The 178,829-nt window shown below is 51.1% G+C and carries 153 protein-coding genes, 2 tRNA genes and 1 other RNA gene; 81 read left to right on the forward strand and 75 right to left on the reverse strand.

Features of this window, described 5'->3' with window-relative positions; all coding sequences use genetic code 11:
* Positions 1 to 174: 174 nt before the first annotated feature.
* Together MRY86_RS05465 and MRY86_RS05470 are read right to left on the reverse strand one after the other, a co-directional pair.
* Entirely contained in the window at positions 175 to 1,509 is a 1,335-nt protein-coding gene (locus tag MRY86_RS05465) for a pyruvate dehydrogenase complex dihydrolipoamide acetyltransferase (RefSeq protein WP_293570079.1), read from the reverse strand.
* Between the two features lie 103 nt (positions 1,510 to 1,612).
* Complete coding sequence (locus MRY86_RS05470) at positions 1,613 to 2,293, reverse strand: DsbA family protein (RefSeq protein WP_293570080.1); 681 nt, start codon at positions 2,291 to 2,293, stop codon at positions 1,613 to 1,615.
* Between the two features lie 93 nt (positions 2,294 to 2,386).
* On the opposite strand from MRY86_RS05470, the gene recR reads away from it, so the two are divergent.
* The 5 genes from recR (at position 2,387) to MRY86_RS05495 (ending at position 8,428) form a co-directional block, all read left to right on the forward strand.
* The gene (gene recR / locus MRY86_RS05475; protein ID WP_293570082.1) at positions 2,387 to 2,992 is read left to right on the forward strand and encodes a recombination mediator RecR; all 606 of its coding nucleotides are present in this window, start codon (positions 2,387 to 2,389) and stop codon (positions 2,990 to 2,992) included.
* Between the two features lie 6 nt (positions 2,993 to 2,998).
* Positions 2,999 to 4,294, forward strand: coding sequence for an AAA family ATPase (locus tag MRY86_RS05480; RefSeq protein WP_293571046.1), 1,296 nt, complete (start codon positions 2,999 to 3,001; stop codon positions 4,292 to 4,294).
* Positions 4,291 to 4,935 carry a hypothetical protein gene (locus MRY86_RS05485; protein ID WP_293566543.1) on the forward strand — a complete coding sequence of 215 codons (645 nt, stop codon included), beginning with the start codon at positions 4,291 to 4,293 and terminating at the stop codon, positions 4,933 to 4,935. The genes MRY86_RS05480 and MRY86_RS05485 overlap by 4 nt, the downstream gene beginning before the upstream one ends.
* The gene (locus MRY86_RS05490) at positions 4,932 to 6,902 is read left to right on the forward strand and encodes a glycosyltransferase (RefSeq protein ID WP_293566544.1); all 1,971 of its coding nucleotides are present in this window, start codon (positions 4,932 to 4,934) and stop codon (positions 6,900 to 6,902) included. The genes MRY86_RS05485 and MRY86_RS05490 overlap by 4 nt, the downstream gene beginning before the upstream one ends.
* A gap of 95 nt (positions 6,903 to 6,997) precedes the next feature.
* The gene (locus MRY86_RS05495; protein ID WP_293566545.1) at positions 6,998 to 8,428 is read left to right on the forward strand and encodes a hypothetical protein; all 1,431 of its coding nucleotides are present in this window, start codon (positions 6,998 to 7,000) and stop codon (positions 8,426 to 8,428) included.
* On the opposite strand, the gene MRY86_RS05500 is transcribed toward MRY86_RS05495, so the two are convergent.
* The 9 genes from MRY86_RS05500 to ccoS all read right to left on the reverse strand — a co-directional run bounded on the left by MRY86_RS05500 (position 8,420) and on the right by ccoS (position 16,695).
* Positions 8,420 to 8,707, reverse strand: a complete 288-nt coding sequence (locus tag MRY86_RS05500; protein WP_293566546.1) for a hypothetical protein — start codon at positions 8,705 to 8,707, stop codon at positions 8,420 to 8,422. The two genes, MRY86_RS05495 and MRY86_RS05500, sit on opposite strands and share 9 nt — an antisense overlap.
* A gap of 366 nt (positions 8,708 to 9,073) precedes the next feature.
* Positions 9,074 to 10,081, reverse strand: a complete 1,008-nt coding sequence (locus MRY86_RS05505) for an NAD(P)/FAD-dependent oxidoreductase (RefSeq protein ID WP_293566547.1) — start codon at positions 10,079 to 10,081, stop codon at positions 9,074 to 9,076.
* Positions 10,082 to 10,131: 50 nt separating this feature from the next.
* Complete coding sequence (locus MRY86_RS05510; protein ID WP_293566548.1) at positions 10,132 to 10,830, reverse strand: sulfite exporter TauE/SafE family protein; 699 nt, start codon at positions 10,828 to 10,830, stop codon at positions 10,132 to 10,134.
* A 1-nt stretch (position 10,831) separates the two neighbouring features.
* Positions 10,832 to 11,272 carry a FixH family protein gene (locus MRY86_RS05515; RefSeq protein WP_293566549.1) on the reverse strand — a complete coding sequence of 147 codons (441 nt, stop codon included), beginning with the start codon at positions 11,270 to 11,272 and terminating at the stop codon, positions 10,832 to 10,834.
* Positions 11,273 to 11,396: 124 nt separating this feature from the next.
* The gene (locus tag MRY86_RS05520; protein ID WP_293566550.1) at positions 11,397 to 12,953 is read right to left on the reverse strand and encodes a 4Fe-4S dicluster domain-containing protein; all 1,557 of its coding nucleotides are present in this window, start codon (positions 12,951 to 12,953) and stop codon (positions 11,397 to 11,399) included.
* Between the two features lie 126 nt (positions 12,954 to 13,079).
* Positions 13,080 to 14,051: a cbb3-type cytochrome c oxidase N-terminal domain-containing protein gene (locus tag MRY86_RS05525; protein WP_293566551.1), complete on the reverse strand. Its 972-nt coding sequence runs from the start codon at positions 14,049 to 14,051 to the stop codon at positions 13,080 to 13,082.
* Entirely contained in the window at positions 14,041 to 14,241 is a 201-nt protein-coding gene (locus MRY86_RS05530) for a hypothetical protein (RefSeq protein WP_293566552.1), read from the reverse strand. The genes MRY86_RS05525 and MRY86_RS05530 overlap by 11 nt, the downstream gene beginning before the upstream one ends.
* 63 nt (positions 14,242 to 14,304) lie before the next feature.
* Positions 14,305 to 16,440, reverse strand: coding sequence for a cytochrome-c oxidase, cbb3-type subunit I (gene ccoN, locus MRY86_RS05535; RefSeq protein WP_293566553.1), 2,136 nt, complete (start codon positions 16,438 to 16,440; stop codon positions 14,305 to 14,307).
* Between the two features lie 6 nt (positions 16,441 to 16,446).
* Complete coding sequence (ccoS, locus tag MRY86_RS05540; protein WP_293566554.1) at positions 16,447 to 16,695, reverse strand: cbb3-type cytochrome oxidase assembly protein CcoS; 249 nt, start codon at positions 16,693 to 16,695, stop codon at positions 16,447 to 16,449.
* 81 nt (positions 16,696 to 16,776) lie between these two features.
* Here ccoS and MRY86_RS05545 point away from each other — a divergent pair, with 81 nt between their 5' ends.
* Complete coding sequence (locus tag MRY86_RS05545; protein WP_293571048.1) at positions 16,777 to 17,697, forward strand: metallophosphoesterase; 921 nt, start codon at positions 16,777 to 16,779, stop codon at positions 17,695 to 17,697.
* 26 nt (positions 17,698 to 17,723) lie between these two features.
* On the opposite strand, the gene MRY86_RS05550 is transcribed toward MRY86_RS05545, so the two are convergent.
* Positions 17,724 to 20,774, reverse strand: a complete 3,051-nt coding sequence (locus MRY86_RS05550; RefSeq protein WP_293569676.1) for a sensor histidine kinase — start codon at positions 20,772 to 20,774, stop codon at positions 17,724 to 17,726.
* A gap of 632 nt (positions 20,775 to 21,406) precedes the next feature.
* On the opposite strand from MRY86_RS05550, the gene MRY86_RS05555 reads away from it, so the two are divergent.
* From MRY86_RS05555 to MRY86_RS05585, 7 genes are all read left to right on the forward strand, one after another.
* Complete coding sequence (locus tag MRY86_RS05555; protein WP_293569678.1) at positions 21,407 to 21,910, forward strand: hypothetical protein; 504 nt, start codon at positions 21,407 to 21,409, stop codon at positions 21,908 to 21,910.
* A gap of 67 nt (positions 21,911 to 21,977) precedes the next feature.
* Positions 21,978 to 22,442: a DUF2147 domain-containing protein gene (locus MRY86_RS05560; RefSeq protein ID WP_293569680.1), complete on the forward strand. Its 465-nt coding sequence runs from the start codon at positions 21,978 to 21,980 to the stop codon at positions 22,440 to 22,442.
* Positions 22,443 to 22,529: 87 nt separating this feature from the next.
* Positions 22,530 to 23,630, forward strand: coding sequence for a DUF6268 family outer membrane beta-barrel protein (locus MRY86_RS05565; protein WP_293571050.1), 1,101 nt, complete (start codon positions 22,530 to 22,532; stop codon positions 23,628 to 23,630).
* Positions 23,631 to 24,080: 450 nt separating this feature from the next.
* A complete protein-coding gene (locus tag MRY86_RS05570) occupies positions 24,081 to 24,647 on the forward strand; it encodes a UbiX family flavin prenyltransferase (protein ID WP_293565214.1) in 567 nt (188 codons plus the stop codon).
* A gap of 94 nt (positions 24,648 to 24,741) precedes the next feature.
* Positions 24,742 to 26,871, forward strand: coding sequence for a gliding motility-associated C-terminal domain-containing protein (locus MRY86_RS05575; protein ID WP_293565212.1), 2,130 nt, complete (start codon positions 24,742 to 24,744; stop codon positions 26,869 to 26,871).
* 59 nt (positions 26,872 to 26,930) lie between these two features.
* Positions 26,931 to 27,170 (forward strand): hypothetical protein, encoded by a 240-nt coding sequence (locus tag MRY86_RS05580; protein WP_293565210.1) that lies wholly within the window; start codon positions 26,931 to 26,933, stop codon positions 27,168 to 27,170.
* A 6-nt stretch (positions 27,171 to 27,176) separates the two neighbouring features.
* Positions 27,177 to 27,584, forward strand: coding sequence for a putative toxin-antitoxin system toxin component, PIN family (locus MRY86_RS05585; protein WP_293565208.1), 408 nt, complete (start codon positions 27,177 to 27,179; stop codon positions 27,582 to 27,584).
* Positions 27,585 to 27,594: 10 nt separating this feature from the next.
* Here MRY86_RS05585 and MRY86_RS05590 read toward each other — a convergent pair whose 3' ends face one another.
* On the reverse strand, positions 27,595 to 27,792 hold the full coding sequence (locus tag MRY86_RS05590; RefSeq protein WP_293565206.1) for a YwbE family protein: 198 nt from the start codon (positions 27,790 to 27,792) through the stop codon (positions 27,595 to 27,597).
* A gap of 34 nt (positions 27,793 to 27,826) precedes the next feature.
* Between MRY86_RS05590 and MRY86_RS05595 the strand changes: the two genes are divergently transcribed.
* From MRY86_RS05595 to MRY86_RS05665, 15 genes are all read left to right on the forward strand, one after another.
* The gene (locus MRY86_RS05595; protein ID WP_293565204.1) at positions 27,827 to 28,660 is read left to right on the forward strand and encodes a S1-like domain-containing RNA-binding protein; all 834 of its coding nucleotides are present in this window, start codon (positions 27,827 to 27,829) and stop codon (positions 28,658 to 28,660) included.
* Positions 28,661 to 29,245: 585 nt separating this feature from the next.
* Positions 29,246 to 29,719 (forward strand): division/cell wall cluster transcriptional repressor MraZ, encoded by a 474-nt coding sequence (gene mraZ / locus MRY86_RS05600; protein WP_072013665.1) that lies wholly within the window; start codon positions 29,246 to 29,248, stop codon positions 29,717 to 29,719.
* Complete coding sequence (gene rsmH / locus MRY86_RS05605; protein ID WP_293565199.1) at positions 29,716 to 30,615, forward strand: 16S rRNA (cytosine(1402)-N(4))-methyltransferase RsmH; 900 nt, start codon at positions 29,716 to 29,718, stop codon at positions 30,613 to 30,615. The genes mraZ and rsmH overlap by 4 nt, the downstream gene beginning before the upstream one ends.
* 11 nt (positions 30,616 to 30,626) lie before the next feature.
* Positions 30,627 to 30,974, forward strand: a complete 348-nt coding sequence (locus MRY86_RS05610; protein WP_293565197.1) for an FtsL-like putative cell division protein — start codon at positions 30,627 to 30,629, stop codon at positions 30,972 to 30,974.
* A complete protein-coding gene (locus MRY86_RS05615; protein ID WP_293565195.1) occupies positions 30,964 to 33,117 on the forward strand; it encodes a penicillin-binding protein in 2,154 nt (717 codons plus the stop codon). Before MRY86_RS05610 ends, MRY86_RS05615 begins: the two co-directional genes overlap by 11 nt.
* A gap of 65 nt (positions 33,118 to 33,182) precedes the next feature.
* Positions 33,183 to 34,649: a UDP-N-acetylmuramoyl-L-alanyl-D-glutamate--2,6-diaminopimelate ligase gene (locus MRY86_RS05620; RefSeq protein WP_293565193.1), complete on the forward strand. Its 1,467-nt coding sequence runs from the start codon at positions 33,183 to 33,185 to the stop codon at positions 34,647 to 34,649.
* Positions 34,650 to 34,723: 74 nt separating this feature from the next.
* Positions 34,724 to 35,992, forward strand: a complete 1,269-nt coding sequence (gene mraY / locus MRY86_RS05625; RefSeq protein WP_293565191.1) for a phospho-N-acetylmuramoyl-pentapeptide-transferase — start codon at positions 34,724 to 34,726, stop codon at positions 35,990 to 35,992.
* 91 nt (positions 35,993 to 36,083) lie between these two features.
* On the forward strand, positions 36,084 to 37,388 hold the full coding sequence (gene murD / locus MRY86_RS05630) for a UDP-N-acetylmuramoyl-L-alanine--D-glutamate ligase (protein ID WP_293565189.1): 1,305 nt from the start codon (positions 36,084 to 36,086) through the stop codon (positions 37,386 to 37,388).
* A gap of 10 nt (positions 37,389 to 37,398) precedes the next feature.
* On the forward strand, positions 37,399 to 38,541 hold the full coding sequence (locus MRY86_RS05635; RefSeq protein ID WP_293565187.1) for an FtsW/RodA/SpoVE family cell cycle protein: 1,143 nt from the start codon (positions 37,399 to 37,401) through the stop codon (positions 38,539 to 38,541).
* A gap of 92 nt (positions 38,542 to 38,633) precedes the next feature.
* On the forward strand, positions 38,634 to 39,785 hold the full coding sequence (gene murG, locus MRY86_RS05640) for an undecaprenyldiphospho-muramoylpentapeptide beta-N-acetylglucosaminyltransferase (RefSeq protein ID WP_293565185.1): 1,152 nt from the start codon (positions 38,634 to 38,636) through the stop codon (positions 39,783 to 39,785).
* Positions 39,786 to 39,788: 3 nt separating this feature from the next.
* On the forward strand, positions 39,789 to 41,144 hold the full coding sequence (gene murC / locus MRY86_RS05645; protein ID WP_293565183.1) for a UDP-N-acetylmuramate--L-alanine ligase: 1,356 nt from the start codon (positions 39,789 to 39,791) through the stop codon (positions 41,142 to 41,144).
* A gap of 28 nt (positions 41,145 to 41,172) precedes the next feature.
* Entirely contained in the window at positions 41,173 to 41,946 is a 774-nt protein-coding gene (locus MRY86_RS05650; RefSeq protein WP_293565181.1) for a cell division protein FtsQ, read from the forward strand.
* 33 nt (positions 41,947 to 41,979) lie between these two features.
* Entirely contained in the window at positions 41,980 to 43,293 is a 1,314-nt protein-coding gene (gene ftsA, locus MRY86_RS05655) for a cell division protein FtsA (protein ID WP_363325388.1), read from the forward strand.
* 168 nt (positions 43,294 to 43,461) lie between these two features.
* Complete coding sequence (gene ftsZ, locus MRY86_RS05660; RefSeq protein ID WP_293565177.1) at positions 43,462 to 44,916, forward strand: cell division protein FtsZ; 1,455 nt, start codon at positions 43,462 to 43,464, stop codon at positions 44,914 to 44,916.
* A gap of 149 nt (positions 44,917 to 45,065) precedes the next feature.
* Entirely contained in the window at positions 45,066 to 45,365 is a 300-nt protein-coding gene (locus MRY86_RS05665) for a hypothetical protein (protein WP_293565175.1), read from the forward strand.
* Between the two features lie 135 nt (positions 45,366 to 45,500).
* On the opposite strand, the gene MRY86_RS05670 is transcribed toward MRY86_RS05665, so the two are convergent.
* From MRY86_RS05670 to MRY86_RS05680, 3 genes are all read right to left on the reverse strand, one after another.
* A complete protein-coding gene (locus tag MRY86_RS05670) occupies positions 45,501 to 47,201 on the reverse strand; it encodes a hypothetical protein (protein WP_293565173.1) in 1,701 nt (566 codons plus the stop codon).
* Positions 47,202 to 47,229: 28 nt separating this feature from the next.
* Positions 47,230 to 48,426, reverse strand: a complete 1,197-nt coding sequence (locus MRY86_RS05675; protein WP_293565171.1) for a hypothetical protein — start codon at positions 48,424 to 48,426, stop codon at positions 47,230 to 47,232.
* Positions 48,427 to 48,768: 342 nt separating this feature from the next.
* A complete protein-coding gene (locus MRY86_RS05680) occupies positions 48,769 to 51,861 on the reverse strand; it encodes a lamin tail domain-containing protein (protein WP_293565169.1) in 3,093 nt (1,030 codons plus the stop codon).
* A 301-nt stretch (positions 51,862 to 52,162) separates the two neighbouring features.
* On the opposite strand from MRY86_RS05680, the gene MRY86_RS05685 reads away from it, so the two are divergent.
* Entirely contained in the window at positions 52,163 to 52,879 is a 717-nt protein-coding gene (locus MRY86_RS05685) for a sulfotransferase family 2 domain-containing protein (protein WP_293565167.1), read from the forward strand.
* The gene (locus MRY86_RS05690) at positions 52,876 to 53,538 is read left to right on the forward strand and encodes a sulfotransferase family 2 domain-containing protein (RefSeq protein ID WP_293565165.1); all 663 of its coding nucleotides are present in this window, start codon (positions 52,876 to 52,878) and stop codon (positions 53,536 to 53,538) included. The genes MRY86_RS05685 and MRY86_RS05690 overlap by 4 nt, the downstream gene beginning before the upstream one ends.
* Here MRY86_RS05690 and MRY86_RS05695 read toward each other — a convergent pair.
* The 4 genes from MRY86_RS05695 to MRY86_RS05710 are packed head-to-tail and all read right to left on the reverse strand — an operon-like array spanning position 53,527 to position 56,857.
* Positions 53,527 to 54,618 (reverse strand): glycosyltransferase family 4 protein, encoded by a 1,092-nt coding sequence (locus MRY86_RS05695; RefSeq protein ID WP_293565163.1) that lies wholly within the window; start codon positions 54,616 to 54,618, stop codon positions 53,527 to 53,529. The two genes, MRY86_RS05690 and MRY86_RS05695, sit on opposite strands and share 12 nt — an antisense overlap.
* Positions 54,615 to 54,968 (reverse strand): DUF2304 domain-containing protein, encoded by a 354-nt coding sequence (locus MRY86_RS05700; RefSeq protein ID WP_293565161.1) that lies wholly within the window; start codon positions 54,966 to 54,968, stop codon positions 54,615 to 54,617. The genes MRY86_RS05695 and MRY86_RS05700 overlap by 4 nt, the downstream gene beginning before the upstream one ends.
* A 1-nt stretch (position 54,969) precedes the next feature.
* Positions 54,970 to 55,668, reverse strand: coding sequence for a glycosyltransferase family 2 protein (locus MRY86_RS05705; protein WP_293565159.1), 699 nt, complete (start codon positions 55,666 to 55,668; stop codon positions 54,970 to 54,972).
* Between the two features lie 58 nt (positions 55,669 to 55,726).
* On the reverse strand, positions 55,727 to 56,857 hold the full coding sequence (locus MRY86_RS05710) for a glycosyltransferase family 1 protein (protein ID WP_293565157.1): 1,131 nt from the start codon (positions 56,855 to 56,857) through the stop codon (positions 55,727 to 55,729).
* 110 nt (positions 56,858 to 56,967) lie between these two features.
* On the opposite strand from MRY86_RS05710, the gene MRY86_RS05715 reads away from it, so the two are divergent.
* The 4 genes from MRY86_RS05715 to MRY86_RS05730 all read left to right on the forward strand — a co-directional run bounded on the left by MRY86_RS05715 (position 56,968) and on the right by MRY86_RS05730 (position 60,781).
* A complete protein-coding gene (locus MRY86_RS05715; protein WP_293565156.1) occupies positions 56,968 to 58,392 on the forward strand; it encodes an aminotransferase class V-fold PLP-dependent enzyme in 1,425 nt (474 codons plus the stop codon).
* A gap of 132 nt (positions 58,393 to 58,524) precedes the next feature.
* Positions 58,525 to 58,983: a hypothetical protein gene (locus tag MRY86_RS05720; protein WP_293565154.1), complete on the forward strand. Its 459-nt coding sequence runs from the start codon at positions 58,525 to 58,527 to the stop codon at positions 58,981 to 58,983.
* Between the two features lie 123 nt (positions 58,984 to 59,106).
* Positions 59,107 to 59,490, forward strand: coding sequence for a YqaE/Pmp3 family membrane protein (locus MRY86_RS05725; RefSeq protein ID WP_293565152.1), 384 nt, complete (start codon positions 59,107 to 59,109; stop codon positions 59,488 to 59,490).
* Between the two features lie 268 nt (positions 59,491 to 59,758).
* Positions 59,759 to 60,781, forward strand: a complete 1,023-nt coding sequence (locus MRY86_RS05730; RefSeq protein ID WP_293565150.1) for a TerC family protein — start codon at positions 59,759 to 59,761, stop codon at positions 60,779 to 60,781.
* An 8-nt stretch (positions 60,782 to 60,789) separates the two neighbouring features.
* Here the strand turns inward: MRY86_RS05730 and MRY86_RS05735 are convergent, their stop codons facing one another.
* Positions 60,790 to 61,227 (reverse strand): S24 family peptidase, encoded by a 438-nt coding sequence (locus tag MRY86_RS05735; protein WP_293565148.1) that lies wholly within the window; start codon positions 61,225 to 61,227, stop codon positions 60,790 to 60,792.
* A gap of 326 nt (positions 61,228 to 61,553) precedes the next feature.
* Between MRY86_RS05735 and MRY86_RS05740 the strand changes: the two genes are divergently transcribed.
* From MRY86_RS05740 to MRY86_RS05755, 4 genes are all read left to right on the forward strand, one after another.
* Positions 61,554 to 63,599 (forward strand): transketolase, encoded by a 2,046-nt coding sequence (locus MRY86_RS05740; protein WP_293565146.1) that lies wholly within the window; start codon positions 61,554 to 61,556, stop codon positions 63,597 to 63,599.
* A 756-nt stretch (positions 63,600 to 64,355) separates the two neighbouring features.
* Entirely contained in the window at positions 64,356 to 64,634 is a 279-nt protein-coding gene (locus MRY86_RS05745) for a hypothetical protein (RefSeq protein ID WP_293565145.1), read from the forward strand.
* On the forward strand, positions 64,634 to 64,771 hold the full coding sequence (locus MRY86_RS05750) for a hypothetical protein (protein WP_293565144.1): 138 nt from the start codon (positions 64,634 to 64,636) through the stop codon (positions 64,769 to 64,771). Before MRY86_RS05745 ends, MRY86_RS05750 begins: the two co-directional genes overlap by 1 nt.
* A gap of 3 nt (positions 64,772 to 64,774) precedes the next feature.
* A complete protein-coding gene (locus tag MRY86_RS05755) occupies positions 64,775 to 67,777 on the forward strand; it encodes an SUMF1/EgtB/PvdO family nonheme iron enzyme (RefSeq protein ID WP_293571051.1) in 3,003 nt (1,000 codons plus the stop codon).
* Positions 67,778 to 67,913: 136 nt separating this feature from the next.
* On the opposite strand, the gene MRY86_RS05760 is transcribed toward MRY86_RS05755, so the two are convergent.
* The gene (locus MRY86_RS05760) at positions 67,914 to 68,486 is read right to left on the reverse strand and encodes a Uma2 family endonuclease (protein WP_293571052.1); all 573 of its coding nucleotides are present in this window, start codon (positions 68,484 to 68,486) and stop codon (positions 67,914 to 67,916) included.
* A gap of 388 nt (positions 68,487 to 68,874) precedes the next feature.
* Between MRY86_RS05760 and MRY86_RS05765 the strand changes: the two genes are divergently transcribed.
* From MRY86_RS05765 to MRY86_RS05805, 9 genes are all read left to right on the forward strand, one after another.
* Positions 68,875 to 69,834 carry a Fic family protein gene (locus MRY86_RS05765; protein ID WP_293571054.1) on the forward strand — a complete coding sequence of 320 codons (960 nt, stop codon included), beginning with the start codon at positions 68,875 to 68,877 and terminating at the stop codon, positions 69,832 to 69,834.
* A gap of 591 nt (positions 69,835 to 70,425) precedes the next feature.
* Positions 70,426 to 71,886, forward strand: coding sequence for an SDR family oxidoreductase (locus MRY86_RS05770; RefSeq protein ID WP_293569597.1), 1,461 nt, complete (start codon positions 70,426 to 70,428; stop codon positions 71,884 to 71,886).
* Between the two features lie 255 nt (positions 71,887 to 72,141).
* Entirely contained in the window at positions 72,142 to 72,705 is a 564-nt protein-coding gene (locus MRY86_RS05775) for a fasciclin domain-containing protein (protein ID WP_293569599.1), read from the forward strand.
* Between the two features lie 197 nt (positions 72,706 to 72,902).
* Positions 72,903 to 74,201 carry a PQQ-dependent sugar dehydrogenase gene (locus MRY86_RS05780; protein WP_293569601.1) on the forward strand — a complete coding sequence of 433 codons (1,299 nt, stop codon included), beginning with the start codon at positions 72,903 to 72,905 and terminating at the stop codon, positions 74,199 to 74,201.
* A 159-nt stretch (positions 74,202 to 74,360) separates the two neighbouring features.
* Positions 74,361 to 75,137 carry an enoyl-CoA hydratase/isomerase family protein gene (locus tag MRY86_RS05785; protein ID WP_293569603.1) on the forward strand — a complete coding sequence of 259 codons (777 nt, stop codon included), beginning with the start codon at positions 74,361 to 74,363 and terminating at the stop codon, positions 75,135 to 75,137.
* 2 nt (positions 75,138 to 75,139) lie between these two features.
* Positions 75,140 to 75,391, forward strand: a complete 252-nt coding sequence (locus tag MRY86_RS05790; RefSeq protein WP_293569605.1) for a hypothetical protein — start codon at positions 75,140 to 75,142, stop codon at positions 75,389 to 75,391.
* A gap of 42 nt (positions 75,392 to 75,433) precedes the next feature.
* The gene (locus MRY86_RS05795; protein WP_293569607.1) at positions 75,434 to 77,494 is read left to right on the forward strand and encodes an alpha-ketoacid dehydrogenase subunit alpha/beta; all 2,061 of its coding nucleotides are present in this window, start codon (positions 75,434 to 75,436) and stop codon (positions 77,492 to 77,494) included.
* 52 nt (positions 77,495 to 77,546) lie between these two features.
* A complete protein-coding gene (gene rlmF / locus MRY86_RS05800) occupies positions 77,547 to 78,422 on the forward strand; it encodes a 23S rRNA (adenine(1618)-N(6))-methyltransferase RlmF (protein ID WP_293569609.1) in 876 nt (291 codons plus the stop codon).
* A 202-nt stretch (positions 78,423 to 78,624) separates the two neighbouring features.
* Positions 78,625 to 79,077, forward strand: coding sequence for a hypothetical protein (locus MRY86_RS05805; RefSeq protein ID WP_293569611.1), 453 nt, complete (start codon positions 78,625 to 78,627; stop codon positions 79,075 to 79,077).
* Between the two features lie 528 nt (positions 79,078 to 79,605).
* On the opposite strand, the gene MRY86_RS05810 is transcribed toward MRY86_RS05805, so the two are convergent.
* The 8 genes from MRY86_RS05810 to MRY86_RS05845 all read right to left on the reverse strand — a co-directional run bounded on the left by MRY86_RS05810 (position 79,606) and on the right by MRY86_RS05845 (position 88,502).
* Positions 79,606 to 80,706, reverse strand: a complete 1,101-nt coding sequence (locus MRY86_RS05810; RefSeq protein WP_293569613.1) for a site-2 protease family protein — start codon at positions 80,704 to 80,706, stop codon at positions 79,606 to 79,608.
* A gap of 109 nt (positions 80,707 to 80,815) precedes the next feature.
* On the reverse strand, positions 80,816 to 83,533 hold the full coding sequence (locus MRY86_RS05815; protein ID WP_293569615.1) for a valine--tRNA ligase: 2,718 nt from the start codon (positions 83,531 to 83,533) through the stop codon (positions 80,816 to 80,818).
* A gap of 6 nt (positions 83,534 to 83,539) precedes the next feature.
* The gene (locus tag MRY86_RS05820) at positions 83,540 to 84,427 is read right to left on the reverse strand and encodes a T9SS type A sorting domain-containing protein (protein WP_293569617.1); all 888 of its coding nucleotides are present in this window, start codon (positions 84,425 to 84,427) and stop codon (positions 83,540 to 83,542) included.
* A 10-nt stretch (positions 84,428 to 84,437) separates the two neighbouring features.
* The gene (gene lysA, locus MRY86_RS05825) at positions 84,438 to 85,694 is read right to left on the reverse strand and encodes a diaminopimelate decarboxylase (protein ID WP_293569619.1); all 1,257 of its coding nucleotides are present in this window, start codon (positions 85,692 to 85,694) and stop codon (positions 84,438 to 84,440) included.
* Positions 85,695 to 85,761: 67 nt separating this feature from the next.
* The gene (locus tag MRY86_RS05830) at positions 85,762 to 86,262 is read right to left on the reverse strand and encodes a helix-turn-helix transcriptional regulator (RefSeq protein ID WP_293571056.1); all 501 of its coding nucleotides are present in this window, start codon (positions 86,260 to 86,262) and stop codon (positions 85,762 to 85,764) included.
* Between the two features lie 115 nt (positions 86,263 to 86,377).
* On the reverse strand, positions 86,378 to 86,686 hold the full coding sequence (locus MRY86_RS05835; protein WP_293569623.1) for a GNAT family N-acetyltransferase: 309 nt from the start codon (positions 86,684 to 86,686) through the stop codon (positions 86,378 to 86,380).
* 43 nt (positions 86,687 to 86,729) lie between these two features.
* Positions 86,730 to 88,094 (reverse strand): NAD-dependent succinate-semialdehyde dehydrogenase, encoded by a 1,365-nt coding sequence (locus tag MRY86_RS05840; RefSeq protein ID WP_293571058.1) that lies wholly within the window; start codon positions 88,092 to 88,094, stop codon positions 86,730 to 86,732.
* A 21-nt stretch (positions 88,095 to 88,115) separates the two neighbouring features.
* The gene (locus MRY86_RS05845) at positions 88,116 to 88,502 is read right to left on the reverse strand and encodes a hypothetical protein (RefSeq protein ID WP_293569627.1); all 387 of its coding nucleotides are present in this window, start codon (positions 88,500 to 88,502) and stop codon (positions 88,116 to 88,118) included.
* A 148-nt stretch (positions 88,503 to 88,650) separates the two neighbouring features.
* On the opposite strand from MRY86_RS05845, the gene MRY86_RS05850 reads away from it, so the two are divergent.
* Positions 88,651 to 90,087: a glycosyl hydrolase family 18 protein gene (locus MRY86_RS05850; RefSeq protein WP_293569629.1), complete on the forward strand. Its 1,437-nt coding sequence runs from the start codon at positions 88,651 to 88,653 to the stop codon at positions 90,085 to 90,087.
* A 42-nt stretch (positions 90,088 to 90,129) separates the two neighbouring features.
* Positions 90,130 to 92,643, forward strand: a complete 2,514-nt coding sequence (locus tag MRY86_RS05855) for a PIG-L family deacetylase (protein WP_293569631.1) — start codon at positions 90,130 to 90,132, stop codon at positions 92,641 to 92,643.
* A gap of 91 nt (positions 92,644 to 92,734) precedes the next feature.
* Here the strand turns inward: MRY86_RS05855 and MRY86_RS05860 are convergent, their stop codons facing one another.
* The 4 genes from MRY86_RS05860 to MRY86_RS05875 all read right to left on the reverse strand — a co-directional run bounded on the left by MRY86_RS05860 (position 92,735) and on the right by MRY86_RS05875 (position 95,937).
* Complete coding sequence (locus MRY86_RS05860; protein ID WP_293569633.1) at positions 92,735 to 93,616, reverse strand: UDP-2,3-diacylglucosamine diphosphatase; 882 nt, start codon at positions 93,614 to 93,616, stop codon at positions 92,735 to 92,737.
* Positions 93,617 to 94,034: 418 nt separating this feature from the next.
* Positions 94,035 to 94,475: a hypothetical protein gene (locus tag MRY86_RS05865; protein WP_293569635.1), complete on the reverse strand. Its 441-nt coding sequence runs from the start codon at positions 94,473 to 94,475 to the stop codon at positions 94,035 to 94,037.
* 184 nt (positions 94,476 to 94,659) lie between these two features.
* On the reverse strand, positions 94,660 to 95,523 hold the full coding sequence (locus MRY86_RS05870; protein ID WP_293569637.1) for an AraC family transcriptional regulator: 864 nt from the start codon (positions 95,521 to 95,523) through the stop codon (positions 94,660 to 94,662).
* A 183-nt stretch (positions 95,524 to 95,706) separates the two neighbouring features.
* Positions 95,707 to 95,937 (reverse strand): hypothetical protein, encoded by a 231-nt coding sequence (locus MRY86_RS05875; RefSeq protein WP_293569639.1) that lies wholly within the window; start codon positions 95,935 to 95,937, stop codon positions 95,707 to 95,709.
* Between MRY86_RS05875 and MRY86_RS05880 the strand changes: the two genes are divergently transcribed.
* Positions 95,938 to 97,050: an MFS transporter gene (locus tag MRY86_RS05880; protein WP_293569641.1), complete on the forward strand. Its 1,113-nt coding sequence runs from the start codon at positions 95,938 to 95,940 to the stop codon at positions 97,048 to 97,050.
* 11 nt (positions 97,051 to 97,061) lie between these two features.
* Here the strand turns inward: MRY86_RS05880 and MRY86_RS05885 are convergent, their stop codons facing one another.
* From MRY86_RS05885 to MRY86_RS05900, 4 genes are all read right to left on the reverse strand, one after another.
* Positions 97,062 to 98,594, reverse strand: a complete 1,533-nt coding sequence (locus MRY86_RS05885; RefSeq protein WP_293569643.1) for an ABC transporter substrate-binding protein — start codon at positions 98,592 to 98,594, stop codon at positions 97,062 to 97,064.
* Positions 98,595 to 98,763: 169 nt separating this feature from the next.
* Entirely contained in the window at positions 98,764 to 99,231 is a 468-nt protein-coding gene (locus tag MRY86_RS05890) for a MarR family transcriptional regulator (protein ID WP_293569645.1), read from the reverse strand.
* A 2-nt stretch (positions 99,232 to 99,233) separates the two neighbouring features.
* The gene (locus tag MRY86_RS05895) at positions 99,234 to 99,707 is read right to left on the reverse strand and encodes a glutathione peroxidase (protein WP_293569647.1); all 474 of its coding nucleotides are present in this window, start codon (positions 99,705 to 99,707) and stop codon (positions 99,234 to 99,236) included.
* 12 nt (positions 99,708 to 99,719) lie between these two features.
* Entirely contained in the window at positions 99,720 to 100,142 is a 423-nt protein-coding gene (locus MRY86_RS05900) for a hypothetical protein (RefSeq protein WP_293569649.1), read from the reverse strand.
* Between the two features lie 189 nt (positions 100,143 to 100,331).
* Here MRY86_RS05900 and MRY86_RS05905 point away from each other — a divergent pair, with 189 nt between their 5' ends.
* The 3 genes from MRY86_RS05905 to MRY86_RS05915 all read left to right on the forward strand — a co-directional run bounded on the left by MRY86_RS05905 (position 100,332) and on the right by MRY86_RS05915 (position 102,257).
* Positions 100,332 to 100,673, forward strand: a complete 342-nt coding sequence (locus MRY86_RS05905; protein WP_293569651.1) for a hypothetical protein — start codon at positions 100,332 to 100,334, stop codon at positions 100,671 to 100,673.
* Between the two features lie 70 nt (positions 100,674 to 100,743).
* Positions 100,744 to 101,253, forward strand: a complete 510-nt coding sequence (locus tag MRY86_RS05910) for a GNAT family N-acetyltransferase (RefSeq protein ID WP_293571060.1) — start codon at positions 100,744 to 100,746, stop codon at positions 101,251 to 101,253.
* A gap of 128 nt (positions 101,254 to 101,381) precedes the next feature.
* Entirely contained in the window at positions 101,382 to 102,257 is an 876-nt protein-coding gene (locus tag MRY86_RS05915; protein WP_293571062.1) for a hypothetical protein, read from the forward strand.
* A gap of 394 nt (positions 102,258 to 102,651) precedes the next feature.
* On the opposite strand, the gene MRY86_RS05920 is transcribed toward MRY86_RS05915, so the two are convergent.
* The 6 genes from MRY86_RS05920 to MRY86_RS05945 form a co-directional block, all read right to left on the reverse strand.
* A tRNA-Ala gene (locus MRY86_RS05920) sits at positions 102,652 to 102,725 on the reverse strand.
* A gap of 55 nt (positions 102,726 to 102,780) precedes the next feature.
* Positions 102,781 to 104,205, reverse strand: a complete 1,425-nt coding sequence (locus MRY86_RS05925) for a glycosyltransferase family 39 protein (protein ID WP_293566809.1) — start codon at positions 104,203 to 104,205, stop codon at positions 102,781 to 102,783.
* A 53-nt stretch (positions 104,206 to 104,258) separates the two neighbouring features.
* On the reverse strand, positions 104,259 to 104,873 hold the full coding sequence (locus tag MRY86_RS05930) for a hypothetical protein (RefSeq protein WP_293566808.1): 615 nt from the start codon (positions 104,871 to 104,873) through the stop codon (positions 104,259 to 104,261).
* Between the two features lie 3 nt (positions 104,874 to 104,876).
* Positions 104,877 to 105,863: a YpdA family putative bacillithiol disulfide reductase gene (locus tag MRY86_RS05935; RefSeq protein ID WP_293566807.1), complete on the reverse strand. Its 987-nt coding sequence runs from the start codon at positions 105,861 to 105,863 to the stop codon at positions 104,877 to 104,879.
* A gap of 60 nt (positions 105,864 to 105,923) precedes the next feature.
* The gene (locus MRY86_RS05940; protein ID WP_293566806.1) at positions 105,924 to 107,927 is read right to left on the reverse strand and encodes a response regulator; all 2,004 of its coding nucleotides are present in this window, start codon (positions 107,925 to 107,927) and stop codon (positions 105,924 to 105,926) included.
* Between the two features lie 349 nt (positions 107,928 to 108,276).
* The gene (locus MRY86_RS05945) at positions 108,277 to 108,723 is read right to left on the reverse strand and encodes a response regulator (RefSeq protein ID WP_293566805.1); all 447 of its coding nucleotides are present in this window, start codon (positions 108,721 to 108,723) and stop codon (positions 108,277 to 108,279) included.
* A gap of 379 nt (positions 108,724 to 109,102) precedes the next feature.
* On the opposite strand from MRY86_RS05945, the gene MRY86_RS05950 reads away from it, so the two are divergent.
* Positions 109,103 to 110,083, forward strand: a complete 981-nt coding sequence (locus MRY86_RS05950) for a polyprenyl synthetase family protein (protein WP_293566804.1) — start codon at positions 109,103 to 109,105, stop codon at positions 110,081 to 110,083.
* A 358-nt stretch (positions 110,084 to 110,441) separates the two neighbouring features.
* Here the strand turns inward: MRY86_RS05950 and MRY86_RS05955 are convergent, their stop codons facing one another.
* The 4 genes from MRY86_RS05955 to MRY86_RS05970 all read right to left on the reverse strand — a co-directional run bounded on the left by MRY86_RS05955 (position 110,442) and on the right by MRY86_RS05970 (position 118,240).
* Positions 110,442 to 110,885: a GNAT family N-acetyltransferase gene (locus MRY86_RS05955; RefSeq protein WP_293566803.1), complete on the reverse strand. Its 444-nt coding sequence runs from the start codon at positions 110,883 to 110,885 to the stop codon at positions 110,442 to 110,444.
* 6 nt (positions 110,886 to 110,891) lie between these two features.
* Positions 110,892 to 111,161, reverse strand: coding sequence for an acylphosphatase (locus MRY86_RS05960; RefSeq protein ID WP_293566802.1), 270 nt, complete (start codon positions 111,159 to 111,161; stop codon positions 110,892 to 110,894).
* 80 nt (positions 111,162 to 111,241) lie between these two features.
* The gene (locus MRY86_RS05965; RefSeq protein ID WP_293566801.1) at positions 111,242 to 112,399 is read right to left on the reverse strand and encodes an ISAs1 family transposase; all 1,158 of its coding nucleotides are present in this window, start codon (positions 112,397 to 112,399) and stop codon (positions 111,242 to 111,244) included.
* A gap of 99 nt (positions 112,400 to 112,498) precedes the next feature.
* Positions 112,499 to 118,240 (reverse strand): GEVED domain-containing protein, encoded by a 5,742-nt coding sequence (locus tag MRY86_RS05970; RefSeq protein WP_293571064.1) that lies wholly within the window; start codon positions 118,238 to 118,240, stop codon positions 112,499 to 112,501.
* A 622-nt stretch (positions 118,241 to 118,862) separates the two neighbouring features.
* On the opposite strand from MRY86_RS05970, the gene MRY86_RS05975 reads away from it, so the two are divergent.
* Positions 118,863 to 120,590: an amidohydrolase family protein gene (locus MRY86_RS05975; RefSeq protein ID WP_293566799.1), complete on the forward strand. Its 1,728-nt coding sequence runs from the start codon at positions 118,863 to 118,865 to the stop codon at positions 120,588 to 120,590.
* 5 nt (positions 120,591 to 120,595) lie between these two features.
* On the opposite strand, the gene MRY86_RS05980 is transcribed toward MRY86_RS05975, so the two are convergent.
* From MRY86_RS05980 to MRY86_RS05990, 3 genes are read right to left on the reverse strand one after another with little or no spacing between them, the layout of a single operon-like run.
* Positions 120,596 to 121,987 (reverse strand): hypothetical protein, encoded by a 1,392-nt coding sequence (locus tag MRY86_RS05980; RefSeq protein WP_293571066.1) that lies wholly within the window; start codon positions 121,985 to 121,987, stop codon positions 120,596 to 120,598.
* Positions 121,988 to 122,008: 21 nt separating this feature from the next.
* Positions 122,009 to 123,559, reverse strand: a complete 1,551-nt coding sequence (locus MRY86_RS05985; protein WP_293564627.1) for an ABC transporter permease/substrate-binding protein — start codon at positions 123,557 to 123,559, stop codon at positions 122,009 to 122,011.
* Complete coding sequence (locus tag MRY86_RS05990; protein WP_293564629.1) at positions 123,547 to 124,515, reverse strand: ABC transporter ATP-binding protein; 969 nt, start codon at positions 124,513 to 124,515, stop codon at positions 123,547 to 123,549. The genes MRY86_RS05985 and MRY86_RS05990 overlap by 13 nt, the downstream gene beginning before the upstream one ends.
* Before the next feature lie 217 nt (positions 124,516 to 124,732).
* Between MRY86_RS05990 and MRY86_RS05995 the strand changes: the two genes are divergently transcribed.
* The 3 genes from MRY86_RS05995 to MRY86_RS06005 are packed head-to-tail and all read left to right on the forward strand — an operon-like array spanning position 124,733 to position 127,240.
* Complete coding sequence (locus MRY86_RS05995; protein WP_293564631.1) at positions 124,733 to 125,680, forward strand: hypothetical protein; 948 nt, start codon at positions 124,733 to 124,735, stop codon at positions 125,678 to 125,680.
* Positions 125,673 to 126,368 carry an ATP-binding cassette domain-containing protein gene (locus MRY86_RS06000; protein WP_293564633.1) on the forward strand — a complete coding sequence of 232 codons (696 nt, stop codon included), beginning with the start codon at positions 125,673 to 125,675 and terminating at the stop codon, positions 126,366 to 126,368. The genes MRY86_RS05995 and MRY86_RS06000 overlap by 8 nt, the downstream gene beginning before the upstream one ends.
* Before the next feature lie 50 nt (positions 126,369 to 126,418).
* The gene (locus MRY86_RS06005; protein ID WP_293564635.1) at positions 126,419 to 127,240 is read left to right on the forward strand and encodes a serine O-acetyltransferase; all 822 of its coding nucleotides are present in this window, start codon (positions 126,419 to 126,421) and stop codon (positions 127,238 to 127,240) included.
* Positions 127,241 to 127,243: 3 nt separating this feature from the next.
* Here the strand turns inward: MRY86_RS06005 and MRY86_RS06010 are convergent, their stop codons facing one another.
* The 3 genes from MRY86_RS06010 to MRY86_RS06020 all read right to left on the reverse strand — a co-directional run bounded on the left by MRY86_RS06010 (position 127,244) and on the right by MRY86_RS06020 (position 130,503).
* Positions 127,244 to 127,603: a 2TM domain-containing protein gene (locus tag MRY86_RS06010; protein WP_293564637.1), complete on the reverse strand. Its 360-nt coding sequence runs from the start codon at positions 127,601 to 127,603 to the stop codon at positions 127,244 to 127,246.
* 123 nt (positions 127,604 to 127,726) lie between these two features.
* Positions 127,727 to 128,077 carry a hypothetical protein gene (locus MRY86_RS06015; protein ID WP_293564639.1) on the reverse strand — a complete coding sequence of 117 codons (351 nt, stop codon included), beginning with the start codon at positions 128,075 to 128,077 and terminating at the stop codon, positions 127,727 to 127,729.
* Between the two features lie 2 nt (positions 128,078 to 128,079).
* Positions 128,080 to 130,503, reverse strand: coding sequence for a penicillin acylase family protein (locus tag MRY86_RS06020; RefSeq protein ID WP_293564641.1), 2,424 nt, complete (start codon positions 130,501 to 130,503; stop codon positions 128,080 to 128,082).
* Between the two features lie 33 nt (positions 130,504 to 130,536).
* Here MRY86_RS06020 and MRY86_RS06025 point away from each other — a divergent pair, with 33 nt between their 5' ends.
* Positions 130,537 to 131,094 (forward strand): hypothetical protein, encoded by a 558-nt coding sequence (locus tag MRY86_RS06025; RefSeq protein ID WP_293564643.1) that lies wholly within the window; start codon positions 130,537 to 130,539, stop codon positions 131,092 to 131,094.
* Here MRY86_RS06025 and yaaA read toward each other — a convergent pair.
* Together yaaA and MRY86_RS06035 are read right to left on the reverse strand one after the other, a co-directional pair.
* A complete protein-coding gene (gene yaaA, locus MRY86_RS06030) occupies positions 131,091 to 131,861 on the reverse strand; it encodes a peroxide stress protein YaaA (protein WP_293564645.1) in 771 nt (256 codons plus the stop codon). The genes MRY86_RS06025 and yaaA overlap by 4 nt on opposite strands.
* A 503-nt stretch (positions 131,862 to 132,364) precedes the next feature.
* Positions 132,365 to 132,838, reverse strand: a complete 474-nt coding sequence (locus MRY86_RS06035; protein WP_293564647.1) for a DUF1573 domain-containing protein — start codon at positions 132,836 to 132,838, stop codon at positions 132,365 to 132,367.
* Positions 132,839 to 133,137: 299 nt separating this feature from the next.
* Here MRY86_RS06035 and MRY86_RS06040 point away from each other — a divergent pair, with 299 nt between their 5' ends.
* Positions 133,138 to 135,543, forward strand: a complete 2,406-nt coding sequence (locus tag MRY86_RS06040; protein ID WP_293564649.1) for an alpha-ketoacid dehydrogenase subunit alpha/beta — start codon at positions 133,138 to 133,140, stop codon at positions 135,541 to 135,543.
* Between the two features lie 83 nt (positions 135,544 to 135,626).
* Here MRY86_RS06040 and ggt read toward each other — a convergent pair whose 3' ends face one another.
* A complete protein-coding gene (gene ggt / locus MRY86_RS06045; RefSeq protein WP_293564651.1) occupies positions 135,627 to 137,336 on the reverse strand; it encodes a gamma-glutamyltransferase in 1,710 nt (569 codons plus the stop codon).
* Positions 137,337 to 137,744: 408 nt separating this feature from the next.
* Entirely contained in the window at positions 137,745 to 138,551 is an 807-nt protein-coding gene (locus MRY86_RS06050; protein ID WP_293564653.1) for a hypothetical protein, read from the reverse strand.
* Positions 138,552 to 138,693: 142 nt separating this feature from the next.
* Here MRY86_RS06050 and MRY86_RS06055 point away from each other — a divergent pair, with 142 nt between their 5' ends.
* From MRY86_RS06055 to fsa, 6 genes are all read left to right on the forward strand, one after another.
* Positions 138,694 to 140,814, forward strand: coding sequence for a cation-translocating P-type ATPase (locus MRY86_RS06055; protein WP_293571068.1), 2,121 nt, complete (start codon positions 138,694 to 138,696; stop codon positions 140,812 to 140,814).
* A gap of 52 nt (positions 140,815 to 140,866) precedes the next feature.
* Positions 140,867 to 141,799 (forward strand): DUF4249 domain-containing protein, encoded by a 933-nt coding sequence (locus MRY86_RS06060; protein WP_293564000.1) that lies wholly within the window; start codon positions 140,867 to 140,869, stop codon positions 141,797 to 141,799.
* A 31-nt stretch (positions 141,800 to 141,830) separates the two neighbouring features.
* Entirely contained in the window at positions 141,831 to 142,532 is a 702-nt protein-coding gene (locus MRY86_RS06065) for an NAD(P)H-binding protein (protein WP_293564002.1), read from the forward strand.
* 42 nt (positions 142,533 to 142,574) lie between these two features.
* Positions 142,575 to 142,937 (forward strand): gliding motility protein GldC, encoded by a 363-nt coding sequence (locus MRY86_RS06070; RefSeq protein ID WP_293564004.1) that lies wholly within the window; start codon positions 142,575 to 142,577, stop codon positions 142,935 to 142,937.
* A gap of 58 nt (positions 142,938 to 142,995) precedes the next feature.
* Positions 142,996 to 143,092: signal recognition particle sRNA small type (ffs, locus tag MRY86_RS06075), an RNA gene on the forward strand.
* A 97-nt stretch (positions 143,093 to 143,189) separates the two neighbouring features.
* Complete coding sequence (gene fsa / locus MRY86_RS06080; protein ID WP_293564005.1) at positions 143,190 to 143,846, forward strand: fructose-6-phosphate aldolase; 657 nt, start codon at positions 143,190 to 143,192, stop codon at positions 143,844 to 143,846.
* Positions 143,847 to 143,947: 101 nt separating this feature from the next.
* On the opposite strand, the gene MRY86_RS06085 is transcribed toward fsa, so the two are convergent.
* On the reverse strand, positions 143,948 to 144,814 hold the full coding sequence (locus MRY86_RS06085; protein ID WP_293564006.1) for a nucleoside phosphorylase: 867 nt from the start codon (positions 144,812 to 144,814) through the stop codon (positions 143,948 to 143,950).
* Positions 144,815 to 144,837: 23 nt separating this feature from the next.
* Here MRY86_RS06085 and MRY86_RS06090 point away from each other — a divergent pair, with 23 nt between their 5' ends.
* Complete coding sequence (locus MRY86_RS06090; RefSeq protein WP_293564007.1) at positions 144,838 to 145,194, forward strand: ArsC/Spx/MgsR family protein; 357 nt, start codon at positions 144,838 to 144,840, stop codon at positions 145,192 to 145,194.
* On the opposite strand, the gene MRY86_RS06095 is transcribed toward MRY86_RS06090, so the two are convergent.
* Both MRY86_RS06095 and MRY86_RS06100 read right to left on the reverse strand, forming a co-directional pair.
* Entirely contained in the window at positions 145,187 to 147,172 is a 1,986-nt protein-coding gene (locus MRY86_RS06095; protein ID WP_293571069.1) for an ATP-binding protein, read from the reverse strand. The two genes, MRY86_RS06090 and MRY86_RS06095, sit on opposite strands and share 8 nt — an antisense overlap.
* Before the next feature lie 180 nt (positions 147,173 to 147,352).
* Positions 147,353 to 149,401 (reverse strand): ATP-binding protein, encoded by a 2,049-nt coding sequence (locus MRY86_RS06100; protein ID WP_293564202.1) that lies wholly within the window; start codon positions 149,399 to 149,401, stop codon positions 147,353 to 147,355.
* A 55-nt stretch (positions 149,402 to 149,456) separates the two neighbouring features.
* On the opposite strand from MRY86_RS06100, the gene hemF reads away from it, so the two are divergent.
* Positions 149,457 to 150,365 (forward strand): oxygen-dependent coproporphyrinogen oxidase, encoded by a 909-nt coding sequence (gene hemF, locus MRY86_RS06105; RefSeq protein ID WP_293564200.1) that lies wholly within the window; start codon positions 149,457 to 149,459, stop codon positions 150,363 to 150,365.
* Here hemF and MRY86_RS06110 read toward each other — a convergent pair.
* Complete coding sequence (locus MRY86_RS06110) at positions 150,351 to 150,854, reverse strand: hypothetical protein (RefSeq protein ID WP_293564198.1); 504 nt, start codon at positions 150,852 to 150,854, stop codon at positions 150,351 to 150,353. The genes hemF and MRY86_RS06110 overlap by 15 nt on opposite strands.
* Before the next feature lie 202 nt (positions 150,855 to 151,056).
* Complete coding sequence (locus MRY86_RS06115; protein ID WP_293564196.1) at positions 151,057 to 151,557, reverse strand: hypothetical protein; 501 nt, start codon at positions 151,555 to 151,557, stop codon at positions 151,057 to 151,059.
* Positions 151,558 to 151,574: 17 nt separating this feature from the next.
* Here MRY86_RS06115 and MRY86_RS06120 point away from each other — a divergent pair, with 17 nt between their 5' ends.
* Positions 151,575 to 152,582, forward strand: a complete 1,008-nt coding sequence (locus MRY86_RS06120; RefSeq protein WP_293564194.1) for an acyl transferase — start codon at positions 151,575 to 151,577, stop codon at positions 152,580 to 152,582.
* Between the two features lie 29 nt (positions 152,583 to 152,611).
* Here the strand turns inward: MRY86_RS06120 and MRY86_RS06125 are convergent, their stop codons facing one another.
* Positions 152,612 to 154,267, reverse strand: a complete 1,656-nt coding sequence (locus MRY86_RS06125; RefSeq protein WP_293564192.1) for a T9SS type A sorting domain-containing protein — start codon at positions 154,265 to 154,267, stop codon at positions 152,612 to 152,614.
* A 186-nt stretch (positions 154,268 to 154,453) separates the two neighbouring features.
* On the opposite strand from MRY86_RS06125, the gene MRY86_RS06130 reads away from it, so the two are divergent.
* Entirely contained in the window at positions 154,454 to 155,515 is a 1,062-nt protein-coding gene (locus MRY86_RS06130; RefSeq protein WP_293564190.1) for a saccharopine dehydrogenase NADP-binding domain-containing protein, read from the forward strand.
* Positions 155,516 to 155,517: 2 nt separating this feature from the next.
* Positions 155,518 to 156,048 carry a dihydrofolate reductase family protein gene (locus MRY86_RS06135; RefSeq protein ID WP_293564188.1) on the forward strand — a complete coding sequence of 177 codons (531 nt, stop codon included), beginning with the start codon at positions 155,518 to 155,520 and terminating at the stop codon, positions 156,046 to 156,048.
* Between the two features lie 14 nt (positions 156,049 to 156,062).
* On the opposite strand, the gene moeB is transcribed toward MRY86_RS06135, so the two are convergent.
* The 3 genes from moeB to MRY86_RS06150 all read right to left on the reverse strand — a co-directional run bounded on the left by moeB (position 156,063) and on the right by MRY86_RS06150 (position 159,511).
* Positions 156,063 to 157,184, reverse strand: a complete 1,122-nt coding sequence (gene moeB, locus MRY86_RS06140; protein WP_293564186.1) for a molybdopterin-synthase adenylyltransferase MoeB — start codon at positions 157,182 to 157,184, stop codon at positions 156,063 to 156,065.
* A 147-nt stretch (positions 157,185 to 157,331) separates the two neighbouring features.
* Positions 157,332 to 158,396, reverse strand: a complete 1,065-nt coding sequence (locus MRY86_RS06145; protein ID WP_293564185.1) for a hypothetical protein — start codon at positions 158,394 to 158,396, stop codon at positions 157,332 to 157,334.
* Complete coding sequence (locus MRY86_RS06150) at positions 158,393 to 159,511, reverse strand: lactonase family protein (RefSeq protein ID WP_293564183.1); 1,119 nt, start codon at positions 159,509 to 159,511, stop codon at positions 158,393 to 158,395. The genes MRY86_RS06145 and MRY86_RS06150 overlap by 4 nt, the downstream gene beginning before the upstream one ends.
* 92 nt (positions 159,512 to 159,603) lie before the next feature.
* Between MRY86_RS06150 and MRY86_RS06155 the strand changes: the two genes are divergently transcribed.
* From MRY86_RS06155 to MRY86_RS06165, 3 genes are all read left to right on the forward strand, one after another.
* Positions 159,604 to 160,545: an NAD(P)-dependent oxidoreductase gene (locus MRY86_RS06155; RefSeq protein ID WP_293564181.1), complete on the forward strand. Its 942-nt coding sequence runs from the start codon at positions 159,604 to 159,606 to the stop codon at positions 160,543 to 160,545.
* Between the two features lie 38 nt (positions 160,546 to 160,583).
* The gene (locus MRY86_RS06160; RefSeq protein ID WP_293564179.1) at positions 160,584 to 161,138 is read left to right on the forward strand and encodes a heme NO-binding domain-containing protein; all 555 of its coding nucleotides are present in this window, start codon (positions 160,584 to 160,586) and stop codon (positions 161,136 to 161,138) included.
* A gap of 93 nt (positions 161,139 to 161,231) precedes the next feature.
* The gene (locus MRY86_RS06165) at positions 161,232 to 162,470 is read left to right on the forward strand and encodes an ATP-binding protein (RefSeq protein WP_293564177.1); all 1,239 of its coding nucleotides are present in this window, start codon (positions 161,232 to 161,234) and stop codon (positions 162,468 to 162,470) included.
* Here MRY86_RS06165 and MRY86_RS06170 read toward each other — a convergent pair.
* Positions 162,409 to 162,888 (reverse strand): CAP domain-containing protein, encoded by a 480-nt coding sequence (locus MRY86_RS06170; RefSeq protein ID WP_293564175.1) that lies wholly within the window; start codon positions 162,886 to 162,888, stop codon positions 162,409 to 162,411. The genes MRY86_RS06165 and MRY86_RS06170 overlap by 62 nt on opposite strands.
* Before the next feature lie 175 nt (positions 162,889 to 163,063).
* On the opposite strand from MRY86_RS06170, the gene MRY86_RS06175 reads away from it, so the two are divergent.
* Complete coding sequence (locus tag MRY86_RS06175) at positions 163,064 to 165,064, forward strand: S8 family serine peptidase (protein ID WP_293571071.1); 2,001 nt, start codon at positions 163,064 to 163,066, stop codon at positions 165,062 to 165,064.
* A 61-nt stretch (positions 165,065 to 165,125) separates the two neighbouring features.
* Here the strand turns inward: MRY86_RS06175 and MRY86_RS06180 are convergent, their stop codons facing one another.
* From MRY86_RS06180 to MRY86_RS06205, 6 genes are all read right to left on the reverse strand, one after another.
* Entirely contained in the window at positions 165,126 to 166,493 is a 1,368-nt protein-coding gene (locus tag MRY86_RS06180; protein WP_293563339.1) for a cytochrome c peroxidase, read from the reverse strand.
* Positions 166,494 to 166,692: 199 nt separating this feature from the next.
* Positions 166,693 to 167,274, reverse strand: a complete 582-nt coding sequence (locus tag MRY86_RS06185; RefSeq protein WP_293571073.1) for a hypothetical protein — start codon at positions 167,272 to 167,274, stop codon at positions 166,693 to 166,695.
* Between the two features lie 90 nt (positions 167,275 to 167,364).
* Positions 167,365 to 167,712 (reverse strand): 50S ribosomal protein L20, encoded by a 348-nt coding sequence (gene rplT, locus MRY86_RS06190; RefSeq protein WP_293571075.1) that lies wholly within the window; start codon positions 167,710 to 167,712, stop codon positions 167,365 to 167,367.
* A gap of 89 nt (positions 167,713 to 167,801) precedes the next feature.
* Positions 167,802 to 167,996 (reverse strand): 50S ribosomal protein L35, encoded by a 195-nt coding sequence (rpmI, locus tag MRY86_RS06195; protein WP_072013667.1) that lies wholly within the window; start codon positions 167,994 to 167,996, stop codon positions 167,802 to 167,804.
* Positions 167,997 to 168,150: 154 nt separating this feature from the next.
* Complete coding sequence (gene infC, locus MRY86_RS06200) at positions 168,151 to 168,750, reverse strand: translation initiation factor IF-3 (RefSeq protein WP_293571076.1); 600 nt, start codon at positions 168,748 to 168,750, stop codon at positions 168,151 to 168,153.
* Between the two features lie 185 nt (positions 168,751 to 168,935).
* Positions 168,936 to 171,485: an ATP-dependent Clp protease ATP-binding subunit gene (locus tag MRY86_RS06205; RefSeq protein ID WP_293571077.1), complete on the reverse strand. Its 2,550-nt coding sequence runs from the start codon at positions 171,483 to 171,485 to the stop codon at positions 168,936 to 168,938.
* A gap of 463 nt (positions 171,486 to 171,948) precedes the next feature.
* Here MRY86_RS06205 and MRY86_RS06210 point away from each other — a divergent pair, with 463 nt between their 5' ends.
* Both MRY86_RS06210 and MRY86_RS06215 read left to right on the forward strand, forming a co-directional pair.
* Positions 171,949 to 172,329 carry an STAS domain-containing protein gene (locus MRY86_RS06210; RefSeq protein ID WP_293571079.1) on the forward strand — a complete coding sequence of 127 codons (381 nt, stop codon included), beginning with the start codon at positions 171,949 to 171,951 and terminating at the stop codon, positions 172,327 to 172,329.
* Between the two features lie 73 nt (positions 172,330 to 172,402).
* Positions 172,403 to 173,320, forward strand: a complete 918-nt coding sequence (locus tag MRY86_RS06215; RefSeq protein ID WP_293569593.1) for a ribonuclease Z — start codon at positions 172,403 to 172,405, stop codon at positions 173,318 to 173,320.
* Between the two features lie 23 nt (positions 173,321 to 173,343).
* Here MRY86_RS06215 and MRY86_RS06220 read toward each other — a convergent pair whose 3' ends face one another.
* Positions 173,344 to 174,033: a Crp/Fnr family transcriptional regulator gene (locus MRY86_RS06220; protein ID WP_293569591.1), complete on the reverse strand. Its 690-nt coding sequence runs from the start codon at positions 174,031 to 174,033 to the stop codon at positions 173,344 to 173,346.
* Between the two features lie 612 nt (positions 174,034 to 174,645).
* Between MRY86_RS06220 and MRY86_RS06225 the strand changes: the two genes are divergently transcribed.
* The 4 genes from MRY86_RS06225 (at position 174,646) to MRY86_RS06240 (ending at position 178,708) form a co-directional block, all read left to right on the forward strand.
* A complete protein-coding gene (locus MRY86_RS06225) occupies positions 174,646 to 176,529 on the forward strand; it encodes a matrixin family metalloprotease (protein WP_293569589.1) in 1,884 nt (627 codons plus the stop codon).
* A 143-nt stretch (positions 176,530 to 176,672) separates the two neighbouring features.
* Positions 176,673 to 177,794, forward strand: coding sequence for a DNA polymerase IV (gene dinB, locus MRY86_RS06230; RefSeq protein ID WP_293569587.1), 1,122 nt, complete (start codon positions 176,673 to 176,675; stop codon positions 177,792 to 177,794).
* Positions 177,775 to 178,470 (forward strand): HAD hydrolase-like protein, encoded by a 696-nt coding sequence (locus MRY86_RS06235; protein ID WP_293569585.1) that lies wholly within the window; start codon positions 177,775 to 177,777, stop codon positions 178,468 to 178,470. The genes dinB and MRY86_RS06235 overlap by 20 nt, the downstream gene beginning before the upstream one ends.
* Before the next feature lie 164 nt (positions 178,471 to 178,634).
* A tRNA-Lys gene (locus tag MRY86_RS06240) sits at positions 178,635 to 178,708 on the forward strand.
* Positions 178,709 to 178,829 lie beyond the last annotated feature (121 nt).

Here is a 178,829-nt window from a genome sequence, read left to right on the forward strand (position 1 = left end):
AGCTGCGCAACAGGTGCGGGTGCTCTCCAAAGACCTTCTTAAAGGTCAGGTCATTCTTTGGGTCCAGATACCTCATACTCAAAAATACAAAAAAAGGATGGGTTGGGTTCTAAAATAAAAAAGGGTCCGGCTTTCGCCAGAACCCTTATCAAGTCTATTTTTAACTGGTTGGTTTTACACCAAAATCCGAATAGGATCTTCCAGAATATCTTTAACGGTATTGAGGAAAGCGGCGCCAGTCGCTCCGTCCACTACGCGGTGGTCGCAGGACAGCGTTACTTTCATCATGTTGCCGACAGCCAGTTCTCCGTCCTTCACAATGGGCTTCTGAATAATGCCGCCAACCGCAAGGATACAGCTGTCTGGTGGGTTAATGATGGCCGTGAATTCTTCAATGCCGAACATGCCCAGGTTGGAGATGGTAAAGGTATTGCCTTGCATCTCTTCAGTAGACAGTTTGCGGTTTTTAGCTTTGCCAGCGAGGGTTTTGACTTCGGTATTGATTTGCGACAGTGACTTCATGTCTGCAAAGCGGATGACCGGTACAAGCAGCCCTTCGTCTACAGCTACAGCTACGCCAACATTCACATCCTTGTTCTTACGGATCTTATCGCCCAGCCAGGAAGAGTTGATCGCAGGATGCTGACGCAGTGCTACAGCACAAGCCTTCAGCACCAGGTCATTGAAGGAAATCTTAGTCGGTGCCACTTCATTAAGGCGTTTGCGCACCTTGATGGCATTATCCATATTGATTTCCACGGTCAGGTAGAAATGCGGAGCAGAGAATTTGCTTTCACCAAGGCGGCGCGCAATGGTCTTACGCATTTGGCTGATGGGCTGATCCTCGTAGTTGTCACCGCTGGCAGAAATAGAAAACTCAGGAACTTTAGCTGCAGGAGCTTCCTGCTGTGGAGCAGGCTGTGCTGCAGGAGCCTCGGGGGCTGACGGTGCAGGCTGTGGGGCAGGAGCAGACTGTTGTTGCTCGATCGCCTCCTCAATATCTTTTTTGACAATACGGCCGCCATCTCCGGAGCCATTCACCTGAGCGAGGTCGATATTTGCTTCCTTAGCCATACTGCGGGCCAATGGAGAAGCCTTAATGCGTTTATCGCTATCTGATCCGCTGTTATCTGAAGATGCAGAGGCTGCGGGGCTGCCGGAAGTCTCTTCTTCCTTTGGTGCCGGAGCTTCCTCATCCCCGGAATCGTCGCTACTGTCATCAGCGCCACCGTTGTCAGAAGAGGCGCCTTCGATAGCAGCTTTCCAGTCTTCGCCTTCCTCTCCGATCACGGCAATGACATCGTTGATGGGCACAGGGCCTTCCTTTACTGCGATGTGGAGGAGCACTCCATCAAAGTAACTGTCCAGCTCCATGGTAGCCTTATCGGTTTCCACTTCCGCCAGCGTTTCGCCAGCTTCCACTTCTTCACCTTCTTCCTTGAGCCAGCTCACAATATTGCCCTCTTCCATTGTGTCGCTCATTCGGGGCATTCTGATGACTTCTGCCATACGATTGTGTATTTTGGTAGTTGATCTTTTGTTAATACCTGGTGTAATCTATACACTAAGTGCAAAGAAAATGATTATTGCTCAATAATTAAAACCCACCCGCTTAGTTAGGGTTCACGGAGGGTTGGTTCAATACTGTTTGGACAGCAGCCAGCATTTCGGGCAAGGGGCGGAAACCTGTAGCAATCAGGTGAAACTGATCGCCGGTTTTCATAAAGCAGGTGGGGAAACCCCGAACGCCGATTTGTGCGGTGATCTGGAATTCCTCTTCTGCTTTTTGCCGGTAAGCCAAGTCTTTCATCATTGTAGTGAATGACGGGCCGTCCATCCCGATTTGCTCCGCACAAGGCGCGTAACCCTGGGCTTCAGCCGGCGGTATTCCATCGAAGTAAACCGCTTGCTGCAAAAGGCGAGCAAATTCCACCTGCCTGTCTGGTGCCTGCTCCTTAGCGATCGCCATGGCTACAGCTGCCGGCACCGATGTGAAGACTGCTTTGCCGTCTGCAAGCGTGCCCTTCAGGAAGTCAGGCCCAAAAGTAACGCCGGTGCGCTCCTCTACTGTCCGGTAGGCTTCACTAATGTAACCGGCTACTTCTCCAATCCGCCCAACGCGGTCGCCGGTAATCATGCCGCCGGAGATGACCTCGAAATCCATTTTGGACTCAAACTGTTGGTACAACTGATGGATGACTGGGCTGAAGCCGTAGCACCAGCCGCAGAGGGCATCGTAGAAGTAGAAAAAAGCAGGCTTATTCTGCCCGAATTCGTCAAATGACCGGGTCATGTTCACTAAGTTTGTTACTCAAGACAAGGTATGAAGGTGGGAATTGTTTGCCCGGCATCGCGTTTTCCCCCGGTAATTGCTAATTTTGAAACTATGAATTTTTCGTCCAAACATATCGAATCAGCGGTCAATGCCTTTGCTACCCTGCCTGGTATTGGCAAGAAGACAGCTCTGCGCCTTGTCCTCCACCTTACACAGCAGCCCGAGGAAGTTGCGGAGCAATTTGCGGAAGCGATCGTCAAGATGCGGAAAAATATCCGGCAATGCGAGCGCTGCTACAACCTATCAGATGACCGGCTCTGCAACATCTGCGCGGATAAACGCCGGGAAGAAGGCACTATCTGTGTGGTGGAAAGCATTCGCGACGTCATGGCCATTGAGGATACCGGGCAGTACCGGGGGCTATACCATGTTTTGGGCGGCGTCATTTCCCCAATTGAGGGGGTGGGCCCGGAGGACCTGACCATTGATCCGTTGCTGGAGCGCATTGAAAAAGATGAGGTCAGGGAGTTGATTATGGCCATCAGCCCCACTATTGAAGGCGATACGACGACCTTTTATATTTCCAAAAAGCTGGAAGGCAGGGAAGTACAGGTGAGCACCATCGCCCGTGGCGTTTCCTTCGGCGGCGAGCTGGAATATGCGGATGAACTGACCCTGGGGCGTTCGATTGTGGCGCGGCAGCCTTATCATAAATAGTAATTTATGCGTATTCAAAGACTTGAACTAAAAAACTACCGCGGGTTTTCGGATTTGTCGATTGATTTTCCCGAAAGCGGTGCTGCTGTTTTTATTGGATGGAACGGGGCGGGTAAAACGAGTGTGTTGGAGGTGTTGAATAATTTGAATCGGTTGGTTTGTAACTATCAGTTTTCAGATACAGCCACACAAGGTCATGGCTTATCAAAGATGGATGTAAGTCTTGGAGCGACTGTTTGTCATGTTCAGATAGAAGTGTCGTTAGCTAGTGAAAAACCTGGGCAATTGAAGCTTAAATATGACATTTCATCGGGCAAAAGTCAAGGCAATATATCTTCAGAAATTGATAATTGGGGCGTGGAAGAGTCTGGAAAGGCTTACCTGATTAATGAGAAGTCAATTCCTGTTTTTGCTTTTTATACGGCGTTGAGGTCGCTGCGGTATGATAGTCAAGTGCCCGAAGAAGGGCCAAAACGCTACCTAATCCCCCAACTCAAAGCCTACGAAGGTGCGTGGGGCAACACATTACAGTTTGATCATTTTATAAAGTGGTTCGTAGAAGAAGAAAACAAGGAAAACCGGGAAAAAATCAGGTTGAAGGATTTTGACTATCGTAATCCTGGATTGGATGCTGTAAGAAGTGCCTGGGAAACCTTCTTCGCTGCACTTGGGGAGAGACAATATACAAACCTTAGGGTTGAAGAGCGTGAAATTAACCAATTTACCTCAGTGCCAAGTTCTCTGGTGGTTACCAAAGACGGACAAGACCTCAACCTTTCACAACTCTCTGATGGAGAGCAATTGAGCCTGGGCATGGTAGCCGATATCGCTCACCGCCTAGTTATTGCCAACCCTGGGCTTACTAAGCCATTGGAAGGAGAAGGTGTTGTTCTGATCGACGAGATCGAGCTTCACCTACACCCCGCCTGGCAGCGGAGGATCGTACCTGCTTTAGAGAAAACTTTCCCTGGCATACAATTTATTCTGACGACTCATTCGCCACAGGTCGTTAGTGAAATAGCCAGGAGTCAGGTGTTCCTATTGGAAAATTTCAAGGTCATCAGGGAGGTCCCTCATACGCTGGGGCGTGATTCCAATACCCTTCTTCAGGATGTCTTCAATGTACCGGAGCGTCCGGAAGCCGCAAAACTGGAGTTTGAAAAGCTATATCGTATACTGGACAACCCTCAGAAAAGAGAAGAAGCTAAAGGCCTGTTGCAGGAAATGAGCCAAAAATATGGAGCCGATGATCCGGAGATTCAAAGAGCAACGCTTCATTACGAATTCATGAACGAAGCATGAAGTACATCCTCAAAGCGGCGGGAAATGAACCTCAATCATTAAAAGAGGTACGCTCCACCCCGGGCTCGACTTATGATGATTGCAATAAGGCAGATATCAGGCGTGCCCTTCTAAAGGAGCAGGGACATATTTGTGCCTATTGCATGAGCCGAATCAGTAACGATCTGGATATGATGGGCCGTCCAAAAATGAATATTGAGCACTACGCTGCTCAAAGTGGGGAAGATGGAGAGAAGCTGAGGTTAAATTATTTTAACATGCTCGGGGTTTGCACAGGAGGAGAAGGAGGGCCTGCACATCTGATGCATTGTGATAAAAGCCGTAAAAATACTATTCTGACCATTGATCCGAGGAGGCCGCAGTGTGAAGATCTGGTTAAATATACTGCTAACGGAACCGTCTTTTCAGGAGATGAACGGGTGGAAACAGATTTGAATCAGACATTGAACTTGAATATAAGAAGCCTGAAGAGCGGAAGGGCTGCTGCAATACAGGCCGCAAAAATTACACTCAAGAATTACTCAAAGGGAGCCATTCAGCAACAGATAAAGAAACTGGAACAAACGGGCTCAGAAGGAAAATACGAAGTTTACTGTCAGGCTGCGATTTATATCCTCCGAAAGAAGCTACATCAGTTATGAAGCTCTCCGTCATCATCGTCAACTACAACGTCAAGTACTTCCTTGAGCAGGCCCTCCTCTCCGTGGGCCGGGCCTCCCGCGGGCTGGAAGTGGAAACCTGGGTGGTCGACAACAACTCCGTGGACGACTCTGTGCGCATGGTGCAGGAGAAATTCCCTCAAGTACACCTCATCCAGAATCAGGATAATCCGGGCTTCTCCATTGCCAACAATCAGGCGGTCCGGCAAAGCAAGGGGGAGTACGTCCTCCTGCTCAACCCAGATACCGTAGTCGAAGAAGATACCTTTGAAAAGTGCATTGCTTTTATGGATGCCCATCCGGAGGCTGGGGGGCTGGGCGTCCGCATGATTGACGGCAGCGGTGCTTTCCTGCCGGAGTCAAAGCGGGGCTTCCCGTCTCCATGGGTGGCTTTTTGCAAAACGGTGGGATTGTCCAGGCTTTTCCCCAAATCCCGCCTTTTCAACCGCTACCACCTGGGCTATCTGGATGAAATGGAGACAAATGAAGTGGAGGTCCTGGCTGGTGCATTCATGTTTATGCGGCGCTCCGTGCTAGATGAAGTGGGGCTGCTGGACGAGGCGTTTTTTATGTACGGCGAGGACATTGACTTGTCTTACCGCATCATTCAGGGAGGATACAAGAATTATTACCTGCCCGAGACCTCGATTATTCATTACAAAGGCGAGAGTACCAAAAAGGGCAGCCTAAACTACGTTCGTGCTTTTTATAATGCCATGATCATTTTTGCCCGTAAACACTTCACAGGCAATAAGGCTGCCATGTTTGTGTTGATGCTGCAGATTGCAATCTACTTGCGTGCCGGTCTGACTGTAGTTTCAAATTTCCTGAGCCGGGCGTACCTGCCACTACTTGACGGACTGGTGATTTACACCGGATTATTTTTTCTGAAAGATTTCTGGGGGGCATATCATTTTCAGGACCCGGATTACTACAGCTCTTCTATATTATATGTCAATTTCCCGCTTTATGTTGGTATCTGGCTGCTTTCCATCTTTTTCAACGGAGGGTACGATGAGCGCTACCGCCTCCGCCGGCTGGTCAGAGGCGTAATGTTGGGCACACTGGTGCTGCTTGCCGTTTACGGACTGCTGGAGCAAGAGTACCGCAACTCCCGGGCACTCATTTTGCTGGGCGCACTTTGGGCGCTCACGGGGACTCTTGTTGTTCGCATGTTGATGCACTTTGCAGCTTTTCGTCACCTGAGGATTGGAGAAGAAGGGGAGATGCCTATTGTGATTGTAGGGACAATTGAGGAAAGCGAACGGGTGCAGCAGTTACTGCATAAGGCTGAAGTCCACCGTCCGGTGGTGGGCACCGTAGCGCCTGCTAACGAGCCGCATGACCAAACCATCTACCTCAGCCGTCTCGAACAACTGGAGGAGGTGGTGCACATCTACAATATACGGGAAGTGATTTTCTGTTCCCGGGATGTGCCTACACAGGCGGTCATGCAGTGGATGTCCCGCCTTGGGCCCGCTGTCAACTACAAGATTGTGCCCCGGGAAAGTATGAGCATCATCGGTAGCAGCTCCAAAAATACTGCCGGCGAACTGTACACGATTGATATCCGCTATAATATTGTGCAGTCCATGAGCCAGCGTAATAAACGGCTTTTCGACATCAGCTTCGCGTTGTTCCTGCTGTTGACGCTTCCATTGCAAGCGATTCTTGTGCGCCGGCCCCTGGGCTTGTTGCGGAACAGCCTGTGGGTACTCATCGGACGGTACAGCTGGGTAGGCTATGCGGCCACGGATAAGGAAGATGTCAGTTTGCCTGCTATCCGGAAAGGCGTCCTATCCCCACTCGATGGGTTGCGTATCCATGAGGTGGATCAGGCGACCCGGCAGCGGCTCAATTTTTTCTATGCCAAAGACTATAATACTAATAAAGACACGGAGATTTGCTGGAGTGCCTGGCGCAATTTGGGCCGGGATACTAAATCTTGACCGTATTTCGTTCTGTAATTCACATATAAATATCTAGATGTTTTTGTATTTGCCTGGAAAACCTTACCTTGGTTGTAGGAATAAGCGAATAGGACATGAGAAAGAAGCTACAGAAGTTTACAGAGTTTGCAGACAGCCTTTTGCCACATGAAACGGCCTACCTGCTCGAAACACAGCAGTTTGAGGACGAGATCAAGCTGGGTATACTGGAACGGCTGAACTACAACTGCACCAATATCCGCCAATTCACGCCCTATGACAAGTCCATTGACAAGCGCAAGTACTCCAATTTGAAAAACTGGGTCAATGAGCGCCTGGAGTCCATTGATGTGGATATGCGATTTGACTGGATGAGCCAAATGGAGCGGCAGATCATGACGGATGCCATTGAGCCCGGAGAGGAGAAACAGCTGGTTAAGGCGATCCGGGACTACGAGCAGCTGGACTTTTACTTCACCAAATTCTACGAGCTGGTGCAGCTGTACCGGCAGTACCTCCTGATCCGGATGCGCTATGCGCACCACCGGGTCGCAGATGACTTTTTGCGCAAGTACCGGGAGCGTTATGACACCTGCAAAGAGGTCTTTGAGCGGATGCATGAAGCGACCACGGATATCGTGGGGCAGTACTCTGAAAATTCTGCACAGTCGATGCAGTGGGAGGGCTGGCTTACGGAGGTCTTCTATGATGAGCACCTCGACGGGCTAAACCGTTACCTGGCGCTCGTACGCCTAACCTTTATCTACTTTAACTACCGGCAGTTTGACAAGCTGAAGGAGAAGTATGACTACATCGACAGCTTATTCCGCAAAGGACAGTATTATTCCCGGCGCCTTCTACTCAACTACTATGGCAACCGGGTGCTGCTGCACACCAAATTTCAGGACTACGATAAGGCAGAGTATTATGGCTATCTGTCAGTGCGGGATAAGAACAGTGACTACATCCACTACGTCAACAATCTGAGTGCGGTGCTGCTTCGGCAAAAGAAGTACCCGGAGGCGCTGCAACTCATGCGTACGGCTTACCCTGAGATGAAACACTCGCCGAGTTTCCATAACCGGATCGGTTTTGTAGCCTTTTACCTCAAGTGCCTGAATTACAACCAACAATACCGCAATGCGGAAAACTATGCCGAGTCGTTTTTGCAGGCTTACAAAAAGGAAGTTTTCGAGCATCGCTGGCATATTTTCTTTTCTTCTTATCTGGAGGCTATGCTCCGGCAAGAACGCTACCCTAAGGTGCTAAAGGTCGTGCGCAAATACCATCTGCTCGACAAAGAACGTCAGTATCAACGCAATGCGAACTACCTGCCCACTATACTTTGGTATAATGCAGTGGCCCAATACAAGGAAATGCTAATGGAGAAGGACGAGCTCGCTGAACTGATACAGACCTCTATCAACAGTCTTGACAGGATAGAAGACAAGCAATATCAGCTCAGCGATTTGCTGGAGCAAATACGTCCGTTTGTTCCCGGCATCGTTAACCGGATACAAGGGAAAATGCCAATCAGCCTAGGGTAGGGTGGGCTGTTGGTGATGCGATGTTGTTCGTTCTACAGTACTTTGCCGTACCTTTTTCAAGGTGAGTGTTCGTTCGTAATGCTTGATGAGCCGGTCTTGATATTCGGCCATCTTGTTGAGTACGCGCAGTTCTTCGTTAAGATTCCGTTCCCGGTCTTCCGCCTGCCTGGAATACTCCAGTTTTTTGCGGTTCCGGTTGATGTCAAGAATTTTTTGAATGGTATGGTTGAGTGAAATTCGTGCTTTCAGTAGTCGGCGTTGGATCGACCTCTTTGTCATACCTGTAAATAATTTGGTTAGTAGATGCGGCAGGCTTCTTTAAGGCTGCCGTTGGGTGTTTTGATAGGTTATCAGCTATTTTAGTGCTGGTTAGGCGGAGGACTTTGCAGTAAGCAAAGTAAGCTGATTACCAAAAAAAGACCGCTGGGTTGATAGGCGTCATGGCGAACAAATTTTGGATTGTGAATCAATTTCAAAACAATATTTGAAATCACTAGTTCCAAATATACAAAATAGAAACAACATATCCTAACTTTCGGTTCTTGAGCTCAGCGCCCCAGAACGTTCGCGCCGGAGCAAAAAAGTAGCGCCCCCTGACTCCGGGCGGAGGCAATGGGGGCGCAAAAGTGAATTGACACAAGACTCTTAAAATCCGTTAACGCCGTTAACGGTAGTGTATTTAAAACTTACTTTTTGTTCCGGGTGTACAATTTTGAAGGCAGACTGGCACATTAGGGTAGCTTCGTGGAAGCCGCACAGGATGAGCTTTAGTTTTCCCGGGTAGGTATTGATGTCGCCAATGGCAAATACGCCAGGGATGTTGGTGCTGTAGTCAAAGGTGTCGACTTTGATACCATCCTTTGGGTCAATATCGAGGCCCCAGTCCTGCAAAGGGCCCATTTTGGGGGTAAGCCCAAAAAGCGGCACGAAAAAGTCTGTCTCTTTGGTATAATCGCCTTCCGTTTTGTGGTGAATGACCACTTCTTTCAGCTTGCCGTTGCCTTCCAGCCCAATGACCTGTGCTTCTGTAACCAGGTTGATTTTGCCCTCTGCGGCTAGCATTTCAACTTTCTCTACGCTGTCGGGCGCGCCCCGGAACCCTTTCCGACGGTGAACCAGCGTTAGTTCTTTAACCATATCAGAAAGGTGGATCGCCCAGTCGAGCGCACTATCTCCACCACCGGAGATCACTACCCGCTTATCGCGGAAGTGCTCAGGCTCCTTCACCATATATTCCACGCCTTTGTGCTCGAACGTCTCAATATTTTCGATTGGTGGCTTTCGGGGCTCAAAGCTGCCAAGGCCTGCAGCGATAGCAACGACAGGGGCATTAATTTGAGTGCCCTCGCTTGTAGTGATGGTAAAGCTGCCATCCTCTTGCTTGTCCAGTTTTTCGGCCCGTTCACCAAGTGTGAAACCCGGCTTGAACGGTTCGATTTGTTCCATGAGGTTGTCGACCAGTTCCTTGGCCCCTACGGTGGGGTAGCCGGGGATGTCGTAGATGGGCTTCTTGGGGTAGATTTCCGCCAGCTGCCCACCGGGTTGTGGAAGAGCATCCACAATATGGCAGCGCAGTTTCAGCAGCCCGGCTTCAAAAACAGTAAACAGGCCTACCGGCCCTGCTCCAATAATGATGATATCTGTCTTGACCATGATTAGATGATTCTTTTATTGCGCCTGGGATATTTCACGAAGGTGCTTATTTAATGGCACATTGGTGCGTTCTGCATGTCTTCCCAGAAGCGGAATTCAATCGGGACATCAAAATTCAGTCCACGCATGATGAACAGGATGGCAAATCCGACCAGAAAGGCCGGGAGCAATTTGCGCAAGCGTACCCGCCACTCCAGTTTGATAAACTGTCCGGCAAGCGCAGTCGCCAACATCAGTGGGATAGTGCCCAATCCAAAGGCTGCCATGTATAGCGCACTGTTCCAAATAGCTCCTGTACTTACTGCGCCGACGATGGCCACATACACCAGGCCGCAGGGCAGCAGGCCATTAAGGCTGCCGATGAGGAATAAGCGCTCTCTGCCACCACCGCGCAGTAGCCTGCCCAGCTGGGTTTTGACCCAGCCGTTGAGGCGCTGCATGAATGGAATTTGCAGGATCCGGCTTTCCACATCAATGGAAAACAGCGCAACAAAAAGCAGGAATACGCCCAGCCCAATGGAAATATAGGACTGCGCCCCCGCCAGAAAGAAGCCTTTACCCACCAGGCCAATAACTGAGCCGAGGAGCGTATAGGTCAGGACCCGGCCAATATTGTACAGTAAGACATTGCCAGCTGTTGCCCAACGCCGTTTGCCCTGATAGGGCAGGGATAGGGCAATCGGGCCACACATGCCAACGCAGTGCAGGCTGCCGAGCAGGCCTATAGTAAATGCCGTCCAGATCGCCATATTACAACCGGATATCTTGTTCCTTATAGTAAGCCTTGCCATCACCAATCCAGTCGACCTTGATCTTCCACAGGCCCCGGCGCAGCTCCTCTGTAGGAATGCGCTGTATGCCATCACCCATCGGCTCTACCGGCAGGCGGAAGTCACTGGACTGATCGGAGGGGCAGAAGAAGTAAATCTCCCCACTCAAGGCAGAGACTTGCTTTGGAAAGTGCAGCTCCAGGGTTGCCTTATCGGCTAATGGCTGAATCTGCAAGTCCTCTTCAAGTTGTTGGGCATTGACCAGCTTATTGTAGTGCTCCTGATAGCGGAGGTCATCAGCGTAGTACTGGTCTGAAACCAGGCTGTGGTCGTACTGTGTAGACCGGTAGACCTGATAGACCAGTGAGAGGACAAACACGCTGAAAAAGATGGCGATGCCAGTTCCCCAATTGAATTTCATAATTTTCAAATGTTTTGCCCGTTCAGCATTCTGACCGGGTTCTTGTGTCAAAAAATATCTTGTGGTTTTGGAAAAAAGGGGGAGCCCGGAGGCCCCACCCTCTGCATTAACCAAAACTCAAATTTTATTTAACCGGGCCAAGGAAGTTGGTCTTGACCTTATCCACGAGCTCCCCATTAGAGTAGACCTCGAGGATGACTTTCGTTTTTCTGGATTCCAGTGCTGCTTTGTCCAAGTCGATAAACAGCGCACCTTCGGCCACTTTGCCGGCTGCGGCTACCGGTGGTTTGCCCACGAGCCTTATCCGGCCGGGGATGTCACCAATAAGCTTGAACTCCACAGGCACTTCCTCTGCGGTCTTGTTGATGACCTGATAGTTGTAGAGGTTGCTTATGTAAGTCTCATCCACTTTCTGGTAAAGTGTGCCCGGTGTACGCAGCAGCAAGGTCTCTACGTCGGTGCGGGACATCAGGAGTACGATATTCACCACCACCAGCAAGGCCAGTACAGCAGTATAAGCAATGACCCGTGTAGTGAAGAGCTTCTTCCTGCCGGATTCAATACCGTTATAGCTGTCGTAGCGGATGAGCCCGCGGGGCCGGTCGATCTTGTCCATGACTTCGTCACAGGCATCAATACAAGCGGTACAGTTCACGCATTCGAGCTGCGTTCCATCGCGGATATCAATACCAGTAGGGCATACCTTGACGCAAAGCCCGCAGTCAATGCAGTCGCCCAGTGCTTTCTTCATAGTTTCTGCCGGATTGGCACCAGGAGGCGTCGAATAGTCTCTCCCTGCAGGCGCTGTAGCCACTTCTGCGGTGGCAATATCCGTTTGCATTTGCGCAATAGGGTTGGATGCGCCAGCATTACCGGAAGTAGGAGTCGGGTTTTTCTTTCTGCCTCTTTTCATTTTCCCTCTGGGCTCACCACGCACGAAGTCATAGGCAACAACGATGGAGTTTTGATCCAGCATAACGCCCTGAAGGCGGCCGTAGGGGCAAATCGTTACGCATACCTGTTCGCGCAGGTAGGAGAAAACAAAGTAAAAAGCACCGGAAAACAGGATCATAGCAATAAAGCCCGAGAGGTTCTGTGAAACCGGCTCGGTGGCAATCTGAATCACTTCATCGACACCTATGATGTAAGCCAGGAAGGTGTTGGCAACAAGGACGGAGATGGCAAAGAATATCGCCTGCTTACCAATTTTCTTAATGATTTTCTGGGTCGTCCAGGGTGCGTTGTTAAGCCTTTTTTGAGCATTGGCGTCGCCTTCTATGGCGTATTCGATCTTACGGAAAACCATTTCCATAAAGATGGTCTGTGGGCAAACCCATCCGCAGAAGAGCCTTCCCCAGACAACGGTAAAGAGCACAATGAAGACGATAAGCGTCAACATGGCGAGTACAAACAGGTGGAAGTCCTGCGGCATAAACTGAATGCCAAAAAGGATGAACTTCCGCTCTAGAATGTTAAAAAGCAATAGCGGGTCACCATTTACTTTGATAAATGGCATCCCAAACAGGAAAGCGAGCAATACCCAGCTTAGGTAAGTGCGCGCATTGGTAAAGCGGCCCTTAGGCTTTTTCGGATAAATCCAGACGCGCTTGCCCGAATCATCCACCGTCGCGATTTTGTCGCGATAGTCTTCAGTGTCTATGATCGGATCGGTTGCATTCATAACGTAGTATGATTAAAGTGTGTTAAGCGCTGGGTGGTGTTTATTGGGTTACGTGAGGGTGACTCCGGCTTTGGAGGATTGCAGTTGGGGAAGGAGCCCCGCTTTAGCGGAGCTCCTTTTAATAATCTATTTGTTCATGCCCAAGGCATCTTCCGGCTCAGCAGCAGTGCTGGTGGAATCTGCAGCAGGTTGTTCCACTGCATCAGCCTGAGGCTCGTACAGGTCGCCTTGTGGTTCTTTGGCGTTGGGTGGGTTGGTGCCAACGAGCGTCAGTATGTAGCTGGATACCTTATGCATATCGGCGGCGCTTAGCTGAGACTTCCAGGAAATCATACCCTTTTCAGGCACACCATACTTGATGGTCTTAAAGATGTCCTTGATGTCGCCACCGTGGATCCAGTAGTTGTCGGTCATATTCGGCCCAACACCGCCTTCGCCCAGCATGCCGTGGCAGGCAGCACAGTTGGCATTGAAAATATTCTGGCCCGTTTCAAGCCCTGCCGCATCAGTCAACATCGTCACGTTGGTTTCATCAACCAGGTTAGCCTGAGTGGCACGGAAAGCCTGAACCGCCTTCTCGGCCCGCTCCATTTCCATCTCGTACTCTTCAGCTGAGCCGGGACCGGCATCAGTGAAGTGGTAGTAAGTCATGTAGACCACCGCAAAAGCGATAGTAATGTAGAACATAGCGACCCACCATGGTGGCAGGCTGTTGTCCAGCTCCTTGATACCATCGTAATCGTGGTCGAGCATAACGTCCTGTTCTTTCTCCACAGGTACGGCATCGGTCCACCGCTTGTACATACGGTCCCAGAAAGGTTCTTTGGCTTTCTGCACTTCTTTTTCGTAAGCTTCTAGCCCCATCTCCTGGTAGATGCGGATTTGATTGACCTTCACCATCACATTGAGGAGGTGGAAAAGCGCAACGATTGCTGCTACAATCACCGTACCGGCCAGAGCCGCTAGAGACCAGAACAGGAAGTTGTCGTAGAAGTAAGGGTTCGCGCCTCCATCTGCAGCTTCCTGTGCCTGTGCTGCGACAGTAAGCAGGAGCAGCGGCAACATCAGGGGCAGCGCCTTAAGTGTTTTATTTTTCATGTCGATCATTTTCAGCGTTAAAAGATGGGATGGAGTCATCAAGTGGCATATTCGCCATCTTATCAATGAATGCAGGCTTACTGCGGAAAGCCATCATCGCACTGACAAGGAATACGGCCATGAAGGTCAACAGGGACGCGATCGCCATCCAGTTGATGTTGCCCGCACCTTCGAGAATGTATTTAAACATGGTGATTTTTATTTGAAGGGGGCAGGCCTGCCGTTGAGCAGGCCCGCCACCAGTTCTTTAATTTTAGTTGCCGGCCTGTGGCGCAGGCTTGATGTCTGTACCAAGGCGCTGCAGATAAGCGATCAGGGCAATGATCTCTTTTTGCTCCAGATTGTCGCCTTCAATGCCATCCTTGCGCAGGCGGGCAGCCACCTCGGCAGCTTGCTTCTCTGCATCTGCAATGGCTTCTTCTTCATACCCTTCTTCGTAAGGTGTGCCAAGGGTGCGCAGCACGGCAATTTTTGCAGGCAGCAGGCTGTTGTCCAGGTCGTCCTCGATTAGCCATGGATAAACCGGCATAATGGAGCCTGGAGACATGCTTGTTGGGTCAAGCATGTGGTTGTAGTGCCAGCTGTCTGGGTATTTGTTGCCCAGGCGGTGCAAATCCGGACCGGTACGCTTGGAGCCCCAGAGGAATGGACGGTCGTAAATGAACTCGCCAGACTTGGAGTACTCGCCGTAGCGCTCGGTCTCTGAGCGGAATGGGCGCACCATTTGAGTGTGGCAGCTGATACAGCCTTCACGGATGTAAAGGTCACGGCCTTGCAGTTCCAGCGCAGTATAAGGCTTCACGGATTCAATCTTAGGAACCTGATCGCCAATCATGACCATCGGGAAGATTTCCACCATACCACCGATCAGAATCGCAATCGTAGAGCCAATCAGCAATTGTACCGGGCGGCGCTCGATCCAGCGGTGCCAGTGTTCGCCCTTGTGGGCACCGGCAGTAGCGACCCGTGCAGGCGCCTCAGCCGCTTCGTAAGCCTGGAAAGTACCCGACTTGATCGTCTTCACGAGGTTGTAAAGCATCACAAAGTAACCGCCTACATACAATGCACCACCTACGGCGCGCAGGGCGTACATAGGGATAATCTGCGTAACGGTTTCCAGGAAGTTGCCGTACTGCAGGAAGCCATCAGGAGTAAACTGCTTCCACATCAGGGATTGTGTCCAACCTGCCCAGTACAATGGGATAGAGTAAAACATGATACCCAGCGTGCCGATCCAGAAGTGCGCATTGGCCAGCTTCTGAGAATACAGCTGCGTTTGGAATATTCTTGGGATAAGCCAGTAGAGTACACCGAAGGTCAGGAAGCCGTTCCAGCCCAGTGTGCCAATGTGTACGTGGCCTACGGTCCAGTCGGTAAAGTGGCTGATTGCATTTACAGACTTGATGGAAAGCATCGGGCCTTCAAAAGTCGCCATACCGTAAGCGGTAACGGCAACCACCATGAACTTCAGGATTGGGTCCTGACGGACGCGGTCCCATGCCCCCCGCAGGGTCAGCAGGCCGTTGAGCATACCACCCCAGGATGGCGCGATCAGCATGATGGAGAATACCGTACCCAGCGACTGTGCCCAGTCAGGCAGAGACGTGTACAGCAAGTGGTGAGGGCCAGCCCAGATGTAGATGAAGATCAGTGCCCAGAAGTGGATGATCGACAGCTGATAAGAGTAAACCGGGCGGTTCGCTGCCTTAGGCAGGAAGTAGTACATGAGGCCCAGGTAAGGCGTGGTCAGGAAGAAAGCCACCGCATTGTGGCCATACCACCACTGAATCAGGGCATCCTGTACACCAGCGAATACCGGGTAGCTTTTCCACATGCTCACCGGGATTTCCAGGTTGTTGCCGATGTGGAGCACGGTTACAGTTACCCAGGTAGCGATGTAAAACCAGATGGCTACGTACAGGTGGTTTTCCCGGCGTTTGAGAATGGTCCCGAACATGTTCACACCAAAGGCGACCCATACCGCTGCAATAGCAAGGTCGATGGGCCACTCCAACTCGGCATACTCTTTTGAGCTAGTCAGGCCGAGAGGAAGGGAAATAGCAGCAGCGAGGATAATCGCCTGCCAGCCCCAGAAGTGAAACTCGTTCAGGAATTTACTGTACATGTTCGTTTTCAGCAGTCGCTGCAACGAATAGTACACACCCATGAAAATACCATTACCAACGAAAGCGAAGATCGCCGCGTTGGTATGCAAGGGGCGGATACGCCCGAAGGTGGTCTCTGCAGTAGCGAAGTTCAGTGCCGGGAAGACGAGCTGCAGGGCTGCCAAAAGCCCTACCAGGATGCCTACCGCACCAAACACCATCGTCGCGTAAGCAAACTTACGCACAATGGCATTATCGTACTGGAATTGTTCTACTTGCGCCATTTTAGGTTACGATTTTGTTGTTGTAGTATTTTTGTTGTTTTCTGGTTGGTCGTCGTCAAAGAGTATCCGCATGGCGGGGCTGACGTCGTCATCAAACTGGCCGTCCTTAACTGCCCAAAAGAAGGCCGAAAGGAAGCCTAAAGCCACAATAAGGCTTAGTATGATCAGGAGGATAATGATTTTCATATCTTGTGTCGCATTCAATTTGAGTGCAAGATAGAGGCGGCGGCAGGGGGCTAAGATGATCTTAGTCAAAGCTTGGGGGTGATTTTTGTCATCCCTCGGTCAGGCAAGTGTCAAAAGAAGGTTTTTTGTGTAAGTAAACATATTGTTAGGTTGAACGAAATTACTGTGGCCGATACGGTTTTTTTTCGCATTGCTGTTTTCTATAGCTTAATGGCCGGGGTGTTGCTCATGGGTTGTAAGACGGAAAAAGAGCCCCGCCGCTTTCTGTTTCTGGGGCACCCCTATGAGTGGGGTACAGAAGATCAGGTGGACCCCCGCCTGGAGGCTTTCGACTACGAGCCTTATGAGGCTGTTTGGCTGGGTGGTGACGTTTGCGCCCGTACGGCCAAGGATCCGGCGACGATGGATTATCTCGATTCGGTATTCAACCTGGAGCGCACGCACTGGGCACTGGGTAATCACGACTGGGACTATGGCGAACGGGAAAACGTACTAAGCCGCTTGCCTTCTCCTCCTTATTATACGGTATGGGAGGATGGCTTCTGCCTGACGGTGCTCAACACCAACTTGTTCTGGCCTTACCCTTCCACACCGCCACAGGAAAACTGTACCGATAAAATGGCGCAGTGGCAAATGGTGCATAACGTGGCAGATACAATCAGCGAGGCCACGCATTGGGTGATCCTGCACCACCACGCATTGTTCAGTGATCTCATGGTGGAGCCACAGGGTGGCGATACGCTACGGGCATTCAATGTGAACCCTGCGCCGTTTTTTACCACTTGCGATAGCCTTTTTGAGCTCACCGGCACCTGGTACCCTGAACTGGTCCGGGTGAAGCAGCGCGGTGTGGAGGTTGTGTGCATCGGCGGAGACTTTGGCATGCGCGCAAAGCAATTCGAATTTCAGACTCCGGAAGGCATCTGGCTGCTGGGCTCGGGCATCAACAACAGCGTTTCCCGTGAATATGCCCCGGCCTATGTGACGGATTTTGGTCCGGACCACGTATTGGAGTTGTGGTATCAGGAAGGGCGGCTGGAGTGGGCCTTTGTGCCGTTGGGTGGGGAATGAGATGAGCAAATAAACCAGTCGAAGAGCTAATCAATCTCCGGGATTTCGATGACGACCCTGGTCCCGCGGCTTTCGCCTGTACGGCCCATTAGGTCAGTGATTTGGAATGTAATCCCGTAGCCTTCGAATTGCCGGAGCGCCTCCAGCCTTTCTTCAATCATTTGCATGGCCCTGGACTTATAGTTTTTATTGGACCTGAGCCTAATCTCCATAGCCTTTTCTCTACCTATGCCGTCATCCTCGATGGTACAGCGGACCCCTTCCCCAAAAGGCTCAAAAGCAATGATCAGGGAACCTGGTCCCGGTTTGTGGAAGAGCCCGTGATTAATAGCATTCTCTACAAAGGGCTGTAGCAGCACAGAAGGGATGAGTGTGCTGTACAGATCTATCCGTTCATCAATAATGAGCTGGTGGCTAAACTTGCCATTGAACCGGGCTTGTTCGAGGTTGATATAGAGGCTCAGGATTTCAATTTCCTCGGATAAGGTGATGTAACGTTTTTTAGAAGACTCCAAAAACAGCCTCATCAATTGACCGAACCGGGCCAGGTAATCATCAGCGAGCATAGTTTCCCTTGACTGTATGAAGTGCTGGATGGCAGACATGCTGTTGAAAACAAAGTGTGGGTTCATCTGGCTTTGCAGCGCCTGCAGTTCCAGCTTGGCAAACCTTTTGTTAATAGCGGTCTCTCTTGCTGCCTGCCGCCTGATCCGGCGCACCCTTATGAAGTAAATGCTGACCACTGAAGCCAATAATGAAACAATGCATAGAAAATAGAATAACCTTGTTCGCCACCAGGGCGGGTGGATCGTAAAGCTTATTGGGTTTGATAAAGTTGTGGAAGTGCCCCTGGTGTCGGTAGCCGTGAGCTCGAAAGCGTAGGTGCCCGGGCTCAGGCTGCTGTACCTGACCGACCGGCTGAGTGTATGCTCAGGAGCGCGGTCTGCCCCCGTCAACTGATAGGTGTATTGGATATTGCCGAAACTCTTGTAGGAAAGGGCCGTGAAATGAAACTCGACTTCATTCTGGTTATAGTCCAAAGTTTGCATGTCGCCCTGGGGAATAGGCCGGCCATTCACATAAACTTGATCAAGATACAATTGAGGGGCAGTGCTGTCCGTGTGCGGAGAGGCGAGGTCAATCCTGGTGAGGCCCTCGTTGGTGCCAACGTACAGATATTGGCTATCGGCGATCACGCCATTAGCCTCTCTGGTAACGAGCCCTGCATTCTGGTTAAAGACCTTTACTACCCCGGATTCGGATAGGGGCTGCCGGGCCTGGATTTGTTTGACCCCGTAGTTGGTAGCCACCCAGACCTGATGGTCCTTTCCGATAAATATGTCCTGTATGATATCATTTCCGGTGCCCTTGATGGTAACCGCCGTATCATTTCGGACCGCAACCAGGCCAAATCCATCGGTGCCGGCCCAGAGGGTGTTGTCGGGGCCGATTTCGATATCCCAGATGTTCTTATTGTTCAAAGCCGCAATGCCGTCATGAAAGTGGTAGCTATCGTTTTCGAAGCTAGCCAGCCCATCGTTATGGCCCAGCCAGATTTTCTGAGTACTGTCCATCGCAATACTATAGGCACGTTTAAAGGACATGAACTGCACATCAGCCGGGGCACCTGCCCTGAATTTGCACAGGTAAGAATAGTTGCCTCTTGCGATGGCCAGCCATTGCTTGTCTTCAGCCCATATCAAATCTTTCCCTACCTTGGTAAGGTGGGCGGTATTGGCCAGGGGGTTGTCGAGGTTGCTGTCAATGCTTCTGTAATCAGGTGTATACCCCTTGCTTAATAATTTTGAAAGTGGAACAGCGGAATGGTCCGCCAGGCTAAGCCGGTAGATGTCATCACTTTGCCGGATAAACCAGAGGTGTCCCTTTCCGGCAGAAATAGCTTTGATAAGCCCGGCGTCATTAAACTGCGGGCTTTGGCTTTTGTAAACCAATGTGGCTTTATTTTTGCCGGAGCGGGCCTCAAAAATATTTCCACTGCGGCTGCCGCAGAAAATGCGCCCATTGGCAGATGCCATAGCCGTGATTGCATAATCATCAGCCACGGGCAGGGAGATATTTGTGGCGCCGCGTTCCTGAGCAGTCAGGAAAAAGACCCCTTTATTCTTGCTGGTCACCCACATATTGCCTTCCCTGTCCTTAAATATGCGGTCGAACTGTATGGTAGGGGGGAGGTTAGGGTAAAAGACATCTTCAACTTCAGAGATATTACGCAGTACAAGCAGGCCCAGGCTGGTCTGTACCTGAACCTGCTGCCCCTGAAGGTGGAAGCGGACAACGTTAGGGATACTCTTGAAATAGTCCAGGAGGTTGATGTGCTGAGCGGTTTGCCGGCCTACATCCAGATAATGGATGAGGCTGTCCCCGTTGGAGTGAATGTAAATCCCGTCTTGATAGGGTTGGTAGGCATTGAATGATTTACTGGCAATTTTGGATATTTGTTGGGGATAGGTGCCAACTTTCATTTTGCCAAAAACTTGCCCGATTTTTGTATCAAAGAAGAGTAGTTCTCCTTTTTCGGGGTCTATCAATACAGCTTTGAAGGGCTTATAGAAGTAAATAGTAGAGTTGGAAAAGCCTTGTTTAGCGAGTTCTTTTTTTAAAGAATCAATTTGAGGGTGTTCTCTTTCAGATTTGATACTTCCATCTGGAAAAGATATCGTATTTCCATAACCATAATTTATGCCCCAAATTGTGGTCCCATTACTAAGGATTTCAAAAGAAAAATTATTTAGGAATTTCTGTTCAGCGATGGTCACGAAACTATCTTTGTTGGTATCCAATACAACCAACTTTTTAGCAAAACTATGCAGCCACAACCGGCCTGCCCGGTCTTCAGTAATGTAAAAGATATCATTGGCTGGCAATCCATCCTTGATGGTGTAGTTCTTAAAGCCATATCCGTCGAAGCGGGAAACACCCTTCTCAGTATAAAACCAAATGTAGCCTTTGCTGTCCTGCATTCCGCCATAAACGGCATTTGTTGGCAGGCCATCATCTACAGTATAGCGCTGATAGCTGAATTGCTGAGCCAGGCATTCGGAATGAAAAAAAGCCATTAGCATAACCCAGCTTATTGTCCTCAACCAAAGAGTATGCATAAATAGCGTGACACATTTGAGGTATTGAGCAACAGGTGAAGTCAAAGTAAGTATAACTGTGCCCGAAAGTGCTTTGGCTCAAAGTACGCATTTTGCCTTTTGATTTCTAAAAATAAAATTGTCGTTTGGCTTAAAATAAGGTGAAGTTGCTTCTGGAAAAGCAACACTGTATAAAGACGGTAATGCAAAAGCATGAGCTTTACATCATCCTCCCCGTTTTCCCTGATTCCGGTCAGCCTGCTCGGAGACTAGCATTGTGGTTCCGGTTGTCGGGTTTTCCATAAAGATAAGTTGTGCCTCTACCTCGTTATTTTCACACGTTAGTTTTGTACTGTTATCAGTTGAAAAGCTAAAAATAATGTGTGGAAATAGCAAACGGTAGCTGTCTTTTGGGAGCTGTTGGTGTTGCTCTACAGTTAAAATGAATAAACTTCAATGCTTGATTTTTCCAAGTCTAATGTCCTGCGCTTTCAATAAAATTACCGGGGACATGCCCCTCCCGGTTGTGAAATAATTAAGAAAAGTAATACTTTTATCCGTGGTATTATTGCTAAACAATACTCGGATATACGAGTGAACTAAAATAAAGTATGAAACTTTCTATCTTCTTCCGAACAGCTTACTTACTAGGCGCCGTTGGCATGGTGCTCCTTTCCTCCTGTGGACAGGAAACGGCCTCCAAGTACCCGGTTAACGACCAGTCTTTTGTTATGGAAGGGCCGCTTTTCCAAGGGCCTAATACCGCACAGGCCTCTTTTACGCCTGCCATAAAGGCAGAGGGGAAGCTGACGAGCGCAACGCTTGCTTCCGCCGTATTGAAAGCGCCGGAGGGGCAAAACTTTGATGCCTTTTCAGATGTCGTGTTGCAATTGGTAACCAGTTCCAGCGACATGATTCAGGTGGGAGTGTTGAACCCCGTTCCAAAAGGCCAGTCAAGCCTTACCCTGCAGGTCTCCAATGAAGCGGACTTATCAGAATTGCTATCCTCCGGGGAATGTGTTTGGGTCATTGACGCCAATATTCCCGTTGACATGATGGACACCACGATAACCTTTTCGGGAGATTTTACGTTTGATGTAATCTATACCAAATAAAGGGGCTTCCAGTTCGTATGAGGGCCTATTTTTTTCACCCAATTACCACTTTTAACCAATTAAAATCATGACGAAATCTATATTTCTTACCTTTTCTCTCGCTATACTCACAGTGGGGGTTGCTTTCGGGCAAGACAAAAAAGCAGATCAAAAAGAAGCGGACCGCCTCATCGGCGTATGGGCGCCCAGTAATGGCCGTGCGTTGGTGAAAGTTCAGAACATTGCAGGCAAATACTACGGCCGCATCGTTAAGCTCAAAGAACCTATTGACCCGGAAACCGGGGAGCCAAAACTGGATAAAAACAATCCGGACGAGTCTTTGCGGGATACCCCACTCCTGGGTTATCGGATGCTCAAAGACTTCGTTTATGTCGGCGACGATGAATGGACCGAAGGGACCATCTACGACCCGCTAAGCGGTAGCCTCTACAGCTGCACCATTAAAATGAAAAAGAATGGCAACCTGGATATCCGGGGGTACATCGGAGTCAAAGCACTGGGCCGTACAGATGTATGGACCCGGGTCAAATAACCCGTCACAATATGCAGGGAGCCCTCCGTTTCCTGCATATTTTTTGCACCTGATTGAAATTCCAATGCTATAAAAAAGACTACCGCAATGTCTTATCGTATCTTTTTGTTGCTATTCGCATGGATGTCATGCGGATGGCTCTTTGCTCAGACGCCTGACAGTACGGCACAGGAAGATGACCTGGATTTCGGCGAATTTGATGATTTTGACTTTGGAGATGTAGAGGTGAAAACCTATTGCTCTTCCAAAATTATCGGGATTAGCCCTCAGCAGCTGATTTCGCTGGGGTATGACTTTCAGGGAGCCTATGATGCCAGTTTTTCTGCTATCGGAAGCTTTGAAGATGGAGCGGATGTGCCCCAGGAGACCTATCAGATCAATTCCACGCAGGGGGTACGGCTGGTCGCCAATATTCCGGTCTACTCGCGCAATAGCCTGGTGGTTCAACTAGGAGCCAATATATGGGATATGCGGTATCAATTCGATGAGCCTGATGACCAAATCAGCAATGAAGTAGCCCGGTCAATCAGTGAGAATGGCCTGCGCACCGCTGGGGTGAATACCACCATTTTCAAGCCACTTGATGAAACCCGCTTCCTTCTTTTTCAGGGAAGTGCTGATCTGAGCGGAGACTATACCTTCGATAATATGCAGTCCCTGGAATACCTGCGGTACTCTGCTGCTGCACTATTTGGATGGCGAAAAAGCGACTACTTCCAGTGGGCGGTAGGCTTGTCCCGTACCTATCGGGTGGGAGAAATGAACTACATCCCGGTTGTCCTGCTCAACTGGACCGCGAAAGACAGCCCCTGGGGAGTAGAATGCCTGCTGCCAGCCCGGGCACATGTACGCTACAGCTTCAGCCCGCGCAATATGCTGTTTGCTGGCTTTGAGTTGGAAGGTCAGAGCTACCGCATCAACGGGGTTTCTGAAACACTAAACAATCAAAGCCTGGAAATCCGCCGGGGCGAAATGCGCTGGCGGGCAATGTGGCAGCGGCAGCTCACTGGCTTTGTATGGTTGCAAGCCCAGGCAGGGTACCGCATTAACTGGAGCTATAACGCAGACACTTTACCGGGAGGGGATGAATTTTTCCGGGGCTTCTTTGGCAATCAGGAGTATGCCATGCTCAACTCCATCACCAATCCCTTTTATGCCAACATCAGCATTAACCTGGTGAGCCCGTAAGGGTAAGTTCGGGGAAGATGCTTTCTAAAAAATTGAATTTTAGCTGTTCACCTTGGTCTTTATGTCTGAGCGCCCGTGGTTTCAACTTAAAGCGTGTGCAGCTATTCAGTACTCCCAATTTCCCATTCTTCCCCAACAAAGCCCTCGAAAGATAAAAGACAGATTGCCACATGCGCGGCGAATTTGAGCAACCAACCGCTACGCTTTGCGAGGACATTAATTAAAGAAGCGGCCCTTTTTACCCAATACCACCCCCGTGCTACCCACCCCCATAAAACCAGTCCCCCAGTACCCCAGCCCACCAAACCACCACCAAACCAAACCACCCCAAAACCACAAAACCAAAACACCCACCGCCCGCCAAAGCCACAGGCGACGGCGGGAAAACACCTTTTATTTCCAAAACAATCCGTACCCTTCGATCCTTTATTCCTCAACTAACCTACGATTATGAAGCACAAAATTGCAATTGGCATCGGTGGCTCAAGCGGGAGTATTTACGCCAAAGTACTGCTGGACCGCCTGGTTCAGGTACAGGATCAGCTGGAAGCGGTAGGCATCGTGATGAGCGATAACGCCAAATTCAACTGGGAATACGAGCTGGGGGACAAAAGTTACGAAAGCTATCCCTTCACCTTTTACGACAAGCGCGATTTTATGGCGCCCTTTGCGTCTGGCTCTGCCCGTTACGGTACAGTCATCATTTGCCCCTGCTCTATGGGCCTGCTGGGGCGCATTGCCACCGGGGTGTCGACCGACCTCACCACACGTGCCGCTGATGTAGCCCTGAAAGAACGCCGCCGCCTCATCCTGGTGCCCCGGGATACGCCCTACAGCCTTATACACCTTAATAATATGAAAGCGGTGACAGAAGCTGGTGGCATTATCTGCCCGGCGAGCCCTTCCTTCTACAGCCGGCCCCAAAACTTTGAGGAAATGGCTGCGACCGTCACCGACCGGGTGCTTGACCTCTCCGGGCTTGATTTGCAGAGTTATCGCTGGGGCGAAACGGAATGAGATGTCCGTTAATAGCAAAGTGGCAGGGTAGGGCACGCTGCTCTAGGCAGGAAAAAGGATTTTACTTAACTTGCTGAGAAATCACCCCTGACTTATGAGAAGATTACTTTTTGGGGCCACCTTGCTTCTGGCACTGCTCTCCGCTGTTAACGGTTTTGCCCAAGACGACTGTGGCTGTCAGGAAGAAGAAGTCATTACCGTTTGCTACCTCTCCAAACAAGACTACTGTGGTGCCTTTGGTGCTAACTGCGAATACACCTTTGATGGCGATTTCTTTGAAGGTGGCTTGGTGGCCAAGCTGCAAAACCCGGCTTTATTCGGTGAGAATGGCATTTCCTGTGACCTGGAGCTGAAACGTGCCACCCCGGCAGACCTTAGCAGTGTGCAGGCCATCAACGACTGTGGATGTGATATGATCTTCGTGGGGCAGTTTCTCACCCTGGACGTTTTTGGACAGCCGGATCTTACACAGTCCGCAGTGCCCACACAGACGCTCAACAATATCAGGGACTGGTCCCTGGCCTGCGAAAGCAACCTTGTGATCGTTACTCAGGCCGAAGCCCGTCCGTGGGGCTATATCACGGCCAATCAGAATATCAATCCGAATACCCCTGAGGAGGAAATATCCGTTTCTTCCATATTCGACGGGCCCTTTGGGAGCCTTAGTTTTTTCAATCAGGGGGGCTCTTATCAGGGTGTTTTCACTGGTTTGCCAACGACAGGTTTCGAAATTCTCGCCAATGATGTGACCGGCGCACCCACGGTCGCGCTGGACGAAGCCACGAACGACATCATCCTGGGCGACGTGGGCATTCTGTGCTCCAATGGGGCGGGAGAGATATCCCTCGGTAATAGCATCGTCAATAATAACGATATTTTGGCGGCCAATATCTTCGCATTGGGCTGCCGGATTGCCGAAGGCATCTCTACTTCAGACCAGGCGTTTACCGTCTGTGAAGGGGAACCGGTTGCGCTTCCGGACGGCGGGATCGCCAACGCACCCGGAGAATACCTGGATACGCTGACCGCTGCGAATGGCTGTGACTCCATCGTACTCACGCAAATTACCTGGCTTCCTCAGGATACCATAAACCTGGGCAGGACCACCTGCTTCGAGTCCGGCTACAGTATTGAGGTGGATGGGAATGTCTTTGATGTGGACCGCCCGTCTGGCAGCGTACTGTTGCAGAATGCTTCAGGCTGCGACTCCCTGATCAATGTGAACATCAATTTCGTAGCTTTCCTTAGTACGAATATCCAGCAGGAACTCTGCGAGGACAGCGGCTACAGCATCACTGTAAACGGGACGACTTACAACGAAGCCAACCCCAATGGGCAGGAGGCGCTCATCACTTCAGAAGGCTGTGATTCTGTTGTTACTATTGACCTGGATTTTGTCCCTTTCCTCACGGATACATTAGCGCTGGATGCTTGCGAGAACAGTGGCTTCAGCGTTACCGTAGGCAACACCATTTATAATGAGTTCAATCCTACTGGCGAAGAGGTCCTTCAAAGTGTTTACGGCTGTGATTCCATAGTGACGGTCAACCTGTCGTTTAGGCCTGTCAGTACCACCTACATCGAAGCACCTGTATGTGAGGGCGAGACATTTACAGTGGGCGGTATACCATTTCCGGCAGGGACCTCCACACAGGTCGTGCTTACCAATCAGTACGGTTGCGACTCTATCTTATTTGTGGAGCTGCCCGAGCTGCCCGCACCGGTAGTTGACATTGATACGGTGGTGACTATTCAGCAAGGCAGTGCGCACACCTTCAGTGCATTGGGTGACCCTGCTTTCAATTACACCTGGAGCCCTGCGGAGGCCTTAAGCTGCAGCAATTGTATGTCTGCGGTGCTGGAAGTGGGCAATTACCCCGCAGTTGTAGAGCTGAGTGTGACAGACTCACTTGGGTGCGCCTCCATTTACACCCTACAGCCGGAATACATCTGCACCCCTTACCTGCCCAATGCCTTCTCGCCCAATGCCGATGGGCGCAACGATACCTTCTTTCCGTTTGTGGTCTGCCCCAACGCCACCTACACCCTGCAAATATTTGACCGCTGGGGCAACCTGGTGTTTGAGTCATCCGAAAGCAACCTGGAGTGGGACGGGCAGATCAATGGCAGGGCCGCACCGATTGGCGTGTACGTCTACGTGGTACAACTGGAATCCGCCTTCAACCGTCAGACTTTTTCCGGAGAGCTTAACCTGGTGCGCTGAGGGAACGATATGGAGCGAATAGGAGTTTAAATTAAAAATCACTTAAATTAGGATAGAATATGAAAGCATTAAACCCTGAAGGTGCCCCGCTGACAAACCTCCAACTAGAATTAGTAAAACTTTTTGCCCAGGAAGTCCCGGAAGAAGATTTAAGAAATATCAAACAACTAATCGCCAATTATTTCGCAGAAAAAGCGATGGATATGGCAGATCAAGTGTGGGAAGCAAAAGGCTGGACAGATGAAGATGCTGAAAGAATGCTGAATACTAAAATGCGGGCGCCTCATCGATCTGAATAAGGAAAGATGCGCGTAGTTGTCGATACGAATATCATACTTGTAGCCGTTTCAAGGCGATCACCCTATAATTGGGTTTTCCAAAAACTTAAAATTGGGGAGTTCAAACTCTGTGTGTCTACTGAAATTTTGGCCGAATATGCAGAAGTCATAGAACGGCATATGGGAGCGGAAGTTTCCCAAGTGGTCTTACAGGCAATAACGGAGCTTCCTAATGTTGAAAAAGTAGAGGTTTTTTACAGATGGCAGTTAGTTAGAGATCCTGATGATAATAAATTCACAGATTGTGCAATAGCCGCAAGAGCTAAGTGCCTCGTTACCAATGATTCGGACTTCAGAGCACTCAAGGAAATTGACTTTCCAAAGGTCACAATATTATCTTTAAAAGAATTTAAGGAGCATTTGGAAAATCACTGAACACCCAATCTCACTCCTCCAAAATTTCCTTCACCCGGCCCACCTCGCCTGTTTCTAGTTTAACCTTAATACCATGCGGGTGCTGTGGTGATTTCGTAAGAATACGCGCCACATAGCCTTCTGTCAGTTCGCCGGTTCGCTGATCCTGCTTTTGCACGATGCGCACCAGCTGCCCGGGCTTGATATTTGATCGCTTTCTGCCGTCCATTCTTTTTTCGTCAAAGATAACCTAACTTTACAGCATGATAGAAATTGGTACCTTCCAAAATCTCAAAGCCGTGCGTGCCACGCCTCACGGTATGGTCCTTCACAATGAAGAAGGCGATGATGTCCTCTTGCCCAATAAGTATGTGCCGGAAGGCCTGCAGGAGGGTGGGGAAGTGGAAGTTTTCGTGTATACGGATTCTGAAGACTGGCCCATCGCTACCACGCAGCGCCCCTTTGTACAGCGCGATCAGTACGCCAACCTGCTGGTCAAGGAAATCTCTCCGCTCGGGGCCTGGATGGACATGGGGCTGGACAAAGACCTGCTTGTGCCCTTTTCCGAACAGGACTTGCGTATGGAGGCCGGCAAGTACTATCCGGTATACGTGTATGTGGACGAAGAGACTGACCGCCTCGTCGGCTCCAATCGTTTCCGCCGCTTCCTGTCCCAGGACAACCTTGCGGTGGAAGAAGGACAGGAGGTAGACCTTTTCATCCTCGGCTTTTCGGATTTGGGTGCTAAAGCAGCGGTCAACGGCTTGCACGAGGGGCTGATTTTCAAGAGTGACATCTTTCGCACTTTGCAGCCGGGGGAACGCCTGAAAGGCTTCGTCAAAACCGTCCGCCCGGATGGCAAGCTGGACCTGGCCCTGCAGCCCGAAGGTTATGCCAAGGTGGAACCTAATGCTGAAACAATCCTGGCTAAGCTCCGCAGCACCGCCAATGGCTTTCTGGCTTTACATGACAAGAGCGACCCTGAGCTGATTCGCGAGCAGTTGCAAATGAGTAAAAAAACCTTTAAAAAAGCAATCGGAGGTCTTTACAAGCAGCAGTTGATTGAGCTGGTGGATGGGGGGATTCGGTTGAAGTAGGGGGGGAGTCTTTTAGTTGGCAGTGGGGAGTCTTTTTAGTGGGCAGTCTTTAGTCTGGTAGTCGGCAGTCTTGCAGTGGGCAGTCTTTAGTCTGGCAGTCGGCAGTTTGGCAGTCGGCAGTTTGGCAGTCGGCAGTTTGGCAGTGGGCAGTCTGGCAGTGGGCAGTTTGGGAAGTCTTTTGGTGTTCGCTTCGCGAGTGGGGCGAGGGTTGTGAGTGTTTTCTTTTAGGGAGGGGCTGGTTGGGTTCTGTCTTTTCTTTTCCAGAATAGTCGTTGCGTTTGGGCTGTCGTTTCGCTTTTTGCGGTTGTTTCTTTCCTGATACGGGCGTTTTCTTTCCAAATTACCTTTTTGGTGTTGTAAAGTGGGAATTTGAGTTCAGGTGTCCCACGCTTTCCCACAATGATTCAATATAGTTTTTCGGTCTTTATCATCAAAAAGCATGGAGAAGTGCCATTTTTTTGATGATACTGGTCTGTAAGCACATTGTTTTTTTGGATGTGAGGAACTTTTTGAGTAGAAAACGTGGTAAAAAGTGGTAAAAAGTGTCAGAAAGTAATACATTTGAAGAAATGACTAGGTGAAGAAGTGAATTTCGAACAGCTATTAGGCGAATACGAGTGCAAGATAGACGCCAAAGGGCGCATGCGGATGCCGAGCGGGCTGATTGCTCAACTCGGCGAAGGCGAAGCACTTTCTTTCGTCATCAACCGGGGCTTTGAACAATGCCTCATGCTGTACCCGGAACCGGTTTGGGAGCGGATCACCAACGAGATCAATCAGTTGAATCTCTACAATAAGAAGAACCGCAACTTCGTCCGTTACTTCTACCGCGGCGCACAGAAGGTCTCTATGGATAGCGCTGACCGCATCCTGGTCTCCAAACGCCTGCTGGAATACGCGGGCATTGACAAAGAAGTGGTCCTGTCGGCATATAACGACAGAATTGAAATATGGGCAGCCGATCAGTACGAGGCGCTGCTGGATGAAGAACCGGAGGATTTCTCCGACCTGGCAGAAGATGTACTGGGCAAGGCAAACGGCAAAGCACCGGAGCTATGAGTTACCACCTCCCAGTAATGGCACAACCTTGCATCGACGGGTTGGTGACGGACCCTGATGGGGTCTATGTTGACGCTACTTTCGGTGGGGGCGGGCACTCCCGGCTTATTCTGGATCACCTCGGTGCGCAGGGCAAGCTGGTAGGCTTCGATCAGGATGAAGATGCGTTGGCGAATGTGCCGGAAGATGACCGGTTCATTTTCGTGCAGCACAACTTCCGCTTTCTGAAGCGCTTCCTGAAGCTGCACCGCATCCGAGAGGTGGACGGCATCATGGCGGACCTGGGGGTTTCTTCCCATCAGCTGGATGTACCGGAGCGGGGTTTTTCCTTCCGCTTTGACGCACCGCTGGATATGCGGATGAACCAACAGCAGGAAGAGACCGCTGCGACTTTGCTGCAGCGCCTGACAGCCGAGGAACTTCAGGATATCCTGAGCCGCTTTGGAGAGGTGCGCAACGCCAAAACGCTGGCGGAGCAACTGGTGACAGAACAACGGATTAAACCGATTCAAACGATTGGTGAATTCTTGGCAGTCGTCGACCCCCTCGTTCGCGGCAATCGTTCGCGGTATCTGGCACAAGTATTCCAGGCCCTTCGCATTGCTGTAAACGACGAAATGGGCGCACTTGAGGATTTTCTCAATCAGTGCCTCGAAGTGCTGAAGCCCGGCGGTCGGTTAGTGGTGCTTTCCTACCACTCTCTGGAAGACCGCATGGTCAAGCATTTCCTCAAGACCGGGAATGTGGAAGGAGTACAGGAAAAGGATTTTTACGGCAATATTGACCGGCCATTCAAAGTGCTGACCAAAAAAGCCGAGCTGCCCACAGAAGAAGAAATTGAGCGCAATTCCCGCGCCCGAAGTGCTAAGCTGAGGGTAGGGGAGCGCAAAGGATAAATAAAAACCAAATGGCAAAGAGACAAAGCCCAATCGCAGGTCTGTTCGACATGGGGGTCTGGAGCAAAAAGCTGCTGCAGGACCACTTGTTCTACATCCTGTTTTTGGGGTTTCTGACCTTTGTCTACATCGCCAATGCCCACCTTGCGGAGCGGAATGTACGGGAGATTCAAACCCTGCAGAAGGACCTCAAGGAAATGCGCTGGTATTACATGTCTCTGCAATCAGAGAACATGTACAATGCCAAGCGTTCGGAAGTGGCTAAACGGGTGAAAGACAATGGTCTGCGCCCGCATGCATCAAAGCTGAACCGAATACAGGTACGACAGGAATCTTATCAGTTAGGAGATGGATATTAAGAATGAAGTCCTTTACCGGGTCTACTTTCTCCTGTTCGGCATTGTCGTTCCGGTAGCACTGGTATTGATCTATCGTACAGTTGACTTAGCCATCCTAAATGGCGATAAGTGGCGAAAAGCCGGTGAAGAAAACTATATGGATTACCGGACGATTGAGGCCGACCGGGGCAATATCTTCGCTGAGGATGGCAACCTGCTGGCAACGTCCATTCCATACTTCAATATCCGGTTTGACCCGCTGGCTGCCACGGATGAAGCATTTGAAGAAAACCTGGACACTCTGGCACATTGCCTGGCTTACTACGTCCTGGAAGACGTGACGGTAGGCGGTGCAAGGGAGTATCTGTTAGAATTGCGTGGTGGGACAGACCGCTACGTACTGCTGAAAAAGCAAGTCTCCTACGCGGAGAAAAAGTTCATTGAATCGTTTCCATTATTTCGCTTAGGCCGCAATGGCGGTGGCTTTATTGCCGTGAAACGCAGTGAGCGCAAACGGCCCTTTGGCATCCTTGCACAACGTACTGTTGGGTACGTCCGTGACGGCGCCAAGCCGGTAGGGCTTGAAGGTTACTATGACGAAGTGCTGGGCGGGGAGCCCGGTCAGCAGTTGATGGTCTGCGTAGACCGCCGGAAAGACCTTTGGATGCCAGTGGATGACCTCAGTGCGATAGAGCCTCAAAGTGGCAATGACATCGTTACTACCATAGATCTGGATATTCAGGACATCGCCGAGCGGGCGCTGAACCGTGCGGTGAATGCCCACGATGCAGAATGGGGCACAGCTATCGTGCTCGAAGTTGAAACGGGCGCTGTCCGGGCTATCGCTAACCTTGGCCGAACCGATCAGGGCTGGTGGGAGACCTACAACTTCGCTGTTGGAACGGCAGGAGAGCCGGGCTCTACATTTAAAGCGGCATCCGTTCTGGCACTGCTTGAAGATGAGTACCTGACCCTCGATGACTCCATCCGTATCTATAATGGTAAGGCGGAGTTCTACGAAGAGACGATGGAGGATGCCTCGCCCTACAGCTACCGGATGGATACCATCAAGCTGCGGGAGGCTTTCGAAATCTCCTCTAACGTAGGAATCGCCAAAACCATTGAGCAGTTCTACGGAGAAAAAAATGACGGTAATGACGATGAGGGCGCTGCCCGCTTCGTTCGTCGCCTGAAGCAGTTCAACCTGCATCAGCCCATCGGTATAGAGATAGAAGGAGAGGCTAATCCTTATATAAAGGAGGCCTACAGCGAAGAGGATTACTGGAGCGGCACAACGCTGCCCTGGATGTCGATCGGCTATGAGCTGGAACTGACTCCTCTGCAACTGCTGACCTTCTACAACGCTGTGGCAAACGGGGGCAAAATGATGAAGCCTTACCTGGTCTCTAAGATACAGCGGATGGGCAAAACCGAAGAGCAGTTTTACCCTACAGTGATCAACCGCCGCATCGCTTCTGCGAAAGCCATCAATCAACTGCAGGAATTGCTGCGGGCGGTGGTGGAGAATGAACGGGGCACAGCCCACGACCTGTATACTGATGAGTATAGCTTTGCCGGTAAAACGGGTACAGCGCAGGTTAACTATAAGAAAGGGCCAAGAGGAACAAGCATTGGGGGGCATCAGGCTTCTTTTGTCGGGTACTTCCCGGCAGAAGCTCCAAAGTATTCCTGCATCGTGGTCATCAACAAGCCACGGCGAGGTGGGTTCTACGGTGGTGATGTAGCCGGGCCGGTCTTCCGGGAAATTGCAGACAACATCTACCGGGTGAAACCGGCGCTGCACCCGGTACTCAATGCTCAGGCACCGCCAGCTTACCTGGAAAATACGCTGCCCGGTATGAGTATTGGAGCACAGGACGATTACCGGTCGCTATTGGCCTACTTGGATATGGAGGTGCACGGGGAGCCCGAAACCCAAATGGCGGTATTGCGCCCCCGTTCAGATAGTTTGATGATGGAAACCCGAACAATGGCAGACGAAACTGTGCCAAATGTAGTCGGTCTGGGATTGCGGGATGCCCTTCATGTGCTGGAAAACCGCGGGCTGAAAGTCTCGGTGGAAGGCGTAGGTAAAGTGGCCCGGCAGTCTATCATCCCCGGCACAAGAATCCGCGGTCAGCAGATAAAGCTTTACTTGCGGTAGCAGGATAAAACAAAACGAAACCAACACCGGAGTACGAAAGGCTCCGCATAAAATTAGGATGTAGCATGTCTACAACACTCGAAACCCTCCTGGAACCTGTAAAGGTCCTGGCTGCCAACGGGCCGCTGGGGCAAGAGGTTGAAAGCTTGCAGTTTGATTCCCGGAAAGTAAAGCGCGGTGATGTATTCATTGCCATCCGGGGCACACAAGTCGATGGGCACGATTATATCGCCTCGGCAGTGGAAAAGGGAGCTACCGCAATTATTGCAGAAACGCTGCCTGAAACCCTGCCGGATCATCTGGCAAGTGTGCAGGTAGCCGATAGCGCAAAGGCGCTCGGCGAGATGGCCAGCCTTTTTTACGGTGAGCCATCGAAACAATTGAAATTGGTAGGGGTGACTGGCACCAACGGCAAAACCACCACCGTAACCTTGCTTCATGAGTTATTCCTGAAGCTTGGCTACAAGGCGGGGCTGCTGTCTACGGTGCGCAATAAGATTGGTGAAACCCCGCTGCCGGCAACGCATACCACGCCCGATGCTCTGTCTGTTCAGGCACTGCTGCGGGAAATGGTGGATGCCGGCTGCGATTACGCCTTCATGGAAGTCAGTTCGCACGCGGCGCATCAGCGCCGTATTGCAGGGCTCAACTTCGACGGGGCGGTATTCACCAATATTACGCACGATCACCTCGATTACCATAAAACGTTTAAGGCCTATATCGAGGCCAAAAAAATGTTCTTTGACATGTTGCCTGACACCGCCTTTGCCCTGGTCAATATTGATGACCGCCGGGGAGAGGTGATGTTACAAAATACTTTAGCCAAACGCTATACGTACAGCCTGCGGTCTATGGCCAATTTCCGGGCTAAGCTCCTGGACAACTCGGTCACTGGCCTGCAGTTGCTGATGGATGAGCAGGAGGTGTTCAGCCGCCTGATTGGCGATTTCAATGCTTATAATCTGCTCGCCGTATACAGTGTAGCCGTGCTACTGGGGCAGGACCGGATGGAAACCCTTACTGCGCTGAGTGAACTTGGCGCAGTGGACGGTCGCTTTGAAACCATCGTTACGCCCGGCAAAAGCTACATCGGCATCGTCGATTATGCACATACGCCGGACGCGCTGGAGAAAGTGCTGCAAACCATCGATCAACTCCGGCAGCGGGACAGCCGGGTCATTACGGTGGTAGGCTGTGGTGGCGACCGGGACAAGACCAAACGTCCGGTCATGGCCAAAACAGCCTGTGCGCTGAGTGATCAGGTTATTCTGACCTCAGACAACCCCCGCAGCGAAGACCCGGAAGCGATACTGGAAGATATGTGGAAGGGCGTGCCTAAGGACGCAACCCGCAAAGTGCTGACGATTGTCAACCGGCGGGAGGCTATCCGGACGGCTGCCGCACTGGCACAAGGAACCGATATCGTACTGATTGCCGGGAAAGGGCATGAGAAGTATCAGGAGATTAACGGAGAACGGCTGCCCTTTGACGACAAAGCAGAATTAGAGGGAGCCCTACAGGATAAATCTTAGCAGAAGGTCGGGGCTGCGCCCTAAATGCTTATTTTAGCGGCGTTTCTTCAACCACCCAATAACTGATCAACACTATGCTCATTCAACTCGTCGACTGGCTCGGCAATTCCATGGGAGACTTTTCAGGTGCAGGCTTGTTCCGGTATATCACATTCCGGGCGGGCGCGGCTGCGGTTTTATCCCTGATTATCTCTATGGTTTTTGGTGGTCGCATCATCAACTACCTGCGCTATCTGCAAGTAGGAGAGACCGTGCGCGACCTGGGGCTGGCTGGTCAGCTGAGTAAGCAAGGTACGCCGACGATGGGGGGCATTATCATCATCATGGCGATTCTGATCCCCTGTCTGCTGCTGGCTGACCTAAGTAATGTTTACGTGGTGCTCATGATTGTCAGTACGGTTTGGATGGCTACGATCGGGTTCATCGATGACTATATCAAAGTGTTCCGCAAAAACAAGGAAGGCCTACGCGGTACCTTCAAAGTGCTGGGGCAGATTGGATTAGGGCTATTGATTGCTCTGACGATGATCCACAGTGAAGACATCGTAGTTCGCCTTGAAGTAGACGAAGCAGCCGAGTTGGGATATACCGAAATGGTGGGTGATACCATCCACGTCCCCGCAGACCTGGCCTACGTTGGGCCTGCGGAAAAAGGCGATTACAAAGCCAACCTGACCAACGTCCCCTTCCTTAAAGGCAATCGCCTGGATTATGCCTGGCTGATGCCGATTCAGGAGCCTTCTGCCTCGCGCTGGGTATGGTTGTTGTTTGTGCCGCTGGTCATTTTCGTGGTCACCGCGGTTTCCAACGCTGCCAACCTTACGGATGGGCTGGATGGACTGGCTACGGGCGTTTCTGGTATCATTGGTGCAGCACTCGGCATTTTTGCCTACGTTTCGGGCAATGCCATTGCGGCCAACTACCTGAATATCCTGCACCTCCCGGGCACCGGAGAGCTGGTGATTTTTGCGGCCTGCTTTGTGGGGGCGACCCTGGGCTTTTTGTGGTACAATTCCTTCCCTGCTCAGATTTTCATGGGCGATACCGGGAGTTTGACCCTGGGTGGCATCATCGCTGCTATGGCCATTATCCTCCGTAAAGAGCTGCTAATCCCCCTGCTGTGCGGTATTTTCCTGGTGGAAAACCTATCGGTGGTGCTGCAAGTCAGCTATTTCAAATACACCAAGCGCAAATACGGCGAAGGCCGGCGCATATTCCTGATGTCCCCCCTTCATCACCACTATCAGAAAAAAGGCATGCCGGAAGTGAAAATCGTCACCCGTTTCTGGATCATCGGTATCCTGCTGGCGGTATTGACGATCATCACGCTTAAAATCCGGTAGTCACCAACACATTACACAAATAAACAAATATGCACCAGAATCACCTTAGCTGTGGTTCTGGTTTCGGTATATGACCGGAAAATGCTGGAATATGAAAAACATCGTCATACTCGGAGCCGGGGAAAGTGGTGTAGGCGCTGCCCTGCTGGCCCAACAAAACAGGCACCATGTCTTTGTCTCCGACCGCGGGGGCATTGCAGAGAAATACAAGCGTGAGCTGGAAAGCCACGGCATTGCATACGAAGAAGGGCAACACACCCGGGAGCGTATCCTGCAGGCCGACGAGGTGATCAAAAGCCCGGGCATTCCCGATCACGTACCTTTAATAAAGGAACTGGTTAGCAAAGGCATACCGGTTATTGCTGAAATTGAATACGCGGCCCGCTACCACCAATCAAAAGTGATGGGTATTACGGGCAGCAACGGAAAAACCACCACCACCCGCCTGGCTTTCCACCTCCTGCAAACCGCAGGTTTTGATGTGGAAATGGGCGGTAATGTCGGCAAAAGCTTTGCCCGCTGCCTCACGGAGCCCCACCGGGCTTACTACGTGCTGGAGTTGAGCAGCTTTCAGCTGGATGGCATCGTGGACTTCCGGCCGGATATTGGGATGATCCTTAATATCTCGCCGGACCACCTCGACCGCTACGATTACAAAATGGAAAATTACATCCGGTCTAAATTCCGGATTTCCATGAATCAGCGGCCGGAAGATGTCTTCCTGTATCAGGCAAAGAATGAGCATATCGCTGCTTTTCTGCCGGAGCACGACATTCGGGCAGAAGCGCTGCCGATGCTGCGGGCGGCCCTCACGGAGAATGGCTTTATAGCTGGCGGTCATCATTTTGACCTTCAGCCGGCTAAACTTCGGGGAGAGCACAACGCATTCAACGCATTGTTTGCCACTACGGCAGCACTGCGGTGGGGCGCAGCGCCGGAGGCTATACAGCGAGGGCTGGAAAATTTTACTCCGGTACCGCACCGTATGGAGTTGGTGGGCACCTATCAGGGTGTGGAGTACATCAATGACAGCAAAGCCACCAACGTGGATGCGGTCTACTACGCACTCGATGCCATGCCAAAGGGCGTGGTTTGGATTGCCGGCGGGCAAGACAAAGGCAACGATTACGAGCCTCTGCTGCCGCTCGTCCGGGAAAAAGTCCGGGCAATGGTCGCACTGGGCATTGACAATACGAAACTGAAAGCCACTTTCGAGGGCCTGGTAGACACCTTTGTGGAAGCCCGGTCGGCAGAAGAGGCGGTCGAACAGGCCGCAAGGCTGGCAAAAAACGGAGAAAAAGTTCTTCTGTCGCCAGCGTGCGCCAGTTTCGATTTATTTAAAAATTACGAACAACGGGGCGAGCTGTTCAAAGCAGCTGTCCGACAATTAAAATAAACAGACAAGCATGTCGCTAGCAACGAGAATATATGCAGAACTTCGGGGAGATCGAGCCATTTGGGCGGTGATTGCCCTGTTGGCGCTTTTCTCAGTCATGGCGGTGTACAGCTCAACGGGTACACTGGCTTACCGGGAGATGGGCGGCAACACGGAGTCCTTTCTCGTCAAGCATTTGCTGATCGTAGTGGGCGGGCTGTTCCTGACATACCTGGCGCACCTGATGCACTACATGAAGTATTCCCGTTCAGCACCTGTGCTTTTGCTGATTTCGGTCCCATTGCTGATCTACACCATCGCCTTTGGAGCCGACATCAACGATGCTCGCCGTTGGATTGAAGTGCCCTTCGTCGGGGTGACTTTCCAAACGTCGGACTTTGCCAAGCTGGCGCTGATCATCTACCTGGCCCGTATGATCGGTTCTAAGCAGGATTACATCAAAGACTTTCAGTCGGCTTTTGTGCCGATCATTGTGCCGGTACTCATCATCTGCGGGCTGATTGCGCCGGCGGATTTGTCGACAGCCATCCTGCTCTTTTTCACAAGCGTCATGATGATGTTTGTAGGCAGGGTTGCCTTACAGTATATCGCATTGCTGTTGTTGTTGGGCATTGTGGTGTTTGCGATGCTGGTGCTGCTTGGAGAGTTTTTTCCTGATGTGGTCCGTTCCGATACCTGGGTCAACCGGGTCCGGGAATATATGGACAACCCGGATGGTGGTTATCAGGTGCAACAGGCAAAGATTGCTATGGCCAACGGCGAATGGCTGGGCCTTGGGCCGGGGAACAGTATTCAAAGGAATTACCTGCCGTCCCCGTATTCAGACTTTATCTACGCTATTATCGTGGAGGAGTATGGCATCTTTGGTGGCTTTGCCGTCATCGGTCTTTATGTGGCTTTGTTCTTCCGGTCCACTCGTTTGGTTACCAAGAGCCCAAAAGCGTTTGGTGCCATGCTTGTGATCGGGCTGAGCATTAGTCTGGTATTGCAGGCCTTCATCAATATCGCGGTTTCGGTCCATCTTGTACCCGTTACGGGGGTGACGTTGCCGATGGTGAGTATGGGCGGTACTTCGATCCTGTTTACTTGTATCTCCTTTGGGATGATCCTGAGTGTGAGCAAGTACATTGAGACGGTTGATGGGGGAGGGTAGTGGTTTAGAGTTTAAGGGGTAGGGTTTAGAAAAAGCATTGAAAAAGCCGAGTCGAGTACGAAGGCTGATCTTAGAGGAATAAATTATTGAAAGTGGCCATAGAAAAAGAAAAGCCGGGGGAAAGTTCCCCAACCTCAACGCCCAGGATTATCATATCCGGAGGGGGGACCGGTGGCCACATTTTCCCGGCTATTGCCATCGCTGATGCGGTAAAAGCCATAGCACCGGAAGCAGACATCCGGTTTGTCGGGGCGAAAGGAAAAATGGAGATGGAGAAAGTCCCCAAAGCGGGCTATCCCATCGAAGGGCTGTGGATCAGCGGATTCCAGCGAAAATTGACATTACGGAACTTGAGTTTCCCTTTTAAGCTCATCAGCAGTTTGTGGCGGTCGCGGCGGATCATCCGGCGTTTTCGGCCACAGGTAGCTGTGGGCGTGGGAGGGTACGCAAGCGGGCCTTTGTTGCAGGTCGCGAACAGCCGGGGCATTCCAACCCTGCTGCAGGAGCAAAATTCCTTCCCGGGTATCACCAACCGTTTACTGGGCGGGAAAGCGGACAGGATTTGCGTGGCTTACGAAGGCATGGACCGGTTTTTTCCGGCAGAAAAGCTGTTGCTCACCGGCAATCCGGTTAGGGCGCAGTTGCAGGATCTCCGGGCGACCCGGGAGGAAGGCGCGAAGCACTTCGGATTTAATCCGGCAAAACCCATCCTGTTCGTTTTTGGCGGAAGCCTGGGGGCACGGTCGATCAATGAAGCGATGGCCGCGAATGCCGAAGCGCTGAAAGCCCGGCCCGATGTACAGGTGCTCTGGCAGGTAGGCAAGCTTTACAAAGCCACCTTCACCGCTTGCGAAACGGCACAGTTGCCCAACGTGAAAGCACAGGCTTTCATCGACGGCATGGACCTGGCCTACGCGATGGCGGACGTCATCGTTGCCCGCTCCGGTGCCCTGACGATCTCAGAACTGCAATTTGCCGGGAAACCGGCGATTTTCATACCCTCCCCAAACGTGGCGGAGGACCACCAAAGCAAAAATGCACAGGCTTTAGTTCGTAAAGATGCTGCCCTGATGATTCCGGATGCAGCAGCCAACGACCGAATCCTGAAGGATGCCATTGCTTTGATTGATGATGAGGAAAGGCGCCAAACGCTGAGCGCTAACATCAAAAAACTGGCACAACCGGATGCAGCAGGGCGGATTGCCCGCGAAGTGCTCCGGCTGGCCCAATCGGCAAAGCCATAACCGATGGACTTGAAAAGCATACAAACCGTGTACTTCATCGGAGTGGGAGGGATTGGCATGAGTGCCATCGCCCGCTACTTCAACGGCAGAGGTGCCAAAGTACTCGGCTACGATAAAACCTCAACCGAGCTAACCAGAACGCTGGCAGCAGAAGGCATTGACATACATTACGAAGAGGACGTCTCCCGTATTCCGGAGGGCGTGGACCTGGTGGTTTACACTCCGGCAGTGCCTGACACGCATGCGGAGTTGCAGTACTTCCGGCAGCAGGGCACGCCCATCAAAAAGCGGGCCGAAGTGCTGGGCATCATCAGCCGGGGTATGAAAGCGATTGCCATCGCGGGTACGCATGGCAAGACCACGACGACTACGCTGACGACCTATCTCCTACGGGAGTGTGGGATTGACTGTACGGCTTTTCTCGGCGGTATTGCCCTTGATTTCGAGACCAACTTCGTGGAAGGGCAATCAGAATGGGTGGTTGTGGAAGCCGATGAATACGACCGGTCTTTCCTGCACCTGAGCCCCAATATTGCGGTTGTCCTTTCTATGGATGCGGACCACCTTGATATCTACGGCGACCGGGCGTCTTTGCACGAGACCGGATTCCGGGCTTTCGCCAAAAAACTGGAGCCGGGTGGTAAGCTGTACTTGCAGCACCGCTGGGCAGCAGAGATGGGGAATGTACCCGGGCTGGAGCTTTTTGGAGTGGAAGGTGGCAGCTACCGCGCAGATCATATCCGCGTGGAAGACGGCTACTTTACCTTCGATTACCACAGCCCGGCGCACCGGCTTGAAGGACTCCAACTGAGCCTGCCTGGCCGGCACAACGTCGAAAATGCAACAGCAGCCATCACGGTGGCTTTGCAGCTGGGCGGTAAAGGAGAAGATATCCGGCGGGCCTTGCGCAGTTTCCGGGGCATCCGGCGGCGGTTTGAATTTTTGCACCGCAGCGAAAACCGGGCCTATATCGATGATTATGCCCATCATCCGGAAGAACTGCAGGCCGCAATCGGAGCAGCAAAAGAGCTGTTTCCGGACCGTGAAGTGACTGGCATTTTTCAACCACACCTGTTCTCGCGTACGCGGGACTTCGTGGGTGGATTCGCCCGGGCGCTGGAGCAGCTGGATGAAATCTGGCTGATGGATATTTACCCGGCCCGCGAAGCACCGATTCCCGGGGTGGACAGTGCCTGGTTGTTTGACAAAATAAACCACCCCCGCAAGCATTTGGTGCAGGCGGAGGAGATACTCCCACTGGTTCAGGAGCGGCAGCCCAAAGTGTTGCTGACCCTTGGTGCAGGTGATATTGATTTACTCAGAAACCCCTTGAAGGACTACTTCGGGGGAAAAGCATAAGAAAATGGCGATACCGCTACTACAAAATATGGACCCTAAAACGCAGCGGATGCTTCGGCGCATCGGCTGGGTAGTCCTGTTTTTGGGCGTGCTGGTGATCTACATTTCGGCCGTGGAACAGAAAGGCGGCAGTGCGGTAAAGGATGTCATAGTTAATATTGAGCCGCTGCCCGATGGGAACAGCCTGTTGGCAGATGCTGATGTGAGAGACGCTATAGAACGGGCTTTTGACAAACCACTAAAAGGACAGTCGTTGTCAGACATCGATATCGAGCGCCTGGAGCAGGTCCTGGAGGCAGAGCCTTTTATTTTGGATGCAGAGGCCTATGTGACGGCAGGCAATCATATCGTCATCGACATCAACCCCAGGGAGCCGATTCTGCGGGTGATTGACAATAACGGGTACAATTACTACCTGGACCGGGATGGTATACAAATGCCCCTCTCGGATCATTTCACCGCAAAAGTGCTGGTGGCTACCGGTAGTTTGCCAACTTACAATGAGACCTTCCTGGAGCGCAAACGCAACCGGCTGAAGGACGCCTTTTTACTGGCGCAGCTCATTTTGAGTGATCCGTTCCTGGCGCCTTTGTCAGAACAGATTTATTTCGACAGCCGCGGGAAGATCACCCTGGTGCCGAAGATTGGCAGTGACCGCATTGAATTTGGAAGCTTTGAAGACGCCCGCAGTAAGCTGCGTCGGATCAAAATATTTTACAAGGAAGTGCTGCCCTACACCGGGTGGCGCACCTACAATGAGATTAGTGTTGCCTATGATGACCAGGTGGTCGGGCGCAAGTAATTTGAAAACGAAAACTACAGTTAAATGATACCCATGAGTGAGACCAATGTAAACAAATCGGAAATCATTGTTGCGCTCGATATCGGGACAACAAAAATCTGTGCTATCGCGGGCCGCCGGGATGAGCATGGTAAAATTGAGGTGCTGGGCTTTGGCAAAGTCGCCTCCGAGGGCGTACTGCGCGGCGTAGTGTCGAATATTGAAAAGACCGTTAAGGCCATTGCAGAAGCGGTGAACATGGCGCAGCGTACTGCCGGGCAGACCTTCAAGGTGGTGCACGTGGGTATTGCCGGGCAGCACATCAAGAGCTTGCAGCACCGGGGCATCCTTACCCGGGACTCAGATCATACCGAAATCAGCCGCCGGGATATCGACCGGCTGATCAGCGATATGTTCAAGTTGGTACTGCCTCCGGGTGACAAGATTTTGCACGTTATTCCACAGGAATACACGGTAGATAACGAGCAGGGGATTACCGATCCTATTGGGATGTCCGGCATTCGTCTGGAAGCCAACTTCCACATCATTACCGGGCAGATTTCTGCATCCAACAACATCCATCGCTGCGTAGAGCGCACCGGGCTGAAAGTGGCGAATATGACCCTTGAGCCTATTGCTTCCGCTTCAGCAGTGCTGAGTGAGGAAGAGAAAGAAGCCGGCGTGGCACTTGTAGACATCGGTGGCGGCACCACAGATATCACCATCTTCCAGGAAGGCATCATCCGGCATACGGCTGTTATTCCATTCGGTGGCAATGTGATCACCAAAGACATCAAGGAAGGCTGTACCGTGATGAAGCCACAGGCGGAGAAACTGAAAGTAAAGTTTGGCTCCGCACTGGCAGAGGAAGTATACGACAACCGGATTATCTCCATTCCCGGCCTGCGCGGTCAGGACCACAAGGAGATTTCCGAAAAGAACCTCGCGCGCATTATTCAGGCACGGGTAGAGGAAATCCTGGACTATGTGATCTGGGAAATCCGCCGTTCCGGCTTTGAGCGCAAGCTTATTGGCGGCATCGTGCTGACGGGTGGAGGAGCGCTGCTCAACCACATCGACAAGCTTTCCGAGTACCACACGGGCATGAGTACCCGCATTGGCACGCCGGTGGAGCATCTGGCGCACGGGTACCATGAGCACCTGAGCAGCCCGATTTATTCTACTGGTGTGGGCTTGCTCATCAAGGGGCTGGACGACCTGGAAGCAGGGCTCATCCCGGCGCAAGCTGAAGAACCTGCCGAAGAAGAAGTTACGGTAGAGAAAGAACCGGCAGGCAGCAACTGGTACGATCAGCTTTTCAAGCGCACGAAAGAGTGGTTTGAGGCTGAGCCGGATAACGAATTCTAGATCTGGTCCAATTAGCCAGCAAGCAAACCTTGTTCCGGAGCGGGAGGGACGCCCGGGGCCGGAACAGGGTGCAATAAACAACAAACGAACGCTGATACTTCAATTAACCATGTTGGGTCCAGGCAAAGCGCAGCAGGAAAGCCCAGCAGAACAAAAAAACAAGCAGTTATGGTATTTGATTTGCCAAAAGATGAAAGCCCGATAATTAAAGTACTGGGCGTGGGCGGCGGCGGCAGCAACGCCGTGACGCACATGTTCCGGCAGGGCATCGTAGGGGTTGACTTTGCGATTTGCAATACCGATTCACAAGCCATGGAACTCAGCCCGGTGACTACCCGCATTCAGTTGGGGCCTAACCTGACTGAGGGCCGGGGTGCCGGTTCAAAGCCCAATATTGGCAAAATGGCCTGCGAAGAATCCATTGAAGCCGTTAAAGCTTATCTGGAGAATAACTGCCGCATGCTCTTTATCACAGCGGGCATGGGCGGTGGTACCGGTACGGGTGCAGCTCCGATCATTGCCAAAACAGCTAAGGAAATGGATATCCTTACCGTGGGTATCGTGACGCTGCCTTTCACTTTTGAGGGGCGCCGCCGTACTTCTCAGGGTTCTGAAGGCCTGGAGGAGCTGAAAAAGAACGTCGATACCCTCATCGTCATTTCCAACGATAAACTGCGGCAAATCCATGGCAACCTGTCCATCTCTGATGCTTTCGCGGAAGCAGACGACATCCTGACCACGGCAGCCAAGGGCATCGCGGAGATCATCACCGTGCCGGGATACGTAAACGTGGACTTTGAGGACGTCAACACTGTTATGCGCGAAAGCGGTGTGGCCATCATGGGGACTGCCTCTGCGGAAGGGGAAGACCGGGCCAAGCGGGCCGTGGACGATGCCCTGCATTCTCCGCTGCTTGAGGATAACGACATCCGTGGTGCACAGCATATCCTGCTCAATATCACTTCTGGTACGAAGGAGGTCACAATGGACGAGATCTTTGAGATCACTGAATTTGTGCAAGAGGAGGCCGGATACGGTACAGACCTGATCTGGGGTAACTGTTACGACGAAGAGCTGGGCGAGAAGATCAGTGTGACAGTTATCGCCACCGGTTTTGAGCACAATAAGCAGAAAAAGGCGAATAAAGTTGCCGACGACAAGGTCGTCGTTGCGCTGGATGAAGATCAGCCCAAACCGGTTGAGGACCAGCCAAAAAAAAAGGGCCTGGCCGATATTGGGTATGAGCCTTCCGGCAATGGACGGCACACGGTAGAGTTTGATGATGTGCGCGAAACCATTGCGAAGTACCAGAGCCGTGGCCGGTACTCTTACGATGAGCCTTACGTAAATGCAGAAGGGGGCGAGGTCTCTGATGAAGACCGGGACAAATTCCTGGAAAGAGAACGTAAACGTCGCGAACGCCTGCGCAACAATCGCGTCAAGCTAAGCAACCCACAGGCTATCATCGAACTGGAAAACGAGCCGGCCTACTTGCGCCGGGGTGTGAATCTGGATAATGTGCCGGATTCCAAGGAAGAGCCACATTCCACCTGGAGCATCAACGATGATGATGAGCTGGAGGTCCGTGGCGGCAATTCCTTCCTTCACGATAATGTAGATTAGGCGAAAGCCTGATTTTCGAGATACTTTTGCTTTCGTAGGCGGCTTGACTCAAATGGGGTTAAGCCGCTTTTTTGTTGAAGTTTTTTGAGGAAATACATGAACAAAATACTGGGTTCAGAGTTATACCATTGAATTTTGAATCAAAACCAATGGATAACCGAAAAATAAAATTAGCACTCACTGTAGGTATTCTGAACCAGACTGGTCAGGGCAATACGTTGCAGCTGGTCAGAAGGCTCATGAATAAGTTTCGCGCTGAGGTGGGAGACTTCCTGGGACTTCGTCAATTAGAAGATCAGGTGCTCAACCGTTCGCATACGCTACAGTCTTTCGCATTGGATTTTGAGCACTACACCCTCAATCTGGATATCGTAAACAATCGCACCGACAATACAGAGTCCATCAACAGGCTGGAGTTTTCTGCTCCGGCATCCATGATTGCGGCTTAAAAATATGATATAGTAGTTTTTTACGGCGCAGGCCCGATTGCATAGGGTGGCTTGCGCTATTTTATTGCCTGACCGAAAAAAAAGCCCCACCGAAACAACGTCGGCGGGGCTTCTCTTTAAATGCGTCTGTATCTTTTAGCCTCCGAGAAGGATGTCGCAGTATTCCTGTGGGATGACAACATCTTCCACAATGATAGAAGCCCGGTTGTCTGGGTTGTCAAGGTCAACCTCAAGCTTATAGTCTTCCACTTCCAGGGTTTGGGACTCCACTACAATATCCATGAAGTCATAGGTGCGCCCGGCGTAAACGAGCCTGAAGTCATATACCTCGCCCCGGAAAAGACGACTGGTGGTAAAGGCGCCGCCGATAACCTGAGCCAGTGGTTCCCAGCGCTGCCCGGTTTGCCGGAAATAAATAACAGCGTCTGGCTGAATAATAATATCTGGACCTGCTCCTTCGCACAATCCTGAGAACCGGACATCCAGCATCAACGGGCTCGGGGGTTCAAAGGTCTTCATGTCGAGGACTGTGGTAGAATTACAGGTGGTCGTGAATGGAGGAGAGGTATAGATGACTTGATTACCCTCAGACACCTCCATGTACAAAGTCCGGTTTCTTGGGATGTTGTACATGTTGATGGTTTCCCCATTTAGCGCCCTGAAGTAGCGACGGTAGCTGAAACGACGGCCGGTAATGGCGTCATAAAGTTGCCCTCTTAGCCAGGGCGCATCCCGGAAGTTGTTATAGTCTGACTCGATCACCAGCCGAACTGGCTCAAACCAGCGGCAGGAGTTATAGAAGTAGTCAAAGTTCCACCACGACAAGTGAGTGATCAGCATTGTAGCGCTCAGGTTGCCGTTAGCGTCTTTTTCTACAACGGCCTCGCCTTCGTGCTTCCATTCTCCGGTATTGTCATCGAGGGACCAAATGGGGATAATGTCCCCTTCCTTTACCTGCTGCCCTGTGGCCGGGTCGATGGTCTCCGGGTTGATGCCTACTTCCACTTCAACCGGCTCAGAAAAATCAGTGACCTCATCATTGCCTACAAACATGTCCAGCGCAACGAAGCCAGCGGTTACAAACTCTATCGGCTCCATTTCGTTGCCGTTCTCATCTACTACGTTGGTAGCGGTAAAACCACCGGGGAAAGAGGCCAGGGATTCATCACTGCGGTTGTCGAAGTGTACCAATTGCACCTCGATGTTGCCAGTAAGCTCTTCCCCATCGGCATTCATCACTTTAGTGCCTTGCTTTAGTTTGACACTGGCCATTTCCTCTTTGCCGGCTACCATTGGAGTCGAAAATGCGGTGTCCTGCATGACACCATCAGCGTCCGCAGCAGTCGTGCCCAACTGAAGGCTTACTCCTTTAGGCGGGGCATTGAGGCTCACCATATTGACTGGGATATACTGATACGTCGTATCATAAAGCACAATGTTCTGAACGGTTTTGACATAACCGGGCGCTTCCGCAATGACGGTCAGCTCTAGTGGGTCATCCTCGGTGATCATGACTTCTTTGTCTAATCCAATTTCGAGGAAGCCTGCTACAGGTTTCAAATCCCGCTGCCCGTCCGTGGAATAAATCAGATCTTTATCGGGGCCCTCAATGGTAATGGATAGATTATCAGGGGCATCACCGCCTGTATCCAGGTTAGCATCGCCAAAGTAGAAGGCAACGGGTACCCGAAAGATATCAGTATTAATATTGAGGTTGACGCCATCAACGTACCCTTCGATCAAATCCTCCCGGGCTTCCTCTGTACAAGTAGTTACCAAAAAGGCAAGCATTAGAACTGCGCTTAGCCGCAAAGTAGGTAAGAATAGCTTTTTCATAATATTTTTGGATTGGATGATTCAGGATTTACTGCTCGGCTTCGAGCGGGAAATGTTGTGTGATTGTCTTGGCGGCTCCACCGGGGTCCGCTTTAAGGACCTTCTTGAACGGCTTATAGCCAGGTACGGTGATGTTAAGCTCATAGGTATCTCCAGGATCAAGGCCAAGAGTGAACTGCCCGGTAGGATAGGGCCCGGTACGCTCCAGCGTTTTGTCGCCGTTGGGGAGTACCTTGTACAGGTCTATATAAGCCTGACGCAGCTCCGCATTGGTAACGGCATCAACGGCAGCGCCCTTCACAATAAGATAAGGGGATGCGGTAGGTGTTGCAGGCTTAGGCAGCACGGGATTGCCATCCGTAAGCTGCTCTTTGGGTGCGTCTTCCACGCGATTTTCTGCCTCGGGCACCGGTGCATCCACCATTTCGGAAGTACCCTCTGCGCCCGGGCGCAAGCCAAACAGGTCTTTTGGCAGATTAAACTTATAGGCCAGCCGGAAGCCAACGGAGGGGTGTACCCGTACATTTTTAAAGTTTTCGGAAAGGACCGGGCCATTTTGGGCATTGTCGCTAAGTAAACCCGTAGAATTGAACTGGATGTCCGGGCGGCCTCTCACCATAGCTCCGGCTTCTAAAGCAAAGCTTAGGTGCCTTACGCCAAGCGAGCGGCCGAATCCGAGCCCAAAGTAAGGGTAAACGGCAGAGCCTGTGGTGTAATTTACATTAATGGTGCCAATGCGCTCAGGCGTCAGCTCATAGTCATTCACTGCTACGCCTTCTGCAAATTCACCATTGACATTAATATAATTGTTGAGGTTGATCATTAGCCCACCCATGAGCCGGAAAGAGCGTTTCGCTCCAATGGGCAGTTCTGCAATCAGACCGAGGGTGCTAAGGTCCAGGTCGGAGCTCAGGATCAGGCTTTGTCCGGAGAAGCCAAGCGAAGAGGCATTAAAGCTGATCCCCTCTACGTCCATCCGCATGCGGTTGTAGGAAATTCGGAAGTTAACGGGTTTTAGGACTCTTAAGGTGGCATCAACGCCAAAGAAGGCATGGGTGCCTGAGCTTAAACCAATGGACATGGCTGGCTGAAAGGTAGAAGCAGGCGGGTCAGTTGCGGGTGCCGTACTGGCTTGTCCGTAGACGATGCCTGTTGGGGCTGTAGAAAAATAAAACGCAAAAACGAAGGTGAGTATTCCGCTTGCGACGGGTAGTTTAATCCTCATAGTAGTAAGGGTTTAGAAATCCGGAATTTGGGTTTTAATTATCAAAAACCTACTGAAAAACGGTAGGTATCATCCCTTTTCTATTGCCCTTAGTGTGTAGTTTGTAATTGTGTTTGTTTTGGGGCAATGAAATTATATACGGAAGAAGTTTAAGGAGGTTGCAAAACGCTGTAATTTTTTGACTGGGTTAAATTAGTGATTTTCAAATACTTGAAGTTTGGCAGCGCCATCAACTGCATTCAGTACAAATGAAAACCCCCTTCACGGATGATCCGCAAAGGGGGCTTTCTATTTCAGCCATCAATCAGGAAGCTATATGTTTCCTGTCGTTGAGGCGCTTAATTATTGCTTGGTGAAGCGCAGCGTTTCCAGAATGCCGCTTTCGCCCTGTACTTCCAGGAAGTACATACCGGCAGGCAGAGCTGCCACATCAAGCTGAGTTTGTACAGCACCTGTCGCCACCTGCTGCTGACGGAGTGCCTGCCCAAACTGATTGCGTACGACTACGATGGTGTTGTGCTCTACCGCACGCTCGAAGCGCAGGTTCAGCGCATCACGCGTCGGGTTCGGGAACAAGGTCGTATTGCGTACCTCCTGAGCCGGTACTTCAAAGGTAACTGCATTACCGTTTTGTGCTTCTGCACCGCGCTTGAGGCTGATGCCGTTGATCGCTTCCTGAACTTCCTCAGAAAGTGTAGGGATTGTATTGCCAAGCACTGTCACATTGCTAAATACCGCACTTGCAGGGGTGTTATTGACGGAGAAGACCACCATGCCTACCTCCACGCAGGCATCCATGGGTACGTAAGCGGCATTTACGAATGCGAAGCTGCCACCTGTGGTGCTGCTGTAGCCAATAATGTAATCGCCCTGACGTACCAGGCGCAACCACCGTGGGAATGGCCGGTAGAAAGAGGTGAAGCTGCGGTTGGCATCCGTGTCATAACGGGTAGACCAGTAGATATTGCCGGTAATGTTGGTGAGCATGGTAACCATTTTGGCACCAGCTGCAGTACTTTCACGGATGGCAATGCCCGGGAATCCACCCTGACGGCTTTCTACCTTTATTGTAATGGACCCATCGCCACAGAGTTCCTGCGAAATAAACCCTGTATTGTCCGATACATCTTCCAGCGGGAAGTTGCGGCCTCCACTAGTGATCGCAAATTCACCATTATTGGCGTTGCACACCTCATAGCTAAATTCATTCTCGCCTTCGCCTACATCGCTGGCACCCCATGGTGCAGGCAGTTCACCAGACTCATCAACTACAGTGATGTTGGAGGTACAGCTCTGTGGACCTTCCGGCGTATTGACCATTACAGTCACCATGACGGTTTGGCCAAGGTCATCACAAGTCAGCGTGGCTGGGCTGATCATGCCGAGTGTAATTTCGGGGCAATCAGATGGGTTGTCCTGATTGTCGATGTTTACCACGTCTGCTTCAGAAAGGCTGTAAGAACCAAAGTCGAGCAGTACATCATTGTCCACGCACTCGAAAGTAGGATCTTCGCAGCAGTCCACATCCGCATTAGCGCCGCCCTTGGTGTTCTGGCAGGTCTCGGTCCACACGCCGTCAATCAACTGCAGGGAGCCTTCTTCCGGTGTGCCGCCACCTTCGGTAACCCCTACGTCGGTGCTGGCAAAGCCATTAACAGTCATATCGCCTTCGTAGCTCAACAGCTGGAAAATCTCATTATTGCACTCCAGTGCGATACCGTCAGGTGCGCCGTTTTGCAGGGAGCTGAACTCGAAATAGTAGTAGGTTATACCGCTGGCGGTGCTGCCTTCGCTGAAGTTGTCAAGGGTTTCGCTATCGTAGGAGGTGTTGTTGCTGCCATTGTAGAGCACCACTTCAATACCGGATAAATCGCCCTCAAATTCGTTTGAAACCGCTACTTCCACAAACTCATTGACGTCGCCGCCAACGTTATCGTAGTGGAATTCGCTGATGAAGATGTCCTCTGATGTTGGGCAGGAGACACACTCGGGTACACGGAAGTAGTAAGTTGGCGTTCTGCAAGTAACATCCATCTGATCGAGCAGGTCGATTTTTGCTACTTCACCCGGAGTGTTACCGGTGATGCTGGCCTGACCGGTTCCAGATATAGTACCGTTTTCTACACCTGAGAAGATGCCATATCCGATACTTGTTTCAGGATTGATATTTAAATAGGAGCCTGAGCCATTGGATACAACTGCAGATACATCAAAAAAGGAGCTTTCTGCAAATGCGCCCGTTCCGCATGACAGGTTGGAGAAGGAAACATTGGTGAAGCCGCAGCCTCCGCCAGTACTACCGCCACCTCCGCCAGTGCTGCCACAACCGTCAAAGGTATGAGCCCCAAAGCCATCAGCTGTATTCTGAGGGAACTCGTCCCATTCTGCGGAAATATCGAAGGCATCACTGCCGTTTGTATCTCCAGAAGTCACACTAGATTTTCGGCGGTAAGTTCTGTCTTTGGCGAAGTTGGAATCGTTTCCGATTTGTCCGAAGATATCCAATGTTGTCCCGTCTGCTCTGAGCTCTACAGCATCGTTACCATTGAAAAAAGAAGCAGTAGACTCTTGGTCTACCTCTATCTCCAAAGTGGTACCGTCATCACAAAGGGTGTAAGTGGTGCCTGCGGAGACAGTACCTGTGAGGTTGATGGTACCACCTACGGTAGTGTTATCATTGAAATAGAACAAAATCTGATAATTACCAGCATTCAGGTCAATAGATGAACTGGTTGGGTTAAAAACTTCAATACATTTGTTGTTGCCACTACCTTCCATGTACTCAGAAATGAACAGGTCGTCACAACCGCTTACCGGTGCGGATGGCATCATTGGCGTACCCGCAGTAGGTGTATTGTCATTGCCCAAGTTAAAGTCACTGATGACCCAGTCACTGGCCATGTCGGTGTCTACGCCATCCGTTACACGGCGTACGCCGGCTGGAAAGAAATTGCCATCTGGGCCAATAACCGGGGCATCAAAGTAAAAGAATTCAGGGGATTCTTCATCGGTAAGTGCCACCACATCCCTCCAGAATTCACCACCGGTGATGCTGGAACCAGAAATACTGCTGGTCACAACCAGCCCATAGGTAGCGCTACTGTTTTCCAGGGAGTTAGAGTTGATGATTTTATTTGGCATTACTCCGTATTCGGAGTTGACACTTGAAGTGCCAATCAGGTAGAATCCGTTCGAACCAATTATGTCGTCAGCTCCAAAGTCAAATCGAAAATCAATAGAGCCATTGGAGGATTGGTCATCAGATTCTACTCCAATAACACTAAGGCCAAGCAGTGGAGTACCCGCCTCGCCGTAAATTTCGATGAATTCTACATCAGTACCAGTTGTACTGACAAGTAGCTCATTCAGCACTTGTGCTTGTAGTGTTGTTCCGAACATACATAGCGCAAAGAGCAGTAAGTAAAATTGTCTCATGCTGTAGTAATTGTTTTATAGATTCAGTAATTTTTACCAATAAATCAGTAGGTCTTCGGCTGGAAGACAAGGGGGAGCTTATGATAAGTAGTAGCCTAAAAAGGTCGTAAAAGATTACGGTGCGGGGGGAGCGTGCATATTTAATTCCTGTTGAATATGCTGCAAAATAAACAATTCTCAGCGGTCTGCCCAATTCACGCATGTTAACTATTTGTATATTTTGCCAGATTCCCGGATGAAAGACCTTTCTAAGTGCTGGCATGAGGATTTTTTTTAGCTTAGCCCTACCTAATAGCGAGACATGAATGATCAGATCAAAAGACTGGACTCCAAGATTGGTAACCAACTCGAGTTGCTGTCCTTTCATATCCCAAAGTCTGCCGGGACATCTTTCCGCAATATGCTGCGCGATGTTTATGGTGCCGAAGCTGTGTTGCGTTTTGATACGCCCCTGCGCGGTGGGGGCAAATTCCGGGTAGAACAGCAGCCGTTCACCGGTCGTACTTTACCCAACCGGGTGCGGGTGTTGCACGGGCATTTTTCATGGCAACACGTCAACAACATTCTGGAGTTACCACCAGACATTCCAAAAATCACCTGGCTGCGCGATCCAGTGGAGCGCGTGGTGTCCAATTACTTTTATCTGGCCAAGCGTCTCCGGGAAATCCTGGACGAAGAAGGCCGGGGCATTAACATTCTCACCAAAATGGAGCGCAGCCTTACCGAGTATGCCCAGGCAGAGATCAACCAAAACCGAATGTCTAAATTCCTGGAGGGGCTGCACCTGAGTGACTTTCGCTTTGTGGGCATCCTCGAGCGTATGGATGAGGACCTGCAGCGTATGGCGGATGCGATGGGCTGGACGATTCAGGAGGCTTATCAGCATAATGCCACGGGTAAACGGAAGCGGGAAATCACTGCTGGAGAACGGGCGGTCATCGAAGCCTGTAATGCCGAAGACCTGGCACTTTATCAGGAGGCACTTGAGCTTCGAAAGCAGGGATACTGGACCGTATGATCAGGCTAATCTCCATACATATCCCCAAAACGGGCGGTACTTCTTTTTACCGGGCCCTGCAAACCGTCTACGGTGCGCAGCAGGTTTCGGCCTCCTTTCGTCGGCGCGATTATGAAGCGGTAGTGAAAGCAGGCGGATGGTCCCGGGCATTGCCTCCACAGCTGAAAGTATTGCATGGCCACCTGCACTACGAAGAAGTCCGGGAGCTGCACCTGCAGCATAACCCCAAAATCATTACCTGGCTGCGTGACCCGGTAGACCGTGTAGTTTCCAATTATTCTTTTTTTAAGCACCGCCTGCTAAATCCGGAGCACAACCCGGAGGTGGCAGCGGTCAATGCCCACCGGGTCTCAGAAACCCTGCTCGAGTACGCCACCCTGGAGGAAAATCGCAACCGCATGTCTAAATTTATGCGCGGGCTGCACCCGAAAGACTATTTTTTTATCGGATTGCTGGAATCCTTTGAGGCGGACTACGAGCGGTTGGGGAAACGCCTTGGCTGGGCTGAAGTCCCACCATTGCCCCGGCTCAACGATAACCGTCGTTTTCGTAAAGCGCTACCTGAAATTAAGGAGGAGGCCCTTCGTCAGTTACAGGCTCTCAATGCAGAAGATATGGCGCTGTACGACTGGGTTAAAACACACCGCTCAGCGATTTAAACCTTGGTAAAGGTTGATGTAGGCCTGTACGGCATCCTTCAGATGAAAAGGATGGAAGGGCCGGTTTTCCCAGTCTCCATCATACGCCCGCTGCAATGCCCGGGCGAGTGCCGCTACGCTCATCTCCTGCATGGGCACCCACTTTCCGCTTACCACTTCGCGCAACGCGCCTCGATCAGAAGAAATGATGGGTACGCCCATAGCAGAGGCTTCTGCTGCGACAAAGCAAAACCCTTCGCTGTAGGAGGGGATTACGACACAGGACGAATGTGCAATTTCCCGGTAAAGTGTCTCCCGCGGCAGGTCATGAAGCAGTTGTGTCTGTTGGCGGATGCCCAGTTGGTCCAATTGCGCCTGCACCCAATCGTACATCGGTTTAGGATAGGTCGGTACGATGAGCTTGAACCGGGCCTCAGGATGCTGCCTGAGCAAGGTTTGTGCGGCCGGCAGCAGGAGTTCCAGCCCTTTTGACATGCCCAGGCGCCCGAAGTAGGTAAAGGTAAATTCCCCTGGCGGCTGATGAGGATAAGCCTCAAAGGCTGTGTAGTCCAGCCCGTTGTAAATTCGTAGCGCTTTTTCTTCAGCAATGCCGCTTGCACGCAGCGCCTGCCGGGTGTAGTCGGATACCCCGATAAAGCGACGAAAAGGCAGTTTTAGCAGGAGTTGCTCCCAAGTGTAAAAAAGGGTACGTTGCAGCAGATTGGCAAAAGGTAGCTGCCACCAGAGACGCCCCCAAACTTCGTGGAAAGTAATGAGGACCGGCTTTCTGCTCAAAGCCGCGCCGAGCCAGGCCGGCAGGGCGGCATTATAGGAAGTAGTATGGACGAGGTCGTATTTTTTAGCCATACGCCGGATCACCGGCAGGCTCACCAGGCTGAACCAGTAACGGTTGCGGCAGTTGACCCGCACCACTGATACGCCCTGAATCTCTTCCTGTTCCGGCAAATCGGGGCGGAACCGGGTGGTAACGACTGCAACTTCGTGCCCGGCCTTTACCAATGCCGTCGTCAGCTCGTAAAACAGCTTCTCTGCCCCACCGATATAAGGATGGAAATGCTCAAGTACGAAAAGGATTTTCACGATTGGAGGTCTTCTTTTTCCGCCTGCTGAAGGGTGATTTTCCGAGCCAGCTCGGTGATGGCCATCTGGTTTTTTTTCAGCATGAAAAAGAGTTTGTACTGAAAGAAGAAAATAAGCCCCAGGCAGAAAAAAATGATGGCGTTGATATTGCTCTTTATTCCAAAGAAGTCAGCAATGGCTTTGGAGATTGCGTCAGGAAAGAGCGCGAAAATGCCGACTGAAAGCCAAAAAGCAGCACCTAAAGCGGCTTCCTGCCAGCTGGCTTTTGATTTCAGAAAACGCCGGAACAGGTTGAAAACAAACCCCAGGGAGGCTAGTGGAACGATGATCTGATAGACTTCAAGCTTCACGTCACTTCATTTTTGAAGGGTAAAATAGCAATTTCCAAAGCAAATCCACTGCGGTGGTAACGCCCATAACCAGGTCCTGCCCCTTGTTAAGCGAGTAGTCGGTATAAGTAACCTGAATGGGAGCCTCAGCAATCATTAGCCCTTTTTCTTCAGCTTGCACAATCATTTCGCTACAGTAGCCAAAACCATCGAGCCGGAGCCGGAGATTGCGTATGGCCCGTGCACTGAGCAACCGGAAGCCGGTCTGCGTATCCGAATAGCTGCGCTTGCAGAAGGTATTCGTCAGTACATTGGAGATGCGGTTGTACAGTATGCGTGTGGGTGGGATGCCAGGCGAAGGGTCCAGGAATCGGCTGCCCAGAACGATATCGGCTTCTGTTTGGGCCTGTACTTCCACCAGCCTGTGGATGTCTTCAGGGTGGTGCTGCCCATCGGCATCAATTTGCACCACACATTTCCATCCCTGCCGCCTTGCGTAAGCCAGGCCGGTCTGCGCTGCGGCCCCTGCGCCACGGTTGATGGGGTGGGAGAGGACACGTGCCCCGGCTCGCCGGGCTTGTATAGCCGTATCGTCTTTGCTGCCATCATCAATGACCAGTACATTTGGAAAACCACTGCCAATCACCTTGGACACGACCTGATCGATGACAGGCCCTTCGTTGTAGGCGGGAATGACAATCCATATTTGTTCTGGTCGCATTATTTTGGGGTTTGTGCATCTACCGGGTAAATAGATTTGGAATATACGTGCAATATAGTCATACGTGATTGGAGTCGGGTTGTTTCGCAGCAAGTTTTTGGAGTGCAGCCCGGCAGGCTTTGGCATGTGCGGTCCAGGTAAATTGCCCCGCCCACTCCATCGATCGTTCCCTTAGGGCTGACCTTGCTGACTCGTCCAGTTGGTCTACTTCCTGCATTTGCCGGGCTATGGATGCAGGCTCCTGATAATCGGCATAGTAAGCGACTGCACCGCCTACTTCAGGCAAACTGGATACAGAAGAGCAAATTACCGGGCACCCGCAGCGCATAGCCTCAAGCACAGGCAGCCCAAAACCTTCGTACTCCGAAGGATAAATTAAGGCTTGTGCATGGCTGTACAGCTGAGGCAGCGCCTCGTCTGGCACAAAGCCGGTCAGGAGAATGTCTGCCCGGTACGGGTGCTGTTCCAGGGCTTCGAAGAACGGCTCAGATTTCCATCCCCGCTGCCCGGCTACAATAAGCTGTCCGCTGCCGCCATTTTGCCGGTACTGCTGATAAGCCATTAGGAGGTTGACGAGGTTCTTCCGAGGCTCGATAGTGCCTACTGTAAGCCAGTAGGGTGAACAAATACCCTGCTGATCAAGCCAGTCCCGTGTTTTTAGTGGAGTGAGGTTAGGATTGGCCCCGAGGTGAGCCGCAATCACTTTGCCCTCCAGAAATGGGAAATGCTCGAGGACATCTTTGCGTGTATGCCGGGAATTGGTGATGACCAGGCTTGCCCTTTTGAGTATACCTTTGAGGAACAGGCGTTGCAGCATCTGACTGTGCCAAAGGTGGTACTGTGGGAAGAGCAAAGGCGTCAGATCATGGATTACCGTTACCCGGTGGACATGCCGCGGCAAATTGAACGGGCCAAAGTGAGCAGGCTCCAATACGACATCCACTCTGTACTGCCGGAGCAGATAAGGGACAATAAAAAACATGCGGAAGGCGGCGAATACCAACCCAAATCGGTTATTGGGCACTACGAGGGACTGCGTGCCTGGTATAGCAGGAGTGGCTTTCTCCCGCACCAGCAGGTACTCATTATCAGAGTCGAGCTGGACTAAAGCTGTGATAAGCTCACGGGTATAGACATGTACACCGCCACGTTGATTGTCCAGAGGGTCCGCAAGTATGGCTATTTTCATGATTTTGACCTGTGCTGAATGCAAAGGTACAATCTTTGTGCCAACCTTTGAGCGATGGAGATGGCCCTAACATGCAGGACAAGCAATTGGAAAAAAGTATATTCGCCACCATGAGTACTGATAAAAAGCGAATACCTGAGACGGGCCGGGATCCGGAAAAGCTGCTGGCAGAAATGGAAAGTTTTAAGTCTGGTGATGCCCGCTGGAAGGAAGGCCGCACCTGGAGTATGGTTTATCAGGTGGATGAAGCCCATAATAAGTTTTTAAAGCAGGCCTCGAACCTATTCTTCTCAGAAAGCTACATCAACCCCTTCGCCTTTGAGAGCCTTCAGCGTATGGAAAAAGAAGTAGTTGCTATGACGGCGGGCATGCTGCACGGGGATGAGCAGGTTGCAGGAACGATGACTTCCGGCGGCACGGAGAGCATTTTCCTGGCGCTGTACACCTATCGGGAGTGGGGACGTAAGGCCAAACGAGGCTGTACCGAAGTGGTCGCGCCGGCTACCATCCACCCGGCTTTCGAGAAAGCAGCTCACATCCTTGGGCTTCAAATAAAGAAAGTGGAAGTGGGAGAAGATGGGAAAGCAGATGTGGAAGCCATGCGGCTGAGGATCGGGCCCAAGACTTTGATGCTTGCTGCTTCTGCACCTTCTTATCCGCATGGGTTACTCGACCCGATTCCATCTATTGCTCAGATCGCACAGCAGCATCAGTTGCCTTTTCATGTGGATGCCTGCATTGGGGGGTTCATGTTGCCATGGGTGGAGCAGTTGCGACCAGAACTCGTCCATCCGTGGGACTTCCGGCTGCCTGGCGTCACTTCCATGTCCGCAGATACGCACAAGTTTGCCTACGGGGCAAAGGGCAGCTCGGTCTTGTTGTACCGGAGTATGACCTACCTCAGGCATCAGTTTTTTATAACCACCGACTGGGCAGGAGGCATTTACGCTTCAGCTACGCTTCTTGGGTCACGTTCCGGCGGCCCTATCGCAGCAGCCTGGGCCGCGATGAACAGCCTCGGGCGGCAGCGGTACCTGGAGCTCGCCCGTCAGGTAATGGTGGGGGTGGATCAGCTCAAAGCCGCGATTGAAAGCATACCGGAGCTGGAATGGATTGGCGCACCTTGTATGAATATCCTGGCTTTTAAGACCCGGAATAACCGGCCGGATATTTTCGTAATCGCAGATGCACTTGCAGAAAAAGGCTGGTATGTAGACCGGCAGCAGCGCCCCAACTGCATCCACGTGACGGTTATGCCTCAGAATTTGCCAGTACTGGAAACTTACATCGCTGATTTGCGGGCAGCGATCGCTTTCGCGAAAGCGAACCCTAAAGCGAATGCGGAAGGCAATGCGGCACTCTATGGGCTTATGGCAAGGATCCCCTTCCGGGGAATGGTGGCGCAAAATGTGCGTAAAATGTTTGAAACCTTGTACGGAGAGCCCGTAGAGGAGGACACCTCTACCGAACCTGAACCTGCTAAGTGGATGGGCTGGGCGAATCGTTTGCTTAGCTTCAACCCGTTTCGGCGGTAACCCTAAAAGAAACGGAAAAAAACAGAATTGATGATTTATGCCACTGCAATTTTTGCCGTAAAAACCTATTTTTGTTTCAAAAGCACCAACCCATCTGCGAACGATAAAGCCAAATTTAAAAACAAGAAATATATGTTTAAAAGTATCGATGCCCTTTCGCCTCAGGACCAGAAAGTATTGTACGATGCCGTGCCTCAGGTGGTCTTGCTTGTTGCTGGTGCTGATGGAATAATCGACGATTCAGAACTGGCAGCCAGTGAAAAAGTAGCTCATGTCCGGTCTTTCGATTTTCATCCGGAATGGATGGCGTTTTATGAAAAACTGGACCAGGAACTTCATGAGCGGTTACTGGCTATGATCCTGGAATTGCCAAGGGACACGGAACCACGTCAGGCAGAGCTGGTTAGCCGGCTTTCTAAAGTCAATCCTGTACTCAAAAAAATTGATAAGCGGCAGGCCCGCCATTTTTACGAGGGGCTGTTGAGCCTGGCAGGCCATGTAGCCAAGGCCTCCGGTGGGTTTATCGGTTGGTTGAGTATCGGGCCCAAAGAAGCAAAGGTGACCGATTTGCCAATGATAGACCCGGTCTGATTTAAGTTGGTATTTTTTGGGATAGTAGTGAACATGGCTTTTGTTTTCCGGTAAAGTAAAGGTAACTTATATGTTGCACTGGGTATTGTGTACCCGTTTTACTTTACCAAAACCTATGTATTTATGAAAGCATTACTACTATCCCTGACCTTACTGTTCAGCCTTATTGCCGTGGTTCCTGCCCATGCGGCTGCCGCTGTCCAAACAGCTGCCACTGAAATTGCAGCAGAAGAAGCCCCCCAACTAACCAAGCGGGAAATCCGTAAGAAGAAACGGCAGGAACGCCGTGCTAAACGGAAGGCGATCCGTGCAGCCATCAAGGACTGGCGTAAGGCTGATATATCGGAGAATGCGCTGCTGCTCATAATCATTACCATTTTGCTTCCACCTTTAGGAATGTTGCTTTTTGAAGGCGCACTGACCACAAGGGTATTGATTTCACTGCTTCTTACCGTGCTATTTTACCTCCCCGGATTGATTTACACACTTATAGTGATCTTAGGGTAACTTGAAAAATTTAGGTATTTGCCTTATCAGCCGCAGGCGCTTAACTGAGAAAGCGCCTGCGGCTGTTTGTTTGTAGGTGAAATGTAAAGAATTACCGGGAGTACCGGTAGGCTTGTCGTTTGTAGCAGGGCAAAATCAACAAACCCTCTTTTCCATGCATTTATAGTTTGAAAGGATCGGTGACAAAGCCGCATTTCTGCGTCTAACAACAGCGCTCCTACACAGAGCGCAAAAAAGGCAGCGGATCTTCCTGCTAAAAAGCAACTACATGTTCATCTGGATCGGGTTTATCACCCTTGTGTTTTTTCTTCTGGCCCTCGACCTGGGCGTTTTCAACCGCAATCCTCATGCCATTACCACGCGTGAGGCATTGGGGTGGACAACGTTGTGGGTGAGCCTTTCTTTGCTATTCAGTGTGTTTGTATATTTTGCTTACGGCAATGGATGGATCGCGAATCCTGAATCCCTCACTGCAAAAGATGCTGTGCTCAAGTACCTGACCGGCTACCTGGTCGAGCAGTCCCTAAGCATGGACAATATCTTCGTGATTGCCATGATTTTCTCTTATTTCAGTATTCCACAAAAGTACCAGCACCGGGTTTTGTTTTGGGGCATTCTTGGTGCCTTGGTGTTCCGTGGCATCATGATTTTCCTTGGCGTCGTCCTGATTCAGAAATTTGCATGGCTGACTTATGTGTTTGGCGTATTTCTGCTTTACTCTGCCTACAAGATGTGGTCTTCACATGAGGCTGCCCACCCCAATAAGAATCCGGTAATCAAATACGTAAGCCGGCTCATTCCAGTAACTAAAGAGTTTGACGGAGAGCATTTCTTTGTGAAACGCAAACACATCACCGCGGCAACGCCATTGTTCGTTGCGCTTATGGTGGTGGAAACCACGGATGTGATGTTCGCCTTTGACAGTATCCCTGCCATTTTTGCCATTACAACAGACCCCTTCCTGGTCTTCACGTCCAATATTTTTGCCATTCTGGGACTGCGTTCCCTGTACTTCGTGCTAGCGTCTGTACTGGATCGCTTCAAGTACCTGCAGCACGCACTTGTTTTCATCCTCGCCTATGTAGGCGTGAAGATGCTATTGGTGCATCAGATTCATATTCCAGAATGGTTGTCCCTAATCGTCATTTTCGTATCTCTGGGTGCTGGGGTGCTATTTTCCCTTTACAAAGCGCCTAAAGCGGAAGAAGCCCCGGCAGAAGAAGCCGCGCAGGATATTGCTGAGTCTGCTTCCAGGCAGTTGGATGCCCGTGCAGAGGGGAAGGAGCAGTAAGGGCATTGCTATCTGGGGATAAGCATATCTTTTACTACGCCCCAAATGGCAAATTCCATATCTGGCTCTAGTTGAACTGTTTCTTCATCAGTTTGAATGCTAATCTCTTCTTCTTGCATGTGCAGGCGGCATACGATAAAACTGCCTTCAAAATAGGCGACTATAATGTCCCGGTGGCGTGGCGTGGCCTGCCGGTCAACAACTGCAATATACCCGGGCAGAAAGCCTTCACTGCCCAGTGTTTCCTGGCTGACCCTCAGAAAAAAGGTATGTGCCGGGTGGCGGATGAGCGCCAGGCTCAAATCCAGCCTGATGAAGTTGTACTCCTCGCCTGGTAGCGGAAAGCTTTTGCCATCACTAGCCTCTACTTGCAGGTAGGGGGTCATCTCGTCCATGTCCACAACAGGGACGGTCTGAAAATCCTCGTAGGACCGTATTTTTACCATCGCACATTTTGTTTTGTTAATACAATTTTAAAAACAAAAAGTTTTTAATGCAAGTATTTGTGTGGTTTTTTATTCAGAATTGTTTTCCGCTTCCCCCCAGCTTCCGAAATACCTCAGAGTTTAGCTATCTTCGGGCGAAAATCAGAGGGCCGGCTGAACATCCGGAATTGGGCATCCTTTGAAACTGAAGTAAGCGTATGGCGCAGGAATGCGAAGCAAAAGGCCCGTGTGGCTGGAGGCTGGCGCTGTTCGAACTATCCTCTACGGCTTTGATCGTTCCCGGCAGCTTACTTTATTTTGATTACCAAAACCTTATTCCTTTTAACATGGCAGATCCTACAATCACACAAAAAGCCGCAGACAACATCCGTGTGCTTTCCGCCGCAATGGTGGAAAAAGCGAGCTCCGGTCACCCCGGCGGCGCTATGGGCGGTGCAGACTTTATGCACATCCTGTTCACGGAGTACATGAACTACGACCCCAAAGACACAGCCTGGCCCTTCCGTGACCGGTTCTTTCTTGACCCCGGCCATATGTCCGCGATGCTGTACAGCCAACTCCACCTGCTGGGGCATTACAGCACAGAAGACCTTGAAAATTTCCGGCAGTGGGGCAGCCCAACGCCGGGCCACCCGGAGATCGACGTAGCCCGTGGTGTGGAGAATACTTCCGGTCCGCTGGGACAGGGGCACACTTTTGGCATCGGTGCCGCAATTGCTGAGCGCTTCCTGGCCCACCGTTTTGGGGAGTGGACAGCGCACAAAACCTACATTTACATCTCTGATGGCGGCATTCAGGAAGAGATTGCACAGGGTGCCGGGCGTACGGCAGGCTACCTTGGCCTGGGCAATGTGGTGATGTTCTACGATGCTAATGACATTCAGCTGTCAAGCGAAGTCAGCGAAGTTATGGACGAGGATACAGGCAAGAAATACGAAGCCTGGGGCTGGCACGTGCAGACGATTGAGGGCAACGATCCTGATGCCATCCGTAAGGCATTGGATGCCGCTGTAGCGGAAACGAACCGCCCTTCCCTCATTATTGGCAAGACCATCATGGGTAAGGGAGCAGTAACTGAAGAAGGCGAGTCCTTCGAGCGTCAGGTGTCCACCCACGGCAAGCCGCTGAGCGGTGCCGGTGCCTCTTTTGAGAAAACCGTTAAGGCGCTGGGTGGCGACCCGGATAACCCATTCGCGGTTTTCCCGGAAGTGGCAGAATTCTACGAAGAGGTGAAGACCGAAAAGCACGCTTATGCCGAACAAAAGCGGGCCGAACAGGAAGCCTGGGCTTCCGAAAACCCGGAGCTGGCGGATAAGTTGGAGCAGTACCTTTCCCGTGAGCTGCCGGAGCTTGACTGGGCTGGTATCAAACAAAAGCCCGATCAGGCTACCCGTAGCGCTTCCGGTGCCGTGCTTAGCTATCTGGCAGATCACCTCGACAATATGATTGTCGCTTCTGCCGACCTTTCCAATAGCGATAAAACGGATGCCTTCCTCAAGAAGACCACTTCTTTTGTTAAAGGCGACTTTAGCGGTGCCTTTCTGCAGGCTGGCGTTTCCGAGCTGACTATGGCAGCACTGTGCACGGGTATGGCTTTGCACGGTGGCGTTATCCCGGTTTGCGCAACCTTCTTCGTCTTCTCCGACTTCATGAAGCCGACCATCCGCCTCGCCGCGCTGATGGAGCAGCCGGTAATTTTCATCTGGACGCACGATGCCTTCCGGGTAGGCGAGGACGGCCCCACGCACCAACCCATCGAGCAAGAGGCTCAAATCCGCCTGCTGGAGCATCTGCAGAACCACTCCGGCCGCAACAGCTTTACCGCCCTGCGCCCTGCTGATGTGGACGAAACAACCGTCGCCTGGCAGTTAGCCCTGGAAAACACCCACGGGCCGAGCGGGCTCATCCTTTCCCGTCAGGACATCAAAAGCCTACCCGCCAATGGCAGCCGCTACGAAGCTGCTAAGGCAGCCGAAAAAGGTGCCTACATCGTCCAAAAGGAAGAGCGCGGCAACCCTGATCTCATCCTGGTCGGCAATGGCTCCGAAGTCGCTACCCTGATCGAGGGCGCCAAGCTGCTGCGCGAGAAGAAAAAGCTCAATGTACGGGTTGTCTCCGCTCCATCCGAAGGCCTCTTCCGCAATCAGCCCATCAGCTATCAGCTGGACGTGCTGCCCTACGATGTGCCGACCTACGGCCTTACCGCCGGCCTGCCGGTCACCCTGCGCGGCCTGGTTGGCCCTCTGGGAGAGGTCGCAGGCCTGGACCACTTCGGGGAGTCCGCCCCCTACACCGTACTGGATGATAAATTCGGCTTCACTGCTGAGCGCGTCTACGAAGGTGCGGTGAGCTACCTGGAGGATTTTGAGTAAAAGCATATCGCTTCATTGATAAATGGATGAGCGCCATTTCCTGTTTTTTGCGGGGATGGCGCTTGTTGTTACTGCTGGCTGGTCTGTCAGGCAGCGACTCCAGAGTTGCGATCTGACTTAAAGCAGATGACCCCGGGAGCACTCCCTTCTCCCGGGGTCCTTAAATATGATAGCATACTAGCTCCCCAACAGGATCAAAGCGTTGCTGGTGTAGAGCTTGAGCCTAGCATTTCCGTAAGAGCTCTGCCCCAGCTTTGGTCTGGAAAAACCTATCGGATCCCGGTAAAGTACCGGGAGGGAAGCTCCCCGACAGGGCAGGAGCCTTGGGCTGCTGGTGTAGAGCTTAATCTAAGCTATTGCCAAGTGTTCGTGGCAATCATTAATTAGGGCAAACGCACCAAACGCGGTTTCCACGAAAACGTAGTGCAAAAGCTCCTGAAGAAGGGGGTTAGTTCAATTCTCGCCTCAAGCCAGCCACGTACGAGCCCTTATGGGCTGGGCTCTTCCTTTTTTTTCCGGTAAACCGGGACCAAAAAAGGAAGCAAAAACGCTAGAAATTCGCAAACTCCTCCGTCGAACATGCAATTTCGGCAGCCGCCACCCAATCTAACGTGTTCCGTGGCATGTTCTCATTTTGATGCGTTTGCCCTTATCATTAATTAAAAAGATTGAAAAACATGTGAAAAGTTCTTAACTTGATAAGATAAGATGATCATGCAAGTTCATGTGTTCAACAGTAAACTAAATAAGTGGCTGATGACTAAGGATTTATCAAATATAAAGTACAGACTCATAGAAGAAATAACTGACATCAATAATGAAGATGAGCTTATTGAGTTGGAAGAATATTTACAAGAATTGAAATCAAGAAAAGATTGGCATAAAATCATCAAACCTGTTAGAGAAGAGATGTCTATTGAACAATTGAAGCACGAACAAGGGTACAAACCTATCTCTAAAAAAGAATTTGACGAATTAGCAGAGGATTTAAAAATAGAAGAACCAATTGAAGAATTGCTGTCAATGCTCGATTAATGGACTATTTGCTTGATACCAATATTATTTTAATTTATGCAAGGCAATCTGAGGTAAAAGAAGAGATAGATAAACGTGAGCCTAACCCCAAACACAACAACATTGCCCAAAATCCGTATATTGCTCACAAAAAATAGATTTTGCCAGAGCAGCACAAGGGACTAGACTACGAAGCCATGCAGCAAATGGCCCTGCAACAGCAAGGGCACACCCACCTGCTGGTCATCGGTGTGGACGCCTACGCCCACTGCCCGCCCCTGAGCAACTGCGTAAAGGACGCCAAAGACTTCACAGCGCTCATGCAGCAGCAGTATCAGGTCAGCCCGGAGCGCACCTACGAGCTGTACGATGCGCAAGCCACCCGCACCCAAGTGCTGCGCCAGCTCAAGGACCTGCGCCATAAAGTACAGGAAGACGACAGCCTTATCGTCTACTTCTCCGGCCACGGGGAGATCGAAGACGAGGAAGGCTACTGGATACCCATAGAAGGCAAGCCCGGCGAAGACGAAGGCTGGATTGCCGCGAGCAGCATCAAGCGCCGCCTGAATCAAGTGGAGTCCTTCCACACCCTCGTCATTGCCGATGCCTGTTTTGCCGGCTCCTTTTTCGTCACCTTCAAAAGCGCCACCCGGCAATTGCTGCACAGCCGTCGCTCCCGCTGGGGCATTTCCGCCAGCCACAGCCGCGAGCGCGCCCTCGACGGGCAGGCGGGCGACAACAGCCCCTTCGCCAAGGAACTGCTGCGCGCCCTGCGCCACAATCAGCAGCCCCTGCCGGTCGATCAGCTCTTTACGCAGTTGCGGGATGCCGTAGCCGCCGCCACGCAGGGCCGACAGACGCCCATTTTTAAGAATATTGATGTGAAGGGGGATGATCAGGGGCAGTTTGTGTTTATGCCGGTGGGCGATGAAGAGACAGCCTGGGCAGCTGCCAAAGCGACGGATACTATTTTTGCCTACTTCAACTACAACCGGGAGTATCCCAATGGTAAATATCGGGCGGACGCCTTAGCTGCGATACGACGCTTGGAGGAGGAAGCCCACTGGCAAAGGGCACAACAAGCCGATACCCTCTCCGCCTATTTTGAATTCTTAAACCGATTTCCCGATGGGGCTTTTGCTGCGCAAGCGAAAAAGCGGCAGGAGGAGTTGCTGAGCGGCTATGGAGAGCCAGAAAGTCCGCCCAAGTCCAAAGCGAAAATAACAAAGCCACCTGCTCCGAAACCAGAGTATCTCAAACCTAATGAAGAAATGGTATGGGAGGCTGCCAAAGCTTATGATACTACACTGTCTTATGACAATTATATCAAGAATTATCCAAGCGGGAAGTACCGAAAAGAAGCTCTAAATGAAAAAAAACGACTAGAGGAGGAAAAAGAATGGCAAAGTACACAACAAGCCGATACCGTCGCAGCTTACGAGAAATTTCTGAACCGCTTTCCAGAAGGGACTTTTGCAAAACGGGCGAAGCAGCGTAAGAAAGAATTAATGATAGACTTTGAGAAGCCGAAAACTCCGCCCAAGCCCGGGAGAAAAACAACAAAGTCATCTGCTTCCAAACCTAAGCCCCTCAAGCTCGACCTTCCAGCGGAGTTGGTTGAGCTAAGCGAAGGTATGCTGCACATACCCGGTGGCACTTTTTGGATGGACTGGAAGGGTAAAAAGGGGATTGATCGCGAGAAACATTATAATGAAGTAAGTTTGTCGGACTATTATCTGGGGAAGTACCCAGTCACGCAGTTGCAGTGGGAGGCGATAATGGGTGAAAACCCAAGCAAATTTAAGGGTTGTCCAAACTGCCCGATAGAAAACGTAAGCTGGGAGAGCGTACAGGAATTTATCAAAAAGCTAAATGTTAAAACGGGTGAAAATTACCGTCTTCCTACCGAAGCAGAATGGGAGTATGCCGCCCGTGGTGGAGAAGGCGGCGCACAGGATAACTATTTGTACAGTGGAAGCAATTCGTTGGATCAGGTAGGCTGGTACAATGAGAATAGTGGAAGAAAGACGCACCCAGTAGGACAGAAAAACCCCAATCAGCTAGGGCTTTTTGACATGAGTGGTAATGTTTGGGAATGGGTTCAGGATAGATGGCAAAAAGATTATGGGGGAGCACCTCAGGACGGGAGAGCCTGGTTAGAATGGAATCATAAAAATCGTTTCCGACGTGTTTTTCGTGGCGGATCCTGGCTCAATGATTCAGAGAACTGTCGTGTTGCGAATCGCAACTGGAATAGCTTCTCTAGTAGACAATACAACGTTGGGTTTCGCCTTGCTCGAGACTATCTGGACCGCTTTCCAGAAGGGACTTTTGCAAAACGGGCGAAGCAGCGTAAGAAAGAATTAATGATAGACTTTGAGAAGCCGAAAACTCCGCCCAAGACCGAGAGAAAAACAACAAAGTCATCTGCTTCCAAACCTAAGCCCCTCAAGCTCGACCTTCCAGCCGAGTTGGTTGAGCTAAGCGAAGGTATGCTGCACATACCCGGCGGTACTTTTTGGATGGGCTGGAAGAATGAATTGCGGGATGGAAAGGGTTATAAAGAGGAAAAACCTTGTCATATAGTCAATTTACCGGATTATTACCTTGGAAGGTATCCGGTCACCCAGGCTCTGTGGGAAGCTGTGATGGGAGGAAACCCAAGCTATTTTAAAAACTGTCCAAACTGCCCGGTGGAAAATGTAAGCTGGAACGATGTGCAGGAATTTATCGAAAAACTGAACGCCAAGATCGGGGGGCAGTACCGCTTGCCCAGCGAAGCGGAATGGGAGTACGCCGCCCGGGGTGGAGAAGGTGAGGCTCAGAACAATAATTTATACAGTGGGAGTAATACGCTGGATCAGGTAGGCTGGTATAAGGATAACAGCGGAAAAAAGACGCAACCGGTAGGATCGAAGCAGCTCAATCAGTTGGGGTTATACGATATGAGTGGTAATGTTTGGGAGTGGTGCTCAGATTTTTATGGAAAATATACTTCTCATTCTCAGACTAACCCTAAAGGACCCAGTTCGGGCCTAGAGCGGGTGCTTCGAGGCGGTAGCTGGAGCAGCATCTCTCGACACTGCCGTCCTACTAATCGTAACTTATGGGGTGTTAGTTGCCGTGACAACAATGTCGGTTTCCGTCTTGCCCGCAGCTCATAGGAAAAGCTGGATGGCTACCGATGAACAGGTGTATGCCCTGTTCTCTGCTGTGCAGAGACAAAAACAACGGCTCTGACCGTTTGCAGCAGTGGTGTTGGTAACCCATGGATGGTGAAGACTCTACTGCTGCGCTTTTCTACTCCCCAAACAACCGCCCCATCTCCAATCTACCTTTAATCCAATCCAGCTCCAGCGTATCCCCTGCCCGGTAAATCCGGATCAGGCGGTAGCCGTCCGTAGTGGGCTCGGTGTACTGCTCCAGCTGCTTTTCCGGCAGATTGACAATCCACACCTCCGGGATACCGGCGGCGGCGTAGAGCGGCAGCTTCACTTTTTGGTCTTTGTCAAGGCTGGTGTCGGAGACTTCGATGAGGAGGTGGATGTCTTCGGGTTGTGGGTGGGAGCGCTGGTAAAAGTCTGCCCGGTAGCGGAGTACGCTGATATCCGGCTCAGGTTCGCTATGGTCGCTGAGGGCGATGGGGTTTTGTGCGTTCACAATGTAGTCGTCTGATAGTTGCCGGCTGAGGTGATGGATTAGGAACGCAACTGCGCCGGCGTGTTTAGGCTTTATTGGGGACATATCAATAATTTGACCTTCGAGCAACTCCACACGCTTGCCCTCGAACAAGTCTGCCTCTCCCATTTGATGGTAATCATCAATACTAAACCGGTGTATAGGTAGTATTGCTTTGGTGGCTTGCTGTGTCATAAGAATACTTTTGATCAAAGATAAGCCTATTTGGAGGAAGGGGCAAGGTGTGAGATGACAGAGCGCGTCCACTGAAGTGGCTTCAAGTTAGGTGGCATTGTGTGTTCTTGACGCAGAGGGCTCGGGAGAAAGGACCGACTTCATTAATTAAAAACGTCGGACAGGGAGTGCTCCCGGGGTTTGACCAAATCGCGGCCTGAGACTAGGCTGAAAGGTTGCCCCCGTACAGCGATCTATGACCTGAGGCACTAGTGCTGACTTAATCGTCAGTATAGTTAGGCTCAATTATATAAAGAAATTAGTAGATCGATACTTGTGAATAAAATGATGCTATAGGGCCTAACTAATTGATCGTTTTGTATATTTGATGCGATCAAATGATGGCATCATGATTCAAAAGTACTACGAGGGAACCTCTAAAATAATTAACCTATCAATAGAAGTTGGTAAATTGATAGGGATAGTTGACGCAACATATCTAAGAAAACCTCAAACAAATTTACGACGGGAGAACAGGATAAAGACGATTCAGTCCTCCCTGATGATTGAAGGTAACACCTTGTCGTTAGATCAAGTAACAGCGATATTCGAAAACAAAAGGATTATAGGTCCGGCAAAAGATATAAAAGAGGTTCAAAATGCAATTGAAGTCTACAATAAACTGAGGGATTTTGATCCATACAGTGAAGAATCCTATTTATTGGCACACAAAATATTAATGTCTGGATTAGTGGATAATGCTGGAAAATACAGGGCAAAAGGGGTTGGGGTATTTAAAGGAGAACAGATAGCACATATGGCGCCTCCTGCATGGAATGTAAGTAATTTGATGAGCAATTTATTTACCTATTTGAAAGAGAGTGAAGACAATCAAATCATAAAAAGCTGTGTATTCCATTACGAAATGGAGTTTATACACCCATTCATGGATGGAAATGGTAGAATGGGCAGGTTATGGCAAACATTGATATTAATGCAGGAGAATCCAGTATTTGAGTATTTACCGATAGAAATAGAGATTAAGAAAAATCAAGAAAAGTATTACGAAGCGTTATCAGAATCAGATAAAAAAGGCCTATGTACTAAGTTTGTAGAATTCATGCTTGGAATGATAAAAATAAGTCTGAGCGATTTAATAGAAGATCAGAGAAAATCCTTTAGTGATGAGGAGAGGTTGCAATATTTTAAGGAACAAACAGATTTGAAGGAATTTACCAGGAAAGATTACCTGAGGGTATTTAAGGATATATCCACAGCTACAGCAACAAGAGATTTAAAAAAAGGAGTAGACTTAGGAGTTTTAAAAAAGAAAGGTGAAAACAGGTTAGCGAAATATGAATTCAAATAAAAATGGACTTTGCCTAACACAGGCTACATGCCATGCCGGTAAAAATCTTCTAGAGGAAAATGGAGATGGAAAAGCCGCTGCGCTGAACCGGTAGAGGGGCAATATGGCTTTGGTAGCTGGTGTCATAGGTTATACGCAATACGAAGTTGTCACCGACGATAAATGTCGGGATCTTGGATTTGCGACATCGAAGCAAGCCGCTTCCCAGCGTAAATGCTGACCTGTCTGCCGAAGTATCGATACGAAGGCAGGCATTGAGTAGGTTTGCTGTGGCAAACCACTTAATCGTCAGTATAGTCCATTTGGCAAGGCTGTCAGGTCGCGACTCCAAAAGTCGCCACCTGACTTAGAGTAAAAAATACGCCCAGGATACCTTTTATCACCACCAAATTCCTATTTTAATCCTCTGAAAAGCAGGAGGTCCCGGAATTGATGTGCAGAACTGAGCTACTACGGAAAAAGTAGTAACACGAATCATCCTAATCCAGAACTGGAGAGGTACAGCTGATCATGGCATTGCAGTGACTAAGCTTCCCACCCGGCATTGAACCTCCGCCCCGGCATACCGTTCCAACAACAAAACAACGCCACATGCGTATCTTACTCACCGGCGCGACCGGCTATATCGGAAGACGGCTGCTGCCCGTGCTCTTGGAAGACGGGCACAAGGTCATTTGCTGTGCCCGTAACGCCACGACCTTTGACGTGCCGGAAGGGTGGGAAGAGCAGGTGGACGTTTTTCAGGTTGATTTCCTGAAACCCGTGGATATGCAGGAAGCGCCCAGGGAATTCGATGTAGCCTTCTATCTCATCCACTCCCTGTCTGCTGCCATTGACGACTTTAAATCCCTGGAGGAGCAGGCCGCTACGCATTTTAATGCTTTTGTGGAGCAAACGACCTGTCAGCAGATCATTTACCTCACGGGTATTGTCAACAGCGATGAACTGTCGAGCCACCTCGAGTCCAGGCTGCGCGTAGAGCAAATACTGGATAGCGGCAAGGTGCCCCTCACCGCACTGCGCGCCGGTATTATCATCGGCTCCGGTAGTGCCTCTTTTGAAATCATCCGCGACCTGGTGGAAAAACTGCCGGTCATGATTGCCCCGCGCTGGGTAAGTACCCGCTGTCAGCCGATTGCGATACGCGATGTGATCAAATTCCTGACGGGCGTAATGCGCAAAGAGCAGTACTACGGCAAAAACTTCGATATTGGTGCTGAGGATATCCTGACCTACAAGGAAATGCTGCTCGGCTACGCCCGTGCCCGGGGTTTGAAGCGGTCACTCTATGTGGTGCCGGTCATGACGCCCCGTTTGTCTTCCTACTGGCTGTACTTTGTGACCTCTACCACCTACGAATTGGCCGTCAATCTTGTGAATAGCATGAAAATAGACGTCATCTGCCGCCCCAACAATCTGGCAGAAGAGCTGGGCATCGACCCTATCCCCTACGAACAAGCGGTAGCCCTGGCTTTCGATAAGATACAGCAGAATATGGTGGTCAGCAGCTGGAAAGACTCCCTGGTGTCCAGCTCAGACAAAGCGTCGCTCAACCGCTACATTGAAGTGCCCGAGTACGGCTGTTTTGTAGATGAGCAGAAGGTCGCCATTACCCACAATACCCCTGACCAGGTTTGGCAAAATGTAGTCAGCATCGGGGGAAAGCGCGGCTGGTACTACGCCAACTGGCTGTGGAAGCTGCGGGGCTACCTGGACAAGCTCGTCGGCGGCATCGGCCTGCGCCGGGGCCGTACCCATCCCAACCGCATCCACGATGGCGATGCCCTTGACTTCTGGCGGGTGCTCATTGCCGACGAAGACAAACAACGGCTTCTCCTTTACGCCGAGATGAAGCTGCCCGGTGAAGCCTGGCTGGAATTTCGCATTCAGCACAAAGACGGGCAAGCCTACCTGCGGCAGAAAGCCACCTTCCGGCCGTTCGGACTGTTTGGACGGCTGTACTGGGGAGCCGTGCTGCCCTTCCATTACTTTGTTTTCGGGAATATGGCCAAGCATATCGAGTGTTTTCAGCCCAAAGTCAAAGTTTCCTAAAAAAACTTCCCAACGGAACGGGCAAATAATAGGTTTTCGATAAATGACGCAGTTAGTATGCTGCCAGACGAGGCGCGATAAGGGAGCATAGCCTAAGCTACGTGACCGCAGAGTAACGAAGTATGGCGGCATAATAACAAGACAGAATCGAAAAGTTATTATTTAACCGTTCCTTAAAAAATCCAATCGGCGCTCAGGCTCGTATGCCTGTTGAAAATCACCCGATTGAATCATTTTTTAATTGAAAAGTAAGCTATGAAAAATTGTATTGCATTAGTAACCAGTATTATGATGGTCGCGCTCTTAGGTTCTCCCTTGCAGGCGCAGTACGATGGTAAAGCAAAGATGAAGAAGGAAAAAACCAAGATGATGGCCGAAAAGGACATCGTCGACGTAGCGGCTTCTTCCAAAATGCATACCACCCTTGTCGCGGCCGTAAAGGCTGCCGGTCTGGTAGAAACCCTGCAACAGCCCGGGCCATTCACGGTATTTGCGCCGACCAATGCGGCTTTTGAGAAGCTGCCGGAAGGCACCGTACCCACGCTCCTGCTCGAAGAGAACAAGGAGAAGCTGCAGGCCTTGCTGACCTACCACGTCGTGCCTGGCAAAATCACTGCCGATCAGGTGGTGAAAGCCATTAAAGCCAACAACGGCACCGCTACACTGACCACTGTCAATGGTGCAGCACTCAAAGCAATTGCGGAAGGCAACGCCGTCTACCTGATTGATGAGAATGGTAACCGTGCCCAGGTCTTTAAGACTGACCTTGAGGCGTCCAACGGCACCATTCACGTCATTGATACCGTGGTGATGCCATAACAAAGCAAGGTATATCAACCTGCATCAACGTAAACAACAGGCTTAAAACGCCTCTTTAACAGACTTGGCAAGTGCCCGTATCAGGGTTTTGCCAAGTCTTTTTGCTTACTGCCCCCACACCAGTCGAATTGATGCTCTCCTCCTCCTGAACCCCCCGCCTGTCCATCTGTTAGAACAGAAGAACCAACCCACTACTCATGCGATATTTACTGACTTTAACATTATTGCTCGGGCTTATAGCCTGCGCCAACAACACCAATGTATCTGAAGAGCTGCCAGAAACAACCAATGCGAAATCCAGCCGCTGGTCAGATCCTACGCTCATCCTGCCCGATAATTTTGAAGCCGTAGTGGTGGCTGATTCGGTAGGCAGAGCCCGGCACATTGCGGTACGCAACAATGGCGATATTTACATACAATTGCAACAGCTAAAAGACGGAAAAGGTATTGCCGCCCTGCGCGATAATGATGGTGATGGGCGAGCTGACACCCTTGCGTATTTCGGTGAACACACCGGTACGGGGATGGAAATTTACAAAGGCTACCTTTACTGCTCCTCCACAACAGAAGTTTTCCGCTATCCACTGCCGGAAGATGGTGCCCTTGTCCCGGACGAAAACAGCCGCGAGCTCGTGGTAAGCGGCTTCCCTCAACAAGGCTCACACGAAGCCAAATCCCTCACCTTCGACAACGATGGGCACCTGTATGTCAATGTAGGCGCCCCGTCCAATGCCTGCATGAAAGAAGCCCGGACCAAAGGGTCAACCGGTATGGACCCCTGCCCGCAGTTGGAATGGCAAGGCGGCATCTGGCAGTTTGATGCCATGCAGGCCGGGCAAACGCAGCAGGCAAATGGCGAGCGCTTTGCCACCGGGCTGCGCAACTGCGTTGGCATTCAGTTCAATCATGAAGGCAATCAACTGTACGCTATGCAGCACGGGCGCGATCAGCTAAGCTACCTCTTCCCGGGCATGTACAGCTACGAGCAAAATGCCGAACTCCCTTCTGAGGAATTCCTGAAGGTCGATAATGGCGACGACTTTGGCTGGCCCTATTGCTACTACGACCACAAGCAGGGCAAAAAGGTGCTGGCACCGGAGTACGGGGGCGATGGTGAAAAGCAGGGGCGCTGTGAAGGCATCGAGGAGCCGGTTGTGGCCTTCCCCGGGCACATGGCGCCAAATGACCTGGTCTTTTACCACAGCGATCAGTACCCCGAAAAGTACAGGGAGGGCGTTTTCATCGCTTTCCACGGCTCCTGGAACCGGGCCCCGCTGCCCCAAAAAGGCTACTTCGTGGCTTTTGTGCCCATGCGCAACGGCTCAGCCACCGGCGACTGGGAAATCTTCGTGGACAATATCGCCGCTGAGACGACCATTGAGAAACCCAAAGATGCCAAACACCGCCCCACGGGACTGGCAGTCGGGCCCGATGGCAGCCTCTACATTACCGACTCCGTAGAGGGTAAGGTCTGGAAAGTCCGCTACCTCGGATAAACTGAAAAACGAATGGTGCCCTTTTTGACGAGGGGCACCATTCTCATTTACAGGATGTGCGGCCGGCAGCCCTTCGGATTCCCCCGGCATTTTCTTACCTTTGCTAACGAACATTCATTCGTATTTTGAAGTCTGTTTACCAAAAGCATTAACCAAACCATGACAGATAAAACCAAATTAGGCTCCGTAAGCATGGAAGTCGACGATAAAGGCATTGCCCGCCTGACTTTCGAGCACCCTGCAAGCAACTCTCTGCCCGGCCGTTTGCTGGCTCAACTGGCGGACACGATCACCGCTGCGGGAGCAGACCCTGCCGTCAAAGTAATCATCCTGCAAAGTGGAGGCGACCGTGCCTTCTGTGGCGGGGCAAGCTTCGATGAGCTGATCGCCATCAAGGATTTGGACACCGGCAAGCGCTTCTTTATGGGGTTTGCCAATGTCATCAACGCCATGCGCAAATGCCCTAAGTTTATCATCGGGCGCATACAGGGCAAAGCCGTTGGTGGTGGCGTGGGGCTCTGTGCAGCGACCGACTACTGCATCGCCAGCCAATGGGCATCGGTCAAGCTAAGCGAACTGGCGATAGGCATTGGACCGTTTGTAGTGGGCCCGGCCGTGGAGCGTAAAGTGGGCAAATCTGCCATGACGCAGTTAGCCATCAATGCATCGGAATGGCGCACGGCACAGTGGGCGAAGGACAAAGGTTTGTTCGCAGATGTCTTTGAAACCGTGGAGCAACTCGACGCCTATGTGAGCCATCTGGCTGAACGACTGTCGGATTACAGCCCCGAAGCCATGCGGCAGCTCAAAGCGGTCTTCTGGGAAGAAGCCCAGGACTGGGATACGCTGCTCGAAGCCCGCGCCGAACGAAGCGGGGAGCTGGTCCTTTCTGATTTCACCGTGAATGCGATCAATGCCTTCAAACAAAAAGCCTAAGCATGGACCCCCGGCAAATTCTAAAAGACCAATTTCTGCAGATCGTCGATACGCAGTTGAAAGACAATGACCCGGCACATGCCCGGGTGACTTTCGACCGCCTCAGGGCTGCCGGCTACAACGATGAAACAGCCCGCCTGATGATCGCGCAGTGTGTGGCTGCAGAAGTCCGGGAAGTCATGGCAAGCGGAGCGGAATTCAATACCGCCCGCTATATAAAAAACCTGGACCGGTTACCTGAACCACCTGCATGATGTCAAAAAAATCATCCTGACCGAACCATGAATAAAACCGCTATGAAAATCGCAAAAAAATCTCTGCTCGAAGGCTTTCGCCTGATGGCAACCGCCAAAGCTATGACAGAGATTTATGAGGAAAACTTCAAATTCGTTTCCAAGTACGTGCACGCCACCTCCCGGGGGCACGAAGCCATTCAGCTGGCTACCGGCATGCAGCTGCTGCCGCAGGACTATGTGGCGCCCTACTACCGGGATGATGCGCTGCTGCTCGGCATTGGCCTGCAACCCTACGACCTGATGCTGCAACTGATGGCGAAGCGGGACGACCCGTTTTCCGGTGGACGGACGTACTATTCCCATCCCAGTCTGAAGGACGAGGATAAGCCGAAAATCCCGCATCAGTCCTCCGCGACCGGCATGCAGGCTATTCCCACTACAGGCGTGGCTATGGGCATTCAGTACAAAGAGCAGCAGGGGCTGGCAGAGGATTTTGGTGGGAAAAACCCCGTTGTGGTTTGTTCCCTGGGCGATGCTTCTGTAACGGAAGGAGAAGTGGCGGAAGCCCTGCAAATGGCCGCACTTAAGCAATTTCCCATTATTTATCTGGTACAGGACAACGGCTGGGACATCTCTGCTAACGCGGCGGAGACCCGGGCGCAAAATGCCGCCGAGTATGCTGCCGGCTTCAAGGGGATTGAAGTGGAAAGCATTGATGGTAGCGATTTTGCAGCTTGTTACGACACCCTGCGCAAGGTGATCCGTAAAGTGCGTAAGGAGCGCCGCCCGTTTTTGATACACGCTACGGTGCCCCTGCTCAACCACCACACCTCCGGCGTCCGCAAGGAATGGTACCGGGATGACCTGGATGAAGCGGCTGAGCGCGACCCGTACCCGGTACTGCGCGATAAATTGCTCAATGAAGATATTGCTACCGAAGCGGCGGTGGAAAAGATAGAAGCGGAGGCACGGGCGTTGGTTGCTGAGCACTTCGAGCGTGCCCGGGCAGCCGAAGACCCCAAACCGGAAGACTTATACACCCACGATTTTGCGCCCACGCCCATTACCGAAGAGCGGGGCGAGCGGGAACCTGCCGGCGGTACACCAACTGTTATGGTAGACAGCGCCCTCTTTGCGGTGGAGGAACTGATGCGCCAACACAAGGAATGCCTCCTGTATGGTCAGGACGTGGGCGGCCGGCTCGGCGGCGTATTCCGCGAGGCTGCCACCCTGGCGCAGAAATTTGGCGACGACCGGGTGTTCAATACGCCCATTCAGGAAGCTTTCATCATCGGTAGTACCGTGGGGATGTCCGCGACGGGGCTCAAACCTATTGTGGAGGTGCAGTTTGCCGACTACATCTGGCCGGGGCTCAATCAGCTGTTCACGGAAGTCAGCCGGTCGTACTACCTCTCCAATGGCAAATGGCCGGTCAGCAGTATCATCCGGGTGCCGATTGGAGCATACGGCAGCGGTGGCCCATACCACTCTTCCAGTGTGGAATCGGTGGTGACGAACATCCGGGGCGTAAAAATCGCCTATCCGAGCACCGGAGCCGACCTCAAAGGACTGCTGAAGTCCGCCTACTACGACCCGAACCCGGTCGTCATTTTCGAGCACAAAGGGCTGTACTGGTCAAAAATGAAAGGCACTGAAGCTGCCAAAACCATCATGCCCGATGAAGATTATGTCATTCCTTTCGGGAAAGCCCGGGTGGCTTTGCAGGCCAATCCGGAGCAGATAGCGGCAGGCGATTCCCTGGCGGTGATCACCTACGGCATGGGCGTGCACTGGGCGCTGAATGCTGCAAAAGCTTATCCGGGGCAGGTGGAGGTCATTGACCTGCGCACCCTCAGCCCGGTGGATGAGGAGGCGATGTACGATGCTGCCCGCCGTCACAACAAAGTATTGGTGGTCACAGAAGAGCCGGTCCATAACACCTTCGCGCAAAGCCTGGCTGCACGTATTCAGGAGTATTGTTTTGAGCACTTGGATGCACCGGTACGCACGATCGGTTCTGAGAATATGCCGGCTATCCCGCTGAATGAGGTGCTGGAACGGGCTATGGTGCTTTCCATGGAACAGGTGCAGGAGGCTATAGGGGAGGTGCTGGCGTATTAGTTCAAGTCAGGTGGCGGCCTCGCAGTTGCCACGGCCTCATAAAACAACCCAGATGAGCACGTTCCATCCCCGCAACCTCCACCGCGAGGGTTATGATTTTGACAGGCTTACGAAAGCCTATCCGCCCCTGCGGGCGCATGTGGTCAGGAACCCCGCAGGCGAGCCTACGATCTCCTTTTCAGACCCGGAAGCCGTAAAAGCGTTGAATACCGCCCTGCTCATCGGGCACTATGGCCTGCAGCACTGGGACATCCCCGAAGGTTACCTTTGCCCGCCGGTGCCGGGCCGGGCCGACTATCTCCATCATTTGGCGGACCTTCTGGCAGCCGGAGGGCCCCTGCTTACGGGCAAAAATATCCGGATCCTGGACATTGGCACAGGCGCTAATCTGATTTATGCCATCCTGGGGCAGCGCATCTATGATTGGTCTATGGTGGGTACAGAGGTGGACCCGCTCGCGCTGAAAACCGCTAAAGCCCTGATCGATATCAATCCGGTACTGCAAAACGGCATCAGGCTGCGGCAGCAGAAAGATCGCCGTTTCATTTTGGAAGGCATCATCCGTGAGCAGGACTTCTTCCATGCCACCGTTTGCAATCCACCTTTTTACGCCTCTGAAGCAGAGGCAGCCGAGGCTAACGCCCGCAAACGGAAGAATCTCAAGCTCGGAAAGGTAGGCCGCACTGTGGCTGGGCAGCCCGCGGAGCTTTGGACGGAAGGGGGGGAGCGTTCGTTTCTCCTGCAACTCATCAGGGAGAGCCGGGCCTACGGGCAGCAGATCGGCTGGTTTACCACTCTGGTGTCCCAAAAGGATAATTTAGAACCTTTGAAGCACGCCCTGGAAAAAGCGGCGGCTAAAGCGGTGAAGGTCATTCCACTGGCTGCCGGGCAGAAGCGTGCGCGGGTGCTTGCGTGGCGCTTTCAGTAGTAGGGGCATTGTGCTGTTTGCAGAAGCCTGGCTTTTATCCAGTTCTCCGTCCTCACCCTGATTTTAACAAATCCATAGCACTTCCAGAGTTATTAACAGGTTTTTAATACCCGTTAAGCTGGGATTAAACCCCTTCCGGGTACTAGGGGGCAGTTGTTGAAGGATGTATCTTATGGGAAAGATTAAACCAAACCCGACCACCATGAGAATCCTTCAGTTTATAGTTGCCCTGACCATCATCACCACCGCCTTTTCCTGCTCAGATTATGCCCGTCTGGAACGCAAAGAAGACCGCCTCATTGGCGTATGGGAATTTGATAAAGCTTTCTACCGGGGCCATGGGCAAATTTTCCGCGACAACGTCATCGATCAGTTCAACGGAGACATCATCGAATTCTACGAAGACTACACCGCAATTTACGATGACTACAGCGAAGGCATCGTCTACGCCGGGGAATGGGAGCTCTTCTTCGACCGCCAATGGGAAGGTGATGATACAGACATCGAGTTCTTCCTGGATATGTACTTCTTTGACCCTTACGGCCAGGAGTCTTTTGCCTACTTCACCTGCGTGAACCTGATTACGAGAAATAAGCTGCACGTCCAGGCCCGTACCCGTCATGGTTTGTATACTTTTAAGTTTCGGCGGTTGTAAGCATATGAGGGGGCCATGCACCACTGCCTCTACACCCAAGCCAATTTCCCCTCATTCAGCTCTGGCTCCCCGTCAAACCGGTAAGTTAGGGTAGAGCACTCAAGCCGGTAAGTTCCGGAGGCTATTCACTATCTTCGGGCTGTCGGGCTCGCAGTCGATGTAGTTCCTAACAAACATGACTTTGCTGGGTGGGGTGGCGGTAAGCACCGTTTTTGCGCTCATAGCCAAGCTTGCGGAGTAGGACTTTCAGGCGGTCAGAGTGACCGTATATGTCGCCGATGAGGTCTTGTGGGGGGGGATATTTAAATAAGTTTGCTCGAAAAGGCTATTGTGGTGTCCAGTTGGTTTTTCCTTGATTTTTTAGTTTGTTCACTATTCTTGAGCGTCCATTATTCCTGAGAAAAAACAGCTCCTTCCGACAGTCGGAAGGTTTTGAAAAGGAAGCAGCCACTATAGCTGAGTTTTTCCGAGTGGAAATTCAGCTATCCCCTATTGCTGATTACTGTTGCAGATGGAGGCAGTGGCTAACTACCCCTGTCCACCACGGGCCCGCTCAATCATAATCGCCTCAAGGATATTCTCGGTATTCAGCACGCCGAGGAGCTCGCCTTCGGGGTTGTAGACCGGGCAGATGCTCAGGTTGCGCTGGTTCATCAGGTCGTAAGCTTCATTGAGCTCCATGTCCGGCGAGAGCCTGACCCAATCGGTGTTGACGATGCGTTTGATGCGTTCTGCCGGGCCCATTTCCTGGAGGCCGCGCAGGATGTCGTCCCGGGAGATGGTGCCGATAAGGTCGCCCTGTTCAGTGACGATGAAGTCCTTTTCCTGTCCGTCCAGCAGGGTGTCGATGGCTTCGCTGATGGGCGACCAGGCATCCATTTCGGTGAATTGGTGCATGAGTACGTCTGAGACCTTGAGGTCAGTGAGGAGGTGGCGGGTGGTTTCGTAACGCGATTCTCCGCTGGCGCCCAGAAAGATGAACAGCCCGATAAAGATCAGCCAGAAGTCGTACATAAAGCCCAGGAAGACGAAACCAATGGCCAGAAATTGCCCGATCTGAGCGGCTATGGCGGTGGCTTTGGCCCGGTCGAACTTCATCGACAGCAGTGCCCGCAGTACCCGCCCGCCATCCATGGGGAAGGCCGGGATGAGGTTGAAGAGCACCAGGATGATGTTGACTGCGAGCAAGTTGGGGATAAAGGCATTGCCCAGGCTGATCTGGCTTGGGTCTTCCAGTTGCTCGGTAGGGAAGGTGATGCCTGCTACCTGCATCACGATAAAGAGCAGAAGGGCAATCACGACATTTACAGCGGGCCCGGCAATGGCTACGAGCAGTTCCTCGCGGGGCTTCTCCGGCATTTTCTCCAAACTTGCCACCCCGCCAATTGGCAAAAGGGTAATGCGGCGGGTGGGGACGCCAAAGCGCCGGGCGGTCAGGGCGTGCCCGTATTCGTGCAGCACCACGCAGGCGAAGAGGGTGAGGATAAAGGCCACGCCCAGCAGGGCTTCCTGCATGTTTTGCCCGGAGCCCAGGCTCGAGAGGAAAATCCAACCCAGCAGAATCAGGAATGTCCAGTGGATGTAGACATTGATGCCGAAGAGGCGGGCAATCTTAAGGGACCAGCTCATGGTAGGTTTTATTAATTAAACCGTCTGATGCCTCGATTTTGTTCGGCAAAAAAGAAAAGGCTGCTTCCTGTTACCGGAAACAGCCCTGCTTAATATGCTTTAATATGCCTTACTGGCAGCCCATGCTGGCCAGTTGCTCTTCCAGGTTTTTGACCTTGGCCTGGCCGTCAGCCAGTTTCATGCGCTCGCGTTCCACTACCGGTGCGGGAGCATTATTGACGAAGCGCTCGTTGCTCAGCTTTTTCTCCACGCTGGCTACGAACCCTTTTTGGTATTCCAGGTCTTCTTTGAGCTTTTTACACTCCGCTTCCAGGTCGATTTCCTGATTCAGCTCCAGGAAAAACTGGGTCTTGCCGGACAGGAAGGATACACTGTTGGGCACTTCTTCGCTGGTGAAGTCCAGCCCGGACAGGTTCGCCATCTTAATGATCATCTCGCGCAGCCCGGTAAGTTCGAACAACGCGCGGCTGTTGGCTTCGTCCTGAACGAAAAGGGCGAGCTCATCCTTCATCTTCACACCCTTGCTGTTGCGGGTTTCCCGTACACTGGCTACGATGTTCTTGGCCTGCTCAATGCGGTCGATCAGCGCCTGATCGTAGGCCTTAGCGGTTGGGTACGTGCTCATCACACAGTCATCCCCATCTGCCCGCTCTCGCAGGTTGTGCCAGATTTCTTCGGTGATGAAGGGCATGAACGGGTGCAGCAGGGTCATCAGCCGCTCGTAAATGCTGAGGGAAGCCTCAAGAGTCTCTGCATCGATCGGGGCACCGTAGTCGGGCTTGATCATCTCCAGGTACCAGCTGCAGAAGTCGTCCCATATGAGCTTGTACAGCATCATGAGGGCGTCTGAAAGGCGGTACTGCTCATATTGTTGCCCCAGCTTTTCGATGGTCTCGTTCAGCCGCTGCTCCATCCACTGTACGGCCAGGCGGTTGATGGCATCGCCTTCGCCGGGTTTGACCTCCCAGCCCTTCATGAGGCGGAGGGCATTCCACATTTTATTGCAGAAGTTGCGGCCCTGCTCGCAGAGCTTGCTTTCGTTCAGAACCTCCTTGGTTTCCGGATCGAAAGGGGCATCAAATACAATATCGTTGCCGGCTGCTGCACTGGAAAGCATGGCGAAGCGCACGCCATCCGCACCGTAGTTTTCAATGAGTTGCAGGGCATCCGGTGAGTTGCCGAGCGACTTGCTCATCTTGCGGCGGTCTTTGTCGCGGACCATACCGGTGAAGTAGACGTCGTTGAAAGGTTGAACACCTTTCGTTGTTTTGGTCTTTTCATCCAGCAGCCCTGGAGCATATTCATACCCCATCATGATCATACGGGCCACCCAGAAGAAAATGATGTCCCAGCCCGTCACCAGTACATTGGTCGGGTAGTAATAATTCAGCTCCTCGCTGGTCTCGAAGCCATCAAATACGGAAATCGGCCAGAGCTGGGAGGAGAACCAGGTGTCCAGCACGTCTTCGTCCTGATGCAGGTCGTCCAGTTGCAGGTCCGGTTTGCCCAGTTCTGTCCGGGCTTTGTCCAAGGCTTCGGCAGCTGTTTCGGCCACGAAGATTTTATCCTCGTAGTACCAGGCCGGGATGCGCTGCCCCCACCACAGCTGACGGGAGATGCACCAGTCGCGGATGTTGTCTTCCTTCAGCCAGCTGTTGAACATATTGTAGAAGTGCTCCGGGAAGAAGCTCACTTCGTCCGTTTCCACTGCCTTTAGCGCCGTTTGGGCAAAGTCCTTCATTTCCAGGAACCACTGCAGCGTCAGGCGGGGCTCTACGATGGCGTCGGTCCGCTCGGAACGGCCAACTTTATTGCGGTAGTCTTCGTCCTTCACCAGGTGCCCGCCGGCTTTGAGGTCTTTAACGATCAGCTTGCGGGCTTTAAAGCGGTCTTCGCCTACGTAAAGCTGTGCCGCTTCGCTCATGGTGCCATCGGCGTTCAGTACGTCGATGACTTCCAGCCCGTGCCGCTCGCCGATTTCATTATCGTTCATGTCGTGGGCAGGGGTGATTTTAAGGGCACCCGTACCAAACTCCATGTCCACATAGCGGTCTTCAATAATCGGGATGGCGCGGCCGATCAACGGGACAATAGCTTTTTTGCCCTTGAGGTGAGTGAAGCGCTCATCGTCCGGGTTGACGGCAATTGCGGTATCGCCCAGGATAGTCTCGGGGCGTACGGTTGCAATCGTTATGTACTCGCCTTCCGTACCCTCGATCTTATAGCGGAGGTAGTATAGTTTGGAGTTTTCGTCCTTATAAATTACCTCCTCGTTGGACAGTACGGTCTGCGCTTCCGGGTCCCAGTTGGTCATGCGCAGCCCGCGGTAGACTTTGCCTTTGTTGTAGAGGTCTACGAATACCTTGAGGACGGCTTCGGAAAGCTTGTCCTCCATCGTGAAGCGGGTACGCTCCCAGTCGCAGGAAGCGCCCAGCTTTTTGAGCTGATCGAGGATGATACCGCCGTATTTGTCTTTCCATTCAAAGGCGTACTTCATGAACTCGTCGCGGCTGAGGTCGGACTTTTTGATGCCCCGCTCGCGCAGCATTTTCACCACTTTGGCCTCCGTGGCAATAGAGGCGTGGTCCATGCCCGGTACCCAGCAGGCATTTTTGCCCTCCAGTCGGGCCTTGCGGATGAGGATGTCCTGAATGGTATTGTTGAGCATGTGCCCCATGTGGAGTACGCCGGTTACGTTGGGCGGCGGGATCACGATACTGTAAGGCTCGCGCTCGTCGGGCTCGGAGTGGAAGTAGTCTTTGGACAGCCAGTGGTCGTACCATTTGGCTTCGGTATCCTGTGGGTTATAGCGGGTGGAAAGCTCCATATTTTACTATCTGGGAATGATCAGTTTGAAATGCTGCAAATATATATTTTTATTCGGTTCCTTCAGTTGCAGGACGTACAATCCCGAAGATAAATCGGGGAGTTGCAGTTCGTGCCTGCCGGGGCTCAGCCCGGCCCAGGACCGGATAGGCTGGCCGAGGGCAGAAACAAGCGTGGCGGACAGTACCTGATTGCCGGTATTGGCCACCCAAACCCGTCCATCGGAGGGCAGGGTAGGGAAGACCTTAACCAGACCCGGCTGTTCTACCATGGTGGTACTGACTATAACCGGGCAGTCAAAGCTAAAGGTGCACTGTGCATCGTCTACGGACGAATAAGCAAGGGTGTCAGCCAGGCGGAAGCACTGTAGTTCTGAGTATTCGCTCGGGTTGAGCAATCCCCGGTAGAGGGGTCCGGCCAGGCTGCCCACGCCGGCAATCCAGGTTTCCTGCAGCCCGTTGGTGGGCACAAAGTTGATCACGGTGCGGATATTTGTTCCTGAACCTACGGTAACAACGCTAGCTACTTTGAGCATGGTGCTACCGGAAAACTCAACAAACTCCAGCATGATTTCATCGCCAGCTTGCAGGCTGAAATCGTACAAGAGGTATTCCTGCGTCTCTCCGGGGCGGACAAAGAAGCTGCGCACGCCGGTTGACCGAACTGCAGCGAGATAGGTGGTGTCACCACTATCCGGGCTGATACTGAGCATAGGCGTGTAGTGGCGCCCACCGATCAGCGTATCCCCACAGGCGACTTGCCGAAAGGTGTCAAGCCCGGCAATATTGCTCTGAAAGCCCTGCCAGACAGCGTCCTGTACCGGAAAAGACTGCCCTGTTGCCGGGCGGGTCGACAGCAGGGCAAGCCATAGGATAAAAGCAATGCGTTGTAGCATAAATGCGGTTTTATTTTACCGCAGGCGCCTCATCAAAAATCGGAGCTTCCACTTGCGTGCGGAGCAGGTCTTCCATGTTTTCCCGCTTGCGGATCAGGTAGGCCTGCCCTTCGTGGACGAGCACCTCTGCGGGCCGGTAGCGGGAATTGTAGTTGGAAGCCATTGAGAAACAATAAGCACCTGCATTATGCATACAAATGAAATCGCCCTCCTGAAGTTCCGTCATTTGCCGATTTATACCAAAAGTATCCGTTTCACAGATGTATCCGACTACGGTGTAGAAGCGGGCTTTGCCTTTGGGGCGGGAGATATTGGTGATTTTGTGGTATGCGTTGTAGAACATCGGCCGGATAAAGTGGTTCAGCCCGGAGTCCACGCCCGCAAAGACGGTGGAGGTGGTTTGCTTGATGACATTTACCTGCGCAAAGAAGTAGCCGGCCTCGCTTACCATGAATTTGCCAGGCTCAAACATCAGCTTGAGGTCCTTGCCATATTCTTCGCAAAACTTATTGAAACGCTCCGATATGCGGCTACCCAACTCCTCAATATCCGTTTCCACATCCCCCGGCTTATAGGCCACTTTGAAGCCACTGCCAAAGTCGATGTAGTCGAGGTCGGGAAATTCCTTAGCGATGTTCAGCAGGATTTCTGCCCCGCTCAGGAAGACTTCCGGGTCTAGGATGTCTGAACCGGTGTGCATGTGGACGCCTTCCACCTTCAGTCCGGTCGCCTCCACAATGCGGTGCACAAGCGGCATTTGGTGGAAGGAGATGCCAAACTTGGAGTCGATATGCCCCACTGAGGTTTTGGCATTGGCCCCAGCCATGATGTGGGGATTAATGCGGATACAAACGGGGGTATCCGGGAAGGCCTGTCCAAACTGTTCCAGAATGGAAGTATTGTCGATATTGATTTTTACGCCGTATTCCACTGCTTCTTCAATTTCTTCGAGGCTGACGCAGTTGGGCGTGAAGATGATGTCCTGTGGGTCAAAGCCCGCCCGTATGCCCATGGATACTTCCTGCACAGATACTGTGTCCAGTCCGGATCCCATCTTCCGGAAGAGTTTCAGGATATTGATATTCGACAACGCTTTGCAGGCGTAGTTGAGCTGCAGGCGTTTGACTTTCATGGCATTTTCCATGCGTTTGTACTGCCGCTGAATAATGGCACTGTCATACACATAAAGCGGGCAGCCATACTCCTCGATGAGCTGCAGCGGATCCACGCCTCCGCTAAGGACGTAACGGTCGTTGTCTAAAACCATGGTCTTGAGTTCATTTTAGCCTGCAAAGATAAAGAATGGATCAGGAAAAATGGGGCTTATCGGCAGGCTAATGCCCCATAAAACGTTTATTGATAGCCACAATGCGCTCAAGGATATCCAGGACAGCCTTGAGGTTGCCGGTTTTTTCCTGTTTTGGATGCAGGAGCAGGTACTCTCGGAAGCCCTGCGCCACTTTGTCGGCATCATTGGTTTTGGAGGAGAAACGACTAAGCATTTCGAGGATGTCCTCTTGTCGCTGATGGTTGTCGGTGGTGAGAACAGGATGATCGGAAAGCTCTAATTCGAGCAGAAGCGCGGGGTCTGCATCGAAGAAATAGGCAATCCTGAGGAAATTGGCCGCATTAGGTTCTACGGTCCCCGTTTCATAAGAAGCAATATTGCTTCGCTTCAACCCTACTTCCTGTGCCAGCTTTTGCTGGCTAAGCCCGCGAGCTCTTCTTAGCGATTTGAGATTTCGCGAAAATGGAGTCTTTGCCAATGCTACGTCAAATAAATAGGTAAAGCCCTCATCCACGCAAGCCATGAGGGGTTTAAAACAATTTCGCAATTTAGGAAATCTTTTGATTTAGCGCTCAGAAAATCAAAGGCGGGCACAAAAAAACCGGGCTTACCTTATTCAGGCGCCCGGGTTTGTCAGGTGATTCGATTAATAGGGAGTGGCTTTATTTGGTCCGCATCCCTGCAAATTCAGGGTGGCGGTTCATCCAGCCTGACATAAAGGAACAGGTGGTTTTAATTTTATAGCCCATTTTCTCAGCGAAGCGAACGGCTTCCATGGCCATTTTTTCTTCGATGTCTACGCCGCTGAGTACTTCCGGGACATAGGTTTTTTTAATTTCCAGTACATTCGGGTTAGGATCTGTGTGGATGTGGTACTGCATGTACACATCTTCGTCCCCCTTCATATCGAAGCGGAACTGTTCGCGTGAAGTATCCTGATGAATGTCTAACGCTTGTTTCGTAATTTCCATAATAAACTTGATGTGTTTTGGTTCCTGAGCCTATCAGCTCTAATTACTCGATGTAGACGGTTTTGGGATTGGTAAATTCCCTAAGACCGTAGTGGGACAGCTCTCTGCCGTAGCCGCTGTCTTTAATGCCACCAAAGGGCAATCGCGGGTCTGACTTAACCATCTCATTTACAAAACAGGCCCCTGCCTGCAGATGTTCGCGCGCTATGTGTTCGCCCCGTTCGATATTCTGAGTGAATACGGCGCTGCCCAGCCCAAAGCTGGTATCATTGGCGATCAGGATAGCTTCTTCTTCGTCCCAGGCCTGAATGACAGAAGCGACCGGGCCAAAGAATTCTTCATGATAAGCCGGAGTGCCCTTTTTAACATCGGTAAGGATGGTGGGGGGGTAGAAAAAGCCTTTGCCCTTCGGCTTTTTACCGCCGATTAGTCGTTTGGCACCGCCTTTAAGGCTTTTTTTCACTTGCGCGTGAAGCTGGTCGCGAAGGTCCTGCCGCGCCAAAGGCCCGAGGGCGGTTTCGGCTTCCAGAGGGTCGCCCATGACGGCTTCCTCCATCTGTGCTTTGAAGGCTTCCAGGAACTGATTGTACACCTGCCGCATCACGATGAAGCGCTTGGCACCGATACAGCTTTGCCCGTTGTTGAGCAACCGCCCTTTGGTGCAGACTTGTGCCGCTTTGATGACGTCTGCATCATCAAGAATGAGGTAGGGGTCGCTGCCTCCCAATTCCAGTACGGTCTTTTTTAGGGCTTTGCCTGCCATACCCGCTACGGCCCGCCCCGCGCCGACGCTGCCTGTGAGGGTCACCCCTCTAACAACGCGGTTTTTGATGATCTTCTTGATGCGCTTTTCGTCAATAATCAAACTGGAAAAAACGCCCTTGGGGAAGCCGGCTTTCTCCATGATGTCGGCAATGGCCAGGGCACAGCCGGGCACATTCGGGGCATGCTTGAGCAGAATGGTGTTCCCCGCCATGAGGTTGGGCGCCGCAAAGCGAAAAACCTGCCAAAAGGGAAAATTCCAGGGCATCACCGCCAGAATAACGCCCAGGGGACGGTAGGAGATATAGCTTTTTGAGGCTTCTGTGGCAATGTATTCATCCCTCAGGAAGCGCTCGGCGTTTTGGGCGTAGTAAAGGCATACCCAGGCGCATTTCTCCACCTCGGCCTTAGCGTCTTTGAGGAGTTTGCCCATTTCGCGGGTGATGAGCATCGCCAGGGCATCTTGTTCCTCCCCTAAAATACGGGCGGCCTCCCGGAGCAAGCGGGCCCTTTCCTCCAAGTCGGTGCGGCTCCATTCCTGAAAGGCGGCCTGCGCGCCAAAGATGGTTTTATTCAGCTTCTTGTTGCTGATAAGCTTATAGGATTTAACATTTTTGCCCGTCGTCGGGTCGATCGCAGTTTGCATATTATTGTGGAGTCATTTTTTTTAAAGTGAGATTCCGAGTGTTTGGCTGATGTCCAGTAGCTGTACTTCAAGCTCGTCCAATTCATGGTACCACTGCCCAAGGACACTGTCCTGCTTCAGGTGCTGGGTGCGTTCGCTGAGTCGTTGGTATTGCTGCTCTAAAGCCTTTGCCTGGGCGCGCAGTCTGTTGGCTTCCTGCTTAGGGACGCTGTAAGCTTTGCGCCGCATTTTTTCCGTGCGCCGGTTGATCTCCTGCATTGCTTCGCCTAGCCGTAGCAACATAACTTCCCGGATGCTGTCCCGCACTTCATAGACATCATCGCTATCCGGCGGGACGGTATTGTCGATGGGGCGGCATTGCAGCAGGAGCAAGCTGAGTAGTAGGACTGTTGTATAGGTTTTCTGCATTTGCTAAAATCTAAAGCTGTGAATGAACCCTTCCAATATAGTGAATCCCGTGGACTAGGCGGATGACCTTTAATTCGTTTGAATTTGAGTTTATATCTTTATAAAATCCCTATATTTCGGCTCAAACCAAGCAACCTGTCTTAGAAACATGCACTACCGGCTGATGTTCTCCTTTGTTTTCTTGTGCGCTGTTTTGCCCAGCCTTTGCGGGCAGGAGCAGAAGGTAGTCGGTTATTTGCAGTACGGGCGGAGCTACATGCTGGATGAAATACAGTTTGAAAAGCTGACCCACCTATGTATCGCCTTTGCCAACCCGGATGAGAAGGGCCGGCTGCAAACGGGAGGTGTTGACATCAGCCCGATCGTCAAAAAAGCCAGGGCAGCGAATGTCAAAGTGCTGATCTCAGTAGCAGGTGGCGCACTTGACCCGGACTGGGCGGCGGCCTGGAAGACCTACATGCAGCCTTGGAACCGGCAGTATTTCGTAGAAGAGATCATGCGCTACGTCCGCCGGCATCAGTTGGACGGGGTAGATGTGGACCTGGAGTGGAAGCATGTAGATCACCATTACAGCCCTTTCGTTCTGGCGCTGGGGCGGGCTTTGCACGCTGAGGGCAAGCTCATCACAGCGGCATTGCCGGGTAAAAAGCGTTACAAGCACATTACAGATGCAGCGCTCCGCATTTTTGACTTCATCAATATCATGGCTTATGACCTGACTGGCCCCTGGGACCCCAACCTTTCCGGGCCACACTCGCCTTATACTTTTGCCGAGTCCTGCCTGCAGTACTGGAAAAAGCAAGGAGTGCCTTCCGGCAAACTGGTACTAGGCCTGCCTTTTTATGGTTGGGACTTTACCAACCGGGACCGCATCCGGTCTGTAAATTATGGCGTAATTGTAGACCGCAACCCGGCATTTGCCCACCTCGATCAGGTCGGGCAATTGTATTTTAACGGCCTGATCACGATCACGGCAAAAACGGAACTGGCCCTACAGCACGCTGGTGGAGTCATGCTTTGGGAGCTCGGCCGGGATGCCTTCAACGAATACTCCCTGCTGGAGGCCGTCAGCCGCGTAGTGCGGGGAGACACCTCGGCTTTGCCTGAGCCGCCGCCTGCCCTTGCCAAAACGGAGGTGAAAAAAGATAAAATCACTGATTTGCGCATTAATCAGCAACGCAAAGCCACCGCCCGTTTTATAGGGCCTATGTTGCCGGCTGATACAGTGGATGCCGATTTCGGAGAGGTACCGCTCGCCGCGGAAAGAGCAGATCCTTATCGTTTGGACCTGGAGGTCTTGCCCAACCCTTTTACGGATACCATAACCATCGTGAATCATGAAATGGGGCCCATCCATCTGGTCCTGACCAATGACAGAGGCCAAGTGCTGTTTGAGTCTGATGTACAGCCAAATTCTACTCTGACTTGGGAAACTTCCAGCTTCCCGCACGGTTATTATACTTTCTCCGCTATGGTAGGGGGGCGGCAGCTGTCCCGCCGGCTGATCAAGCGGATTCCTACGGATAAGCCGTTGAACGGTGTGCAATCTAAAGGAGGGGTACTGCAAAACTGGCCCCAACACTAAGCAGAAACATCCAAATTGAACCATAACTAACTGACCTGAAAGATGATGAAGTGTAAGATGTGCATGCTACTGGTCTTGATGCTGCCCTTATTGATGCGCGGGCAAGCGCCCGAGCGCTGGACAGCCACCGAGATTTACCAGGGTATTGAGAAGCTGAACTTCCTGGGTTCTGCCCTGTACGTAGCCGCTCACCCGGACGATGAGAATCAGCGCCTGATTGCCTATCTCGCCAATGAATACAATGCCGAAATGGCTTACCTTTCTCTGACAAGGGGCGATGGCGGGCAAAACCTGATCGGCCCGGAAATCCGGGAACTGCTTGGCGTCATTCGTACACAGGAACTCCTGGGGGCTCGCCGTATTGACGGGGGCAAGCAGATGTTTACCCGGGCGAACGACTTTGGCTATTCCAAGCACCCCGATGAAACGCTGGAAATCTGGCAACGGGAGGAAGTCCTGGGCGATGTGGTTTGGGCTATCCGCAAGTGGCAGCCGGATGTGATCATCAATCGCTTTGATCACGAGTCAGCCGGGCGTACACACGGGCACCACACTTCTTCGGCGATTTTATCCTTTGAAGCCTTTGATTTGGCAGGCGATCCTGAAGCATACCCGGAACAACTGGACTACCTGGACCCCTGGCAGCCCCGCCGCTTGTTTTTCAATACTTCCTGGTGGTTCTACGGCAGCCAGGAAGCTTTCGCGAAAGCGGATAAAACCAACCTGATGAGCGTGGATATCGGCGTTTACTATCCAATGCGCGGTAAGTCGAATAATGAGATTGCCGCTGAGGCGCGGAGCATGCACAAATGTCAGGGCTTTGGTGCGACGCTGCAGCGAGGCACCCAACAGGAATACCTGAAATTGCTCAAGGGCGATATGCCTGAACAAAAAGAAAACCTGTTTCAGGGCATTAACACGACCTGGAGCCGGGTGAAAGGAGGAGAGGCCGTTGGCGCGATACTGGAACAGGCCCTGGAAAACTTTACTTTCGAGCAGCCTTACAAAGTGGTGCCCTACCTTCTGGATGCCCGCAAAGCAATGGACGGGGTAGAAGAGGGGTACTGGAAGCGGGTCAAGTCCAAAGAGCTGGACGAGCTCATTCTGGCCTGTATGGGGATGTACGTGGAAGCTACTGCCGAGGATTACTCCGCCACCCCGGGCGAAATGATTGAGCTGACGATGGAGGCCATCAATCGTTCGCCGGTTAATGCGCGGCTCAAATCGGTGACTTACGAGCCGGTGATGACAGATACGACGCTGGCACTGGAACTGGAGAACAATCAGCAGTATGAGTTTTACAAAAAGCTGGAACTGCCTAACGATATGAGCTACACTAATCCATACTGGCTCAATGAAGAAGGCTCCCTGGGCATGTACAAAGTGGAAGATCAGCAGCTGCGCGGGTTGCCGGAAACGCCCCGGGCTTTGCAAGTGGCTTTCCATCTTGAGATCGAAGGTGTACCCATGACCGTCATCCGGGATGTGGTGTACAAGGAAACGAAGCCCTCACAGGGGGAGACCTACCGCCCCTTTGAAGTGACGCCACCGGTGTTCGCCAATATTGCGGAGAAGGTATATGTGTTTGCGGATGAAAAGCCTCAGGAAGTGGCAGTCCGCGTCCGGGCAGGCAAGGATGAAGTGAAAGGGCAGTTGTCGCTGTCCTTACCAGAAGGCTGGCGGGCTGAGCCTGCAAAAGCGGCATTTGAAATTGCGGTCAAATCCGGAGAGCAGGTCGTTACCTTCATGCTTTATCCTCCCGCTGAGCAAAGCGAAGGGCGTATTCAGGCGGTAGCTACCCTGGAGAATGGTAACGCTTATACTAAAGGCTTGAATATCATTGCCTACGATCATATTCCCACGCAAACTGTCATGCTGGAAAACAGTGCCAAAGTGGTGAAAGTAGATATAGCCACAGCCGGTAAGCAGATTGGCTACCTCATGGGAGCCGGTGATGAGATCCCAAACAGCCTGGAGCAGATTGGATATGAGGTGACCCTGCTATCGGATGAAGATATTACCCTGGAGCAATTGCAGCAGTATGATGCTGTAATATTGGGCATTCGGGTGTATAACACCAATGAGCGGATGGCTTTTCATCAGCCGGTACTGCTGGACTATGTAAAACAGGGCGGCACCCTCATCAATCAGTACAACACCACCTGGAACCTCAAGGTGGATATGGAAGACATTGCGCCTTACCAGTTAAAAATCAGCCGGGACCGGGTGACTGTGGAGGAAGCAGAGGTGCGTATGCTTGCGCCTGACCATCCGGTGCTCAACTGGCCGAATAAAATCACGGCTTCTGATTTTGAAGGATGGGTACAGGAAAGAGGGCTGTACTTCCCTAATGAGTGGGGCGATGAGTTCACGGCGGTCTTGTCTAGCAACGACCCCGGCGAAGACCCTAAGAATGGCGGCCTGTTGGTGGCACCCTACGGTGAAGGGTACTACATTTATTCCGGTTATAGCTGGTTTCGCGAGTTGCCGGCAGGGGTGCCCGGTGCCTACCGCTTGTTTGCCAACCTGATTTCTATTGGGAAGGAGAACAGATAGGGGGGATCAGGAAATAACAACATTCAAAATACAGAAGGCCCGGTCACCGTTGACCAGGCCTTCTGTATTAAATTTGTATCGCGAAAGGGCATTAGTGAGCCGCAGGATGTTGTCTTGTGATTTGCTGAAAGATTTCTTCAGTGCTGATGTTGCCAATCAGATCGGTATCCTCTTCGATTTCGGCAGTTTGTTCGGCCTCTTTGACCCGCAGTTTCGGATTGACAAAGGCGTAGTCCATTTCATCGTATTCGTAGATCGACCAGCGGCCCCACTTGTATTCCAGAGCAGTCAGGCTTTCCACCCAGTCGCCGGAGTTGAGGTAAGTAACCTGATGGCCGTGTGCTTCCTGTGACCGCATTTGTGCCCGGTGGATGTGCCCGCAGACCACGTAGTCGTATTTTTGCTCTCCGGCCAGCTGTATGGCCGTATCTTCAAAATCAGAAACAAATTTGATGGCTTCCTTAACCGATGATTTTACCCGCTTGGCAAAAGACATACGTGGTTTGCCCATGGCCATACGCACTTTATTGATAAAGCGGTTGAGCATGATAAGCCAGTCGTAGCCCTTGCCGCCGATTTTGGAAATCACGGGCGAGTACTTAATGAAGAGATCGAAGATATCTCCATGAAAGATCCAGTAGGTTTTGCCGTTGAGCTGAAGCAGGAGCTTGTCGCGCAGATGGATATTGCCGGAGGAGAAGTCAGAATAGCGGCGCAGCGCATCATCATGATTGCCGGTGATGTAGTAGACCTTGGTGCCTTTGGCTGCCATCTTCAGGATGCGTTGAATCACCTGAATATGCTCTTTAGGAAAGTACCGCTTGCGGAACTGCCACATATCAATGAAGTCTCCATTGAGGATAAGCGTGCCGGTCTTGATACTTTTGAGGTAATTGAGCAATTCTTTGGCGTGGCAGCCATAAGTGCCAAGGTGCACATCTGAGATTATGACAATATCTAATTCCCGCTTCATATTTGCCTTTGAATCTGCATGCCAGCGTATGGAAAATCCCAAAAACTGACGTTTATAATGAATTGGGTGCAAATTCCGGCTTATATGTAAAGTAGGTGTAAAACGGGAATTATATATGTTTTAATCTTTTGCCTGACTGTAGGCGCAAAAAGAGCGTTAGGAGTGGCTTTGGCCAGGGAGCCGGGGAGGGAAGCATTTCGATTTTACTCCGCTCCCCGGTATCTTTTCAGGCCGCAATCTCTATTAGACTTGATGCGTCGGGGATCATTGCAGGGTTAAAACGGCTCTTTCCTTCCCACGCTATGCCTTTTTTCAGTCACTTAGCTCAGGCTAGGCTCTTAAAAACCCCGGTACGTACCGGGGTCGTATGGTTGAAAATAGCTCATTTTTCCCACTACACTGACCCGATGCATCAAGTCTATTCAGTAGCGGCTGGCGCAGGGCCTTCCACTTTCTTCAGGATGCGGGTATACTTGGAACGCCGGGTGGTATCCGCAGCCAGAACAAGCTCTTCGCTGGTGAGTTTGGTAATCTTGTTAGGGATTTCCTGTGAGCCCAGGTTCATGAATAAGGTTTTGGCATCCGGGCTCATATCCCAGGAACCATTGAGTGTGGCACCGTTTGGCGTCGTAACAAGCATTGAGCCATCCTCCTCAAAAATAAAGGCATCATTTTGGTACATCATCACGAAGCGTTCCAGAGCAACCTGCTCCTGAGGAGAAGGCTTGGTCTTCTGGAATTCTTCACTCATGCGGGCCGGGTCATATTGCCATTTGCCCAGTAACATCTTTTTTTCCTCATCGTTGTTGCTGCAAGCCGCAAGCAAGGCGATCAACGCCACAAAAGCAATCTTTTTCATGGGATAAGTGATTGTTAGTTAAACATTAGAGTGGGGTGTCTGCCTGCTTTTTTCCTGCAAAAGGAGGCACGTACGCCGCAAAAGTAGGGTCTGAAACGGAAACATCCATCATTCCCACCTAAATATTTGCCTTAGTAGTGGGGCAAAACCAGTTGGGTATTTTATTTTTCGAGAAGCCCTTTACTTAGGAAACGACTTTTCTGATGTTCTTGCGGTAAGCCCGTGGGCTGAGGTTGGTGATGTGCTTAAACTGCCGGTTGAAATGCGATAAGTTGTTGAACCCGCTTTCAAAGCTGACTGCTGCAATTGTCATGCTGTCATCCCCAAGCAGTCGGCAGGCATGAGCGATGCGGAATTCATTCACAAACTGGCTGAAGGTTTTGCGGGTGAGCTTCTTGAAGTACCGGCAAAAGGCAGGTACCGTCATATTGGCCAGGCGCGCCGCTTCATCAAGGTTGACCTCATCCTTGAAGTTGTGCTGTACATAGTGGTAGATCGCTTCTATACGGTCCTGGTCCTGTGTGTTGACCTCCAGTGCAAAACCGCTGGCGTTCAGCATTTCATAGTCTTTGGCTTCCGCCATTTCCTGTAGAATGTGCAGCAGTGTAAGCAGGCGGTCAAAACTATCCTGCTTAAGCATAGACTTCAGTTGTTCGCCCACCCGGTCTTTCACCGGGCCACTGAAGGAAAGCCCCTGCCGGGACCGCTGAAAGAGCTGCTTAATGGCTTGCATTTCAGGCTTTTTCAGGAATTCGACCCCCAGAAAGTCTTCTTTCATCTGCACTACAATCTCGGTATGTGCCTCAAAGACCTCTTCCGTAAACCCGAAGTGTGGGAGGTTGGGCCCCAGGAAAATCAGGTCCCCGGATTCAAAATAGGAGATATGGTCCCCGATATGCCGTTTGCCTTTACCCTTGGAGATGTACACAATCTCGTACTCCGGGTGGAAGTGCCAGTTAGGATGATTACAGTCATCGGATTCGTCGAAACTCTTTAAAGTAAAAGAGCTTCCAAAAACCGGTTCTATTTTTTCAAGTGCAGCTTTCATGCTCATGGTTTATCAGCTTGGGGCTTTCCGCAGTATAATTTGGTCGTGTGGCAGGGCTATGGGCGGGAACAGCCACATAGCTGAGGGAAAAAATGGTTGGTTGTGCAGAGAACGCTGTTTGTCCTCTGTTTTATATTGCTAATACAGTGAGAAATTAAGAAAAGTTCAGCCTTTCACAAAAAGTTAATATGGTATTGATATTGGTGAAAATGGCGGAAGAATGGTTGTTGTAACACCAGTACCTTTGCACCAGTAAATTTGAAAGAAGACTATAGTTTCATACACTGTTTTTGAAAGTGGTGGCGATCCCTTGGTTAGGGGGGCGTCACCATTATTTTTTGAATGACTTACCAATTGTCCATTTTCTAAGTAATTTTGTCTATGATCAAAACCCTCAAAACGTTCGCGTTTCATATGCCCAGCCTTTCAGTGGGGCTGACTTTTTTTACACTGAGTATGCTTTTTGGCAGCTGGCTGGCCCGGTTGCCTGAGGTGCAGGCCCGTTTGATGTTGTCTGAGGGGCAGCTTGGGCTGGCGCTTCTGGGCCTTCCAGTTGGGGCACTGCTCATGATGCCGCTGGCCGGATGGCTTTCCGCCCGGTTGAGCAGCGGGCAGGCGATGACGCTTTCCACTTTGCTCTTCTGTGGCGTATTTCCGCTGCCTGCCTTCGCACAGGGGCCCTACAGTTTGTTCGCCGGGCTACTGCTTATCGGCTTCGTGAACAGCTTTATGAATATTTCCATGAATGCGGCAGCGGCAGCGGTTGAACGCCATTACCACATCGCCATAATGTCGGTTTGCCACGGTATGTTCAGCCTGGGAGCGATGGTCGGGGCTGGGAGTTCCGGCCTCATTGCCTCTCTTGGGGTTTCTCTTCAGGTACACCTGATCACGGTTGCACTTCTGATGGTAGGCTTGCACCTGCTATTGCGCCCGGTCATCCATTCTCTGCCCAGTGCACCCGCGGAGAATAATGGCCTTTCGATACCACCCCGTGCGTTACTGGGGCTTGCTTTCATCGGTTTTTGCATTATGATTGGAGAAGGGGCGATTGCCGACTGGAGTGCCATTTTCCTCCGCAAGGAACTGCAGGCGGGCCCGTTTATTGCCGGGCTGGCCTATGCCGGATTTTCTATGGCGATGGCTATTGGCCGCTTTATGGGCGATGGTATCCGCTTGCAGCTGGGGCTGGGCAAGGCTGTTACCATGGGCAGCCTGTTAGGAGCTGCCGGGCTTTTGCTGGCTATTTTGGCACCATTGCCATCGCTGTCAGTACTCGGTTTTACAATCGTGGGGCTTGGTTTCTCCACGGTGGTGCCTCTGCTGTTTAGCGCTGCGGCAAATACGCCCGGCGTGAGTGCAGGCAACGGTATCGCTGCAGTGGCGAGCTCAGGGGTCATCGGCTTTCTGGTCGCTCCCCCCCTGATCGGGTTGATCAGCGACCACTTTGGGCTGGCGCTGGGACTGGGTTTTGTGGTGGTCCTGGCTGTTCTGGCCTCTGTAACCGCTCGTGGTATAAAGGCTTAAGACTGCCTAATCTATAACGCATTCAGCAGTGAGGTGTCAGACAGGGCACCCCACTGCAGGTCCGGGTCGTCAGCCAGGTGTGGGTATTGCCGTTTCAGGAACTGCGTGTACAAAGCTTCGCCATCCTGTGCATTCCCCTTTTCCTGATCGCCAATACCGAAAAACCGGCGATTGTCCGACAGGTCGCAGAGGTGTACCTTGTCGAGAGACGTCTGGAAGTAGTTGTTCAGGGCATCCTCCAATGACCCGCGTATAGAGCTGGGAATAATACTTGGCAGCGGCTTGATGATAGCGTTCACCAGTACCCCCACTGCTTTTTTCGGGTAGAATTCGTCATTGAGGAAGTGGTCAACTTCCCGGAACCAGCCCTTTAGCAATTCTGTGATTTCTTCCCGGTTGAGGTTGATGTATTCCTCACTGGTCAGCAGTACATCGGCGATGAGATTGGGGTAGTCGGAAGAGTCAGTCAGGACTTTGATGTCTCCGCAGCCTTCGGCAATGCAGGCTTCTACAAAGGGGCTCCACAGCACCAGTGCATCAAGGGTGTCGTCCTTTATGAAGCGTTTGGTGAGAAGGTCCAGGTCGGTGTGTTTTTGTGGAATGGCTTCCACTTCTTCTGTTTTTATCCCATGTTCCTGTAGCACATACTTCAGGAAAGTATGAGAAGGGGAGTCCTGAGGGTATAGGATGCGCTTGCCGCGGAGGTCGGCTACCGTTTCAATACGGCTCCTGGACAAAATGGCATCGGCACCGTTGGACCAGGAAGCCTGGTAGAAAACCTTGGGCGACCACTCCTTGATCTTATCGGCTACGTAGGGCAGGCGGTCGATCGTGCACCACATCATATCAATCTGCCCGGCTTTGAAGTCATCGCAAAGCTGATCGAGGTGGTCATTGAGCTCAAAGTGGACCTCGCGCCTGTACTTCTGGAAAAGTGGCGTATTTTCATTTCGGGCGAAGCCACCGTTGTACATGATGCTGGGTATGAAGCCGATCCAGGTAGGCAGGGCGATTTGTACGGATTTGGCATTAATGCGGGCAATATATTCCTCCAGAGACTGAGCAATGCTTTCGTAGACTTTGCCCCGGTCCTTATCGGCTTCCGGCAGCTTGTCGAATACCCTAAGGTTCTCAATATCGAAATGCTGGTCGTAAATATCGTCCCAGCCATAAAGGTGGTTGAGCAGAATAGGCATAATGAAGCGCTCCTCTTTTCGGTAGGCATCGCTGTCGCTAAATCTGGCGTAGGTAGTCAGTAAGTCCCGTACTTCCTCGTCTACGATATCGTCGTTGACAAATTCAGGGCTAAAAAGTAGGAGCGTAATATCTGCCCGCTTGAGCTCATCCTTGAGCTGCCGCTCTACGGAGCCACCTATATCAATGTCAGTGGCAGTCCAGATGTGTACATTCGGGTAGCGGGCATTGATGCTGGTGAATTGCTTTTCCAGCTCTTCCCAGGCTTCCTGGTCGGCTTTGGCGTAAAGAACGGCAATGTGGATGTTGGTGCTGCGGTCCTGCGTCTCTGGTATCGGTTGTATGGGCATAATTCTTAGTGTGTTGTGCTTTATTCGTAGTCTTAAAACGGCGAAAAGCAACGCTCGTTACGCTTTCAAGGGTTAAATTAAGACTTTTTTAATTTATCAGCAGATTGCCCTGAACTGTTACTGCCAAAGGATAGTTTTTTGATGCTTTCTCTACTGTCAGGTTGATAGGTTACTCTTTATCCCGTTCTGCCCGCTCGCTCAGGATTTCGACCAGCTTGAATAAAGTCTTTTGAAACTGTAGCACCTCCAGTTCCGTGAGCCGGCTGTCGTTGAAGGATTCGATGATCGTTTTGGGGATTTCCTCTGCTTCCGCTTTTAGCTGTGCGCCGGTTTCGGTGAGTTGGACCAGTACGCTGCGCTCGTCTTGAGAGGACCGCCTGCGGCTGATGAGCCCTTTCTGCTCCAGGCGTTTGAGCAAAGGTGTGAGGGTATTGGATTCCAGGTAAAGACGGCTGCCAATTTGGTTGACGGTTTGCTTCCCGTGCTGCCAAAGGACCAGCATGACCAAGTACTGAGGGTAGGTCAGGTCAAGGGCCTTGAGCAAAGGGGCGTAAATTTTAGTCGTCATTCTGGAAGCAGCGTAGAGCGGGAAACAGAGCTGGTTCTCCAGATAAAGTGCCGCTGCGTTATCGCTCATGGTTACAACAGTTTTTTGATCGTTGACTCCATTTTTTCGGGCTTCGTGACCGGTGCGAAACGCTTCACCGGCTTTCCATTCTTGTCAATGACAAACTTGGTGAAATTCCATTTGATTTTTTTCCCAAACAAACCTTTGAGTTCCCCTTTCAGGTATCTGAAGATAGGGTGCGCGCCATCTCCGTTGACCTCAATTTTTGCAAACATGGGGAAGCTGACCCCGTAGTTAATCTCGCAGAACTCCTGAATAGCTTCGGCATTTCCAGGTTCCTGATTGGCAAATTGGTTGCAGGGGAAGCCCAATACGACGAGCCCTTCGTCCCGGTACTTTTGGTAGAGCTTCTCCAGCCCTTCGTACTGAGGCGTAAGCCCGCATTTGCTAGCGGTATTGACCACCACCACGGTCTTGCCTTTGTATTCTTCCATTTTGACTTTTTTGCCATTGAGTTGTTCGGCTTCAAAGCTGTAGAAATCCATATTGGGTAGATTTTAGCGGTTTGATTGATTGAATAAATATTTTAGTGCTCCGGTTGACCAAAGTGCCCACAAAATGAGTACAGGCTGAAAGAACAGGCGGATAAGCCGCTTGCGATCAGTGTCCAGCCCAAACGCGTCAATACCGTTGGTATACTGGGAAATATTGCCCGGGAAGATCAAGACGTAAAAGATTGCCAGCGCAATACCGACCTTGACCTTATGGCGGGTCCAGAAAATCATAGCCAGCCCGAACGCAATTTCCGTCACACCAGAAGCAAGTACCACAAAGTCCATAAAAGCGGGGTCGTTCGGTAGCCACCTCGGCACCTGAGCCTGGAACTCCTCCCGTTGGAAGGTAAGATGCCCTATGCCGGCCAGCCCCATGAGCAAGCCCAGAATGATACGGAATACGTTTTGAAGTGTTGTTGTTTTCATTTGGATCGATTAAGATTAAATCGTGTGCGATGTAAATGTAAGGATGTTTTTTTAACTTTTCAAGGATAAGGGTGAAATCAGCCCTTTTAATCTGCAATTGGCAGTGATTCGGAAGGGGGATTAAGCAGAGGTTCATAGATTTTCTTCAAAAAAACCTATTTTCGTAGCTCTACTAAAACCTCAGTAAAGATGAATATTCGAAACCCACACCTGTTGATAGGCTTCCTGTCAGTCATTATCGGATTTTGCGCATGCTCCAGTCCTTCCTTTGAAGACCAGATAAGAAATGATATTTTATCTAAAATGGCTAGTGGCATTTGTGATAGTATCCCGGAAGGATCCACTATTTCTAATATCCAGATCGGAGAAATAGTAGATATTGGCATGCAGGGCATGACAGATGTAAGCATTTCCTTCGACTATGAGCATAAAGGAGACCGAAAGCATCATGAATCGGCAATGCTCTACTTGAAAAGAGGACGCAGTTATACCCTGGCCGCACTAGGTGGGTGTGAGTATGAAATGGAATAAGTCCTGTCGTCTCATTTTTTGAGGCGGTTGTCTAAGCTTCCTAAATGAGATTAGTCAAATATTTCACATTGTGCCCGTGCAACAAGACCGGATTGCTTCCAGAAAACTTGACTATGAGCGAGACAAGGATGACGTAACTGCATTCCTGATCCGTAACCAAGCCTATCTGATCTATCAGGATGGGCGGGATGTGGATGAAGCCACAACAAAAGAAGTGTTTTATGGCGAACTGCCTGCTACACATACTTATGAGGACAAACAGATCATAGGTTATTTTCTTAACGGAGAACTGATAGGGCTGGTCGATATTTTAAAGCACTACCCAAAGCCAGATACCTGGGTGATAGGGCTAATGTTGATAGAAGCGTCTAAGCGAAGGCAAGGCATAGGCCGGATGATTTATCAACAAACAGAAGCTTATTTGCTTGGCAATGAAGCAAAAGTCGCCCGTCTAGGCGTATTGGAAGACAATATCGTTGGTAAATCCTTTTGGAAAACCAACGGCTTTCTGGCGACCGGAGCATTCCGGTGGCATGCTGATAAAAGGAAGATACTGGTATACGAAAAAGTGATTGCCTGAAGCGGTTTTGGGATGGGTACCATGTTCGAATTGCTCAGATCTATATCAATGCAGGAATCAATGGAAATGAGGCTATAATTGTAATGATTTGTTTAAGTTGCTCTATCTGAATAGTTAATATTGAAGACATGAAATCGCGCTATTTTCTGCTTTTCCCCATTTTGTGCTGTTTTGTTCCCGGCTTTGGTCAGAATTACCGCCCGAGTCCTGTTAAAGCCTACCTCTCACTGACTGGGGAGGTGAACCTATTGACTTTTTTTATAAATACGGCCTACGACTATTGGGATGAAGAAGAAGTGGATTTTTACTATGAGGAGTTACTGGAAAGCCAGAAATGGCTGGAATGGCAGGCCGATATTTGGGGACAGGAGCTGGAATTTAATAATGATGCCTTCCTGGGAGATAATAAATCAACGGTGTACCTTGAAAAAGTGTTACGAGGTTCCAACCCGGAGTCAACCATTGGGAAAATCATGAAAGAAATTGGTTTTAAGGGGCTGGATGACTTTTTGGAGTACTACCAGTTTGACTTGGATACCAGAAAGCTGAAAATTGTCCTCTTCGTAAAAAGCAACAATCGGAGTCATGCTTACAACCGGTGGTCGGTAAAGGAAATGGACCTGGCGGTAATCTACTGCCGGAATACGATCGGGATGATTACGGGAAGCACCGTGATTGCTCACGAGATTCTTCATCAGTTTGGTGCCTGGGATTTGTATTATGAATTGGGCAGAAGCCAAACCAGAGAGACTTCTGACATTATCAGGGAAAAGTACCCAAATTCGATTATGAGGCGGACTAGTGGCAATGAAAACACACTTGAAGTAGATGAAGTGACTGCCTGGAGAATCGGCTGGGGAGCTTTTCAGAAAGAGTTCAGGAGGTACGACCCGGTAGTCAATAGCAAGGAGCGGGTCAAAGAGTATCAGGATTATCAGTGGGCTAGACGTAAGTCGTTGATACATTTCAACTTGAAAAAAGAAAAAAAGGGGCAAAAAAATTAGACGACTATATTCCTCAGAGGGGATTTGAAGATCTTTTCGGAAAAGTAATGAAGGGGGAGGGTACCAAAGCCAACCCACTCCTGAGCCTGCGACTACTTTTTATGCCCCGCTTCCGTTTAACCAACTCTGTTGGGCCGGGCCACGGCATCAAAGCAGAAGGATCGTACCATCAGGCATTCGAAAAAAATGGATTGACATAGGCGCTTCTTCTTCACCGCCCTCGGCAGGGAAGTGGGGAGAGCACTAGATTATTTTATTAGGCTTAGAGAAGGGAGCTGTAAAAACGAATAAGACCCTTGATCCCATTCAGGACCAAGGGTCTTTTTTGCTGCTTTTGCCATTCTGCTTTGCCGCTTTGGTATCTGAAGGGCAAAGATTCAGGCAAAAAGCCTTGTGGAGAATACCGGAGTCGAACCGGTGACCTCTTGCATGCCATGCAAGCGCTCTAGCCAGCTGAGCTAATTCCCCTGCTTTTTAGCGAATGCAAATATAAGGGCTTTTTGGAAAAGGTGCAATAAGCCCGCTAATTTTTGCGCTCGAAAATCACTACGTAGTCGCCAATATTGGCCACCTCCGTATAGTGGGCGGCCCGGTAGGCGGCAAAGCGCTCCGTTTCAACCGGATAGCGGAAGACCATGAAGCGGGGGGCAGCAGCCTCAATTTTCGCCACTTCTTTCTCTACGTCTACCTCCATAGCTTCGATGTGTTTGTCCATCCAAAACAGAGAAGGGTGGACATAAGGGACAAGCGGAAGACGCCGGGTCATGAAGTAGATCGCCTGGTCCTCCTGTGTGTAGATAAGGTCGCCGGGCTCAAGGTGCTGATTGAGGTATTGTGCAGCATAACGGACATTATCCGGGCGGTCGAGGTAGTCTTTCTTTTGGAGCAGCAGGTGGGTGACAAAGAGTAAGCCCAACAAGGCATAGCCAATCCGGGGATGGCGCATCCAGCGCAGCCACCGGGGCACCTCCTGCCGGGGCAGCCCAAAGAATTCCCCGGCCAGGTAGCTAAAGGGCAGCATAAACTGAATGAAATAATGCCCAAATGCATTGCCGGGAATCAGCACGGAGGCCAATACAAAGCCAGACCAGATCAGCCCAAACTGCCGGACGGGCAGCTTGACGCTTTTGTGCCATAGCCCTACAACAAATAAAGCCGTTACGGGCAAAAACCGCAGAAAGAACTCAAAAAAGAAAACGATATAATGCAAAAAGGTGCGGGAGGAAGGGTAGCGCCCGGCTACCGTGATCGAGTTAAACCAAAAGCGGTCGAATTCTCCAATCTGGTAATAGTAGCCGACCACCAGGGCGAAGGGGATGGCCGCACCCAGCGCCATCGTCAATGCCTGACTCAGCGCTTTGACCACGTTGCCTTCCCGGCGTAAAGACTGGAAAATGAGGAAGGCTCCGAAGGCAAGCCCATCAAAGAGTACTACGTATTTAATGACGAAGCCAATGCCCAGCAGTAGGCCGGCTCCCAAAAAGGCAACATAACTGCGGTATTTAAAAAAAAGCAAAAGTGCGCCTGCCGTGAATAGGTTGAAGTAAGTCTCCGTGTTGGGGGAAACACCGTAGCGGGTATATAGTGAATTAAGGATAAGGTAAATGATACCTGCCGATAGCCCTGCCGCCCAGTTGCTCCCCTGTATACGCTTCGCGCGGTAAAGCAAAAAAGCCGTTAGGCCCAATACCAGGGCTGCAACAAGCCGGTAGCCCCAAATGGCATGACCCAGCACGGATTTTAGGACGGCGAGCACTAAAAAAATGCCGATGGGCTTGGTGTCAATGTAATCCACTTGGTAAGTATAGCCCTGTGATACGGCATCCGCGATGACCAAATAAGTGGACTCATCGTGATCAATGACCGAGGGGAAAAAGGAAATCAGGCGGATGGCTACTGCCACCAGCAGCAAAATACCTAAAGCCTTGATAGAGTCGGAAAGTTGCAATGTTGGGTATCGTTCGTTTTGTGGCTAACAATGGAGCGACAAATATAGGACAATTAATCTGCTTCCCAATCCCGCATTTTTCGAAGCAGCAAGTCAATCCTCGCAACAATATCTTTTTGCTCACGGCGCCTGAGCTGTGCAGCCTTTCGGGCGAGTTCTTCGTTGCCAGACCGATCCTGGTTCAGCTCTTTCAGCACATCCGCATAGTCTTTTGACTCCCAATATCCGCTTTCGTCTTCCACCTCCAGGTCGTGCAAATATTTTTCCTGTAGATAGCGCAGTAAACGGATTACAGCAGCGTGCATCTCCGGCCCGGCCGATTGGGTATGCACCGTAATCCAATTTGGCGTAACGGCGTAATTGTCGACCGCACTAACCGCCACCTGTAATGGAGAAGTCAAAACACCCGAAGCGCTAAAGCAAAAGTAAAGCGGGGCACAGTCTTGGTGAATCTGCAGAATAACACCCTTCAGGCCTGATTCGCCCACAACATCAGGCAGCCCGGCACTATTGCGCTCCAGGCGTGCGTCTGGCTTGCGGTCCCAGTGCCCGTCAAGTACCTGAGTAGGCCAGTGCATAGACTTTCCGATATCTTCCAGTTCACTGAGCAGTGCCGCGGATTGCCGTTTGTCCGTCAGGGTGCCCCTGTAGTGGATGCTTAGCCCCATACGTCAAATCGTTTGCAGTTTAGGCACACGCCGGGCAATTTGCTTAGCGATAACTGTGCCGTGGTCTCTTGTATTCTCGATGAAGAGCGAATTGGTTTTCATGCCCGCACAGACCACGCCTGCCAGAAAAACATTGGGCAGGCTGGTTTCCAGGGTTTCCGGGTTGTGATTGGGCACCCGTGCTTCGTCCTCTGGTATTTCGAGCCCAAGACTGTATAGCAGATCATAATTCGGGCGGTACCCCGTCATCGCCAGCACCCAGTCGTTGTCCAGCTCCACTTCGCCTACCGGTGTTTGCAGAACCACTTTATCCGGGTGAATGGATTGTACTGTGCTGTTCCAATAGGTCGGAATACTGCCCTCTTTTATGCGGTTTTCAATATCCGGTTTGATCCAGTACTTTACACCTTTATATATGGCATTGCCCCGAATAGCCATGGTTACTTTTGCCCCTTTGCGCCAAAGCTCCAGCGCCACCTGACATGCAGAATTAGCTGCTCCAACCACAAGGACTTCCTGTCCGACATAAGGGTGAGCATCATCGTAGTAGTGCTTGACTTTGGGAAGGTCCTCTCCAGGTACCTCCATCATATTGGGGGTATCATAGAAACCGGTAGCCACAACGACCGCCCTGGCCTGATAGGTGCGCTTTGAAGTCGCTATTAGATAACCACCTGTGCCATCGGGCTCCATTTTTGACACGGGCTCGTAGGTATGCACATTGAGGGACCAGGCTTGCTGCAGGCGCCGGTAATACTCCAGGGCTTCCCGGCGGGTAGGCTTCTCGGTATGAGAGATAAAGGGGACATCTCCAATTTCCAGACGTTTAGAAGTGGAGAAAAAGGTCATATTGTCCGGGAAATTATAAATAGAGTTGGCAAGCACCCCTTTTTCAAGCACCAAATGGCTGAGCCCCTCCTTATGTGCCGCAATGGCACAATTGAGCCCGGTCGGTCCGCCGCCAATGACGATCAAATCGTAACTTTCCATGATTGTCTTTTAATTTTTCGACAATCATTCAACGCAGTAAAGGGGGGCAAGGTTGATGGGTTAGGGGATGACCTGCCGCAGAACCCTCTTAAAAAGCCCTTCCGGCTTGACTGGCTTTACCACATAATCATTGATGCCAATCGACTGGCACCGTTCCTGCTCCTGTTTTGACTCATTAGCGGTAAGCGCAATGATAGGGGTTTTGCACTGGCTTCTGATTTTGATGGCAGCCTGTATGCCATTTAGTACGGGCATTTCGAGGTCCATCAAGATAAGATCGTAGTCTTTTTTGGTGGCCATTTTAACCCCTTCAAGGCCATTTGAAGCCACATCTACGGTTACCTTATCCGACCAATTTGTCAGCATTCGCTTGGTGGCCAGGCGGTGCAGGTCGTGGTCTTCCACCAATAGGATATGGAGCGGATCTGTCGGCTTTTCAGGCAACGACCTGGGCTGTTGTTCAGGTGTACCGATAGGCAGCTCAATTTTTATTTCGAACTTCTGGCTGGTCTTCCGAACCGGCTTGAGCTGCCCTCCCATAATGGAGGTCAGTTGTTTGGAAATGATCAGCGGGAGCATTCGGCTAGACTCTACGCTATGATCCTTAATGATTTCCTCATCCTCTATCATTTCTTTGGCTTCTTCGAAGTCGAAATCATCGGATTGGAACAAACATCGGATCAAAAGCTCAAGGTTGGCATTCCGGCTACCACGTACCCCCAGCGAAAGGCGGATTTGGGTATCCGGTACTGTGAAGTTGACGGCTAGTTCTATCGCATTATATATGAGTTGGGTGAGCCGCTGCGGGTCACTAATAATGATATCAGGTAATTTTTGAGACACGTCCAGCGCTAACTCGCTTCCAGATTTTTCTGCTCTGATTTTAGAGATGTCCAGGATGGTTTTTAGCATATTCGAAATCTGAATCTCCGAATAGCTCAGGTTGACTTGCTCGGTACGAAGGGTGCTGAGGTTTATCCAATTGTTAAGTGCGAAGCTTAGGTCTTCCAGAGAGGATTTAATGCCTCTGATATATTCTTTTTGCTGGGCCTGGAGCGCTGTTTCCTCCAATAGGTAGATGAAATTAATAACAGAGGCAATGGGCGTCCTGAGATTATAGGAAAAATCTGAAAATAAGACTTTGGCATTTTCATGTGCAGGACCATCCGTCCGATGCCCAGGTATTTGCGTAGAGTCATCTTTATCCGGTTTGGGCGGCTCTTCCGGATCAGGCCTGGGGCCCCCATCGGTATCAGTTTGAGGCAGTGATGGCTCAGGAGCTTGATTGGATACATCCTGAATACTGCCAAGCAGCATCATTTGGCTATCCTTTTCAACATAGCTGACTTGCGCATTGACCTGCACGTGGCGGACCTTTTTATTATCGATGACAATCCGGTGATTGATCGTGTGTGGCTTGCCGTCGCTCATCGCCTCTTCGAAGAACTGCTCTACCTCTGTGCGGTCATTTACATGGACGTACTTTAGGTATTCGGAAAGGGAGGGCAAAAAACTGCCGGGGTGAAACCCGAAGAAGCGAAAAATCTCGTCATCCCAGTGCATGGAAGTATCAACCATGTTCATCTCCCAACGGCCAAACCTGGCGATCTTCAGGGCCCTTCGGGTGCGTTCCTCGTTCTTGCTGAGGTCATCAGCTTTTTTCTGTAGCTTGGATTGCGTGGCAAAGCGCTGTAGGGAGTAGTTGATGGTTTTGACAAGCAGGCGGTGGTCAAAGGTGCCCTTGACCAGGAAATCCTGAGCGCCGGCCCTTACGGACTGAATGCCCATTATTTCATTTTTATAACCGGTCATGACAATAACCGGGGTATTGGGGGCCTTCTCTCTAAATTGCTGCAAGGTTTTAAACCCTGTAACGTCTAGCAAATTTAGATCGAGCAGTACGATCTCAGGTGAGCATTCCCACAATTTTTCCAACCCCTCGGACAGCGAGTCCGAGGTGAACAAGGTGTGCTTATAATTGGCTTCTTTGAGTAGTGCTTCAAGCAGCGCAATGTCTGACTCAGAATCCTCAATGACCAAAATTCTCGTATTGTTATTGCTCATAACCATTAACCGCTTCTTTCATTCCTCCCATTCGCCTGTTCCTGAATAGGGTTCGGGGTTAAAAATAGCTTTGGAATCTGGTGGGCAGTACGTCTGAACGTCTCCTTACTGCTTTGAAAAAACTGAATCAGGAGGAAACTGCCGAAGTGGCCGCCATGGTTCTGACTATCCACATCCAGATCTCAAATGCCGATTAAGTGCATTCAAAGGAATGCTAAGTAGTGTTTCACGGTAAGTATACAACCAAGGCTGTTTCCCTGACTGTAAAATAACTAGCTGTTTCCGGTTGTGTTGGGTTGTAACCGGGGGCTTTAATAATCGGCGGGACAAACCACTACAAGATCTCCTTTTAGGAAACCTTGGTTGGTAAAATTGTAGTAGATAACCAGAAGTCTTCTATCTTATGTATGATTTCAAAGAATTTATCGAAGTCGATAGGCTTATTGATAAAGCAGTTGGCGTGCAGGTCGTAGCTTTTTAAAATATCTACGCCAGCATTGGAAGTCGTAAGCACAACAACGGGCGTCCGCTTCAGTGTTTCATCAGACTTGATGACGCCGAGGACTTCCCGCCCATCCCATTTAGGTAGGTTCAAATCCAGCAGGATGAGGTCAGGTAGGGGAGCATCCTCGTAAGGAGGCTCCTTACGAAGGTATTTTATGGCTTCAATGCCATCGGTAACGACATCAAGCTTGATATCGTTTTTACTTTCCCGAAAAGCTTCTTGAGTAAGCCTTACATCCCCCGGATTATCCTCAATTAAGAGGATATTGTGTGCTTTTGTTTTGTTGACCATATTGCCAATTTCAATAATTGGGTCTTAGCTTTGATCCGATTCTCTGATCCGATGCATCCGGCATTCAAACCTGCTGTACTGTAATGCATTTTGAAAATTGGAACACCGCGTAAGCCTTTGTCAATTACTTGTACTGTTTACTATCGAGCTTGTTTCAATTCTTGTACTGTAAAGTTAGGATTATTTTGATAAAATAATGAATACGGAGGTGCTTAATTAGGGTTTTTCCTGTCACCTTTTCTGAACTGTTGGGCTTACAGTGAAACATCAGAGGGCCAAAACGGTGCCGTTCAGGTCATTATTAATTTTGAATATAGTCTTCTTCCCCCTTTTGGGAAACCTATTGCTTGTCTATCTTTGCCCAAACATCTTACCTTTTATGCTTGAAATTAAAGCACTCCGGGAGGCCTTTGAAACTTACCGCCAACAGTATGCTTTTTCGCAGGAGCCACAGGGGCTCTACGAACCAGTAGAATATATCATGTCTTCTTCCGGTAAGCGGTTGCGGCCGGTCCTGGTGCTAATGGGAGGCGCTCTGTTTAAAGGCGACACGGCCTACACCCTGCCCGTCGCTATGGCGGTGGAGGTTTTCCATAACTTTTCTCTGGTGCACGATGATATTATGGATGAAGCGCCCCTTCGTAGGGGCCGCCCCGCTGTGCACACCAAATATGGGTTGAATACGGGCATCCTTAGCGGTGATGTCATGCTGATCTATGCCTATCAGTTCCTGTCAAAAGGGGGCAAAACCGAAAGAGAAATTGCAGCCCTACTGGACGTTTTTAACGCTGTGGCAATTGAGGTGTGTGAAGGGCAGCAGTTTGATGTAGACTTTGAATCCCGGAATGATGTCACAATTTCGGAATATATCAATATGATAGAGCTCAAAACAGCAGCCCTTATTGGCGGTAGCCTTCAAATGGGAGGAATTGCTGCCGGAGCCCCTCCAATGGCTCAGCATCAGCTCCGTGACTTCGGGCGCAATATTGGCATTGCCTTTCAGCTTCAGGATGATATTCTGGATACTTTTGGTGACCCCGAAAAGTTTGGTAAGCGGGTCGGTGGCGATATTCTGCAAAACAAAAAGACGTTCCTTATTCTAAAGGCCCTTGAGCTGGCTGATGGAGAAACCTACAAGACCCTGCATCATCTGATGACGACAATGCCTCAAGACGAAGCCAGCAAAGTCAGCACGGTCACGCAAATCTTGCGGGAACTCAACATACCGGACTGGGCAGAAAGACAAAAACAGCAATATCAGGACCTGGCCTTTACCGCACTCGATCAACTGAATGCGCCCCAGCAGGGCAAGCAACAACTTCGCTCCCTCGCGGAACAACTGCTGGTGCGGGAGTCTTAACGCTCCCAAACGGGCAAAAGAAAAGGAGCAACCACCGTAAAGTGGCTACCCCTCACACTATGAAACACTATAAATTAGTAAGCTTGAGGCAATGGAATGTAATGCTAAATCATGTCAGAATACACGATTTGGCGCACAGCAATGCCATAGATGCTTTTGAGAATTCAAAAACAATAAGCATTTAGTGCCCAACTAACAGGCACCTATGCGATAGACCTAAATTGATAAGGTGATTACCACAAACCGGAAGGAAGGCCGGGAGGGTAACAGCCTCTGTTTGTTTGATGTGTAGTTTTCTGGACTTGCGAAACTGTAGTGTCCACAGCTTCATTCCAAATGTATTAACTAATATTAACAATTACAAGAAAATTTTGCCATTCCACCATTCCTGCTCGATTGTGGCTGCTTTTTTCCTGTAAAAATTGATGGCTGGCTCATTCCAGTCCAGCACCTGCCACTTCACCAGCCGGCAGCCTTTGTCTTTTGCGGTCTCCAGAAAGGCGTCGAACAGGGCCTCTCCAATTCCTCTGCGCCGGTAGGCAGCCTGAATAACGAAGTCCTCGAGGTAAAGCATTTTCCCCTTCCAGGTGGAGTAGGTCATATAGTACAAAGCCATTCCAACAACCGCTTCCTCCTGCTCTGCAACCAGCACCTCAAAGACGCCTTCCCGGAAGTCTCGCTGATAGTCCTCCAGCGTGGCTGTGAATTCATGGGCCGCCTTTTCATATTCAGCCAGCTCCAGTACAAGATTGTGAATGGCAGGCAGGTCCTCTGCAGTGCCTGGACGGATATTGATCTGCATAATGGGTTATCTAATGATCTCAAATTGCTGGAAATCAGTAATGGGTTGTTCTTCCACTTCCACGGATTCGACGTAAGCTTCCGAAGGGCCTTCCCCGCACCAGTCTATCCACTGTTGAAGATTGGCATCGGGCCCCTGTCCAACAGCGGAAACGGTACCATCCGGCTCGTTTTTCACCCAGCCTTTTATACCGAGCTGTTGCGCCTTCTCACGAGTGGAGGCTCTGAAAAACACCCCTTGTACCTTGCCGGTAATCCGCAGTTTTACTTGCCGCATAGCATCGTATTTTGCAGGTAATATACAAAAAAGGGGCTGCGCAAGGCAGCCCCATGAGGATTGAGGTCAGGGCAATCGCATTAAAACTTAGATTGTAGCACCCGCATCAAGTACTTTTGATCCCAAGCGGCCTTCATCCTTCGGTTTTGGACGCCAACCTTCGACTTAGAGTCTTTCTTAATAAGCCCTAGAGCGATCCGCCGAATTATGGCGAAGTTTTGATCGGCATTTCCTTTGCGTACTCTAGAGTGGTCTTCCCTAAAGGCTACGTCCAATGTCCAGTGCAGCTGGTTCTCAACAGCCCAGTGGGCCCTAATGGCCTGGTTGATGTCAGCAGCAGAGCATTCACTGAGTTTTAAGCTGCTCAAGAAGTAGCGCTCCTGCTTTTCGATTCGCCCATCCCGTAAGTACCGCACGGACTGGACTAATGTGATGGAGCTTAATTCGGGCCATTGATTCAAGTCCTCTGACAATATCCAGTCAAAGTCATCAGCTAGCAAGTCCACCGCATAACAAACACGAGACTCTATGCGGCCATGCCCCTTGTCCCATGTGTCATCCCGTTGTGTGAACCGGGTATCTAACAAGTGCTTAAATGTAGCTTGGACTTCATCATATAGCTCTCCATGATTTTGCTTTAAGCTCAGCAGGTAGTCTGCCTTTTTATCTACGATCTTTTGGGCAATATGCTTCTGCGTGCCCATCGCATCAATAGTCACGATGCAACCAGACAAATCAAGCAAGTCAAGCAGTTCAGGGATAGCCGTTATCTCATTGGACTTCTCATTTACCTTGGCCTGCCCCAGGCATAGCCCGTTTTGGCTAGCCCAGGCATTGACCATATAGATTGCAGCTTTGCCGTCTTGGCGGTCATGTGAGCCCCGCAGGCATTTACCGTCAATTGCCACTACCTCACCGTCAGCTAAATCACAAATGGCTTGTATCCAACTACTGAAGCACTTTTCTAATGACTTCGGGCATAGTGCCTTATACAAGCGCCCTAAGGTATCATGAGAAGGTATCCCATTGGCTAGATTGAGAAATTGCCGCAAAAAATCAATCCGGGCCTTGCCAAAGGTCTCAATCCCGACCCAATCATCTGCACCGCATATCACCGCCACAATCGTCAAACCAATAATATCCAGTAAATCATGTTCTCTACGACGCTCTATCCTTGGGTCCTCTAAGGAGGAAAAGTGCGTAGTTAAGGCTTCCCAGCGAGTAGTTTTGCTTGACATAGCTTTTTCACCACAAGATCACACCTTCTATCCAATTATTTTAATGCGATTGCCCTGGGATTGAGGTTATTCGCCATTTTGAGCATGGCGAAGGTACAGTTACTGTTTGATCACTTGCTGGCTGAAGGTCGACTCCGCGTCTGTGACCTGAAGTAGATAGCTACCTGCCTGTAGTTGCTTCAAATTCATTTGGTATTGTTGCCACCCTGCCGTGGTTGCGGTTTGGATGCCCCGAAGCAGTAGCTGCCCATCAAGGCTGAATAACCGGTATTCAACCGGGCCGGCCTTTGCAGTATGGTGCCCAATATTCAGCACATCCCGGACCGGGTTGGGCGCAACTTGCGGCTGCTTGCCAGACAGGGTAGCTTTTTCCAGTCCATTGATGACCAGCACATCGTCCTTCTGATAGCGTGGTGCCTGTCCGCTTTCAAACAACGGGCGGTAAAAGTCAGCCGATTGCTGCCCACCTCTCCACAACTGCAGGTAATAAGGCTGCCCGGCTTTCAGGGCTTCCTGCTGATGGGGCGTCGCTTCATCGTCTCCCCACACCGTTAGGGCAAAGTGTTCGCCTTCGTAGCGGCTGCGGCCAAACACATTACCTTCTGCATCCGTCACCACGACTTCATCACCGGGCATCAGCCAACGATTGGCTACAGGTGCCGGGAGAATAAGGGTCGCGCTGTTCCCAGTGGGCCTGAGCCCGGCAGCCGCCCGTTCTTCCAGCATAGCGTCCCCTTCACCTCCCGGAACGGGTGCATACAATGCATTCAAATCCGGGCTGATTAAGGAGTTGGGGCTGTAAGCCAGCGTGTCATCAGCAGTGAGCCGGAGGTGGTAGCCGCGTCCGGGCATCATATTACCGATGTCATCAATATTGAGTGCCGGAATGTAGGTGTCACCTGTGCCGTTCTTGGCGATCAGGAGATTGGAACCGATACTGGCCATTTCACCAGCAATGGGTGATGGGCTGTCTCTGAGATAGGCTACGATCTGCCACCCGGAGCTAAGCGGTATAGAGGTTTGAGGGTCCATTTGCTCACCGGTGAGAGTCAGTACCCTGGTGTTCCCCATTTTGACCTGATAGCCCTCAAGCATATTCCAGTTGCCAATGTCATTGATGTTGAAGGTTGGGATGTAGGAATTGCCCACGCCATCTTTAACAATAATAACATCTGTGGCTACCGGGCTGAAGATCTGGTCGATGGCCAGGTTTTCTGGCATCACATAGCTGGATATGGTATTCCAACCCACATCTAAGGTGATATCCAGCGAAATGTCAAGCGTTACGGTCAGGCTTTCCAGTGCACTGATGCCATCACTGGAGTAGCTGTCGGTATGGGTGATGAGGATATCCGTTGGGGCATAGGTCGCGAGGGCCTCATAGGCAAGGCCCTCCGAAGTGCGCCAGACCATAACGGTAAAGGTTTCACCCGGTGCAAATCCGTCCTTTTCCTGGGTTTGAGAATCATCGCCGTAAACCGTAATAACCGTATTGCTTTGTGGATTCCATTGTCCGAACCCGGCACAGCGCATGGTGTCGGTATCGGTGTAGAAGAAGCCGATCCAGTCGTCCGTGCTCAATGGCTGCCCATCAATACTGCTAAACAGGTCATCGGGCACAATTACACTATGGTTGTCCCCCGTCACCGTAACGGTCCAGGGTGCGCCGGTAGTAGGGATGAAGATGCTGTCGAGCTTGCTCAGACCATCCAGCGCGAAGCGGTTGGTGTGCGAAATGATATTATCAATCGGTGCAAACGCGCCCTGAGCATCCAGGGTGTCCTGTGTCAGTGATTGCAGTACGCGGATCTGGAAAAATTCTCCCTCGTCAAAGCCGTCTTTCAAAGGAGTCTGGGCGTCATCGCCGTACACGGTTACCGCTGTGTTATTGTTAGGGTCCCATTGCCCGGCACCGGCACAGCGAGGGGTGCCATTATCGTCGTAGAAGAAGCCAATCCAGTCGGTGGGGCTGAGTATGCTGCCGCCCAGGTCGCTGAAAAGGGTATCCGGCAATACTACAGTATGCGTGATACCGGTGGGCGTGACCGGCCATGGTGCAACATTTGATTGCGGATTCTGATTGATCGTAGCTGTAGTTGAGGTGCCTCCGCCTGAGATCAGGATATTGGCAATACGCAGGGAGCCGCTGTTGTTGGCTTCATAACAAACCGTGACCGTGCCATTTCCTGTACCATTTGCGGGTGTAACAGAAGTAATCCATGCTGTCTGGGAATTGGCTGTCCAGGAGGTATTGCTGCTGATGCTGAAGTTCACGCAGTTGGCAGGATGCTCGGTGGTAATACTGGAAGGCGTTACCGTTAGAGTAGCTGCTGTGCCTGCTGCCTGTGTGATGGTTGCCATTTGGGGAGGCAAGCCTTGCGTGCTCACAATAACCATGACAGAACGTGGGGCGCCCGTAGTATTTTCAGTAAAAGAAACGATCAGGGTCTGATTACCACTTCCTGAAGTTGCAGAAAGTGTTGCCCATGACTGATTGGTATTTGCCGTCCAGCTTACATTGGAGCTTACGGAAACCGTTGTTTGTCCTGCCGGAGCGCTCACTTGCTGATTGGCCGGGCTAATGGTCAGGACCGGCCCGGTGGCAGCAGCGTTTTGCAGAATGGTGGCGGTTTGGTTGGGCTGCCCCGGGCTGCTTAGCGTCAGGGTAGCTGTACGCTGAGTAGCCGTCATATTCTCATCGTAGGAAATCGTAATCGTCGCATTCCCAGACCCTGTTGTCTGAGAAAGCGTTGCCCAGCTTTGGCTGGAACTCAGTGTCCAGCTCACATTGGACGAGACCTCAACGGTGGTTTGTCCTGCCGGTGCTGTCACTACCTGCGATGCAGGGGTAATGGCAATATTGGCAGGAGCACCTGCCTGAGTAACGGCTACGATTTGGTCGGCCACGCCATCTCCGCTTACGAGGACATTCACGGTACGGCTGCTGGTGCTTAGGTTGGGTGTAGCGTTCAACGTAATGATACCATCGCCAATACCGCTCAACGGGCTGGCATCTAGCCATGGTGCGTTCTCTGCCACCTGCCAGTTGGTATTGGAGGAGATGCTAAAGCCTGCTGTGCCCCCGGTATGGGGTATGCTGAGACTGCCCGGTGTGATGGTCAGGAAGTCGGGATTGTTTATGGTCAGCTGATAATCTTCTACTTCACGGATGCCTCCCGTAGCGCAGGGTGCGCTGTATCCTCCTGTGCTCACAGCCACCCGCATCCGGGTACTGCCTGAAGCCAGGTTGTCAGGAATAGATAGCTGCCCGCTTAGAGATCCCTGGCTGCCACTTGTGCCCTGATAAAGCTGTTCGCCCGCATCATCAAAGTCGTCGTCTTGGTTCAAATCGACCCATACCCGCCAGTAAACCAGTGTACTTGAAGATAGCCCCTGGGCCTGTAGGAACAGGGGATAGTTAATCCCTGGCTGAACGCTGGTACTCAGGTTGGTGTAATGGCCATATCCATGGTCGTTGCCGGAAATATTATTGATGGCGCCTACATTTACACGGTCTATCCATACATTTCGGCTGTTGCCGTAAGAATAGCAATACGCGTCATCACACCCAATGGTGGAAAATGCGGAAGTAGCAGAAAAGTCGCTAAAGTTGCTGCCGCAGTCCGATCTAACCTCCACCTGGTAGTCTGAACAAGGGATAAGATTGTAGATGTAATCCGTCGTATCGCTTAGCCAGGAAGTCGTGGACCAGGTAAAGCTGCCCACGGTCCGGTACCTGATTTGATAAGCGGTGGCACCGGGAGAAGGCGGCCATGCAATTTGAGCAGAAGCATAGCCAATGTTGCTGACGGATGGAGCTGATGGCGCGCTGCAAAAACCGGGTTGTATGTTCAGGCTGTAGTCTTCTACATCGGTGAACCCACCGGTAGAGCAAGGCTCAGGGAAGTTATTGCGGTCCATGCTAATACGCAGCCGGGTATTTCCAATCATACTTCCGGCCGGGATGGTGATCGCTCCGGATACGAGGGAACTGCTGTTGGTTGCTGCGGAAAGCAACAGCTCGCCAGCGTCTTCAAAATCGCTGTCCTGGTTAAGGTCTGCCCAAACCCGCCAGTAAACAGGCGCTACGAACTCATCATCAGAATTCATAATCAGGGTATAGGACTGGCCTTGTACCACATTAGCACTCATGTTGGTGAAGTTGGAGTATCCATTTCCGTTGCCGGAATTATTGGACAAGTTGCTTAGCGCTACACTGGTGATCCATGCGCTCCAACTGTTGCCGTAAGAATAGCAATAGGCATCGGAGCAACCCGTTGTGCCAATGCTATAAGGATTACTCCAGATGCTTGGTATGCCATTGCAAACAGACTGCACCTGCCACTCCAGCGTATTACAGGGAGATAGGTTCTCCATGGTGTGCTCGCTTTGCGTCAGGCCCTGCTCAACCGTCCATGGGGCAGTTGGGACGGTACGATACCTTACATTATAACCCTGTGCACCGGGCACAGCGTCCCAATCCTGAGTTATATGAGAGTAATCCGCTGAAACCGTCTCTACATTTGAAGGTGGACTGCAAGGAGTTGTATAGGAAAAGGCAAACCCAAAATTATCAGTGGACCATCGGTCGTCCCACTCAAAGTAATAGCGGGTGCCGGCCGTTACATTCAGGATGACCTCACTGGCGAGATTCGGCCCGCTCTGGCTGATAGCGCAGTCGTCATCACTGTTGTCAATTGGGGTGAGGTTGCCGCAGGAGCCGGTGTAAACCCAAAGCCGGGTATTCACATCATTCAGGCAGCTGCTGATGGAGATGCTTCCGTTGGCCGGGGCATCGTAATAGTACCAGTCTGCATGCTGCGCGCCCCCGGAACAGTTTACACAACCGTTCCCCTCATCGGGCCCGTCAGGAAAATAGTTGCCATTGGTGGTGATAGGCTGGGCATCCGCACAGGTAGAACCTACGCTGGGTGCTGTACCGCAGGAAAGGTAGCCTCTGGCGTTGGTGTTGTAAAAGCTGGCCCGCGCATACTGGCCGGCAGAGAAGGTGTTTCGACAGCTGTGAGGAGCATAAGACATGATATTGGATACGTCCGGGTTGTAGGAGTCGCCGTTGGCATCTGTGAAGGTTCCGGTATACACACAGTTAGACACCACATATCCGGTACATCCAATGCCCAGTAAGCCAGGGTCGGCAGGCGTATCGCAGATGTCATCGCCAGCGTTGCTGCAGTTGGAGCCATTTACAAGCTCATCGGTCAGCCCTCCGCAGTTGGTCTTGCCGTGCGTATGGTAAAGCCCGAAGTAATGCCCCACCTCATGCGCAAAGGTGTTCCCTCCGGATGAAAAGCAGCTTTTAGCTACGGTAATCAGGTCGCGCCCGCCACCGGGAAGGTAAGCGTATCCGCAAAGGCCACCCCCTGAACTTGTCGTGAGGCTGCCACCTGGAATGATAATGTTGAGGACATCCTCTACGCCATAAGTATTCCAGAAGCTGGTCTCTTCTGAAATGCTAAAGTTGAAGTAGGTGTCGCTGTTGATGAAATTGATGGGCGCACACTGGAAAAATTCCATGCTCGCATTAATAAAAAAGTCATTGACTTCAGTCAGCCCGGCATTGAACTCGGCTTCAGTTACACCGCCAGTGCCATCATTCCGGCGTATAATGTGCACCTGAACGGGGACCATATCCACCGTGCTGTAACTACCGGGAGAAAATGCGGCTGCAAAGTTCTCGTAGTCCTGCTGTAGACTGTCCATCAATTGAATAGAGGCTGGGTTGGCTATTGCACCGCAGGGGGAAATCGTAGGGGTGTTTTGTGCCAGAAGTGGGGGGAGCGCCAAAAAAAATAGTCCTAGAAACTGTACCAAACACTTCATAAATATTCGGGTTTTAAAAAACTTTAAGAACCCAAACAGATATAAAACCCCGCGCCCTCTACAGTTTACTGTGACAGATTAAGTAGCAAAAGGCAGCGCGTCAGGCACAGGCCTGACACTCTGTTTTTGGGCATATCTGTTTGATGTTATCAATTAATTAATGTCAACCTCTTCACGAGATTGATATATAGCGTGTTCTTTGTTGCCTTAGTGTTGTGGGGAAGTGTTGTACGTTGTACGATCTTGGTAAGATAGACATAGTGCTCTCAGCAGGGGGGAGTAAATATAAGGTAATTTCTAATATTTCTATGCTTAATACGTCAGGGATTTTATTGGGTTTCAAAATCCATGTTAATTTTCTTCTGATTTTTTGAAACTGTCGCTCCTCATTCACATTTATGTTTAAATATGAAAACAAAGATCTGTAATACCTGTAATCGGGAGGAAACAACGTTATACAGAGTACAGCTTCAAAAGAAGGGGCCCTGGGTTTTCGTCTGTAAAAGCTGTTGTAAGCAACACCAGCAACGACCGGGGTACCGGTATGGTGGGACCTGGAAGGGCTACCGGCATTAGTTTGCCGAAAGTTCGTTATTTTGAGCCCTTCAAACAATGAATTAGTATGAACCGAATCCTTGCTTTTTTCCTGCTCCTGGCTTTGGGCACAGGCTGTAGCCAAAGCCCTTCCACTGACCAATTAGCCGATACCCTCATTATCAATGGCAATATTTACACCGTAGATACTTTGTTACCCGGCGCTGAGGCGGTTGCCCTTAAGGAAGGTCGAATCATAGAGGTCGGTAGTACTGCTGATGTGATGGTACTCCGGACCGATAGCACCGATGTGATTGACCTGCAGGGACACTTCATGATGCCTGGATTTATTGAGGGGCATGGGCATTTTTCAGGTCTTGGCTACAGCCTTATCAACCTCAACTTCCTCAAGACCAGCAGTTGGGAGGAGATCGTGCAGATGGTAGCTGAAGCAGCTGAACAGGCCGAGCCCGGAGAATGGATCGTGGGCCGTGGGTGGCATCAGGAAAAGTGGACGGAGACACCAAGCCCATCGGTTTTAGGCTACCCTTACCACGATGCGCTGAGCGCCGTATCAGCCGATAATCCGGTCATGTTGCGGCATGCAAGCGGGCATTCCCTGTTTGCTAACGCGAAGGCCATGGAACTCGCTGGCGTTTCTGCCGAAACACCCGATCCTTCAGGAGGAGAGGTGGTACGGGATTCCCGCGGCAAGGCGATTGGCGTTTTCGAAGAGCGTGCCATGAGCCTCATCAATGCGGCATACGATGACTACCGCGCCGGTCTTTCTGAGGAAGCCAAAACGAAAGAGTGGTACAGGGCTATTGAATTGGCGGAAGAAGAGTGCCTGAAAAAAGGCGTTACCTCATTCCAGGATGCTGGTTCCAAATACTTCGAACTCGAGCGCTATGAGCAAATGGCAGAAGCCGGCGAGCTGGATTTGCGCCTGTGGGCCATGGTCCGCCACAGCTACGATGAGATGAAAGACAACCTGGATGGCTATCCCAAAATTGACGTCGGCAACCACTATTTCACTTGCCGGGCCATTAAGTCTGAAGTGGACGGTGCCCTAGGTGCCTTCGGTGCATGGCTGTTGCGGGCTTACAACGATAAGAAAGGCTTCACCGGGCAAAACACCACGCCAATCCCGGAGGTGAAAAATATCGCTCAGCTGGCTATGGACAACGATATGCAAATGTGCGTGCACGCTATCGGTGACCGTGCTAACCGGGTAGTCCTTAATATTTATGAGGAACAGCTCAGCGCAAATCCGGAAAAGGAAAACCTCCGCTGGCGCATCGAGCACGCCCAGCATCTCGATACAGCAGACATCCCACGGTTTCGCGAAATGGGCATCATCGCCTCTATGCAGGGCATCCATTGTACCTCCGATGCACCCTTTGTGGAAAAGCGACTGGGCAGAGAGCGCTCCCGGCTTGGTGCCTACCCCTGGCGCAGCCTGCTGGATGAGGGCGTCATTATCGCCAATGGTACAGACGCCCCGGTGGAGGATGTGGACCCGCTGCTGAGCTTTTACGCTTCCGTTACCCGAAAACGGGCAGATAATGGTTTCGAATTCTTTCCGGAGCAACGGATGACCCGGGCGGAAGCCATCCATTCCTACACCCTGGGCAATGCTTATGCCGGCTTTGAGGAGGACTTTAAAGGCTCCGTTACTAAAGGGAAAGCGGCCGACTTCGTGGTGCTTTCACATGACCTGGTCAATTGTACGGACGAAGAAATCCTAGAGTCCAAAGTGCTGATGACGATGGTGGACGGGGAGGTCAGGTATCAGGCGGAGGAGTTTAATCAATAAGTGTGTCAGTCTTTTATTGGCTGGAATAGGGCAGACCTGGATCTAATCTTGTTGAGGATTTCAGTACTGGATCCTCTATCCTGTAAATCTAAACGGGGTGCTTTTTTCCGGCGGTCAGCAATCATCAAAACCTGATTTTCAAACAGCTTTAAGTCCAGGGTAGTGCACTGTTCCTTGTTGTCCACTGCACAAATATGGGTTTGTGCCAGACTGGGGTCGAATTCCAATAACCGAAAATCATCCGGGGCCAGCTCAAAACTGAGGCTATCGTCAATGGTCACCTCAATGGTTTGATTGGAGTTGTTGAGGTCAGAGGCGTAAATCAATACCCGGGATACAGGCTGACGAAGGACTTCTTCAACCAAAGTGGTCGGTGCACCGCAGCCAGGCGAAATGTAGTACTCCAGCTTGCCGGGATTGATTCTCCTGATCCCCTCGTAAGTGAGGACGCCAAGTACACCGCCTACAAACATACTGAAGGCAGTGGCATACTGGTCAGGTGGTTCAGGCAGGTCTGCAACTGGCCCATACCGGCTGGGATTCAGGCGATAATAGCCGTCTTTTATGCGGGTGTAAACCTTACTGTCAAAACTGATCCCCCAAAAATCGAATCCATCATGCCCTGCAACCAGCCGATTGCTATCTGGCAGGCATAAGTCATCAGGAAATTCCCATTGTATACTTAGCTTACCCTTAATATCTTCAATTTTGTGCGCCCTGGGAAAAGTGGTAATCCGACCGTCAATATAGTCGGTGTAGGTCGCAAAAATACCTTCCGGCAATTCGCGCCCCAAAGGAATTGAGGATGGAATGGGGGCCCGCATCAGTAACGCCTGCTCAGTAACAGGAATAAGTTGTAGGTCTCCTGATCTCCATCGGTTGAGAAAACTATTAATGCAGCTTTCCAGTGCCCGCTCAATATTGCTACCATGTGTCTGAAGGTTTGTCTCCAATCGGTATGTCTCGGTATTTGTTGCAATCTGTCCTAAGGCTTGGAGGCTGCCATTGTTGTCTCGAGTATAGAAGCCGAGACGTAGCGCGCATACCGTTCGTTCTTTGTAAGTGTTATAGAGTTCATGCAGCCGGATTTCCTCCACGGTAAGCAGTAGGGCAGGGGCGTCAGGTAAATTAGAAAACCCCGGTGCTAGAAAAGAAATAATTTCCTGCTCCATCGGATTGTGAAACCGGGCAACCCGAATGTTCCGCATAAGCCCAAGCCGTACATAGCCGATACACTCCCCCATAGGCAATAAATTAATCACCCGTTCTAAGCGGAATGGGTGGGGCTGAACATCAAATGGTCTGCCCGATAGACTAATTTCTGCCATTTTATCCTGAGCAGACAAAGGCAATTGCAGAAAGATTCCGAGCGTAAATAGGAATATACCGAGGCGCATTTTTCTGGGAAGTTCGCTTTTCTATCGTTGACCTACAAGGTCTGAAATGGTTTTAACATTCATAGACTCCGCTTGCGCCTCCCGCATCATCAGGGCATAGGTATTGTTAAATCCAAGCGGACCAAGCCACTGTAGCCCGTATTGGGCCTCAAATTCCCGGCTGACATAACGGTAGACAGCATCGGGCTGAGTAATGATGCGCTCAAGGGTGTCCTGAGGCGGGTCGAGTAGTACCTGCAGCCCGGTCCCGGTATACTCCGGGTAGAGGTCGATCTCGCCGTTTCGTAGCGCATCGAAACAAATCTTGGTGCCTCCCAGCCCCGGGCGGGTGTCCACATCGTAGTCGGTGTACCCGTTAATGAGCTGACTGAAGAGCTCTACCAGGATGTACTGCTCAGTAAAAATCTTGGAACCGATAATCAGCGTTTCCCCACCTTGATTTTGGTCCGATTTCCACAGTCCTTCCGCTTTTAGGAAGTCCCGGGCGACCTGTTCAGGCGATATTTTGTCGAAATCTACCCGGTAATTCAGCACGGTCATCACCGAATCATTGATCCGGCCAGCGAGTAAATCAAGAGCTTCCGTTAGTATTTTATTTTCCTCAGCCAGCTTTTTCTGCATAATTGGAGCACAGTAATAAGGTGGAAAAGCGTGGCGGTCATCTTCTAATTGGCGAAGGTTGTAAGCTTCCACCCGGCCGTCGGTAGCGTAGCCGCTGATCACATCTACTTCACCTTCATAGACTGCTTTGTACATCAATGCATTGTTTAGGATGGTAGTCGTGAAATCCACGCCGTAAGTGTCCACTACTTTCTGATAGCCATCGGGGCGGCCCATGAATTCGGGTGGGAAACCGGCGCTCCAGCCTGGTGCATAAGCCTGCGGCCAGAAGTAGGCGGAAGAGAGCAACGGGATGATGAGCAGCAGGGGTTTGCCTGCTTTGGAAAGCTTGCGCGCGTTGGTATTTTGCAGCAAGGCCAGCAGCTGATCGAAGATTATGGCGAGCAGGGCAGCAGGCAGTGCTCCGGCGAGGATCATCGTGGCGTTGTTGAGTGCGATGCCTCCAAAGATAAACTCTCCGAGCCCGCCGGCACCGATATAGGCAGCAAGCGTAGCTACCCCAACATTGATCACCGTTGCTGTTCGGAGCCCGGCAAAAATGACCGGAAGGGCCAGGGGAAGCTCCACTTGCCGCAGCAATTGCCCCTTTGATAGCCCAATGCCCAGGGCGGCTTCCTTAACAGCGGCATCCACTTCACTAATGCCGGTATAGGTGTTGCGCAGTATCGGCAAAAGGGCATACAAAAACAAAGCAAAGATGGCGGGTTTGAGCCCAATGCCTAAAATAGGGATCAAAAAACCCAGCAAGGCAATGCTTGGAATGGTCTGTAGTATTCCTGTAAAGGCCAGAACTCCACCGGACAGCTTAGGGCGCCGCGTGATGAATATGCCGGCGGGGATCGCGATAACGGCGGCCAGCAAAAGTGAGATAAAGGTAAGCCCGATGTGCTCAAGGACCTGCTCTATCACTTTTTCCTGATTATCGCTGAAGAAGGTAATTAGTTCGCCCATGACTGAAGGTTGTTTTTAAAGGCTTCAATAAGTAAGGAAAGCGTGAAATAGCGTTGCTGCCCCTGGTAGGTGGTCGAGCCAAGCGGATGTTCGCCCCGTGCTTTGGCAAGTCGGTAGATGGCTCTCAGGAGCGGCAGGGTAGGGGGGAGCGGCAGTGCGGCACCTTGCAATGGCGGCGCTTCGGGCAGTTCGCTAAAAATATCCCGCAGTTTGGCCGACCGCAACTCGAGCTGTGCGGCCTTTTCTGCCACAAAGTCGGCCACAAACTCATTGGCGGGAGACTGCAACAGGGTTTCCGGTGGGGCGAGTTGCTGCACTTCTCCCCGGTTGAGCAAGCACACGAGGCTGCCCATTTCAAAGGCTTCTTCAATATCGTGGGTTACCATAATGGTGGTCTTGGAGCGCAACTCTTCCAGCTCCATAAAGTCGCGCCGGATTTGCTGCCGGGTGAGGGGGTCAAGCGCGCCGAAGGGCTCATCCATCAGCACGATGGGCGGGTTGGCAGCTAGTGCCCGGGCAATGCCTACCCGCTGTTGCTGCCCGCCGCTGAGCTCGTTCGGGTATTTTTGGGCAAAAGCTCCGGTATCCAGCCCCAGTTGCTCCAGCAAGGCACCGGTCCGGGATTTGATTTTACCGGCTTCCCAGCCCAGCAATCTGGGCACTACGGCTATGTTCTCTGCCACGGTGTAGTGCGGGAACAGCCCCATATCCTGAATCACATAGCCCATTTGGCGGCGTAGATGCACCACCGGCTGCTGGCTGATGTCCTGCCCGTTTACCCAAACTTTGCCGGCACTCGGTGTGATGAGGCGGTTGAGCATTTTAAGGGTGGTGGTTTTGCCGCAGCCACTTGGGCCGATGAGGGCAAGGGTTTGCCCCTCCTGCAATTCGAAGGAGACTTCTTTTACAGCAGTAAAATCACCGAAATGCCGGGTTAGGCCCTGGGTTTTAATCATGGATTCTTTGTTTTTAGGCTTAGCCTTAGTTTTGGGTATCCAGTTTGAAAGCCAACTTGAATAGCTGCTAAAATACAGGAACAGATGCAGAATGCCCATAAATTGAGCAATAGGTACGGTGTTTTATCGGTGATCAGGTCTAGTTAGCAGAAAAATACGAGGACAAAACAGGCATTTAGACTATCTTGACTTATTATACTATAAACAGAGTGTTCCTATGATGACTAGCTTCGGGGGATATTTGCGCTTCCGAATACGGCAGCTTGGGCGCATCCTGTATTCTGCAGGCTGGCCTGGAGTTGTTGCCCTGCCGCTGCTGCTGGTCTTCGCCCTGCAGGGGGTTGAAGCAATGGGCGGGGCGCCCGGGTGGAGTATCCCATTGATCGCTGTGTTGCTTTCCATAAGCTGGCACTACAGGCGTAAAGACCACCTTTTTCTAAAGCGTACTGGGTTTGCAGTGGGCTGGATCCTGGGGCTGGAATATGCTATGGTGAGTACTCTTGTGGTGCTGCCTTTACTGATTTACAGTGGAAATTGGCCGATGTTGCCGGTCGCAATTTTGGGCAGCCTTGCGTGTGGCTTCCTTCCGGTCCGGACTGTGCAGGCGTCATTTAATCCAGCGTTTATTGTAAACTGGTTGCCCGTTACACTTTTTGAATGGCGGAGCGCGCTGAGACGGTATGGCGTCCTGTTTGCCCTGCTTTGGTTGCTAAGCCTGACCGCACCCTACGGTATGGCGGTTTTGCTGATTGTCTTGTTGCTTTGGGCCAGCTTAATCCCATCGGTATTTGAATATCAGGAGCCACGGGAGGTGACGATAGCGGTCATCTTAAATGGAGGAGGCCTATGGCAGCATGGGCTTCGGCATTTTGCGCTGCAGTTGGTGGTTTTTGTGCCGGGCCTGGCTTTGCACCTGGCTTTTCATCCGCAATACTGGTACCTCGCATTAATTGGTTTAGGCTTTATTGCACTGATGCTTGCATTCTCCATCGCTTATAAATACGCCACCTGGCACCCGGGCCGGCAACGGGTCATTCAAAGCCTGCCAGTTACCCTGGCTTATTTTAGCCTGTTCTTTCCCCTCCTCCTGCCAGTGGTGGGCTTTTACCTGCTGCGGTTTGTGAAAAGAGCGCGGGATCATTTCAAAATGGCATACCATGCTTGACATCAGTAACCTGACTGCCAGTTACGGCAATACGCTCATCCTGGATGCGATTAACCTGAAAGCCGCAGCTGGTGAGATACACGGTGTTTTGGGGGGCAATGGTGCTGGGAAAACAACCTTCTTTAAAGCATTATGCCGTTTAGGTCCTTCCTTTTCGGGAGCAGTCAGTTGGGAAGGAACAACTTTATCGCCTGCCGAGATAGGTTACCTGCCCGCTGAGCCCTATTTCTATCCCTATCAGACCGGGCAGGAATACCTTGAATTGTGCAGCCATCGCAGCCCGGGCTTCCCAATCGATAAGTGGAACGGGCTTTTCCAGCTGCCACTTAAGGGCCTAACCGAGACCTACTCTACCGGGATGCGAAAGAAACTGGCATTACTGGGCATTTTAGCGGGAGGCTACCAAGTGTTGCTGCTGGATGAGCCTTTCGGTGGGCTGGACCTTGAGAGTACAGAAATTCTGTACGAGATATTGGAAGAGTTAAAGCGCAATGGGCTTTGTCTGCTGCTAAGCTCCCACATTATGGCTACCGTTAGAAAAGTATGCGACCGGGTGAGCTACCTTAGCGAAGGCCAAATCCAACAAACTTTTGACAAAGTGGATTTTCCCGCTCTGGAGCAATTCATCAAAACCAAGGTACACGACCGTACTAAAGCTGCATGGGCAGAAATACGCAAGCCTTTGTAAAACTTTTCCGGTGTTCAACTTTTATGATTAGACATTATGAATAAATCATCATGAAAGAGCAGCAGTTTATCCAGCAATTGTTCCGCGCCCATCGCGATTCCCGCAAAATCCCTTCGCCCAGCGAGGTGTGCAGCTGGCTGGATGGGTTGCTAACCGTTATGTTTCCGGAACTGGCAAACCGGCGGTACCGAAGCGAACGGGAGGTCGGCCAGCATTACCAGCAACTGAAGCTGGAGCTCTTTGCCCTGCTTGAAAAGATTGAAGACCTTTTGCCTACGGCCGCAGAGGACCTGGAAGCCGCTTTCCTGGACGAGCTGCCCCGGAATTATGAGCTGCTCCAAATGGATGCGGATGCGATCATGGCCGGAGACCCTGCAGCAGTCAGTCGTACCGAGGTTATCCGGACTTACCCGGGCTTCCGTGCCATTGCGGTATTCCGGTTGGCGAATACTTTTCATCGTTTGGGCGTACCTTTAATCCCCAGAATTCTTACTGAGCATGCGCATGGCGTTACCGGGATTGACATACACCCTGGTGCCGCCGTTGGCGAGCGGTTTTGCATTGACCACGGTACAGGAGTCGTCATCGGAGAGACGGTGGAAATCGGTAACAACGTGAAAATTTATCAAGGTGTTACACTGGGTGCATTGAGTGTCCGCAAAGAATATGCGAAAACCAAGCGCCACCCCACGATAGAAGATAATGTTGTAATTTATTCCGGCGCTACGATCTTAGGGGGGGAGACCATCATTGGCCACGACAGTGTGATTGGGGGTAATGTATGGATAACCCGGAGCGTTGCGCCGGGTTCCAGAGTCTACTATAAAAGCGTAGCCCAGCCGGAAGCCGAAGGCACGCCGGGCGGGATGTAAGGCTTACACCAAGTCCTCGTCGCGCCATTTCTTTTGAGGCTTTTTATCCAGTTCTTTGAGCTCCAGGTGGTCTTCTTCATAGTAGCCACTGTCGAGCCGGCGCATTTCCTTTTCCATTTCCCGCTGCTCCCAGTCTGCGGTTTCTCCCCGCATGCCCGGAAAGCCGAATACCTGATAATAATGGCTCATCAGGCCGACGCCCCAGCCCAGGAGTGGATAGATAAACCAAAAGTGGCCTGGTGAAGTGAAGATATTCAACAAAAACAGGAAAATATTGACGATGAGAAAAGAGCCTAAGTGCTCGTAGAATTTCTTTTTTTCTTTTACCCTTTTACGGGCTCGTTCATAACTATTGTTCTCCATTAGTCTGTTTTAGCATTTCGATATTCAAGGTAACGATATGAACGCCTCCGGTCAAGGTTATTCGACAGAATTAAGGTTTGCAACGTTCTTTGTACGAAATAAGCCGGTCGAAAAGTACGGTCTTTAGGAGCCTGAATCCCCTCTGGTTAGGCTGCCGGTCCATGCGCCAAGGGCCGCGAATATAGCGCCAAAGAGCCCGGTAACGAGTACCAGCAATGGTCCGCCAAGGCCACCAAAAAGCTCTCCTATTCGGGCGCTTAAAATACCATCATTTTGGACATTAAGGATAGCGGCATAGCCTCCCCACAGTAGTAGCCCGCCCAGGAATCCGCCAAGCAGGGCAGGGCGGGGGCGCAAACGGAAAATAAGGGCAATAAGGGCAGCCAGTACCGGTAGGCTCCACCAGGCCAGCAGCGCCTGCCCTACGGCTCCACCCACGAGAATGGCTATTGTGGCTGATAATGTTTTTTGCATAGTTATTCAGCAGTTTTGAAGGTGAGTCGGTAAAGGGGCTTCACAGCGGGGTCATCAGGGCTGTCCAGCAGGTGCAGGCGATTGTACTGCCCTTCCACCCAGGGCGTGACCATAGGGTCATAAAAGGCACTGCCTGGATTGCCGGAAGGGCCGCCGGGGAATACGCCCCACGCATTGGGCTGCTCACCCAACTCTACTACCATACGCCAGGAGGGGCCGTGTTCGGGCTTAATGGCATTGGGCGCGTCCCCATAGCCGCCTACGTCCAGGTCTAACCTGGAAAAAGCAGGGATCATGGCCATGTGCCCGATGTCAGTTGACTTATGCGCTGCCCAGGAGACCGGTGGCTGTTCCAGCGCTTTTTTCAGTGCCATTAGGACGACCTCCGCGGCGGTTTCCACCTCCGGAGTAGACTGATGGTCAAAAATGGCATGCCCGGGTTGGGTGGCCAGCAGCTCAATGAAGCGCCATTCTTCGGGTTGGAGGACTTCCAGTGAATCTTCCCATACGGTGAATTCATCAAAAGCGTGTGCGTAGGCCGCTTCAAACCAGTCCTCGAACAGGCTGGGTGCTTCCGCGTCCCTCGTAAAATTATAGTCCCAGTTTCTCAACGTTTTGACCCGTTCGTGCGCTCGTAATTCGGAAGCCGTGCTGTCGAGCAATTGCAGCAGTACCGGTAGGGCATCCTCCGGCTTCAGGCTGCGGCTGTCCAGTTGGAGGGCTTTCATATCCTCCACGGTAATATTTTCCATCTCGGCTAAGCGGCGGTTGATGTAGCGGCCCCGATAATCGTCAAAGCCGCCGTTGTAGTAGTATGGATAATCAGGCGCGGTTGACCGTTGGTTGGCGGAGGAGACAAAACCCCGCTCGGGATTGACGACACTCGGTAAGTGTTCGTGCGGGATGAAACCCTTCCACCCTGATTCGGACCGGCTGCCATCCTGAACGAAACGGCCCTGTTGATCTTCCTTAAGCGGTAGTTTCCCATTTACGGTAATCGCAATATCATTGGCTTTGCTGGCGAAGACAAAGTTCTGGGCCGGGCTTTCCCACCCACGCAAGGCGGCTTGGTAATCCGACAGCCCCTGCCCGCCCATTAGCCGGGTGAATACTCCAAGCGCGTAAAAAGGCTTTTCTGCCGGCTCATCGTGAGCCAGCCAGCGCATTGCCATGTCATGCTGTGGGTGTTCCGGGTCATCGTAGGTAACTGGGCCCCAGATGGTGTAGCGAACGGTATCCAGCAGGGGTTCATCGCGCCCTTTGACCTGAATGACTTCCACGACTTCCCGCACCGGTTTTTCCTCCCCATCAATCCGGTAGGCTGTTTTCTCCGGGTTCGCCCAGTCGATCCGGTACCAGTCGAGCACATCATGCCCTACATTGGTGACCCCCCAGGCCATATCTTTGTTAAAACCGATGATGATGCCCGGCACGCCCGGAAAGGAAACGCCGTAAGCATTGTAATCCGGTGTCTGCATCTGCACTTCATACCAAACTGCGGGCAGGCGGAGCTGTAGGTGGGGGTCATTGCATAGGATGGGGGCTCCGTTGGCTGTTTTTTCGGCGCTCACCGCCCAGTTGTTGCTGCCTATGAATGGCGAGGGTAGCTCGAAGGGCGTCCGGGTGGCACCACTGCTCAGCATGCTGTCACCGGTTGCAGAAGGCGCCAGGGGCAACGGATTGAAATCCCACTGAACAACATCCGGAATAATGGGGGATTGCTTCGGGTTATGCTCAGGGTAAAGCACCTGGAAAAGGCTGTCGCCAAGCAGTAACCGCGCGTTGGTAGCAGGGATGTCCTCGTGCCGGCTGCAAAGGGCTTCTGACATGGATTTGTAAAAAGCGGCGATGTGCAGTGGCGTCCATGGCTCCGGCGCATAACCCAGCAACTTGAATTCGATGGGATAGTCTGCCGGGCTAAGGCTATTGATATACGCATTGGCTCCCTCGCAGTAAGCGTTGATGATGGCAGCTTCCTCCGGAGAGGACATCCACTTTTTCAACGCATTCTCAGCCCCCCACAGCAGCCCTTTGCGCCGCTGTAAACGATCGCGTTCCAGGGTACGCTCGCCCATCACTTCAGATAGGCGCCCGATGGTCGCCCGTACCGAAATATCCATCTGCCACAGCCGGTCGCGGGCATGAATATAGCCTTGTAAGAAAGCGGCATCCTCGTTGCTTTGCGCAAAGATATGGGGCACGCCCCGCTCGTCGAACAGGACTTCGCTTGGAGCGGAAAGTTGGGGAAATACCAGGTTTTCGTCCGGAAATTTATCGGCTCGTTCTGCATTTTGCCAAAAGCCGGTAAAAGGGCTTAGGAATTGGCCTATTGCGGGCAGGGGAGACCCCAGGGGCTGGTGCAGGCTGGCCAGTATCGTCAGGCCGGTTGTCAGCAGCAGGGCAAAGAAAAACCTTATCTGTCGCATGTTGTTAGTTAGGGCAATTTAAAAAAGAAAGATATGAAAACTTCCTGGGCTGTCATGGGCCTTTTTTTGATTTGTATGGCCTGTAGCCCCGATTCCACTGAGCGTCAAAAGGGTACGGGAGACCGCCGGTTCCGTACCACCCCGCCCTCCCTGCTGTATTTCAAGAATATGCGGAGCACGCAGTATACGGTGGCGGAACAGCCCAAGAGCCGCATTGAGCTGTACCGGCTCAGTAAATTTGAAACCATCACCAGGCGCCCGGCCCTTTATCCAGTCATCGCTAACAACTGGCTGGAGGATGAAGCCTACCTTTTCCTGCAGCCCAATGACTGGGAGGCGGGCTTCCTGTCGCCTTTGACCCTCTCGCAAGATACCAGCTGGTCTTCTGAAACCCTGCAACTGCAACCGCCCACGCCAGTGCAACAATATGAACTGGGGCTGCGCCTCTACGAAAGCCTGAAGCAGGGCGAAACCTGGTATGCCGCTGCTGCGGATTCTACCTTCGCCCCGCTTTTTGAGGATGGAGACGAGCGGGCGTACTTTTTAATGACAGTCCGGGATTACCTCAAACTTACGGATAGTAAGGATTAGCTTTCACGGGTAAACACAAAATGCTGATCTTTGGATAAGTCTGTGTTTAAACTATAGCCGTCCATATCGAAAGCTTTGAGGCCTTCCGGGCTGGTGATGCGGTTTTTGACAGCATAGCGCGCCATCATACCACGTGCCTTCTTGGCGTAAAAGGCGATGATTTTGTATTTCCCGTCCCGGTATTCCTTGAAGTCAACCTGATAAAGCTTTCCCGCTAGGTCTTTGGGCTTCACAGCAGAGAAATACTCCTTGGAAGCCAGGTTGATGACACTTTTGTCCTGCCCGTTGGCGTTTAGGTCGGCGTTGAGCAGCTCGGTGATGCGGCTGCCCCAGTATTCATACAGGTTTTTGCCGCGTTCGTTTTGGAGCTTGGTGCCCATTTCAAGCCGGTAGGGCTGCATGAGGTCCAGCGGGCGGAGCACCCCGTAAAGCCCGGAGAGGATGCGGAGATGTGCCTGCGCGAATTTAAGGTCTTCTTCTGAGAAGTCCTCTGCGCCCAGCCCAACGTATACATCGCCCTTGAAAGCCAAAACAGACTGCTTGGCATTACTCATGTTAAAGGGGCGCTCGAAGTCCTGATAGCGCTCTCGGTTAACGGTGGCGAGGTCTTCGCTGATTTTCATGAGGTCCATGAGCTCTGATTCTGATTTGTCTTTCAGAATGTCAATCAGAGGCTGACTGTCACTAAGCAGGCGGGGCTGATCGTGCAGATCTGTGGACGGCTCAGTATAATCGAGGGTCTTGGCTGGTGAAAGTAGTAAAAGCATGTCTATGTTTTTATGTCACAAAGTCGTTGTTTTTGTATCTATTTTGCACTTTGCCTACTGATTGAGTCAAATGGAAAAAAGTGTGACACTGCAAATACTAATTAGGGCTGTGCAAATTCGTCACGAAAAAATACAGGAATCTGTTGTGTTTTTCGTATTTTGCATGTCATAAAGCCTGTGTAGGATGTCACAAAACCAAATATATTAATTTGGCTATTATTATAATTCATCCTATGTTTGTGACAAGCACTTAAGAAGTAGTTTTTGTGTTTATTTGTTTGGGTTAGAGGCCCTTACTTCATTGCAAGTAAGGGTTTTTTTATTCCCCTTGTTAGGGGGGCACCTGAAATAACCCAATCATGGCAAAAAGGTTTTTGGGCTTCCATAGGCGTGGGCTATTGCCTGTTGAGAATGGATTGGTGGCATAAAGCTCAGCTTAATAAAAAGCCCCGGACTGAGAATCAGTCCGGGGCTTTTGTAGTACAACAGTAACTGAGTAATAATTACTGATTGTTGAACATATTGCCTTCATTGGCAGGCAGGCCTGCAGGCTCTTCCGGCTTCTTCACCACTTCACCCTTGATGGTCAGCATCTGCTTCTCATCACCGGCGTTGGTCGTCAAAGTTACCCGCTTGGTGAATTTGCCAAGACGGTTAGTGTCGTAGCGAACTTTGATTTCGTTAGTTTCACCTGGTGCGATTGGCTCTTTTGGATATGTAGGCACGGTACAGCCACAGCTGCCTTTGGCATGCGTGATGATCAGAGGCTCTGTGCCCGTGTTGGTAAACTTGAATACACGGTAAGGGTCAGATCCCTGCTCAATCGTGCCGTAGTCTACGGTTTCAGTTTCGAAAGACATTTGAGGGCCTTCCTTGGCTTCTTCGGCGGCAACCGGAGTGGCAGCAGCATCATTCTGACTGAATCCTACAGTAGCTACCAGGGCCAGCAGCGCTAATACGGAAAATACTTTCTTCATCACGTTATTCTTTTTTTGATAGATCACAAATAAATTGGATGCGACCCAAAAATACAGTTAATGCTACCAATATAAAAGCTGAACCGCTTACATTATGGTTAATGAGTTGTTAATCCACCCTTTAACAAGTGGTTCGGACCGGCTTATGATCTGAACAAATACAGGGTTTCTTTGTCTATTTCGGTGGGGTTTGTGCCAAATTTTTTGTATATTAGCACAGTTAAAACCAAGCCCTTTGAAATTAAATTTTGCAAAAGCGCAAAATAAACCAAATTATAACCAGTACAACTGATAAAAGTATGCTAGACCATTCTTTCACCCGTGAATCTGCGAATTCAGAAGACGGGCCATCCAGAGCATCAATTATCAAAGATTTTGAAATTTGCTGTATCAGCCGGGAAACCAGCTTGTTAGCCCGCAAGGAAGTGCTGACCGGAAAAGCCAAGTTCGGGATTACCGGCGATGGCAAAGAGGTGCCTCAGGTAGCCATGGCCAAAGCGTTCCGCAAAGGCGACTGGCGCAGCGGTTATTACCGTGACCAGACCTTTATGTTCGCCCTCGGCCTGGCAACGGTGGAAGACTTCTTTGCCCAGCTTTATGCCGATCCTGAAAACGATCCTTTCTCCGGTGGCCGTCAGATGAACGGCCACTTCGCTACTCCTACCATTGATGACGAAGGTGAATGGCTCGACTTGCTCAATCATTATAATGTTAGCGCAGATATTTCCAGTACCGCCGGGCAGATGGCCCGTTCACTTGGACTAGCCCTGGCTTCCAAGCATTACCGTGTGAATGCAGAAATGTTAAGTGGGGGGGACTTCTCTCAGGACGGTAAGGAAATCAGCTTTGTAACTATAGGTGATGCCTCGACTTCTGAGGGGGTCTTTTGGGAAACCGTCAATGCCGCTGCCGTACAGCAGGTGCCGCTTGCGATATCAGTTTGGGATGACGGCTACGGTATTTCTGTGCCGATTGAGTACCAAACGGCTAAAGCGAGTATCTCTAAAGCCCTTCAAGGATTCCAAACCGAAGGCGATGATACTGGCATAGACATCTACGTAGTCAAAGCTGGCAATTATCCGGAACTGGTGGAAACCTACATGAAAGGTATCGCCAAAATGCGGGAGACCCACCGCCCGGCACTCTTCCACATTACAGAAGTCACTCAGCCACAGGGGCACTCCACTTCCGGTTCTCACGAACGCTACAAGTCAAAAGAGCGCCTGCAGTGGGAAAAAGACCACGACCCCATCCTGCTAATGGAGCGGTGGATGGTCAGGGAAGGCATCTTTACCGAAGAGGAAGCGAAAAAAATCCGTAAAGATGCCAAAGCTTATGCTAAGGAGTGCCGCGACAAGGCTTGGAAAGCGGCGAACGCTCCGACCAAAAAGCGACTAAAGGACCTCAAAGCAATCTTTGATCAAATCCCGGCGGATGATGGCCCCTGCGACGAACTTAAGCAAGAGCTTGACCGGCTCATGCACCCGGTAGACGGGGAGGTGACACAAGTTGCCCGACGTATGCTCTTCCAAGTTATGGGGGGCGAGCTGGATGCAGAAACCAACCTCCGCAACTGGATTGAACAATCCTATCAGCTGGCCCACAAGCATTACCACGCGCACCTGTACAGCGACTCCCCTCAGGCAGCCCTAAATGTACCGGTAGTGCACAAAGCGTTTTCTGATGAATCAGAAGTGAAAAATGGCTACGAAGTCCTCAACGCATTCTTCGATAAAAAGCTGGCGCAATACCCGGAGCTTTGTGCTTTCGGTGAAGATGTTGGCGATATTGGCGATGTGAATCAGGGTTTCGCAGGCATGCAGCAAAAGTATGGTAAAGGCCGGGTCTTTGACGCTGGCATCCGGGAATGGACCATCATGGGGCAGGCCGTTGGCATGGCGATGCGTGGCCTTCGCCCCATCGCAGAGATTCAGTACCTCGATTACCTGATCTACGGATTGGAACCCCTAATGGATGACCTGGCAACAGTACGCTGGCGCAGCAATGGCCAGCAAAAAGCACCGGCTATCATCCGTACACGCGGGCACCGGCTGGAGGGCATCTGGCATGCTGGTTCGCCTATGGGCATGATTTTGAACGCCCTGCGTGGGATGTACGTCATTGTGCCCCGTGATATGGTACAGGCGGCCGGCTTCTACAACACCATCCTGCAGTCTGATGACCCGGCTCTGATCGTGGAGTGCCTGAATGGCTACCGTTTGAAAGAGCGTGTGCCGGATAATCTCGGGGAGTACACCATTCCGTTGGGGGTACCAGAAGTGCTGCATGAAGGCCGGGATGTGACGGTGGTCACTTACGGCTCTTGCGTTCGCGTAGCGCAGGCAGGGGTACAGTTGCTAGAACAGCAGGGCATTTCAGTAGAGTTGATCGATGCGCAGACCCTTCTGCCTTTCGACCTCGAGCACATTATCCTCGAATCCCTGAAAAAGACCAACCGCATTATTTTTATGGATGAAGATGTGCCTGGTGGCGCTACAGCATTCATGATGCGGGAAGTGCTGGAAGTACAGGGCGGCTACCGCTACCTTGACTCCGATCCTGTGACGCTGACCGCGCGTGCGCACCGCCCGCCCTACGGTTCCAACGGGGATTACTACACCAAGCCCAGCCCTGAGGATGTCTTTGAGCAGGTTTATAAAGTGATGCATGAGGCGAACCCAGGACATTTTCCGGGTAAATTGTAATGAACCTCAATTCGAAGAGTGCAATGCCCAGATTCCGGAATTCAACCGGAGCCTGGGCATTTTTTTAACCCTCAACATTTTGCTCAGTACCCCCGTGCATCATCATCCGGGTTACGGAAATCACCTGCCGCGTGGAGTGTACCATCCTTGTCCTTTAGGATAGCCTTGATCACTGCCATGCGCTCAATTTCGCGGAACGTATGCCCCATGGCCCTTAGTTGTGCCATGGTGCTGTCGGGCAGGGCACCCCGCTCCACCAGGATTTCATCAGGCAGCCATTGGTGGTGGAACCGCCCGGCATTTACCGCCTCCTCTAAGGACATTCCAAAGTCAGTAACATTGGTGATGACCTGAAAAACAGCCGTAATGATGGTGGAGCCGCCCGGTGCGCCCAGGACCATATACAATTGTCCGTCCCGCTCCACAATAGTAGGCGTCATGGAGCTCAGCATCCGCTTTTGGGGAGCAATGGCGTTAGCTTCTGCACCCAATAGCCCAAACTGATTGGGTACGCCGGGTTTGGCACTGAAGTCGTCCATTTCGTTGTTAAGAAAGAAGCCACCGCCCCGTACCCAGACCTTGGAGCCAAAGTTGGAGTTGAGCGTTGTGGTGATGGATACGGCCTGCCCTTCTGCATCTACCACAGAGGTATGCGTGGTTTCAAAACTTTCCTTGAGCAATTTGAAATCTCCGGCAATGATATTGTCGCTTGGCGTAGCCTGTGCAGGGTCGAAGTTGGCCATTTGCCGGTCGAGATAAGCCCGGCTCATGAGGGAGTCCATAGGCACATCGTAGAAGTCGGTATCGCCCAGGTGGGCTGCCCGGTCGGCGAAGGCTCGGCGTTCTGCTTCCACCATCAGATGGACGGTCTCAGCGCTGTGGAAGGATTTTTCGTGCAGGTCAAAGGGTTCCACCATATTTAACATCTGCGAAAGCGCCACCCCGCCGCTGGAGGCTGGGGGCATACTGATGACGGTATAGCCCCGGTAATTGGCACGGGTTGGGATGCGCCAGGCAGGTTCATAGCTCTGTAGGTCCTCCAGGGTGAAGATACCGTTGCGGGACTGAGATTCCTGTACTATAGCTTCGGCTACAGGGCCTTCGTAGAATCCCCGGGCGCCCAGTTGTTGAATCCTGCGTAGGGTGCGGGCGAGGACCGGCTGTTTAAGGATGTACCAGGCCTCGAAAGTATCGCGGATGAAAGGGTTAGGCCCTTCGTTGTAGGTACGGAAGGCTTCCTGGAATCCATTAAGGCGTTCGGCTTCGGCAGGGGAGATGGGGTAGCCCTCTTCAGCCAGTTGTATGGCAGGCTCTAGCAGCGCACTCCAGTCTTTTAGGGCGCTGTATTTTTTAAAGGCCGCTTCCATACCTGCTACCGTACCGGGAATGCCGGCGGCCAGCGCATCGTTGCGGCTCAGCCCTTCGACGACCTGCCCGGTGCTGTCAAGATACATGTCCCGCTGAGCCGCGAGTGGCGCGCGCTCCCGGTAGTCCAGTGCATCCGTACTGCCATCGGGCTGCCGGAGCACCATGAAGCCCCCACCTCCTAAGTTGCCCGCCCGGGGGTAGGCTACCGCCATGGCAAACTGCACGGCAATGGCCGCATCCACTGCATTTCCACCTTTTTTGAGAATGTCTATACCGACTTGCGTCGTCAACGGGTGAGGGGAGACCACGGCGGCTTCATTCGCCAGGGCTGTTTTTTGAGCAGTGTAGGGAGGAGCCTTGGTCTCAGAGCCGTTACAGCTCCAAAGCAGGACCAGAAAAAACAGTATCAAAGTGTGGTTTTTCATTTTTGGCACGGTTGTTGGTATTAGTTAGATGTCATTGAAAAACGAAACTACATCAAAATACTAAAACACCGGAATATGGGTGCAGAATGCTGCGCCTTCGGTGAGAGAGCCAACTTCGAAAGGGATTATACCGGTGTGGCCCGTTTCCATACTTCTTTAGATTGGTAAGGAGAGCAGTGTGGGGCAAGATCACCTGCTACACGGGCTGCACTTTTTCCTTTGAAGTGTCAAGAATGTTTGTTTGTTAGTAGCCAAAGGGCTACTGGTTTACTGGCTTTTGGGTGCTGCCGCACAGTGTGCGAGCAGCACTTTTTGTATTTAGGGTACAAAGAAAGGCAGCCCGCGGGTGCAGACTGCCTGTGAAGTGAATATTTCACTTGAAATACATGAGCAAGGTGCGCTCAATGCTTATTCTGCCGGGTCTTCCTGCAGGGTAAAGGTGCGGGTGACCGGATTGAGCGGCGCATCTACTTTATTACCTTCGGCATCAACGAGGGTAAGCGTGATGGTGTTCTCGCCCATTGGCAGGCCCTCAATGTAGTAAGGCTGCCAGGTATCAATCATATGGTCTTCTCCGTTGATAGTCGCTTTGACCATGTGTTCGTTGCCGAAGCCAGGTACATTGACTGGGTAGAAGTCGAGCATGACCTTTTCTGTCTGAGCTTTACCGGTGTACGTGCCCTTGGGGCGGCTGTAGAAAAGAATAGGTTCTGTAATATTATCGACCGCCATGAAACCATTGTTTTCGATCGTTACTTTCTTAGCAACGTGGGCCTGATCAGTCTTGATACTCTCGTGGTAGGAGCGGGAAAGAAAAGCAAGCATGTAGTGGTCGCCGTCTTCGATTTCGTAGTCAAAGGACGCTTCGTATTTAGCAGCGTAGGGCTGATCATCGATGATTAGGTGGATGTGCTGTCCTTTGGCACTGTTGGCACACATTTTAGCGTCTGCGTCGGGGGTTTGTACACCGAGTTCGTACGTTTCTCCGCTTATCGTGAAGTCGAATTTTCCGGCATCGTAGGTGACCCCTTCAATGGCCGCATCAGGATAAGCTTTCGACTCACTGAATGGCGTAAGGAAATATCTGGTGGCGGGTTTGGCATCTACCGCAGTGGTATCAGCGGTGGTTTCTTCGGTGGTGCCGGTGTTGCCACCGCTTTGGCAGCTGGTAAAAAACAGGGCAAGCACAAATAACAGGCTTAGCGTTCTCATCATTAATCTGATTTTGGATTGATGTGTTAATAATACGAAGGTAGCTGTTCCAAATTAAACAACTGCTCCATACCTTTAACAAGTGTGAAAGGGCGGGCAAGGTTTAGCATCCTTTCTATATTCAGACAGAAAAGCGACCATCACTATGGCTAACGATATAGTAGAATTGAAAGTAGAGGGCATGACGTGCAATAATTGCGCGGCCAGCCTGAATAAATTTCTGGAGCGCAAGGGGCTGGAAGAGGTGTATGTGAATTTCCAGACTAAGGAAGTGCGCTACCGGGAAACGGCATCTGGCATCGACCGGGAAAAAGTCAGGCAGGGCATCCACAAACTGGGCTTTTCGGTGGTGGATGAAGACAGCGATACCAAAGGGCCCTGGTGGACGCTGGAGCGCAAATTGCTGATCAGTGCCATTTTTACTTTCCCGCTGCTGATGTACCACTTCTTTATGATGGCGGGTGTGGAGTTGGCCATCATGGAAAATTACTGGTTCCAAATGGCCCTGTGCCTGCCGCCTTTCGTGATCGGGTTCCTGCACTTTGGCCGCTCGGCCCTTAGCTCGCTTAAGGGAGGTGTGCCCAATATGGATGTGCTCATCTTTGTGGGCAGTACAGCAGCTTTCGTTTACAGCCTGGTGGGGACGCTGCTTTGGGAAGCCAATTACATTTTTTATGAAACAAGTGCGACGATTGTCACACTGGTGCTGGTAGGCAACTGGCTCGAAAAGCGAGCGGTGGAGCAGACCACGACCGCGATTGGGGAGCTGACGAAGCTACAGGTGGAAACCGCTCGGAAGATCATGCCATCCGGAGCGGTGGTCACGCTGAAGCGGGAAGAAGTTAAAGTAGGGGATACTCTGCTGGTGAACGAAGGCGATAAAGTACCCCTGGATGGCCAAATCCTGCAAGGGGAAGCGGCTGTGGACGAGTCCATGCTGACGGGCGAAAGCCTGCCGGTGAATAAGTCGGTTGGTGACCGGGTCATCGGGGCCTCGGTGGTCGTTGGCGGTTCTCTGAAAATGGAAGTCACGGCAGCGGGCCGGGATACGGTGCTGAGCCAAATGATAGAACTGGTGAAAACGGCTCAGCAGGACAAGCCGGACATACAGCGGCTGGCAGATAAAATCAGTGCTATTTTCGTGCCAGTGGTGTTGAGCATTGCTCTTCTGACGCTGCTGCTGGGGCACTTCGTCTTTGGGCTGGCTTTCGGGCAGGCACTGATGAATGCGATTGCTGTACTGGTGATTTCCTGCCCCTGCGCGATGGGCCTGGCTACGCCTACAGCTGTGATGGTAGGCGTGGGGCGTTTGGCGAAGAATGGCATTCTGGTGAAAGGCGGGCAGACCCTGGAAGTCTTCTCCCGCGTTAAAAAAGTTGTCTTCGATAAAACGGGCACACTGACCACAGGCGATTTCCGCATCAAGCATATTGAGTACCATCAGCCGGATGAGGCTCGGGCAAACGCCTTGATTTATAAACTGGAGCAGCACTCTTCTCATCCTATTGCACAGTCTCTTCTACGGGAGATGGAAAGCCGGGTGAATGGCGTAGCGGTGGAGTTGCAGGAGGTAGAAGAACTGAAAGGGCGCGGCCTGCAGGCACTGGACGAACATGGGCATACCATTCGGCTGGGCTCTGACCGGATGCTGCCGCCACAGGTTACCGGGGAGCCAGGAGCCCTCTATCTGATCGAAAATGATACCCTGTTAGCAACGATCACTTTAGCAGATGATATCAAGCCGGATGCAGCAGAGACAGTAGCTTACCTTAAATCCCAGGGTAAATCTGCAGTGCTTCTGAGCGGCGATCAGGAGGCGAAGGTAGCTGAAGTGGCAGGCAAACTTGGGATTGAGGAGTATTATGGCGCCCAGTTGCCGGAACAAAAACTGGAACGCATAGCTGCCCTTTCCGATCAGGTGCCTACTGCTATGGTCGGCGATGGTATCAATGATGCCCCGGCACTGGCCAAGGCGACCGTTGGTGTTTCGCTAAGCAATGCGTCCCAGGTAGCCATCCAATCCGCGCAGATCATTCTGCTAAACGGTAAGTTGGAGTACCTACGCAAAGCCTTTGGCATTTCGGAGCATACGGTATTGACGATCAAGCAGAATTTATTTTGGGCTTTTGCCTACAACATCGTGGCCATCCCGATTGCGGCTATGGGCTTTCTTAACCCGATGTGGGGTGCCCTTTTTATGGCGTTTTCTGATGTGGTGGTGATTGGCAATTCCATCCGGCTACGGTATAAGCGGATTAAGGCTTAATTGTTAAAACTTCCCCGGCCTCCGGTTGTTCTGCCAGCAGAAAACATACTGCATGAATCGTATTTTCTTGTTTATCCTGGTAACAGGTTGGCTCGCACTAAGCTGTGAGCAGGAATTCGTGCCCGCCTCGGCTGACCTGCCTCCGGAAATCGTAGTGGAAGGCTACATTGAAGCGGGAAGCGAGCTGCGCCCTCCTTTTGTCATTCTTTCCCGGTCTACATCCTTCTTCTCAGAGTTTAGCGCTGAGGATTTCAACGAAAACTTCGTCAGCGGAGCAGAGGTGCGTATTACTGATGGTCAGGATACGGTACAATTGGAAGAGGTGTGTCTCAATGAATTGTCTCCGCTGGAAAAACAGCTCGCTGCTGATGCCTTCGGGCTTGCAGTAGACAGCCTCGGCTTCAACTTTTGTGTGTATATTGATATGAGTTTCTCAATGATAGGAGAAGCGGGTAAAACGTATACCCTTATGGTAGAAGCTGAGGGCCGTCAATTACTTGCGGTAACGAGTATTCCGGAGCATGTGCCGATCGACTCCCTGCGGTTCCGGCCTCCACCGGGCGAGCCTGTTGATACCCTGGCACAATTGGTGGGTTACCTGAAAGACCCCGCAGGCACTCCCAACTTTTACCGCTATCAGGTAGGTACCAATGGCGGCCCGATCATCAGTCCGGGGGCTTCTGTTACAGATGATCGGTTGTTTGATGGCGAAGTGGTGGAGTTCCCGCTCTTCCGCCCTATTCCCAGAGGAAGTGCGGATATTGACTTGGAGACTTTTGGCTTTTACACCGTTGGTGATACCATCACTGTAAAGTGGATAACTATAGACGAGGCCCACTTTGATTTCTGGAATACCGTGGAGTTTAACACCGCCAATCAAGGCCCCTTTTCCAGCTATACGCTGATTGAGTCTAATGTGGAAGGTGGGCTTGGCATCTGGGGCGGCATTTCAGCATCCTACTATACCTTGCCGGTGTCGCGGTAGAATAGGAAAAGTTCTTACTTTTACGGCGTATATGGAAATCAGCAAACATCAGAAGACCGCATTGGTATTTGGAGGCTCCGGTTTGGTCGGCGGTTTTGTGCTCCGGCAATTGATTGCGCACCCTGCCTACAAACGGGTAGTCAGTTTTGGACGGCGCAAGCTCGACTTTGAGGGCGAAGGGCTTGAGCAGCATATTATCAATTTTGATAAAGCCGCTGATTACCAGTACCTCATGGAAGGGCAGGATGTCTTTTCCTGCCTGGGTACAACTATGGCTAAGGCCGGTAGCAAAGAGGCATTTTACAAAGTGGACTTCACTTACGCTTACGAAACTGCAAAGGCCGCGGCAGCCGCAGGAGCCAATCAGCTGATGCTGGTTTCTTCCGTTGGGGCAGATCCGGACTCCCTGTTTTTCTATTCACGGGTAAAGGGGGAACTGGAAGCTGCAATCCGGGAGCTGCCCCTGTGGGGCATACATATCTTCGAGCCCTCACTGCTGCTGGGGCCAAGGAAGGAACAACGCCTTGCAGAGCAATTGGCTGTGCGCCTGACCCGGGGCATTGCTCCTTTCATCCGGGGTAAAGTGGTAGGCAAATACCGCCCGGTGGAAGCCAAGGATGTAGCAAAAGCGATGATTGCTGTCGCTCAGGGATTGCAACCCGGTCAGATTGTGTATGATTCGGAAAGGATTTATGAAATCGCTAATGCCGGTAGAGGGTTGATCGAAGGCTAGGTGGTGCCATCGGGCTAAAAAAAATGAAAATCAGAAAATAACATGGCAGACGAAGTTAAGAAGTGGTCAGAAATAAAAATAAATGTAGGGCTGGATGCTGAAAACATGCCTATCGACATACAATGGGCATCGGTAGATGGGCCTGACGGGCCGGAGCTGCAGTCCGCTAAAGCCTTTCTGTTGTCTATTTTTGACCGGGAGACGAAAGATACGCTTAGGATCGACTTGTGGACTAAGCAGATGCAGGTGATTGAAATGGACCGCTTTATGTTCCAGACCCTGAGAGCACTGGCGGATACCTACTACAAAGCCACTCAGAACGCTGAGTTAGCTGCTGATCTGCAGCGCTTTGTGCAGTACTTTGGCGAAAAGACAGAGATCATTCCCAAAGGAGGGCAAAAATAATTGTAACGCCGGGGGCAGAGTTTTGGAATTTCGCAAGGAACCCCTTACCTTTGCCGTCCGGCGAGCACACACGACCAGCTCCCGCTGAACTCCCCCAGGGCGGAAACGCAGCAAGGGTAGGCAGGTTGAGCGGTGCGATGTGTTGCTCGCCTTATTTTTTTCTCCTTCCAGATATCTCACCAAACTATTGCGGATACCACAGGTTTTATCTCTGAAACCTATTCTGAAAATACTGTAAAACCAACCTGCAATATGAAGTTTTTCGTTGATACGGCCAGCCTTGATCAAATTAAGGAAGCCAATGAATTAGGTATCCTGGACGGTGTAACCACCAATCCTTCTCTGATGGCAAAAGAGGGAATTACCGGTCAGGACAACATCTACGCCCATTACCAGAAAATCTGTGAAATCGTGGATGGCGATGTGAGTGCTGAGGTCATCTCCACTGATTTCGAGGGCATCATCAAGGAGGGAGAAGCACTTTCCAAACTGGCACCGAATATCGTGGTGAAAGTACCGATGATTAAGGACGGCGTTAAAGCGCTGAGCTACTTCCGTGACAATGGCATTCGCACCAACTGCACCCTGGTCTTTTCTGCTGGCCAGGCGATCCTGGCTGCCAAAGCAGGCGCGACTTATCTGTCCCCATTCATCGGCCGTATTGATGACATCAGCTGGGACGGTATCGGCCTTATTGAGCAAATCGCTGAAATTTATGCCATTCAGGGCTATGAAACGGAAATCCTGGCGGCTTCTATCCGTAATGCCAAGCATATCGTGGATGCTGCCCGTGCCGGAGCGGATGTCTTCACTTGCCCGCTCGATGCCGCTATGGGCTTGCTGAAGCACCCACTGACGGACATTGGTCTGGAGAAGTTCCTGGCCGATCATAAGAAAGGGAACGGCTAAGCTGAGGAAGCGTATAAAAAACAGAAAGTCCCGGATCCATTAAGTTGGTTCCGGGCTTTTCTTTTGCCGGTAGGGGTGATTGTAAAGTTTTAGCCTTTTCTTCAAAGCTTTCCGAGAACATACTCGATCAGTTGGTCTACCGATTTCTTGGGATCAGGGCTGAACTGCCCGGCCGGCCGGTTCGCCAGTATGACGTTAGTGGACAGTGCCTGGTGGCCCAGCATACGGGAAAGCCCGTAAATGGCGGCAGTTTCCATTTCAAAGTTCGTGATGGGCGTCTGGCCAAAGTAAAAGTGGCCGAGCTGCTCCATCCGTTCGGTATTGAATCGGGGCTGTAGCCGGAGTTGCCGCCCCTGAGGCCCGTAAAAGCCAGCCGCCGTTAGCGTAATACCAGGATGCATGCCCTGCCCAACCGTCTCCAATAGCGCCCTGCTGCCAGCGCAAACGTAAAAGGGCAGGTCCATCTTCTCTTTGAGGAAAGCGCGGAGTTCATCCTCCAGCTCTGCCTCAGCCAGATTTTGCTGGTACTGGTAAAAGGAAAGCATATTGTCGAGCCCGATACCATAGGCTGAAGCCACAAAACTGTCCACCGGAAGGTCTGCCCGCAGCGAGCCGGAAGTGCCGATCCGGATGATATTCAGCGCAGTATGCTCCGCTTTTGGCGTACGGGTTTCGAAATCAATATTGACCAGCGCGTCAAGCTCATTAATGACGATGTCAATATTGTCGGGGCCGATACCGGTAGAAAGCACGGACAGCTCTGTCTGCCCGATCCGGCCGGTATGGCAAACGAACTCCCGTTTTTCCTTTCTCACCCGCACCTCGTCAAAGTATTGAGAGACCCGGGCTACCCGGCCGGGATTGCCCACCGTAATGATGGTAGGGGCAATATCCTCCGGGCGGAGGTTAAGGTGGTAAATACTGCCGTCGGCATTTAAGATGAGTTCGGCATTGGAAATGCGTTGCATCGTTTATCTTTGCTGAAAAAAAGATGAAGAAAATTTATCACTTGTCCACTTGCAAAACCTGTCAGCGCATCATCGGGGAACTCAATGGCGGAGAGGGCTTTGTCTTGCAAGATATCAAAACCGAGCCAATTACCGAAGCACAGCTACAGGAGATGTATGATATGGCGGGCTCGTATGAAGCGTTGTTTACTCGGCGTTCCCGAAAATATCGGGCTATGGGGTTGCACGAGCAGGAATTGAGCGAAGCCGACTACAAGCGCCTGATCCTGGAGGAATATACCTTCCTTAAACGCCCGGTGGTTGTAGTGGAGAATGAGATCTTTATAGGCAACAGCAAAAAAGTGGTGGCTGCTGCTGCGGAAAAGGCGGGCATCAGTTAGCAAACTCAATAGAGAAAATAGTCCCACCGCCCGGGCGGTCGCTGATTTCGATACTTGCACCGAGACTGTCGGCGAGCCGCTGAACGATAGCCAGGCCAAGACCAGTGCCTTCGTACTGAGACCGGCCGTGTAACCGATAGAACATTTCAAAAACTTTGGGCTTGAATTCATCCGGTATGCCAATACCGTTATCGATAACCAGTAATCGGGGATTCTCGGTTTTCAACGCCTGCCGTACTATGATCATGGGCGATTTATGTTCGTTGTACTTCAATCCGTTTTCGACCAGGTTTTTGAGTATGATGTAGAAGTGGTGTGGCGTACCTTCCATGAAGGTTAGGTTTTCGCTGTAGAGTTTGGCATTTTTAGCTTCGAGCTGCGGCTGAAGGGCCTCCTGTACCTGTGCCATGATTTCGTTCAGATCAACCCTTGTCAAGGCCGTTTTATTGTGTCCTCCGCGCACCTGTGCATAAGCCAGCACATCCTGAATCAGGGTATGCATCTGCCGGGCGCTGCGTTTGATGTGGCTGAAAAAATCCCTGGCGTCTTGATGGTCCACCCAGAGTGCCTTTTTTCGCTCCAGCAGCGTAGTAAAGCTAATGATATTGCGAAGTGGCTCTTTTAAATCGTGCGAAGCAATGTAGGTGAACCTTTCCAGTTCCTGATTGGACTGTTCCAGTTCCTGGTTTGCCCTTTGCAGTTCCTGGGTTTGCAGTTCTACCTGTAGCTCCAACTGCTGGCTGAACTGGCGGCGCTGCCACAATAAGAACAGGGTGGTGGAAAGCAAAAGCACCAGTACAAGTACGGTTAGCAGTGCCAGGCGCCTCTGATTGACGACCTTTTGCTCGGCCTGTTCCTTTTCCAGCGCAAGGATTTCGTTGGCACGGTTCTTCTGAGCCACTTCGTAGTTGACTTCTAACCGGGTTAGCTCCTGTTGTTTTAGGGTACTGGACAGGCTGTCTTTATAAAACAGGACAGAATCCTGCTCTGACAATGCCTGCTGGTACTGACCGGTTTCCCGGTAATACCGGCTCCTAAGTTCGTGCAGCAGCAATTGGTCCCCTAGTGCCATCGAATTTTGGACAGGAATGTGTTGAAGTGTTGCCCAGGCTTTGGTGTATAGCTTATTGTCCAGGTATAACTCACCGAGTTCCAGAATAGCGTAGTAGGCACCGAGTGGATAGTTGTTTTCTTCGCAGAGGCTAATCACCTTTTGCAATACGTTTTCACTGAGTTCCGTACGTTTAGCATCCCGGTGGATAATGGCGATATTGATAAGCGTGTGTACTTCGGTGGTCAGGTCTTTATATTCCCGGCTTATATTGAGGGCTTTATTGAAGAGCAGCAGTGCGGAATCCAGTTGTGTGGTATCCTCCATCTTGATCATACCTTCTGTAAAGTAGGCTTCCAGGAGGACCAAAGGGTCATCAGACACTTGTGCTTCTGCGATAGCTTGAGCCATATATTTTTCACAAGCTGCTTCATCTCCGCTGTTGTAATACAGTAAAGCGATGTTATTGAGGGTGTAGACCCGCCCCAGGGTGTCATCTGTAGTGTAGTCCAGCGATTTATGAAACCGGCTGAGTGCCTGCTGGGCATCTCCGGCATCCATATCCACTAAGGCAAGGTTGTTATAGGCGTTGGCGAGATTCGTACTGTCGTTAATTCTGAGCGCCAGATTGAGTGCCTGTTCCGTCTTTCGGATGGATTCAGCAAGGTCGCCCCGAGCCGAAGCGACAGACCCCTGTAGGATGTAAGCCCTTGCAATGACCGAGGTATCTTTTCGTGCAATGCCTTCTTTCTCCGCTAATTGAGCATAGTGGTAGGCCGAATCGAACTGATAAACACTGTAAGCGTAGCTGATGTCATTGAGAAGCACTCCTCGTTTTAAAGGAGGAGGGTCAGCATGCAATAAGCTTTTCAGGCTGTCAACCGGCGCATCATATTGGCTGAAAACGGGCACCGTTATCAGGATCAAAGGGATGATCCGGAAAAGGCGTCGACAATGCCTTTGCAATATGTATATGTGTGCCTTCAGCAAAGGGTTGTATTTTGTGCAATTGTTGAGTTCTAGCCACTAAAATACGAAAATTCATTATGTATATCGATAAACAGGAAACCATTTTGGTTTTTCGAGCCCATGCAGAAAAGACAGGTTTTAGTTGGGGAAGTGAATGGTAAAGATCGTGCCTCCACCGGAGCGGTCGTTTATTTCTATGGTTGCTTCAAGGCTTTGAGCCAGGCGGTCTACAATAGCCAGCCCAAGTCCGGTGCCCTGGTATTTCGAACGTCCGTGCAAGCGGTAGAACATATCGAATACCCTGGGTTTGAACTCATTGGGAATGCCAATGCCATTGTCAATGACCAATAGCTGAGTGGTATTCACTTTTTGTTCCTGCCTGACGATGACGATTGGCGCGCTGCTTTCGTTGTATTTGAGCCCATTTTCCACCAGGTTTTTCAGTATGATATAAAAGTGGTGGGGAGTCCCCTTTAGGAAGGTTAGGTTTTCGCTGTAAAGCCTTGCGTTCTTCTCCTTCAGTTGGGGCTCCAGAGCTTCCTCAATTTGGGAAAAAACCTCATTGAGGTCAACGGGGATGAGTTGACTTTTTTCCTGTCCGCCCCGAACCTGTGCATAAGCCAGTACGTCCTGAATCAGGGTGTGCATTTGCTTGGCACTGCGTTTGATATGGGCAAAAAAGTCTACTGCCTCCTGATTGCCCTCCCAAAGCTCTTTTTTACGTTCGAGCAGCATGGAAAAGCTGATGATATTCCGAAGCGGCTCTTTCATGTCATGGGAGGCAATATAGGTGAACCGTTCCAGCTCCTGATTGGATTGTTTTAGCTCTTTATTGGCCTTCCGGAGTTTTTCTGTCTGAAGGGCTACTTGTTCTTTAAGGCGAAGATTGAAACGGCGCTTCTGCCAGAGCAGGTACAGGCTGGTCGTCAGTAGAGTCAGGAGTACAAACAAAACGGATACTCCCCGTCGTTTTTGATAGAGTGCTCGCTGCTCAGCCTGTTCTTTTTCCAGTGCAAGGATCTCATTTTCCCGATTTTTTTGCTCGACCTCGTATTTTATCTCCAGCCGGGTCAGCTCCTGTTGCTTTTCTGTACTTGCCAGGCTGTCTTTATAAAAGAAGATAGAGTCCTGTGTTGCCAGTGCTTCCTGGAAGCGCCCGGTATTCCGAAAGTACTGCACCAGAAGCTCGTGGTAAGCTAACTTATCACCAAGGGATAGCGGGTAGTTCTTTGGGATTTGCTGAATGGCTTCCTGAGCTTTGTCAAATGCGCTTTCATCCAGATAGGAGGTAGCCATTCCCATTTGGCCGTAAAATATCCCAAATGGGTATCCTATTGCTTCAGAAAGCGCGATAACTTTCTGGAAGGCTCTCCGGCTAAGTTCCTGGCGCCCTGCTTCACGGTGGATCACGCCAATGTTAATCCATCCTTGAATTTCAAAAGTGGCATCCTTGTTTTTTTGGCTGATGGATATGGTCTTTTCGAAGAAGAACAATGCAGAGTCTAGTTGAGCACGGTCTCCCATAGCTAATTTACCCTTAGTGTAGAAGACCATCTGCAAAACTTTTGGGTCCTTAGAGGTCTGAGCTTCCTGAATGGCCTGATTCATATACTTTTCAGAAGCGGTCTCGTCCCCGCTGTGGTTATAGAGCAGTGCGATGTTTTTTAGCGTATAAATCCGCCCAAGCGTATCGATAGTAGTGTGGTCTAAGGACTGCTGAAAAAGCGTGAGTGCCCGCTTTGCATTACCGGCCTTCATATCAATCAATGCAAGATTGTTGGAGGCATTGGCGATATTGACGCTGTCGCTTATCGAAAGCGCGAGATTCAGCGCTTGTTCGGTTTTTCGAATAGCCTCAGGCATGTTGCCGGCAGAAGCCGCGGCAGAGCCTTGTAGTGTCAAGGCACGTGCGATAACTGCGGTATCGGAGTGCGCTATCCCCTCTGCTTCTGCTAACTTCGCGTAGTAAACAGCAGAGTCTAGTTTGTAGGAATAATAGGCGTAGCTAATTTTATTAAGGAGGGGTCCCCGGTTGGCTGAATTGGTTCCCCCTTCTAGCTGCATTAAGAGGCTATCTAAAGGCGGGCCCGACTGGCCGGAAGCAGACAGCGCTGCGGTCAGTACGAATGCTCCCCAAAACAGGCGTTTACAATGCCTTGACAATATGAATAGGTGCGACTTGAACAAAGGATGTATTTTGTGCAACTGTTAAGTCCTGAACACCAAAATACGAAAATCAATTATGGTTATTGATAAAAAGGAAATCATTTCATACTTCAAAACGCTGCAGGATAGTATCTGTCAACAGCTGGAGGCGGCAGACGGCGGGGGCAAGTTTCAGGAAGATGCCTGGGAACGCCCCGGTGGTGGCGGCGGACGCACCCGTATCCTTCAGGGAAACCGCATCGCAAAGGGGGGCGTCAACTTCTCTGCAGTACACGGGGAGATGCCGGAGCGAATTACCCGTGCATTGGGAGTTGAGCCTGGCCGCTTTCTGGCTACCGGCGTAAGTATCGTACAGCACCCGGTCAGTCCAATGGTGCCCATCATCCACATGAACGTTCGTTACTTTGAAATGGAAAACGGGCTGTATTGGTTTGGAGGAGGCATTGACCTGACGCCGCACTACATTGACAAAACAGATGCGCGGTATTTCCACGAACAGCTAAAGACCGTTTGCGACCGGCACCATCCGGAATTTTATACCCGGTTCAAAAAGTGGGCGGATGATTATTTTTATTTGAAGCACCGTAAAGAAACGCGGGGCGTGGGGGGCATTTTCTTTGATCGCCTGAATGAGGATAACGAAGGGCTTTCAAAAGAGGCTGTTTTTGCCTTTGTGAAAGAGGTGGGGGAGCTTTTTGCTCCTGCCTACAGTGAGTTGATCGCGCGAAATCAGGACAAGTCCTACGGAGAACGGGAGCTGAGCTGGCAGGCCCTGCGCCGGGGCCGTTACGTGGAGTTCAACCTGGTCTGGGACAAAGGCACCAAATTTGGTCTCGATACGGATGGGCGTACCGAGTCCATTCTCATGAGCCTGCCTCCGGTTGCCCATTGGGTATACAGCCACCAACCGTCACCGGGAAGCCCGGAACAACAAACGCTGGACTTGCTAAAGAAGAATATCGACTGGCTGTCAGTTGCAGATTAGTGTGACCATCTCCGTCTGTACGACATTGCTTAGGTTGCCTGCCCGGTCCTGAATTTGGACCTGGTAAGAGAAGGTATCTGAGGGTACTCCCGGGATCGGGCCAGAGCATCCCTGCTCACCTTCCACAAGGCAGCACAGCTGTGACACCTGATTCGGGAAGCGCAGAATAATTTCACCGGAAATGCCGTTACCTACGCCTTCTTCCGGAATAACCGGCAATTTTCGGATTTCCGGGAAGTCGGGCGTCCGGCTATCTGTTATGAAAATATCAATGGCAGAGTCATCATTGCCCAGGTCGCCATCGCCATCCGTAAAGCCCAGACGGAGGACCAGGGTGTCAAAGGGAGCATTGGCTCCTCCCTGGGGAAAGGTAAGTTTGTTAAAACCGATGTACTCAAGTTCAGGCTCTACGGGGTAGTCCGGTGGTTGGACACAGCTGAATGCAGCGAAACCTAAAGCTAGAAGCAGTACCAGGGAATTCGTTCTCATTTGAAAAATTTTTCTGTTGAAACGCATTTGGGTTTTGAAAGCTGGGCATATGTCAAAAGTTGGAAACCATATCCGAGCCCAATGCCCATAAGATTAAGCTTTGCGCCAAATAATAACCAAACAAAACAATTAAAGAGGAGTTGGGTGAAACTTGGCTCAATGTCAAAATTGAATTGGCTTTTTGAACAGTGTCTGTCAATCACTACTCGCATAGGATAGTAACGGTTTCAGTACGTACGGCATTGCTTAAATTCCCTGCCCGGTCCCGAATTTGTATCTGGTAAGAGAAAGTCTCTGAAGGTACACCTTCGATCGGTCCGGCGCATGCTTCCTCCCCCTCAAGGCAGCAAATTTGGTCTATCTTGTTTGGAAAGCGCAAAATAATTTCACCGGAGATACCATTGCCCACGCCTTCTTCAGGGATAACTGGCAGTTTGCGGATTTCCTGGAAGCGGGGCGTCCGGCTATCCGTTATGAAAATATCAATAGCGGAGTCATCATTGCCCAAGTCGCCATCGCCATCGGTAAAGCCCAAACGGAGGAACAGGGTGTCGTTGGGGGCATTAGGTCCGCCCTGTAGTATAGTAAGTTTGTTAAAACCAATATATTCAATTTTGGGTTCTATGGGGTAGTCTTTTGGTTTTACGCAGCTGATCAGCGCCAGGCTAAGACCAAGAATCATTACCAGGGATGTCGTTTTCATCGGAAAAATTTCAACTGTTGAATTATAAAATAGAACATGCAGCGCTTAAAGAGCGCATCGGGCAGGTTACTGCCTCTGACTTTGAACCCTTAGCACTGGAGGTGTTCAGGTTTCAGGCGGCGTGTAATCCACTCTACCAGCGCTACCTGGAGCTGCTTGGGCAACCGCCGGGAATAGTTCAACGCCTTTCTGATATCCCCTTCCTGCCGATTTCGCTGTTTAAAAGTTACAACATTCAAACTGGTGATTGGCAACCGGATGCGATTTTCAGCAGCAGCGGCACCACCGGAGCTATTTCCAGCAAACACCTGCTGCGCAGCAAGGCTTTCTACCAGCAAAGTGCCCGCCGTGGTTTTGAAACCTTCTACGGCAGCCTCAAAGATTACTGTGTGCTGGCATTGCTACCCTCCTATCTGGAACGCAGTGGCTCCTCCCTGGTTTTTATGGTGGAAGATTTTATTCGCCAATCCGGGCATCCAAACAGTGGATTCTTTCTGTATAACACCGATGAGCTGCTAAGGATTTTGCAAAAGTGCCAAAAAAGCCAGCAGCCGACCTTACTAATTGGCGTAAGCTTCGCCTTGCTCGACCTGGCAGAAGCCCACCCCACGGATTTATCCGGCATCACCATCATGGAAACCGGGGGCATGAAAGGCCGCCGCCGGGAGCTCACCCGGGAGGAACTGCATGCTCAGCTCAGGCAGGCTTTTCAGGTGGAGAAAGTTCATTCCGAATACGGCATGACAGAGCTCCTGTCTCAGGCCTACTCCACCGGCAAGGGGCTTTTTCGGGCTGCCCCAACGATGCAGGTGCGCACCCGTGAAATCACTGACCCCTTTGCGCAGCCTTCCCCTGGCAGGACCGGAGCCCTGAATATCATCGACCTGGCCAATTTGGATACCATTAGCTTCATCGCCACTGATGATCTCGGCCGTGTTTACGACGATGGCAGCTTTGAAGTCCTCGGCCGCCTTGATGCCAGCGATGTGCGGGGCTGCAACTTAATGATTGTAGATTTGGGGTGACTCAAGTCATTCCAAGTTGTTGACCATTACTATTGACGAAGCAGCTTCTTATGGATCAACTGCCCTTCTGCTTTTACCCTCAGTAAATACATGCCTTTCGGCAAATGAGAGAGGTCGATTTGTTGCTGATAATGGTCTTCAAATACGACCTTCCCCTGTAAATCCAGTACATATATCCGCTCAATTGGAACCTCAGTTTCAATCGTTAACGGTCCCTTAGTAGGGTTGGGATAAATCGTTAGCTTTTTAGGCTGTGATAAGGATGCTTCAACCTCAGTCAGGATCAGGTTGCAAGGCTGAAAACCAATACCATTAGGGTCATAGCAATTCAGGAAGAAGCCCTGAATGCTGTCCATGCGTATTTGCAAACCTTCTACCTGCGTAAGATGATCAGCCTGATTGTCTGAGTAGACAAAGGAAGTATGGAATGTCCTGATATCGCCTGGCAGGTAATTATTAATGGGAGCATAGTTGAGGAGCGCCCGCCGGTCTCCCGGTGTATTCTCTGCGGAATATTCAGTCCAGGTGTTTTCTGAGGCAGGAAGACCCGGGAAAGCAAATTCCACGACTTGTTGGCTAGTGTAGCCCAGGCCGCCTTCGGTCAGAGGCTGCCCATCCCGCCATCTTCCGGTCATAAAGTTGAAATATTCTTGTGGAGTTGCCGGATCAAGGGTAGCCGGTGGATAGTTTCCGTTGCTATTGAAATAGGGCATAAAGCTCGAAATAGGCACGGGCAGGGCAGGGGCTTGGCCAGGGCCTGCCAGAATATTGACTCCAAAAGCAGGTGGATTTTGTCCAAAGCCGGTGAACAAATCATCCGTTTCATCTTCATTGTCGGCGTTGTAAATAAAGACGGCTTCTTGCTCAGGAAAGCTCCCCAGATAATCATCATTTGGGTTGCCAAGGTCCATATCTGCCCAAAAGCTCCAATAGGAGGTGGCGTCGGGCATATCCATTGTTTTTAGCACCTTGTGTTTAAGGAAAAGGGTGTTGTTCAGCGCATTGTTTTCCTCGCACTGGAAGTAAAAAAGGTTGGCCTGGACCTGGTAGGTGGTTTCGGAATCTGAATTTTCCAGTTCGTACAGGCACCAGTTCATCTGTGTTGGAATGATATTCAGACCCTCAAAATCTTCACAACTTTCTTCTGATAACACCGGGAAATCACCGGCATCAGGATTATAGATGCCGTTTTCATCGGCATCACGGAAAGGGGCAAGCATCGCTGCTGGCACATCGGGCAGGGTTAGCCCATCGTGATAATCAGAAAAGAAAGGATTGCCAAAAGCAGGCCAACCGTATATAGCATCCTGAGGGGCATCAATTTGTCCGTTGTCCTCGTAGTCTGCCCTGTGCCCGGCAATAGCTTGCCCGCTTACCTGAAAGACCTTGGGAAGCAGGCTGCTCGGAGCTACGGGGCCGTTGCCATAAGTTCTTGCGTGAAGTGAAAGGTTGCCCTCTGTACCCTGACTGGCTAGCCATAAATTTGCTGCAAGTACAAGGGGTTTATCGGATTGGTCAGACTCATCAAAGTAAGTGAGGAGTGGCCCGTCATTGATAATATCATTGGCCAGCCCCCGGGAGGAGAATCGGGCACGCAACTGACCATTTTGCACCATTACACTTTGTTGTGCGGTAAGAGTAAAGACCATGCTGAACAGGAGTAGGCAAGTAAGTCTGGTTTTCATAGAAACTGGATTTAGAAGGAGTGAAAGATTTCCCAAGCTATCTTAATTTAGGTATGAAGAGAAACCGCATTCCCTTATATGTCAGGTTCCTAAAACGAAAGATTTACAATGGGAGCATCAAGTATCCGGTTAATTGCCGGTCAATAGGAGAATTCATTATCTTGCCTCTTCACAAAAAGTCAATTGATGCAACAACACTGGATGATCTACGGTGCGAATGGCTATACCGGTGAGCTGATCGCACGCCATGCCAAAGACCGAGGCTTAACTCCAATTCTGGCAGGCCGGACAGCGTCAAAAGTGCAACCCCTGGCGGAAGAACTTGGGCTGGAATACCGGATTTTTCCGCTGGATGATGCCGAAAATATAGCGAAACAGCTGGAAGGCTGCGATTTGGTCCTGCACGCTGCCGGCCCCTTTATCCATACCGCACGCCCTATGATGGAAGCCTGCCTGCGCAGCCGCACCCATTACCTGGATATTACCGGAGAAATCCCGGTGTTTGAAACGGGCGCAGCTCTGGGGGAAAAGGCAGCAAGAGCGGAAATCATGATGATGCCAGGCACCGGCTTCGACGTGGTACCTACCGATTGCATGGCGGTTTTCCTCAAAGAACAGCTCCCGGATGCCACCCACCTGCAATTGGCGTTTGCTTCTCAGGGCACCCGCTTTTCCCGGGGTACTGCCCTGACGATGACGGAAATCCTGGGAGAAAGCAGCGCCGTTCGCCAGAATGGCAAAATCACAAAAGTCCCCCTCGGTCACAAGTCGATGACGGTGGAATTTGCCGATGACTTTAAGCGTTTGGTCATGACCATTCCCTGGGGTGATGTTTCCACGGCTTACTATTCCTCCGGCATTCCGAATATTGAAACCTACACTGCGGTGCACCCTAAAACGTACCGGTATGTGAAATTACAGAAGTACTTCGGCTGGTTCCTGCGCCTGCCATTTGTAAAAGCACGTGCCCGTAAGCGGGTGCTAAGCGGTCCCGCCGGACCCTCTGCCGAACAGCGCAAAAACGGCCGCAGCCTGGTTTGGGGCCGGGTAACGAATGCCAAAGGTGATACCCGGACCGCACGCTCTATCATGCCGGAAGGGTACACCCTCACCGCCCTGACCAGTATTATGATCGTTGAGCGGATACTCAAAGGGCAAGCCAAGCCCGGATTCCAAACCCCGGCGAAAGCCTACGGTGCCGACTTGCTGTTGGAAGTAGAAGGTGCCGTCCGGGAATTAATCAGTTGACCATGCGGAAAATAAAACTGTTCATCGCACTCAGCCTCGATGGCTACATCGCCGGCCCTGGCGATGACCTGAGCTTTCTGTCCCGCTTCGAAGGGGAGGACTTCGGGCATGCCGAATTTTCTGAGTCGGTTGATACCTACCTCGTTGGACGTCGGACGTATGACGTAGTCATGAAACTAGCAGGGAACTTTCCTGCAGCCGAGCAATACCCGCATTGCTACGTCGTGACCCGGCAGGATATTCCGGACCAGCCCGGCATCATTTTCCACAAAGGAGAGGTTGTGGAACTGGCCCGGGAGCTCAAAGCCAAGCCTGGCAAGGACATTTACTGCGACGGCGGTGCTCAAATCATCAAAGCCCTGATGAAAGAACACTTGGTGGATGAGTTCACCCTGTTCCTGATGCCCATTTTTCTGGGGGAGGGGATTCCCCTGTTCCCAGGTGGCATTCCGGAGACGATGGTGGAACTCCTCGATTCAAAGTCCTACAGTAATGGAGCAGTCCGGCTGCGGTACCGGCTTAAAGCTGACTGACAGGCGTGGAAACATCAATAAGTTGTCATTTGCTGATCTATGGCTTCGGCCCAGGCCAGAATCCCGCCTTCCAAATTGTAGAGGTTTTGAAAGCCGGCCTCCTGCAATTGCCTTACGGCCCGTGCCGATCGCTGTCCGCTCCGGCAGTGCAGGATTAAAGGCGTTTCCTTTGAAAGTTCGATGCTACGGGCGGGAAGTTCAGCCATTGGTATGAGCCGCCCGCCCAGGTTGGCGATTTCGTACTCGTAGGGCTCCCGCACGTCTATCAATTGGTGAGGTATGCCCTGCTGACGCCATTCCGCCAATTCCGTCACAGTGATAGACGGCAGTGGCTTTGCAGGAGCAGGGTTGCAAAACTGATCGTAATCAATGAGGTGCCCAATTGCCACTTCGGGATTCTTCACAATCTTAATCGTTCGGGACAAAAGCGTAGCGGCATCGAAGAGGTAGAGTTTGCCATCCAGTGGTTCCCCGACCCGTGCCAGCAATTTGATGGCTTCATTGGCCTGCATGCTGCCAATAATACCCGGCAGTACGCCCAGAACGCCTCCTTCGGCACAATTGGGCACTAGCTCGGGCGGGGGAGGAGTGGGGAAAATATCCCGGTAGTTGGGGCCACGGCTGCCATCTTCCCGTAGCAGGTTGAAGACCGAGACCTGCCCTTCAAACCTATAGATACTGCCGTATACCAGCGGCTTGCCTTCCAGCACACAAGCATCGTTGCTCAGGTAGCGGGTGGGGAAGTTGTCGGTACCGTCGATGACCAGGTCGGCCTGACGGACCAACTCACGGGCATTCTCCCTGGTAAAAGGGGCAACAATCGTGCGGATATCAATCTGCGGGTTCAGCTTGCGCAGGTGGTCAGCTGCCGCTTCTGCTTTGGGCCGCCCCAGATCTGCTTCTGTAAAAAGCACTTGCCGCTGCAGGTTGCTCATTTCCACCCGGTCAAAATCAACGATGGTCAGGTACCCAACGCCAGCTGCCGCCAGATACAGCAATACCGGACTGCCCAGCCCGCCTGCTCCGATCACAAGCACCCGGCTTTGCTTTAACCGTACCTGCCCTTCCGGACCAAATCCAGGAATGGCCAAATGCCGGGCGTAACGCTTTATTTCAGCCGCATTTAGCCCATCCATAACGCAACAGAATTAGCTCGTTTTGAAATAAATACAGAATTAATCGGATAGAAATTTTTATTATTCAATATAAATTGGGATTTTTGACATATATAATCGGTTTTTGGGATAGCCTCTCTCCTCTGAAGTTCAAAGGAGGGAGGTTTTTTAGTTTCTGGGCTTTAGCAAAATGCTTTGTTTGAAGTCTTTCTCGAGCAACAGCTGAATGTTTGTCAAGACCACTTCCCCCATCGTGCTGCAATCCTCAAAGCGTTTGTTTTTGTGGTGGTGCGCCAGACCATCTGCCAATTCCCTGGTTTTCTCCGGTGTCGATATTTCGTCCTTCATCATAACGTCCATCAACGCCTTGAATTGTTTTTGTGACGTCTTGACCCGCCCGGCGATCAGGCTGCGTTCCTCCAGCTGGTACTGCTTGACGGTTTCCGGGGTCATGTGCTGCATGCCCAGGTATATAATGGGGTCGTTTTCCCGGAAATACTGCGGCAGGTAAAATCCCTTTCGCCCCTCAAAAGATTGCTGGTCAAAGTCAATTGGGCGCATGCGGTACTGAGAGCCTTCAATATCCGGCGTGATGGCGATGACGTAGTTGTAAGCCCGCATATCTCCCAGCAGCCGCACAAAACAGCGCTCATTAAACTTGATGAACTCCTTGGCAATACGGATTTGATTGAAAGTCGTTTCCTGCAGGTTGTGCTTCATGAAATCATCTCCGGGGATGCCGGCCACGTGCTCTTCAATCAGTGTGGCCCCGTCAATCAGGTAGGTGACGTGATTGGGCGAAAGCAGCCACTCCAGTTCCAGCCCATACACCCGGGAAGCATCCGCTTTTTTAATGTAGAAATGGTCGTAGTTGTCATTCAGCCGGTTGATGATGCGTACCCGGAACGGCTTGGTATTCCCAAAGGTACAGAAGTCGATACGGGCTACCGTCAGGTGGTCGAGCACTTCCACGTCCCCATCGGTTTTGAGCAGGGCATAGATCAGTTTCATGGCCTGGTTGACATCCTCGAAGTCGGACTGAGAGTAATAGACCGTTTCCCAGAGGGTATCGTTGCCTTCCTGATCAAGCAGGGGGATGGAGGACTCATAGCGCAGCAGGTCGTCGTACTGCATGGGCAGATCGGCCGTGCGGTTGTTTTTCCTAAGGTAGTTCATAAAGGGGCGCTTGACGCTAATCATGACCTTCTTTCTGGAAGGGATATTACCTTTCATAGTTCAATAGATTTTATGCAAACGGGGGTGGGGCAGTCGATCACTGCCTGCCGGTTGAGCTGTCCGGACGCCGGGTCGCGTTCAAAGATGACGATGTTATCGCTGTTTTGATTGGCAACCAACACCTGACTCCCATCCTCTGTGATCATGAAATTGCGCGGGAAGTCGCCCATTGTAGGAGCCCATCCTGCGGGTTCCAGCTTTCCGTTTTCGGTCTGAATGCGGTAAATAGCGAGGCTGTTGTGCCCGCGGTTGGAAGCGTAAAGGTGGCGGCCATCCGGGCTGACGTGGATGTCAGCACAGGCGCTGAAATCCGTAAAGTCTTCAGGCAGCGTAGTCAGCGTTTGGATGGGGGACAAAGCGCCGGTGGTTTTTTCCATTTGGAATACGTCCACCGTATTATTGATTTCATTAATCAGGTAAGCTACCGGCAGGGTAGGGTGAAAAGCCAAATGCCGGGGGCCCGCCCCGGGAGCGGTCTGTACAAATTCCTGATCGGTTGGTTGGAGCAGCCCTTTCGCTGTTATCCGGAAGCTCATCACCCGGTCGGTCCCTTTATCAGCAATATACACCCATGGACCTTTAGGAGCCTGTATGATACAATGCGGGTGAGAAGCTTCCTGCTGCTCATTCGGGCCGGACCCGTTAAAGGTCTGCTGATCGGTTGCTTCGCCCAGGCTGCCATCCTCGTTGCGGGGGTATACGGCTACCGTCCCACCTACATAGTTCGCTGCCATCACAAACTGGCCATCGTTGCTGATGCTGACATAGCAGGGCGCAAAACCGTAGGAAGGCTGTCGGTTAAGGAAAGTGAGCCCGCCTTCCGGGCTTATTTTATAGCAGTAAATGTAGCCACTGCTGTCGGCTCCTCCGGGCACCAGTTCGCTGGCGGCGTAGAGCATGCGTTTGGCAGTATCAATCGTCAGGTAGGAAGGATTTTCAATGCCGGCAGTAGTGTGGGCGCGGGTAAAAAGGCTGTCTTGGTCTGGAGCGAGGGTGTAAATCCCGGCGGCTTTGCCATTCACGTGCCCCAGTTGCTGCGTGTAGGTGCCGATCATCAGCATGGCCGAAGAAGGGGCTTCAGTAGCGGAGGACTGATCAGATGATTCCTTCATGGTGCAAGCGTTGATTCCTAAAATCAGTACGAGTAGAAAGTATACCTTTGTCATGTTTTTCGTTTGCACTCAATCTAAAGCTTTTTTTACAAATGCCGACCGGTCTGATTATCTGTTTGGACAAACCACACCCTTATTTACCTGATCAGCTCACGAAGGCGGGTTATGAGGTGCGTGCCGCTTATACGGAATCTTTTGAACGCCTGCGGGAAGATTTGCAAAGAGCCAGGGGCCTCATCCTGCGCAGCCGCTTTACCCTGGACCGCGCTTTTTTGGAAGCCTGCCCCAATCTGCGATTCATCGCCCGCATGGGCATCGGGTTGGAGCATGTAGATGTAGCTTACGCCGAAAGCCAGGGCATTGCCGTGCTGAACTCACCGGAGGGAAGCCGGGATACCGTTGCAGAACAAACCATGGGCATGATGCTGGGGCTGCTCAATCATATCAATAAAGCGCACCAGGAAATACAGCAGGGCACTTGGGACCGCAAAAGCAACCAAAGCTTTGAGCTGCGCCACCGCACCGTTGGCATTATCGGTTTTGGCAATATCGGGTCGGCTGTGGCTCAGCGCCTGTCGGGTTTCGGATGCCGGGTGATCGCCTATGATAAGTTCAAGAGCGGATTTGGAAATGATGGGGTGGAAGAAGTCAGCCTGGCACAATTACAAAAAGAGGCTGACATCGTTACCGTGCACATTCCCTACGATGCGGATAACCACTACTTCATCAACGAAGCGCTGCTCGTCGGCTTCAGCAAGCCATTCTATCTGCTCAATACTGCCCGCGGGCTGGTCCTGGATACCGCAGCACTGGCCAGGCAATTGCAATCCGGCAAAGTGCTGGGCGCTGCGCTCGATGTGCTGGAGTACGAAGAGCAGGCCTTCAATGTTCTGGAGTTGAGCACCTTGCCCGCTCCCTTTCAGTACCTGCGGCAGGCTCCAAATGTCATTCTCACCCCCCACACAGCGGGGCTTTCCCATGAGGTGATGGAAGCCCATGCGAAGGTGCTGGTGGAAAAAATAAGGGGTTTGTAAAAAAGTCGTACTTTAGGATGGTCATTTAAAGCCTCAAAATGTACGGACTAGTCAACAAAGCCATAAAGGAAATGATGATCCAGGAATATGGAACCAATGGTTGGCAGGCCATTTGTGAAGCAGTAGACCTGGAGAATGATCATTTCATTAATCTACAGCCATATCCTGACGAGTTGACCTATCAAATGGTTACAGCGGCTGCCTGTTATGCCAACCAACCGGTGCCGGATATCCTGAAAGCCTTTGGCCATCACTGGATCAAATATACAGGTCAGAATGGCTATGGGGATATGCTGAATCTTGGAGGACATGATTTGCCAACTTTTTTATCGAATTTGGACCGCATGCACGCCGGGATGAGCCATGCATACCCCGAACTCCGCCCCCCCTCCTTTAGGTGTGAAACCCTTTCCCCAAACAAGCTGCGGTTGCATTATCAAAGTGAAAGGGAAGGGTTGCCCCCTTTTGTGATTGGTCTTTTAGAGGGGTTGGGAGAATACCTGAATACCCCGCTTCGGGTTGATCACTCCGGTCCCTGTGATCTAGACCAAAACTGTGAAGTTTTTCATATTGATCTGCTTGAGGAAGCTTAGGGAAACGGATTAGCATAGGGTGGCTTTAATGCTAATGCTATGATCTAACGATGGGCTTTCAGAGTAAACGGATTTCTTTAGCGATACCTATTTATGACACATCCAGACCAACCTGAAATTCAGGCAAACTTTGCATTTATTGACCGTTTTTCACCTTTTTTCTTTTGTATAGATCAATTTTGTACGATTGTAGAGGTAGGGCGCAGCTTGCGTAAGATTCTGAATTGGCAGGAAGACGCTACCCCATTTTCTGAACTACTGAGAATCAGATTCCCCTATAAACTTGATTTAAACTATGAGGTGCTCTTTAAAACACAGGGGACAGTTATGGTTTTTGATATCAAGGGTAAAAGGTCACAGCTCAAAGGAGAATTTGTTGCACTGTCAAATATTCCGGGTAAGTTAACCTTTATTGGAAGCCTGCTGCTGAATCCTAATGAGCAGATGCAGGATTTAAAACTGAGCCTCGCTGATTTCCCATCGAATGACAACAGCTCTAATTTACTCTTTTCGCTTATGGCGCAGCAATCAACGCTGGAGGAAGTAACCGGGCTGACCAGAGCGCTTCAGCGGCAAAGCCAGGAGCTACTTGAGGTTAACCAGGAGCTGATGCAGTACACACATGCCGTTTCTCACGATTTAAAAACGCCTCTTCGCAGTATTACGAGCTTTATGCAGCTTCTTCGCCGCAGTTTTGATCAATTGACTCCAGTGCAAGAAGAGTATGTCGGCTTTATTATGCAGGGGGCAAGCCGAATGGAACAGCTGATCAATGATTTGTCCGTCCATTCTGGCATTAGAGACCGGCCAGTTAGAATGGAGGAGGTAGACACAGAGGCTTTGATACACGAAGTGGCTAAAGGGTTGGTGAGCCAGTTGAATGAGTTCAATGGGCAAATTGAAATTACGCCCCTCCCGGTAGTTATGGGAGATAAGAACCGGCTGTATCAGCTGTTCAGCAACTTACTCCAAAACAGTCTCAAATACCGATCCGAAAAAGCACCACTACTCCAGGTAGAGGCACTAAAAGAGGATGACCATTGGGTATTCAGGTTCACGGATAACGGTATTGGCATTGATAAAGCCTTCCAATCCAAAATTTTCAAACCTTTTACCCGATTGCACAATTATTCCAGTATCGAAGGCTCCGGGTTGGGGCTGGCTATTTGCCAAAAAATAGTGGAACAGCATTTTGGAGAAATTAGCGTAGACAGCGACCTTGGGAAAGGAGCTACCTTTATTGTCCGGCTCCCTGTTTCAATACCTGAGACTACTCCCGCCCCAGCACCTGCACCCAGTACCCTTCCTGAACGGCAGCACCCATCTGCTTGAAATCCGCCGACATCATATTTCTGCAGTGCGACGTACTTTCCTGCCACCCGGCTACCACAGCAGCTGCGTCCGGATAGTTGTAGGCAATGTTTTCACCGATATTCCGCCAGGCAAAACCTGCCTCCCGGGCGCGGGTGCTGACGTTGCTGCCATCTGATCCCTGATGGCTGAAAAAGTCTTGCTGGGCCATATCTTCAGCATGGCGTTGAGCAGCTTGCTCCAGGCGGCTGTCCCAGCTTAGAGGCGGTACCGGCGGCATACGCTTCAGCCCACAGCGGCAGCCCCGGGACCGCAGGTCATTGACGGCTTCGAGTATGGCTTGTGCAGCGCCGGGGGTGGTGGCAGGCTCCACAGGCGCGTCTAAAGTGGAGCAATGCAGTGCCAAAATTGCGGTAAGCAAAAGAAGTGTTGTTTTCATTTAATAAAAATTTGATATGGGCCTTTTGATCATCTGAGGTGAAAAAACGTATTATTGTATTTATCGGGGGCGGTGCATGCCTGTTTTTTAGCAAATGCTCCCCCAAATGATTATGAGATGCTAACATAGCATCTCTAAATGCTCAGTACGCTAAACATCCATTAAAAAACACACTATGGCCCTTGATTATTATCTGTACCGTGGCTCAGAGCGCATAAAACTGGAACGTGCGGATCATTTTTTTACGGCAATCCTACCCGACGCCCCCGCCCGGGCGGTCCTGGCCGCTCAGCCCGGTCTGCGTCAGGTCAGGCAGGTACTTGGCCAGGTGTACAAAGTGGAGACAGAGGAGGGCAGACGCGATGAATTGATGGAGCACCTGCGCTCCCACAGTGCCTGTCCCATGATTTGCCATCATGCCTACTGTCCGGAAGGCGATCCGGCGACCCGCTATTACCTGACGGATAAACTTATCCTGAAATTTAGGGAGGTCCTGAGCACGGAAGAAAAAGAGGCGTTGCTGCAACAGCATGGGCTGCGTTTTCTGAAAAGCTATGATAACAATCAGGAAGCCTGCCTGGTACAGGTGACGCATGCTGCCCGCAAAAACCCGCTAAAGGTGAGTAACGAACTGGCAGAAGATGACCGCCTGGAATATGCCGAACCGAACCTAATCAATCGCTTTGCCCCACAGTACGAGCCTTCGGATCCGCTTTTTGCAGAACAGTGGCATTTGCAGGCACGGGCTGGTCTTGAACTGGTACCTGAAGCCGGCGTGGACTGTACGGAAGCCTGGAAGATCAGCCGGGGTACACGTGCCGTTACCGTTGCCGTCATCGATGATGGTTTTGACCTTTCCCATCCTGATTTATCGGGCACAGGAAAAGTCGTGGGCGCGCGGGACTACATCGGTCGGGACAGTTACCCGGGGCCGGAGCGGGCAAGTGGAGACTTTCACGGGACGCCCTGTGCCGGTGTCGCCATAGGGGAAGAAAACGGTACGGGGGTTGTTGGAGCGGCTCCGGGTTGCAGCTTTCTGCCTATCCGCTTTCCGCTGAGCGCCGATGATAATATGCTGTTCGATATTTTTGACTACGCCGGGCGCAATGCGCATATCATATCCTGTAGCTGGGGACCGGTGCCCGTCTATGCGCCGCTAAGCTCCCTGCTGAGCAATCAAATGGAGCGTCTGCACCGATCGGGTGGGCCGGACGGGCGGGGCTGTCTGGTCTTTTTTGCAGCAGGCAATTACAATGCACCAATCCGAGATTTGGACAATACCGGATTTACCTGGCGTCACCCCTCCCAGGGGCTGAAGACGACTACCGGGCCTATTGTAAATGGCTACGCTGCTCATCCCGATGTGGTAGCAGTGGCGGCCTCCACCAGTTTGGCCCGTAAATCAGCCTATTCCAACTGGGGCGAAGGAATAACCGTTTCAGCTCCCAGTGACAACTGGAACCCGCTAAATCAGCAGGAACGCCTGCCGGGCAGAGGTATTTGGACAACGGACAATGAGGATACCGGGCTTGGCTTTGCCCCCGGGAGCCGCTATACGGGCAACTTTGGCGGGACTTCCAGTGCCTGCCCGCTGGCAGCAGGCGTGGCCGCACTGGTCAAATCTGTGAATCCGATGCTTTCCGCAGCTGACCTGCTGAACATTTTGAAAAACACAGCAGACAAAATTACAGATCAGAACCCAGACCCCATCCTTGGAAACCTGAAAGGGGGCTACGATACCAATGGGTACTCCGAATGGTTTGGTTACGGAAGGGTCAATGCTGCCCGGGCCGTACAGCAGGCCGCTCCGATAGCTGACCCTGTACCCGACGAGCCTGAGGTTGCGGAAGCTGAAGACCAGGCCGTACAAATTGTCGCTGCTTTAGTCAACCCAAGGGGCCCGGAGTCTGGCGCTGAAAAGTTGATGCTGGTCAACCTGTCGGATCAGCCGGCGGCGCTGGGCGGGTGGACCATTGAAGACCAAAATGGCAATACCGATCGGCTGGCGACTTACACGCTTCAGGCGGGGAGTGTCGTACGAGTGGGGCTGGGGCGTGTCCGTTTGTTGAATGCCGGAGGCCGTATCATACTTAAGAATGCCCGGGGACAAGTGGTGCACCAGGTAGATTACACCAGAGCTGAAACCACAAAAGAAGGGTGGTGGGTGAAGTTTTAAATACAAAACCCCGACGGAACTGTTCCGCCGGGGTTTTAGCTTTAGCTGCTAAAGCAAGCATTTAGTTGCAACCCAGGTCTTCCTGAGACATGGGGTCCGCATTGGGGAAGCATTGGCCCGTTGGCAGTGTTTCGGGGACATAACGGTCCAGGTTAGGGTCATAGAGTGCATTTTCAATAAAAGCAACAAGTGCATCGATTTCCTGATCGGTCAGCCCCAGGGGCACAAAGTCTTCCGCTAGCTGAGCAGCGGGCACTGTGGTCTTCTGAGGAACTGCTTCATTCTTATAGGTAATGACTTCACGGATCGATCGTAGTGTCCCTCCGTGCCCGTAAAAAGGGGAGTCTTTGAGGTTGTACAACTGGGGCACCTTGAATTTGTACATATCCTCTGCCCGGTTGGTAAAGCCACCCCGGCCGAGGTGCTCCGGAGCATTCACAGAGGTCAGTAATACCTCCTCCGGGCAATCCATCAAGTCGCCCAGCCCAATACCGTGAAATTCCATGCTGTTGAGCGCCGGGCCGGTATGGCAATTGCCACACTGTGCTTTGCCGAAAAAAACGAGTGCGCCTTCTTTTTCCAGGGCATTCATGGCATCTTTATCGCCACGCAGCCAACGTTGGAAGGGCGCTTCGTTAGCCAGCAGGGTCCGTTCGTAGGCGGCAATAGCTAACCCGGCAGCTACCCGGTTGTAGCGTTCCACCTCGGGGCGCTCGGGGAAAGCCGCATCGAATAGCTCTTTATAATTTGCCAGATCGGATACATCGGAAGTGTCTTCTAATTGGCGGTGTACCGAAAGTCCTGCAATTGCCTGGGTTTCAATACCGTGAAAACCGAGATGGTTCACTGCTTTTGGAGTACCTGCCGTCCATGCATATTCAGTGTTGGCATTGATGCCCTTGGCCCCAAACTGCCCGTTCCACAGCATGGCAATCTGATAAGCCGAGTTTAGAGTCGTTGGGCTGCGTACCGGCTGAACATCAACGTTGAGGACATTATAGGCCTCATTCCTGTCCCGGGATTCCCCGTTAAGTCCAAAACCTTGTCCGCCTTCTCCAATGCCCTGATGCCGCCCGGCCTGAAAACCGGCTGATGCGAAGTGACAGGAGGCACAGGAGTAGGTGCCCAGGCCTGCTATATTTTGAGGGTTGCGGGCAATACCGGTTTCGTGGTAGAGGAACTTACCCAGCTGTACTTTTGCTTCAGTAAGAGGGTTGGCAGGGTCCTGCGGAATCTGATCATAATCCTCAGAGGCTGGCAACTGGAAAAAGGCTAAACCACCGGACATGGAAATATCTTCCAGTGTTTGGATTAGTTCCTGATCGATTGATGGAGCCTCGTCAATCGGATCGTCTTTCTTGCATGAGCTGAAAGTCAGAAGGACGGCAAGTGTAATTAATAAGGAGTTGTGCATTTTAGTCGGTAACATGTTGGTGCTTTGGTTTTAGTTTGAATTTCGGTGGACCTGTTGAGGGCAGTGTCTGTACCAAATTTTTAAAATAACGTGAAAACCAGACGCTTGAGGGGAAGCATTTTGGAAGTTAAAAATACTGTATTTTTGGAGTAGAATCAAGTAAAGTTACTAAAAGCGAGAGAATCAGGAGTATAATTTACACTGTGCAACTTGATTATTTATAGACAGTTGCTTCATCTAAAATGTAGTTCAGATAATACAAATCATCATCATTCAACCGGAGTCTGCCCCGGAAGGTCATCCGGTCATCGGTAGTGAATTTTCGTTGTTCATCAGGGCGGAGCTTGATGTCCATGACAGACTCAGGCCCGGCACCACCACAGAAAAAACAACTGCTGTAGGGTTGGGCGCTCAGTACGAGAATGGTTTCGTCGCCCGTTTCTTCGAGCGGGATAATGTAGCCTTCAATCAGGACTTCACGCCCCTCAATAGCCTGTAGCTGAGCCCCGAAGGTAGGGTAGGGGACATAGGCTTGCACTTCTTCACTGTACTCATCTGAAAAAACGACATCGGTCAGCATTTTCCAGGTTAGGCGCAGTACGCCATCCTTATACTCGAAGTGGCTTGTGTCCACGGCAATATTGCTGATGGCTTTCTGAGGTTGTAGCGAATCAGTGCGGAGGGTATCGGCATCAACATTTACGGAGTTATCTGATGGCGTATCGTTATTGCTTTCGGCGGCACAGCCTGAAAGGATGGCGGTGGCAAGTGCAATGGTCAGGAGCTTGTTTCGCATGGTGTAATCCTTGAAAATTGGGTCAAAATAAGGAAAAGGGAAGCAACCTGTCAGGCTACTTCCCTCTTCATTGCTCCGGCTTGGGAGACTTTATTTCTTAACGGAGTCAACCACAGCTTTGAATGCATCCGGGTGGTGCATCGCAAGGTCAGCAAGGACTTTGCGGTTGAGCTCAACGTTGTGTTCTGATAGTTGGTGGATCAAACGGGAATAAGAGATTCCGTTTTGACGCGCTGCAGCATTAATACGCGCAATCCAAAGGCGGCGAAAGGCGCGCTTCTTGGCTTTGCGGTCACGGTAGGCGTAAGTAAGACCTTTTTCTACAGCGTTTTTAGCTACGGTGTAGACTTTGCTGCGGGCACCGAAGTAACCCCGCGCCATCTTTAAAATTTTTTTGCGCCGCTTGCGGGAAGCAACGGCATTCACTGAACGTGGCATAGTTTGATTTTTTAGTACAACGCAGAGGTGCCATCTACCAAATGGGCGACGCTTTCGTCCTGCGCTCTCGTTAAAAAATTAGAAATAAATTACATGCAAAGCAGACGCTTCACGCGGTCTTCGTTGTGCTCGTGTACAACTGTGGAATCCCGCAGGCGGAGTTTCGCTTTCTTGCTTTTGTTGCGCATCATGTGCGAAGTCTTTGCCTGGTACCGCTTGATCTTGCCAGAGCCAGTGCGCTTGAAACGCTTCTTGGCACTGGAGTGAGTCTTCATCTTTGGCATTGCTAAATGGCTTTAATATTGAAATAGTCCCTGAAAAGGGAATGCAAAGGTAAGAAAAATAAACCCTACAGCTAAACAAATTTCAATTGTTTGTGAAAAAGTTTAGCAGTAGGGTTCTGATATTTCGGCTAAAGACCGTTTATAAACAGCCGGTCTATTTCTTTTTACTCTTCTTGGGTGAAATCATCACGATCATTCGGCGCCCTTCCATTTTGGGCAGCGCTTCTGCAGAGCCATATTCTTCGAGCTCTTTGAGGAAGCGAAGGAGCAGCAGTTCGCCACGTTCCTTAAAAACGATAGTCCGGCCCCGGAAGTGGACATAAGCTTTCACCTTAGCGCCATCTTCGAGGAACCCTTTGGCGTGGCGGAGTTTGAAATCAAAGTCATGATCATCGGTATTGGGGCCGAAGCGGATTTCCTTGATGACTGTTTTGGCAGCTTTTGCCTTGATTTCTTTCTCCTTTTTCTTTTTTTCGTAAAGAAACTTGTTGAAGTCGATGATCTTGACGACCGGCGGCTTTGCGTTTGGAGAGATTTCAACCAGATCAAGCTCCACCTTTCGCGCCCAGTCTTTTGCTGCGCGGGTAGAGTAAACGGTGCCTGCTTCCAGTTGTTGGCCCACGGCTTCGCCAATTTCTTCAACGTTTTCGCCTACAAGCCGGATTTCAGGTACGCGAATGTGTTCGTTGATTCTAAACTCGGGTTTGTTGTCAGTACGGGTATTAAACCCTCTTCTACCAGATCTCTTTGCCAATAGATTCTTTTTTTGTTAGAAAATAAAAAGTGCATTGTGGTTTTGACACCAGCACTACTAATTTAATTAAAATATTCGAAAAAAAGTTCAGCAATTTCCGGATTTCCACCCGAAGCAGGCTTGAAACACAAAAAGCAGCCCAATTGACTGCTGTCAAAAGGGCTGCTTTTATCTTTTAACGCTGTTTATGCGTCTGTATTCACTTCTTTGCTCAGCGTAATCTTGAGACCGGTTTCATTATCGTTCATAACCGCTTCGAGGGTTGCGCCAGCGTCCGGGTTCGTGTTGAGGATGAACTCCGCAAGCGGGTCCTCAATATATTTCTGAATAGCCCGGTGCAGCGGACGTGCGCCAAATTGAGGGTCATATCCTTTTTCGGCAACAAACTTCTTCGCGTCTTCAGACAGGATCAACGTGTAATCCATATTTTCAAGGCGCTTGTGAAGGTCCTTCAGTGTGATATCGATAATCTTAAAGATATCGTCCTGATCCAGGCTGTTGAAGATCACTACATCGTCCACACGGTTGAGGAACTCCGGAGAGAAGGTCCGCTTGAGTGCATTTTGAATCACACCCTTCGCGTTGTCATCTGCGGCACTCTGCCGTGCTTGGGTGGCAAAGCCAACCCCCTGGCCAAAATCCTTCAGCTGACGTACGCCAACGTTGGAGGTCATAATGATCAGCGTGTTTTTGAAGTCAACCTTTCGGCCCAGACCGTCGGTCAGCTGACCATCATCCAGCACCTGAAGTAAGATGTTGTAAACGTCAGGGTGTGCCTTTTCGATCTCATCCAGCAGAATTACGGAGTAAGGCTTGCGGCGGACTTTTTCAGTCAGCTGCCCCCCTTCCTCGTATCCAACATAGCCCGGAGGCGCACCAATGAGGCGGCTAACGGAGAATTTCTCCATGTATTCGCTCATATCAAGCCGGACTAAGGCATCTTCGGAATCAAAGATGTAACGGGCGAGCGATTTCGCCAGCTCCGTCTTGCCTACGCCAGTAGGACCAAGGAAAATGAAAGAACCAATGGGCTTGGTGGGATCTTTCAGTCCCACGCGGTTACGCTGAATAGCCCTTGTAATTTTGGTAATGGCCTCATCCTGTCCGATAATAACATTCTGAAGGTCATTGTCCATGCCCACCAGCTTTTTGCTTTCGCTTTGGGCTACTCTTCTGACTGGAATACCAGTCATCATGCTAACCACTTCAGCGATATCTTCTTCGCTAACGGGATAGCGCTTGGTCTTCACCTCTTCTTCCCACTGAATCTTGGCAAATTCCAACTGACGGACGAGCTTGGACTCCTTATCCCGGAGGTCGGCTGCTTTCTCGTACTGTTGGTTTTTTACGGCCTGATTCTTCTGATCCTTGAGCTCCTCGATTTTCTTTTCCAACTCCTCGATATGCTCTGGAACGTGGATATTCTTGAGGTGAACCCGTGCACCTACCTCGTCGAGTACGTCAATGGCTTTATCCGGCAAGAAGCGGTCACTGATGTAGCGGTCGCTAAGCTTGACACAGGCTTCAATCGCATCCTGGGAGTAATTCACATTATGGAATTCCTCGTATTTCGGACGGATGTTGTCCAAAATGTTTACTGCTTCTTCAGCGGAAGGTGGATCGACGATGACTTTTTGGAAACGGCGGTCAAGTGCGCCATCTTTTTCAATATGCTGACGGTATTCATCCAGGGTGGAAGCACCGATACACTGCAATTCGCCACGCGCCAGAGCAGGCTTGAAAATATTGGAGGCATCCAGGCTACCAGTTGCGCCACCTGCACCAACGATGGTGTGGATCTCATCAATGAAAAGGATCACGTCCCGGGACTTCTCCAGCTCATTCATGATAGCTTTCATCCGCTCCTCAAACTGACCGCGGTACTTGGTACCTGCAACGAGCGCTGCCAGGTCCAGCATCACAATCCGCTTGTTAAATAAGGTGCGGCTAACTTTCTTCTGAATAATGCGAAGGGCGAGACCTTCCACGATAGCCGTTTTACCCACACCTGGTTCGCCAATAAGGATAGGGTTGTTCTTTTTACGGCGGCTCAGGATTTGAGAAACCCGCTCGATCTCGTTTTCACGGCCGATGATAGGGTCCAGTTTGTCCTCTTCGGCAAGCTTAGTGATGTCACGGCCGAAGTTGTCCAGTACCGGCGTGCGGGATTTAGAAGTCCCTTTGCGCTGTTGGTACCGGCCACTGCCTTGTCCTTCATCGTCTTCGTAGGGGTCATCCTGATCAGACGGAGTTTGAGCGAAGGGCTCGGCTGAACTTGTGAAATCCTGTTCCTGACGGACATACTCCAGTTCTGCTTTGTAGATATCGTAATCTACATCAAACTGATTCAATATTTTCGAAGCAGGGTTGTCTTTATGCTTGAGGATGGAAAGCAGCAAATGTTCCGGGCTGATTTCATCACTTTTGAGCATTTTGGCTTCCAGGAAAGTCACTTTGAGGACCTTCTCAGCTTGCTTGTTGAGTGGAAGGTTGCCGACATTAAGGGCGGTCTGTCCGCTGGGAATCCGCTGTACGGATTCTTCCACATTTTGCTGAAGCTCAGAAGGGTTGACATCCAAAGAATCCAGCACCTTGAGCGCAAGGCTGTCTTGTTCAGCCATAATGCCCAATAGCAGATGCTCGGTTCCAATAAAGTCATGACCCAGGCGTATCGCTGCGTCCCGGCTTCTGGAAATGACCTGCTTTACTTTTGGAGAAAAACGTTTATTGTTCATATTTCTTTCTTCTCTTAGCCAGTTGGGTTACCCAAACAATATTAAAACTAATTATCCAAGAATACAAAAGAAGGGACTCTTTAGTTTCTTCTGTTTCTTAAGCTTAACAACGCACTAACATTTTAGTGAAATGGAATTTGGGCAAATAGGTTTTTGTAATTTATTGAAATGGGGAGCGGTATTGCAAAAAGCCACTCAAAATGATTCTTCTGAAGGGCAGAGAAAATAATGCCAATCTTAAAAAGCTGCCAATATTTCCGGTCCTTGTGGCTGATCGGTTAATCTGGCAGGCTTTTCCCGCTTCACTTCTGCGAACAAAACACTCAAAACGGGCTCAGTGTTTAGGATACACAGCACCTAATACCTACAGTACAGGGAAAATATGCCGGACAAGCTAGGTAGACTGCCGCTTAATTGATATTTTTGCGTTCGCCCACAATCAAAATGACAACCATAATACTATATGGAGTATAAAATAAAGACCGAAGAACGTTATACCGTCTTCACATTGCAGGAAGAGAACTTCAACTCCCTTATCGCACCGGATGTCAAGTCGGAGCTCGTGCTGCTGGCTGATAAGGATGTGAAAAACCTGATCATGGACCTCTCTGAGGTCAAATATGTGGACTCTTCCGGGCTCAGTGCGATCCTTACTGCTGACCGTCTCTGGAAAAAGATTGGATCGTTTGTGCTTGCCGGTGCTGAGCAGCCCGCTGTCAAAAAACTGATGGAGATTTCACGACTGGATACCATCCTTACGATGGTACCCACTGTATCGGAAGCGATTGACTACATCTTCATGGAGGATATTGAGCGGGAGCTGAATGATGATGACAGTGAATAAATAACGGAACGAAAGGCTTCAAACTTAAAGGGGCACAGCTGAACTATTTTAGCTGTGCCTTTTTTGTATTGACATGCGATTTGATCTAACCATTCTCGGCTGCAGCGGAGCTGTGCCTGCTTACAGGCGCTACCCAACCATGCAACTGCTCAATGTGCAGGAACAGTTGTTCATGATTGATTGCGGTGAGGGGGCGCAGATGCGTTTCAGTGACTTCAGCGTCAAATGGGGTAAACTGAGCCATGTTTTTATTTCCCACCACCACGGAGACCATGTACTGGGCCTGCCTGGTTTGCTGAGCTCTATGGGGCTCAACCATCGTACCGCGCCACTGACTATTTTTGGCCCGCCTAAGGTGGGAGACTTTTTGAAGCAGGTATGCGCTTTTTCTGAGCGGTTGTCTTTTCCAGTGCATTTTGAAGTTGTGGACCCTGATCGCAATGCCCTGGTTTATGAAAGTAAGCACCTTAAGGTTTACAGCCTGCCTCTGCGCCATAGTGTGCCGGCTGCAGGTTACCTTTTTCAGGAGAAGGAACGCCCCCGTAGCATGCGGGGCGAACTGATTGAAAAGTATCAGATCCCTTACCAGGCCATTCCCGGCATCAAGAACGGGGAGGACTTTGTTTCTTCCGATCATGGTGTAGTTCCTAACGAGGCACTGACTATTGCACCACCTAAGGCTCGTTCGTTTGCATTCTGCTCAGACACCGCTTATCAGCCTTCGCTGACAGACTATATATATGGTGTAGATTTGTTGTACCACGAAGCGACTTTCCTGCAAAAGCACGAGGCGCAAGCCAAAGAAACCGGCCATTCTACCGCAAAGGAAGCGGCACTGACCGCACAGAAAGCGAATGTCGGCACACTGTTGCTGGGCCATTATTCCACTCGTTATCCGGTGCTGGACCGTATATTGCAGGAAGCCATATCCATCTTTCCAAATACCATTCTGGGGTCAGATGGGCTGGTCGTTCCATTAATGGCACACTAAAAAGCAGCCTGCCGGGCTTTGTACTAAGAAAGCTTGCCCAAGTCTCTGATCAGGATGGTGCGCCGGTTAAAGTAGATCAGGTTAGCCTTGCGTAGGTCGTTCATGACGGAAGTGACGGTCTGTCGGGACGTTCCGGTGATGTTGGCAATATCCTGCTGAGTCAGGGCATGCTTGATCAGGGTTTCATAACCTACCCGCTTTCCTTGCTTCCGGGCGGACTCCTTTAGGAATTCGATGATGCGCTCACGGGCATCTTTAAAGATCAGGGATTCCAGCCGCTGTTCCACGTTTTGTAGGCGGTTGCCGATAAAATTGAGAACACGCATTGACAGCTTAGGGTCCCGGCGCATAACATGCTGTAGCTGAATCATCTGAATTTTCAGGATTTGCGTATCCTTTTTGATAGCCACTGAAAAGTCTTTTCGCTTGAGCTCACCTGCCAGGCAAAGCTCCCCAAACATGCTCATAGGGTGGAGCACATGCTTAATGATTTCGCGCCCGTCGGAGGAGTACCTGCCGATTTTTACAACGCCCTTGATTAAGAAGAGCAAACAATCGGACCGTTCGCCAGACTGGTAAATTGTTTCATGTTTTTTGAATTTGGCAAACTCGGCGCGGGCAGCCAGGTACTCGAGCTCTTTCGCTTCTACGCCTTCGAAAAGCGGGAACAACTGTAGGAGCTCGGCGGTGTCTTTGGATTGAGATTTCTGCATCGGATGAAATGTTTTGGTGTTCTTTGACACTACAAATATGAACCTAATACATCCGGGAAAAAACTACATAAATGCAACTTTGTTTGGAGAGTTGTTTTGGTTTTATGAATTTAAAAAATTGAAAATCAATAAGTTATAGTATTTATTTGTCTATTTTTGTTAGGGTTTGTGTGTTTTTCCTGCTTTTCTGAAAGCCTTTCTTTTAAGTATTGAGGTGACAAAAAACTGAGTTAGCCCCGATGACAGCTGTTTATGGGCGGAAAAAATATTTTTTCTAGCCTTGCCAAATAGTAAAATATATAACCAGAAAAAATAAATACGAATATTTTACGGTTAAAGGTCCGTGGTATTAATGTCACAAATTATATAAAGGTGTGTTGAGTTGATTTGCATAAGACCTTACATTTACAGTAACACAAAAACTAAAACCTTGTCAGCTCAAATTCTAAAGGTCGCTGTAAATGTGACTGCTCCCCCCACTGTCTGTTGGCAGAAATGCCTTTTAAAGCGGCAATGAAATTTTACACACCTGAATTGTGACAGTGCAATCTGACACATTCACCACTACGTTCAACACTAAGGAGAGTTTTTTGGTCATTAAACACCCAAACAATGCAAAAACTGTCCTGCTTAACTACACTATTCTTTATTTTATTGGCTTCTAACCCAAGCTACACGCAGTGTTCGCTGGTAGCGACCGCTTTTGAGGATTTGCTTGCACCTGGCACTACTGTAGTCGAGGCCCGGGTGAAGAGCGCCGCTTCCTTTTGGGGGAGCGCAGGGGAAATGATTTACACACGCTATGAACTGGAGGTTTATCAGGTTTTCAAAGGGAACGCCAGGCGTTCAGTTGACCTGGTTGCACTCGGTGGTGTCGTAGGTGATGCGGCCATTCAAGTCGCCCCTTCCACCGACCTTCAGGTAAATGATGTAGGGCTTTTTGCCCTCAAGCCTTCAGTCTATGACCTGCCTCGCGGTTACGGGCAAGCCCTGCAATCCGTTGTGCCACAGGGGGCCATAGTTACTTATGATCCAACCGCTGAAGAGGCATACCTTTTGAATGGTAAGACCATGTCCCGGGCAGCTGTGTGCGAAGCCGCGGCATCGGCGGCGGGTAGGCCTCCTGTTCGGGTCAGGGAATTTCCTGCTCCGGCGCTAAACCGCAGTATGGTGCCTCAGATTGATTCCATCACCCCCGAATGGGTAGCCGCTGGTGTCGGTGAGGTCATAACCATTCATGGTGCCAATTTCGGTGAAGGCACAGGCACAATATTTTTCCGGGATGCAGACCGGGGGGGGCAGGGATACACTGCCGCTCTTCCGTGGCATATCGTTTCCTGGACTACAACCACCATTGAAATTAAGGTTCCCCATAAAGCAGGGTCTGGTACCCCTTTGATTCTTACAAGTGCCGGAGGCATCGGATTTAGCCCCTTCTCCGTCAACGTCACTTATGCTTATAATAATGTGATGAGCTCCGGGGCATTCTATGAACCCAAGCTTATCGACCACAACAGCCGGGATGATGGAGGGTATCTTTTTACCCTCAGTGACAATACAGAGCATAATGGTGTATCGCTGGCAGCGGTGGAAGGCGCAATCGAAGCCCTCAATGCTGCTGCTGCTGCCTGGCAGGACTCTATAGGACTGCCGATTTATATAGGCGATGATTGCCCAATGGTCTCCACAACTGTCAATGGCAGCTCCAATGATGGTCAAAATATCATAAGTTTTGACCACGATGAATGGGATATCCGGGAGCAGCTAGGAGAACAGGTGCTCGCTGCCACCATTTCGCGCTACGCCCGTTGCGGTGACTCTGAGTGGGAGCTGACCGATGTGGATATGGTCATTCGGCGAGGCGCGCAGCATAATGAAACGGATGATGTGGTTTGGTCTTTCAGCGGTCTCCCAGCTGCTGATGAGTTAGATTTCCAGTCGGTAGTACTGCATGAACTGGGGCATGCGCTTCAGCTACAGCATGTGGTCAACCCGGAGGGAGTGATGCACTACGCCGCTACCTTTGGTGCTGCCCACCATGAACTCGGCTTTGAAGATGACATAGCCGGTGGTTTACATGCCATGATGGGAAGCCGGGCGTACAGCCCTCCTGCGATTTCCTGCTTCCCGGCAGAGCACTTCGACCGTCAGCGCAGGTTAGGGAAGTACACCCCCAGTCACTCTTGCGCGCCAGAAGATGATGAACTTGGGATAGAGGGCCTGCAAGCTCGCAGCCCTGATTTCGAGCTGAAAGTATTCCCTAACCCCAAGCCAAAAGATACCCCCCTGCAACTATCTGTTTATATGGAAGCGTCAGGTGAAGTGTCGCTTATGCTCTTCAGTAACAACGGTCAGCTGATCGCACAGCGCCAAGCGCCGCTTGCCCAAGGCAGGCACACCCTTGAGTGGCCTTTGCCTGACATACCTTCCGGGTTTTATCAACTGTTGGTGCAGCACAACCACGGCCGCACGCCAGTAAAAATCGTGATACCTTAAAGATTAGCTTTAAGCAGGCAATTTTTGCGCTCCCCGCACCCTTGTTGGTGACGGGGAGTTTTGCTTTTGGGCATCTTTGGCGGCGGCCTCCCTGATCAGAAGTTTTTCCGTAATTTTAGCCGGAGGCCGATTATCTTACACGCATGGAGTCTAGCCGGAAAATCATTCATATCGACATGGATGCCTTTTATGCATCGGTGGAGCAGCGCGACCGACCGGAGCTGAAGGGTAAGCCTGTGGCTGTGGGAGGCTCCAGCCTTAGAGGGGTGGTCGCTTCTGCCAGTTATGAAGCGCGCAAGTATGGCGTTCGTTCGGCTATGCCCAGTGTTACTGCAAAGCGCTTGTGTCCTGATCTGGTTTTTGTCAAATCGCGCTTCGATGTCTACCGGGCTGTTTCTCAGCAGATCAGAGCTATTTTTGAAGACTATACGGAGCTGGTGGAGCCTTTGTCCCTCGATGAGGCCTATCTCGACGTTACGGAACCATTGCGGGGGCCAAAGTCTGCAACGCTTATTGCCGGGGAGATCCGAAAGCGTATTGAGGCAGAGACCGGTCTGACAGCATCGGCAGGCATATCCTTCAACAAGTTCCTGGCGAAAGTCGCTAGTGACATTAATAAGCCGAACGGGATGAAGGTCATCCCTCCGGAAGAAGCGCTGGCATTTTTGGAAGAACTGGATATCGAAGCTTTCCACGGCATCGGCAAGGTGACGGCTACCAAAATGCGGCGGATGGGTATTTTCAAGGGGCGGGATTTGAAAGCCCTTTCGGAAATCGAGATGGTACAGCGGTTCGGGAAAGTAGGGCGGCATTACTACCGCATCGTCCGCGCGGAGGACCACCGCCCGGTCAACCCCAACCGCATCCGCAAATCCATTGGTGCGGAGCGTACTTTTAAGGAAAACCTGACCAAGGTAGCGGATATGGAAGAAAAGCTGGCCTACCTCTGTCAGGTGGTGCATCAGTACATGGAGAAAAGCGACAACTTTGGGCGTACTGTGACGTTAAAAGCCAAAACGCCGGACTTCAAAATCCTGACCCGCAGCCGCACTTTCAACCGCGAAGTGAGAAAGGAAGCCACGCTGCTGCGTACCGTGCGGGAGCTCTTGCTGGAGCACCTGGAGGAAATAGGTCAGGTGCGGTTGCTCGGCGTTGCAGTGTCTAACCTCTCCAAAGAGCAGGAAAGCCTGGGCATTCAGCTGGAGCTGGATTTCCCGGGTGCGAAAGGGAGTGCAAACGAAACAAATGGAACTGATCATCTTTGATGTTGATGGTACGCTGGTCTACTCTGACAAACGGGACAGCCGCGTTTTTGCCCAAACTTATGAATCCGTCTATCAAAAACCTTTTCCCAGTATTGACTGGCGCCAATTCCCACATGTAACGGACAATATCATCTTCGGTACTGTGATCCGGCAGCATTTTCAACGTACGCCTTCCGGAGAAGAAACCGCAGACTTCCAAGCCGTATATATGGAGGCGCTGCGCAGGGAAAGGCAAAAACAGCCCGGGCATTTCCGGGAAGTGCCCGGAGCCAGGCAAGCCATTACGCAGCTGCAACAAACCGACCGGCTGATCGGCATCGGTACCGGTGGCTGGAAAACACCGGCCCACATCAAGCTCTCGCACGTAGGCATTACGGTAGAAGACCGGCTCTTCAGCGGCGGAGACAACAAGCCCAACCGGGAGGCTATCCTGGAGGAAACCATCGCTGCCGCAGAAGACCTGAATGGCGGTCCACTGTCGAGGATCGTCTACCTGGGGGATGCCGAATGGGACGTGGCCACCACCCGGAACCTGCAGATTGATTTCGTTGGCGTGCGCCATCTGGGCGATTTGGATACCCTTCATACGATCGGGGCAGAGACCGTTATTCAGGACTACACCTGTTACGTTACTTTTGAGGCTGCGCTGCAGGCTGCCCGTCCACCGAAAAAATAAGTAAGACTGGAAACTATTTCGCCCAAGTTCCTGTTTCTCAATTGTCTGTAAAGCAGGGGAGTGAAAAGAGCGAAAAAAATAAAATTTCTCTTTTGTTTTTTCCGCCAAACTGCCCTATATTTGCAACGCCTTACGAAAAAGGCACCGCAACATAGCCAATTTAGGAACCCGTAGCTCAGTTGGCTAGAGCACTTGACTTTTAATCAAGGGGTCCTGGGTTCGAGCCCCAGCGGGTTCACAGTAAAAGCCTTCAGCATAGCGCTGGGGGCTTTTTTTATGCTCCAAACCGTTGAGTGAAACACTAACTACCCGCGCCAGGGCGAGAAGCCTGTCCCGGTGCAACCGGGAAGCCCCAGCGG

The organism is Phaeodactylibacter sp. (genome assembly GCF_022763345.1).
Classification (GTDB): domain Bacteria; phylum Bacteroidota; class Bacteroidia; order Chitinophagales; family Saprospiraceae; genus Phaeodactylibacter.

Coding starts and splice junctions, on each gene's coding strand:
- MRY86_RS05465 (WP_293570079.1), bottom strand. CDS start 1,509: ATGGCAGAAGTCATCAGAATGCCCCGAATGAGCGACACAATGGAAGAG.
- MRY86_RS05470 (WP_293570080.1), bottom strand. CDS start 2,293: ATGACCCGGTCATTTGACGAATTCGGGCAGAATAAGCCTGCTTTTTTC.
- recR (WP_293570082.1), top strand. CDS start 2,387: ATGAATTTTTCGTCCAAACATATCGAATCAGCGGTCAATGCCTTTGCT.
- MRY86_RS05480 (WP_293571046.1), top strand. CDS start 2,999: ATGCGTATTCAAAGACTTGAACTAAAAAACTACCGCGGGTTTTCGGAT.
- MRY86_RS05485 (WP_293566543.1), top strand. CDS start 4,291: ATGAAGTACATCCTCAAAGCGGCGGGAAATGAACCTCAATCATTAAAA.
- MRY86_RS05490 (WP_293566544.1), top strand. CDS start 4,932: ATGAAGCTCTCCGTCATCATCGTCAACTACAACGTCAAGTACTTCCTT.
- MRY86_RS05495 (WP_293566545.1), top strand. CDS start 6,998: ATGAGAAAGAAGCTACAGAAGTTTACAGAGTTTGCAGACAGCCTTTTG.
- MRY86_RS05500 (WP_293566546.1), bottom strand. CDS start 8,707: ATGACAAAGAGGTCGATCCAACGCCGACTACTGAAAGCACGAATTTCA.
- MRY86_RS05505 (WP_293566547.1), bottom strand. CDS start 10,081: ATGGTCAAGACAGATATCATCATTATTGGAGCAGGGCCGGTAGGCCTG.
- MRY86_RS05510 (WP_293566548.1), bottom strand. CDS start 10,830: ATGGCGATCTGGACGGCATTTACTATAGGCCTGCTCGGCAGCCTGCAC.
- MRY86_RS05515 (WP_293566549.1), bottom strand. CDS start 11,272: ATGAAATTCAATTGGGGAACTGGCATCGCCATCTTTTTCAGCGTGTTT.
- MRY86_RS05520 (WP_293566550.1), bottom strand. CDS start 12,953: ATGAATGCAACCGATCCGATCATAGACACTGAAGACTATCGCGACAAA.
- MRY86_RS05525 (WP_293566551.1), bottom strand. CDS start 14,051: ATGAAAAATAAAACACTTAAGGCGCTGCCCCTGATGTTGCCGCTGCTC.
- MRY86_RS05530 (WP_293566552.1), bottom strand. CDS start 14,241: ATGTTTAAATACATTCTCGAAGGTGCGGGCAACATCAACTGGATGGCG.
- ccoN (WP_293566553.1), bottom strand. CDS start 16,440: ATGGCGCAAGTAGAACAATTCCAGTACGATAATGCCATTGTGCGTAAG.
- MRY86_RS05550 (WP_293569676.1), bottom strand. CDS start 20,774: ATGGCTTTTTTTCATTCCGAATGCCTGGCTCAGCAATTCAGCTATCAG.
- MRY86_RS05555 (WP_293569678.1), top strand. CDS start 21,407: ATGAAACTTTCTATCTTCTTCCGAACAGCTTACTTACTAGGCGCCGTT.
- MRY86_RS05560 (WP_293569680.1), top strand. CDS start 21,978: ATGACGAAATCTATATTTCTTACCTTTTCTCTCGCTATACTCACAGTG.
- MRY86_RS05565 (WP_293571050.1), top strand. CDS start 22,530: ATGTCTTATCGTATCTTTTTGTTGCTATTCGCATGGATGTCATGCGGA.
- MRY86_RS05570 (WP_293565214.1), top strand. CDS start 24,081: ATGAAGCACAAAATTGCAATTGGCATCGGTGGCTCAAGCGGGAGTATT.
- MRY86_RS05575 (WP_293565212.1), top strand. CDS start 24,742: ATGAGAAGATTACTTTTTGGGGCCACCTTGCTTCTGGCACTGCTCTCC.
- MRY86_RS05580 (WP_293565210.1), top strand. CDS start 26,931: ATGAAAGCATTAAACCCTGAAGGTGCCCCGCTGACAAACCTCCAACTA.
- MRY86_RS05585 (WP_293565208.1), top strand. CDS start 27,177: ATGCGCGTAGTTGTCGATACGAATATCATACTTGTAGCCGTTTCAAGG.
- MRY86_RS05590 (WP_293565206.1), bottom strand. CDS start 27,792: ATGGACGGCAGAAAGCGATCAAATATCAAGCCCGGGCAGCTGGTGCGC.
- MRY86_RS05595 (WP_293565204.1), top strand. CDS start 27,827: ATGATAGAAATTGGTACCTTCCAAAATCTCAAAGCCGTGCGTGCCACG.
- rsmH (WP_293565199.1), top strand. CDS start 29,716: ATGAGTTACCACCTCCCAGTAATGGCACAACCTTGCATCGACGGGTTG.
- MRY86_RS05610 (WP_293565197.1), top strand. CDS start 30,627: ATGGCAAAGAGACAAAGCCCAATCGCAGGTCTGTTCGACATGGGGGTC.
- MRY86_RS05615 (WP_293565195.1), top strand. CDS start 30,964: ATGGATATTAAGAATGAAGTCCTTTACCGGGTCTACTTTCTCCTGTTC.
- MRY86_RS05620 (WP_293565193.1), top strand. CDS start 33,183: ATGTCTACAACACTCGAAACCCTCCTGGAACCTGTAAAGGTCCTGGCT.
- mraY (WP_293565191.1), top strand. CDS start 34,724: ATGCTCATTCAACTCGTCGACTGGCTCGGCAATTCCATGGGAGACTTT.
- murD (WP_293565189.1), top strand. CDS start 36,084: ATGAAAAACATCGTCATACTCGGAGCCGGGGAAAGTGGTGTAGGCGCT.
- MRY86_RS05635 (WP_293565187.1), top strand. CDS start 37,399: ATGTCGCTAGCAACGAGAATATATGCAGAACTTCGGGGAGATCGAGCC.
- murC (WP_293565183.1), top strand. CDS start 39,789: ATGGACTTGAAAAGCATACAAACCGTGTACTTCATCGGAGTGGGAGGG.
- MRY86_RS05650 (WP_293565181.1), top strand. CDS start 41,173: ATGGACCCTAAAACGCAGCGGATGCTTCGGCGCATCGGCTGGGTAGTC.
- ftsA (WP_363325388.1), top strand. CDS start 41,980: ATGAGTGAGACCAATGTAAACAAATCGGAAATCATTGTTGCGCTCGAT.
- ftsZ (WP_293565177.1), top strand. CDS start 43,462: ATGGTATTTGATTTGCCAAAAGATGAAAGCCCGATAATTAAAGTACTG.
- MRY86_RS05665 (WP_293565175.1), top strand. CDS start 45,066: ATGGATAACCGAAAAATAAAATTAGCACTCACTGTAGGTATTCTGAAC.
- MRY86_RS05670 (WP_293565173.1), bottom strand. CDS start 47,201: ATGAAAAAGCTATTCTTACCTACTTTGCGGCTAAGCGCAGTTCTAATG.
- MRY86_RS05675 (WP_293565171.1), bottom strand. CDS start 48,426: ATGAGGATTAAACTACCCGTCGCAAGCGGAATACTCACCTTCGTTTTT.
- MRY86_RS05680 (WP_293565169.1), bottom strand. CDS start 51,861: ATGAGACAATTTTACTTACTGCTCTTTGCGCTATGTATGTTCGGAACA.
- MRY86_RS05685 (WP_293565167.1), top strand. CDS start 52,163: ATGAATGATCAGATCAAAAGACTGGACTCCAAGATTGGTAACCAACTC.
- MRY86_RS05690 (WP_293565165.1), top strand. CDS start 52,876: ATGATCAGGCTAATCTCCATACATATCCCCAAAACGGGCGGTACTTCT.
- MRY86_RS05705 (WP_293565159.1), bottom strand. CDS start 55,668: ATGCGACCAGAACAAATATGGATTGTCATTCCCGCCTACAACGAAGGG.
- MRY86_RS05710 (WP_293565157.1), bottom strand. CDS start 56,857: ATGAAAATAGCCATACTTGCGGACCCTCTGGACAATCAACGTGGCGGT.
- MRY86_RS05715 (WP_293565156.1), top strand. CDS start 56,968: ATGAGTACTGATAAAAAGCGAATACCTGAGACGGGCCGGGATCCGGAA.
- MRY86_RS05720 (WP_293565154.1), top strand. CDS start 58,525: ATGTTTAAAAGTATCGATGCCCTTTCGCCTCAGGACCAGAAAGTATTG.
- MRY86_RS05725 (WP_293565152.1), top strand. CDS start 59,107: ATGAAAGCATTACTACTATCCCTGACCTTACTGTTCAGCCTTATTGCC.
- MRY86_RS05730 (WP_293565150.1), top strand. CDS start 59,759: ATGTTCATCTGGATCGGGTTTATCACCCTTGTGTTTTTTCTTCTGGCC.
- MRY86_RS05735 (WP_293565148.1), bottom strand. CDS start 61,227: ATGGTAAAAATACGGTCCTACGAGGATTTTCAGACCGTCCCTGTTGTG.
- MRY86_RS05740 (WP_293565146.1), top strand. CDS start 61,554: ATGGCAGATCCTACAATCACACAAAAAGCCGCAGACAACATCCGTGTG.
- MRY86_RS05745 (WP_293565145.1), top strand. CDS start 64,356: ATGACTAAGGATTTATCAAATATAAAGTACAGACTCATAGAAGAAATA.
- MRY86_RS05750 (WP_293565144.1), top strand. CDS start 64,634: ATGGACTATTTGCTTGATACCAATATTATTTTAATTTATGCAAGGCAA.
- MRY86_RS05760 (WP_293571052.1), bottom strand. CDS start 68,486: ATGACACAGCAAGCCACCAAAGCAATACTACCTATACACCGGTTTAGT.
- MRY86_RS05765 (WP_293571054.1), top strand. CDS start 68,875: ATGATTCAAAAGTACTACGAGGGAACCTCTAAAATAATTAACCTATCA.
- MRY86_RS05770 (WP_293569597.1), top strand. CDS start 70,426: ATGCGTATCTTACTCACCGGCGCGACCGGCTATATCGGAAGACGGCTG.
- MRY86_RS05775 (WP_293569599.1), top strand. CDS start 72,142: ATGAAAAATTGTATTGCATTAGTAACCAGTATTATGATGGTCGCGCTC.
- MRY86_RS05780 (WP_293569601.1), top strand. CDS start 72,903: ATGCGATATTTACTGACTTTAACATTATTGCTCGGGCTTATAGCCTGC.
- MRY86_RS05785 (WP_293569603.1), top strand. CDS start 74,361: ATGACAGATAAAACCAAATTAGGCTCCGTAAGCATGGAAGTCGACGAT.
- MRY86_RS05790 (WP_293569605.1), top strand. CDS start 75,140: ATGGACCCCCGGCAAATTCTAAAAGACCAATTTCTGCAGATCGTCGAT.
- MRY86_RS05795 (WP_293569607.1), top strand. CDS start 75,434: ATGAAAATCGCAAAAAAATCTCTGCTCGAAGGCTTTCGCCTGATGGCA.
- rlmF (WP_293569609.1), top strand. CDS start 77,547: ATGAGCACGTTCCATCCCCGCAACCTCCACCGCGAGGGTTATGATTTT.
- MRY86_RS05805 (WP_293569611.1), top strand. CDS start 78,625: ATGAGAATCCTTCAGTTTATAGTTGCCCTGACCATCATCACCACCGCC.
- MRY86_RS05810 (WP_293569613.1), bottom strand. CDS start 80,706: ATGAGCTGGTCCCTTAAGATTGCCCGCCTCTTCGGCATCAATGTCTAC.
- MRY86_RS05815 (WP_293569615.1), bottom strand. CDS start 83,533: ATGGAGCTTTCCACCCGCTATAACCCACAGGATACCGAAGCCAAATGG.
- MRY86_RS05820 (WP_293569617.1), bottom strand. CDS start 84,427: ATGCTACAACGCATTGCTTTTATCCTATGGCTTGCCCTGCTGTCGACC.
- lysA (WP_293569619.1), bottom strand. CDS start 85,694: ATGGTTTTAGACAACGACCGTTACGTCCTTAGCGGAGGCGTGGATCCG.
- MRY86_RS05835 (WP_293569623.1), bottom strand. CDS start 86,686: ATGGAAATTACGAAACAAGCGTTAGACATTCATCAGGATACTTCACGC.
- MRY86_RS05840 (WP_293571058.1), bottom strand. CDS start 88,094: ATGCAAACTGCGATCGACCCGACGACGGGCAAAAATGTTAAATCCTAT.
- MRY86_RS05845 (WP_293569627.1), bottom strand. CDS start 88,502: ATGCAGAAAACCTATACAACAGTCCTACTACTCAGCTTGCTCCTGCTG.
- MRY86_RS05850 (WP_293569629.1), top strand. CDS start 88,651: ATGCACTACCGGCTGATGTTCTCCTTTGTTTTCTTGTGCGCTGTTTTG.
- MRY86_RS05855 (WP_293569631.1), top strand. CDS start 90,130: ATGATGAAGTGTAAGATGTGCATGCTACTGGTCTTGATGCTGCCCTTA.
- MRY86_RS05860 (WP_293569633.1), bottom strand. CDS start 93,616: ATGAAGCGGGAATTAGATATTGTCATAATCTCAGATGTGCACCTTGGC.
- MRY86_RS05865 (WP_293569635.1), bottom strand. CDS start 94,475: ATGAAAAAGATTGCTTTTGTGGCGTTGATCGCCTTGCTTGCGGCTTGC.
- MRY86_RS05870 (WP_293569637.1), bottom strand. CDS start 95,523: ATGAAAGCTGCACTTGAAAAAATAGAACCGGTTTTTGGAAGCTCTTTT.
- MRY86_RS05875 (WP_293569639.1), bottom strand. CDS start 95,937: ATGAAACGCGAACGTTTTGAGGGTTTTGATCATAGACAAAATTACTTA.
- MRY86_RS05880 (WP_293569641.1), top strand. CDS start 95,938: ATGCCCAGCCTTTCAGTGGGGCTGACTTTTTTTACACTGAGTATGCTT.
- MRY86_RS05885 (WP_293569643.1), bottom strand. CDS start 98,594: ATGCCCATACAACCGATACCAGAGACGCAGGACCGCAGCACCAACATC.
- MRY86_RS05890 (WP_293569645.1), bottom strand. CDS start 99,231: ATGAGCGATAACGCAGCGGCACTTTATCTGGAGAACCAGCTCTGTTTC.
- MRY86_RS05895 (WP_293569647.1), bottom strand. CDS start 99,707: ATGGATTTCTACAGCTTTGAAGCCGAACAACTCAATGGCAAAAAAGTC.
- MRY86_RS05900 (WP_293569649.1), bottom strand. CDS start 100,142: ATGAAAACAACAACACTTCAAAACGTATTCCGTATCATTCTGGGCTTG.
- MRY86_RS05905 (WP_293569651.1), top strand. CDS start 100,332: ATGAATATTCGAAACCCACACCTGTTGATAGGCTTCCTGTCAGTCATT.
- MRY86_RS05915 (WP_293571062.1), top strand. CDS start 101,382: ATGAAATCGCGCTATTTTCTGCTTTTCCCCATTTTGTGCTGTTTTGTT.
- MRY86_RS05930 (WP_293566808.1), bottom strand. CDS start 104,873: ATGGGGCTAAGCATCCACTACAGGGGCACCCTGACGGACAAACGGCAA.
- MRY86_RS05935 (WP_293566807.1), bottom strand. CDS start 105,863: ATGGAAAGTTACGATTTGATCGTCATTGGCGGCGGACCGACCGGGCTC.
- MRY86_RS05940 (WP_293566806.1), bottom strand. CDS start 107,927: ATGAGCAATAACAATACGAGAATTTTGGTCATTGAGGATTCTGAGTCA.
- MRY86_RS05945 (WP_293566805.1), bottom strand. CDS start 108,723: ATGGTCAACAAAACAAAAGCACACAATATCCTCTTAATTGAGGATAAT.
- MRY86_RS05950 (WP_293566804.1), top strand. CDS start 109,103: ATGCTTGAAATTAAAGCACTCCGGGAGGCCTTTGAAACTTACCGCCAA.
- MRY86_RS05955 (WP_293566803.1), bottom strand. CDS start 110,885: ATGCAGATCAATATCCGTCCAGGCACTGCAGAGGACCTGCCTGCCATT.
- MRY86_RS05960 (WP_293566802.1), bottom strand. CDS start 111,161: ATGCGGCAAGTAAAACTGCGGATTACCGGCAAGGTACAAGGGGTGTTT.
- MRY86_RS05965 (WP_293566801.1), bottom strand. CDS start 112,399: ATGTCAAGCAAAACTACTCGCTGGGAAGCCTTAACTACGCACTTTTCC.
- MRY86_RS05970 (WP_293571064.1), bottom strand. CDS start 118,240: ATGAAGTGTTTGGTACAGTTTCTAGGACTATTTTTTTTGGCGCTCCCC.
- MRY86_RS05975 (WP_293566799.1), top strand. CDS start 118,863: ATGAACCGAATCCTTGCTTTTTTCCTGCTCCTGGCTTTGGGCACAGGC.
- MRY86_RS05980 (WP_293571066.1), bottom strand. CDS start 121,987: ATGCGCCTCGGTATATTCCTATTTACGCTCGGAATCTTTCTGCAATTG.
- MRY86_RS05985 (WP_293564627.1), bottom strand. CDS start 123,559: ATGGGCGAACTAATTACCTTCTTCAGCGATAATCAGGAAAAAGTGATA.
- MRY86_RS05990 (WP_293564629.1), bottom strand. CDS start 124,515: ATGATTAAAACCCAGGGCCTAACCCGGCATTTCGGTGATTTTACTGCT.
- MRY86_RS05995 (WP_293564631.1), top strand. CDS start 124,733: ATGATGACTAGCTTCGGGGGATATTTGCGCTTCCGAATACGGCAGCTT.
- MRY86_RS06000 (WP_293564633.1), top strand. CDS start 125,673: ATGCTTGACATCAGTAACCTGACTGCCAGTTACGGCAATACGCTCATC.
- MRY86_RS06005 (WP_293564635.1), top strand. CDS start 126,419: ATGAAAGAGCAGCAGTTTATCCAGCAATTGTTCCGCGCCCATCGCGAT.
- MRY86_RS06010 (WP_293564637.1), bottom strand. CDS start 127,603: ATGGAGAACAATAGTTATGAACGAGCCCGTAAAAGGGTAAAAGAAAAA.
- MRY86_RS06015 (WP_293564639.1), bottom strand. CDS start 128,077: ATGCAAAAAACATTATCAGCCACAATAGCCATTCTCGTGGGTGGAGCC.
- MRY86_RS06020 (WP_293564641.1), bottom strand. CDS start 130,503: ATGCGACAGATAAGGTTTTTCTTTGCCCTGCTGCTGACAACCGGCCTG.
- MRY86_RS06025 (WP_293564643.1), top strand. CDS start 130,537: ATGAAAACTTCCTGGGCTGTCATGGGCCTTTTTTTGATTTGTATGGCC.
- yaaA (WP_293564645.1), bottom strand. CDS start 131,861: ATGCTTTTACTACTTTCACCAGCCAAGACCCTCGATTATACTGAGCCG.
- MRY86_RS06035 (WP_293564647.1), bottom strand. CDS start 132,838: ATGAAGAAAGTATTTTCCGTATTAGCGCTGCTGGCCCTGGTAGCTACT.
- MRY86_RS06040 (WP_293564649.1), top strand. CDS start 133,138: ATGCTAGACCATTCTTTCACCCGTGAATCTGCGAATTCAGAAGACGGG.
- ggt (WP_293564651.1), bottom strand. CDS start 137,336: ATGAAAAACCACACTTTGATACTGTTTTTTCTGGTCCTGCTTTGGAGC.
- MRY86_RS06050 (WP_293564653.1), bottom strand. CDS start 138,551: ATGATGAGAACGCTAAGCCTGTTATTTGTGCTTGCCCTGTTTTTTACC.
- MRY86_RS06055 (WP_293571068.1), top strand. CDS start 138,694: ATGGCTAACGATATAGTAGAATTGAAAGTAGAGGGCATGACGTGCAAT.
- MRY86_RS06060 (WP_293564000.1), top strand. CDS start 140,867: ATGAATCGTATTTTCTTGTTTATCCTGGTAACAGGTTGGCTCGCACTA.
- MRY86_RS06065 (WP_293564002.1), top strand. CDS start 141,831: ATGGAAATCAGCAAACATCAGAAGACCGCATTGGTATTTGGAGGCTCC.
- MRY86_RS06070 (WP_293564004.1), top strand. CDS start 142,575: ATGGCAGACGAAGTTAAGAAGTGGTCAGAAATAAAAATAAATGTAGGG.
- fsa (WP_293564005.1), top strand. CDS start 143,190: ATGAAGTTTTTCGTTGATACGGCCAGCCTTGATCAAATTAAGGAAGCC.
- MRY86_RS06085 (WP_293564006.1), bottom strand. CDS start 144,814: ATGCAACGCATTTCCAATGCCGAACTCATCTTAAATGCCGACGGCAGT.
- MRY86_RS06090 (WP_293564007.1), top strand. CDS start 144,838: ATGAAGAAAATTTATCACTTGTCCACTTGCAAAACCTGTCAGCGCATC.
- hemF (WP_293564200.1), top strand. CDS start 149,457: ATGGTTATTGATAAAAAGGAAATCATTTCATACTTCAAAACGCTGCAG.
- MRY86_RS06110 (WP_293564198.1), bottom strand. CDS start 150,854: ATGAGAACGAATTCCCTGGTACTGCTTCTAGCTTTAGGTTTCGCTGCA.
- MRY86_RS06115 (WP_293564196.1), bottom strand. CDS start 151,557: ATGAAAACGACATCCCTGGTAATGATTCTTGGTCTTAGCCTGGCGCTG.
- MRY86_RS06125 (WP_293564192.1), bottom strand. CDS start 154,267: ATGAAAACCAGACTTACTTGCCTACTCCTGTTCAGCATGGTCTTTACT.
- MRY86_RS06130 (WP_293564190.1), top strand. CDS start 154,454: ATGCAACAACACTGGATGATCTACGGTGCGAATGGCTATACCGGTGAG.
- MRY86_RS06135 (WP_293564188.1), top strand. CDS start 155,518: ATGCGGAAAATAAAACTGTTCATCGCACTCAGCCTCGATGGCTACATC.
- moeB (WP_293564186.1), bottom strand. CDS start 157,184: ATGGATGGGCTAAATGCGGCTGAAATAAAGCGTTACGCCCGGCATTTG.
- MRY86_RS06145 (WP_293564185.1), bottom strand. CDS start 158,396: ATGAAAGGTAATATCCCTTCCAGAAAGAAGGTCATGATTAGCGTCAAG.
- MRY86_RS06150 (WP_293564183.1), bottom strand. CDS start 159,511: ATGAAGGAATCATCTGATCAGTCCTCCGCTACTGAAGCCCCTTCTTCG.
- MRY86_RS06155 (WP_293564181.1), top strand. CDS start 159,604: ATGCCGACCGGTCTGATTATCTGTTTGGACAAACCACACCCTTATTTA.
- MRY86_RS06160 (WP_293564179.1), top strand. CDS start 160,584: ATGTACGGACTAGTCAACAAAGCCATAAAGGAAATGATGATCCAGGAA.
- MRY86_RS06165 (WP_293564177.1), top strand. CDS start 161,232: ATGACACATCCAGACCAACCTGAAATTCAGGCAAACTTTGCATTTATT.
- MRY86_RS06170 (WP_293564175.1), bottom strand. CDS start 162,888: ATGAAAACAACACTTCTTTTGCTTACCGCAATTTTGGCACTGCATTGC.
- MRY86_RS06175 (WP_293571071.1), top strand. CDS start 163,064: ATGGCCCTTGATTATTATCTGTACCGTGGCTCAGAGCGCATAAAACTG.
- MRY86_RS06180 (WP_293563339.1), bottom strand. CDS start 166,493: ATGTTACCGACTAAAATGCACAACTCCTTATTAATTACACTTGCCGTC.
- MRY86_RS06185 (WP_293571073.1), bottom strand. CDS start 167,274: ATGCGAAACAAGCTCCTGACCATTGCACTTGCCACCGCCATCCTTTCA.
- rplT (WP_293571075.1), bottom strand. CDS start 167,712: ATGCCACGTTCAGTGAATGCCGTTGCTTCCCGCAAGCGGCGCAAAAAA.
- rpmI (WP_072013667.1), bottom strand. CDS start 167,996: ATGCCAAAGATGAAGACTCACTCCAGTGCCAAGAAGCGTTTCAAGCGC.
- MRY86_RS06205 (WP_293571077.1), bottom strand. CDS start 171,485: ATGAACAATAAACGTTTTTCTCCAAAAGTAAAGCAGGTCATTTCCAGA.
- MRY86_RS06210 (WP_293571079.1), top strand. CDS start 171,949: ATGGAGTATAAAATAAAGACCGAAGAACGTTATACCGTCTTCACATTG.
- MRY86_RS06215 (WP_293569593.1), top strand. CDS start 172,403: ATGCGATTTGATCTAACCATTCTCGGCTGCAGCGGAGCTGTGCCTGCT.
- MRY86_RS06220 (WP_293569591.1), bottom strand. CDS start 174,033: ATGCAGAAATCTCAATCCAAAGACACCGCCGAGCTCCTACAGTTGTTC.
- MRY86_RS06225 (WP_293569589.1), top strand. CDS start 174,646: ATGCAAAAACTGTCCTGCTTAACTACACTATTCTTTATTTTATTGGCT.
- dinB (WP_293569587.1), top strand. CDS start 176,673: ATGGAGTCTAGCCGGAAAATCATTCATATCGACATGGATGCCTTTTAT.
- MRY86_RS06235 (WP_293569585.1), top strand. CDS start 177,775: ATGGAACTGATCATCTTTGATGTTGATGGTACGCTGGTCTACTCTGAC.